Source organism: Clostridium thermobutyricum, from assembly GCF_000371465.1.
Lineage (GTDB): Bacteria > Bacillota > Clostridia > Clostridiales > Clostridiaceae > Clostridium > Clostridium thermobutyricum.
Genome location: NZ_KB850956.1, coordinates 859,603 through 1,090,288 on the forward strand (window position 1 = coordinate 859,603; position 230,686 = coordinate 1,090,288).

Below are 230,686 nucleotides of genomic sequence, written 5' to 3' on the forward strand. Positions count from 1 at the left end.
AGGAGTAGTAGACTTTAAAGAGGGACCATTTACTTATATAACATGCAGACCAGATTGGAACAATTCAGGAGTAGGACAATTATACAATGGAACAGGAGTAAAAATTATAGGAGAAAGTGGAAACTGGTATCAAATAGTTTATGGAAATAGAACAGCATGGATATGCAAAGATAGAGTAAAAATATCTTAAAATTAAAATGAATAAGAAAAACTCTCATTTTTAATAAGTGGGAGTTTTTTTTATTTTTGGATTTAAATTTAAGAAATATTATGGATTAGTTTTATTAATATATTTTGCAATAGATTATAATTTGTAAAATTATTATTTAATTACAAAATTAATAAAGAATAATAAAAGTAATTTATGGAAATTATAAAAGGAGAATTGAACTTTAGGAGGATGATTTTTTGAGTACATTAACTATAAATAATATTAAAATAGATTTTGAAGGAGAAAAAACTATTTTAGAATTAGCTAGAGAAAATAATATAAATATACCTGCCTTATGTTATTTTAAAGAATGTTATCATAAAGGAATTTGTGGATTATGTTTAGTTAAAATAGAAGGAAAAAATGGATTTTTTAGAGCATGTTCAACAAAAGCTGAAGATGGATTAATAGTAAGTAGTGAAGATGAAGATGTAAAGGAAAAAGTAAGATGTGAAGTAGTAAAAATTCTTAATAATCATGATTTTAAATGTGGAGTATGTAAAAGAAGAGAAACTTGTGAACTTTTAAAAGTAGTAATAAAGACTAGAGCTAAGCAAGAAAAGCCTTTTAATGTTGAAGATAAAAATAAAACAATAGATGATAGAAGCCATTCACTTGTGCTAAATAGGCAAAGATGTATTAAATGTGGAAGATGTGTTGCAATGTGTAGAGAAGAAACTACTACTAAGTCAATAATATTTCATGATTTAGAAGATGGAGAAAGAATTATAGGTTCTAGAGATTTAAAAAATTTTGATGAAACTAGATGTCTTCTTTGTGGTCAATGTGTAACAGCTTGTCCTGTTGATGCTCTTCAAGAAAAGTCACATATTGAAATAGTAGAAGAAGCATTAAATGATCCTAATAAACATGTGATTGTTGCAATGGCACCAGCTGTTAGAGCTGCTTTTGGAGAACAATTTAATATGGGATTTGGAGTTGACGTTACAGGGAAAATTTATACTGCATTAAGAATGATAGGATTTGATAAAATTTTTGATATAAATTTTGGAGCTGATGCAACTATAATGGAGGAAGCAGCTGAATTTATAGAAAGAATTAAAAATGGAGGAGCTCTTCCTATGTTTACATCTTGCTGTCCAGGATGGATAAGATTAGTTGAGCATTATTTTCCAGAGTTAATTCCTAATTTATCAAGCACTAAATCACCTCAACAAATATTTGGTGCAGCAAGTAAAAGCTATTATTCTCATATATCAGGAATAAAGCCAGAAAATATATTTACTGTAACTATTATGCCATGTATAACAAAGAAATTTGAAATGAATAGACCTGAAATGGAGAATGATGGTATAAGGAATATAGATGCAGTTTTAACTTCAAAAGAACTTGGAAGAATGATAAAAGCTAGAAAGATAAGTTTTAAAGAGTTAGAAGAAAGTGAAGCAGATGAAGCTATGGGAATGTATAGTGGAGCTGGAGCAATATTTGGAGCAACAGGAGGAGTTATGGAAGCAGCTCTTAGAACAGCTGTTGACAAATTAGAAGGCCGTGATATTGAAGATATAGATTATACTGAGGTAAGAGGATTTCAAGGAATTAAAGAATCTACTATAACTATAAATGGAGAAGAACATAGAATAGCAGTTGTTAATGGAGCTTCAAACTTCTTTAAATTTGTTGAAGAGGGAAATTTAAAAAAAGGTTATAGTTTAGTTGAAGTTATGGATTGTTCTGGAGGTTGTATAAATGGAGGAGGTCAACCTCAAGTTTCATCTATAGATAGAGAAAAGTTTGATTTTAGAAAACTTAGAGCAAGTGTTTTATATAATCAGGACGCTAAAAAATTACCAAAAAGAAAATCATATCAAAATCCAGCAATAATAAAAATGTATGAAAGTTATATAGGAGAACCTGGAAAAGGAAGAGCACATGAACTATTCCATACTACTTATAGAGTAAGATAAAATTAATAAAGTTAAATAGATAAAATTTTGTAAAAATAGAACGCTTATTTATTTTAATATTTTAAATAAATAAGCGTTTTATCTTATTAAGATTATCTATTAATTTTATTAGTAATATAAAATTAATAGATAAATTGAGCAAATAATTATAGATAAAATCATTAATGGAAATCCAAGCTTAAAATAATCTTTAAAACTTATAGGATAACCTTCTCTTTCTGAGATATCAGATAGAACTATATTTGCAGATGCTCCTATTAAACTTCCATTTCCACCTAAACAAGCACCTAATGATATAGCCCACCAAAGAGGAGTAATATCTATTCCTTTATTATCTAAAGAAATTATTAAAGGAATTAATGCAGCTACGAAAGGTATATTATTTAAGAATGAAGATATTATTGCGGCTCCAAAAAGTGTAATTAAAAGAAGTAGAATAGGATTAGATTTTCCGTAAGTTATTAAAAGGTTTGAAATTAAATTTATTACACCAGTTTGTTCAATACCACCTACTAAAACAAATAAACCTATAAAAAATAATATAGAACTCCATTCAACATCCATTATTACATTTTCAATAGGTTCTTTGGCAATGAGTAATAATATACAAGCTCCTAATATTGCGATAGTTCCAATATTTAAATTTATTTTATTGCTAAATATAAATCCTAATAATACAAAAATTATAACTATAAATCCTTGAATTAAAAGCTTTTTATTTTTTATTGATTCTTTAGGATTTAAATTTTGAAGTTTTTCTTTATGTATTTCTTTAACTTGGAACTCTTTTTTATAAACAAAATAAATTATAAGTATTGTTAATATTAAAATAAAAAATGTTATTGGAAAAAGATGAATCAAAAAAGAGTTAAAAGATAAGTGTGCAGAACTACCAATCATTATATTTGGAGGATCACCAATTAAAGTACCTGTTCCTCCAATATTTGAAGCAAATATTTCATTAAACACAAATGGAATTGGATTTACTTTAAGAATTTTTGTTATAAGAAAAGTTACTGGCCCCATTAATAAAACTGTAGTTACATTATCTAAAATACCAGATAGTAAGGCTGTTATTATACCTAAAAATAATAGTATCTTAAAAATATTACCTTTACATATTTTTGTGGTTAAGATTGCAATATATTCAAAAAAACCAGTTTTCTTAAAAATAGAAACTATTAGCATCATTCCTATTAGAACTGAAATTGTATTGAAGCTAATATAATATGTAACTTTATTTAATGGGATTACTCTAAAGACTACCATTAATACAGCACCTGTTAAAGCCAAAACAGTTGAATCGAATTTATTACTTATTATTCCTATCAAAACAATTAAAAATATAGCTGTTGAAATTATCTGTAGTAAATCCATAATAATTATTTTTTCATTTGAAAAAATAATGCCTCCTTTCTATTTAAAAGTTTATTTTAGTTATACTTCTAATATAAAATTATAACAAAAAAATTTTTGAATAGAAAAAGAGAATTATAAATAAACTATTAATGACCTTTCAGGCAAAAAGGTTACGTAGGTTTATTATTGCTAGCATTTATATGCTAGCTTTTTTCTTATTAGAGAAAAGAAAGTATAAAAACGTCAGCAATAATTTGAAAAAAATATCAAAAATGTAAATTTAGAAAAGTATTTAAAATATAAAAAGGAAGAAAAAAGAAGAAATTTACGAATTATAAAATAAAATATTATTCATATAATTCTTAATATAACGAATAATAAATAAAAATATAATGATAATGTTGACTTTTTATATTTCGAATGATATTCTTTAATTATCAAGGGATAATATGGAAAAATAAAATAAACTTTAAATATTATTGGAGGGAAAAGCATGGCTTGTATTAGAACTATATTCGTTGAGAAAAAAGAAGGATTTAATGTTGAGGGAAAATTACTTTTAGAAGATTTTAGAGAAAATCTTTCTATTTCAAATTTAGAAAAAGTTAGAGTGTTAAATAAATATATAATTGGAGAAATGGAAGAAGATTATTATAAAAAAGCTTTAAAAACAATTTTTTCAGAATTACCTGTAGATAATATATATGAAGGAAGTTTTAAGTTAAATAAAAATGAAATAGCATTTGGAGTAGAATTTTTACCAGGTCAATATGACCAAAGAGCTGATTCAGCTTCTGAATGTATAATGCTTTTAACTAAAGAAGATAGAGTTGATGTTAAATCAGGAAAAGTTATTATTTTAGAAGGAAATCTAACTTTAGAAGAAATAGAAAAAATAAAAAACTATTATATAAATCCAGTTGATTCAAGAGAAGTAGATATAAATTCTAATGAGTTAATAAATGAATATAGAGAGCCAAAAGATGTAGAAGTCCTAGAAGGTTTTAGAGAAAAAAATTTAGAACAACTAAAAGAATTTCATAAAGAATTGGGACTAGCTATGAGTATAGGAGATTTAGAAATGATAAGAAAATACTTTTTATCAGAAGATAGAGATCCTAGTATAACAGAAATAAAAGTTATTGATACTTATTGGTCTGATCATTGCAGACATACTACTTTTTTAACTTCTATAAAAGAGATAGAAATTGAAGAAGGAAAATATAATATTCCTGTTAAGAAAGCATATGAAGCATATTTAAATTCTAGAGATTATGTTTATGGAAAAGATACAACTAGAGATATAAACTTAATGGATTTAGCTGTTATATGTATGAAAGAATTAAGAAAAAGAGGGCTAACAGAAGATTTAGATATATCAGATGAAATAAATGCGTGTTCAATAAATATAAATGTAGAAACAGATAAAGGAATAGAAGAATATCTACTTATGTTTAAAAATGAAACACATAATCATCCAACAGAAATAGAACCTTTTGGAGGAGCTGCAACTTGTCTTGGAGGAGCTATAAGAGATCCACTTTCAGGAAGAACTTATTTATATGGAGCTATGAGAGTTACTGGAGCTGCAGACCCTACAGTTGAAATTGAAAAAACAATAAAAGGAAAACTTCCTCAAAGAAAGATAACTTTAGGAGCTGCTAGTGGATATAGTTCGTATGGAAATCAAATTGGATTAGCAACTGGACAAGTTGATGAAGTATATCATCCAAATTATGCTGCTAAAAGAATGGAAATTGGAGCAGTTATTGCAGCAGCACCAAAAGAAAATGTTAGGCGTGAAGAACCTAGTCTTGGAGATGTTGTAATTTTACTTGGAGGAAAAACAGGAAGAGATGGTATTGGTGGAGCAACAGGTTCATCTAAAGAACATACAGAAGATTCAATAAATGAATGTGGAGCTGAAGTTCAAAAAGGAAATCCACCAACAGAAAGAAAAATTCAAAGACTTTTCAGAAATAAAGAAGTTTGTAGAATGATAAAAAGATGTAATGATTTTGGGGCTGGTGGAGTTTCAGTTGCAATAGGAGAACTTTGCAGAGGTTTAGATATAGATTTAGATAAAGTTCCTAAAAAATATGAAGGATTAGATGGAACAGAAATTGCCATTTCAGAATCACAAGAAAGAATGGCTGTAGTAATAGAAAAAGAAAATATAGATAGATTTATAGAACTTTCAAATAAAGAAAATTTAGAAGCTGTTGTAGTTGCAAAAGTTACTGATACAGAAAGATTAAGAATGTTCTGGAGAAATAAATCTATAGTTGATATAAAGAGAAGCTTTTTAGATACAAATGGAGAAACTGGTGAAATAGATGTAAAAGTAAATGCTCCAAATAAATATCCATTTGAAGTAGGAGAAGTAAATATAAAAGATAAATGGATAGAAACACTTAATCATTTAAATGTTTGTGATAAAAAAGGATTAATAGAAAGATTTGATTCAACTATTGGAAGTGGAACTGTACTTATGCCTTTAGGAGGAAAATATTCAAAAACTCCTTCAGAAGGAATGGTATTTAAAATTCCTGTTGAAAATGGAGAATCAAAAGATGCTTCAATAATGACATATGGATTTAATCCTGAGCTGGGAATATGGAGCCCTTTCCATATGGCATATTATGCAGTAATAGAGTCTATAACAAAGCTTTCTTGTATAGGTGGAGATTATAGAAAAGCAAGACTTACTTTCCAAGAGTATTTTGAAAGACTTGGTGATAAAAGGGAAAGATGGGGAAAACCATTTTCAGCACTTTTAGGAGCATATAAAGCTCAAATGGATTTAGAAATACCAGCAATTGGAGGAAAAGATTCTATGTCAGGAAGCTTTGGAGAAATGGATGTACCTCCAACTCTTACTTCTTTTGCAGTAGGAATGATAAAAGCTGAAAAAGTTATATCACCAGAGTTTAAAAAAATAGGTTCTAAAATAATTTTAGTTAAATCAGAAAAACAAGAAGATGGAACATTAAATACTGAAATGTTTAAAAAGAATTTATCTTCTCTAAATAAATTAATAAATGAAAATAAAGTACTAAGTGCATATTCACTTAAATTTGGAGGAGTATCTGAAGGATTAAGTAAGATGGCACTAGGAAATAAAATAGGAGTTGAATTCAAATCTTTAACTAATGAAGAGTTATTTGGATTTAATTATGGAAGTTTTATTTTAGAAGTAAAAGAAGATTTAGATGAAAAAGAATTTGAAGAAATGAACTTTAAAGTCATAGGAAAAACAATAGTAGAACCTGAAATTTGTTCAATTGATAAGGACTTTAAAATTTCATTAGAAGAAATAAATAAAGAATATGAAAGAAAACTAAAAAATATATTTAAAACTAAAACAAAAGAGACAAAAGAAATAGTAGAAGAAAAGTTATATAGAGAAAAAGGAAAAACTTCACCATTAATAAAAGTTGCAAAACCTAAAATAGTTATTCCAGTGTTTCCAGGAACAAACTGTGAATTTGACTGTAAGAGAGCTTTTGAAAAAGAAGGTGGAGAAGTTAGAGAAGTAGTTTTAAGAAATTACAATAAAAATGCACTTTTAGAATCTCTTGAAATTTTGAAAAAAGAAATAGATAATTCACAAATAATAATGTTTCCAGGAGGATTCTCAGCAGGAGATGAACCAGATGGATCAGCTAAATTCATAGTTAATGTTTTAAGAAACGAAAAAATAAAAGAATCAGTTATGGAGCTTTTAAATAATAGAGATGGACTTATATTAGGAATTTGTAATGGCTTCCAAGCCCTTATAAAATTAGGACTTCTTCCATATGGAGAAATATGTGATATAGAAGAAAACATGGGAACATTAACTTATAACAATATAAATAGACATATGTCATCAATGATAAGAACTAAGATTGTATCAAAAAAATCACCTTGGTTTAATGAAGTAAATCTTGGAGATATACATTCAGTTCCAATATCACATGGTGAAGGAAGATTTGTTGCACCTAAAGAACTTTTAGAAACTCTTATTAAAAATGGACAAGTAGCTACTCAATATGTAGATTTTGAAGGAAATATATCAATGGATATGCCTTATAATCCAAATGGTTCAATGCTTGGAATTGAAGGTATTACAAGTCCAGATGGAAGAATATTAGGTAAAATGGCTCATTCAGAAAGAGTAGGAAAAAATCTTTATAAGAATATAGAAGGTAACTTTGAACAAGGATTGTTTAAATCAGGTATAAACTATTTTAAATAAATTATTTAAAAATAAGGAGAGTGTATTTTATGAAAGTAGCAATATTTTTTGGAAGCAAATCAGATACTGATGTAATGAAAGGAGCAGCAAGTGCTTTAAAAGAGTTTGGAGTTGATTATAAAGCATTTGTACTTTCAGCTCATAGAGTACCAGAAAAATTAGAGGAAACTATAAAAGAAATTGAAAAAGAAGGTTGTGAAGTTATTATAGCAGGCGCTGGACTTGCAGCTCATCTTCCAGGAGTAATAGCATCACATACAGTATTACCTGTAATTGGAGTTCCTGTTAAGGCAGCAGTTGGAGGAATAGACTCACTTTTATCTATAGTTCAAATGCCAAAATCAATTCCAGTTGCAACAGTTGGAATAAATAATAGTTATAATGCAGGAATGTTAGCACTTCAAATGCTTTCATTAAAATACCCAGATATAAAAAATAGGTTACTAGATTTTAGAAAAGATATGAAAAGAAAATTCATAGAAGAAAATGCTGAAGGAGTGGAATTATAATGGTTAATAAATATGAAAAGTTATATGAAGGAAAAGCAAAACAAATTTTTAGAACTGATAATGAGGAAAATGTAATAGTTCATTACAAAGATGATGCAACAGCTTTTAATGGAGAAAAGAAAGCTGAAATTCAAAATAAAGGTATCCTTAATAATCAAATAACATCAATGATTTTTCAAATGTTAAATAAAAATGGAGTTAAAACTCATTTTATAGAAAAATTAAATGATAGAGACCAACTTTGCAAAAAAGTAGAAATTGTACCTCTTGAAGTTATAGTTAGAAATGTTGCAGCAGGCAGTATGGCGAAAAGACTTGGATTAGAAGAAGGATATAAATTAAAAACAACAGTTTTTGAACTTTCATATAAAGATGATTCATTAGGAGATCCACTTATAAATGATTATCATGCTGTAGGAATTGGAGCTACAACTTTTGAAGAATTAGAAAAAATTTATGAAATGACTGCTAAAATAAATAATCTTTTAAAAGATTTCTTTAAAAAGCAAAATATAGATTTAATAGATTTTAAAATAGAATTTGGAAGACTTCCAAATGGAGAAGTTATATTAGCAGATGAGATATCACCAGATACATGTAGATTTTGGGATTCAACTACTGGAGAAAAATTAGATAAAGATAGATTTAGAAGAGATATGGGAAATGTAGAAGAAGCTTATATAGAAATATTAAAAAGAATAGAGTGCTAAAAATAAGTATTTAAGGGAGATTAAAAATGATAAATTCATCAATTGATATTATAGACCCTTCAAATGATAAGTTTAAAGATGAATGTGGTGTTTTTGGAATATATGTAAGAGAGCCAGTTGATGTTGCATCAGTAACTTATTATGGACTTTATGCACTTCAGCATAGAGGGCAAGAAAGTACAGGAATAGCAGTATCAAATGGAGAGGAAGTAAAAATTCATAAAGGTCTTGGAATAATAACAGAAGCTTTTAATAATGAAAATTTAGAAGAGTTAAAGAATGCAAATGGTCATATAAGTATAGGTCATGTAAGGTATTCAACAGCAGGAGCTAAAACAGTTGAAAATGCTCAACCACTTTTAACTAATACAAAACTTGGGCCAATAGCTATGGCTCATAATGGAAATCTTGTAAATGCAGATGTTATACGTGAATTATTAGAAGATGGAGGACATGTTTTTCATACTTCAGTAGATTCAGAAGTTTTAGCTTCACTTATAGCTAGAGGAGCGAAGAGAGGAATTGAAAGAGCAGTAGTTAATGCTATTTCAGCAGTTAGAGGATCTTTTGCTATGGTAATTATGACTAAAGATAAATTAATAGGTATAAGAGATCCTCATGGAATTAGACCTCTTTGTCTTGGAAAAATAAAAGAAGGATATATTCTTTCATCAGAAAGTTGTGCTTTAGATTCTATAGGTGCTGAATTAGTTCGTGACATAGAACCAGGAGAAATTGTAGTAATTGATGGAGATGGAGTTAAATCTATAAAATATTCAGAAGGAACTACATGTCAAACATGTGCTTTTGAATATATATACTTTGCAAGGCCAGATTCTATTATAGATGGATTAGATGTTTATCAAACTAGAATTAAGCAAGGAGAAGTTCTTTATGAAGAAAATAAAATAGAAGCAGATTTAGTTGTTGCAGTTCCTGATTCAGGAATTCCAGCTGCAATTGGATATTCAAGGGTATCAGGAATTGCTTATGATATAGGATTTGTTAAAAATAGATATATTGGAAGAACTTTTATAGCACCTTCTCAAGAACTTAGAGAAAGAGCTGTTGCAGTAAAGTTAAATCCACTTAAGGCAAATGTTAAAGGAAAAAGAGTTATTCTTATAGATGATTCAATTGTTAGAGGAACTACTTCAAAACATCTTGTAGATTCTTTAAGAAGAGCAGGAGCAAAAGAAGTACATTTTCTTGTAGCATCTCCAGCAGTTAAATTTCCTTGTTATTTTGGAATAGATACTCCTTATAGAAGTGAGCTTATAGGAGCAAATAATTCTGTAGAAGAGATAAAAGAAATTATAGGATGTGATTCTTTAAGATATTTAAGTCTTGAAGGAATGTATAAAAGTTTTTATGGAAGAAGAAATTTTTGTGTAGGATGTTTTAATGGAGTATATCCAGTTTCTGCGCCAATGGAAAAATTAAATGAGAATCTTGAGGAGGAAGAAGTATTATGTTAACTTACAAGGATTCAGGAGTAAATATAGAAGAAGGTTATAAATCAGTTAAATTAATTCAAAACTATGCAAAAAGAACTATAAATGAGTATGTTTTAAATGGATTAGGCTCTTTTGGAGGAATGGTTGAATTACCTGAAGGTTATAAAAAACCAGTTCTTGTTTCAGGAACTGATGGAGTAGGAACTAAACTAGATATAGCTTGTAAAAAAAGAAAATATGATACTGTTGGTATAGACTGTGTGGCAATGTGTGTTAATGATATTCTTTGCCATGGAGCGAAACCATTATATTTTTTAGATTATGTAGCTTGTGGAAAACTTGAAGCAGAAGTTGCTGCTGATTTAGTAAAAGGAGTTTCAGAAGGATGCCTTCAATCAGATTGTGCTTTAATTGGTGGAGAAACAGCAGAAATGCCAGGTTTTTATAAAGAAGGAGATTATGATATTGCAGGATTTGCAGTAGGAATAGTTGAAAAAGATAAAATTGTAAGTGGAAAAGATATAAAAGAAGGAGACAAGCTTATAGGAATAGCTTCTTCAGGAATACACTCAAATGGATATTCACTTGTAAGAAAAATATTTACAGATTTAGATAGAGAATTTAATAATGAACCTATATATAAAACTCTTTTAGAGCCAACTAAAATTTATGTAAAACCAGTTTTAAAGGTTTTAGAAAAATTTAATGTAAAAGGAATGGCTCATGTAACAGGTGGAGGATTTATAGAAAATGTTCCAAGAATGTTTAATGGAAGAGAATTTACAGCTGTTATAAAGACAGATAGTTTTCCAATTCCAGATATATTCTTAGAAATGGAGAGATTAGGTGTAAATCGAGAACATATGTATAACACATTCAATATGGGAATAGGATTTGTTTTATGTGTAGATGAAAAAGATGTTTATGATATTTTGAGAGAACTTGTATCATGTGGAGAAAATGCTTATGAAATTGGATATATAACATCTGGAGGTGAAGGCATTTGTTTAAAATAGCAGTGCTTGCATCTGGTAGAGGAACTAATCTTCAAGCTATAATAGATAAAATTAAAGATGGATATATAAATGCTTCTATAGAGATTGTTATTGGAAGTAAAGAAGGAATTTATGCTTTAGAGAGAGCAAAAAAAAATAATATAAAAACTTCTGTTGTTAGTAAAAAGGAATTTGGAAAAGAAACTTCTAATGAAATTCTAAAGCTTGTAGAAAATGTAGATTTAATAGTATTAGCTGGCTATCTTTCAATATTGGAAGGCGAAATTTTAAATAAATTTAAAAATAGAATAATAAATATTCATCCATCACTTATTCCAGCATTTTGTGGAGATAAAATGTATGGGGAATATGTTCATAAGGCAGTTATAGAAAAAGGGGTTAAATATTCAGGTTGTACAGTTCATTTTGTAAATGAAGAAGTAGATGGAGGAGCTATAATACTTCAAGATATAGTAAATGTAGACTTTAATGATACTTATGAAACTCTTCAAAAAAAGGTTTTAGTTAAAGAGCATATTGCACTTCCAAAAGCTATAAAACTTATTAGCGAAGATAAGATTCAAATAGTAGAAAATAAAGTTAGTATAAAAGAAGAGGTGTGTATATGAAAAAAAGAGCTTTAATAAGTGTTTTTGATAAGGATGGAGTTTTAGAACTAGCAAAATTTTTAGAAGAAAGAGATGTAGAAATAATTTCTACAGGAGGAACTTTTAAATATTTAAAAGAAAATGGAGTAAGTGTTATTGAAGTAAATGAAGTAACTAATTTTCCTGAAATGCTAGATGGAAGAGTTAAAACATTACATCCTCTTATACATGCAGGAATTTTAGCAATAAGAGATAAAGAAGATCACATGAATACTTTAAAAGAAAGAAATATAAATACAATTGATTATGTAGTTGTAAATTTATATCCATTTTTTGATAAAGTACGTGAAGATTTAACTTTTGAAGAGAAAATAGAGTTTATAGATATTGGAGGACCAACAATGCTTAGATCATCAGCTAAAAACTTTAGAGATGTTGTTGTTTTAAGTGATAAAAATGATTATAAGAGAGTTATGGATGAAATAAGTGAAAATGGTGAAGTTTCATTTAAATTAAGAAAAATTTTAGCTGGAAAAGTATTTAATTTAACTAATGCATATGATGCTACTATATCAAATTTCCTTTTAGAAGGTGAAGAAGAATATCCTGAATATCTTTCAATTTCATATAAGAAAAAGCAAAATCTAAGATATGGAGAAAATCCACATCAAAGTGCAGCTTATTATTCTTCAAATGAATTTGATGGTGCAATGAATAGTTTTGAAATTTTAAATGGAAAAGAATTATCATATAACAATATAAAAGATTTAGATATAGCATGGAAAGTTTGTAATGAATTTAAAGAAATAGCGTGTTGTGCATTAAAACATAATACACCTTGTGGAGTTGCCATAGGAGATTCAGTTTTTGAAGTTTATAAAAAGGCTCATGACGCAGATCCTATATCAATATTTGGTGGAATAGTAGCTATAAATAGAGAAGTTGATGAAGAAACAGCACTTGAAATGAGTAAAATTTTCTTAGAGGTTGTTGCAGCTCCAAGTTTTACAAATGAAGCTTTAGAAGTATTAAAGAAAAAGAAAAATTTAAGAGTTATAAAATGTAATGAAAAACAAAATGCTAAAAAGTTTATGGTTACAGTAGATGGTGGAATACTTGTTCAAGAAGAAGATTTGAAGCTAAAAAATGAAATGAATGTTGTTACAGAAAAACAGCCAACAGAAAGTGAATTAAGAGATATGGAATTTGGAATGAAGGTTGTTAAATATGTAAAATCTAATGCTATTGTAGCTATAAAAGATGGAGTAGCAATTGGAATTGGTGGAGGTCAAGTAAATAGAATTTGGGCAACTACTGAAGCATTAGAAAGAGGAAAAGGAGCAACTGTTTTAGCTTCAGATGCATTTTTCCCATTTAGAGATTGTGTAGATGAAGCTGCTAAATATGGAATAAAGGGAATAATTCAACCAGGTGGTTCAATTAGAGATGAAGAATCAATAGTTGCATGTAATGAACATGGAATATCAATGGTATTTACTGGTGTAAGACATTTTAAGCACTAAGATTTATATAGCTATATGAAAAGTTTAATAATTAAATAAGCTTTTTCATATAGCTTTTTTATTAATTAGAGATTTTTAAATTGCTAAGGAGAGTTTTTAAGATGAAGATTTTATTAGTAGGTTCAGGTGGAAGAGAAAGTGCAATAGCATTTAAGATAGCTCAAAATGAAAAAGTAGAAAAAATATATGTAGCTCCTGGAAATGGAGGGACTGCTACATATAAAAAATGTGAAAATGTGAATTTAACAGATATAGATGAACTTTTAGTTTTTGCTAAAAATAATAGAATTGATTTAACTGTTGTAGGACCAGAAGAACCTTTAACAAATGGAATAGTAGATAAATTTAAAAGTGAAGGGTTAAAAATATTTGGGCCAGATAAAAAAGGGGCAGAACTTGAAGGAAGTAAGAGTTTTTCTAAAGACTTTATGAAAAAATATGGAGTTAGTACTGCAGAATATGAAGTTTTTTATGATCACAAAAAAGCTAAGGAATATTTAGAAAACTGTAATTATCCAATAGTTATAAAAGCAGATGGACTTGCAGCAGGAAAAGGTGTAGTTATTTGCGAAGAAAAAAAGACTGCACTAGAAACTATAGATTTATTTATGATTAATGATATTTTTAAAGGCTCAGGGAAAAAAGTAGTTATTGAAGAATTTTTAGAGGGTATAGAAGCTTCAATTTTATCTATAACAGATGGAAAAAGAATAATTCCATTTTTATCAGCAAAAGACCATAAGCAAATTTTTGATGGGAATAAAGGTCCTAATACAGGTGGAATGGGCGTTGTTTGTCCTAATCCATATGTAACAGAAGAAGTTTTAAAAGATTTTTATGAAAATATAATGGATAAGACTCTTATAGGAATACAAAAAGAAGAAATGGATTTTAAAGGAATAATTTTCTTTGGAATAATGATAACTAAAAATGGTGTTAAACTTTTAGAGTATAATGTTAGAATGGGAGATCCTGAAACGCAGTCTGTACTTAGCTTAATGAAAACAGACATCTTAGATTTAATAGAAAAAGCTATAGAAGAAAAGCTAGATGACGTAGAAGTTGAATGGGAAGAAGGATATTGTGTAAATGTAGTTCTTTCTTCAAAAGGATATCCTGGAAAAGCAGAAACAGGTTATGAAATAAATATTGATAATGAAGAAATAAGCAATATATTTATAGCTGGAGCAAAATTAGAAGAGGGAAAGCTTATAACAACTGGGGGAAGAGTTTTATCAGTTGTTGGAAAAGGAAAAACATTAAATGAAGCTAAAAATAACGCTTATAAAATTAGAGAAAAAGTAAATTTCTTTGGAGCTTATTGTAGAAGTGATATTGGTATTGCAAAATAAGAACATTAAAGAGTTAATCAAAATATAGTATATTAAAGAGTATTCTTTAGAGTTAATGGAAAAAAGATTATTTTCCACTTTTTTGAGTTTACTCAAGAAATATTTTTAAAGAAGGCAATTAAAATGGAAAGGCTAAATAGAATTTTCAAAGAAGCATCATTAAGGGCAGTAGTTTTCTCAAGAAAAAGCTTAGGAGTAAATCTAGATTTTTCAGAAGAAAGCTTAAAGGATTTAGATAATATACTAGATGTTTTTAGTAGAAATAAAAATATAGAAGATGTAAATAAAGAAAAGTTAATAGATGTAGTAATGAGATTTGGAGGCTATCTAGGTGAGGTTATAAGTAAAAATATTTCTGGAAATTGGAATGAAACTGAAGAAAAAGAAATATTTCTTAGAGTTAATAATAAGATAGTTTATCCATTAAATATAGTTTATAAGAGAATAAAAATTGGAGAGCGAGCATCTATTGAATCTTGGTATAACAAATTTAAAAATAAATTTTAATTAATTATAAGAGTATGTTGTATATAATATACTCTTATAATTTTACAACTGAGAAAAAATAAAAAAATAGTGATAATTTGGAAAAAGTATCGTATAATAAAAGTATATTAAATGTTTACAGGGAAAATAATTTTGAGAATTTGCTCAAATAAAAATTAAAATTTTAAGGGGGATAGAATTATGGATTATAACAACATACCAAGTCTTGATAGTTACGTAGCAAAATATATGGATGAAAATGGATGTAGTTTAGAGCAAGCTTGTGAAGAATTAGAAATTGATAAAAATAAAGTTTTTAATCAATCTAGAATGACAGATTTTTAATAGTTAGAAGTAATTGGGGGAAGAATCACTTCCCTCATTTTTATTATTTGAAAAAAGAAAAGTTTAGAATATAATATAGATATATAATTACTATAGAAAAGAGGCATGGATATGAAAATAAATAGAAATGATGAATGTTGGTGTGGAAGCGGAAAAAAATATAAAAAATGTCATATGGAATTTGATGAAAAGTATGAATTCATGAAAAAAAATGGATGCCTAATGCCAAATAGAAATTTAATAAAAAATGCTAAGCAAATAGAAATGATAAGAAAGAGTGCAGAAATAAATAATGGAGTTCTAGATTTAGTTGGAGAAAAGATTTGTGAAGGCATGTCAACTGAAGATATAGATAAATTAGTTTATGATTATACAGTAGAACATGGAGCAATTCCAGCACCTCTTAATTATCAAGGATTTCCTAAAAGTGTTTGTACATCAATAAATGATGAAGTATGTCATGGAATACCTGATAAAAATATAATCCTTAAAGAAGGAGATATAATAAACGTAGATGTATCTACTATAAAAGATGGATATTTTTCAGATGCTTCAAGAATGTATATAATAGGAAAAACATCAGAAGAAGCTGAGAAGTTAGTAAGAGTAGCAAGAGAATGTCTTAAAAAAGGTGTGGAAGCTATTAAACCTTGGGGATTCCTTGGAGATATTGGTGAAGCTGTAGAAAAACATGCTCGTGAAAATGGATATAGCGTTGTTAGAGATTTTGGAGGACATGGAGTAGGGCTGAAATTCCATGAAGATCCTTTTGTAGCACACGTAGGGAAAGCAGGAGAAGGAATGGTATTAGTTCCCGGTATGATATTTACAGTAGAACCAATGATAAATGAAGGTGGATTTGAAGTTTTTGTAGATGCTGATAATGATTGGACTGCATTAACTGAAGATGGTTCTTTATCAGCACAATGGGAGCATACAGTATTAGTAACAGATACAGGAATAGAAATATTAGCTTGGTAATTAAAAAGCCTTTCAAAATAAATATTTTGAAAGGCTTTTTTTTATAAAATAAAGATTAGTTAATAAAAAAATATTTAAATTACAAGAGAATAAGTAATAAAATAATTTTTTTTTTTAGATAATTTTATAAAAATTAGAGACTATATAGAAATTATTTTCTTAAATGATTAAATCAAATTAAAAATAAAGTTAAAAATGTTATAAAAACGTTGCTAAATAATGAATAAAATGTTATAATTTGATTAAGCAATAAGTGGGAGGAGTTAGGAATGAAAAAGATAGGGGTATTAACAGATAGCAGTTGCGACTTAACATTAGAAACTTTAAAAGAAAATAATATAGAAATGTTACCAATAAGAATTATATATAAGGAAAGAGAATTTTTAGATAAAATAACAATAACATCAGAGGAAATGTATGAAAGTTTATCAACAGAAATACCAACAACATCATTGCCTGATTTAAAAACTACTGATAAAATTTTGGACAAGTTTATTGATGAAGGTTATACAGATTTAATAATAGTGTGTGTATCAAATAAATTATCTGGAACACTTAATAGTATAAGATTAATTGCTGAAGAAAAGAGTGGAATTAACTTTCACTTTTTAGATACTAAAACATTAGGATATCCACAAGGAGCAATTGTTTTAGAAGTTGCTAAATTAGTTAAACAAGGAAAAACAGCAGAAGAAATTGTACAAGCTTTTGAAAGTATAAGAAATAGAACTCACGGATTTATAACATTTAACACATTAGAATATTTAAAACGTGGAGGAAGAATAGGTAAAATATCTGGAACTATAGGTGAAATATTACACATAAAGCCTATTGTATCTTCAGATGATGACGGTGAATTATATACATACACAAAAACTAGAGGAAGAAAAAAAGCCATTTCAAAGATGAAAAACATTTTATTTGAATATTTAGAAAAAAGTAAATGTAGAGTTTGGGTTTTGAGTGGAGCTGCTGATGAAGAAGCAAAAGAATTTTTTGAAAATGTAAAAGGACATGAAAATATAATAGATATATCATTAGAGCAAATTGGAGCTGCAATGGGTATTCATACTGGGCCAGGAGCTTTAGGGTTATGTATATTAGAAGAGAATGTATAAAACATTCTCTTCTTATTTTAATAAATTTATAATTATATTGCTAAAAAAGTTAAAAATAGTATAATATAATTGGTATAAATTAAATGAGGTGATATTTTGGAGGTACTTATTTTATATTTTTCAATTTATAGTATTATAGGTTGGATATGCGAATGTATTTATTGTGCTGCTATAGATAGAGTATGGGTAAATAGAGGATTTCTGAATGGACCAGTTTGTCCTGTTTATGGAGTTGGTTCATTAAGTGTTATATTTCTTTTAAGTAGATTTAAAGATAATATTTTCTTACTTTTTATAATAGCTGTTATTATAACTACTATAGTTGAATATATTACAGCTGTAGTATTAGAAAAGCTATTTAATTTAAAATGGTGGGATTATTCTAATTATAAATTTAATTATAAAGGAAGAATATGTTTACTAAATTCAACTTTATTTGGAATTGGATCTGTAATATTGGTGAAATTTATACAACCAATTGTAGCCGTACTTGTAAATGGAATAAACAAAGAATATGGATTAGTTATAAGTGTAATATGCTTAATAGCATTTTTAGTTGATTTTGTAGTAACTATACTTTCTTTAATAAATATGAAGAATGTAATGGAAAGAATGTGTGCCATAAAAGAAGAATTTAAATTATTAGAAGTTACAATAGAGAAGTTTAATTCTAGTGATTTAAAAATAAATTTTAATAAGATGAAAGATAGGGCAGATTTAAATGAAGTTAAAACTAAATTTGAAGAATTTTCTAGTATACTAAAAGAGTTAAAGGAAAATTCAGCTGTACAAAAAAGATTGCTTAGAGCCTTCCCAAATGTAAAATCTTTAAAATATGGAAAGCAATTTAAAGATTTAAAACTTAATTTATTTGAGTATTGGAATAAGAAAAAGAGATAAGCTTGTTATAATATAAGTAAAAATGTATAATGGGTAATGAAATTTAAAAATATGGAGTGAACTATATGAGATTAAGAAAAAAACCGTGGGCTAGACCTGAGCTTGAAGCATGCCATTTTTTTGTTGTAGATCCAAATTCAAAAAAGGGAACTTGGAAAAATGACTTTAAAAATTCAAATAATCCAATATACTTAGAACTAGGATGCGGAAAAGGTACTTTTGTAGCTACTCATGCATCTTCAAATACTAATATAAATTATATTGCTATAGATATAAAAGATGAAGTTTTAGTATTAGCTAAAAGAAATATAGAAAAAGCATTTGAAGAAAAAGATATAAAAGATATAGATAATGTTAGACTTATGGCAAAAGAAATTGCATTAATAAATGAAATGTTAGATAAAAATGATATAGTAGATAGAATATATATAAATTTCTGTAATCCATGGCCAAAAGAAAAACATAAAAAAAGAAGACTTACTCATCCAAGACAACTTAATCAATATAAAGAGTTTTTAAATAGTGAAGGTGAAATTTGGTTTAAAACAGATGATGATGAACTTTTTGAAGAATCATTAGAATATTTTGAAGAATCAGGCTTTAAAATTGATTATATAACTAGAGATTTACATAATAGTGGATTTGAATATAATGTAATCACAGAGCATGAAGCTATGTTCACTAAAGAAGGAATAAAAACTAAATTTTTAATTGCAAAAATAAAATAATATATTATTTAGTAGCTAGTTTTTACTAGCTACTTTTTTTATAAAATTATCAAAATTCAAGTTATATTTTTAAATAGGAGATTAATAAAGGGACTTATTTGTAAATATTTAGTCGGAAATATTTTAGAGGTTTTTTATAAGTAGTATTATTAATATAAAGATTTATATGTATATGGAGGGCATTAAATTGCAATTGATAAAATTACTAATAGAAAATTTCCCATTTGGAATGTGGATTGAAGATAAAGAGAAAAAAATAAGTACTGTAAATTTAAAATTTTTAGAGTTATTTAATTGTGAAAAAGAAAAGATATTGGGGAAAACATTCTATAACTTATTAGAAGAAAAAAAATATAAAAAAGAAGAATTTAAAATAAATGATTATTTAGAAATTAGAATATATAATAAGAAAAATATTTTGAATTGTAAAAAGATAGAGGTATTAGATAGAGATAAAAATATAATTGGTAAAGTTGGGATAGTAGATTGTGAAAAAAATTGTTATTTGAAAAATGTAATTAACGCAATTCCATATATAATTTCGTATAAAGATATAAATGGCAATTTAACAGGATGTAATAAAGCATTTGAAAAATTTGTTGGTCGTGATGAATTAAATCTTTTAGGAGAAAAGTATAAAGAAAATTGTTTAGAAAAAGAATTGGTATTAGAAATAGCAAATAAAGATGGTAATAATTTAAAGAAAAAGAATAAAAGACTTTATGAAATTCAATATGAAAATAATAAAGTTATGAAAGTAGAAAAATTCCCTTTAAAAGATTCAGAAGGGAAAATTATAGGAGTAGTTGGTTTATCTGAAGATATAAGTGAAGATAAAAAGTTTCAAAATAAAATAATAGAAGAATCATATAAAGATAAAACAACAGGATTATATAATAGAAATTATTTTGAAAAAATAGCTGTAGAAATAGATAAAAATTTTAATGGTAAATTGATTTTAATTATGGGAGATAGTGATGCATTAAAATTAGTTAATGACTCTTTAGGACATTTAGAGGGAGATAGGTATTTAAGAGATTTAAGTAGAATAATTTTAGAAGTAGTAAATAAGCGTGGAGATGTTATAAGATGGGGTGGAGATGAATTTATAATATTAATTCCAAATGCAAATATAGAAGATGCTAAAGAAGTTACAGAAAGAATAAATTATTTATGTAGAAATAATGATAGTAGTCCAATTCCTATAAGCTTATCAATGGGATATTCATATAGACAAGAAAATAATAAAACTTTAGATAAAATGATAGAAGAAGCAGAAAATGAGGTATATAAAGAAAAGCTGATAAAAAGTGAAAAAACTAAAAAAAGGCTTTTTGAATATATACAAAAATCTTTGATGGAAAAATGCTGTGAATCAGAGGAAGTTAGAAAAAGAAAGCATATATTAATACAAAAAATTTGTGAAGAATTGAATCTAACTAAAAAAGAAATAGAAGATATACAGTTAGCTTCTGATTTATGTTCTATTGGAATGATAGCAATTCCTGATAATATAGCTAAAAAGAATATTGATGAATTAACTGATAAAGAGATTGAAATATTAAAAACTCATCCAGATAAAGGATATAGAATAGTAAAATCTTATCCTGAAATAGCTAAAGTAAGTAAGATTATCCTTACTCATCATGAAGATTATAATGGAAAAGGCTATCCTTTAGGATTAGCAGGAGAAGATATACCTTTAGGAGCTAGAATAATAAGAATAATAGAAGATTACAATTATTATTTAAAATTTGATAATAAAATTACTAAAAAAGACATAGAAATCAAAATAAAATCTCAATCTTACGAAAAATATGACCCAAAATTGGTAAAAGTCTTTTTAAAAGTGATAAGTGAAATGTAAATATAATGTAAAAAATACAATTTTAATATTGAAAAAAATTAAATATGAAACAATAATAATATAGTAAAGTAAAAGAAACATTAGTTCAGGTAGAGGCGCGAAATTCAAGAGTATTTATAATTGTAAAAGCAGATTAGGTTATAAAAAAAGGGGATTTTGCCGAAGTATTGTAATGATTGCTTTAAATTACAATACTGGTTATATACATAATATGTATATAATTGTCACAACATAGTTGTGGGGTGCTATCATTCTAAGGCAAAAGATGATGTACTAAGTACGTGGATTTGTGTGCCCTGAGTGATATATATTTTCCTCAGGGCTTAATTTTTTTGCTTTAGTAGGAAACTAAGGAGGAATGTATGTGGAAAGTAACACAGAGTTAAAAAGAGGTCTTAAAGAGAGACACATAAGTATGATTGCTATGGGTGGAGCCATTGGAACTGGAATATTCTTAGCAATGGGAGATAGTATACATACAGCAGGGGCAGGTGGAGCTTTAGTTGCCTATGGTGCAATTGGAGTAATGGTTTATTTTTTGATAACTAGCCTTGGAGAAATGGCGACTTTTATGCCTATATCTGGCTCGTTTGGAGTATATGCTTCCGAATTTGTAGATCCAGCTTTTGGTTTTGCAATGGGATGGAATTATTGGTACAACTGGGCAATCACTATAGCTACAGAAATGGTCGCAGGAGCGTTGGTTATGAGATTTTGGTTTCCGCATGTTCCCGCAATAGTTTGGAGTTCTTTATTTTTAACTATAGTAGTAGTATTAAATTTATTGTCAGCAAAAGCTTATGGAGAAGCAGAATTTTGGTTTGCTAGTATAAAAGTAGTTACAGTTATTATATTTTTAATAGTTGGAGCTTTAATTATATTTGGAATCATGAATGGACAATACATAGGGTTTAAAAACTTCTTCGCAGATGGAGGACCATTTGTAGGAGGAGGAAAAGCTATAATAAGTATATTCCTAATAGCAGGTTTTTCTTTCCAAGGAACAGAGCTTATAGGAATAACAGCTGGAGAATCAGAAAATCCAGAAAAAACTATACCAAAAGCAGTTCACACAATATTTTGGAGAATATTAATATTTTATATGGGAACTATTCTTGTTATAGGATGCATATTAACCGCTAAACAAGCAGGTGTAGAAACAAGTCCATTTACTATGGTTTTTGAAAGAGCAGGAATTGCAGGGGCAGCTTCCGTAATGAATGCAGTAATTTTAACTTCAGTTTTATCAGCTGGAAATTCAGGAATGTATGCTTCTAGTAGAATGTTACATTCAATGGCTCACGAAGGAATGGCTCCAAAAATATTTGGTAAAACAAATAAAAGAGGTGTTCCAGTTAATGCAGTGTTACTTACAACAGTTGTTGCATCAGCATGTTTCTTAACAGGTTTATATTCAGAAAATCAAGTTTATATTTGGTTAGTTGCTGCATCAGGTTTAGCAGGATTTATAGCATGGCTTGGAATAGCAGTATGCCATTATAGATTTAGAGGTGCATATATAGCACAAGGAAGAGATTTAAAAGATCTTCCTTATAGAGCTAAATTATATCCATTTGGACCAATAATTGCATTTGTACTTTGTGCAATAGTTATTATTGGGCAAGGTGCAAGTTATGTTACATCAGGAGGAATCCAATGGATGGGATTCATTTCATCTTATTTAGGAATTCCACTATTTTTAATAATACTAATTGGATATAAGATAAAAAATAAAACAAAAATTATAAAATTAAAAGATGTAGATTTAAATAAAAATAGAATTAATGAATAAAAAAAAGCTTTAGTATATAAAAAATTGCGAAAAACAATTTTTTATACTAAGGCTTTTCTTATTTTTATAAAAAAATAAGAAAAAAGTAAGAAAACGTTAACAAAATAATTAAGAAAACCCTTACATAAAAAAAAAAACTATGTTATAATTTATTCATAAAACCAAGGAGGATGAGTTTATGGAAAAATTAGTACCAACACCACATAATGCAGCTAAAGCAGGTGATATTGCTGAAACAATATTATTACCAGGAGATCCTTTAAGAGCAAAATTTATTGCTGAGACTTTTTTAGAAAATCCTGTTCAATATAATACTGTTAGAGGCATGTTTGGATATACAGGAACATATAAAGGAAAAAGAATATCTGTTCAAGGAACAGGAATGGGAATACCTTCAATAGGAATTTATTCATATGAATTAATACATTTCTATGGAGTAAAAAATCTTATAAGAATAGGTTCAGCTGGTGCAATAGATGAGAGCCTAAAATTACATGATATAGTTATAGGAATGGGAGCATGTACAGATTCAAATTTTGCATCACAATATAACTTACCAGGTACATTTGCTCCAACTGCAAGCTATAAATTAGTTGAAGGAGCAGTAAATGCAGCAAGAGAGCTTAATATTGAAGCTAAAGTAGGTAATATACTTTCAAGTGATGTTTTCTATGGTGAAAATGGATTAGATTCATTAAAATCATGGCAAAAAATGGGTGTTCTAGCTGTTGAAATGGAATCAGCAGGACTTTACATGAATGCAGCAAGAGCTGGAGTTAATGCTTTATGTATGTTAACTATATCAGATTGTCCATTTACTGGGGAATTAACAAGTGCAGAAGAAAGACAAACAGCTTTCACTAATATGATGAAAGTTGCTTTAGAAATGGCTTATAAATTAGATTAATTTAAGAAAAAAAGTTAGGTGTACACCTAACTTTTTTTATGTTTAAATTTAAAATGATATGAATAAATTTTAAAATAAAATTTAATAGATTGATTACATCTATCCTTATTTCTTATAATAAAATAATAAGAACTAAGGAGGAAGATTATGAAAAGATATGCAGGGGTAAAAGAATTAGTATTAAAGAGAATATTGCTTCCTACAACAATTATATTTATATTAATAGGAATTGTTGTAAATATAATGGATTTAAAAATGATAACAAATAGCAATCTTAGTATAATGAAAAGTGTAGCAACACAAGCCAGTCAGGTAGTTGCTAGAGAAATTGATAATGATTTACTTCTTGCAAAAGATATTACTAGAGATAGCGGAATAAGAAATAATAATATTTCTATACAAAATAAAGTTAAAATATTAAATGATTATAAAAGTGAAGATATTTTAAGAATAGGATATGTTACTAGTAACGGAGATATGTATTCTACAGATAATAATGAGACAAATATATCTAAAGAAGAGTTTTTCAAAAAAATAATGGATGGAGATTCAGGAGTCTATGGACCATATTTTGATGAAAAAAATAATGAATTTATAATTGATTTTTATTCACCAATTATTGAAGATGGAAAAATTAAAGGTGGAATAGTAGTAGAAAAGTCTGGATATATATTATCTAATATAGTAAAAGGAATAAAATTTTTAAAAACTGGTAGCTCATATATTATAAATTCAAAAGGAATAATTATAGGGGCTGAAAATCCTAATCTAATAAATAATGTGAGTACATATATGAATGATGGTGTAATAAATGGAAATTCGCAATTAGGATATTTAGAAAAAAAAGACTTTAATGGACAATTAGGAATAAGTGAATATAAAAATAATGGACAGAAAGATTTTGTGGCATTTGCACCTATAAATAAATTAGGGTGGAGTATAGCTATAGTAGTTCAAAAATATGATATATTAAAATCCTTATACATTTTAAATTTAATAATTATTATAATAATGATAATTGGGTTAGGAATATTAGCAGTAATAATTTGGAGAATGTCAGATAAATTATCAAATAGTTGTGATGATTTGAAAAAGAGTACATTGAAATTTTCTGAGGGAGATTTTACAGAAGAAAAATATGAAGAAGAAAAAATTTCAGAATTAAAAGAAATTCACAATGCTATTGAGTTTGGAAAAGTAAAGATAAAAGGTTCAATATCTACAGTGAAAAATATTACTTCTGACTTAAATGATGAAGCGGAAGCACTTGTAAGTGTATCTGAAGATATGTTAGTAGATTCTCAAACTATAGCTACTTCATTAGAAGAATCTACAAAAGGAATACAGGAACAAAGTGAAAGATTAATAGACATAAATTCTATTTTAGAGAAATTTAATGATAAGATATCAAATATGAGAGAATTAGTTGAAAATTTAGATGTAATATCTCTAGATATAAATAATAGAGCAGTAAAAAGCAATGAAGATATGACTGTTTTAGATAAATCAATAAGAGATTTTAAAAATAAATTTGATAATTTTGAAGCATCAGCTTTAAAAGTTAGTACTAAAATTAATTCTATAAACGAAATAGTAAATGTAATAAATGATATTTCAGATCAAACAAATTTACTTTCATTAAATGCTGCAATTGAAGCTGCTAGAGCGGGAAATGCAGGAAGAGGATTTACAGTAGTAGCAGATGAAATTAGAAAGCTTGCAGAAGAATCAAGAAATTCATCTTTAGAAATAGCAAAATTAATAAAATTTGTTATCATTGATAATAAAAAGATGTTTGAAGAAGTATCTTCCATGAATAAAGAAATAAAAGAAAAATATGAATATGTAGTTAAAGCTAGAAAATCATTTGAGGACATATCTAATTATGTAAATAAGATTGTGTTATGTATTGCTTCTTTAACAGCAAATTTTGTAATTATAGACAATGAAGAGCATATGATTTTATCTAAAGTAGAAAATATAGCCTCTATTTCTGAAGAACTTTCAGCAAGCTCTGAAGAAGTTTACGCGTCAGTAGAAAATTTCGTTGCTTTAAGCGAAGTAATAAAAAATTCTTCAGAACATTTAAGTAGTGTAATAGTAGATTTAGATGAAATAGTTAGAAAATTTAAGATAGATTAAAAATTAATTATAATTTATATTTAAAAATATTAGATAATTATTTTGATATATTTAACAAAAAATAGATGTAAATAAAAGGAAAAGGTTTAAAAGTATAAAAATATATATATTAAATAAAAGTCTTAATAAGTTTTAGCTTATTAAGACTTTTTATGATTAAAATACTTTGAAAGAGTTATTTTAATTATAGAAATAATTATGATATAATACTTTTTATCACAATTAAAGGAAAAAAGGGGAAGAGAAATGAAGGGAGAAAAAAGAAAATTAGTTATCTCTAAAACGATAACTTTTTTATTTATTGTCGGATTTATAATATTATTTAAAAGTATTTTTGGAGACGAAAATACTCTTATTGGAGTTACTACAATAACTGGAGCATTAACGTTTTTAGAAAGAAACTTAACTACTAGAAAAGGAAGATATTTTATTGAATTACTAGTTTTAAATATAGGACTAGGAATATTTTCTTATATAGCAGGATTAAATCCTACATTGGCTTTAATATTTAATTTTATAAGTATGTTTATTATTGGTTATATATTTTCTTATGATATTAGAAGCCATATGTATGTACCTTTTGGATTACAATATGTATTTATGTTAGCAGTACCAGTAGATTTATCAGGTCTTTATAAGAGAGTTTTATCTCTTATATTTAGTTCAATTTTTATTATGGTAGTTCAAATTATAGTAAATAGAAACAAGATTGAAAAGGAAGGGGTTCCAGCAATAAAAAATCTTATTGATATTACTATAAAGTTATTAAAATCAGAAGATGTAAAAAAAGATAAAGAGTTAAAATTTAAGTTTGAGAGCATTTCAATAAAACTCAAAGAAGTTATATATAATAGCAAAAAAGAAAATTTTCATATAGAGACTAATGGAAAAGCTATGATAGATATAGTTATTTTTCTAAGAAGTATATGTAATAGAAAATTTGAAATAGAAGATAAAGAAATGTATATAGAAGCTTTAAAAAAAATAAATTTATATATAGAAGAAAAGCGTGATTTAAGAACTTTAAATGAGATAGATTTTATTGATACTGATTTAGATTTAAAAGTTATAAGCAAGCTTTTAATAAACTTACAAAATAAAAAAGATAAAAATAATTTTATAGTTTCAGACGAATTAAAAAGCAAAAATAAATTAAATAGATATTTTAATAAAAACTCTATGAGCTTTAGATATGCAATAAGAATTGGTATTACTATAGGACTTAGCAGCTTTATTGTTGATTATTTTAATATATTCCAAGGAAAATGGATGCTATTTACAATATTTGCTCTTATACAGCCTTATTCAGAGTATGGAAAAATAAAAACAATTCAAAGAATGCAAGGAACATTTATAGGTGCAGTAATAGCATTTGTTTTATTTTCTTTAGTAAATAATCCAATTATACAATCAGTATTTATTATAGGAGTAGGATATTTAGATAGTTTCCATAAAACTTATAAGGAAAAAATGATTTATGTAACAATATCTGCTATAGGAGCATCACTCATTTTAGGTGGAACATTTAAAATGGTTAGCACGCGTCTTATATTAATTATGTTAGGTGTAGTAATAAGCGCTATAGGAAATAAATTTATTTTGCCTTATTCTATAGAAGATGCTAAAAAAGAATTAGTTCATATGTATGCTTTAAATAAAGAAAAAATAATTAATGAAATAAGATCAGAAAATAAAAATGGATCTTTAGAAAATCTATATATTGTTTCTTCATTAATAGAGAAAAAATTATATGAGTTTAATTATAATGAAGAGATAAAAAATAAAAAAGAAGAAATTTTAGATGAATATTTTACTTTTAAAAGAAAAGTTTTAAGTTAAGAAAAGACCTTTAGATTATTCTAAAGGTCTTTTTATATGTATTTTAGAAAAAATAATTGAATATAAATTATAGAATAATTGTAGAGGATAGGAGATATTATATGGAAGATATAAATATTATTTCTCTTGGTAATTTTAAAATAAATAACAGAGATTTTTTTAAGAAAATTTTAAATGTAAAAGAAATAGATAGAAAAAAATTAAGATCAATTTGTGGAGGAGAACAAGTAGTATATAAAAACTTTAGAAGAAATCTAAAATATATAAATAATCATTTTATAATAGATAATTTAAATTTAAAAGATATAAATCATGTTATAAAAAAAGTTTTAAGTAATAGAGTGATTAAAGAAAAATATTTAATTATTTATTTTATAGATAAATTTAATGAAGAAAATTTTAATGAAAGCTTATCAATAATAAAAGAGTTTGGTAAAAATTATGATAAAAATTTTTTATTAATATACATTGATAATGAGAATAATCAAAATGATAAAAAATTCTTAGGAGAATTAGATAATATTTTAAAAGTGAAAAAAATATTTGTAAAAGGAAATTCTTTTAATTTTGATATAGAAGAAGAAAAAAGATTTGAATTTGGAAAATTTTTAACTGAAATTTTTTTATTAGAAGAGAAAAATGATATATTAGAAAAATTCTCAGCATTTTGTATACAGAATATTTATAATGCTTCAATAGAAAATGAAAATTTAAATAGTGAAGATATAGTTAAATTTAAATTAGATATAGAAGACAAATTAATCAAAGATGTTAATTTGTTTAATGAAAAAGTACAGAAATTAAGTGAAGAATTTAAAATTAGTTCTTTAGATAAGATTGAATTAATAAAAAAAGAAGAAATAAAAGATATTAAATTTGATAAAAGTCCATTAGGCGTTATGGCCAAACAAATGAATAAAAAATATTATAAAACATTAAGAGAAAAAGTATTTATAAAACTTAAAATAAAAAAGGGATGTATGGGAAAAAATAATGAATTAAAGAAAAAATTAATAAATGAAGCATTTATTCAAAAACAGAGAATAGAAAAAAGTTTTGAATCATATAAAATTAAATAAAAATTTAAATAAAATACACAAAATTAACTCTTTGACAATATAATTTCTATGTGGGAAAATAATAGTATTAGTAGAAAAAAGTAGAAGGAGTTAATATGGATAAAAAAATAATTAGAAGATGTACAATATTTTTACTTATATTTAGTTTTATTTTTTATAACTCATCTATACTAGTTGATGCGCTTGAAAATAAAGATAATCAGAGATTTAAAAATATAACTATAAATGATGGGTTATCACAAGGGTCTGTATATTGCATATTGCAAGATAAAAATGGATATATGTGGTTTGGTACTAATGATGGATTAAATAGATATGATGGATATTCCTTTACTGATTTAAAAGGAAGCGATTCTGAAATGGATAAAATATATCCAGGAATTGTTGGGTCATTAATAGAAGATAATGATGGTTTTATTTGGGCTGGGACAAGCAGTGGATTAAGTAAAATTGATATTAATAGTCTTGAAGTTGAAAGAATAGAGGTAGATAAAAAGAATAAAGATAAAATTTCAAATAAGCATATATGGGAATTATATAAAGATTCAAAAGGTGACATTTGGATAGGTACTGAAGATGGACTAAATAGATATAACAATGAAAGTGGAGAATTTAAAAAATATTTTAATGATACTGAAGACGAAAATAGTTTAAGTGATAATTTTGTTACTTCAATAACAGAAGATAATTTAGGCAGAATGTGGATAGGTACTAAAAATGGAATGAATATTCTAAACAAAGAAGATGGTACTATAAAAAGAATTAATAAAGATAATACAAAAGAGTTTAAAAGCAATAATATAGTTAAAGTATATAAAGATTATGGAAATAATATATGGATAGCAACTCAAGATGCTGGAATAGTTAAATATAATTCTGTAGATAAAAAGTTTGAAGATTTTAAACAAATAAATAAGGATTTTGGATATGAACAATATGCAATAAATAGTATTTACGAAGATAATGAAAGTAATATATGGTTTGGTAGTAAAGGTGGACTTATAAAGTATTCTAAAATAAATGAAAAAGTAGTTAAATATAAAAATAAATACTATGATCCTGAATCATTAGTTAATAATAGTGTACAAAGTGTCTATAAAGACAGAGAAGGTTTAATGTGGATTGGAACTTACAATGGAATAAGTATATTAAATCCAAAAGAAAAATTTGATTACTATAAGAATGATCCTTTAGATTCTAATTCTATAAGCTCTAATTCTATAGGAGGAATGTTTGAAGATTCAGAAGGAAACTTGTGGATAGGAACAACTAATGATGGGCTAAATAAATTAGATAAAGACACAGGAAAGATTAAACGATATAAAGCAGATCCACATAATGAAAATTCCATTTCAAGCAATACTGTATATGAAATAACAGAAAGTAAAAATTATATTTGGATAGGAACTAAAAATGGACTTAATAGAATGGATAAGTCAACAGGAAATATAAAAAAATACTTTAAAGAAGAAAATGAAAATTCTTTAATTAGTAGTGATATAAAAGCTTTATATATGTATCAAGATAGATATTTATGGATAGGTACTAGAGATGGATTAGATATATTTGATATAAAAGAAGAAAAATTTATCAATCTAAATAATATATTTGTAAATGGAAATACAGGAGAAGTATTTGTACGTAGAATTTTTAAAGATAGTAAAAATAATATCTGGATTGGTATGGGGTGGAATGGTGGCCTTATAAAAATAGATTTAGAAAAAAATGAAACAAAATTTTATAAAAACGAAAAAGATAATTTAAATTCTATAAGCAATAATGCTATAAAAGGAATTGCTGAAGATTTAGATGGATATATATGGATTACAACTTCAGAGGGAATAAACAAAATAGATACTAAAACAGATAAGATAAAAAGATTAAGTGAAAAAGATGGACTTATAAATAATTATGCTTACGGTATTTTAGTTGATGAAAATAATAATTTATGGGTTAGTACAAATGGAGGAATATCAAAATTTGATCAAAGAAAAAATACTTTTTCTAATTATACAGTTTTAGATGGTCTTCAAAGTAATGAGTTTAATGGCACATCAGAAGTTAAAACTAAAGATGGAGAAATGTTTTTTGGAGGAGTAAATGGAATAACTGCTTTTTATCCAAGAAAAATAAAAGATGAATATGTAAATAACACAAAAGTATCAATAGGTGAAGTAAAAGTTTTTAATAATAAAGAAATAAATTTTAGTGAAAATATGAATCTTAAGCATTATGAAAATAGTTTTTCAATAGAATTTTTTATGCCAAGCTATTCAAAATTAGGTTCTTGGAATTATGAATATAAATTAGAAGGATTTGATAAAGAGTGGAGAAGTTCTAATAACAGAAATTTTGCCAACTATACAAATCTTTCTCCGGGAAATTATACATTTAAAGTTCGAGCAAGATTTGGAATAGAAGAAGTATCAGAAGTAAATTCATTTAACATAAAAATTAATAAACCTTGGTATAAAACTAATTTAGCATATTTAATATATTTTATAGTTATAGCCTCAATAATTTATTTAATTATAAATAGAGTTAAAATACTTGAAAATTTAGTTAGTGATAGAACAGAAAAATTAAATAATGAATTAATAGAAAAAGAAAAAATATATAAAGAATTACTTAAAATCGAAAAGTTTAGAAATGCATATCTTGTGAATCTTTCACATGAACTTAGGACACCATTAAATGTAATACTTTCTAGTGAGCAATTAATTGATAAGTTGAATAGTGAGGATAAGATAGATAAAAATAATTTAACTAATTATATGAAAATCATAAGAAAAAACTCTAAGGGATTATTGAAAGTAATAAATGATTTAATTGATTCATCTAAAATCAGTTCAGGTATGTATGTTTTGAAATATGAAAAAGTAGATATTGTATATCTTGTAGAAGAAATAGCTTTATCTATGAAAACATATATAGAAGATAATGGATTGGAGCTTATAATAGATCCAGAAATTGAGGAGAAAGAAATTGAATGTTCTGTAGTAGATATAGAGAGATGTATAATAAATTTACTATCAAATGCAGTTAAGTTTACAGAAAAAGGACGTATATATATTTCTATAAAAGAAGAAAATAATAATGTTGAAATAATAATTGAAGATAGTGGTATAGGTATATCTAAAGAACAACAAAGCTTAATATTTGATAGATTTGCAACATTAGAAACAGGAATATCAAGCAAGCATTGTAGTAGTGGAATAGGATTAACTTTAGTTAAAGATATAGTAGAACTTCATAAAGGAAGCATAACTTTACAAAGTGAAGTTGGAGTTGGAAGCAAATTTATTATAAAACTTCCAGTAAAAAAATGCTAAAGTTTACAGAATGTTAATCAAAGCCGAGTTGAATGATAGGGATTAAAGGTATATAATAAAGACAAATAAAAATTACCTAACAATTATTATTAAAAAAGATTAGGAATAGGAGTGAATGATAAGATGAAAGTAATATTTGACGGAGTAGAATTAGAATTAAAGGATAAGGAAGTAGTAGTTGGGCAAGATGCACCAGACTTTGAAGTTGTAGACAGTGAATTAAGAAAAGTAACTTTAAAAGATACAAAAGGAAAAAGAGTATTCTTAGCAGTACCTTCAGTTGATACACCAGTATGTGACATGGAAATTAGAAGATTTAACAAGGAAGCAGCAAGCTTAGGAGATGTTACTATTTACACAATTTCAGCTGACCTTCCATTTGCACAATCAAGATGGTGTGGAAATGCAGGAGTAGATAAAGTAATAACTTTATCAGATTATAATAGCAGAACTTTTGGTAAAAACTACGGAGTATTTATAGAAGAAGTAGCATTGTTATCAAGGGCAGTATTCGTAGTAGATGAAAATAATAAAGTAATTTACGTTGAATATAGTAAAGATGCTTCAGATCATCCAGACTATGATTCAGTATTAGAGTTATTAAGAAAATAATAAATTAAAAAAGATGGTAAATAAATTACCATCTTTTTTTATTTATAGTAACAAAATGTGAGAAAAAAAATAAACTATATTAGATAATAATATTTAGGGGTATATAGTATGAATGGAATGAATCCTCTTATGTCAATGCTTTTAAATGGCTTAGGAGGAAGAGGAATGAACAATAATCCTCTTTTTAATATGCTATTTAATAATATGAATGGTATGCCAAATCAAAATAATATGCAAAATGGGAATATGAATAATTTTGGGGGAAATCCATTAATAAGCATGCTACTTAATAGTATGGGTGGTATGAATAATGGACAACAAAATATGAATAATTTTCAGAGAAATAACAACAATATGGGAAATAATCAAATGAATAATATGATGAATATTCTTAATAATTTAGGAATTGATCCAAATAATTTAAACAATTTAACTAATGATGATTTAAATCGTGTTATGAGTGCTTTAAATGGAATGAATAATAATGGAATGGGTCCAATGAATAATTATGATAGTGGGCATAGAAGACATAAGCGAAAAAGAAGATAGTATATGAGGGGTTCTATTGCAAAAGCAATAGGGCTTTTTCATTAGTTGATAAATAAATATCTATATGATAAATTTTTCATATAGAAAAGATTAATTTATTCTAGAAATGAGGAACATAATGGATAATAAATATATTTTTGAAAATTACATAAATATAGGAAAAGATTTTAAGATTAAAGGAAATATTTTAAAAGCTTTAAGCTTTTTCAAAAAGTCATATAATACAGAATGGGGAAAAAAAGATATTGAATTAGTAATAGATATGGCTCTTATATATCATCAATTAGAGCAAATGGATTTAGCAAAAGAAATGTATATTAAAGCTATTGGTATAGATAATAAAGATGAGAGAGCTTTTTATGGATTAGGAACAATATATGATGAAGAAGAAAATTATGAAAAAGCAAAAGAGTTTTATAAAAGAGCTATAAGTTTAAAAGAAGATTATGATAATGCGTATTTCTTTTTGGCTAATATATATGATGAAGAGGGAGATAAAGAAAAAGCAATAGAAACTTATAAAAAAGTTATAGAAATTAATAACCAATATCTTTTTGCATTTGTAAATATAAGTTGTATTTATGAAGAAATAAAAGAATATGAAAAAGCAGAAAAGTACATAGAAAAAGCATTAGAGTTATCAGATACTCAATTTAGAGTTTTATTTAATGCTGGAGTAATAAAAAAAGCTTTAGGAAAAATAGAAGAAAGCAAAATTTATTATCAAAAATCAATAGAAGAAAATAAAAATTTTCCTTATAGTTATTTAAACTTAGGAGTAATTTATAGGGAAAAAAAAGATTATAAAAAAGCTATAGACATAATAAGTGAAGGAATAAAAAACAATGAAGATGAAGGCTTTCTATATTATAATAGAGCATGTTTTTATTCTTTAATAGGTGAATATGAAAAAGCTTTAGATGATGTTATTAAAAGCACAGAGCTTAATGATTTTTTCATAGATTATATGAAAAAAGATAAAGAATTAGATAATATTAGAGATTTAGATAGATATAAAGAAAAGTTTTAAGGAGATATAAAATATATATCTCCTTTATTAATTTTTAAATTCTCTTGCTAATGTATCAAAGGCCATATTTATAGTTAAATTATTATTCATATCAACAATTTCATTTATTTTATGACTTTTTATCATATCATTTCTTGAAATAAGTTTTTCAGCATTTAAAGTTGTTAATATTACAATATCTCTAAACCTATTAGGATTAAATTTTTCATTTGGAGTTTTAAGCTTTTTATATTCATTAAATAAAAATAAATTATATTTAAGCAATTTTGCAGTTAAAGTTTTTGCACCTTTTTCAGCATTATAAGGAAAGACAAATTTATTAAATATAAATACTATAATTAAACCTATTATTATAAATGCAATTCTAGATAAAGTAATTTCTTTTAATCCTGTGCTAAGTGATGCAATAGAAATAGATGCCATAGAAGTAAAAATTGAAAGCTTATAATATTCACTAAATCCATAAGTAAGATAAAGAGATATAATTAATATTATAAAAGCTAAATAAGGCTGTTTAGAAAAATGAAGTAATACAACAATTATGGTTACTCCAATAATATTTCCTTTTGCTCTATCTTTTCCTTTAGTTAATGTTTCTTCGTAATAAGGTTGCATAACAGACATTATTGTTATACCAACCCAAATAAATTTATATATAGATATAATATGTCCTAAAAATATTATTATAGTTAAGGAAATTGAAATCCTAAGAGAAAATCTAACTCTAATAGAATTTAAATTAAAATCTGAAGGGATTAACACAAAAAGTTTTTCAAGTTCAGATCTATTCCAAGAGGTATAAGGTTTATTTAAATCTTTTAAATTTAAAGTGTTTATATTTTTAATAGAATAAGATAAACATTCTACTATTTCTGATATATCAGGTAAATTTTTATTATTTATATTTGACTTTGCAAACAAGTCTAACTCATTAGTTATTTTAGATATATCTAATTCATTATTTAAAGAATCAAGAACTGAATTAATTTTTTCATGAAGAGAAATTAATGTTTTATCATTAGATAAATCCTTTTCTTTAGAAACAGTATCTATATAGATATTTAATTTTTCAAGAGATAAATAAATATCAAATTGGATTTTACCTATATTGGTTGTTAGAAAATTTCTATATCTAGTTATATATATCTTATAGCAAAGTGTCCTCATAGTTTTTGAAAAATTTGTATATATTCTATAATCTTTATTTCCGTCTATTATAGTTTTTATATATTCATTAAAAATTTGGAGTGGTTTATATATTGTATGAATTATTATATTTTTTTTAGTTTTTCTAGATGTTATAAATGTTAAGCCCATAACTAAAATAATTCCAAATAACATTGATGCTATACGAGTTATATAATCTTCAAAAGATACTGGAGAAAAGCTTGTAAAAACAAATAACATCATAAAAGGTTTATATATTTTAGGATTAAATTTTACAGTAAGAAAATAAGCTATTAAAAAAATAGTTAAAAAATTTATAGGGATACCTATATAAGGATTTATAGAAGCTAAAAAAGATGCTGTTATAATTGCTGAATCAATTAGAATTAATTTAAAGGTTTTGCTTATTGTTTTTACATGAATATCTTCAAAAGATAAAGAGATTGCAGTTAAAGCTATTGGAAAAGCAAGCATACCATTAGTCATACCAAAAAAATAAACTATACTAAACATTGATATAGTAGCAACAGTTCCATACTTGAGCATTTTTTTAACATCTAAATTTGTAAGTGAAATAAGTTTTTTAAACATATCTATAATACTCCTAAAATAAATTATAAAATTAGTATATCTAAATGATAAAAAACTATTCTTTAATAAAGAGTTTGTATAAATAAGAAGAAAAATATATAATATAGTTATATAAAAATATTATTTTTAAAGGAGCATAAAATGAAATCAGTTTACAAAAACCCAAAAGAGTTAGCAACATGTTTAAAGGATTTAGTAGATTTATATTTAGATAATTTAATGTCTGAAGAAAAATTAAAAGTTAGAATATTAAAAATGATTGATGCAAACGGGTCAGCTATATATGATGAAGAAGGACATATGCCAGTTAAACTACATAATATTCTAGGCGATGAGAGAAAAGAGATAATAGATCGTATATATTCTGAAAGATAATATATAAAATAAAAGGATATTTCTATAAAGAGGTATCCTTTTTTAATATGTTTAATTTAAATTTAGGAGAATGATATGAAGAAAAAAGAAATTGAAGAGAAATATAAATTATTCTTAAAAATAGTTGTATCAGTTGGAAGTTTTGATAATTATAATAGTTTTTTTAATATATATAGTGAATATGAAGATGCTTGTAGAAGAATTTTAGTCTTAACTCCATATAAGGAATTAGAAGAAGTTAATGAATTTGATAAAAATAAAAAAATAGATAGTCCAATAGAACATGAAGGTAATCTTTGGCTTAAAGAGTATAATATTTTAACAAATCCAGAAAAAATAGATTTAGATTCAATAGATATAGAAGAAAAGTTAATATGTAGTTTTATAGAGAAATGTAATAACTATTAAAGAGAATATAAAATTAATAAAAAAGAAATAGTTATAGAAAATAAAAAAAGAGGCGTATGCCTCTTTTTAGTTATATCCGTTATTTTCAAGCCATTGTAAGAAATTTAATGTACCTTTAAATTGAATATTTAAATTTCCATTAGTAGTACTTAATGATTGAATATTTATATTTTTAAGAACTGAAAAACGAAGTATTATATCACTATTTGCTTTATTGACAGCAATAATTGAATTATCATGCAAATGGTCAAATAACATTTCTTTTGGTATAGATATAAATCCAACTTTTCCACTTTCATAATGGAAAATACCTTTTCCATCTTCAGCAGAGCATTTAAATGTAAGCTTTGCTTGAACAGGAATATCTTTGTAATTAATATCAGCATAAATATATATAGTATTATTATTAGCAGCTTGAACACTTAATCCTTTTACATATTCAGAAATTTTAGGATTATCTTTAAATGCAGAAATAAATAAGTCTGTTAATTCGTCATTAGAGAAATTTGTGTTAGAAGTAGCTGTTATTCCTGTTAATGATAAAGAGATATTATTAGGAATAAATTTTTTTGCTAAATCTAATTGTGTCATAGTAGATGGTGAATCTAATGGAGTTACTGGAACAGATGGTTTAAATGAAAACTTGTACACTCCAAAGATTGCTAGAAATAATATACAAATTACAACTACTAATCCTATTAAAAATTTTTTCATGCGTTCACTTCCTTTAATTGTAAATAAATTAAATAATAATATTATTACATTATTATATCATAAATAAAAAGCTTCTCCTATTAAGAGAAGCTTTTTTTGGCAAAGGATTTGGGTTGTATGCCAAATTATTCATACACAATAAGTGTAAATGTTTTCTTATATTTATTATAACAAAAAAAGGAAAAATTTCAATAAAAATAAAAACTTTGTATTATAGGTACAAAGTTTTTATTTAAATCTATATATTTATATTTTTATATGAGGATACGCTATTTTAATTTGATGATGCCTCTATTTGGTGTTCTTTAACGTCAATTTTTTTCCAAAGAATAAGTCCGTAAACTGCGTTAACTGTAAATTGAATCCACATCATAGCACCAGATAATGCTCCAAGTGAGAAGACAGGTGCTGCTACAAGGGAATGTATATATAAGGCTATTCCAACTGCATCAGAAAGAATCCAAAAATACCAAGTTTCTTTAAATCTTTGAGTTGATACAATAACAGCACATATAGTAATTGTTGCTGTAAATGAATCTATTAAATAAGAAGTATCAGGTTCAATAGTAAAATTGAATAAAGATTTTATTATCTCTGGTAAATGATATACAAATTGAGAATATAATGCCCAAACTAAAATTACAAAAATAATAACAGCAATCCATTGTGTTAATTTTAAGCTTCTAACTTCAATTGTAGAAGATGATGAATCTTTCTTTTGTGCTTCTAAAGTACTTTTTTTCCATGCATAGAAACCATAACAGTTCATTGGTAACATATATAAAGTGTAAAGAATAACTTCACCATACATATGACGTGAAAGGGAAACAAATATATAAAAACATGTATTAGCAACTCCCCAAGCATAAGCAGCTACTTCAGCACGAGCAGTATAAATTGCTGCAAATAAACCTGTTATAGTTGAAAGTAAACCAGCTATTGTAACTATTGTTAAGCTAGTAGCAAGTGATTGCCCTTGAAATACAGGACTTATAAAGAATAAAATGTTTACAACTAAAAAGAAAATTAAGTAAACCTTGTGAAATTTTGAAAACTTTTTAAATGAGTTAATCATAATGCCTCCTAAAAACTAATCATTGGTATTTATAAATTCGAATTTTCAAACTTATTGTATAGTTAAAAAATTAATAATTCAATGTAATAAAAAAGGATAAAAGTCAAAAAAAGGTTAATAGAATATTCTAAATGATAAAGTATGAATAAATTAATAATAAAAAATGGACGTAAATATTTACATAACAACAGTTTTCCAAGTAATAAGGTATATTATACAAAAAAAGATAAAAAAATAATGAACATTAAAAATAAATAGATAATAATAAATATAAAATTTAAATAAAAAAATAGATTTTAATATAAAAATGAAAGTATGAAAAGGTTTAATTAGTTGAAAAAAATAAATAGAGTAGTCTTTAAATAAAATTATATACATTTAATAGTTAATAGAATACACAAAAAATACATTAATATATTATAATATATAATTTTTTGAGATTAAAGAGTATAAAATAATATTAATTAAGTTGCTTAAAACTCTTCTTGAAAACGTTAAACATTAATTAACATATAAATTTATTTATATAAAAAAGTAGCTTTAGAATTAACTTTTATTTTGTTTAAAATATTATAGAATATTTAGTTTTTAAATTTTTTTGAGGATTCTTTTATAAATTATTGATTTTATTAGAGTTATACTTGTATAATAGGACAGTAAATAAAGATTAGACAGTTCGAAAGCCTCCTGTCTATAAATAAAACTAAGGCATTTTAAACTTATGTTTAATTTGTGTGCCTTTATAAAGGAGATAAATTTATGCAAAGATACAGTAAAGTATTAGGAAAAAATAAAAGAGAAATGGTAATGCTAAAAGGCTTTCCTTGTAAGTGGGGAAGATGTACTTTTTGTGATTACATAGAAGATAACTCTAAAAATGAAAAAGAAATAATATCTTTTAATAAAGAAGTATTAAAAAATGTAACTGGTGAATTTAAAGTTTTAGATGTAATAAATTCAGGTAGTATTTTTGAATTACCAGATGAAAGTTTAAAAGATATTAGAGAAATTATAATATCAAAAGGAATAGAAAAATTATTTGTTGAATGCCATTGGATATACAAAGAGAGATTAGATGAAATGAGAGAATTTTTTGGTATTGAAATAATTTTTAGATGTGGAGTAGAAACTTTTGATAATGATTTTAGAATGAAATTTTTAAATAAAGGTGCAGGTTTTAAAGAATATACAGAAGTAAATAAATATTTCGACTCTATATGTTTACTTGTAGGTATAAAAGGTCAAACAAAAGAAATGATAGAGAGAGATATTGAAATATTAGAAAATCATTTTAAATTAGGATGTGTAAATGTTTATGTTGAAAATACAACATCACTTAAAAGAGATGAGGAATTAATAAAATGGTTTGCTGAAAAATATGCTTATCTAAAAGATAATGAAAGGATAGAAGTTCTTTTTCATAATACAGATTTAGGTGTAGGGAGCGAAGACTAATATGAGAAAAAATAGTAAAACAGTAGTATTAGCAAAACTTGCAATAGTTTGTGCACTTTATGCAGTAATGACTTTTGCAGTAGCACCTATAGGTTATGGAATATTTCAAATAAGAATTTCAGAAGTGTTAGTTCTTTTAGCATTTTTTGATAAGAGATATGTAATAAGCTTAACTCTTGGATGTTTAATTGCAAATATTATGAGTCCATTTGGGATATCTGATATAATTTTTGGAACTTTAGGAACTTTATTTTCTACATATTTAATAAGCAAAACAAAAAATATGTTTCTTGGAAGCTTTTGGCCAACAATTTTTTGCCTTCCAGTAGTATATTTTTTACACATATTTGCTCATTTACCATTTTGGATAAGCTTAGTTGGCTTTTCATTAGGAGAGTTTATATCTGTAACAGTTGTTGGATATCCTTTATATAAAGCTTTAATAAAAAGAAAAAAATTCTTAGAAATAATAAAGTTATAATATTGATAAGACTTAGGTTGTTAAAACTTAAGTCTTATTTTTATCTAAAATTTTTCAAAATATTAATTGTATGTATACAAAAATTCAAAAATACCAAAAATATTTTAATGTATAATAAAAAAACAGCTTTGTTTAAAGTTAAAAAATATTAAAGAGGTTTTAAATATGGATGCTATTAAAATTTATAGTGATATGATTAAAAAAAGAATAGATGAACCAAAAAAATTTAGAAAGATGCTTAAGACAGGATATAATTTAGAATATTTAAGATTAAAGCTTATGGGTGAAAAAGATTTACCTAAATCACTTAATTATCTTTCTGAACTTTGCATGAAGTTTACTCTAGAACCTTTAAAAAACTCAAATAATACTGTTTTTATAAATGTATTTACTCCTGGAGAGTTTTTGCATGCTTTTGATTTACATCCACAGCTTATAGAAGCATTTTCTTCATATATTTCAGGAACAAGATGTGAAGATGTATTAATAGATGTAGCAGAAAGAAATGGAATATCTGATAGTCTTTGTTCTTATCATAAGACATTTATAGGTGGAGCAATATCAAAAGTAATTGAAAAACCAAGATTTGCAATTACAACATCTACTGCTTGCGATGGAAACATAAATACTTTTAGACTTGTATCAGAACTTTATGGAATAGATAGTTTTGTTATAGATGTTCCATATGAATATTCAGAGGAATCTGTTTCATATGTAGAAAATCAATTGCATGAAATGGTATCTTTTATGGAGGAACATTTAGGAAGAAAATTAAATGAAGAAAAATTAAAAGAAGTAGTTTTAAGAGAAAATGAATCTTTAAAATGTTATAAAGAATATTTAAGATTATTAGGAGAAAAATATTTCCCAAATAGTTTGACTATCGAAATGTTTAGAGTTTTTGTTACTCATCCTTTTATAGGAAGAGAAGACTCTTTAAAATTTTATAAGATGCTTTTAGATGATATAAAAAATTATCCTTATAAAAAACCTAAAAAGAAAATTTTATGGGCACATTTACTTCCATTTTATAGTCAATCCTTAAGAGAATATTTAGATAAAAATGAAGAATATCAACTTTTAATGTCTGATATGAATGGAGACTATTTAGAAGAGATAGATGTAAATAATATTTATAGATCTATTGCTAAAAAACTTATATTAAATTCTTATAATGGTCCATATGAAAGAAGAGGAAATAATATATTAAAATTAGCTAAAGAATTAAATGCTGATGGAGTAGTTAACTTCTGTCATTGGGGCTGTAAACAATCAAGTGGTGGTTCATTAATATTAAAGGAAATATTAAATAAAAATAATATTCCTATGCTTAGTATTGATGGAGATGCTGTTGATAGAAGAAATGGTCAAGAAGGTCAAAATAAAACTAGACTTGAAGCTTTCTTTGAAATGTTAGAAAGTAAGGATGGAGGGGAAAAATAATATGATAGGATGTATGTGTAAATATAGTCCTTTTGCTATATTTGAAGGTTTTTCAGAAGAAGGAAAAATTATTAATAGTGATATAGATGGATTTGATAAGTCAGAAACTCTTCTTCATCCATCAATGTGTTCTTATAGCAAAGTTCTTTTAGATACTTTAATTGAAAAAGGAATAGAAGAAGTTTTTCTTGTAAATTGTTGTGATTCCATCAGAAGATTAAAAGATACTTTAGAAAAAATGGATGAAATAAAGTTTGTTTATATGATGGACTTACCAAGAAAAAATAGTTGCTGTTCTAAAGATATGCTTAAAAATGAAATAATTAAATTTATAAAAGCTTATGAAGAATATAAAGGTAAAGAATTTAATATAGAAAAGTTTAATAAAGGATTATATAAATATCTTTCACCAAAAAGAGAAAAAGAAAAAGACTATATTGTTCTTTTAGGAGCTAAGGCTTCATTAGATTTAATACATAAGATAGAAGATAATCTTGATTATCCTCTTGTAAATGAGACTTGCTCTAAAGAACATTATATAACTGAAGTTAACAATTTTAATTCTATAGAAGAGATAGCAGAATGGTATTCAGATCAAATATTGAGTAAAACTCCTTGTATGAGAATGGCTGATACAACTAATAGAAGAACTTTAGTTGAAGATCCTAATTTAAAAGGAATAATATATCATACAGTTAAATTCTGTGACCATTATTCATTTGAATATATGGGATTAAATAAAGGAAATATTCCAATTATAAAGATAGAATCAGATTTAACTAATCAAAGTAATGGACAGATAAAAACTCGTATAGAAGCTTTTAATGAGCAGTTAAATGGAGGACAGTTCAAGATGAAAGAAATAAAAAATAAAGATAAAATATATGCTATGGGAGTAGATAGCGGTTCTACTTCAACAAATGTAATTATTTTAGATAAAGATAAAAATATTTTAAGTAGTGTAATAGTTAGAACAGGAGCTAGAGCTAAGGATTCAGCTTATAAAGCTTTAGATTTAGCATTAAAAGAAGCTAAATTAACTAAAGAAGATATATCTTTAATAGTTGGAACAGGTTATGGTAGATATAATATAGATTTCGTAGATGAAAATATAACAGAAATAACTTGTCATGGTAAAGGAGCACATTTCTTTAATAAAGATGTTAGAACAATAATAGATATTGGAGGACAAGATAGTAAGGCAATATCTATTGATGAAAATGGAAATGTAAAAAGCTTTGTTATGAATGATAAGTGTGCAGCTGGTACTGGTAGATTCTTAGAAATGATAAGTAAAACTCTTGAAATAGAATTAAAAGATATGTCTGTAGAAGGACTTACTTATAATGAAGATATAACTATAACAAGTGTTTGTTCAGTATTTGCTGAATCAGAAGTTGTTTCTTTAATTGCAGATAACAAAGAGAGAAGAGATATAATTCATGGAGTAAACAAATCTATTGCAACAAAAACAGTTGCTCTTGTAGATAGAGTGGGAAGAAATCCAGGATTTATGATGACTGGTGGGGTTGCAAAAAATGCTGGTGTAATAAAAGCAATAGAAGAAAGATTAAATGGAAAATTATTTATAGCAGAAGAACCACAAATTTGTGGAGCTGTAGGTGCAGCTTTAATAGGACTTGAAAAAATATTAGAAACTTTATAATATTTGAATAAAATTATTAAAAGTGATTAAGAATACTGAAAAGAATGGAAAGTAAGTATTCTTAATCACTTTTATTTTAGGAATATATTGGATTATACTATTAATATATAGAAATAATCTTGGAGGATTTTATGGAGTTTAATGAAAATCAATTAAAAGTAATAAATGAATTTAATAGAAATATATACTTAACTGCTCCAGCAGGAACAGGAAAAACAATGGTTCTATCAGAAAGAATATGTAAAATGCTAGATAAAGGAATAGATGCTAAAAAAATTTTATGTATAACTTTTACTAATAAAGCTTGTATGGAGCTTAAAGAAAGAATATTAGATAAAACAAAAGGAAGAGGTAAAGATGTTATAGTAAAAACTTTTCATAGTTTTTGCTTATCAATAATAAAAGAATTTGCAAAAAAGAAAACAGATTTTTTCTATGATTTCACAGTTTTTGATCAAAATGATACAAAAGAATTAATAAAAAGAATTAGTGAACCTAGAAATTTAGATCCAATAAGGCTTCAGAAATGTATAAATTTCATAAAAGAAATAAGAATAGAAAAAGATATTTTTACAGAAAGTGAAAACAAGGATTTACTTAGAGTTTTAGAAATAATAAAAAATAGTAGAGAAAAAAGAATTAAGCTAAGTGATTTAGTAACTTATAAAGAAGGATATGAATTTATAAAAGATTCAAACTTAGAAAATTTAATTTTAAATGAGGGAAATGTTTTTGCTAGAGTATATAATACTTTGTTAGCTACAAATAGAGGAATTGATTTTAATGATATTTTATCAACTGCAAAAATTATTTTTAGAAATAAAGAAATAGTAGAAGAATATAGAGAAAGATTTAAATATATTTGTGTAGATGAAATGCAGGATACAGGACTAATTGAATATGGAGTAATAAGAAAAATTTTTGAAGGAAATAATGTTTTGTTATGTGGAGATTCTTTTCAAACAATATATTCTTTTAGAGGTTCAAAGCCTTTAGAAATATTATATGACTTTAGAAAATTTAATCCAATAGAAATTTCTTTTAATGAAAATTATCGTTCAACTAAAAAAATAAATAATTTAAGTAAAACATTTCTTAAAAATGCTTTTAAAGATAAATTTAATAAAATATATTCAAATGGATTAGAGTCATTTTCAAAAGAAGATGGAGATGATATAAAGATTTTATCTTTTGAAAATCCAAAAGAAGAGTCAAGAGGAATTATAAAAATATGCAAAGAGCTTCAGGAAAAAGGAGCAGACTTGAAAAGTACTTGTATTTTGACTAGAAATAATTATATAAATACTGATATAAGTATGCAAATAAGAGAGCTTCAGGAAAAAAATTTAAATTTTGAATTTGCTCTTGTAGATGATTTTAATTTTTTTAAGAGAGTAGAAGTTAAAGATGTTATAGGATTTTTTAAAGTTATAATAAATGAACATGATACTGTAAATTTAGAAAGAATATTAAAGAAATTAAATACAAAAGTTTCAAAGGATACAATAAGCTCTATAATGGATAGTAAAACTCATAAAAAACTTAGAATAAAAATAAATGACTATGTAAGTGAGTACAGTGAAAAAGGAGAATATTATACTACATTAATAGAAGAATTTAAAAATTCTAATATAGTTGTATTTGATGTAGAGAGTACTGGAGTTAATGTAACAGAAGATGAGATAATACAAATAGCTGCTATAAAGTTAGATTCTAATGGAAATGAAATAGATAAATTTGAAAGATTTATAAAACCATCTAAAACAGTTGGAAGCTCATATTTTGTCCATAATTTTAGTGATGAATATTTAAAAGAAGTTGGAGAAGAAAAAGAAATTGTATTTAAGGATTTTTTAGATTATATAGATGGTACAGTAATAGTTGGGCATAATGTAAATTATGATATAAGCATATTTTCAAGTGAGCTTAAAAGAGCTAGAATGAAAAAAATGAATTTAAAAGGGGTTTATGATACTCTTGAAATTTATAGAAGATTTTATTCTCAATTACCAAATCATAAATTAGAATATTTAAGTAAATTTGTAGGGACAAAAACAAGACCTAGTCACAATGCTTTAGATGATATAAGGGCAACGGGAGAAATTTTAACAATAGCATTAAATGAAAAAATAATTCCTTTTAGTGAAGAAAGAAAAAATATTATAAATAAGGATTTTGATAAATTTAGATATTTTAGAGAAAGTCTAAAAGAGATAAGAAAAAATAGTTATGAACTTAGAAGTTATGAAATGATAGATTATTTATTAGAAAAATTTAATTTTTTTGGTTCATATTCAAATGAAACAAAAGAGATAAAAAAAGAAAACATAAGTAAATTAAGAGAAGTTTTAAAGATAGTAGATGAAAAAGAAAAAATCCCAAGAGATTCAATTATTGAAAGTATAAATTTAACAGGATTATCAAATGGAGATTTAGAAGAGATTTTAGTAAATAAAAACGGTAAGATAAGAATTCCTATTTTAACAATACACCAAGCTAAGGGATTGGAATTTGAAAATATAATATTAAGTGGGTTACAAGAAGGAACATTTCCAAATAAAAAAGGAGATATTGAAGAAGAAAAAAGACTTTTTTATGTTGGTCTTACAAGAGGTAAAAGAAGAATATTTTTAACATATTCTATGAAAAATAAATGGAATAAAAGAGTAGATAGAAGTTATTTTATAGATTTATTAAGTGAATAAAATTTGGATATAAAAGTATGAGATAAAGTTAAAAGAGATATGTATTATAGGTATATACATATCTCTTTTCAATTAAAAACATAAATTTCTAATTGTAAACGGTTTTGAATAAAAATGGTATTATAAAAAAATAAAGAATGAGAACTAAATATAAACAAATAAAAAATTTTTTTTAAATCCTATTGAGTAAAAAGAAAAAAATATATAAAATCAAATCTAAATGTATGAAGCTTCATAAAATTAAATAACTAAAACTAAATTTAAAAGAAAGTAAGAGTGATTTTAATATGAATTTTTTTAAAGAGTTTTCTCCTTTTCAAAAAGGATTTTTTGTATTTTTTTTAATTGCTAGTATAATAGCTTTTTTTATACCAGTAATTACAGGGACGGGTACTTGGGCAACAATTTTTGAGTTTTCAAGTATAATAGGAATTATTTCAACAATATCAGGTATATTCACATCTATTTATCAAGCAAAAGCAAGTATTAAATGTTACTTTTGGTGGACTTTAAACACAGTAACATATGCTATAGTTGCTTGGTATGGTCAATTATATGGACAAGTAATACAAAATATAATTTTTATATTACCACTTATAGTTATTGGATTCATTGACTGGAGAAGAAATCTTCAAGAAAATCATAGTGAAGAAATTGAAATAAAAAGATTTAAAGCAAAGCATTGGATAATAACAATAATTTTTGTAATAGTTGGATGGATTTTATATGCATGGTTCTTAAAATCATTACCATATCTTTTAGAGCACGGATTTAAATTAATATTAGCACCAGATAAAGAATATATATTAGATTCACTAACAACTGTTTTTACAATATATGCAGTATTTTTAACTTCAAGAAGATATATGGAACAATGGTATTTCTGGATATTATCAAATTTAGGTATTGTTTTATTTATTGAATCAATGATAAAAAATGGATTTACAGTAAGTGATTTTTCAGGAGCTTTAGTATGGCTACAATATGGAATAATTGCATTTTACGGATTTTATAATTGGAATAAAATTTATAAAAAACATAAAAAATAAAAAAAACCGCATTAAGCGGTTTTTTTATTTTTCAAAAGATATTTTTTCACCCTTTATATTATATAAAGAAATTAGTCTTGTATTTTGTTGTTCTGCTACAGTTGCATGCATTCTGTTTCCAATTGCAGGATTTACCTTTTGTACATAGATAAGACCATCTGGAGTAACAGAAATATTTAAAATATTAACAGGATCAAATGAAATAAGAACACGACCATCTGGTTTTAAAAGGTCATATCTTTTTTCAGATTTACATATAAATAATCCATTTTCAAATTTAATACTGTTATAACCATTTTGACTAATTATACCTTTACCTTCTTCATAAAGATACATAGAATTTACAAATTTAGATTTAGAAACATTTTTATATGCTCCAAAATATCCATCAGGAGTTAAAGTTCCTTTTGATAAAGGCATTAAGTATAAATTTACAGACATAGTTTTCTTTGTATTTAAATTATAAAGAAAATCTTTATTATCCGTTGTTTGATAAAATACAGTTTTATTAGATATAGTTTGTACAACTCCAGGAACATCAGCAATTACTTCTCCATTAGAATTCATAATATATGATTTGTTATCTAAATATCCAACATAGTAATTTCCATTTTGGAAACTTTCTATTGCATAAGCATTTCCAGGAATAATAGTGTACTTAGGTTTGATTAAGAAATTACCACTTTTATCAATAAGCCCATACACACCATTTTGTTGTACTATAGCATAATTATCAGTAAATGCATAACCTGATTGAAATTCAAATGGAATAACAGTACTTCCTCTACTATCTACGTATCCATATAAAGAAACACCATTATAAACTTTACAAGCTAAAAATGGAGATGATTTTGCTTCCTTTTGTATATAAGTATATTTAAAAGATGATATAAAATTTCTGTTTACTAGATTATATAGTGCATAATTTCCATTGTTATTACCTACGGCAAATATATTTCCATAAACACCATGTATATTGTTGTAAGTAGGCTCTAAAACTACATTTCCATTAAAATCTAGTAATCCATATAGTCCTTTTTTATTAGTAACAACTATACCATTATCTTCAATAGTAACAGAAGAATAATCTTTAGATGATACTAAAATTTTTCCGTTTTTGTTTGCAATAGATTCATTACTTAAAGGATTTAGAATTAAAAAATCATTTTTAAATGATAATGTATTATATTTCATTGGAATTATAGTTTGGTTTTCAAAATTTATAACACCTACAAAGTTATTAGTATTATTAGACACTTCTAATAACTTATCTTTTAAACTAAGAACAGAAACATTTACATAATTAGAAGGAACTCTATCTAATATTTTTCCTTCATCAGTCATTATATCTGTTTCATTACTTTCTGTAGTACCTATAAAATAATATTCCCCATCAAGTTGTTTGGCGAATAATGTTTTATATTTAGGTTCAATTATAACTTTTCTTTTTGTATCAACAGCTCCATATAGATGATTAGTGCTGCTTTGGAAAACAAGAGGAGTTAGAGGTTCCACTTCTTTTTTAGTTTTTTTTGGTCCACCAATAAAAATAATAATAATACAAGCTAATATTATAATTAAAGGAGGTAATATCTTTTTAATTAGTTTTGGCATAAACTAACCTCCTAAACAAATATACTAAGTAATTAAAATTATAAAGGTTAAAGTATATGGAAATGTTAAAAAAAATAGTCGAAAACATAAATAAATTGTTAATAAATGAAAACTATTATTAAGTGAAGACTATATAAATTGTATTTATAAAATTTATTAATAAAAAAGTGTTAATATATATTAAAAAGAAAATCTATATATTGACTAGATAATTGAGTAAATCTATAATGAGTACTAGTAAGTTTGTAGTTAGTACCTATTAGTACTGGAGGAGTGTTATGGAAAAAAAGATAGAGATTATAGATAAAAAAAGAGAAATATTAAACGTTTCAATTGCTCTTTTTTCTAATAGAGGATATGATAAAACATCAGTTAAAGATATAGCAGATAAATGCAGCATGTCAAAAGCAACTATATATAAATATTTTGAATCAAAAGAAGAAATATTAATTAGTGTAATAAAACATTTTAATTCTATAATGATTGATTTAATTCAAAGCGTTGATTTAAATAAAAATTTAACTGAAAAAGAAAAGTTTGAAGAAAAGATATATTTATTACTTAAACATTTTTTTAGTAGAAGAGATTTAACAATAATTCTTACAAGAAATGAAGTTATAAGAAAAGATAAAAAGGTTGAACAACTTATAATAGAAAATAAAATTTTAATATTTAATTGGATTAAAGGAATGATTATTGAATGCTATGGAGAAGAAATAAGAGATAACATAGTAGACGTGAGTATATGGCTTACTGGAATATTAAGAGAGATGTCATTTTTATTTATAGCTAAAGATTATGTTATAGGTGATTTTAAAGAAATAGCAAAATTTATAGTTAGAAATATGAATTCTATAGTATCAGCTAATTTAGGCTACAAACCAATAATTAAATCTAACTTAATGGAAAAATTATTAATTGATAGACCTGTTGTTGAAGATAAAGAAACATTGTTTAGAAAATGGAATTGTAGAATAGAAGCTATAAGGAATATAATAAAAAATGATCTTACAGTAGGAAATAAAGAAGATGTATATGAAATTCTAGATATTTTATTAAAAGAAATAAAGAAAGAAAAAACAAATGATTTATTAATAAAAGGACTTCTTGCAGAGCTTGCAAAGATTGATAAAATAGATGAGAATATAAATTATTTAAAATATATTTGGGCTGTAATACAGAAATAAAATATAATTTTTTAATAAAAAATATAGCGAACTAAGTTTCACTATTTGTTTAATTTATTAGTGTAATTAAATACTATTCCCTATATTATTTAATTCAATTAATTAAGGGGTTAATATAATGAATGATGTCTTAAAGAATATTTCTATAATAACTATATAAAAATAGAGTTTGGTATTTGTACTCATCTAGGACATAATAATTTATAAGGGGGATTAAGATGGAGAATTTATTAAAAACTATTTTACCACTACTAGCAATCTTTTTAGGGTTACTCGCTATTTTTAAATACTATATCAATAAGCTGGAAAATAAAATATCTATATTAGAAGATAAAATTGAAAAATTAGAAAAAAAATAAATTAAATAACCTTAAATTTTTATTAACCGTCAAAATATTATTAGATATTTTGATGGTTTTTTACCATTTAAGTCTCTCGTTTAACATAAAACATACTTTAATACATGATATTATAATGTATTTTTTAGTTGCTTATAATAATTTCTAAAATAATAAAATATTTAAATTGAATTACGTACCTTGGTCTTTTATTAAATTAAAAAAAATTAAATTTATGATTCCCGACAGACAAAATTTGAAAAAATATAGTAAAATAAAAAGTGTATTTTAAGGAAGGGGGCTAATTATGACTTATGAATTTAAAATACCAAAAGATATAGGCGAATTTGATGTGAAAATTATTGAAGATGAATATTTTGACATTCCTAAAAATATAGAGAATATAAAAGAGATATTGGAGAAAAATAAAATTGATATTATTAAAGAAGATATTGGGGATATAGATAGTGATGAAAATCTTTTCTTTAATAAAATGAGTTTTATAGTTACAATGATAGCAGTTTGTCCACCAGTAGGATTAGTTCTTATGTATGCTTATGGAAAAAATACTGTTAAAAATAAAATTATAGTGACTATTTTAATTCTAATAATAGATATAATTATATTGTGTCTAATTGTCTATTTTCTTAGAAAATTTATAAATTAAAAGGATTAAAAAATATGTTAAAAAAAGATAAAGAGGATATTATGAATACAGAAACTAATTTTAATAGTTATGGTCATGGAGCTAAAGTACCAGTTGACTTAGATAAAGATATAAAAAAATTAGAAAAATACTTAGGAGTAGATACAAAGGCTAGTAGAATACCAACATATTTTGCTTTTGGAGGATTAGGATTAATATTTTTTGGAATGCTATTTCAAATTTTTATAGTAATAGGTATAATCTTAGAGTTAATAGGACTTTTCTTTGCAATTAGAAAAGAATACTCTATTGCTTATAAATGGAACAGATCAATAGTTATGTATTTAAAAAATGGTTTTAAGGAAAGTAATGACTATTTAGAAAGACTTCCAAATGAGGAAAAAGAAAAAGAGTCATATAAGAAAATGAAAAAGTTATTGTTAGAAAAAGAAGATCTTATGTAAAAAGAGAGGATTATAATCCTCTCTTTTTAATAATCAGAAAACTCAATTTCTCTTAAATCGTCTAATCTAGAATTCTTTTTGGCAATTCCAAAGTGGTCATGGTTATTAAGTATTGGGAGTTGTATTATAAAAGTAGTACCTACATTTACTGTGCTTTTAATATTTATATTACCACCATGTTGCTTTATAATTGATTTACAAAGAGAAAGTCCAATTCCACTTCCTTCATTTTTATTTAGAGATGAGTTATTGGCTTGTACAAATCTATCAAAAATTGTTTTTTGATTTTCAGGAGATATTCCACATCCAGTATCTTTTACAGATATAGTTAATGCGCATTCACTTAATTTATCAATAAAGACTGTTACTCTTCCGCCTGCAGGAGTGAATTTTAAAGCGTTAGAAAGTAAGTTTAAACAAACTCTTTCTATTTTATCGTTATCTACAAAAGTATAAATTTCTTCATAATTAGTATCAAATATAAGTTCAATATTTTTCTTTTCTGCATATGCAACTGTTGAAATAGTTACATCTTCTACTATTTCAACAATATTATATTTCTTTTTATCAAGAGTGAAATAGCCAGCATCCATACGAGTAGTATCTATAATATTATTGATTAATTTTAATAATCTAAAAGAATTCTTTTTTAGATATTTAAATTTTTCTAAACTATTTTCGGTTTTAAATTGAATTTCTCCATTTTTTATATATACTTCAAATAAGCTAACAGTACTAATAATTATGTTAAGAGGAGTTCTAAGTTCATGAGATATATTAGCAATAAAATTAGTTTTTAATGAATCAATTTTAATTTGAGAATTGTATAATTTTTTAAATATTATATTTTTAGAAATTAGATAGATAAAAATTACAATAAATAATAAAATTATATATTCAAAAATTTTAATCTTTTTATCTGAAAAGAAGCTTATATTATCTTTAAAGTCATAAGTTTCTATAGAATATTTATCATCTACTTTTAATTTATGATTTAGTTCTGTATTTATAAAAAAATCACAACTTTTAGGTATTGATTTCAAATTAATATCAGTTATAATTCCTGCGTCATAAAGTATATCATTAGCAATTGCATTTCCTATATAAATACCACTATATCCAAAAGAACCTACATTAAATCGCGTTCCATACTCTTTAAAGCCACCATAAATAGGGTTATCTGTAACACGAGCGATTTTTTCCATTGTACCAAAAGGAGTTAGTTCCGAAATAATTCCTTCTGTACTTAAGGTTTTATATAGATTTGAGAAAACAACAGTTAAAGAATTTTCTTCTTTAAGTTTATTTATTACTTTTGATTCAATATCACTATAAATAATATTAAATTTAATATTAGGATTATTAATCATATAATCTTCTATGTAAGAAAAAAATTTTGATTTAGTAAATGCTTTACTTACAAGAAAATTAACTGTTGAAACATTATGGGCTTCAATAATTATGTCCATTTTTTCATTAAGTTCAAAGTCTAGAAAAAATGGGGATACATTTTTAGGATATTTATAATCATTTTTTCCAATGTCAAAAGTAATAATTTTATAATTATTTAAATATGAATCTGAAAAGTTTCTAATTAATTTATTAGACTCTTCATTAAAAGAGATTATGCCTAAGATATTATTTTCATCTGCTAGTTTTTTTATACGTAGTGTTTCATTTTTGTCATTTGGATCAGTAATCATATAAGGAATTATATTTATATTATTTTCTGAAAAATTTAATGAAATTCCTTCTATGAGTTTTTTACAAAATTCAGATTCTAATTTAGGATTTAGAATAATAACAGATTTACTTTCATTACCAAAAGCAATATCACTAGGAATAAAAATAAATAAAAAACATAAAAAGAATGATAATTTAAAAGCTCTCATATTTACAATACCTCGATAAATAGAAATGAAATTTAAGTACATTTTACAATAAAATAAATGGAAAATAAAGTATTATTTATAATTTTTTTGTAAAATGGTGTGATTTGTATAAATTTAAATATAGAATATAATATAAAGAAAGATAAGAAATAAATTAAAGATTTTGAAAGGATTAAACTATGAGTAAAATATTAGTTTTAGCAGAAAAACCATCAGTTGGTAGAGATATAGCAAGAGTATTAAAATGTAATAATAATAAAGGAAGTTATATAGAAGGAAATAAATATGTAGTAACTTGGGCATTAGGTCATTTAGTTGGATTTCAAGACCCAGAAGGATATGGAGATAAATATAAGGCTTGGAATATGGAAAGTTTGCCTATGTTACCTAAACACATGAAAACTGTAGTATTAAAAAAAACATCAAAGCAATTTTATAATGTAAAAAAATTAATTAATAGAGAAGATATAAATGAAATAGTAATTGCAACAGATGCTGGAAGAGAAGGAGAACTTGTAGCTAGATGGATTATAGAAAAAGCAGGATCTAAAAAAAAGATAAAAAGACTTTGGATATCATCTCAAACAAATAAAGCAATATTAGAAGGATTCAATAATTTAAAAGATGGAAATAAATATAATAATCTTTTTAAAGCAGCGGAATGTAGAGCAGAAGCTGATTGGCTTGTAGGGCTTAATGTAACTAGAGGACTAACTTGTAAATATAATGCACAGCTTTCAGCAGGAAGAGTTCAATCTCCTACTTTAAGTCTTATAGTAAATAGAGAAGAAGAAATTAAAAATTTTAAACCTAAAGAATATCACACTATAACTGTAAAATCAGATAAATGCAATTTTACTTGGGTAAATAAAGATAACAATGGAAGAATATTTGATTTAGAGTTTAGTAAAAAAATTGAAATGAAACTTAAAGGTTCAAATATAAATATAGTAAATGTAAATAGTAAAGATAAAAAAGCTTATCCAAAAGCTCTTTATGATTTAACAGAACTTCAAAGAGATTGTAATAGACTTTTTGGATTTTCTGCAAAGCAAACTTTAAATATAATGCAAAGATTATATGAAAACTATAAAATTTTAACATATCCAAGAACAGATTCAAGATATATTACTACAGATATAGTAGGAACACTTAAAGATAGAATAAAAGCAGTTGGAGTTGGAGAATACAGAGCAATTTGCGAAAATCTTATGAAAAAAGATATTAAAGGAAATAAAAGTTTTGTAGATAATTCAAAAGTATCAGATCACCATGCTATAATTCCAACAGAAGAAAGAGGAAATTTAGCTCTTTTAAGTTCAGATGAAAGAAAAGTTTATGATTTAGTAGTAAAAAGATTTTTAAGTCATCTTATGTCTGCATATGTTTATGTAGAAACCACATTAGAGGGAGAAGCTAATGGAGAAAAACTTCTTGCTAAGGGAAAAGTTGAAAAAGAAAAAGGATGGAAGAGACTTTATGAAAAATTAGACGAGGATGAATCTTCAGATGATATAAAAGACCAAACGTTACCTGTTATAAATAAAGGGGAATCTCTACAAATTAAAAATGTAGAGGTTAAAAAGAATTTTACAACTCCACCAGCTAGATTTAATGAAGCAACTCTTTTATCAGCAATGGAAAATCCACAAAAATACATTAATGTAGATAAAGCTTCAGCTAAAACTTTAAATGAAACAGGTGGACTTGGAACAGTTGCAACTAGAGCAGATATTATAGAAAAATTATTTAACTCATTTGTTATAGAAAAAAGAGGAAAAGATATTTATCCAACATCAAAAGGAAAGCAACTTATAGAGCTTGTTCCAGAGGATTTAAAATCACCATTATTAACAGCAGAGTGGGAAAGAAGACTTGATGCCATAAGTAAAGGAAAAGAAGATCCAAATAAATTCTTAAAGGAAATAAGAAATTATACAGTAGCCCTTATTGAAGATGTAAAACTTGCACAAAGCAAATTCCATCATGATAATTTAACAGGAAAGAAATGTCCTAAATGTGGAAAATATATGCTTCAAGTTAAAGGAAAGCAAGGAGAAATGTATGTATGCCAAGATAGAGAATGTGGGCATAGAGAAAATATTTCAAGAATAACAAATGCAAGATGTCCTGAATGTAAAAAGAGACTAGAGCTTAGAGGTTCAGGAGATGGAAAAATATATGTATGTCCTGGAGCAAACTGTAACTTTAGAGAAAAAGAATCTCAATTTAAAAAGAGATTTGAAAAAAATGATAAAGTAAATAAAAGAGAAGTAAATAAAATAATGCAAAAGATGAAAAAAGAAGCAAATGAAGATATCAATAATCCATTTGCAGCACTTTTAAAAGATTTTAAATAAAAACAAAGTCATTATTCTAACATAGTTAAGAATAATGGCTTATTTTTCTTCTAATAAATTTATTAATTTTTAGAAATACTAATTTTGATACTTACTTGGAGGTGAAATAGTATGGCAAAAGATAGTCAACCAGATAATAAAAGAGCTAGAATGGAAAAATGTAATTATCAAACACCAATAACTAGTGAAGAAGGAAAAAATCATAATAGAACAGCTAAAAAACATTCAATTAAACGTGAAGGTTTCCAAAGTGACCATATAAATTAATTAAAATAAAAAGCTCTATTTTATTAAATAAAATAGAGCTTTTTATTTTAAAGTATTTTTTAATAGTTTAAATAATGTTTATTTAAATAAATTTGTAAAGATATGTGAATTATATAATTATAATCATATGTTATAATTAACTTTAGAAATTTATATTAATATAGAAAATATTATAATGTGTTAAAATAATAATATAAAATTAATTTAAAAAGGAGAATTAAAATGTTAGCTATTTTATCACCAGCTAAAAAACTTTTAGATAGAGAATTTAATAAAAGTTTAAAATGTACTAGAACAAGATTTGACAATGAAAGTATAAAGATAAATAACAGATTAAAAGAGTTTAATCCAGATGAGTTATGCTCTTTAATGAAAATATCTGAAAAGCTTAGAGATGATGTTTTTTCATATATACATAAATTTAGTACAGTTGATAGAGAAAATTTATTTCCTTGTATTTTCTATTTTAACGGAGAAGCTTTTAGAGGGCTAGAAATAGAAAGTTATAGTGAAGAGGATCTTTACTATGCAAATAGTCATTTACGAGTTTTATCAGGATTGTATGGAGTTTTAAGACCTCTTGATTTAATAAGTAAATATAGACTTGAAATGGGAACAAAACTAAATATAGAAGATAAAAAAAATCTATATGAGTTTTGGGGAGATAAAATAAAAAATACTATACTAGAGGATTTAGAAAAAACTGAAACAAATATACTTGTAAATTTAGCTTCAGAGGAATACTCTAAATCAGTAAAACTTAATGAATTAAAAGGTGTACAAGTTATAACTCCAGTATTTAAAGAATATAAAAATGGAAAGTATAAAGTAGTAACAGTACATGCTAAAAGATGTAGAGGGCTTATGGCTACATATATAATGAAAAATAAAATAAAGACAAAGGATGAATTAAAATCCTTTGACTTAGAAGGTTATATATTTAGAGAAGATATGAGTAATGAAAAAGAATTTGTTTATACCTTAGGATAAATTATCTTTTTTAGATATAGAATTTCTTTTTTCTAAGGCATTATCCCTATCTTTTATCATCTTTTTACAATTTGTGAAAAGTAAATATAAGGCAACAAAAAAAGGAATAGAAATTATTAAAAATATTACTAGTTTCATACATATTCTCCTTTGTTTCTAAAGTTTATTAATAATATTTTAATATAAAATTACTTTAAAATAAAGAAAATAGTATGTAAGATAATAAATGTAGTGTAAAAAAATAGGAGGGGCAAATTATGTCTACAATAATTTTGGCTTTAATAGATATTATAGTTGTAATCATAATGATAACTACTTTTATAAAGGCATTCAGTAATTATAAAAAAGTTGGAAAAATAGATAATTATAAAAGTGAAATAAGTGAAGAGATGGAAGCATATAATAAAAAAGGAACAGGATATATGATGATAGCAGTATTATCAGTTCCCATATTTTTAATTTTAACATTCTTCATAATTATACAAGTTGTCTTGTTTTAGTAAGTAAAAGCTTTATTTTTTAAATAAAGCTTTTACTTATTGGGAAAAAAAGGAATATGTGATATCATTTAAATATAGGTTAGTAAAATGGGGGAATTTTATGAGAAAAGTTTTAGTGATAGGTGGTACTAGATTCTTTGGAAAAAAGTTAGTAAAAACTTTAATAAATAGTGGAAATGAAGTAACTATTTTAACAAGAGGAATTGTAAAGGATGATTTTGGAGATAAAGTAAAAAGGATAAAATGTAATAGAAAAAATAAAGAAGAATTAAAAGAAGCTTTAAAAAATAAAAAGTTTGATATAGTTTATGATAATATTTGTTATTCACCAAATGAAGCTTTAATAAGTACAGAAGTTTTTAATGGAAAAACTAAAAGATATATAGTTACTTCTTCTGCAGCTGTTTATAATAAAAAGAGGGGAGAAATGATTAAAGAATGTGAATTTAATCCTAAAGATTATGAAATAACTTTTGGAGATAGAGAGGATTTTTCATATGCTGAAGGAAAACGATTAATGGAAGCTGTATTTTATAAATATTCTAAATTTGAAGTTGCAATGGTAAGATTTCCTGTAGTAATAGGTGAAAATGATTATACAGGAAGACTTAATAGTTATATAAATTCTGTAATTAAAGAAAAAAAGATTTATTCCACAAAAAAAGATTATAAAATGAATATTATAACAGAAGATGAGGCAGGAATATTTTTAGAATGGCTTGGAAAGAAAGACATAAATGGTCCCATTAATGCAGCATGTTTAGGAGAAGTAAATTTAAGTGATATAATAGAAATGATAGAAGAAGAAACAAATGTAAAAGCATTTGTAGATTCATCAATAGATATAGATGATACATCTCCTTATAATGATCAACTTAATTTAACTATGAGTACTTCATATATAAGAGTATTCTTTTTGTATAGATTCAAAGATGCAAAAAGTGAGATGAGACAAATTATAAAAGAAGAATTAAGAAAGGAAGCTAAAAAATGGAAAGTACATTTATAAAAACAATAGAAAAAGATATTGATGGATTAATGGGAGGCGCTTTTTTAACAGCAGGAAATGATAAAGAGTTTAATACAATGACTATAAGCTGGGGAAGCATAGGATTTATGTGGAGAAAGCCTGTATTTATGGTTTTAGTTAGAGAATCAAGATATACAAATGAATTTATGAAAAATGGAGAAAGCTTTACAGTAAGTATTCCATATGAAAAAAATAAATTAGAAGCATTAAAAATTTGTGGAACAAAATCAGGAAGAGATGTAGATAAAGAAAAAGAAGCAGGAATTAAGTTTATAAAAAGTAAAAAAGTAAAAACTCCAATTATTGAAGGTTGTGAAAAATATTATGAATGTAAAATAGTATTTAAAAATACTATGAATTTAGATGATTTAGATAAAGAATTTGTTAAAACATTCTATGATGGAGAAACAAAAGGGCATGTTCTTTATTTTGGTGAAATTGTAGAAGAATATTAATTTGTAGAAAATAGGCAGTAATTAAAAATTACTGCCTATTTTTTTAACATAAATAATATAAAAAACATATTCTATAGTAAATACTTATAAAAGGAGAAATTCTATGGATATGTATGTTTTAATTGCTTTTGGAATAAGTGTATTAGTTTGGTCTATAAGTGTATTTAGTAAAAGATTAAGGTTATATAAAAGAGGAAAGAGAATAAGAGGGAAAATAATAGATTTTAGAAAATTAGAAGAAGTTATTTTAGAAACTTGGAGTTATAGAGAAAAAGTAACATTGTATAAACCTGTTATAGAAATAGAACTAAATGGGCAGAAGAAAGTTTTTAATTATGAAGAAGAAATTGATAGGAGAAAGTATGAAATTGGTGATGAAATCGATGTCATATATGATAGAAGAAGCAAAGAGATTTATATGGATTCCAGGATAGAATTTTTCAGATTTCCAATACTTTTATTTATGCTATCATTAATGTTATTTTCATTTTCATTAATGTTATTTTTGTTTAAGTATTAATAATATGTAAAATATATAGATTAAACATAATGAATATGAATAATTGTAGTATAATTTATAAAAATAAAAAAACTACCTATATAATTCTGAAAATAAGGTTCAGATGTTTCTACAAAAAAACCGTAAATTTTTTTACTATAGGTAAATCAAATTTATAGATATGTCTAGTTTTGGTTTACCTAAATTTCCAAGGCTAGTTTTTTTATTTAAAATTTAGGGGGAAAACAAAGGATGAACTTATTAGAAAAAATATTTAAACTAAAACAAAATAAGACAAATGTCAAAACAGAAGTTATAGGAGGATTAACAACCTTTGTTACATTTGCTTATGCTTTGCTTGTAATTCCAAATATATTAAAGCTTTCAGGAATGAATTTAGAAGGATTAAAAGGAAATGCTGCAAATAAAATTTCTATGGCAACAGATCCAATAGTAGCATCTGCCTTTGCATCAGTATGTATAGCAGCTGCAATAGGAACACTTATAATGGCTTTTTATGCAAATTTACCATTTGTATTAGCACCAGGACTTGGATTAGTATCATTTTTTACTTTTAATGTTTGCATAAAACTTAATTTTAGTTGGCAAGAAGGACTTGCAGCAGTATTTATATCAGGAATTTTGTTTGTAATTATAACATTAACATCTATTAGAGAAAAAATAATTTATTCAATTCCGCAAAATTTAAAATATGCAATTACAGCAGGAATTGGATTATTTGTTACAATAATTGGACTAAAAAGTGGAGGAATAATTGTTTCAAATCCATCAACTTTAGTAGCTTTTGGAGATTTTACAAATAAAGCTGTATTATTATCAATAATAGGATTAGTAATAGGTGTTATATTAATGGCTAGAAATGTTACTGGGGCTATATTAATATCAATAATTTTAACTACTATTATTGGAATACCTATGGGAGTAACTAATCTTACTGGAATGAAAATATTTTCTCTTCCTCATATAGGTAATACTTTTTTTGCAATAGATTTAAAAGGATTATTGACAAGTAATGGACATGGGATTTTAGGAGCTATTTTAACAGTTCTTATGGTAGTAATAACAATAAGCTTAGTAGATCTTTTTGATACAATAGGAACTTTATTAGGAACAGCACAAAATGCAGGAATGGTTGATGAAAGTGGAGAAGTAACAAATTTAAGAAAAGCACTTACTTCAGATTCAGTAGGAACTACAATAGGAGCTTTATTAGGGACAACTACTCTTGCTACAGTTGTAGAAAGTTCTTCAGGAATAGCACAAGGGGCAAGAACTGGTTTGTCAAATGTGGTTGTAAGTTTAATGCTAATTTTATCATTATTTTTTAGTGGGTTAGTTGGGATTGTTCCTCAAAGTGCATCATCTCAAGCTTTAGTTATAGTAGGAATTCTTATGATGAGAGCAGTAACAGAAATAGATTTTAAAGATTTTTCAGAAGCAGTACCAGCATTTTTTACAATAGTTATGATGCCTTTTACATATTCAATAGCAAATGGAATTGCAATAGGACTTATATTTTATCCTATATGTAAAATTGCTACTGGTAAAGGAAAGGAAGTAAATAAAATAATTTATATATTTGCAATATTATTTATATTAAGATTTATACTTATGCCAGACTAATAAGAAAGATTGATTGGAGATAAGGATTTACCTTTATCTCTCAATCAATTTTTTTTATTTTATAAAATTATATAGATTAAGGTAATTAGTTCTTGAATTAGTATTTTTTTATTAAATAGTTGACAAATTAGTTTGATTATATTATAGTTTGATTATCAAAAGATTTGAAATAAGAAATATTTGATTGACATTGATTTATGTTGTTAAAGATATTATAGTTATATTTAGGAATTTTAGAATCTGGAGGATTAAGAATGGATAAGAAAGAAAAAATTTTAAATGAGCTAATGGTAGATTTATTTAATGACATACTTCAAATTGAAGAACAGGCTTTAAAGCAAGGAGCTTTAAATGATTTATCTGTAACAGAAATGCATACTTTAGAAGCAATTGGAATGTACACAGAAAGAACCATGTCAGAAGTGGCACAAGATTTAAAGATAACAGTTGGTACATTAACAACTGCTATAAATAAATTAATAAAAAAAGAATATGTTGAGAGAAAAAGAATTGAGGAAGATAGAAGAGTTGTTTTGATTAAATTAACAAAAAGAGGAAAGCTTGCATATAGACTTCATGAAAAATTTCATAATGATATGATTAAAGCTACAATTGATGGCTTATCAGAAGAAGAGGAAAATACTCTTATATCATCCTTAGAAAGATTAAATGAATTTTTTAAGAGAGAATACAATCTAAAAAAATAAGGAGAGAATAAATGAATGCAGTTAAAATAAAATCTGTTGGAGCATATTTACCTTCAAATATAATTACTAACGAAGATATAAGTAAGTTAGTAGAAACAAATAATGAATGGATTGTTGAAAGAACAGGCATTAAAAGTAGAAGAATATCAAAAGGTGAAGATACTTCAAGTATAGCAAATAAAGCTGCAAAAATAGCTTTAGATAGAGCAAAAGTAAAAGGAGAAGATATTGACTTAATTATAGTTGCTACATTAACTCCAGATAATTTTACTCCATCAGTAGCATGTATAATCCAAAAAGAAATTGGAGCAGAAAATGCAACAGCATTTGATATAAATGCAGCCTGTACTGGATTTATATATGCTTTAGAAGTTGGAAGAAGTTTAATGGCAGTTGGAAGATATAAAAAAGCACTTATAATTGGAGCAGAAACATTATCTAAAATAGTAGATTGGTCTGATAGAAGTACATGTATACTTTTTGGAGATGGAGGAGGAGCTTGTGTCTTAGAAACTTCAGATTCAAAGGAAGGAATTATAAATTCATATAGTATATCAGATGGGAAAAAAGGTGAGACTTTAATAGCAGGTGCGGTAGATGTAAATAATCCTTTCATAGAGGAAAAAGTAGAAAAACATAAATATATAAAGATGAATGGTAGAGAAGTATTTAAGTTTGCAACTAAATCAATGACCTCATCTATAGAAAAAGTTTTAGAGAATACAGAATATACATTAAATGATATAGATTTAATAATACCTCATCAAGCAAATTTAAGAATTATAGAATATGCTGCAAAAAAGCTAAATTTACCTTTAGATAGGTTTTATATAAATTTAGAAGATGTAGGAAATACATCAGCAGGATCAATACCAATTGCGCTAAATAATGCCTTTGAAGAAGGAAAGATAAAAAAAGGTATGAAAATAATATTAGTTGGTTTTGGTGGAGGGTTAACTTGTGGTTCAACCCTAATAAAATGGTAAAAATTATAGAAATAAAAAATATTAAAATTTGGAGGAATGAAAAATGATATTTGAAGAAATTAGAGAAGTTGTATGTGAACAATTAGGAGTAGAAGAAAATGAAGTAACTATGGAAACAACATTTGAAGATTTAGGAGCAGATTCTTTAGATCTTTTCCAAGTAGTTATAGAGCTTGAAGAAAAATTTGGAATACAATTAGAAGATGCAGAAAGAATTAAAAGCATTAAAGATGCTGTAGAGTATGTTCAATCAAAAATAAATGCTTAATTAAAGTTTACTTGTAATTAATTTAATGGAGTAAAAACTTTAAAATAGAAAATCGGGCTCTTCTTAAAAAGTAGATCCCGATTTAATTATATAAAGAAAAGTCATTCATAATATATCAGGAGGATTTTTAATGAAAAATAGAATTTGTGACGTGTTAAATATAGAATATCCAATTTTACAAGGAGGGATGGCTTGGATTGCTGATTCTTCATTAGCAGCTGCTGTAAGTGAGGCAGGAGGATTAGGAATTATAACAGGAACAGCTCCAATAGATTGGATAAGAGAAGAAGTTAGAAAAGTTAAAGAGATTACAGATAAACCATTTGGAGTAAATATAATGTTAATGTCTGAACATGCAGATGAAGTTGCTAAATTAGTATGTGAAGAAAAAGTTCCAGTAGTAACAACAGGAGCAGGTAGTCCAGGAAAGTATATGGAAATGTGGAAAGAACATGGAATAAAAGTTATTCCAGTAGTAGCTTCAGTAGCTCTTGCGAGAAGAATGGAAAAAATGGGGGCAGATGCAATAATAGCAGAAGGAACAGAATCAGGAGGACATGTAGGACAATTAACAACAATGACTTTAATACCACAAGTTGTTGATTCTGTAAGTATACCTGTAATCGCAGCAGGGGGAATAGGAGATGGAAGAGGTGTAGCAGCATCATTTATGCTAGGAGCATTAGGAGTTCAAATAGGAACAAGATTTCTAGTAGCAAAAGAATGTACTGTACATCAAAATTATAAAGATAAAGTTTTATCAGCTAAAGATATAGATACAGAAGTAACTGGAAGATCAACAGGGCATCCAGTTAGAGTTTTGAAAAATAAATTATCAAGGCAATATATGAAACTTGAAAAAGAAAATGCAAATATAGAAGAGTTAGAAGAGTTAGGAAGAGGATCTCTTCCGAGAGCAGCTAAAGATGGAGATGTAGTTACAGGATCAGTAATGGCAGGACAAATATCAGGACTTATTAATAAAGAGCAAACATGTAAAGAAATAGTTGAAGATTTAATAAATGGAGCAAAAAGTTTAATTAAAGACTTGGAGGGCTAATTATGGGAAAGATAGGTTTTCTTTTTTCTGGGCAAGGTGCACAGACAATAGGAATGGGAGAAGATTTATTTAAAAATAGAGAAGAGTGTAAAAATGTCTTTGAAAGTGGAGAAAATTTATTAAATATGGATATATTAAATAAAATGTTTAATGGTGATGAAGAAACACTTAAAAAGACTAGTATAGCTCAACCTGCAATAGTTTTAACTTCTTTAGCAGCAGCTGAGGCTTTAAAAAATGAAGGAATAGAATGTGATTATTCATGCGGATTAAGTCTTGGAGAGTATACAGCTTTAATACACAGTAGAGTTATATCTTTTGAAGATGGAATAAAGCTTGTAAAAGAGCGTGGAAGAATAATGGAAGAAGCCGGAATAAAAGTTAAAGGTAAAATGGCAGCTGTTTTAAAATTAAAAGAAGATAAAGTTGAAGAATTAGTTAATAGATGTAAAGAATTTGGAATTATAGAAGTAGCAAATTATAATTGTCCAGGACAAATTGTTATAGGAGGAGAAAGTGATCCTATTGATAAGAGTATTGAAATTGCAAAAGAACTTGGAGGAATGGCTATTCCTTTAAAGGTTAGTGGAGCTTTTCATACCTCTCTTTTAAAAGAAGCAAGTGAAGAATTTTATAATTATATAGAAAAAGTAAAATTTAATGAAATAGATGAAAAAATATATTCAAATTTAAAAGGTAACTTATATGTTAAAGAAGATAATATAAAAAATACACTTAAAAATCATATGATTAAATCAGTTTATTTTGAAAAAATAATAAGGGATATGATTTCAAAAGGAGTAGATACTTTTATTGAAATAGGTCCTGGAAAAACACTTACTGGATTTGTAAAAAAAATAGATAGAAAAGTAAAAATATTAAATGTATATGATATAGAAAGTCTAAATAATTGTATGAAAAATATTAAACAAATATGATTAATAGAAATAGTTGGAGGAATTTATGCTAAAAGGAAAAAATGCAATTGTAACAGGTGCAACAAGAGGAATTGGTAGAGAAATAGCAAAAAAATTAGCCGCTTTAGGTGTAAATATATTAATAAATTATAGAAGTAATGATAAAGAGGCAGAAGAGTTAAAAATAGAATTAGAAAATATGGGAGTAACTGCTTTAGTTTATAAATGTGATATAAGTGATTTTGATGGTGTTCAAGATATGATTAACTTTGCAAAAGAATATTTTAGTAAAATAGATATTATGATAAATAACGCAGGAATAACTAAAGATACACTTGTATTAAGAATGAAAAAAGAAGATTTTAATTCAGTAATAGATGTAAATTTAAAAGGAGTATTTAACTGCATAAAAGGAATAACTCCAATTATGGTTAGACAAAGAGAAGGAAATATAATAAATCTTTCATCAGTAGTTGGAATAGTAGGAAATGCAGGGCAAGTAAATTATTCAGCATCAAAGGCAGGCGTTATAGGAATGACTAAGTCATTAGCAAAAGAACTTGGAGGCAGAGGAATAAGAGTAAATGCAGTAGCTCCTGGATTTATAGAAACAGATATGACTTATGCATTAGGAGATAAATTTAAAGATGAAGCTAAAAAATCAATTCCGTTAAAGAGACTTGGAGAAGCAAAGGATGTGGCAAATTTAGTAGCATTTTTAGCTTCAGAAGAATCATCATATATAACTGGGCAAGTTATAAATGTTGATGGTGGAATGGTAATGTAGTGGAGGAAAAAGTAATGAATAGAAGAGTTGTAGTAACAGGTATGGGGGGGTTAACACCTATAGGAAATAATGTAGAAGAATTTTGGAAGAATGCCAAGGAAGGAAAAAATGGTATAGATTTTATAACTTTATATAATAATGATGAAACAACAGTTAAAATTGCTGGAGAAGTAAAAGGATTTGATCCAGTTGAAGCAGTAGGAAAAAAAGAAAGTAAAAGGTTAGATAGATTTTCACAATTTGCATTAGCAGCAGCAGATGAAGCTATAAAAAGTGCAAATTTAGATTTAGATACTCTTGATAGAGATAGAATTGGGGTTATGATTGGATCAGGAATTGGTGGATTCCAAACAATAGAAAATGAAGTAGCGAAAATGACAAAAAATCCTGATGGAAGAGTAAGTCCATTCTTTATTCCTATGTCTATAGTAAATATGGCATCAGGAAACATTTCAATTAAATATGGATTAAGAGGACCTTCATTAGCTGTTGTTACGGCTTGTGCTACAGGAACTAATTGTATAGGAGATGCTTTTAGAGAAATTAAACATGGATATGCAGATATAATGCTTGCAGGAGGAGTAGAAGCTCCTATAACTAAAGTTTCTGTAGGAGGATTTAGTAGTCTAAAAGCTTTAAATACTTCTAATGATCCAAAAAGAGCTTCAATACCTTTTGATAAAGAAAGAAGTGGATTTGTAATGGGAGAAGGAGCTGGTATATTAGTTCTTGAATCTCTTGAATCAGCACAGAAAAGAGGAGCTAATATTTTATGTGAAATAGTAGGATATGGAACAACTTGTGATGCATATCATATTACTTCACCAGATCCAGAAGGAAATGGTGCTTCCAAAGCTATTCTTTTAGCAATAGAAGAAGCTGGAATAAAAAAAGAAGATGTTTCTTATATAAATGCTCATGGAACATCAACTCCTTTAAATGATAAATTTGAAACAAATGCAATTAAAAAAGCTTTTGGAGATTTTGCATATAAAATACCAATATCATCAACAAAGTCAATGACAGGACATCTTTTAGGAGCTGCTGGTGGTGTTGAAGCTATAGTTTGTGTAAAATCAATACTAGATAACTATATACCACCAACAATTGGATATGAAAATAAAGATGAAGATTGTGATTTAGATTATGTTCCTAATGAGGGAAGACAATGTGAAGTTAATTGTGCATTAACAAATTCATTAGGATTTGGTGGACACAACGCAACTTTATTATTTAAAAAGTGGATGTAGGAATAGGGAGAAGTTATGGATATTAAGGAAATAAAAGAATTAATAGAATTAATTAATTCTTCAGATATAGCGTATTTAGAAATAGAAACTAATGATGGACGTATAAAAATGGATAAATCATTAACTAGAAATTTAGTTTCTGATAATAGTAGTAAATCTGTTACTTATATAGAAGAAAAAGAAGAAATTAAAAGAAATGAAAATAAAAAAGAATCTGCAAAAGAATTAGTAGAAGAAATTGAAAAGGATAAAGAAACTTTTAATAAATTAGAAGGAATAATTATAACTTCACCAATGGTTGGAACATTCTATTCAGCTTCATCACCAGATAGTGATCCATTTGTAAAAATTGGAGATAAAGTTAAATCTGGAGATATTTTATGTATAATAGAAGCTATGAAGTTAATGAATGAAATAGAAAGCGAATTTAATGGTGAAGTAATAGAAGTTTTAGTTAAAGATGGAGATATGGTTGAGTATGGAACACCTATTTTCAAAATTAAGGAGGTTAAATAATTATGATGAATATAAAAGAAATAAAAGAAATTTTACCTCATAGATACCCATTTCTTCTTGTTGATAGAATAACAGAAATTGAAGAAGGGAAAAGCATAACAGGCTATAAAAATGTAACTGCGAATGAAGAGTTTTTTAATGGCCATTTTCCAAATGAGCCAGTTATGCCAGGAGTGTTAATATTAGAAGCAATAGCTCAAGTAGGAGCGGTAGCTTTATTAAGTAAAGAAGAATTTAAAGGGAAAATACCACTTTTTGCTGGAGCAGATAAAGTAAGATTTAGGCAAAAAGTAGTTCCAGGAGATAAATTAGAATTAAGTTGTGAAATAATAAAACTTAGAGGTCCAGTAGGAATAGGAAAAGGTATAGCAAGTGTTGATGGAAAAAAGGTTTGTGAGGCAGAGATAATGTTTGCAATAGGATAGGTGAGTTTTTATGTTTAAAAAAGTTTTAATAGCAAATAGAGGAGAAATAGCAGTAAGAATAATAAGAGCATGTAGAGAATTAGGAGTAGGAACAGTTGCTGTTTATTCAGATATTGATAAAGAAGCACTTCATGCTCAAATTGCAGATGAAGCAGTATGTATTGGGGGATATATGGCTAAAGATAGTTATCTTAATATAACTAATATATTGAGTGCATGTGTTCTTACAGGGGCTGATGCTATACATCCAGGTTTCGGTTTTCTATCAGAAAATGCGAAATTTGCTAAAATGTGCAAAGAATGTAACATAAAATTTATAGGACCTGATTATGAATCAATTGAATTAATGGGAAACAAAGCTCGTGCTAGAGAAATAATGCAAAGTGCAAATGTACCTATTGTTCCTGGGTTTGAAGGAAAAATAAAAGATTTAAATCATGCTAGAGAAATTGCTGAAGAAATAGGATATCCAGTTATAATAAAAGCTTCTGCTGGAGGCGGCGGAAAAGGAATAAGAATAGCTTATAACTTAGAAGAATTTGAAAAAGGATATAATACTGCTAAATCAGAAGCAATGGCATGTTTTGGAGATGATACATTATACATTGAAAAATTTATAGAAAATCCTAAACATATTGAATTTCAAATATTAGGAGATAATTATGGAAATGTAATTCATTTAGGTGAAAGAGAATGTTCTCTCCAAAGAAAAAATCAAAAGGTCCTAGAAGAAGCTCCATCTTCTATTATTGATAATGAACTAAGAAATAAAATAGGGGAGATTGCTAAAAATGCAGCTAAAGCTGTAAATTATAAAAATGCAGGAACAATTGAATTCTTGGTTGACAAAGATAAAAATTTTTATTTTATGGAAATGAATACGCGAATACAAGTAGAACATCCAATAACTGAAATGGTTACTGGTATAGATATTGTTAAAGAACAGCTTAAAATAGCTAGTGGTAAAGAATTATCTTATAAACAAGAAGATATAAAGATAAAAGGTCATGCTATTGAATGTAGAATTAATGCCGAAGAGCCAAATTTTGATTTTAGACCATGTCCTGGAAAGATAACAGAATTATATCTTCCTGGAGGATTTGGTGTAAGATTAGATTCAGCTATATATTGTGGATATAAAATTCCACATTGCTATGATTCAATGATAGGTAAGCTTATTGCATATGGAAATAATAGAAATGAAGCTATTATGAGAATGAAAAGAGCATTAAGTGAATTTGGAGTTGGAGGAGTAAAAACAAATATAGAATTTCAATATTGGTTATTAGAAACAGAAGAATTTTTAAATGGTGATTATCATACTGGTTTTTTAGGAAATAAGTTAAAGGAAAAAATGGAGAAAATATAGATGCTTAAAGATTTATTTAGTAAGAAAAAAAGTTATGGGACAATTAAAAATATAAATAGTGATGTAAAAGAATCACAACCAAATATTCCATCAGGTATGTGGGATAAATGTGAAAATTGTAATTCAATAATATATCACGAAGACTTAAAGCAAAATAATTATGTATGCAATAAATGTAATCACCATTTTAAACTTAGAGCTTATGATAGAATAAAAATGTTTCTAGATGAGGATAGTTTTCAGGAACTTTATAAAGAGTTAAGTACAAAAAATCCTTTAGATTTTAAAGACTATGAAGAAAAATTAGATAAAGCTCATAAAAATACTGAAAGTAGTGAAGCAGTTGTAACAGGAATAGGAAATTTAAATGGAGTAAAAGTTGCAATAGGAGTTATGGATAGCTACTTTATGATGGGAAGTATGGGAACTGTAGTTGGTGAAAAACTTACTCGCTTAATAGAAAAAGCTACAACTGATAAATTACCACTTATAATATTTACAGCATCAGGTGGAGCTAGAATGCAAGAAGGAATATTTTCTCTTATGCAAATGGCAAAAGTTAGTGCTGCCTTAGCAAAGCATAGTGATGAAGGACTTTTGTATATAACAATTTTAACTTATCCAACTACTGGTGGAGTTACTGCTAGTTTTGCAATGGAAGGTGATATAATTCTTAGTGAACCTAAAGCACTTATTGGATTTGCAGGAAGAAGAGTTATAGAAAATACAATAAAACAAATTTTACCTGAAGATTTTCAAACAGCAGAATTTTTGTTGGAAAAAGGTTTTGTTGATAAAATAGTAGAAAGAAAAGATTTAAGAACTTGTGTATATAAAATACTAAAAATTCATGGAGGTAAGAGGTATGAATAGGGGATTAATAAAAACTATGTCTCCATGGGAAAAAGTAAATGTAGCTAGACATAAAGATAGACCTACAGGAGAATTTTATATAAATAACATCTTTGAAGATTTTATAGAATTTCATGGTGATAGAAATTTTGGAGATGATAAAGCTGTAATAGGTGGAATAGCATTATTAGATGGCAAGCCAGTTACTGTTATATCTATAACTAAAGGTGGAAATACAAAAGAAAATTTAATAAGAAATTTTGGAATGCCAAAGCCAGAAGGATATAGAAAAGCTTTAAGATTAATGAAACAAGCTGAGAAATTTAATAGACCTGTAATATGTTTAGTTGATACTTCAGGAGCTTTTTGCGGAGTTGAAGCAGAAGAAAGAGGGCAAGGGCAGGCAATAGCTCTTAATCTTCTTGAAATGAGCAAACTTAAAACTCCTATAATATCATTAATAACTGGTGAAGGTGGAAGCGGTGGAGCTTTAGCTTTAGCTCTTGGAGATTCTATAGGAATGTTAGAACATTCAATTTATTCAGTTCTTTCACCAGAAGGTTTTGCATCTATACTTTGGAAAGATGGAAGTAAAATGAAAGAAGCAGCTGAAGTAATGAAAATAACAGCACAAGATTTAATGGGATATGGAATTATAGATTTTATAGTTAAAGAGCCAAATGGAGGAGCACACAAAAATCCAATTAAAACGGCCAATAGTATAAAAAAAGCTATAATTTCTGAATTAAATAAAATTAGTTCATTAAATATAGATGAACTATTAAATAAAAGATATTCTAAATTTAGAAATTATTAATTGTAAGAATATTCATAATAGAACTTTTCTATTATGAATATTTTTTTTGAAAAATATTTTTATTAAATAAGAATTATAGTATTGAATTATATAAATGGTTTTGTTAAAGTATTTCTATATTATTTGGAAAGAAGGAATTTGTTATGTACATAGTTTTTGGAAATAAAATAATAGATTCAAAAGAAATTGAAGATATTATAAGAGAAAATACAGATTTTAATATTTTAAAGGATATGAGTAAAGGTACTAAAAGAGAAGATATGGCTGCTTTTAACCTTAGTATAAGTGTAGATTATTTAAATTCATTAATAAGTGAAACTTGTAATATAGATGAATTAACTGAAGATGAATTATTTGAAGAATATTTAGCATTATCAGAAGAACTTGGAGTAGATATTGAAGAATATTTACCAGAATACAGCAAAATAAAATTTAAAGCGTATAAATGGGATTTATCAGAAAATGCTATAAATTGTATTGTTGCAATTGGAAATATGGAAGTTAGAGAAAATAAAATGCTTGATATTATAAGAAGATTAGAAAGTCAAGTTGAATAGTTCTATAAAAAGAATCTTTAAAATATATTAATATAAATCAATATAAAATTATGAGGATTTATGATAATAAAAGCTATCGTAGTACCAACACCTAATAGAATAAAAAAGAAATTTAAAGAGAGCATTACTAAAGATGAGATTTTTTTATATAGTTTAATATTAGGAGGAATAGGAGTAATAAGCTTATCAGATATAGAGTTTAAAGGATTACCTATTTTCGGATTAACATATTGTGGATTGGCCTACAGTTTTTTAAGGAATGTAGATGAGGAAATATTGAAAGAAATATTTAAAAATTACTATTTAATAGGACGATTATAGCAAATGAGAAATTAAAAAATTTCTCATTGCTTAGTCTTATTTATTAATGTATAATTAGTCTGTTTCTAAACAAATGAAATAAATATATGAGGTGGAGAGTTGAAGTACATTATTAGAGAAATGGAAAATAAAGATTGGAAGTCTGTTGAAAGGATTTATGGGGATGGAATAAAAAGTGGTGCAACTTTTCAAAATAAAGTTCCAACCTTTGAATTTTGGGACTCTGTATATTTAAAAAAATGTAGATTAGTAATTTGTGAAGATGATGAAGTCATTGGATGGACAGCAGTAAGACATATATCACCTAGAGAAGCTTATAATGGAGTTGTTGAATTAAGCATATACATAGATAAAGATTACAAAGGTAGAGGTGTTGGAGGCGCTTTATTAAATGCTCTTGTAAAAAAGACAGAAGAAGAAGGAATATGGAGTATACAAGCTGTAATAATAAGAAACAATAAAGGGAGTCTTAGACTACATGAGAAATGTGGATTTAGAACTATAGGAATAAGAGATAGAGTTGCTAGAATGCCAGATGGAACATGGATGGATGTAGTCTTAATGGAAAGAAGAAGTAAAATAATATTTTAATTTATTAAAAGCCTAGGGATTTTAAAAGACACCTTAGAGCTTTTTTATTGTCTATAATATTTGAATATATAAAATTATAAGGTAGAATATAGTTTATGAAGTAAAATAAATGAGGTGAATAAAATGAAACCTTTAGCAGAACTTATGAGACCTACAAAAATAGAAGATTTTTATGGACAAAAAAATATTTTAGGAGAAAATAAGCCTTTATATAAATTAATAAAAAATAAAATGATACCTAATTGCATTTTATATGGACCTCCAGGAACAGGAAAAACGACTTTAGCTAACATAATGGCTAATTATGTTGATAGAAAGTTTTATAAATTAAATGCCACAACAGCTTCAATAAAAGATATTCAAGAGATAACAGAAAGTTTAAATACTTTAATGAATTATAATGGAGTGGTAATATATTTAGATGAGATTCAACACTTTAGTAAAAAGCAACAACAAGCATTATTAGAATTTATAGAAAATGGAAAAGTAACGTTAATTGCAAGTACTACGGAAAATCCATATTTTTCTATTCATAAAGCTATAATAAGTAGATGTAATATTTTTAGATTTGAACCTTTAGATTCAGAAGATATAATAATTGGATTAGAAAAGTCACTTAAGAAATTAATAGAAAATGGAATAGAAGTTTCATATACAAGAGAAGCTTTAAAATATATAGGAGAGATATCACAAGGAGATTATAGAAAGGCCTATAATATTTTAGAACTTTGTATAAATTCACAATCTAAAAATAAAAAGTCTATAACAGTTGAAGAGATAGAAGAGCTTGGACAATCTCATATGAGAAGTGACAGTAGTGGTGATGAATTTTATAATCTTTTAAGTGCATTACAGAAAAGTATTAGAGGAAGTGATCCAGATGCAGGAGTTCATTATTTAGCTAGATTAATAGAAAGTGGAAATTTAATAGCTATAACTAGAAGATTAGGAGTAATAGTTAGTGAAGATATAGGATTAGCTCATCCAAATGCATTAACAGTAGTTAATTCGGGATTAGAATTAGCCCTGAAAGTAGGATTTCCAGAAGCAAGAATAATACTTTCAGAATTAGTTATATATTTAGCAACATTACCAAAATCAAATAGTGCATACATGGCAATTGAAAGTGCTATTAAAGATTTAGAAAATATGAATTTTGGAGATATTCCAAATCACTTAAAAGATTGTCATTATGGAGGAGCAAAAAATCTTGGAGTTGGAGGTTATAAATATCCTCATTCTTATCCAAATAATTATATAAAGCAACAGTATTTACCTGATGAATTGGTAGGAAAAAAATATTATAAAAGTTGTCATAATAAATATGAAGAAGCTTTAGAAAAGTATTGGGAAAAAATAAAATAGAATTTTAAAAGTTTATTAACATAAGTTTATTGACAATAACCGAGTGCTTTGGTAAGATATAAACAGAAATCGTAGTAACTTACTCTACTTTAAGGGGTGATGAGATGAAATTATCAACAAAAGGAAGATACGGAGTTAAAGCTATGGTAGATTTAGCCATTAACTATGGAGAAGCTCCAGTATCAATAAAAACAATATCAAAAAGACAAAATATATCTGAATATTATTTAGAGCAATTATTTAGTCCCCTTAGAAAAGCTAAGCTTATAAGAAGTATAAGAGGAGCTCAAGGAGGATATGTTTTAAATAAAGAACCTAAAGAAATAAGAGTTTCAGATATAATGTATATATTAGAAGGCCCAATAGAAATTGCAGATTGCATTGATGGTGTAGCTTGTAATAATGTAGAATGTTGTGCCACAAGAATGCTATGGAAAAGAATTAAAGAAAGCATCGATGAAGTAATGGAGGGAGTAACTCTTCAAGATATAGTAGATGATTATAAAAAAATACAAGATAAAAATCAAAAGTTAGTAATAGAAAAATCAGAGGTGAATTAAAATGAAAACAGTATATATGGACTATGCTGCCACAACATATGTAAAACCAGAAGTATTAGAAGAAATGTTACCATTTTTTACAGAGAAATTTGGAAATCCGTCATCATTTTATGGAATATCAAGAGAAACTAAGATGGCTATAGATAAAGCAAGAGGTCAAGTAGCAAAAGCATTAAATTGTGATCCAAGCGAAGTTTATTACACTGGTGGCGGATCAGAAGCTGATAACTGGGCAATAAAAGGAATAGCGGCTGCTTATAAAAATAAAGGAAATCATATAATTACAGCTAAAACTGAACACCATGCAGTATTACATACTTGTGAATACTTAGAGAAAAATGGATATGAAGTTACTTATTTAGATGTAGATGAAGAGGGATTTATAAATTTAGAAGATTTAAAAAATGCAATAACTGATAAAACAATTTTAGTTACAATAATGTTTGCAAATAATGAGATAGGAACTATTGCTCCAATAAAAGAAATTGGTGCTATTTGTAAAGAAAGAGGAGTTCTTTTCCATACAGATGCTGTTCAAGCTGTAGGAAATGTAAAAATAGATGTTAAAGATATGAACATTGATCTTTTATCATTAGCTGGACATAAGATCTATGGACCAAAAGGAATTGGAGTTCTTTACATAAGAAAAGGAGTTAGAATTCACAATTTAATCCACGGTGGTGGTCAAGAAAGAAATAGAAGAGCAGGTACAGAAAATATTGCTTCAATTATAGGTTTAGGTAAAGCTATTGAATTAGCAACTGAAAACTTAGATGAGCATATTAAAAAGTTAACTGTTTTAAGAGATAAACTTATAGATGGTTTATTAACTATACCATATTCAAGATTAAATGGACCAAGAGGAGATAAAAGACTTCCAGGTAATGTTAATGTAGGATTTGAGTTTATAGAAGGTGAATCAATTCTTCTTTCATTAGATTTTGAAGGAGTATGCGCTTCTAGTGGTAGTGCTTGTACATCAGGTTCATTAGATCCTTCACATGTACTTTTAGCAATAGGGCTTCCACATGAAAAAGCACATGGATCATTAAGATTAACAATGGGGGATGGAACAACAGAAGAAGATGTTGATTATGTAATAAAAACATTACCACCAATCATTGAAAGATTAAGAAAAATGTCACCATTATGGACAGATTTTATAAAAAACGAAAAATAGTTTAGAGTTAAAGGAGATAATTAATATGATATATACAGATAAAGTTATGGATCATTTCAGAAATCCAAGAAATGTAGGAGTTATAGAAAATGCTGATGGTGTTGGAGAAGTTGGAAATGCAAAATGTGGAGACATCATGAGAGTTTATTTAAAAATAGAAGATAATATAGTTAAAGATGCTAAATTTGAAACATTTGGTTGTGGATCAGCAATTGCTTCATCATCAATGGCAACAGAATTAATTATTGGGAAAAGCCTTGAAGAAGCTTGGGATTTAAGTAACAAAGCTGTTGCAGAAGCATTAGATGGTCTTCCACCAGTAAAAATGCACTGTTCAGTTTTAGCAGAAGAAGCTATTCACAAAGCTATCAATGATTACAGAGAAAAACAAGGTCTTGGAGCATGGGACTTTGAAGAAACTGATCATGATGCATTACACGACCACGTTCATGGTGAAGAATAATATGAAGAAAAAAGTTGTCGTAGGTATGAGCGGCGGAGTAGATAGCTCCGTCGCTGCTTACCTTTTAAAAAAACAAGGATATGATGTAATAGGTATAACTATGCAAGTATGGCAAGAAGATGCTGAATTTGAAGAAAGAGAAGGTGGTTGTTGTTCACTTTCAGCAGTAGAAGATGCTAGAAGAGTTGCTGCAAAATTAGATATACCTTTTTATGTTTTTAATTTTAGAAAATCATTTAAAGAAAAAGTTATAGATTATTTTGTTCAAGAATACATAGATGGAAAAACTCCAAATCCTTGTATAGCTTGTAATAAATACTTAAAATTTGATGAATTATTACAAAAGGCTAGAGGAATTGGGGCTGAATATGTAGCAACAGGACATTATGCAAAAGTTGAAGAAAGAGATGGCAGATATCTTCTTATAAGATCAGATGATGATAGAAAAGATCAAACTTATGCATTATATAATTTAACTCAAGATCAATTAGCTCACACACTTATGCCTTGTGGTGAATATACAAAAGATAAAATAAGAGAAATAGCTAAAGAAATAGGTCTAGCTGTTCATAATAAAAAAGATAGTGAAGAAATATGTTTTATTCATGATAATAATCATGGAAGATATATAAAAGAAGCTAGACCAGAAGAAGTTAAAGAAGGAAATTTTGTAGATGAAAAAGGTAATATACTAGGAAGACATAAAGGAATAGTATATTATACAATTGGACAAAGAAAAGGATTAGGATTAGCATTAGGAAAACCAGTATTTGTTATTGGAATAAATGCTAAGAAAAATGAAGTTATTCTTGGTTCAGAAGAAAATATATTTAAAAATGCTTTAGTTGCAAAAGATGTGAATTTTATTCCATTTGATACTTTAGAAGAACCAATGAAAGTTCAAGCAAAAGTAAGATATACAGCAAAACCAGCTCCTGCTACAATAATTCCATTAAATAATGGAAAAGTTAAAGTAGTATTTGAAGATGAGCAAAGAGCTATCACAAAAGGGCAATCTGTTGTATTTTATGATGGAGAAATAGTTGTAGGTGGCGGAGTCATAGAAGGCTTAGCTTAATATTAAAAGAGTTGACTTATGTCAACTCTTTTTTTGCATATAAAAATGGGAACTGGGTAAAATAATGGTATTAAATCTGGAGGTATTTAAAGTGATTAGAAGCAAATATTTCTATATGAAAAAAGTTTATGATAAGGAAGGTAAATTTTTAGGAATAATTGAAGATTTAGTTTTAGATTTTTTTTGTGGAAAAATTATAGGCTTTAAACTTTCATTAAGTAGTTTATTTTCAAAAAAAAATTTTGTTCCTATAGATAAAGTTATATCTATAAATGAGAAGGTAATAATAGAAGAGTCTATTAAATTTAATGGACTTTATTTTAAAGATATAAAAAGATTAGAAATATTAAATTTAAATGGACATATGTTAGGTGTCTTAGAAGATTTGATAATAAATAGAGAAAATTATAGTATAGTAGGCTTAATAGTGTCCACTGGAATAATAGAAGAAATAATAAAAGGTAAAAAAATATTTTTAATTGAAGATTGTATTTTGGGAGAACAATCAATTATGTACATAGGAAATAAAAATATTGAATTAAAGATTTTAGCTAAAGGGTTGGTGAATAGAGAGGATGGTAGAAAAGAAAAAGCTTAAAAAAATATCATTTATATTAGGAATAATATTTTTAATAATAATTCTATTTTTTTTATATTTTAAAGTTGAAATAATAAGTGAATTAGTAAATTTAATAATTATATCTGCCATAATAGCATATGTATTAAAACCTTTAAGAGATATATTAAAAAATAAGTTTGGATTATCTAAACGAATATCTACCTTAATAATACTTGTAGGATTAATTTTATTAATTACAGTATTTATAGTAGTTACTATTCCAAAATTAATTAATGAGGCAGGGAATATTGGTGAAATTTTTGAAAAGTTAAATCTTTATTTTATAGAATTTGAGAAAAATTTAAGATTAAATAATAATACAGTTATTAATACTTTGTATAATCAAGGTCAAGAAAAAATGTGGAGATTTTTAGCCAATTTATCATATGAAAGCTTAGATTTTATAATAAATTTATCTAAAAATATTCTTTCATATATAATAATACCAATTTTAAGTTATTATTTTCTAAGTGATGGAGATAAAATTGCAAATAGTCTTTATATGTTAATACCAATAAGAAAAAGGAATTTAATAAGAAAAATATTTAAGGACATAAATATTCTTTTGGAAAGATATATATTAAGTCAGATTGTACTTTGTGGAATCACAACTATATTATCATTTTTCTTATTTTGGGCATTAGGTTTAAAATTTACTTTCTTATTAGCAGTTATAAATGGAGTTTTTAATATAGTTCCTTATTTTGGAGCAATATTTGGAGGAATTCCAGCAGTTTTTATAGCTCTTATCCAATCACCATCTCTAGCTATTTGGACCATAATAGGAATATTAATAGTTCAACAAATTGAAGGGAATTTAATTGCACCAAAAGTAACAGCAGATAGCACAGACATACATCCTATGATAATCCTAGTTCTTCTTATATTAGGAGAAAAATTAGGAGGTATAGGAGGGATGATATTTATTATTCCATTAGCAGTAATAATAAAAGTTATTTATGATGATATAAATTACTATATTTTTTAAAATAAAAAGATAGAATATTGACAGAAGAAAATATATAAAATATAATTTTGTTAGTTAAATTAATATTTAAGGCTATGATTAGGATGAGTAAATTTAATTTTGAAATTTTAGAGAGAAAGTGTTTGGTGAAAACTTTTATTTCAAATAAATTGAAGCTACCTAGGAGCTTATAACTTAAAGTGGTGTAGAATAAGCTACATAATTAGGGTGGTACCGCGGAAATTTATGTTTTCGTCCCTTGTTTTATTGCAAGTGACGGAAACTTTTTTTATATAAAAATGGAGGTAATTTTATGAAATTTATAGGAACTAATGATTTAAGAGAATCATATTTAAAATTTTTTGAAAGTAAAGATCATTTAAGATTAAAAAGCTTTTCTCTTGTACCAAAGAATGATAAAAGTTTACTATTAATAAATGCTGGAATGGCGCCTTTAAAACCTTATTTTACAGGACTACAAGAGCCACCAAGAAAAAGAATAACAACATGTCAAAAATGTATTAGAACTGGAGATATAGAAAATGTAGGAAAAACATCAAGACATGGAACTTTCTTTGAAATGTTAGGAAACTTTTCATTTGGAGATTATTTTAAAGAAGAAATAATTCCATGGGCTTGGGAATTCATAACAAAAGAATTAGAAATACCAAAAGATAGATTATATGTAACTATATATTTAGAAGATGATGAAGCTTTTGAAATATGGAAAAAATCTACTGATATAGATACAAACAGAATATTTAGATTAGGAAAAGAAGACAACTTCTGGGAACACGGAGCTGGTCCATGTGGTCCATGTACAGAAATTCACTTTGATAAAGATCCAAGTAAAGGAGCTGTAACTTCAGCTGAAGAATTTGTACGTGAAAGTGATAATGATAGAATTATAGAATTTTGGAACCTTGTTTTCACTCAATTTGATGGTGATGGAAAAGGAAATTATGAAAGATTACAAAATCCTAATATAGATACAGGAATGGGGCTTGAAAGAATAGCAACTATAATGCAAGGAGTAGATAATATATTTGAAATTGATACAGTTAAAAATATATTAGGAACTGTTTCTAAACTTTCAGGAGTTAACTATGGAGAAGACCCAGCAAAGGATATTTCATTAAGAATAATAACTGATCATGTTAAGAGTGTAACTATGATGATTTGTGATGGAATTCAACCAAGTAATGAAGGTAGAGGATATGTTTTAAGAAGACTTCTAAGAAGAGCAGCAAGACATGGTAGAGTTCTTGGAATTAAAGGAATATTCTTAAATGAAGTAGTTCAATCAGTAGTAGATAACTATGGTGGAGAATATGACGAATTAATTTCAAAAAATGATTATATAAAGAAAATAATAACTCTTGAAGAAGAAAGATTTAATGAAACAATAGATTCAGGTATGGGAATACTTTTAGGATATATTGATGAATTACAAGCTTCAAAAGAGAATGTATTAAGTGGAGAAAAAGCATTTAAACTTTATGACACTTATGGCTTCCCTTATGAATTAACAGAAGAAATCCTTGAAGAAAAAGGAATGTCTATAGATAGAGAAGCTTTCGATAAAGAAATGAATTCACAAAGAGAGAGAGCTAGAAGCGCAAGAGGTGAATTTACTTATATGGGTGGTGAGGATTCACCAGTAAACTCAGTTCCAGGAGAAATAGAAACTGAATTTATAGGATATGAGAAAAGCCAAATAGAAGGTGAAATTTTATTCTTAGGCACTGATGAAGAAGTAAGAGAAAGCTTAGTAGAAGGTGAAAAAGGATTTATAGTTACAGATAAAACTCCTTTTTATGCAGAAATGGGAGGTCAAGTTGGAGATAAAGGAACTATAACTAGTGATAATTTTAAAATATTTGTATATGATACAAAGAAAAATGTTGGTGGAAAAATTATTCACTATGTAAAAGTTCAAGAAGGAGAAGTAAAAGTAGGGGATAAAGGAATTCTTGAAATAGATATTAAGAGAAGAAAATCAATTTGTAAAAACCATACAGCAACTCACATGTTACATGAAGCATTAAGAGAAGTTATAGGAGAACATGTAAACCAATCAGGTTCATATGTTGATTCAGAAAGATTAAGATTTGATTTTACTCATTTCCAAGGAGTAACTCCAGAAGAACTAAGAAAAGTTGAAGACTTAGTAAATGAAAAGATAATGGATGTATTTAATGTAGATACAAATGAAATGACTCTTGAAGAAGCTAAAACTAAAGGCGCTATGGCACTTTTTGATGATAAATATGGAGATTTAGTTAGAGTTGTAGAAGTTGGAGATTATTCAATAGAATTATGTGGTGGAACACACGTATGTAATTCAGGAGAAATTGGATTATTTAAAATAGTTAACGAATCAGGTGTTGCAGCTGGTATGAGAAGAATAGAAGCTATAACAGGATTTGAAGCTATAAAATATATGGAAGAAAAAGAAAATACATTAAAAAATGCTTGTTCTACATTAAAATGTAACGAAAAAGATATAATAAAGAGAATTCAAGGTCAAGCATCAGAAATAAAAGAAAAAGAAAAAGAAATAAATGAATTAAAAGCAAAATTAACTTCAGGAGCTGAAGATGATATAATTAACTCAGCTAAAGATATAAATGGAGTTAAAGTAGTAGTATATGATTTAGAAGATGTTGATGGAAATGCTTTAAGAGATTTAGGAGATAAAATAAGAAATAAAATTGGTTCAGGAGTTGTAGTACTTTTAAGTAAAGCTTCTGGAAAAGTTAATCTTGTAGCTATGTCAACTAAAGATGTAATTAACAATGGAATCCATTGTGGAAAAATAATTAAAGAAGTTGCTACTGTAGTTGGCGGTGGCGGTGGTGGAAGACCTGATATGGCTCAAGCAGGAGGAAAATCACCAGAAAATATAGATAAAGCAATGGAAAAAGCTTATGAAGTAATCCAAAGTTTAGTAAAGTAGTGTACTTTTAAAAAAATATAGGTTATAATTAAATAGTAAAGTTTGCATAAATAAAAAATTATTTGTTAATACTAGAAAGAGTATTAAAGATAAATCCTTTAATAAAGTGAGGGGGTGGAGCTGCATAGCAGCGCATGATATGAATAATAATTTAGAACGTACAATGCAATTTGATCTATTAAAAAACAGAGAAGCGTTAACAAAAGCAATTTTAAGTGAAGTATATAATTCACTTAAGGAAAAGGGGTATAATCCTATAAATCAGCTTGTTGGTTATCTTATTTCAGGAGACCCTACTTACATTACAAATTACAATGGAGCAAGAGCTTTAGTAAGAAAACTTGAGAGAGACGAAATTCTTGAAGAAGTTATAAAATCTTATTTAGAGATAGAATAAAAAAGTGCCCTATTGTGGGCACTTTTATTTTTAGGCTAGGAGGAATAAATGAGAATACTTGGTTTAGATGTTGGCCAAAAAACAGTTGGAGTTGCAATTTCAGATCCTTTAGGATTTACAGCACAAGGAATAACAACAATAAGAAGAACAAAAAAATCACAAGATATATTAGAAGTTAAGAAAATATGTGATGAATATTCAGTAGAAAAAATAGTAATTGGACTACCTAAAAATATGGATGGTTCAATTGGATTTGCAGGAGAAAAAATAAAAGAATTCTCTGAAGCGTTAAAAGAAGTAATAGATTTAGAAATAATATTTTGGGATGAAAGACTTACAACAGTAGCTGCTCATAGAGCAATGATTGAAGCAGATCTTTCAAGAAGTAAACGAAAAAAAATTGTTGATAAAGTTGCCGCAACATATATATTACAAGGATATTTAGATTTGATATCTAAGTAGAATATATGTGATAATCAATTGATTATTAATTGAAAATAATTATTGACAATATGATATAAAAAAAATTAAAATATAAAAGGAGAGTTTAAGATGGAAAACGATGTACAATTTATAGATGTAATTGATGAAAATGGAAATGAAGAAAAATTAGAGGTTGTAACTTATCTTAAAATAGATGATATAAATTCTGAATATGTTGTAGCTATTAAAGATGGAGAAGAAGAAGCTGTAGTATTCAAAGTATTAAAAGACGAAGATGGAAATGAAGAATTAGTTACAATTGAAAATGAAGCAGAGTTTGAAATGGTAGAAGAAGCATATGGGCTTCTTATGCAAGAAGAATAAATTAAAAGATATAAAGAGGTGTTGTAAATGAAAAATAATGTCTCAGTTGATATGCAAGAATTAAAAGAAAGCTTAAAACAAAAAGGTTATAAGCTAACGCCTCAAAGAAGAGCAATCGTAGATACAATAATAAAAAATGAAGGAAAGCATATGACAGCTGAAGAAATCTATGATGAAGTAAAGAAAGACTGTCCAGAAATAGGTCTTGCAACTGTATATAGAACAGTTTTACTTTTAGAAGATATAAACCTTTTATCAAGATTAGATTTAAGTGATGGATGTAGTAGATATGAAATAATTCATGAAGATGAGCATCACAGACATCATCATCTTATATGTAATGAGTGCAATAAAGTATTCGAAGTTGAAGAAGACTTATTAGATGAACTTGAGCATAGGGTTGAAAATAAATATAAATTTAAAATCAAGGATCACAATTTAAAGTTTTTTGGAACTTGTGATGAATGTCAAAAGAAAAATAATTAAAGGAAAATCTTACGGTAAGATAAAATCCTTTGTTTATAAATAATAAAAAGGAGGGGAAGTATGAAAACAGAGAGAGCTAAGGTTAAAATTATTCCTTTAGGTGGTATCGATGAAATTGGGAAAAACCTTACAGTTATAGAATATAAAGAAGATATAGTAATTGTAGACTGTGGGCTTAAATTCCCAGATGTAGATATGTATGGTGTAGATATAGTAATACCTGATATATCATATTTAGTAAAAAAACAAGATAAAATAAGAGGAATATTTTTAACACACGGACATGAAGATCATATAGGAGCATTACCTTATTTTTTAAAACAAATTAATGTACCTATATATGGAACTAAGCTTACTATAGGAATAGTCGAAACAAAGCTTAGAGAACACGGATTATTAGCGACTACAGAATTAGTAAGAGTTAAGCCAAAAGATAAAGTTAAGTTACAGAATGTTACTGTTGAATTTATAAAAACAAACCATTCAATAGCAGATTCAGTAGCTATAGCTATTCACACACCACTTGGAGTAGTATTACACACAGGTGATTTTAAAATTGACCATACACCAATTGATGGAGGTAGAACTGATTTTGCTAGATTAGCTGAACTTGGAAGAAAAGGAGTTCTTGTTATGATGGCAGATTCAACTAATGTTGAAAAACCAGGGTATACTAGATCAGAAAGTATTGTAGGGGAGACTTTACAAAGATTATTTGGAAAAGCTAAAGGAAGAATAATAGTTGCAACATTTGCTTCTAATATTCATAGAGTTCAACAAATAATAAATGCAGCAGAAATGTATGGTAAAAAAGTTGCAGTATCAGGAAGAAGTATGGAAAATATACTTCAAGTAGCAATTGAACTAGGTTATTTAAATATGGAAAAAGATACTTTAATAACTATTGATCAAACTGCTAAATATAATAATGAAGATATTGTTATTATAACAACAGGAAGCCAAGGAGAGCCAATGTCTGCTCTATCAAGAATGGCTGCATCAGAGCATAGAAAAATAACTATTGTTGAAGGTGATACAGTTATACTTTCAGCTACACCAATTCCAGGAAATGAAAAACATGTAGCAAAAGTTATAAATCAATTATGTAAAAAAGGTGCAGAAGTTGTTTATGGATCTGATCAAAATGTTCACGTTTCAGGTCATGCTTGTCAAGAAGAATTGAAACTTATACAAACAATAGTAAGACCAAAATTCTTTATTCCAGTTCACGGTGAATATAGACATCTTAAGCAACATGCTGAATTAGCTGTTAAAATGGGGCTTGGAGAAAGAAATTATGTTCTTCCTGAAACAGGAGATGTAATTGAAATTACTAGAAATTTAATAAAGAAAAATGGAAGTGTTACATCAGGGCAAATACTTGTTGATGGACTTGGAGTTGGAGATGTAGGACATATTGTTTTAAGAGATAGAAAACATCTTTCACAAGATGGAATATTAACAGTTGTAGTAACTCTTGACAGAGAAAGTGCATCTGTAATAGCTGGTCCAGATATAATTTCAAGAGGTTTCGTATATGTACGTGAATCAGAAGGATTAATGGATGAAGCTAGAGATATTGTAAAAGAAGTTTTATCTGAATGTGAAGAAAATAAAATAACTGATTGGGCAACAATAAAAGGAAAAATCAGAGATGAATTAAGAAATTATCTTTATGAAAAGACTAAGAGAAAGCCAATGATTTTACCTATAATTATGGAAATTTAGAAAATATAACTCTAAATTAGAAAAGGAATTATATTGACTTTTTAAAAGGTTAATATTAGAATATAAAATAGTGTTGGAAATTGGGTACTTTTGTATCCAATTTTCTTTTTGAAAAAAAATGTTATAGGTTTACATATAATTTTATAGATTGAGTAAAGCTAGAAAATATGGAGGGAAAAAGATGGAACTAATTAAAAGAGAAGATATAAGAAACATTGCTATTATAGCACACGTTGACCATGGTAAAACTACATTAGTTGATGCATTACTTAAACAAAGCCATACTTTTAGAGACAATGAAAAAGTAGCAGAAAGAGTAATGGACTCAAATGATTTAGAAAAAGAAAGAGGAATAACAATTCTTTCAAAAAATACATCAATTAAATATAATGATGTAAAAATAAATATTGTTGATACACCAGGACATGCTGATTTTGGTGGAGAAGTTGAACGTGTACTTAAAATGGTTGATTCAGTTTTATTAGTTGTAGACTCATATGAAGGTCCAATGCCACAAACAAAATTCGTTCTTAAAAAAGCATTAGAATTAGGGCTTAAGCCAATAGTTGTTATAAATAAAATTGATAAACCAGATGCTAGACCAGAAGCAGTTATCGATGAAGTATTTGAATTATTCCTAGAACTTGGAGCAAATGATGAACAATTAGACTTCTCTATTATATATGCTTCAGCTAGAAACGGATTTGCAAGATATGAAGTTGAAGATACAAATGAAGATATGATTCCTTTATTTGATACAATTTTAGAAAAAGTTGATTGTCCAGAAGGATATATAGATGCTCCACTTCAAATGTTAGTAACTACATTAGATTCAAATGAGTATGTTGGAAGAATAGCACTTGGAAGAATTCATAGAGGAAAAGTTAAAAAGAATCAACAAGTTACTCTTGTAAGAAAAGATGGTTCAAGTTCAAATTATAGAGTAAGCGCATTATTTGTTTATGATGGATTAAAAAGAGTTGAAACAGAAGAAGCTGGATTTGGAGATATAGTTGCTTTAGCTGGTGTGCCAGATGCAAATATAGGAGAAACAATTGCTGATACTCAAAATCCCGAAGCACTTCCATTTGTTGAAATTGATGAACCAACTCTTAGCATGAACTTTATGGTAAATGATTCACCATTTGCAGGTCAAGAAGGTGAATTTATAACTTCAAGACATTTAAGAGATAGATTAATGAAAGAACTTGAAACTAACGTAAGTTTAAGAGTTAAAGAAATTACTCCAGATTGTTTCGAAGTTTCAGGAAGAGGAGAACTTCATTTATCAGTTCTTATTGAAACAATGAGAAGAGAAGGATATGAATTACAAGTATCAAAAGCTAACGTTATTTTCAAAGAAGAAAATGGTAAGAAAATGGAGCCAATGGAATATTTAACTATAGATGTTCCTGAAGAGTTCATGGGACCAGTTATGGAAAAAATGGGACCAAGAAAAGGTGAAATGGTTAATATGACATCAGCAGTTAATGGATATACAAGATTAGAGTTTGTTATTCCTGCTAGAGGTCTTATAGGATTTAGAAATGAATTTATGACTGATACTAAAGGTAACGGAATTATGAATCACGTATTCCATGGATATGCACCTTATAAAGGAGAAATTCCAGGAAGAAATAGAGGATCAATTGTATCATTTGAACAAGGTGATTCAATTGCTTATGGATTATTTAATGCCCAAGAAAGAGGTTCATTATTTATAGGTGCTGGAGTTCCAGTATACCAAGGTATGATAGTTGGAGTTTGTGGAAGAGCTGATGACTTAGATATAAATGTATGTAAAGGTAAAAAACTTACTAATACAAGAGCATCTGGATCAGATGAAGCATTAAAATTAGTTCCACCAATTGAAATGACTCTAGAGCAAGCTTTAGAATTTATTAATAGTGATGAATTAGTTGAAGTTACTCCACAAAATATAAGAATGAGAAAAATTGAATTAGATCCAAACCAAAGAAAAAGAAATAACAGAAAAAAGTAATTTAATTATCTTTATAAAAGTAAAAGAAAGTATTATAATATAGTAAATAGCCGATTTTTGGCTATTTACTTTTATATACAGGGGGATTTTTTTATGAAGCATTTGAAAAAAATCATTGCAGGGAGTGTAATAGGAGTAATAGTATTAGCACTAATAATATTTGGAGTTATTTATTATTCAATTGCAAATAAACCCTTCACATCTAAAGAGAATGTTAACATAACTATAGAATCTGGAGAAAGTTTCTATGGATTGTTAGATGATTTATCAAACAAAAACCTTATAAAAAATGAAACTCTTATAAAATTATATGTAAAATTAAATGGTATAACTCCTAAAATTACACCGGGAGTATATACTATACCAAATGATGTATCATTAAAGCAATTTATTAATATTTTAAATACTCAAGATACAATAAAGGTAGTTATACCTGAGGGATATACTATAGAACAAATTGCAGATACATTCCAAAAAGTGGGCTTATTTTCTAAGGAAGAATTTTTAAGTGCAGTACAAAAATATCCTTTACCTAGTTATGTAAAAAAAGAAAAAGGTAGAAGATTTGCACTAGAAGGTTACTTGTTCCCAGATACATATGAATTTGCGAGAGGTGAAGAACCAGATAAAGTTATAAAAACTATGATAGATGAATTTAAAAATGTTTTAAAAGAAGCAGAACAACAAACAGGTGTTACAATAGACCAAAGTCAAATAGATAATATTGTTACTAAAGCATCAATTATAGAGAGAGAAGCAAATACTTTTAAAGATATGGAACTTGTATCAGGCGTTATAGATAATAGATTAGCTATAAATATGCCATTACAGATTGATGCGACTGTTATATATGCTTTAGGAAAACATGTAGATAAAGTTTATTATAAAGATTTAAAAGTACAATCACCATATAATACTTATCTTCATAAAGGATTGCCAATAGGGCCTATTTGTAATCCGGGAATAAAAGCAATAGAAGCTGCATTAAAACCAGCTAAAACAAATGCAATTTACTATATATTAAATGGTAAAGAACATTATTTTACTGATTCATATCAAAAGTTTTCAGAGAAAAAGGCAGAGTTAAATAAAATAAATTAATTATTAGGTTTACTAAAGTTGGAGGTATATATGAGCGGAATAACTTATGATTATATGGAAATTTATTTAAGAGGACTAATTGGAGAAAGCAAAGGAATGACAAAGGAATTAGAGGACTTTGCTCATGAAAATGGTGTTCCAATAGTTCAAAAAGAAACAGGGAAGTTTTTAGAATTTATGGTAGGAATGAAAAAGCCATTAAAGATATTAGAACTTGGAACTGCTATAGGTTATTCTTCAATTTTAATGTATGAAGCTTCAAAGACTGAACCTGAAATAAAAACTATAGAAAGAAGCGAAGAGATGATATCTCTTGCTAAAAAAAATATAGAAAGATTTAATTTAAGTCATAAAATTCAGATTTTAGAAGGGGATTGCTTAGATATTTTAAGCGAACTAGATGAAGAGTTTGATTTAATATTTATGGATGCAGGAAAAGGACATTATAATCATTTTTTACCTCATTGCTTAAGACTTTTAAATGAAGATGGTATAATTATAGCTGATAATGTACTATTTAGAGGAATGGTACCATCACAAGAATTAGTTAAAAGAAGAAAAATAACAATTGTTAAAAGAATGAGAACATATCTAGAAATGGTTAATGAAGATGAAAGTTTAGTTACATCTGTAATACCTATGGGAGATGGAATCGCTATAACAAGAAGGAGGTAATCATATGAAAAAACCAGAATTATTAGCACCAGCAGGGAATCTTGAAAAATTAAAGATTGCAATAGATTTTGGAGCTGATGCTGTTTACATGGGTGGAAGTAAGCTTAATTTAAGAGCTTTTGCAGGAAATTTCACTAATGAAGAAATAGAAGAAGGAGTTAAATATTGTCACGATAGAGGAAGAAAAATTTACTTAGTAATGAATGTATTCCCACGTAATTTTGACTTCACAGGAATAGAAGAATATATAAAAGGAATAGAAAAATTAGGAATAGATGCAATTATAGTTGGAGATCCTGGTATAATTGCTATAGCTAGAGAAGTTGCACCTAATTTAGATGTTCACATAAGCACACAGGCTAATATAGTTAACTGGAGATCAGCTAAGTTTTGGTATGATCAAGGTGTAAAAAGAATAATTCTTGCAAGAGAAATGACTTTTAATGAAATAAGAGGATTTAGAGAGCATTTACCTTCAGAATGTGAAATAGAAGCTTTTGTTCATGGATCAATGTGTATGGCATACTCAGGAAGATGCTTAATATCTAATTATCTTATAGGAAGAGATGCTAATAAAGGAACATGTGCTAATGTATGTAGATATAAGTATTATTTAGTTGAAGAAACTAGACCAAATGAATTCTTCCCTGTTTTAGAGGATGATAAAGGAACATATATAATGAATTCAAAAGATTTATGTATGATAAAACATATTCCAGAGCTTGTTCAAAGTGGAATAGATTCATTTAAAATAGAAGGAAGAATGAAGAGTGAGTTTTATGTTGCATCTGTAGTTAAAGCTTATAGAGAGGCAATAGATAGTTATTTTGAAAATCCAGAAGGATATAGCTTTAAACAAGAGTGGATGGATATACTTTTAAAAGTTAGCCACAGACCATATCATTCAGGTTTCTATTTTGGAAAAATGGGTGAGCAAAATTATGAAGAATCATCATATATAAGAGATTATGAAATAGTAGGAATAGTTAAGGAATATGATGAAGAAACTAAAATAGCTACTATTGTTCAAAAAAATAGAGTATTTGAAGGAGATAAAGTAGATGTGTTAAGAGCACATACACCAAACTTCAATGTACAGTTAACAAATATGTATGATGTTGAAAAAAATAAAGAAACAGATGTTGCAAATAGAGCACATATGATATTTAAAGTAAAAGTGGATTCACCACTTAAAGAAAATGATATGCTTATAAAAGCTAAGAATACAATTGAGATAGGATCTAATTAAGGAGGATAACTAATGAACAGACCAATATTAATAGGAATAACAGGGGGAACTGGGTCAGGAAAGAGTACAATAGCAGATGCTATATACAATAGTTTTAGTGAAGATTGTATAGCAATGATTCAGCAAGATGCTTATTATAAGAGTCAAAATCATTTGACAATGGAAGAAAGAACTAAAACAAATTATGACCACCCTAAGGCTTTTGATAATGAACTTTTAATATCAAATTTAAAATCATTAATTGATGGAGAATCAATAAGAAAGCCAATCTATGATTTTACTATTCATAATAGATTAGAAGAAACAGTTTTAGTTGAACCTAAAGAAATAATAATAGTTGAAGGAATACTTATATTAGAAGATGAAAGAATAAGAGATCTTTTAGATATAAAGGTTTATGTAGATACAGATGCAGATATAAGAATTCTTAGAAGATTAATTAGAGATATTAATGAAAGAGGAAGAACTGTTGATTCTGTGGTAGAACAATATTTAGAAGTTGTTAGACCTATGCATATGCAATTTACAGAACCAACAAAAAGATATGCAGATATAATAGTTCCAGAAGGTGGACATAATAAAGTTGCTATAGATATATTGGTTTCAAAAGTTAAAGATACCTTAAATAAATAAGAATAAAACACTTCTCTTTTGGTGATAATTACCAAAAGGGAGGTGTTTTTTTGATAAAAAAAATAAATAGATTTCAAGGGTTAAGAGGGTTTTTTATAGTAATATTTTTTATGTTAAGTGTAAGACTATATTTTTTACAAGTTATGCCTACTGAAAAAGTCCAAGCGAATTATACAAATCATCAAACAGAATTAATAAGTGATATGAAATATATGCTTTTAGATACAAATGGAAAAGATTTAAATAACTATAATAAAGATTATGTTATAGTTATAGATTCAAAACCATTTAAATTAAATAATTATGGAGAAGCACTTCAAGGTCTTCTTGCATTTAATTTTATAATGAAAGAAGAAATAAGTACTTTTAGTTTTAATGATATTATGAAAGTACCACATGGGAAAAGTTATTATAAAGTATCTAAGGAAACATTTGGTAAGGTAAAGGAAATAAAAAATGTAAAAGGAGTTTATACATATATTTATGATAAAAAGGATACAAAAGATGCTTGGTCTATTGATGGGATGTTCTCAAACTTAGATAAGGTAGATGCAAAAGAAAATACTTTAGATTATAATTTACAAAGTCAAATAAAAGATAATGAACTTCCAAGTGTAAACTTCTATAGAGATTCTAATACAGTTTATTCAAGCAAAGGATTAGTTGAAAATGAAAAAAATAAAAATATAAAATTAACTATAGATAAAGAGATAGATGAAAAAATAAAGAAAGTTCTTTTAGATGAGAAGTATTCTAAATATGATAATATAAGTGTAATGCTTTTAGAAACAGAGACAGGTAAAATAAGAGCAATGAATCAAAAAGATGAAAGTTATCCTAATATTAATTTAGGTATGGAAGGAATAGGATATGAACCAGGTTCTATATATAAATTGTTAACTTATGGAGCTGCATTAGAAGAAGGAGTAATAACTCCAAATACAATGTTTAAATGTAAATTAAAAAAATGTAAAAATACGTATCATGGAAATATAAGTGCAAAAAATGCTCTTATAAAATCTTGTAATGATGCATTTGGAGAAATTGGTGAACAAATAGGAAGTAAAAAATTAATAGAATATGCAAAAAAATTAGGATTATATTCTAGAGTTTTAAATATAGAAAGTAAAAATAAAAAAGAAGCTGTAGGAACTTTTAAAGAAGAAGATGCTGGAATAGATAATTTAGCGATAGGGCAAAGTATGACAGTTACACCTGTACAAATGATTGGAGCTATAAATGCTTTCTTAAATAATGGAGTTTACGTAAAGCCGCAAATAGTTGAAAATATCTTAGATTCAAATGAGAAAAATGTTACTGAATATAAAATAGATAAAAAAATAGTTTTTAGTAATTTAACTAGTAATATGGTTAAAGAAGGAATGAAAGATGTTGTTTTATATGGAACAGGAGAAAAAGCTAAAGTAGATGCAAAAACTATTTATGGTAAAACTGGATCAGGAACATTTTTAGATAAGACACATTGTTGGTTTATAGGTGGATTTGAGTTAAATGGAAAAAGTTATACTATGAATATTCTAGTTCCTAACGTATCAGAGGATGGAGAAAATTCAATTGGTGGTGGAACTGTTGCAGCACCTATATTTAGTCATATAGTAAGTGAATTGAGTAAATAATTTTTCTAATAAAAATACTGTTAATTAAAAGTCATGTTTTTTTATAAAACATGACTTTTATATATCCATAAGAGAAATTTTAATGGACTATAAACATAGTATAGTAGTAAGCACTATGAGGAGGCATACAATGTTAGTAATATCAAATTTTATTGATTTATTGTGCAGCACATTTTTTCTTACAGGATATATTTCTAACAATAATACTTTTCCAACTCCATTAAATGAAAAGGATGAAGAAAAATATTTAAGATTATTAAAGAATGGTGATAAAAAAGCGAAAAGTATACTTATAGAAAAAAATTTAAGGTTAGTAGCACATATAGTTAAGAAATATTCGTTTCCAAATAAAGATGTAGATGAGCTTATATCTATAGGGACAGTTGGACTTATAAAAGCAATAGATTCTTTTGATGTTGATAAAGGAACGAGGCTTGCTACTTATGCATCTAGATGTATAGAAAACGAAATACTTATGCTTTTTAGAAATAATAAAAAGCAAAAAGGAGAAGTTTATCTTCAAGATCCAATAGGGGTTGATAAAGAAGGAAATGAATAACACTCAATATGATGTATGTAATAAATCCAAAGCTTAGTAATTAGAATCTAAGCTTTGGATTGAGGGTAATAGAAAATGAATTACGTTTTTGTTCAGGAGTTTTTATATATGTTATATCATTTAGGATAGATTTTAGATAAGAATTTTTAGTTATAACATCAGAGCTACTTTTATAATTTTCAATAGCATTATTAAGTGTTTGTAATAATGCTTTAGTATCTTTTTTAGTTTTCTTAAATTTTATTTTTTCAGAAATTTTTTTCATTTCAGATTCAACTAAATTAATTCTTGAATCTATATTTTTAGAACGCTCTAGGAAAACATCTTCTGTATATATTCCACGCTCTAAGAAATCAAATAAACTAAGTCTTTGCTTATTTAAGGTAGACAATTCATTTTCTAATAGAATTAATTCTTTTTCTTCATTAGAAGTATTTTGTATAGTTTTTTGTTTTTTTACTTCAAGCTTTTTATTAGAATAATATTGTTCTAAAGAATCAATAATAGCTTTTTCTACATAATCAAATCTAACACTTTTATTACCGCATTTATGGACACACATAACTCTTAATATTCCACGAGAAGGTCGCATAACCATAGCTTTACCACACACACCACAAACAAGTAAACCAGCTAATGGATTTATAGGAGCATTGGTTAACTGATAAGGTATATGATATTTATTCTTTAAAACTTCTTGAGTATTATTCCAAACTTCTTCACTAATTATAGGCTTATGCTTACCATTTGCGATTATCCATTCGCTTTTATCTCTAGTTCTAGTATCTTTAACTTTACCTAAAGTTTTAGATTTTTTTATTTCTTTCTTTTTCCATGTAACTTTACCTATATAAACAGGATTTTTTATTATAGTTAATACAGAGCTTGGACTAAAATTATTACCTAGTTTAGTTTTAAAACCTAAATTATTTAGTTTTTCACTAATTGCACTAGCTCCATTACCATTTATATATGAATCAAAAATAATTTTAACTCCTTCTGCTTCATGTTCATTTATCTTTAGAGTTCTGCTTTTAAGAATATAATCTATATCATATCCATACGGAGGGGCAGAAGCTATATAATTTCCATCTTCGACACTTCTAACACGTCCACCTTGCATACGCCTAGTAATCATTTTTAATTCTTTACGGCTCATAAAAGCTTCAAATTCTGAATATTCTTCATCAAAGTCATTATTTAAATCATAAATTTTATTTGGAGTTATAATTTTGGTTTTAGCATTTTTAAAGGTTTCTAATATAATTCCTTGCTCCTTCATATCACCACGCCCTAGACGTTGCATATCCATAACAAGAACACCATTATATTTTTTATCTTCAACTTCTTTTAAAAGTTCTAACATTTTAGGTCTAAAGAATAAGCTTTCCCCAGAAACTATTTCTTCTTTAATTTCTACAATATGTAGATTTTTTTCTTTAGCGATCTTTAATAATGCTTTTCTATGTTTAGATAAAGTTTCACCATGACCTAAAGTTTTTTCCATTTCTTCATCAGCACGGGATTTTCTTAAATAAATACATACATTTTCCATTATTTCCTCCTAAAAAAAAGCCTTACCAATACGAAAATTAGGAATAAACATTATATTATAACAATCTATAGTATAGTAAGCACCATATTTACTAGTATAATATTCAATAGCCTCATTTAGATATTTTTCTGTTATATTCAAAAATTCAGCAATTTCATATTTTGTTTTGCAACCTGCTTTAAAAGCATTTATCAAATCTAGAATACCTGCATTTTTTTTATAACCCCATCTTCTAGCCAATACTTCTTGTTTTCGATTTGATATATTAGATTGATTGGATATATCCCCAACAGTTAAATGGTAATGTCCAAGTTCTTCAGCTAAAACACAACATTTTTCTTGAGTAGTTAAATTTTTATTTATAACAATTCTATTACCACAACAACGACCTTTTCTTGTTTTTAAATTATATTCTTTAACAATTATTCCGAGCTTATTAGCTTCTGTTAATAATTCTTCATATAACATCATAATCACCTTTATTATTTCCAAAATTCTTCGTTAGTCATTATTTCATCATCATGTTTAATGTCTTCTTCTGAGAATTCACCTTCTTTATCATGCGAAGCACGTGGCATTAAATATTCTTTACCAGGTTCTTCCCATATTTCTTTTTTCTTATTAATAGGAATAGGTTCTGATTTTTCATATTTACCACTATCAATTAAATCATTAGTATATGCAGTAACTTTTTTTCTTCCAACAATATTAAGTTTTCTAAAGCTTTCTATATGCTGTTCTTCTTCAAGAGATAATGTAATACTGTTTTCTTCAAATCCTAAAAGCCATAAAGGGCTTACATCTAAAGCGTTAGCTAGTACACTTAGTTTATCAACAGGCATGTTTTTTATTGAACCACTTTCATATCTTTGTAATGTTGATTTGCTCATATTAGTTTTTAGTGCTAAATCTTGATAAGAAAGTTTAAGTTCTAATCTTCTACTTTGTATTCTATTCATTATATCTTTCATTTTTGAATCATCTAGTAAATCATTCATTTAATCACCTCATAACTTTATTATAAAATATTTTTTCATAAATGCAACGATTATTTGAAAAAGATTAAAAAAAAGTTGCATAAATGGGTTGACATATAAAAAATAAGGTGCTATGATTTAATCATCCCAAATACGCAACGGAGGTGAGCAAATGATTTATAACAAATTAAAAGGAATTATGAAAGAAAGAAATTATTCACAAAGTAAATTAGCTGAAAAATTAGATATAACAACTCAAAGTTTAAATGCTAAGCTTAATGGACGTAGACAATTTACCATAAAAGAAGCATTTGAAATTATTTCTATTTTAAATATAGAAAATTCAAATGATATAGTGGAAATTTTTTTTACAAATTATATCCCAAATATGCAACAAAAAATAAGTTAGGAGGAATTTACAAATGGAAAATAATTTAGTTTTAAAAGGAATGAAAAATATAGATGGAATGAAGTTCCATGATATAGAAGGAGGATTTGGAGAAGGAAAGAAAGCAATGTTAGTAAAAGAAATTGCTAATATTCACAAAAAAGAATTTAAGCATATTAATGAAGCTATTAACAAGAATAGAAAAAGATTTAATGATAATGTAGACATTATTGACTTAAAAGGAACAGAGTTCGCGGTCGATTTGATCGACAGCGGAATTTATACACAAAATTCAATGAATGCAAGTAAGAATATTTACTTACTATCAGAAAGAGGATATGCAAAACTTCTTAAAATTTTAGAGGATGATGTTGCTTGGGAGCAGTACGATAAGTTAGTTGACGGATATTTTACTCTAAGAGCTAAAGAAAAAAGTGGACAAGCTAATAATTTTAAGACAACAGAAGAATTATTAATATATCAACTTCAAGAACAACTAAAAGTTAAAAAGCAATTAAATGAAGTTAATCATAGAGCATTAGAAGCTAAAAATAAAGTTGAGAAATTAGATAAAAAAGTAGATGACAAATTTGGTGAGTTACCTTTGTTTACCGTAGACTCTAAAGCATTATCAAAATTAGCTAATTCAAAAATGACCGCAGTACTTGGTGGGAAAAAATCACCTGCATATAAAAAATTAAATCGTAAAGGTTGGGCGGATTTATATGGACAAGTTCATAGAGAATTTGGAGTATCTGAAATAGGTGCAATTAAAAGAAAAGATTTAGAAAAAGCAAGACAAGTAATTATAGATTATGTTTTACCAACACATTTAAAAGAGCAAGTAGAAATAGCTAATAATCAAATAGAATTTGAAAAAGCTAATTAGGAGGTAACAGATGAAAAAGAGAGCAAGAAGATTAAAGAGAAAAGAAGCAGAACTTGTAAGTAAAGCTCTAGGAATAAATGGAGTAAAGAAAAGATTTTTATTTGCAGGTTGGAATGCAGAAGGAATGATTCTATATGATAAATTGGAAGATAAAATTTTAAAAACAAGATGTTAGAGGAGGAAAAAGAAATGGAAAGAAAAGAATTTTTAGAAGAACTTAAGATGTTAATAACAGCACAAAGATCCCACATATCACGAATTAAATCAGATAGTGAATATATGACTAACGTATTAAAAGAGAGAATAAAAAGAGCAGAAGAAATGCTAGATAAGTTAGAAGAGGATTATTTTCACCCAAATATAGAGAACAATATTAAAAAATTTGATGTTAATGGAAATCTAATTAATGAAGTATCTAATAATCTAGTAAAAGAAAAGACTACTACAGAGCAAGTAGAAGAAGGATTATTGAAACTATTTAATAAGTATGTTGAAACTGTAGAGAATAACATAGAGAATTATCTCCTTGATGATAATAATTATATTACAACCTTATGTCCTATCGTAGACAGGCTTTTAAAAATAGAATCAGATAAAAAAATATCACAGGAGTATTTTAAAAATTGAACAATAGATTGGAACCTTGGAAATTATTTTTAATAGGTTGGACCATAGTAATTATAGGATTATCAATTATGTATTTATGCATTATGTATTCATAAATACATAATTGAAAAAATAATAATAACAGAGGAAAAATATCAAAGGAGTAATCATTATGATGGAAGCAGATGTAACAATAATTGAGCCAAATAATACGGCTGAAGAAAATGCACAAGCTATTGAATATTCTATTACACAACTTACTCTAATGCTTAAAGCATCTAATCAAATAGCAGAGGATTCATATGTTGAGAATCCTTGGAAGGATGTTAAATGGCCTGATAAAGGAGAATATGCTCCTAAAGTTCATAAGTATCACTATTGTTTTGATTAGTTGGACAAGTGTAAGGATAAAATTATCCTTACTTAAGAATTAACATAACATAATAAATATTAATAAAAGAAAAGGAGGAAAAGATATGAATAACTTATCTTATAAAAATAAAATAGAAAAACTAATAAATAGAATGGAAAAGAACTTAAAAGATGACGATTATAAATATATTTTAGTACAAAAAAAATTAGAGATACCAGTTCATATAGGGAAGAAACACAGTACCTCTAATAAGCCATTTGATAAAATATCTATTTAAATTCTATCAATTCTAAGGAGGAATGTCAAATGAATGTACTCGAATTTATAGATACTGTAGTAGAAGCTGTAGAAAATACAGAATTAACAATAGTACAAGCTATTAATTATATTAAGGAGATGAATGGATATGGAGTTAGCAGATAGTATGTATAGTTATAGATATGAATTTCCAGCAGCTAAAGTTATAGATAGATGCAAGAATTGTGGAAATGATATATATGAACATCAAAAATATTGGGATGTATTTGGAACTATTATATGTGAAGAATGTATAGATGATTTTAGTGTGGAGGATTAGAAGATGGAAACTAAAGAAAAATTATCATTTTTAAAGAGGACTCAAAAAGTAAGATTAAAATTAACAGAATTAAATTTGAAAAAGACAGGATATAATTCTTATTCAAAGTATCATTATTGGGAACTAGAAGATTTTTTACCTAATGTAATAAGATTATGTGATGAATATGATTTATTTACAGAGTTTCAAATAGATTGGGAAACAAATATTGCAACATTAACAATAATAGATGCAGATGATGAAAATAAGAAAAAAGATTGGACTACTAAAGTAGAGAAATTACAGTTAAAAGGTTGTAATGAAATGCAAAACATTCAAGGGACATATACATCAGCTAAAAAAATATTATATTTAACAGCTTTTGAAATAGCAGAGGGAGATTTAAGTGAGATTAGTAAGCAAGAGCAAGAGGCAAATGATGAAGCTAATCAGTTAATTTCATTGGATGATATAGAAAAAATTAATAAATTAATAAATACAACTGGAACAGATAGAGAAAAATTTTATAGCTATTTCAAAATAAAAGAAGTTGGAGAGCTTCAATATAAAAATTATTATAGAGCTATTCAAATGCTTACAAAGAAGAAGGAAGAAATAAAATTTAATAATACTGAAATAAGTAAAGTGGAACAACTACCATTTGGAGGAATGAATAATGGAACAATTAATTGTTAGAGAAAATAATATAAGAGACTTATTAGATGAACTTAATAAATATAAAGGAATAGTGCCAACAGGGGATAAACAAGATTTAAAAAATGAGAGAGCAAAGCTTAATAAATTAAATAAATCTGTAAAAGTACTAGAACAAGCAGAAATAAAGAAAATAAAAGATAAGTATATAGATATATATGAGAAAGTAAAAGAGGTAAAAGCACCAATAGAAAATTTAATTTTTAATATTGAAGAAAAAGAGAAAAAAGAAAAAGTGGACAAGATACAAAAATATATTAGAGAAAATTATGAAAGTATAGAACATAGAATAACTATACAGCTAGATTATCTAAAATCAGCAATGTCAATGAAAAAAATAAAAGAATATATTGACTTACAAGTTAAAAATATTAAAGAAAGAGAAGAAAAATTATCACATATATATCAAACTGATTTAAGAATAACAGGAGATATAGAGAAATTAAATTTATTAAAAGAATTTTTAGTAAATAATAATATCAAATTTAAAGATTTTGGAATGAAAGAAATAGAAGAATAAGGATTGATATTATGGCAGAAGGTTGGATAAAACAATATAGAGCAATAAGAGAACATTGGTTATGGAGTGATAAACCATTTGCAAGAGGACAAGCATTTGATGACCTTCTGCTTATGGTAAATCACCAAGATAACAAGGTTTTAATAGATGGAGAATTAATATTAGTAAAAAAAGGACAAAGAATTACATCATTAAGATCTTTAGGAGAGTCTTGGGGTTGGAGTGTAAAAAAGGTTAAAAAATTTTTAGAACTTCTTCAAAATGACAATATGATTTCTTTTGAATGTGATACTAAAAAAACTTTAATAACTATTCAAAATTGGAGTAAATATCAAGAAAAGGAAACAGTTCTAGACGTTGAAAACAGAGAGATAGCGGAGAATGAGGAAACACAGAAGAAACACGGAGGAAACACAGAAGAAACACAAAAGAAACACACAGGAAACACAGAAGAAACGCAGAAGAAACACGGAGGAAAACAAACAAGAATGATAAAGAAAGAAAAGAATGATAATAATGAAAAAAATGAGGAAGAAGGAGAAGAAAAGACTTCACACTCTACGCTGGACGGACAGGACAGAAATAGTATAGAAAATAAAATTTTTGATATTGTTGGTGATGTTGGGTTTGAAACTTGGTTTAAACAATGTGATATTTCTGAAACTGATAAACATATAGTTATTAAACCTCATAATGAGCTTACAGAGATCACAATAAAGAAAAAATACTTAGAGATACTAAATGCTCTATTAGATAAAAATATCTTATTAGAAGAGCGAGAGGAGGTTAAAATGGGGTAATTATATTTTGGTTAGGACTTAACATAATAATAGGAATATATATCTTAATTGAAGGTATGAAGAAATAGGAGGAATAAATATGAATAATTTAAATATTGATACTTGGAAAGAGCAACTATTGCTTAATGCCGAAGAAAGAATTAAAGAATTAGAAAGAGAGAATAAAGAGTTAAGAGATGAATTACATCATATAAGCCCATTTAAAAGTTGGAATAAAATTAAATCTTCAATCGACGACGCTAGTTATAGTATTCCAGTTATTCAAAATGCTTATGAAAAATATAAAATAATAGCTGCTATATCTACTGTTATAAGAATGACGTTTAATCTTAATCAAGTTACTAGGTTGCTAGAAAAAGATTATGAAAAAGCTCAAGAAATTACTGATGATATATTGAACTTTATGAAAGAAAATAATGTGAAAAATTAGGAGGATAAATAAAATGATTAAAAACAATAAGGGATGTAAAGGATGTGCGAAATTAGTTCAAATCGTTAATACAGATGCTAAGTTTTGTACTACTGAACAAGGCGTTTTATATATCGTAGAGGATAAATTTTATTTAAATAATAAAAATTGTGATGAAAAAGTCAATTATGTAACACTGAAAGGACAAGATTGGAAATAAACCATTTTGCTGATGTCAACAAAATGGTAGGAGGAATTAAAATGAATCGAGTAATTAAAAAATGTGATTTTGCTGTGATAGGGATGTTTTGGTCAGTTATTATCCCACCAACTATATTCTTTTATATAACTTCCATGGCTACTGTACATGATATTATAACATTTATTGAAGTTATGATTAGTTTCACGTTATCAATATATTTACCAATTATATTTTTTAGAATTAGTATTTTATTAGAGGAGAAGGAGGAATAGAAATTATGAAAGCTACAATAGGAAAATTTATTATAGAATCAGATACTAGACAATATGTTGTTTGTGAAAAGTGCATTGTGAATGCGGAAACGGCTACTAAAGAAGAAAATATCGGTAAGGAATACAATAAGCCGATTGGATATTTCAATCACTTAGAAGAAGCTTATAAATTTATTGGAGAAAGAACAGTTAAAACTAATGATGATGTAGAAACTATTCTAAATAAATTACAAGAGATAATTGATTGTTTAAAGGAGGAAAAATAAAATGAAAAAGTTATTTATATCACAACCTATGAGAGGCAAAACTGATAAAGAAATATTAGAGGAAAGAGAAATGGCAATTAAAAAAGCTAAGGCAATATTAAGAGAAGATGTTGAGGTATTAGATACATTCTTTGATGATTTTAAAGGTAATCCAAAACCTTTAAATTATCTTGCCAAATCAATTGATTTTTTAGCAGATGCAGATATAGCTTATTTTGCATCAGGTTGGCAAAATGCTAGAGGTTGCCGAATAGAACATCAATGTGCAGTAGGTTACGGAATACAATGTATATATTAATAAACCGAAAATAATGTTTGGAGAATGAATATGAAAAAACTAATACAAAAGACTGATAAATATATCTGGTATCAGTATGGATCAATTCATAGATTACATGTATTTAATGATAAATATACAATTAGTGATAATATGAAAGGTCTTGTTACTAAAAATATTGAAAACGTAAGAAAAAGAATAGAGGAGCTGAATTAAAATGATAGATTTAAATAAAATTATAAATGAAAAGATGGTAGAAATAGAAAAGGGAGGTTTTGTAGAAAAGACAATAGAAGATAATTTAAAGAAATGCTTAGAAAATGTTATTTCAGATGTATTTAGTTATAGTGGTCCAGTAAGAGATGGTATTAAAAATCATATAAAAGAAAATTTAAATATAAATTTAGATGATTTAAATATTCCTCAATATAACGCATTAGTAGTACAAGCTGTAAATAAAAAAGTAAAAGAAATGATTGAAATTCAAGGAATAAATAAATTGAATGAGTGCATAGATAAAATGCTTATAGATGTAAAAGAAGAATATACATTGTCAGAAATAATAGAACAATTAAAAGAGGATGATTATAAAGAAAAATATGAGTATTCAGAAGATGATTATTTAACATTAATTATAGATGAAACAGCATATGGATATAAGCATATATATTTAGATTTAGAATCTGATAAAAGCAAATATTCATGTGATTATGAAATAAGCATAGATAAAGAGGGGAGGATATATTCTACTCAGTTAGGAAGTATTGATATTACTAAAAATGCAAAAATAGGTACTTTATTTGGATTAAATGAAATGATATTTAAAATATATTCAAGTGGAGCAAAAGTAATTTTAGATAAAGGAATGGATCCAGATGATTATAATACTTATCTAGGTGAAGATTATTAAAGTTATAAAGGAGATGAATTAAATGGATTGTGTATGTATAGAATATGGAGCAAGATATTCAAAATTAACAAAAGAATTATTAGATACTAAACCAGATATTTATTATAGAGCATTGATTGCATTAAGAATTAAGGAATTGGAAAGACATAGTGGCTATATTAAAAAGATAGATAAAGCTAAAAAGAATGGTACTAAAATAAAATTTAGTGTTGCTTCTAGTAAAGAAGAAGCATTAAAAGCTATAGAGGATATAAATAAAAGTATAAAAGAAGTAAATTCTAAGTTTAATAAAAAAATTAGTACAATTAGTTTGGTTGAAGATTAGTATAAATAAAACTTAATATGAGGATACTTTATATTCAAGTATTCTCATATGATATTCAAATGATAAGGAGATTTAAAAATTATGGAGATGGAAAGATTTGAAATAGAAAGGTTCAATATAGGAGATAAAGTTAGCAATATTAACAATTGCAAGGTTGGAATTATAGTTAGAATTTATAAGAACGGAAGTATAGCAGTTTTAGAAAAAGTTGCTCCAACTGTAATTTCTACTCATGATAGTAATAAAACATTAAGTCTAGTAGAGAAAAATAGTGTTCCAATATATGATGAAACATTATAAAAGTAAAAGGAGCGTTAGGAATGAGCAATATAGAAGTTAGAGAATTAAAACAACAAAGCAAAATATTTAGAGAAATGGCAGACTTACTTGATAAAGCAGTTATAGCTATTGAAAATGGTGAAGATGATAAAGTTGAAGAAATAGAGGGAGCGTGTTTAATTAAAATAATGCAACTAAAATCTATAGAAATTAAGGGAGAATAATAAATGGATATATATAAGAAATATTGTGATTATTGTGGAGAGCAACAAGTAGCTAAAAAGGGAATTATGCAAAACATGAGTAAGCTAATTATAGAAAAAAAGCAAGGTATAGTTAAGTTTGAGATATGTCAAAAATGCTCGGAAGAAATAATAAATAAAGTAGTGAATAATCAGGAAAAGATTGAGCGCTGTGAAAATACAATAGTTTGAAAATGCGAAGGGAGAATTAAAAATGAATAAAGAAAAGTTAGAAAAAATAAATCAATATATAGCTAGAGTAGATGTCTTAATAACACATTTAGATGATATTATACCTATTGCTCTTGAAGATGAAGAATATAGAGAAAATGAATTGTTAGATGATTTAAAGTATGCAGAAAAAAGAATAGCAATTATAAAGAAAACCAAAAAAGAATTAATGGAACTTAATGCACAATCTTTTTAAAATATGTAAAGGAGATAGAAAAATGAAATTTGAAAATTTAAGAAAAGAAGATAGAGAATTAATAAAAAGAAGTATGTTAAATCATTCAGTAAGCTTAACTTCGGAAGCGTTGGAATGTAAAGAAGCTATGTCAAAAGAAGCTTATGAAAAAACAATGAGAGATGCAGATAGATTAATTTTTTTAGTAAATGTATTAAATGATAGAAAAAACTATGATTAATTAACAATCCTTTGAAAATGCGAAATGAGGTGAGGAGTTGAAAGGAAAGATTTTTAAAGTTTATGTTGATGGAAAACTAAGAATGGGTTGTGGTAGTCAATTTGTATTAATGAACAATGTTGTAAGGTTACATCAAAAATACGGAAAAGATAGAGTTAAAATCGTAGAATGTGAAGAAAGTATACAATTTACAAAAGAAGAATTAAAAGAATTAAAAAGGGCTATGAATTTACAAGATGAATAAATCACAATTCAAATAAAATGCGAATGGAGGAGATCGGAATGAAATTTTTAGATTATGGGACAAGATTTATTTTTACTAAGGACTATATTACAGAAACTAGAGAATATAAAAAAGGAGCTAAATGTAATACTTTAAATAATATAGTTGTTTTAGGACTAAGTGGGGAGTATTTATTTGATATTGATAGTAAATTAGCAAGAAAATTTGGAAAAATAATAAATGAGTAAATACACAATCCAAATAAAATGCGAAGGTAAAATAATGAAAAAGAAAAAATGTAAAAAGATCTTAAAAGCTTATGAAATGAGAAAAGAAGAAGTAAAAATAGTAGCTGAAATTTTAGAAGAAATACAGATGAAACCTACAGAAAAATCAAAAGAAAATGGAAGAAAATTAATAAAATTTTTTGATGAAATAGAAGGAAAAACAAATGAAAGAGATAGTAAATACAACTGATAAATTTATAGTTTGTAAATATGGGAATGTATATAGAGTACATTTTTATGATGATAAAAGAAAAAAGGTTGATGAAATGAAGAGTTTTATAACTAAAAGCTTTGATAAAGTTAAAAGATTTTTATAAAAAAGGAGAAATAAAAATGACTAACGAACAAATGATAAAAATAATACAAAAAGCGGTAGATAAATATGGAGAAAAACAATTGGATATCGCACAGGAAGAGCTTGCAGAGCTTATACAAGCAATTAGTAAATATAAGAGAGCAAGTACACCTGATGAAATTGCAAAAGCTAGAAACAATGTTATAGAGGAATTAGCAGATGTGTGTATAATGGTAAAGCAAATATGCTTCTTATTAGATTTTAATAGAGACGATTTAATAACCAATATGATGAAATATAAACTTAGAAGATTAGACCAAAGAATGGAGAATGAATAATGATTAATACTAAAACATGGACTGAAGCAGATACAATTACTTTAGATAGAATGATTAAAGAAGGGTGTAGTAATAAAATGATAGCAAAATACTTAGCAAGACCAGAGAGTTATATATCAGCAAAAAAGAAAACATTAGGATATAACATTAAATCTATAAAACACTGGACTAAAGAAGAAGATAAAGAATTAAGATATTTATATTATGCTGGTGCTACAGATGAAGAGTTAGCAATTAAGTTTAATCGAACACCACACCAAATTTATCAACATAGATATAAAAAAGGATATGTAGAGTTGATTAGATATGATTGGGATAAAAAATTCCTTCAAGAATATTTTATAAATCAATTAAAATCATCTAAAAATTTAACTGAGGCTATGACTAAAACTAAACTTTCATATGATACTATTAAAAAATATCTTAGAATTTTTCTAAAGAAAAAGATAATATCTAAAAAGCTATATGATGACTTATCCAATAAATTTTCTAGAAAAATTGTAAAGGTGGGATAATAATATATAAATTATAGAATATAATGAATTGTTTATATATTTATTTAAATATATAATTAAATTAAGAAATGATTAGCGATAGGATTACAAATAAAGCAAATCTTAATTTATATCACTTGTAATAAAACTAGATAGAAGTATTAACATTAAGGGTTTAGAAATAAATCCTTTTTGTTATATTAAGGAGGAATTATTGTGGTTGAAGATTTAGAAAAATATAAGATAAGAAGTGTAAGAATAAAAACATTAAAGCAAGAAAGGAATGTTTTTAGTTATGACAAAGAGAGAGTTAGAAAAATTAATAAAGAAATCAATGAACTTAATTATTATCAACAGAAAGTAAAGAACGGATTATTAATATTAAAAGAAAATGAGAGAGAAATAATACATAAAAGATATATGGACTTAGATTATCAATTTAAAAGTTCATATAGATTAGCACAGGATTTATATACTAGTTATTCATTGTTAAGAGCTCAATATAATAGTGCTATTAAAAAGTTAGAGGATTTAGATACAGGGAGAGGACTTCATTAAATAATACATATTAAAAATAAAAAATGGATAACTTACATACGCCCGTAAGAATTGATTTAATTTATTTAGTAAAAACAAGCTAAATAAATCGGAATCAGTTCTTTTTTTTATATTTAAAATTAAGCTATCAAATAAAAGGAGGATAAATTATGAGAAATTTAACGGTTAAACAATCAAAATTTCTTAATCTTATTCTTGAAGGTAAGACACAATTTGAAGCTTATAAAGAAGTATATAGCTCTAAATTGAAGCCAGATACTATTAAGGTCAAAGCTTCAAAATTATTTAATAGTGAAAAAATTCAAATAGAATATAAAAAAGCATTATCTAAAGCACAGGATAAAGCTATATATACAAGAGTGCAAGCTACAGAAGATTTAAAGTATTTGATAGAAGAATCTAAAGCAGATATACAGAAGTTTGGAATAAAACAAAGTAATGTATTAGGACTTACAAAAGGAATAGAGCAAATGACAGCTATTTTAGGATTATCTATTATTGATAACAAGAAAATAGAAATTGAAAAAGAAAAATTAGAAATTTCTAAATCAAAACTACAAAAAGATAATGATAATTTACAAAAAGAAAATGCCCAGCTTTTAAGAAAGGTAATTTATGATGAGTAAATTTACTACAAAGCAACAAGAGGTATTGGACTGTATAAAAAATGATATGCCTAAGATACTTGTTACTTATGGAGCAAAAAGAGCTGGTAAAACTCATGTACTAAGTTTAGCTTTTTTAGGATTTATTGCTAAGCATGAAAATGATAATAAAAACTTTATTCTTGGAGGAGTTACGTATTCAACTATATGGCGTAATATACTTGAAGATTGGCAAAAGTGGTTAGGGATAGAAATTAAATTATCTAAATATAACAGCTTTAATTTGTTTGGTAATAACATTTATGTGCTTGGTGGTAGTAAGTCTAACTCTTGGGAAACTGCAAGAGGATTTACAGCACAAGGAGCATTTTTAAACGAAGCTACTGCATTAGATGAAACTTTTGTAAAAGAGTGTATTTCAAGGTGTTCAGAAGAGGGAGCAGTAGTATATATGGATACCAATCCAGAGAATCCAATGCATTATGTTAAAACTGATTACATAGATAAGGATGGGCAAAGGTTAAAAAGTGGAAAACTAAATATAAAAGCATTTCATTTTACTTTAGATGATAATACCAAAATAAGTGAAGAATACAAAGAATCTATTAAAGCAGCTACACCACAAGGGGTATTTTATGATAGGGATATAAAAGGTCTTTGGGTTAGTCCAGAAGGTGTTATATATTCTAGCTTTAGGCAAAATGTACATATTATAAAAAGAGAAAAAATACAAGATTTAGAGCTGGAAGATATATGGTGTGGAGTTGACTGGGGATATGAACATAAAGGCTCTATAACTGTATTAGGAAGAGATAAAAATAATAATTTTTTTTTACTAAAAGAAATAGTATCACAACATAAAGAAATTGACTGGTGGGTTGAGAGAGCTAAAGAAATTAAAAGACATTATAAAAAAGAGTTTGGAAATATTAGATTTTATTGTGATAGTGCTAGACCAGAGCATGTTGCAAGATTTCAGCGTGAAGGACTTAAAGCATTTAATGCTAATAAAAAAGTTCTTGCAGGTATTGAAGTTGTAGCAAAATTATTGAAAGTTAATAGGTTATTTATTTGTGAGGATTGCAAAGAAACAATTAAGGAATTTAATTTATATGTTTGGAATGATAAGACAGGAGAACCGATTAAAATCAATGATGACTGTATGGATAGTTTAAGGTATGCACTATATAGCTATTACATATTAAATCAAAAGATATTCGGATTCTAGGAGGTGTTTAGATGGGAATATTAAAAGCTATAAAAAATTTATTTAAGAAAGGAGCGAATAGAATGAGTAATGAAACATTTTTTACTGAAAATACTTTATTGACTTTATATGATGAATTTATTTCTTCTACTGACTTTGCTTGGTTTGAGATAGGTGATAGATATTATAAAAATGAAAATGATATTTTATATAGACAAATGTATTCAATTCAAAATGGGAAAAAAGTTATAGATACAGAACAACCAAATAATCATTTAAATCATTCGTTTGCTAAATGTTTAGTTGACCAAAAGGTTGACTATAGTTTAAGTAAACCACCTAAAATAACATCTGATGATGAAAATTATTTAGAACTATTAGAAAAGATTTTAAAAGATAATAAATTTAACTATAAATTAAAGCTTTTAGGAATTAAGGCAAGTAACAATGGTATATCATGGCTACACCCATATTTAGATTCGCAAGGACAGTTTAAATTTACTATTATTCCAGCTAATCAAGTTATACCAATATGGGCTGACGATATGAAAACAGAATTAGATGGAGCAATAAGAGTATACACTACTACAGTAATAAATGGACAATCTTTTGAAGAAATAGAAGTTATTGAATATTGGAGTAAAACAGGAGTAACAAAATATAAAATTCAAGGAAATAGTTTATCGCCATATACGGATCAGATAGATGATGATTTATTAACAGAGATTGATGGAGCATATGATGGACAGGAGTTGCCACACTTTATAAATAATGGAGTACGTAAAGCTTGGGGAATAGTTCCGTTTATACCCTTTAAAAATAATATAGATTCATATGGAGATATAAGATACATAAAGAACTTAATAGATAATTATGATTTAACTAGAAGTGATTTAGGAAACTCTTTAGAGCAACTTAGAAACTTTATTTTAGTATTAAAAAATGCACAAGGTTCAGACATAGAAGAGATACTACAAAATTTAAAATTATATGGAATGATTAAGACAGAGAATATTGATGGAAGTGGTTCAGATGTTGATATGTTGTCTAATCCAATAGATGCAACTGCATCAATAGAACATACAAATACTTTAAGAAAAAATATTATAGAGCTTGTACAAGGAGTTAACTTAAATTTAGAGTTAAGTATTCCACCTTCAGGAGTAGCACTTCAATTACTTTATTCTGGATTAGATATAAAAGCAAATGGATTTGAAACAGAATTTACGCAAGGATTTGATATGCTACAAGAATTTATAAATATTTATTTAGTGGAAAAAAATCAAATTAAAAAACAAGGATTTGCAGAAATTCAATATCAAAGAAATACACCTCAAAATATATCAGAGCAAATTCAAAATATAAGAAATTCACATGGTATCGTATCAAATAAAACTTTATTTGAAAATCATCCTTTTGTTAAAGATGCAGATGAAGAACAAAAAGAATTTGATAAGGACCAGAAGAAAATTTATAATTCTCATTTTGATAATGTTCCAATAAGTCATTTAGGAGAATTTAAATAATGATTTCTCAAAAACAACAAATGGTGAATTTATGGGGTGTCTATAATCAGCAAGAGCAACATAATAAATATTGGATTTTATTATATTTTTATCTTTTAAAAACTTGTAAGTATTATTTATCACTAGGAAATTATAAATCAAGAGAAATAAAATTAACGGCACATGAAGAACAAAAAGTATATCAAAAATTTAGGAATGAACTTATAGCAGATAGTATTAAAATACAGAAGTATATAGAGGAGCATTTAAAAGATACATATATTAAAACATGGGAATCTACTTTAAAAAATATTGAATCTAATACACCATTACCAAGTTTAAAAGAAATTTATGAGGACATAAATAAGGTGTGGGTAGGAGATAAGAATTTTAAAGATAGACAAGCACATAATACTAAAATAATTGAAAATAAGTTACATGATTTACTTTTAGATGAATCTTTAGATATAGAGGAAAAGTTTTTACAAGCTCAAAAAATCATAGGTGATTATAGATATATGATTGAAAGATTAGTTAGGACTGAAACAATACATACAATGGGACAAGCTTCTATTAAATGTATGATAAAAAATAATATTGGATATGTACAATGGATAACTTGTATGGATGAAAGAACATGTATTATATGTGGGGCTAGAGATATGAGAGTTTATCCTATAAATGTAATTCCACAATATCCAGATCATCCTAATTGTAGATGCTTACTTTTACCTTATAAATTATTTTAGGAGGAATATCATGATAGATTTTATTAAAAAATTAGGATTAGATGAAACTACAGAAAATGCTTTAATTGGAGCATGGAATGAAAAGAAAGCATCATTTGATAAAACTATTACAGACTTAGAAAGTGTTAAATCTCAAATAGAATCAGATTATAAAGAAAAATTAAAAGGGTTTAAAGATTATGACACTATAAAAGAAAAAGTTAATGAATTAGAACAGAAAATTTCTCAAAAAGATGTAGAAATTGAGCAATCAAAGAATAGAAATATAAACGATAGACTTGATTTTGAAATTGAAAAAAGGCTTTTACAAGGGAACTATGCTCATCCAGAACTATTAAAATCAGCAATTGATAAATCATCAATTAAATATGAAGATGGTAAATTTAATGGTTTAGATGAAGCTTTAAATACTATTAAAGAAAAATATTCAGATATGGCACAAGCAAACTTAAAAGGAGCTATGCCACAACAAAAGACCAAAAGTCCAACTCAATTGGATGTAAATAATATGTCAGCAGAAGATATTGCAAAGAATTGGACTAAAATTATGGAGCAAAGGAGAAAATAGATATGGCAGATATAACAACAGGAACACCAAATGGAACAGGAAATCCATCTAATGGAGCACCAATAGGAATTAATCCTACAATATGGACTGGCTCTTTAATGCATAATTATTATGAAAAGTCAGTAGTACCGTTAATAACTAAAAAAGCACCAGTAATACATGGAGATAAACTTATATATTCATTAGCTTCACCAGTAAATATTAATAAAGGAACTACATCAGATGATGAAACAGATGTTATTTATCAATCAGTGAAGCCTACTACATTATCAATTGAAATGGATAAAACATATGATTGGGCAATTAAATGTAGCAATATAGAATTATTTCAAACTAATTTAGACTTATTAAATGGAGAAATGCAAGAAGCAGCAGATGGATTAGATGAAGCAATTTCACAAGATGTTTATGCTGATATTTTTGCAAGTGCTGGGCAAACAATGGGAGCTATAGAGGTTAGTGGACTTAATGCGTATGATACTTTAGTCAATATGGGAACTATGCTAAATAAAAACAAAGTTCCTAAAAGAGGTAGATATGCAGTAATAGATAATGATTATTTAGGTATGCTAACAATGGACCCTCGTTTTCAATATGATCCTACTGTTTTAGAAAATGGAATAGTAGAGGGAAGAAAAATAGGAGGATTTACTATATTAGTCACTGATGATATTCCAACTTTGAAAGGTGGAGCAAAAGGAGTATTTGCTATTCAAAGAGATGGATATGGATATGGTACTCAATTTGATAATGTTGAGTTCTTTGAAAAACTTGAACAATCAAGAGGACAAGCAGTAAGAGGGCAAGTATTAGCAGGATATGGAGTTTTAAGACCAAATAACATTGTATCAGCACAAGTTACATATAATACAGAAATCCAACCTAATGTAGTTGATTAATGGATATATTAGAAACTTTAAAAGGGATAATTCCAGATGTGAATCCATCCCTTTTAAATTATTATGTAATGAAAGCTCAAAGTTATTTCTTATCTACTACTAATCTTGATTTAATACCAGATGAAGCAAATTTTATAGTTATAGATTTAGCATTAATATATTTAAATAAATTTGGTAATGAAGGTTTAAGTTCTACTTCCAATAGTGGAATAACATTAAATTTTGGGACAGATATACCAGAGGATACAAAAAGAGCTATAGCAAAGTATAGGAGAATATCATGGTAGTACCAGTTAGAAATTTTAAGACTTTTATTTTACAAGAATATTCTAAAGGAAGAAGCAAAGAGACAGGAGCGACAATTAATGATTGGATAGATGTGGCAACTATTAATATATCTATTGTTAAATCAAGACAGAGTTTAGTTATTGATAAAGTAAGAAGAATTGTAGAAACATATAAGGGATTAACTAAAAGTAATCTTTTAATAGCTGATACAACAAGATTAATATCAATAGATAAAACAGAATGTTACTTAGTTAAAAATGTAATACCTAGTCTTTGGAATAATATTGAGTTAGAAAAATTAGAGGAATTTTAAAATGTTAGATACAGAGGATTTTATAAAATCATTAAATAATTATAAAGAACATGTAAGAGAAACTCTAAAAGAGAATATGATTAGTATTAGTTCAGATACTTTAGAAGATGCTAAAAATAGAAGTCCTATAGATATAGGAACTATGCGAGAGAATAGTGGTTATTTTGTGAAAGAAGAGGAAAATAAAATTACTTCATTTATTGGATTTATGGAATTTTACAGTGTATATGTTCATCAAGGAACAGGCATATTTGCTTTAAATGGTGATGGTAGGCAAACACCTTGGTGGTGGAAAGGTACTACAGAAAAGTGGGAAGGTTGGCACTTAACTAGAGGACAAAGACCAAAACAATTCTTGTGGGATAGCTTAGTAAATAAAATAAGTACTATTCCAGAAGAACTGGGAGAAGGTGTTTAGATGGAAACAACTTTATATAAATTACTTAATAATAATGAAGAATTAATAAATTTAATAGGAGAAAATAGAATATTTCCTATATTTGCAACAGATTTAAAACAGTGTGCATTGGAATATGAGTATAGAGATTTAAAGAGTGGAATAGTTAATCAATCTCAATTTTCAATAAATATAATTTGGAATGATTATGACTTTATTTTAAATGTTAAAAGTCTATTGAATGAGATATTAATAGATAAACTTAATACTCAATATAAAGAATTAAATGGATATAAATTTAATATTATGTTATCTGGAGGAAGTTCTCCACTTTATAGAGATGATTTAAAAGTATATCAAATAAATTTAAATTACATAGTTAAATGGATAAAGATTTAAGGAGGAATACATATGACAACAGGAGTAGGAAGTACAGGAACATTACCTAATGGTCAAACATATGGACAATCATTAGCAGATGTTAATGAGGATGAAATAGTCATAGGTGGAGGAGCATTATATTTTGTACCTATAGCTAATTTAACATCTATACCAGATGATGACACTATAGAAGTTCCAAGTAATAATGTTGGATGGTGTAGTGGTGGATTTAAGATAAATTATAAACCTAAGGCTACAAAAGTATATAACCAATATGATCAACTAGTAAGAACATTTATAACTAGAGAAGATTTTACAGTTAAAACAGGAATATTAAACTGGAATGTAAAGAACTTAACAAACTTCTCAAATGCACAATATATAAAAACCAATACAGATGTAAGAAGCGTGTTTACAGGAAGTGGTGCATTAAATATATTTTTAATACGTTTTGTACATACAAAGAAATCAGATGGACAAAAAATAAGATTCACAATGGTAGGCCAAGGTGGAAATGGATTTGACTTAGCATTTGGAGATAAACCTACTACTGTAAACGCAGAATTAAATGCTATACAGTATTTTGAAAATTTCTTAGCAGAAATACGTGAATCACTAGCTCAAACAGGTTCAAATAGTTCATCAAGTAATTAGAAAGAAGGACATTAAATGTTATTAGATTTAGATAAATATTTAGAAGATATAGAAATACACTTAAAAGGTGAAGTTTTACATGTAGAAGCTATAAGTAATGAATATGCTAATAGATTTATTGCATCTATGACAGCACAAGATAAGGATATAGAGAAAATACAAAAACTTGTTATTGAATTTTTAAATAAAAATAGAGAAGGTAAAGTGTTTACAGAAGAAAATATAAATAATGAGTTTACATTTAAACAGTTAAGAGCGTTAATGATGTTTATTACTAGTGAAATAACAGGAATTGAAAAAAACTAAAAATCCCCATTCCAGATGGAGAAGTGGGGAAGTTAATAATAGAAAAATATTTTAAAAGTAATACTAAGCATTTTAATATTTATACACATGAAATAAAAATGATATCAAATTATACAGGATTAAATATGATAGAAATAAAAAAGTTACCACACGCATTGTATTGCCTTTATAGAAGAGATGCATGGATATATCAACAACAACAAACAGAAGAAGGAAGAGAATTTTTAAAAGATTTATATACTTTGCAACAATCAGAAGCTGATTATGACAAAATTAATGAAGTATCAATTAAAGCTTAGCTTGATTGATACTTTTTTTATAAGGAGGTTTAAGTATGAGTGGAGAAAATCCAAGTGTTGAACTAGCACCATTACGAGGTTCTATAGTAATAGATTTAGATAATTTTAATGAAGGAATTGAAGAAGTAGAAAACAGGGTTGAGAGTTTAAAAGAATTATTTGATGATATAAGTTTAAATTTTAATTTAGATGGAATAGATGAAATACAATCACAATTAAGTGATGTTACAAGTGATTTAGACACATTAAATGATATGGATGTTAGCCCAGAAATTAATTCAGATAGTATAAGTTTAGTTTTAACTCAAATTAATAGTGTAAGAGAAAGTATAGATGCATTAAAAGATGAAAATGTAGATTTTGATTTAAGGATAGATGGATTAACAAGTGCAATATTAGCTATCGATGAATTAAAAGAACAATTAGATGCATTTAAGGATAGTCCTGATGTTGGACATGTAGAATTAACTGGAATAGCAGCTGCCCTAGCAAAATTAGAAGAGTTACGAACTACTGCTGAAGAAAGTATGTTTGAAGTTTCAGAAGGCACTGATGAAAGTAGCAATAGATTTAAACAATTTGGTGGAATAGTTAGTGGAGTAGGTAAAAAGTTAAGGCACTTTGGAATGCAGGGAACGATGATGTTTACTGTACCAGTTGTTATGGGATTAGTAAAAGCTAGTGAAGCTAGTGCAAAATTTGGAGCAAGTATAAATTTAGCAAAGAATGAATTTGGTAAAGCAAATACTACTGTACTAGATTTTTCAAACAATGCATTAAAAGGATTAGATATGTCTAATGGAGCAGCTTTATCACTTACAGATACCTTTGGATTATCAGTTAACGCGTTAGGTGCAAATAAAGTTCAATCAGCAGAATTAAGTATGGAGTTAACAAGATTAGCTCAAAACATGAATTTAGGTACAGGTGGAGCTATTAGTTTACAAGATGCTACACAAGCTTTAACAGGTATGTTAGGAGGACAAGATTATGCTTTAAAATCAATGGGTATTAGTTTAAGTAATACTGAATTAAATCAAGCTGCTTTAAATTCCCAATATCATAAAGCATTTAAGAATTTAACTCCTTATCAACAAGCAGTAATTGAAACTAAAGTAGTTCAAGATAAATTAAATAAGTCTTTAGGTCCATTAAATAAAAATTTAAATTCTCAATATGGTGCAACTGAAAGAGCAAAAGGAAGTTTTACAGAGTTAGCAGAAAATTTAGGAAGTACTTTAACTCCAGAAATAATTGGGTTAACTCATATTATCGAAAAATTAAATAATTGGTTTAGTCATTTATCTCCACATTCTAAGGATTTAGTAAAAGATGCAATAATAGGAGCTGCTGTATTACCACCTTTAGCATTAGCTATTGGAGGAGTTAGTTCAGTAGTAGATGTATTGAGTGGAGCACTTTTATTTTTAGCAGATAATCCAATTGTACTGGCTATAGCAGGAATATCTGGATTTGTTTTATGGTGCCATCATTTAGCTGATGAATCTAAAAAAAGTACTGAAGAAACAAAAAAGAACTTCATGAGATTAAATAAAGGAATTACTGTACCAATTAATGAAGCATCTAAAAATGGAAAAGAAAAGTTAGGTGGATTATCACGATATATGCTTAAAACTTCTTATGAAAGTACTAATAAGACATCTGAAAATTTTAAAACTATGGGGAAAAATATTAATAGTGATGTAAATAGTACTAAAAATAATGTTTCTAATAAATGGGGAGAAATGGCACATGATGTAACTAACAAAAGTAATTCTATGAGTTCAAATACTACTCAAACTTTTAGAGGTATGAATAAAGGGATTAATTCTTCAGTAAATAATACTACAAGTCATGTAGTAGGCAAATTTGCAGATATGAGAAATAATGTTACATCAACAAGTAGTAATATGAATAGCACAACTACTGTAACTTTTAGTTCAATGTGTAATTCTATAAGTAACTCCATGGATAGAGCAGGAGATTGGATAAGAAGCCAATGGAATCAATCATACAATGATACGGAAGCAAATGTTAATAATATTGAACGTAGTGCAGAAACACATTTTAATTCTATAGAAAATAGTATTGGGAATTATATGAATAGAGTTGCTATGCACATACATAGTGGATGGGATGCTGCTGTAAATGCAACAGGAAGAGAATTAGATAATTTAGATTCAGAAGCACATCAAAAATGGGGAGGTTTAGAATCATGGTGGAGTAATGTAGTAAAAGATTTACCTAATGATGTAAATAATATTGGTGGTGAGTTAGAACAGGCTGGAAGTAATATTATTAATTCGTTATTAAGTGGAATAGAAGGAGCTTGGGGAGATGTTACAAGTTGGATAGGAAATGCATTAAGTAATTTAGCAAGTTCAGCAGATTCAGAAGCACATCATATTATATCAAGTATTGATGGTTCTCATGCTACTGGATTAAATTATGTCCCATGGGATGGATATAATGCAACATTACATAAAGGCGAGATGGTTCTGACAGAAAGTGAAGCAAATCAATATAGAAATGGTGTAGGAGTAGGAGGTAATACTAATATAACTGTAAATACTAGTAGTTCTGATCCTTATGAAATCGCTTCATCAGTTAGAAGAACATTAAATCAATTAGCCAATGGATTTTAGGAGGTACATATGAAATTACAAATAATTAATACTGTTACAAATGCAACTATTACATTTGATGATAAGAGTTATGTTTTAAATAATTTTCAAGCAGATAATACTAAAGTTACTCATAATACTAGTAAAACTATAAAAGAAATAGGAGAATATTTAACTGCTAGTTCTGTATCTAGTAGGGAAATAGATTTAATGGGCTATATTATAGGTGAATCTAAAGCTGATTTATTAAATAAGCAACATAAATTAATGAATTTAATTAATCCACTTCAAACCCTAACAATTATAGTTAATAACTCATTTCAAATTGAAGTTAAAGCACTCCAAACAGTTCAGTGGGGTGCTACATGGGATAATAATAACGATCAGTTTATAAAGTTTAGTATTACATTTTTAGCACCAAATACCGTGTGGAGAGATATCTACCCCACACTTATTGATTTTTCTCCTTGGGTAGATGGGCTTATATTCCCAATTAGTATTCCAGAAGATACAGGAATGATATTTGGGCATAAAACTAGAAATTTATATACTAGCTTTTTTAATCCTTCAAACATAAAATTAGGTGCAAAATTTACATTAACTTGCTTAGCAGAGGTTACAAATCCAAGTATCATTAATTTATCCACTCATGAAGAAATGAATTTAGATGTTACTTTACAGCCAGCTGATGAGTTAATTATAATAACTGATTTTAATAAAAAATCTGTAACGTTAAATGGAGAAAGTAAATGGAAAATTTTTAAGTTTTTAAATTCAAAGTGGTTAACTATACAACCAGGAGAAAATACATTTACATATAAAACAGAAAATAATTCAGAATTAATGCTAAATATTCAAGTTGAGTTTTATCAATCTTACTGGGGGGTGTCTAAATGGTTGAATTAACAATAGGTGTTTACAATACTGACTTTGAGCTTATAGGTGTAATAGATGAAATAGAAAATTTGCAAATAACTAATAATTTAACTACTAGCAGTACATTTAGTTTAAATGTAGTCTTAACTCCAGAGTTAGCTCAAATATTAAAAGTAGATAATTATATTATCTTAAATCGTGAAAATGAATATAAAGCAAATGTATTTATTATAGAATATCAAAATATAAACTTAAGTTCGGATGGTACATATAGCTTACAAATACAAGGTAGAAATTTAGTAAGTTTATTAGCACGTAGAGTTGTTACTAAATTATATAATGTTACAAATATAAATGCTGAAACTATAATTAAAGCCCTTATTTTTAATGAATTAATAAATACTATAGAAGCTAGAAAAATAAATAATTTAAATTACATAGATAATACTTTAATAAATACTTTAGTAACTTATTCAAACTCTCAACTTTATAGCAATTTATTAGATGAAGTTACAAGTATTTTAACAGTTGCGGAGCTAGGAATAAGTATAACTTTAAATTTAAAAACAAGAGAATTTAACATAGAGCTATATATTGGACAAGATAAAACATTAAATGCAGATTATCCAATTATTTTTTCTACTGAATTAAATAATATTATGAGCGAGGAATTTACACATAGTACTAAAGATTATGTAAATGTAGCTTATGTATATGGGGAAGTAGGAACGAGTGATACACAAGAATTAGTAATAGTTGATCCTAGCTCAGCAAATGGAATAAATAGATATGAACAAAGTCTAAGTGCTGACTTACAAGGAGTTACATCTGAATATCAAGCAGATTTACAAGGAATAACAACAACAGATTATAAAACTGTATTTCAAAATTCAGGCGAAATTTATATCAAAAATAAAGATTTATATAAATGTTTCAGTGCTAACCTTAATATTGACAGCGAGATTCAATTTAGGACTGACTTTAACTTAGGTGATACTATAACATGTATATCAAATGAGTGGGGAATAAATGAAGATTTACAAATAACTCAAGCAGTAGAAACATGGAGCAATAAAGGTTATAGCGTGTCATTTCAATTAGGTAAATCATTACCAACGCTAGTTGAAAAGTTGAATCGAATAAAATAAGGAGGATATTATGGAACAATCTAGCTTTTTTAATGCAGAAAAAACGGCAAATGGTACTTATGATAGAACATACAATGCAGAGGATTGGGCTGCTTATTTTGCTACTTTTGTAGGAAATGGAGTTAGTTGTACACCAACTACCAATTTACAAGTTGAATCTAGTTCTGGAATGAATGTAATTGTTAATTCTGGGGTAGCTTTTATAAATGGATATAGATATGAAAATACAACTCCTTTAACAGTACAAATTAATCAAGCTAACTCTACTTATGATAGAATTACTAGCATTATTTTAGAGTTGAATCTAAATAATAGAAATATTATTTGTACAACTCTTGATGGAACAGCAGAGCCTAATCCACAACCACCGACTTTAATTCGTACAGATAGTATATATCAATTACAGTTAGCTACAGTATATATATCAGCAGGGGCAACTAATTGTGGAGCTATAACAGATACTAGAGAGAATAAAGAAGTATGTGGATTTTTGAATATACTAGTTCCAGCAAATAATAATTTAAATTATTTAGCTCCGATATTAAATGGATATTATATGGGAAATCAGACAGCGATAACAGGAAAATTTATATCAGATTTTGATACAGTTTTAGAAGCTGGATATTATTCATATGCAACTAGTATGAACACTAAACATATTCCACCAAATTGTGCTTATGGAGTAGTAGTAGTTATTGTTGGAAGTGTTGCACAGGGACAAATATCATATAATAACCTAAACAACTGGATTTGGCAAATTGTATATGATACTTCAGGAATAGTAACAATGAGATATGCTGTAGATTCTGGATGGAGTTCATGGAGTGTAATGGCAACTACTTCAAATGAAACTTTTGAAAATCCTACATTCATAGGAACTATTACTAATAAGGCAACAGTAACTGGTGGAACTTATAAGAATGCCTGTGTCGAAGATACAGGAATTAACTCATGTGGAATATCAGATTCAACTTTGAGTGGAAGTATAGTTAATAAGGCAATAGTAACTGGTGGTGAATACGAAAATCCAACTTTAACAGGAAAAGTTAACATAAATGATGGATTATTCAATAATGGTAATCCTATTGTTAATGCAAGTACCTTGAATGTTAGTAATGTACATGTACAGGATAATGTTACAGGAACTATAAATTTAGAGTACTGGGCTTTAAATGCTGGGCTATTAAGTACTACCACTAATAATTTAACGTGTGGAATTATAAAAGCAAGTATAACATTAGATAGTAATTGTACTTGGACTAATAAAAATCCTATTTATTTAAATGTAGAAGGATTCCCAAATGCTAATGCAATGACAGTAACATATCAAAAGAACTTTGTGGTTGGATGTGGACAAAATGTTATAGTACTAAACGGAAATAATGCATATCTTAACGCTAATCAAACATATACAGAGTACGCTCTAATATATGGATAGGAGGATAATATGGAAGATATAAAAACAACTAATGTTGAAAATAAACCTATAGAAAAAATAGAGAAAACATATTCTTTTTATAATTTATTAGTTTTTGATAAAGAGCTAAATATAGTTAATTTAATTAATTTTTCTAATAGAAATTTAAAAGACAATATTTATGATGACAATTCATTTTATATAGAAATATCGGTTGAATTATTTGGAAAGATTAGAAAATTACTTGATTCAAATAAGTTAAAGCTAACTAAAAATCCAATCCAAGAACAAATAACTATACAAGATGTACAAGCTACACCTTTACCACCTCAACCACCTACAAAAGAAGAATTAGTTAATAAAGCTCTTTTAGAGCAAACAATTCAGATTACAGAACTAAATCAAAAAACAGATGGATTAGCACAAGGAATAATGGAAGGTGTAATAAAGCAATCAAAAACAGATAAAAAAATAAATGCTTTATCAAAAGCAATTTTAGAATTAACAATGAAAGGAAGTCTATAATATGAGTTTTGAAACAATAAAAGAATTTTATGAATTAGGATTATGGAGCAGTTCAGATTTACAACAGTTAGTAAAAAGTAATGTTATTACAGAAGAACAATTCAAAGAAATAGTAGAACCTCAACAAGTACAATCTGTAAGTTCAGAGAAACCATTAGTACAACAGGAAGTAACAGCTAGAGGTTAATCATGGATTCAAAAGAAATAAAAGAAAAATTAGAAGAGCATAGCAATAGAATTGATAAATTAGAAAAGCAGAGTATTAGGTCAGAAAATAGAATAGATAATTTATGTGAGAAATTAGATCACTTAATTGATTCATTGGATATGTGGACACATAAACTTACAACAGCTATTATAACTGCTGGAATTACAGGAGTAGTGAGCTTGATGATTTTTATTATAGAAAAACATATTTAGAAAGGAGAATATATTATGAAAAGTTTTAATACAAAAAATTTAGATAATAAATTTAAATTAAATGACATACTTAATAAAGTTCCATTAGGAACAGAATTATACATATGTAATGATGGTTCTAATGTTTGGGTAGAGAGTCAGCCCTTAGAGGATGATATATATAATTTATGCACAGAAACATTAGGAAAATTATTAGAAAAGAAAAATAATATATCTTGGGGAAAAGTTACTGCAAGAGATGGGCTTCATGTAAGAAAACAAGGAAGCTTAGAAGCAGAAATAATAAATGTATTAGATTATGGGCAAAGTGTACATATAATAGGTCAAAATGAAGAATGGTATGAAATAGATAAACCTTGTAATGGATGGGTTTATAAAATGTATATTGAATTATCAAAGGTACAACCATTATATAGACCTATTCAAAAAAATCAAGAACCACAAATTAAATGGGGAAGAACAACAGCAGAAGCAGGATTAAATATAAGAGCAGAAGGTGATATAAATGCACAAATAGTAAGTGTATTAGATTATGGACAAAGATTTCATGTAGTAGGGGAAAATGATAAGTGGTATGAAATAGATAAACCTTGTAATGGATGGATATATAAAGAATATACTAGTTTATCAAATACACCACATACTATTTCAGATAATTTATTACAATTTACTAAGTCTTGGGAAGGATTTTCAGCTACACCTTATCAAGATGCAGGAGGAAATTGGACAATAGGTTATGGAATATGTACATATAATCAAAGACCAGATTATACCATGACAGAAGCAGAAGCAAGTCAGCAATTAGAAAATACTTTAAATGATTTAGCATCACAATTATATGAGGTTGTAGGGGAATATGACTTAAATCAATCAGAATTTGATAGTTTAGTAGATTTTTCTTATAACCTAGGATTAGAAGCATTGAGAAGTTCAACTTTATTAAGAAATATAAATGCATGTAAAAATAATTCCACTTTAATGGAAGACTTTAGAATGTGGTCTTATTGCGATGGTAGACCATTAGACGGATTATTAAGAAGAAGAACAGCAGAAGCACAAATGTGGCTTTACGGACAATATAACAATAATTAGGAGGAATATATATGAATCAATTACAAATGGAAATAGTTCAGATTTGTATTTCATTACTATTAGTGGTTATAACTATAACATCACATTTAATATTAAAAGATGAAAATAAAAAGATTAAAGAACATTTACCGCAAATAGGGTATGTGGGAGAAAATATTCTTAAAGCAATAAAAGAAGCAGCTAAAGTTGATAATACTATTTTTCCTAATTCATTAAGTGGACAAGCATTAAATGAGGTAAGTAATCTATTAAGCACATCTTTTAGTAATATAGAAAAAAACATAATAGATAATAAAAATTCAGATGAAATTGCCTTAGAATTAGCAGCAGAAATTAAGAAGTTAATAAATAAACCTTCAGGACCACAAAATATAGAAGATAAACCAGTTGGATAAAATAAAAGCTACCTAAATTTATAGGTAGCTTTTTTATATAAAACGATAGAGAGGATTAAAATGAAAAAAACAATGGTAAATACTAAAACTAATATTTATGATGAACTGTTATTTTAAGTTCATGTTTAGCTTTCTTTGAATGTGATTTTCTTTTAGTACAATGTCTTTTAGTGTGATGCTTTTTAGTTAAAGTTGTTCTTCTTTTTCTTCTAGCCATAATTAACACCTCCTTACAAATTAATTTTAGAGGTTTTACTTTAAAAAAATTCTTATAAATTTTAAAGTAATTTGCTAGTATTTTAAAAATGAACTTATAATTTATTAATTAAAAGTTAGTTTATTTACAAAACATTAAAAAAAGAATTGATTAGAGTTATAGACATTTATAATAACGAAAATAGATAGTTAGATAGAGTTTAGCAAGTAGTTATATTCTAAAATATAAAAAAGACCTAAAAATAGGTCTTTTTATATTTAAATTTGAACTTTACCAGTTTCTTCATCTATATTAACTAAAATAGTACCATGTTTTACTGATTTTGGTGTAATAAATGATAGATAGCAAGTATATTTAGTGTGAGGATTTAATTGCGTACCAACCATAATATTAAATGCGTTTGAAGTATTGTTAGCAGTATTAACATCAGAAGAACTATTTAGATCTGGAGCATATTTGCTATTATCAATATCTAATGTAAATCCATTAGAATTAGAACCAATATTAAATCCTTCAATAGGTTGATTGCTAGTATTTTCTACAGTTACTTTATAAATTGAGAAATTATTTTGAGTTGTATCTGCAGTAAATCCATTGTCAGTAATAACTTTTTCATTTTTAACTGAATCTACAGTAATATTATAATTCCCTATTTTAAATGTTTGTCCTATTTTAAAGACTGGATTAGATTGAGTATGAGAACTTGAAGAATTTACTGCCTTTGGACTATTATTTGAACCACCTATAGAACCGATAATAAATAACACTACAATGACAATAATAATTCCAATTCCTATTTTAAATTTTTTTGATTTTTTCTTTTTAACTTTTTCTGAAGACATAAGTATTCCCCCTAAATTTTTATCGTATATAGTATATCATGTAATATATTTATATTAGGGAAACAATATTGTTTAAAATTTGATAGTTTTACATAAATACTAAATTATGTATAGTTTATAATATTATCAACTGAAATAAATTAAATATAATATAGTATTTACACATAATTTAACATCAAATATAGAAAATATTAAATTATTTTAAATTAATTCTAATAAAGATTTTTAGTATGTAAAATTGTTTCTTTATTTAGGGGATTGACTTAAAATTCTGATTTAATAGTAGGTGATAAAAAAACATATATAATAGGAAGGAATTTTTTTATAATACATAATTACATACAACATATAGTATGTAATGAAATTTGTTTAATAGATGTTTTAAGTAGTGAAAAAGATTTAGTTTTAGAAAAAGTAGAAAGTAATTTAGAAATAAAGGCTTTATATAGTAAAATGGAAGATTCTTTAACTAAGAGAGAACGAGATATAATAATAATGAGATATGGACTTAGAGATGGAAAATGTAAGACTCAAAGAGAAATAGCAGCACTTTTAAATATATCTAGATCCTATGTTTCAAGAATAGAAAAAAAAGCTTTGAAAAAATTAAATAAAGTACTATACTCAAAAAGCGTATAGAATTAAGTAAGATTCCTCTTAATTGAAGAGGAATCTTACTAGAAAGTGCTTACATAAGTATAGAATGTATTTGTCTTTTTATAGATTTATAATTTAATTTAAATATATTAATTACAATATAAATAAAATTAATTATGTAAATTATTAAAAGTTATTTTTAAATAATTTTTTAATGAGCTTTTATTATTATAATTAGACTAGTTAAATAAAAAAGATAGAAATTATACTGATTTCTATCTTTTTATTTAAAATAATTTGATTTTCAGAAATCTTCATTAAATATATAATTCTAGATATATCTATTAAAATAGTAGATACTTATAAAAAATACTTTATTTTCTTTGAGTAAAATTTTATAATATTATTTTACATAAAGAAGAATATAATACAGATTATATAAAATAAATTTATATTAAGAGAATTAAGCTAAATTTTATTTTAAATTATAACGATAATAAATTATAAATTTAAAATAATTAGTAATTATCATGGTTAAAATTTCCTGAGAAATATATATCATGATATAATAAACAGGGTAATAAAATGAGAATACTTATATGGAGGCTATTTTAAATGTATTCATTAAATGAACTTTTAAAAGATACAGTACTACAGGGAGGATCAGATCTTCATTTGACAGTTGGAGTTCCTCCAATGATTAGAATTAGTGGATATTTACGAAAATTAGGAGAAGAAGTTCTGCATCAAGAAGATGTGAAAAAATTTGCAAAAGAAATTTTGAAGGAAAGATTTGAAGAATACGATAGTCATGGAGAAAAGGACTTAGCATATTCATTATCAAATGTAGGAAGGTTTAGGGTGAATATATTTAAGCAAAGAGGCTCAGATGCAATAGCAATGAGAGTTGTGAATTCTAAAACACCAACTTTAGAAGCTTTAAATCATCCTCCAATATTAAAAGAGTTATGTAAAAAGAGGAGAGGGCTTGTACTTGTTACAGGGCCAACAGGAAGTGGTAAAAGTACAACTTTAGCTGCTATGATAAATGAAATAAATGAAAAAAGAAATGAGCATATAATAACATTAGAGGATCCTATAGAGTATTTACATTCACATAAAAAATGCATAGTTAACCAAAGAGAAATAGGAAAAGATAGTATAAGTTATAGTGAATCTTTAAAATCTCTTTTAAGAGAAGATCCTGATATTATTCTAATTGGAGAGATGAGAGATTTAGAAACTATAAGTATAGCTATTACAGCAGCTGAAACAGGGCATTTAGTCTTATCTACTTTGCATACAATTGGTTCAGCAAAAACTATAGATAGAATTATTGATGTTTTTCCAGTTCATCAACAACAGCAAATAAAAGTACAATTAGCAGCAGTATTACAAGGAATAATATCTCAACAACTTATACCTAGTCTTGATGGTAAAAGAGTAGCTGCACTTGAAACTATGATAATTACACCAGCAATTCAAAACCAAATTAGAGAGGGAAAGACTCATCAAATTGATTCAGCTATTCAAACAGGTAGTAAATTTGGAATGCAAACTATGGATATGTCATTAACTAAACTTGTAAAAAGTGGACAAGTTGATATTAATGTAGCAAAAGATTATTCAGTTGATGGAGAAATGTTTGATAGATTAATGATGTATTAAAAAAAATTTGATATAGATAAAATAATTAATAAAGTATTAATTATTTTATCTATTATAAAACATATAAGAAGAGGTATAATAAAAAGAGGATTTTTTGAAAGTATGTTGAATATACATACTTATAAACATTAGGAGGGAAGACTTTAAATGCAAGAATTTTTCATTACAGCAGTAGATATAGGAACACATAAAATTTCAGCGTCTATTGGAGTTAGTAGAAAAAATGAAGATGTTGAGATATTAGGAAGTTCTTGTGTTAATGTACGAGGAGTTGAAAATGGAGTAATATCTAATGAAGACAAATGTAGAATATACTTTGAAGAAGCTTTAAGTAAATTAGAAGAAGAAACAGGAAAAAAGATAAATGATATTTATATAGGGTTACCTAGTAATAATATAAAATGTTTCGAAGTGCCAGCTCAAATAATGCTAGAAGATATTGTTAAGTCTAAAGATGTAAAAAGAATAATTGATGAAGTTAGAAATAAGATTAAAGTTGAAGAAGGCTATGAAATATGTGATATAGTAATCAATTATTATAAATTAGATGGAAAGATAAATTTAAATACAGTAGTTGGACAAGAGGGAGTTATATTAGAACTAAATCTTTCTGTTATACAAGGAAAAACAGAAGTTTTAGATACATATAGAAGATTATGTAAAGGTACTAAATATTCAGTAAAAGGATTTTTAGTAAATCAAATATCATTAAGAAAAATATTTTTATCAGAATCTATTTTAAGAGAAAATACTACTCTAGTAGAGATTGGTGATACATTAACTGAAATTTCAGTTATAGAAGATAAAGGTCTAAAAGAATTAATGAGCATACCTCTTGGAGGAAGAAATATAACTAGTGATCTTTCAATATGTATGGCATTACCTTTATTTGAGGCAGAGGGAATAAAAAGAGAATTTAGTTCTATTTACAGAAGTTCAATAAATGATAAAGGAAATAAAGAAGTACAAGTTAGAAATAAGCAAGTAGATAAAGAACTATTTTATAAAGTGTGTGAAGCACGAATTGAAGAAATACTTAATTATGTAAAAAATCAATTAAAAAAAACTGGTCATTATGATGACATTTGTAGTATAATTTTACTTGGTGATGCTATAACTAATTTTGAAGGTATAAATGAGGTTGTGCATCAGAAGTTTAAAGATAAGAAAATAAAGATAGTAACAAAAAATGACTTTGGAATGCAAAATATTTCAAATATTACCTCATTAGCTATTGTTAAAGAGGTGCATGATAGGTTAGAATTAATATATGAAGAGGCTTTAAATTTTACACAAGAATTTAAAATTAAAAAGACAGATGAAAATGCATATAAAAAAGATAAAGAAGAGTTACAAAAACGTGAAAGTGAAAATAAAAGTATCATAAGAAAATTTAAAAATTTTCTAGGGGATATGTTCTAAGGGAGGAATTATTTTGTTAGATTTTGAAGTGGATATGCAAGAATTAACTAATATAAAAGTTATTGGATGTGGAGGCGGAGGAAGTAACGCCGTTAATAGAATGATTGTTGAAGGGCTTAAAAATGTTGAATTTATAGCTATAAATACTGATAAACAAGCTTTAATGCTATCACATGCTAACCAAAAAATTCAAATTGGAGAAAAGCTTACTAAAGGACTAGGAGCTGGTGCTAATCCAGAAATTGGACAAAAAGCAGCAGAAGAAAGTTTAGAAGAAATAAAAGCAGCAATAAAAGGTGCTAATATGGTATTTATAACTGCTGGTATGGGTGGAGGAACAGGAACAGGTGCAGCACCAGTTGTAGCTGAACTTGCAAAATCACTAGATATATTAACAGTTGGGGTTGTAACTAAACCTTTCCCATTTGAAGGTAAAAGAAGAATGAGACATGCTGAAATGGGAATAGCTAAATTAAAAGAAAAAGTAGATACATTAGTTATTATTCCTAATGAAAGACTTTTATTAATGGCTGATAAAAAGACTACTCTATTAGATTCTTTTAAATTAGCTGATGATGTTTTAAGACAAGGTGTTCAAGCTATATCAGACCTTATAACTATAACTGGGGTTATTAATGCCGATTTTGCTGACATAAAAGCAGTTATGTTAAATAAAGGACTAGCTCACATGGGAGTTGGACATGGTAGTGGAGATAATAGAGCTGCAGATGCAGTTAGAGAAGCTATTGGATCACCACTTCTTGAAACTTCAATAGAAGGTGCTAGTGGAGTAATATTAAACTTTACTGGTGGAGCAGACTTAGGAGCATTAGAAGTTTATGAAGCAGCTGATGTTATAAGAGAATCTGTTGACCAAGATGCAAATATAATTTTTGGAGCTGTTATAGATGAATCATTAAATGATGAAATAAGAATAACAGTAATAGCTACAGGATTTGAAGAAGAAGCAGAATCTGTAGAACCAAAAGTTGAAATTAAAAAAGCTATTGAAAAGCCAGTAGTAAAAGAAGCTAAAGTTGAAGAAGAAGTTGCTGCTGATAAAGAAGAAAATAGCAGTATTTCAGATGAAAGCTATGGAAATGAAGTAGACCTTTCAATACCAACTTTCTTAAGAAAAACAAAAAGATAGTTAATATAAAAAGCTAGCAAAAATTGCTAGCTTTTATTTTTATATTTTAAAATAAAAGGACTTTAATCTTTAAAGTGTTTTTAGAAAATATGTAAAAGCATTTTAATTAGAGAAAAATTTTTATATGTTTTTCTTCTCAAATAAAAAATTTTTTAAAGTTAATATTTCATCATCAGTTAAATTTCTAAATTCACCTTCTTGTAAATTATCTAAAAGAATATTTACTATTCTTATTCGCTTAAGAGATATAACTCTATATCCGAAATTTAAGCACATTCTTCTAATTTGTCTATTTAATCCTTGAGTTAAAATAATTGAAAATGTATCATTAGAAATTCTTTTTAATATACAAGGACGTGTTATAGTATTTAAAATTTTAACTCCTTTAGACATGGAGTTTAAAAATTCATCTGTAATATTTCTATTTACTTTAACTATATATTCTTTAGGATGATAATTTTCTGAGTTAATTAGTGAATTAGCAAAGTCACCATCATTAGTTAATAAAATTAATCCTTCTGACTCTTTGTCTAAACGGCCTATTGGGAATATATAACCATTAAAATTTAAAAATTTAATTATGTTATTATTTAAATCTTCCGAAGAACTACAAATAATACCTCTAGGTTTATTAAAAGCTAAATATATATTATCAGCTTTTTTAATTTTTTTCCCATCTAATAATATTTCATCACTTTCCTCAACCCACTGACCTTCTTTTGCTAAAATTCCATTTATTAAAACTCTTTTTTCTTTTATTAAAATATTAGTTTGTTTTCTTGAGCAAATACCATAATTGCTAAAGAGTTTATTTATTCTCATATTGGATAAATCCTTTCTTAATTATTGCATTTAAAATTATATCATAAAGATACGAAAATAAATCTTATCAAAACAACATAAAATTTATAAAAAAAGGATTTATTGCTTAAATTGACCTTATATTACATAATATGTTAAAATTGAATAGAATAATAGAATTTATGGGGGAAAATTTATGGATAAGAAGAAAGTAATGGCTATGCTTTTAGCTACTTCTACAGCAGTAGGAGTTCAAGTTAAAAATGATAAAATTTCATATGCAGATAATTTAAATTCAGATAATTATTCATTAAATAATAATGCTAGGTTAGCTCAAAAAGGGATTGTTGTAAATGTTCAGACAAGCTTAAGAATAAGAACTTCACCAAGTACAAATAGTTCTGTAGTAGGTTCATTAAGAAATGGACAAAGTTTTGATATATTAGGTAAAAGTGGAGTATGGTATAAAATAAAATCTGGAAATCTAACAGGATATATACATGGAGATTATGTAAAGGAAAATGGAAGTATATCTCAAGGAAATAGTTCATCAACTACAAATAAAAAAGGAAAAGTTAAAAATGTACAAACTAATTTAAGGCTTAGGGATAAAGCTTCTACTTCTGGGAAGGTAATTGGATATTTAACTAATAACCAAGAGTTTAATATATTAGAAAAGACAGGTTCATGGTATAAAATAAATGTAAATGGAAAGGTTGGATATGTACATAGTGATTATGTAGCTGTAATAGAAGGAAGTTCAAATACTGGACAAAATTCAACTCAAAAACCAACTGAAAATAATAAGCCAAATACAGAAAAGCCAAATGAAAGCCATAAAGTACCCATTAAAGGAAAAGTAGTTAAAGTTACAAGTAATTTAAGAGTAAGGTCAGGTCCGGGAACTAGTTATAGTGTAAAAGGTTCACTAAATAATAATGATCAATTTAATATAATAGAAAAATCAGGTTCATGGTATAAGATATCAAAAGGAAGGCTTGAAGGATATATTTCAGGGGATTATGTTCAAGTTTTAGAATATGGAAATAATAGCTCTAATAATTGTGGAACTGAAAGTAAGCCTAATGATATTAATAAACCAAATACTAATAAACCAGAAAACAAACCTAATGAAGATAATAATCAAAATACACAAAAACCAAATGAAAGTAATAAAGTACCAACTAAAGGAAAGGTGGTTAATGTTACGAGTAATTTAAGAGTAAGATCAGGCCCTGGAACTAGTTATAGTGTAAAAGGTTCTCTAAATAATAACGATCAATTTAATATAATAGAAAAATCAGGTTCATGGTATAAGATATCAAAAGGAAGTCTTGAAGGATATATTTCAGGAGATTATGTTCAAATCTTAGAGTATGGAAATAATAGTTCTAATAATTCTGGGACTGAAAGTAAACCTAATGATACTAATAAACCAAATACAGATAATTCACAAACAAATCAATCAAATGGAAAAGTAGTTTATACTAATTATAATATGTCTTTAAATGAATATGTTAGAATTCAGCATGAAAGAGTTCCAAAATATAGCACTGATTATTTTGAAGGATATATAAATCCAGATAAAGCACAAAATCAATATCAATTTTTGAGAGTTGACAAATTTAGAAATATAAATGCTAGTGCATTAGATGCTTATTTAGAAAAAAGTGATGCAGGAGTTTTAAAAGGACAATCTAATGCATTTATATCAGCAGCTAAAAATTATTCTATAGATCCTTTATATTTTGTTGCTCAATCAATACATGAAACAGGATATGGTAAAAGTATTTTAGCAAAAGGTGTAACTATAACTGAAATAGCAGATATGAGTAAAGAGAAATATAATGATAAAGGTCAATTAATAGGCTATGAAATGATAAAGTTAAGTAAACCTACTACTGTGTATAATTTATATGGAATAGGTGCTTATGATAATAGTAATGTTTTCCCTAATAGAGCTTTAATTGCAGGAACAACTTATGCATATAATAAAGGATGGACAAGTGTATCTAAAGCTATATCAGGTGCAGCAGAGTTTGTTTCAACAAACTATATTAATAGTTCTAAATATGAACAAAATACATTATATAAAATGAGATATATGCATAATAATCAATATATATGGCATCAATATGCAACATCTCCTTGGTATGCCCAAAGTATAGGTGAGCAAATTTCTAATATGGCATATATGTATAGCAATAAAAATGATTTATTGTATGATAAACCTAAGTTTACACAGGGAAGAGCTAATACAATTAATATTGTCCCTAAAGTAAATAAAAATACTTTAAAGCAAAGTGAAATTAATTCACCTATAGATGATGGTCAAATTCAATAGCTAATAATAAAAATAAAAAATTTTATTTAAATTAAAAGAAAATAGAATAAAATTAAAATACATCTCTATAAAAGAGGTGTATTTTTTATGCTTAAAATTAAAGGCAGTTAATTTATTATTTTTACAAAAAAACATAGGATTTTAATAAAAGGGATAGGAAGAAAAGAAGTAAAAAAAGATTAATAAAATTATACTGAAATTAAATGAAGTATTATGTAAAAAAAATTAGAAGGAAAAAGAGGTCTTAGAGATAATTTGTGACAAAATTTTAATAGATTAAGTTATATAATTTTTAAAGAGGAGGCAAGTTATGGAGATATATTTAGATGTTTTAATATTAGAAAATTTTATTGTAAATTTATTTTTGATAATAGTAAGTTTTAAAATCCTAAAATATAGATATTCATTTAAAAAAGCAATATTAGCAGCAATTATTGGAGGATTATATAGCTTATGTATGGTAATAAAAGAAATTAGTTTTTTTAAAGCATTCTATATACAAATATTAATTGCTTTCTTAATGATTTATATTCCATTAGAAAAACGAGAAAAAATAAAATTAGTAAAAAGTTTTTTTACATTTATGAGCTCTTCATTTTTTTTAAGTGGAATATGTTTTAAATTTATAATAAGTTCTCAAAAATATACAATAATAGATGGAGTTGTAATAAAGAATTTTAGTATAAAATATTTGATTTTAGGTGTATTTATCTTATTTATAGTTTTAGAGAGGATAACTACTTGTATTAGAGATAGAAACATAGTTTCTAATTTTATATATGATGTAAAGTTAGATATAAAAAATAAAGAGATAAATATAAAAGGTTTCTTAGACTCAGGAAATGAATTAAGAGAACCAGTTACAAATTTACCTTGTATATTAATAGAAAGAAGAGAGCTTGAAAATATAAATTTTAAAAAGGATGAAATGTATAGAATTCCATATAAAGCTATTGGATATTCAGGTGGTTTGTATGGATTTAAAGTAGAAAACATAAGAATACTTAAGGATGGAAAACTTTGGAGGGAGATAGAAGGAATAATATGTCCTTGTGATGATAGATTAAGCAAGGAAAATGAGTTTGTAGGTTTAATATCAAGAGGTGTTATATAAAGGAGGAGTTATGGGAGATATAAATATTATTGAATTAGATAAATATAGAAAAAAAGCAATTGAGTTATTTGAGGAAAAAAAAATAGAAGAAAGCTCCTCAAAAAATATTAAATTAAGTGTTATATTAAATAAATTTTTAAATGTATTTGGTATAGGAGAAAGTAATTTACACTATGTTGGAGGAAGTGATGCTTTGCCACCACCTTTATCAAAAGATGAGGAAGAAGAACTTTTGGACAAGTTAGGAGATGGACAAGAAAGTGTAAGAAGTACATTAATAGAAAGAAATTTAAGATTAGTTGTTTATATAGCAAGAAAATTTGAAAATACAGGAGTTTATGTAGAAGATTTAATATCAGTAGGAACAATAGGACTTATAAAAGCAGTAAATACATTTAATACAGAAAAAAAAATAAAATTAGCTACATATGCATCTAGGTGTATAGAAAATGAAATATTAATGTATCTTAGAAGAAATACTAAAATAAAAGCTGAAATATCATTTTATGAACCTTTAAATATAGACTGGGATGGAAATGAATTATTATTATCAGATATACTAGGAACTGAAAATGATATAGTTTATAATTTGATTGAAGATGAAGTAGATAAGCAATTATTATTTATAGCATTGAAAAATTTAAATGAAAGAGAAAAAGAAATTGTACAATTAAGATTTGGATTAAATGGAACAACTGAAAAAACTCAAAAAGAGGTTGCAGACATGCTTGGAATATCACAATCTTATATATCAAGATTAGAGAAAAAAATAATAAGTAGATTAAAAAAAGAAATAAGTAAGATGGTTTAAGGTTTGTCTTTAGTATAAAAGTTAACTCTAGCGGAAATAATGTTTATTATGGCGATATTACTTCTAAAGGAGTTGACAAAATTGATAGTAAATAAAGTTGAGATATGTGGAGTTAATACAGCAAAATTACCTGTATTAAAGGAAAAAGAAAAAAGAGAGCTTTTACAAAATATGCAAAATGGAGACCCGAATGCTAGAGAAACATTTATAAAAGGTAATTTAAGATTAGTTTTAAGCGTTATTCAAAGGTTTAATAATAGAGGAGAAAATGTGGATGATTTATTCCAAGTAGGATGTATTGGACTTATGAAGGCAATTGATAATTTTGATTTATCACAAAATGTTAAATTTTCAACTTATGCAGTGCCAATGATTATAGGAGAGATAAGACGTTATTTAAGAGATAATAATTCTATAAGAGTTAGTAGATCATTAAGAGATATAGCATATAAAGCTTTGTTAGTTAGAGATAGACTTATAAAAGAAAATAATAAAGAGCCAAATATTTCACAAATTGCAAAGGAACTTGAAATACCAAGAGAAGATGTGGTATTTGCTTTAGATGCAATACAAGATCCAGTTTCATTATTTGAACCTATATATCATGATGGAGGAGATGCCATATATGTTATGGATCAAATAAGTGACTCTAAAAATACAGATGAAAATTGGCTTGAAAATATATCAATAAATGAAGCTATGAAAAAATTAACAGATAGAGAAAAACTAATATTAAATTTAAGGTTTTTTAGAGGAAGAACTCAAATGGAAGTGGCAGACGAAATTGGCATATCTCAAGCTCAAGTATCAAGATTAGAAAAAACAGCATTAAAGCATATGAAAAAACATATATAAAAAAGAACCTAAATGGTTCTTTTTTTTATCTAAATAGAATAAAAATAATAGGGAGAAATTTTTATTTTAATAAGGGGGAAGATAAAATGGAAGAAAATTTACATTCAATTAACTCAATGAGAAATATGGAAGTTATAGAAGTTAATACAGGAAAAAAATTAGGATTTATTTATGATATAAAAATTGATTGCGAAAATGACAAAGTAGATGGACTTATACTTCCAGGTGAAAATAAAGGATGGTTTCAAAAAGAAGATGAAATAGAAATACCTTGGGACAATGTAGTTAAAATTGGTATGGATGTTATATTAGTCTCTCTTGAAAATCTTAATTTAATAAATATAGAGAATAATAAATATAATTAATAAATACACTATAAAACTAGTCAGAACAGGTAAAACTATGTATAATAAGCTTATAGGATAAAATATCTACAGAAAGGTTGTGATTAAATATGAAATGTCCTTTTTGTTCTTATAATGAAAGCAAAGTTGTTGATTCAAGATCAACGGATGATAACACAACAATTAGAAGAAGAAGAGAATGTTCCAATTGTGGAAAAAGATATACTACATATGAAAAAATTGAAGACATTCCTATGTTAGTTATAAAGAAAGATTCTACAAGAGAGAATTTTAATAAAGAAAAGATAATAAATGGTTTAATAATAGCATGTCAAAAGCGTCCTGTATCAAGAAAGCAAATAGAAGAAATAGCAGAAGAGATTGAAAAGAGAATATCTAATAAAATGATAACAGAAATACAATCACAAAAAATTGGTGAGATGGTTATGGAAATGTTAAAAAATATAGATGAAATATCTTATGTTAGATTTGCATCAGTATATAGACAGTTTAAAGATATAAATACTTTTATGGAAGAAATAAACAGTTTAATTAAAGAGTAAAGAAGGCACTCCAAATAAGGAGTGCTTTCTTTATATAATTTTTAATAGATAAAATTAAAATAAAATGATAAAATTAGAAATAAATAGAGTTGGAGGAGTTTATGATTAATTTAGATATAAAAAAACTAGAAAAAAAAAGAGATTATTTAATTTTAAATGAGGATAATATTACTATAGGATTTTCAACAGCAGAAGAAAATAGAAGCTTTAATAGAAATACTGAAGAGGGTATAAAAGAATTAGATGTAATAAAAAATGAATTTAATGTTAAAGAACTAGCTTATTTAAAGCAAATTCATTCAGATACTGTATATGTTTTTGATGGACAAGAATCATTTAATGATAACGAAGGTGATGGAATAATAACAAATAAATTAGATACTTGTATTGGAGTATTTACAGCAGATTGTGTTCCAATAATATTAATTGATAAAACTTTAGGAGTAGTTGGAGCAGTTCATAGTGGATGGAAAGGAACTATATCAGGAATTGTAAAAAAAGCTTTAGAAGGAATGAAAGAAAAATTTAATTGTAAAGCTGAAAATATAAAAATTTATATAGGGCCACATATAAGAAAATGTTGTTATGAAATTTCAGAAGAATTGAAAGAAAGATTTTTAAAAGAAACAGGAATAGAAGAAAAAGAACTTTTTGCAGGAAGAAATCTTTCAATGGAAAAGGTTATAGAAAAAGATTGTTTAGATTTTGGAGTAAAAGAAGATAATATATTTAGTTTAAACTTATGTACATACTGTACAGAAGATATAAAATTACATTCATATAGAAAGTCAGATGGCTCATATGGAAGACTGTTTACTTTTGTAATTATGAAATAAAGGAGTTGTTTTGTTTGGCTAAGGAAAAGATATTAATAGTAGATGATGAGGAAAATATCTTAGAGCTACTAAACTTTAATCTAAAAAATGCAGGATATGAAGTTTATACTGCAAATAATGGAGAAAAAGCTTTAAAACTTGCAAAGGAAAATAAACCAAATTTAGTTCTTTTAGACTTAATGATACCAGGAATTGATGGATTAGATGTCTGTAAAGAAATAAAAAGAGATAAAGATTTAAAAGAAACTTCAATAATAATGGTAACAGCCAAAGGAGAAGAATTAGATAAGATACTAGGATTAGAACTTGGAGCAGATGATTATATAACTAAACCATTTTCCATAAGAGAACTTTTAGCTAGAGTAAAGGCTGTTTTAAGAAGAACAATAGCTAAAGAAGATGAATTTGAGGAAAGTTATGATAATGGAAGAGTAAAAATAGATTATTTTAGAAGAGAAGTTCTTATAAATAATCAAAAAGTAGAGTTTACTTTAAAAGAATTTGAAGTTTTAGAGTTCTTAGCTAAAAACAAAGGAAGAATATTAAATAGAGAGATAATTTTAGATAAAATATGGGGATATGAATATATAGGAGATACTAGAACTATAGATGTTCATATAAGATATATAAGAAAGAAAATTGAAGAGGATGATAAAAGCCCAAAACTTATAGAAACAATTAGAGGATTAGGATATAGGTTTAACGGTTAAAATGAAAAAAAAGATTTTAACTTCTGTAATAATAACAGTGCTTTTTGCACTTGTAATAATAACCTCTTCTTTTTTTGCTCTTGTAAGTATGCAAGAAGTAGATAATACAAGAAACATTTTAATTAATTATAATTCTATAATGGCTAATTGGAAAGAAATATCTAAAGAGTCAGTAAATTTATTAAGGATAAATGGAAACATTATAGATGTTACAGTAACAAATAAAGATGGAAAAGTTATATTTGATAATACTCAAGAAGGTAAAACTGTAGATTTAAATTGTAAAGAATATGCAAGTATAGGTAGAGATAATATTGGATATTTTGAAGGATATAGTCCTTATTATAAAAAAGATATGATATTTTCAACTTTAAGGTTAGGAGATGGAACAATTATACGAAGTGGAGTTCCTGTTGGAACTTTAGATGTTCTTTATTCAAAAAATATAAGTTATTATTTAGGAGTTTTAGCAGTAGTATTTGTACTTTCCATAGCTCTTGCTTTAAAATTAGTTAGAATAATAATAGATCCTGTTAAAAATTTAGAGTATGTTTCTTCTAAAATAGCAAATGGTGATTTGCAAACGAGAATAGAAATAACATCTAATGATGAATTGGGATATTTAGGAATGTCTTTTAATAATATGGCAGATCAACTTCAAAGTAAGATAAATGAAGTAATGGATAAACAAAATAAATTAGAGTCTATACTTAAAAGTATGCAAAGTGGTGTAATAGCTGTAGATAAAGAAGATTCTATAATTCTTTTAAATCCATATGCAAAGAAAATTTTAGGAATAAATAAAGAAGTTGTAGGATTAAAATTAAAGGATGTAATGTATAAAAAACTTTACAATGAGATTCTTTTAGAAGAATATGATACAGCAAAAGAGATAAAAGTAAAAAGTCCAGTAAGAAGAATATTAAGAGTAAAAAAGACTTGGATTATTAATGGATATGAGAAAATTGGTATAGTTATATCAATTCAAGATGTAACAGAAATGAAAAGGCTTGAAAATATGAGAACTCAATTTGTTGCAAATGTATCTCATGAATTAAAAACACCTTTAACATCAATAAAAGGATTTGCAGAAACTTTAAGGTTTGTAGAAGATACTGAAACTAGAGATAAGTTTTTAGATATTATAGATAAAGAGTCTGAAAGGCTAAGAAGACTTATTGATGATATTCTTGTACTTTCAAATCTAGAAAGTAGGAGTAGCGAAGATTTAATAGAATTTTATCCAGAGGAAGTAATAGAAGATGCTTTAAATATTTTAGAAGACCATGCTAAAAGAAAAAATATAAAATTAATATATCATAGTAATAATAATGATAAAATTTTAGGACACAATGATAAATTTCTTCAATTAGTTATCAATTTAGTTGAAAATGCTATAAAGTATTCTGATTGTGATAAAGAAGTACTTATAGAAAGTTCATCAGATGATGAATATTATACATTTAGAGTAAAAGATAATGGATATGGTATTCCAAAAGAAGATTTACCAAGAATTTTTGAAAGATTTTATCGAGTAGATAAGTCAAGGAAAGGTGGAGGAACTGGACTTGGACTTGCTATTGCAAAGCATATATCTAAAAGTTTTGGTGGAGATATAAAGGTTGAATCTGAATTTGGAAAAGGTTCAGAATTTACATTTAAAGTTAAACATTTATAATATTGAAAAGCTATAGGAATAAATTTCTTATAGCTTTTATTTTTCGCAATTTAAATGTTAAAAAATGTTAACAAAGTTATAATAAGGATTTAATCTACCTCTAATAAGAATTTAAACTCTATAAAATATTATATAACTGTAAGATAAATAAAAAAATATTTAAATTAAAGGGAGAGAATAATGAGAAAGAGAAATTTAAAATTAATTTGTTTAGCAGGAATATTATGTATATCAGGTGGAATATTTGCAGGATGTGGAGCTACAGAAGAAGAAAGTACTGGTGAAGATATAAAAGGAACGATAACAATAAGTGGTTCATCAGCTATGTTACCATTAATGGAAAGTTCAATAGAAAAATATAAAGAAGTTAACAAAGATGCAGTTATAAATGCTCAAGCAGGAGGTTCGGGAACAGGACTTTCACAAGTGTTAGAAGGAGCAGTTGACATCGGAAATTCAGATGTTTTTGCAAAAGATAAATTAGGTGAAGAAAAAGAGAAAGAATTAGTTGATCATAAAGTTATAGCTCAAGGATTTGGAGTAGTAGTAAATAAAGAAGCTGGAGTTACAAACTTAACAAAAGATCAAATAAAGAAAATTTTTAAAGGAGAAATAAAAAATTGGAAAGAAGTTGGAGGAAATGATGAAGAAATATTATTAATTCATAGACCAGAATCATCAGGAACTAGAGCAACTTTTACAGAAAAAATATTAGATGGAGATAAAGACTTAGAAAATGATTCATTAGGAGCAACTCAAGATAGTAATGGAGCTGTTTTAAATACTATGAAGAAACATAAAGGTGGAATAAGTTATGTAGCATTAACTTATATGAGAACTGATGAAGCTAAGGGTGCATTAAATCTTGTTTCAATAGATGGTGTAGAAGCAACTTCTGAAAATATAGAAGAAGGAAAATATGATTTCTGGTCATGGGGACATATGTATACAAAAGGAGAAGCAAAAGGACTTACAAAAGATTTTATTGATTTTGTTGGAAGTGATAAAAATTCAGAAGTTATAGAAGAGTTAGGATTAATAAAGGGTAGTGAAATAAAAGAATAAAAGGTGAGGAATATGAAAAAAAGAAGCTTCAAAGAAAAGCTTATTAATGATTATATAGGCAAAAGTTTTTCTTTAATATGTGCAATAGGAATAGTTTTAATTACTTTATCAATAATATTTTTTATTGGGATGAAAGGAATAAAATTATTTACTGAGAATTCAGTTTCATTTTTAGATTTTTTGTTTACAAATAATTGGAATCCAGGAGGTGGGGAAGCTAGTTTTGGAGCTTTAGCTTTCATATTAGGCTCAATTCTTGTTTCGATAGGTGCAGTTATAATCAGTGCACCTATTGCAATATCTTTAGGGATTTTTTCAAATGTAATATCAAACAAATTAGGAGAAAAGATAATAAAGCCTTCATTAGAAATTTTAGTTGGAATTCCATCAGTAGTTTATGGATGGGTAGGAGTATCAGTTATAGTTCCTAAAATAAAAGAAAATTTTGGAGGGACAGGCTTTTCTCTTTTAGCAGGAATAATAGTTCTTTCTATTATGATACTTCCAACTATTGCAACACTTTCAATAGATGCAATAAAAGCAGTTCCAAAAGAACATATAGAAGGATCATATGGATTAGGGGCAACTAGATGGCAAACTATAAAAAATGTAATAGTTAGAGAAGCTAAAAGTGGAATTTTAACAGGAGTAGTTCTTGGAATTGCAAGAGCATTTGGAGAAGCACTTGCAGTTCAAATGGTTATAGGAAATGCTATAAGAATACCAGATAATTTAGCAAATTCAGCAACAACGTTAACTAGTATATTAACTATGGATATGGCTAATACAGTTAGTGGAACAGCATGGAATAATGCTTTATGGTCAATGGCATTAATACTTTTAATAGTATCATTTATATTTATATTAATAATAAGAAAAGTTGAAAAGAAAGGGGGAATTTAATTGAAAGCCAAAAAAGTAGACAAGTTAGCTACTATATTTTTTTATGGTATAAGCATATTTGTAGTAGTAATATTAGCTTTATTTCTTTTTTATATACTAAAAGAAGGTATTCATATGATTTCCTTTAAATTTTTAACAGGAAAACCAAGTATGACAAGTGCTGGTGGTGGAATAGGACCACAAATATTTAATTCATTATATATGCTTTTAATATCTCTTATAATAACAATACCAATAGGAATAGGAGCAGGAATTTATTTAGCAGAATATGCAAAAGAAGGTATAGTATTAAGATTTATAAGATTATCTTTAGAAACAATGTCTTCTCTTCCTTCAATAGTTATTGGTATGTTTGGGCTTTTGGTTTTTGTTAATATGGCTGGATTTGGATATTCCATAATAGCTGGAGCGCTTTCAGTTAGTATATTAAATATCCCAAGTATGACAAGAATAGCTGAAAATGCTATAAGTACAGCTTCAAAAAAAGTAAAAGAAGCTTCTTTAGGACTTGGCGCCAGTAGATGGCAAACAATAAGAAGAGTTATACTTCCAACAGCAATGAAAGAAATTTTAACAGGAATAATACTTTCAGCAGGAAGAATATTTGGAGAAGCAGCAGCATTTTTATATACTGCAGGATTGAGTTCAGGAGCTTTAAACTTTAATACAATAAGTTTAACTAATAATACTTCTGCTTTTTCACTTTTAAGACCAGCAGAAACTTTAGCAGTTCATATATGGAAATTAAACTCAGAAGGTATAGTACCTTATGCTTCAGAAATAGCAAATGGAACAGCAGCAGTTCTTATAATAATAGTTCTTCTATTTAATATAATTGCAAAATTAATTGGAAATAGATTAGAGAAAAAATATAATGGAGAATAAAGATATGTGTATAATAGAAACGAAAAATTTAGACTTATATTATGGAACAAATAAAGCACTTAGGAATATAAATATTAAAATAAATAAAAATGAAGTTACAGCTTTAATTGGACCATCTGGATGTGGTAAATCAACTTTTTTAAGAACTATAAATAGAATGAATGATTTAATAGATGGAGTTAAAATAAATGGAGAGGTTTTATTTGAAGGAGAAAATATTTTTAATGAATATGATGAAATAGCTCTTAGAAAAAGGATAGGTATGGTATTTCAAAAGCCAAATCCATTTCCAATGTCAATTTATGAAAATGTGGCTTATGGGCCAAGAATTCATGGAATAAAAGACAAAAAAGAATTAGATAAAATAGTTGAGAAAAGCTTAAAAGGTGCAGCACTTTGGGATGAAACAAAAGATAGACTTAAGAAAAGTGCAATGGGGCTTTCAGGAGGACAACAACAAAGGCTTTGTATAGCTAGAACATTAGCAGTTTCTCCAGAAATAATTTTAATGGATGAACCTACATCTGCTCTTGACCCAATTTCTACAAATAAAGTAGAAGAATTAATAGAGAATTTAAAAAAAGATTATACAGTTATAATTGTAACTCATAATATGCAACAAGCTGGAAGAATAGCAGATAAAACAGCCTTTTTCTTAAATGGTGAAATAATAGAATTTGGTAAAACAGAAGAAATTTTTTATAAGCCAAAAGATAGAAGGACAGAAGATTATATAACAGGTAGATTTGGTTAAGGAGTAATATTATGACAAGAGAGACGCAAAATTTAAAGATTAAATATATAAATGAAAAAATTTATAAGATGTCAAATAATTTTATAAAGCAATTAGAAATGAGTATGGAGGCTTTAAAAAATAATGATTTTGATCTTGCTAAAAAAGCAATAGAATATGATGATGAAATAGATGATCTTCAAAAAGAAATAGAAGAAGAGTGTATTAAATTTATGGCAACAGAACAGCCTTTAGCAAAAGATTTGCGAAGAGTTTTTACTGCAACAAAAATAGTTACTGATATAGAAAGAATGTCAGATCATACAGTAGATATTTGTAAAATAGCTCTTTCAAATAAAAGAGAAAGTTATATTGAAGAATCTAAAAAACTTTGGGCTATGGAAGAGAAAATAATAAGTATGTTAAGGCTTTCAATTAAAGCTTATATTGATAAAGATTTTGAATTTGCTTATAAAATTTGTAGATTAGATGATGAAATAGATTTAATGTATAATGAAGTTTTTGATAAAGTATTAGCACTTATAAAGAAAGATGACAGTAAAATATCTTTAGGAACAAAGCTTATGTTTGTATCAAAGTATTTAGAAAGAATAGGAGATCATATTACAAATATTTGTGAAGGTATAATATTTATAAAAAATGGCGAATATGTAGATTTAAATGATTAATAAAGATGAAGACAGGATATATTTAAAATAAAAGTGTAATCCTGTCTTATTTTTATTGTTTTTGTTTGACTATATACTTATATTAATGTAATATAACAAAAGATACACTAAGTTTATAAGGGAGTGGATATAAATGAAAAATTTAATTAAAGAAGTACTTCCTGGTAGTATAGCAGAAGAAGTTGGAATTGAACCTAATGATATTTTGCTTTCAATAAATGACAAAGAAATTGATGATATTATTGACTATAGATTTTTAGCTGTTGATGATGAATTAACACTTCAAATTGAAAAACCAGATGGAGAAATTTGGGATGTTGAAATAGAAAAAGATTATGGAGAAGAGCTTGGTCTTGAATTCGGCGGCGGAATAATGGATAAAGCTAAAAGTTGCACCAATAAATGTATTTTCTGTTTTATAGATCAAAATCCAAAAGGAATGAGAGATACAATTTATTTTAAAGATGATGATTCAAGACTTTCATTTTTACAAGGTAACTTTGTTACTTTAACTAATATGAAAGATGAAGATATTGATAGAATAATAAGATATCACATAAGTCCTATAAATATATCAGTACATACAACTAATCCAGAACTTAGACGTGAAATGCTTAATAATAGATTTGCAGGAGCTGTCTATGAAAGAATGGAAAGATTAGCAAAAGAAGGTATACAAATGCATGCGCAAATTGTATGTATTCCTGATATTAATGATGGTGAAGAGTTAAAGAGAACTATTAAAGACTTATATAAATTATATCCTTATGTAAATAATGTAGCTGTAGTTCCTATAGGAATAACAAAATTTAGACAGAATTTAAAAAAAGTTAGAACATTTACAAAAGAAGAATCAAAGAAAACTATAGAATTTATAGGAGAAATGCAAAAAAGATTCTATAAAGAAGTTGGGGAACCTTTTGTAAGGCTTTCTGATGAGTTTTATGTTGTAGGTGGAGTTGATGTTCCAGATGCAGAATTTTATAATGGATACTCACAAATCGAAGATGGAGTAGGTTCTATAAGATATTTTAGAGATAGAATTACATCAGATCTGAAAGATCTAGATTTAAATAAAGGTGGAAGTTATACAAGTGTAACAGGCGCTTTAGCTTATGATGAAGTTAAATCTGTCATGAATAAAATAACAGAGAAAAACAATAAGATAAAAATAGATGTAAGAAAAATAATTAATAATTTCTTTGGAGAAACAATAACAGTTACTGGGCTTATAACTGGAAGAGACATAATAGAACAGTTAAAAGGGAATATAGATACAAAATATCTTATTATGCCAGACAATATGTTTAGAAGAGGATATGAATTAGGTACTTCAGAAGTACCAGTTATGCTTGATGATACAGTAATAGCTGATATAGAAGAAGCATTAAATGTTAAAGTAATAGTATGTGATTATAGTGGTGATGATTTAATATCACTATTAAATAAACATAATGAGGAGGAATAATAAATGGGTAAGCAAATAGTTGCTATAGTAGGGAGACCAAATGTAGGTAAATCTACTTTATTTAATAGATTAGCTGGAAAAAGAATTTCTATAGTTGAAGATACACCAGGAGTTACAAGAGATAGAGTTTACGCACAAGCTGAATGGCTAAATTATAATTTTACAATGATAGATACAGGAGGAATAGAACCTGAAAGAGATGATATTATTGTAAAGCAAATGAGAAGACAAGCAAATATAGCTATAGAAACTGCAGATGTTATAGTATTTATTGTTGATGGTAAAGAAGGAATAACAGCAGCAGATGAAGAAGTTGCTACAATGCTTAGAAAAAGCAAAAAGCCAGTAGTACTTGTTGTAAATAAAGTTGATTCATTAAAAGAAGAAGAAAATGCATGGGAGTTCTATAACTTAGGAATTGGAGAACCAATAACTATATCAGCTTCTCAAGGATTAGGACTTGGAGATATGCTTGATAGAGTAGTAGAAGGCTTTGATAAAGAAGCAATGGAAGAAGAAGAGGACGATTACATAAGAATAGCTATGATTGGTAAGCCAAATGTAGGTAAATCATCACTTATAAATAGACTTTTAGGAGAAGAAAGAGTTATAGTATCAAATGTTCCAGGAACAACAAGAGATGCTATAGATAGTTATTTAGAAACAGAAGACGGTAAATTTATTTTAATAGATACAGCCGGATTAAGAAGAAAAAGTAAAGTAAAAGAAGAAATAGAAAGATATAGTGTTGTTAGAACTTATGCAGCTATAGAAAGAGCAGATGTTTGTATTCTTATGATAGATGCAGAAGAAGGAGTAACAGAGCAAGATGAAAAAATAATAGGTTATGCTCATGAAATGAGAAAAGCTATTATGGTTGTAGTTAATAAGTGGGATCTTATAGAAAAAGATGATAAAACTCTTGATAAATACAAAAAGGATCTTCAAAGTAAATTAAAATTCTTAAGCTATGCTGAATATTTATTTATATCAGCTTTAACAGGACAAAGAAGTCACAAAGTTTTAGAAGTAGCTAAGAAATGTTATGATAACTATTCAAAGAGAATATCAACAGGTATTTTAAATGATGTAGTAAGTAGAGCTGTCTTAATGAAAGAGCCACCAGTGGTTGGAATTAAGAGAATGAAAATCTATTATGCAACTCAAGTTGCAACTAAACCACCAAAATTTATATTCTTTGTTAATGATCCAAGTGCATCACACTTCTCATATCAAAGATATTTAGAAAATCAATTAAGAGAAAGTTTTGACTTTGAAGGAACTGGTATACAGATAGAGTATAGAGAAAGGAAGTTATAACTATGAGTAAAGTTGGATTTATAGGTGGAGGAAGTTTTGGTACTGCCCTTGCAATGCAACTAGCCAAAAAAGGAAACGAAGTAGTAATATATGACAGAGATTCAGAGGTTTGTGAGGATATAAATAAAAACAGAAAGAATGATAAATATATAAAAGGTCTTTCTATTCCAGAAAATGTTAAAGCGACTTTAAATATTGAAGAAGCAATTAAAGATGTAAAATATCTTGTATTAGCTGTTCCCTCACACGTTATAAGAAGTATAGCAAAAAGCATAAGTGGAAAAATTGATAAAAATGTAATAGTTATATCTATTGCTAAAGGTATTGAACCTGAAACAAATAAAAGATTATCAGAAGTTATAGAAGAAGAATTAAATAATCCAGTAGTAATATTATCAGGACCAAGTCATGCAGAGGAAGTTGCAATAGAACTTCCTACAACTCTTGTATCAACTTCAAATGACATGAAATATGCAGAAGAAGTTCAAGAATTATTTATGACATCTTCTTTAAGAGTTTATACTAATGATGATATTATAGGTGTTGAAATAGGTGGAGCAGTTAAAAATATAATTGCTCTTGCAGCAGGAATTGGAGATGGAGTAGGTTACGGAGATAATTCTAAAGCTGCTCTAATGACAAGAGGAATGAAAGAAATTTCAAGAGTTGGAGTAGCTCTTGGAGGAAAAGAAGAAACTTTTTATGGACTAACAGGTATGGGAGACTTAATAGTTACTTGTACATCTCTTCATTCAAGAAATAGAAGAGCAGGAATACTTATAGGAAAAGGTAAATCATTAGATGAAGCTTTAAAAGAAGTAGGAATGGTAGTAGAAGGAGTTAAAGCATGTAAGGCATTTCATGAGTTAAATAGAAGAATAAATGTTAGCATGCCTATAACAGAAGGATTATATAGTATCTTATTTGAAAATAAAAATCCAGAACAAGTAGTTTGTGAACTTATGGGAAGAGAAAAGAAAAGTGAAGTTCATTAAATATATAGAGGAAACTATGTAAAGTAAAATTTACATAGTTTCTTTTTATGTAAAAAAAGATTTTTTAGTTTATTAATTTAAACATTACTTTTATTTATTTTATGAAAAGAATACATAATTAAAAAAATAATATTTAAAATATAAAAATAGGAATTTATTCTATATCTGAACATATTAATAGAGTATGAACATATATATTTTAAAAAATAATCGTTTAAACATATAAAAATTAGTATATAAATGAAACTTTTAGAATATATATATATTGTCAAAAATTACTTAGGAGGGTAAGGACTTGGATAGCTTTAAAATTTATAAAGATATAGCTGAAAGAACCCAAGGAGACATATATGTAGGAGTTGTGGGGCCTGTTAGAACTGGAAAATCAACTTTTATTAAAAAATTTATGGATCTTATGGTAATACCAAAGATAGACAACACATTTAAGAAGGAAAGAGCAAAAGATGAACTACCACAAAGTGGATCAGGAAAGATGATACACACAACAGAACCAAAGTTTGTACCAAATGAAGCAATAGAAATAGGTATAGATGATGATGTAAAATTCAAAGTAAGAATGGTTGACTGTGTAGGATATATTGTAAAAGAAGCTTTAGGATACTTAGATGGAGAGGAAGCCAAAATGGTTAATACTCCATGGTATGATTATGAAATTCCATTTGAAGATGCAGCAGAAATTGGAACAAGAAAAGTCATAACAGATCATTCAACTATAGGATTAGTAGTTACTACTGATGGAAGTATAACAGGACTTGAAAGAGAAGACTATATAGAAGCAGAAGAAAGAGTTATAGCAGAGCTTCAAGCTATAAATAAACCTTTTGTAGTAATATTAAATAGCTCTAGAGCAAGTTCCCAAGAAACACTAGATATGCAAAAAGAAATGGAGAAGAAATATAATGTTTCTGTAAAACCTATGGACATTTCTAATATGAAAGAAGAAGATGTAGAAGAATTATTCAAACAAGTACTTAAAGAATTCCCTGTAAAGGAAGTAAATATTAATATACCAGAATGGCTTGAAAATTTAGAATCAGATCACTGGTTAAAAACAGATTTCTTTAACATAATAAAGGGAATGAGCAAAAACATATCAAAAATAAGAGATATAAAAATTTCATTAGATCTTTTATCAAATGAAGAAAATTTAGGTGAAGCTAAAATTAAGGAAATAGATTTAGGAGTTGGAACTGCAAATGTAGTTATGAAGCCTAAAGAAGGAATATTCTATAGAGTATTAAGTGAAATGTGTGAATTAGAAATAGATTCTGAAACAAATCTTTTAAGTATGGTTAAAGAACTAAATCATGCTAAAAAAGAATATGATAAAGTTAAAGATGCTTTAAGGGATGTTAATGAGACAGGCTATGGATTAGTTGCTCCACAACTTAAAGAAATGAAATTTGAAGAACCAGAAATAGTTAAACATGGTGGACAATATGGAGTAAAATTAAAAGCTAGTGCTCCTTCATTACATTTTATAAAAGCTAATATTCAAACTGAAATAAGTCCTATAATGGGATCAGAAAAAGAATCAGAAGATTTAGTAAAATCTCTTTTAGAACAATTTGAAAATGATCCAGCAACACTTTGGCAAAGTAATATGTTAGGTAAGTCTTTAGAAGTTTTAGTTAAAGAGGGACTTCAAAAGAAACTTTATAAAATGCCAGAAGATGTTCAAGTTAAGATCCAAAAAACCCTTCAAAAAATTATTAATGAAGGAAATGGCGGATTAATTTGTATAATCCTATAAAAGTATAAATTAAAAAGGTATAAACCATAATTAGGTTTATACCTTTTTTAATAAAATAATCAATTATTTAATAATATAATCAATTATAAAGTTTATTAATATAATAAATTAGGGGAAATTATTTTTATATGAATATAAATCTAAGGCTTGGTGAAGTTTATGGAAAAAAAGTATAATGCATATAAAAAGATTGGAAGAATTAATAAAGATTTATTAAAAGATTTAAATTTAAATTTTAATGGTGATGTTTATATTGATGAAAGTGTTGTAAGGCATATAAAAAAGAGACACGGAAAACAATTAACAAAACATGTAAAAGAAAATATAAAGATAATAATAGAAAGAATTATTAAAAATCCTGACTATATAGGCATAAATAGATATAAAGATAATATTTCCATAAAGTTAGTTAAAAAAATAGATGCACAAGTTATGGTAATCTTAGATTTTGATTATGAAAATGAATATATGTATGTGGCAACTATGTATCCATTAATAAAAGAGAAACTCAACACCAAAATATTAACTGGGGTATTAAAAACAATTAGTGGATAAAAAAAAAGAAAAATTATATAATATACGGAGAAAAGTTTATTTTTGAGATGAGAGAATGCTTCTTAAATCCTAAACTTATAAAATTGAAAACTAAGGATAATAAGGAGGAATAATAATGAAAAAAGTAGCAGTTATATTTAATGGTGGAACTATATCTATGAAGGTAGATGAAAGAATAAAAGCAGCAGTTCCAAGTCTTAGTGGAGAAGAAATAATGGCAATGGTAACAGGGATTGAAGGCCATGCAGAAATTGAAAATTATAGTTTTTCAAGTTTACCATCACCACATGTAACTCCAAGTATAATGTTAGAGTTAGCAAAATATACACAAAATATAGTAGATAGAGAAGATATTGATGGAGTAGTAATAACTCATGGTACAGATACTTTAGAAGAAACAGCGTATTTTTTAGATATAGCAGTTAAAACTAAAAAGCCTATTGTTGTAACAGGAGCTATGAGAAGTTGCTCAGAATTAGGATATGATGGACCATTTAATCTTGCTACTTCTATATGTACAGCAATTTCAGATGAAGCTAAAAATAGAGGAGTTATAGTTTGTTTTAATGGAGAATTAAATGATGCAAGAGAAGTTACAAAAGCTAACTCAATGGCGTTAAATGCCTTTAGAACTCCTAATTTTGGACCAGTAGGAATAGTTGATAACAATAATGTTATCTTTTATAGAAAAGGGAAAAAAGGATTTAAAAGTTGTCCTAAGAGCATAGAAAAAGATGTAGCACTTATAAAATGTGTTTCAGGAATGGACTCTTCATATATAGACTATTCTTTAGAAAAAGGAATAGGAGGAATAGTAATAGAAGCTATGGGAAGAGGAAATATACCTCCTGAAATGGTAAGTGGAGTTAAAAATGCTTTAGATAAGAATATTCCTGTTGTAATAGTTTCAAGATGTTTTGAAGGAAGAGTGTTTGATTCATACGGATATGAAGGTGGAGGAAAACATTTAAGAAATATGGGTGTTATTTTTGGAGACAATATGCCAGGGCAAAAAGCAAGAATAAAACTTCTAATAGCTATTAATTCAGGAATTAAGAATGATGAATTAATGGATATATTTGAACATGGGTTATATGAACATAATATATAGACGAATGAAAATTGAGTTATTGGAAATTAATATTCGAAATAAATGTGTAAAATTAGATTAAAAAGATTGACATTGTTCGTGAATTGGGTTAATATTATATTAACAAATGGATAACTCATATAAGGCAATAATATGGTTTGCCGTTTCTACTAGATACCAATAATATCTAACTATGAGATTAAACTTAGAGAATATATCTAAGGTTGTTATGAGTTTCCTAAAGTCATAACAACCTTATTTTATTTCAGGGGGGAATATGGGATGAATAATAAGAAATCATTTTTTGAAATTTTAGACAATAAGAATGTTGATTTCAGAAAAGAAATTATTGCAGGGATAACTACTTTTTTAACTATGGCTTATATTATAGCAGTAAATCCGAATATTCTTGGTGATACAGGAATGGACAAAGGTGCATTAGTTACAGCCACTTGTTTTGCAGCTGGATTTGCTACAATACTTATGGGAGCATTTGCAAATTTACCATTTGCTTTAGCATCAGGAATGGGGTTAAATGCATTTTTTGCATATACAGTGGTATTAAAAGATCAAATACCATGGCAAGTAGCTTTAACAGCAGTATTTTTAGAAGGAATTATATTTATTTTAATGTCAGCTTTTAAAATGAGAGAAGCAGTAGTGAAAGCTATACCAATGAATATGAAATTTGCAGTTACAGCTGGAATTGGGTTATTTATAGCATTTATAGGACTTACTGGTGGTGGATTAGTTGTAAAAAATGATTCAACTCTTGTATCAATAGGAGATTTTACAAGTCCAACAGTATTAGTAGCATTACTTGGAATATTAATAATAGCAGTTTTAGATAAAAGAAATGTAAAGGGATCAATTCTTATAGGAATAGTTGCTTCAACTGTTGCAGCTTGGATATATGCAATGTTTAATCCAGAATATGCAGCAAGTCTTGGAATATATTTACCAGAAGGAATAATTAAATTTGAAAGTATAGCACCAATAGCAGGGCAATTAAGATTAGATTATCTTTTAAATCCACAAGCTATATGGCCAATAATAACAATAGTATTCACTTTCTTATTTGTTGATTTCTTTGACACTATAGGAACATTAGTAGGAGTTTCATCAAGAGCAGGAATGTTAGATGAAGAAGGAAATGTGCCAAATGCAGGAAAAGCACTTATGGTTGATGCAATAGGAACTACAGCAGGAGCTTTAATGGGAGTTTCTACAGTAACTACTTTTGTTGAAAGTTCAACAGGAGTTGCAGCAGGTGGAAGAACAGGTTGGACATCTATTACAACAGGATTATTATTCTTAGCAGCAATGTTTTTCTCTCCAATATTTGTAGCAATTCCAGCATGTGCAACAGCACCAGCTCTAATATATGTTGGATTCTTAATGCTTGGAGCAGCTAAAAATATAGATTTTGATGAAATAACAGAAGGATTCCCAGCATTCTTAACAATAGTAGGAATGCCTTTAATGTATAGTATTGGTGATGGTTTAACAATTGGAGTTTTAGCATATGTATTTATAAACATATTCTATAATATTTTCTTTGCTAAAAAAGAAGAAAAGAAAAAAATATCAGGAGTAATGATTGTACTAGCTATAATATTTATAATTAAATTATTTTTCTTATAAATAATAAAAGAACTTAAAGGATTTATAATTCTTTAAGTTCTTTTTATTTTTTCCATTTTATTATTATCATTTTTATTTTAATGAAATATTTGATTCTATAATTGAATCTTCATTTTGATCTATTATTTCAACAGTAATTTCAGTAACTATAGTTCTGAAAGTATCATTAATATTTTTTGTATTATTAATTGCTATCTCATAATCTTCTTTATTTTTAAAAGAACCTACAGTTATATGAGGTGAAAAACTTCCTTCATTTAACCAAGATGGATAATAATCTTTCAATATTCCAGTATAAAGTCTTTTATGCAAATCTATAATATTTTCTATTCCTTTTTCAATACTAAGAAATAAATATAATCCAAAACAATTAACAGGAGTAATACCTTTTAAAATAATTTCAAAAGGAGATATATCTTTTATAACAGAAGAAATATGATTTTCTAAATCAAATTTTTCTATATCACTTTCAAAAGGAAAAACTAATGTTATATGGGGTGCTACATGATTAGCTAGTGGGTCATATTTTTTTCTTATTTTGTTTATTATCTCTAAATTATTAAATTTGGGAAAAATCATGATACAACGTTTTTTCAAATAAAATCACATTCTTATATAAATTTAATTAGAGAAGATTATACAATATAATACATAAAATGTAAATAAATTCAAAACAGTATTTGAAATATAAAAATTAAAAAAGTAATAATATAATTTGATAAATAAATATAAATTTAAATATGAATTTTATATAGAAAATAAAAAATAAAAACAAATGTAAACTTTTTGTTAACAAACCATTGACTTTACTGTTAGACTAAAATAATATTTATTTATACTTCATAGCAAAGGAGGGGTATGAGTGACTAGAAGCATGACTAGCTTTGGAAGAGCGAGAAGTGAAGAAGGTAATGAAAAAGTATTTTCTGTTGAAATGAAAAGTGTAAATCATAGATACTTAGATATAAGTATAAGAATGCCTAAATGGATGTTACCTTTAGAAGAAAAGATAAGAAATCAGATAAGCAGTAAGCTAAATAGGGGAAAAGTAGATATTTTCATTAATCTTAAAAGTTATTCTAAATCTAATAATGCTGTTCAATTAGATAAAGAACTTGCTAAAAATTATTATAATTGCTTAGAAGAGATGGCTGATATGTTAGGGATAGAAAATGATATAACAGTAGCAAAGCTAAGTAGATTTCCAGATGTAATAAGTGTAGTGGAAAAAGAAGAGGATTTAGAAGAAACATATAAAGAAATAGAAATTCTCATTGATAAATCTCTAAATTTAATGTTAGAAATGAGAGAAAGAGAAGGAAATAAATTAAAAGAAGATATACTAGCTAAGCTTAATATAATAGAACACTCAGTATTAGACATAGAAAAAATAGCTGATACAATTCCAGAAGTTTATAAACAAAAGTTAGAAGAAAGAATAAAAGTATTAACTGATGGAAGTGAAGTTGATCAAACTAGATTAGCTATGGAAGTTGCTATGTTTGCTGATAAAGCAACTATAGATGAAGAAATAATAAGACTTAAAAGCCATCTTATACAAATGAGAAGTACGTTAAGTCTTAATGAATCTATTGGTAGAAAGTTAGATTTTATTGTTCAAGAAATGAATAGAGAAGCAAATACGATTGCTTCAAAATCAAGTAGCATAGAAATAACAAATATTGTTATTGAAATAAAAAATATAATTGAAAAAATAAGAGAACAAATTCAAAATATTGAATAATAGGAGGAATATAATGGGTATAAAATTAATAAATATTGGTTTTGGAAACATAGTTTCTGCCAATAGATTAGTAGCAATAGTAAGTCCTGAATCAGCGCCTATAAAAAGAATAATTCAAGAGGCTAGAGATAGAGGAATGCTAATTGACGCAACTTATGGAAGAAGAACTAGAGCAGTTATAATAACAGATAGTGATCATGTAATATTATCTGCAGTTCAACCAGAAACTGTAGCACATAGACTATCAAGCAAAGATGATCATGATGATGAGGTAGATGAATAATGAAAAAAGGCGTTTTACTAGTTATATCTGGTCCTTCAGGAGCAGGTAAAGGAACTATATGCAAAGCGTTACTTAAAAAACGTAATGATTTACATATTTCAGTTTCTGCAACTACAAGAAGTCCAAGAGCCGGAGAAATAGATGGTGTAAACTATCATTTCTTAACTAAAGAGACTTTTGAAGAAAAAATAAAGAATAATGAATTTCTTGAATATGCAGAAGTTTATGGTAACTATTATGGAACACCTAAAACAGACGTACAAAAATTATTAAACAATGGAAAAAATGTTATATTAGAAATAGATATACAAGGTGCTTTAAAAGTTAAAGAAAATTGTGAAGACGGTATATTTATATTTATTCTTCCTCCTTCAATGGAAGAATTAAAACAAAGAATCATTAATAGAGGAAGTGAAACACCAGAATCATTAATGACAAGATTTAAGTCAGCTTACAAAGAAATAAATTATATTTCAAAATATAATTATGCAGTTGTAAATGACGAAGTTGATTTAGCTGTTGAAAAAATAGAAGCTATAATAACAACTGAAAAATGTAGAGTAGATAGAATAAAAGATAAAATATTAGATTCTAAGGAGGGTTTTATACATGAGCAACTCTATGATTAATCCATCAATCGTTGAACTTTTAGAAAAGGTAGATGACAGATACACATTAGTAACAGTAACTTCAAAGAGAGCAAGACAAATAATAGGTGGAAGTAAGCCATTAAGTGATGTAAAATCAGTTAAGCCTTTAACTATAGCAATAAATGAAGTTAATGAAGGAAAATTTGATTTCGAACTTCCAGAGGAAAAGTAAGATATTATGTATGAAGATAAGTGTGTTGTAATTGGGGTTACTGGGGGAATTGCAGTATATAAAGCACTAGATGTAATAAGTGCTTTAAGAAAAAAAGGCGTTAAAACAAAAGTTATAATGACAGAATCTGCAACTAAATTTGTAACACCTTTAACATTTCAATCTATAAGTCAAAATATGGTTATAACTGATATGTTTGCTGAACCAAAAGCTTGGAAAATACAACATATTAGTTTAGCACAAGAAGCTGATATAATGTTAATTGCACCTGCTACAGCAAATGTAATAGGAAAAGTAGCAAATGGAATAGCAGATGATATGTTAACAACAACAATAATGGCAACTAAAGCAAAAGTTATATTTTCTCCAGCTATGAATACTAATATGTATGAAAATCCAATAGTTCAAGAAAATATAGAAAAATTAAAAAGATTTGGTTATGAATTTATAGAGCCTGATAGTGGAAGACTTGCTTGTGGAGATATAGGTAAAGGAAAATTACCTAAGCCAGAAGTTATAGTTGATGAAGTTCTTAAAAATTTATATCCAAAGAAAGACCTTGTAGGTAAGAAAGTATTAGTTACAGCTGGACCAACTAAAGCACCTATAGATCCAGTTAGATATATTACAAATAGATCTACTGGTAAAATGGGATATGCAATTGCAACTGAAGCTAGGGATAGAGGAGCAGAAGTAACTCTTGTATCAGGAGCAGACTTTCTTGAATGTCCTAAGGGAATAGAATTAATAAATGTTCAAACTAACTCAGAAATGAGAGAAGAAGTTTTAAAACATTATAAAAATTCAGATATAGTTATAAAGTCAGCAGCAGTTGCTGATTATAAGCCTAAAAACTATAGTAAAGAAAAAATTAAAAAAACTGGAGATGATTTAAAACTAGAGCTAGAAAGAGATAATGATATCTTATTAGAACTAGGAAAATTAAAGAAAAATCAAATCTTAGTTGGATTTGCTGCTGAAAGTAATTCATTATTAGAAAACGCTAATAAGAAACTTAAAAATAAGAATCTTGATTTTATAGTAGCTAATGATATAACATCTAAAGAAACAGGTTTTGGTTCAGATAATAATAAAGTATTTATTATTTCAAAGAATGGAAAAGTAGATGAATTAGATACTATGAGTAAAAGAGATGTAGCAAGAAGTATATTTGATAATATATTAGAATAGTATTATTTTTAAGAAAGCGCTCATTAGCGCTTTCTTATTATATTTTTTAGAAGGGTGGTTTATTTAGAACAATGGAGCTTTATGCAGAGATAATAATAAATAGTGAAGCAATAGAAATAGATAGACCATTTACATATAAAGTTAAAGAGGATATGGCTGATAAAATTCAAATTGGACATAGAGTTAGAGTATCTTTTGGAAGCATAAAAGGCTATCTTCAAGGTTATGTAATAGGACTTAGTACAGAGTTTAATGGGAATTATAAATTAAAATCAATAAATAAAATTTTAGATGAAGAGCCAATTTTAAGAAGAGAAGATATTTTAACTATAGACTTTTTAAGGGAAAGAACTCTTTGTAAATATATTGATGCAATAAGACTTTTAGTTCCTACTGGAATAACAAGAGGAGTAAAAGAGAAGAAAAAAACTGTTATAACACTAGGAAGAGAATTAGATAGTACTTTTAAAGAAAAAGAATCATATAAAGAATTATATTCATTTATAAAAAATAACGAAGGACTAACTAAAAGTGAAATAAAAAATAAAGGATTTTCTACTTATATATTAAATAATTCTATAAAAAATGGATTTTTAAAAACAGAAGAAGAAACAGTTTACAGATATAATGATAGAATTTATGAAAAAGATGAAGAAAAAGTTTTAACAGAAGAACAAAAAAATGCATTAGATATTATAGAGAATACAAATAAAAAAGGAATATTACTTCATGGGGTAACAGGTTCAGGAAAAACAGAAATATATATGAATCTTGTTAGAAAAACCTTAGATAGTGGAAAAGGAGCGATAATCCTAGTTCCTGAAATTTCTCTAACTCCACAAATGATAGAAAGATTTAAAAGTAGGTTTGGTAAAGAAGTAGGGCTTTATCATAGTAGACTTTCAGAAGGTGAAAGATTTGATGAATGGAATAGAGTGAGAGATGGAAAGTGTAAGCTTATAATAGGAGCTAGAAGTGCATTATTTCTTCCAATGAACAATTTAGGATTAATAATAGTAGATGAGGAACATGAAAGTTCATATAAATCAGAAACAAATCCTAAATATCAGACAAGAGAAGTTTGTGAATATTTAAGTTATATGTATGATTGTAAATATATATTAGGGTCTGCAACGCCTTCTATTGAATCTTATGCAGATGCGTTAGTAGATAAATTGCAATTAGTTGAATTAAAAAATAGAGTATATGAAAAAAAGCTTCCTCAAATGAATATAGTGGATATGAGAGAAGAACTAAAAGTGAAAAATCTTTCTATGTTTAGTAGAAAATTATATAAAGAAATTAAACTTGCATTAGAAAATAAAAAACAAATAATATTATTTCTAAATAGAAAAGGATATTCAACATTTATATCATGTAGAAGCTGTGGATATGTTTTTAAATGTCCTAAATGTGATATATCAATGGTATATCATAAAGAAGGCTATTTGACATGTAATTATTGTGGAATGGTAAAAAAAGAAGTAAAAACTTGTCCTAAATGTAGTAGTAAATATGTTAAGTTCTTTGGAGCTGGGACAGAAAAAGTAGAGGCCGAAGTTAAAAAATATTTTAAAGAGGCAAGAATATTAAGGATGGATAGAGATACTACTAAAAATAAAGGTTCTTATGAAGAAATATATAATTCATTTAAAAATGGTGAAGCAGATATATTAATAGGAACACAAATGATAACTAAAGGGCATGATTTTAAAAATGTACATTTAGTTGGGATTATGGCTGCAGATATGTCAGCAAATATACCAGATTATAGGGCTGGAGAAAGAACCTTTCAGCTTATAACTCAAGTTGCTGGAAGAGCAGGTAGAGGAGAGAAAAGAGGAGTTGTAGTAGTTCAAACATATAATCCTGAAAATTCATATATACAATATGCAAAGGATGGAAATTATAAAAAAATGTTTAAGGAAGAACTTACTATAAGAAAATTGATGAATTACCCTCCATTTGGTAGAATAGTATATATTAAAGGCATATCTAAAGATGAAGAAAAATTAAATGTTTTTATGAAAAAACTTTATTTAGAAATAAAAAAAGAAAATTTAGAAAATGTAGATATACTAGGACCAAGTAAATGTATTATTGGGAAAGTAAGAGATTTTTTTAGATATCAAATAATAATAAAAGGAAAGATAGTATACAAAGAAATTCTAAATTTAAAAGAAAATCTTTATAAATTAAATAAGAGTGTTTATAATGATATAAGAATTAGTATAGATATCAATCCAAACAATTTATTGTAGGAGGAATAGAAATGGCAATAAGAAATATAAGAAAAAAAGGTGAAGAGGTATTAAGAAAAAAAAGTAAAATAGTTGAAAATATAGATAATAGAACTCTAACTTTAATAGAAGATATGATTGATACAATGTATGAAGCTGATGGAGTTGGCCTTGCAGCACCACAAGTTGGAATACTTAAAAGAATATTCGTTATTGATGTATATGATGGAGAGGGAGCAAGAGTATTTATAAATCCAGAAATACTAGAATCAAGTGGAAGTCAAATAGGAGAAGAAGGATGTCTTAGCGCACCTGGTGAATTTGGAGAAGTTGAAAGACCAAATTATGTAAAAGTAAAGGCATTAAATGAAAATGGGGAAGAATTTGTTTTAGAAGCACAAGAATTATTAGCAAGAGCTATATTCCATGAATATGACCACTTAGACGGAATTATATTCTTAGATAAAGTTAAGTAGGAGGAAAGAATATTGAAAATAGTTTTTATGGGAACTCCAGATTTTGCAGTTCCTTCACTTGAAAGATTAATAGATGAGTATGGTGTTTGTGCAGTATTTACACAACCAGATAAGAAAAAAGGTAGAGGGAAAAAATTAGGATTTTCTGAAGTAAAAGAAGTTGCAGTAAAACATAATATAGAAGTTTTTCAACCAGTAAAACTTAAAGATGATAGAGAAATGATTGAAAAGCTTAAAGAAATGAATCCTGATTTTATAATAGTTGTAGCCTTTGGACAAATTTTAACTAAAGAAGTTCTTGATATACCTAAATATGGCTGTATAAATTTACATGGTTCAATTTTACCAATGTATAGAGGAGCAGCTCCTATAAATTGGGCTATTATAAATGGAGAAAAGAAATCAGGAAACACAACAATGCTTATGGATGTAGGTTTAGATACTGGAGATATGCTTTTAAAAGATGAAGTAGAGATATCAGAATCCATGACTGCTGGTGAACTTTATGATATTTTAAAAGAAAGAGGAGCAGAACTTTTAGTTAAGACAATAGAAGGTCTTAAAGATGGAAGTATAAAGCCAGAAAAGCAAAGTGATGAAACTTTCTATGCAAAAATGTTAAATAAAGAAACTGGAAGAATAGACTTTAATAAAAGTGCATTAGAAATCCACAACTTAGTGAGAGGATTAAATCCTTGGCCTGTTGCACATACAAAATATAAAGAAGAAAATATGAAAGTTTATCAAACAGAAGTTTTTACAAATGAAGGTGGAAATGAAGATTTTGGTAAAATAGAAAAAGTATCAAAAGAAGGAATACTTGTAAAAGCAAAGATTGGGAAAATTTTAATTAAAAAAATACAATTCCCAAATGGTAAGCCTTTAACAATTGAACAGTATATAAACGGTCATAGCATAGAAATTGGTGAAATTTTAGGATAAAGATGAAAGACGAGGTATTTTATGAATAGCAGAAGCATAGCTATAAAGGTATTGAATAGAGTTTTATTAGAAGGAGCATATTCTAATATAGCCTTATCTAAAGAATTGGATTCAAGTAATCTAAATAGCAAAGATAAAGGTTTAGTTACTGAAATTGTCTATGGAACATTAAGAAGAAAAAGAACATTAGATCTTATAATAGGATCTTTTGTTAGAGATATAAGTATAATGGATAAAAGAATATTAAATATTCTTAGAGCGGCTATATATCAATTAAGATTTTTAGATAAAATTCCAAGTTATGCTGCTTGTAATGAAGCTGTTGAAGAAGCTAAGAAAATTTCTTTAAAAAGTTCTAAGTTAGTAAATGGTATCTTAAGGAATTACCTTAAGAAAGAAGGAAAAGTAAATATAAAATTTTCTAATAAACTATATAAATTAGCTTATGATTATTCATTTGAACCATGGCTTGTAAGATTATTTATTTCACAATATGGAGAAAATAAAGCTATAAAAATAATGAAGGGGTTAAATAGTACTCCAAGCATAACTCTTAGAGTTAATTCTTTAAAAGGTGATTATGATTCTGTATTAGAAGAGTTAGAAAGATTAGGATATAATGTTGAAGAAGGTTCTATATCTCCTGATGCAATAGTTATAAAAGGTGGAAGTGCTATAGAGGCTAATGAATTATTTAATGAAGGAAAATGCACAGTTCAAGATGAAAGTGCAATGCTTGTAGCTCCAGTTTTAGAGTTAGAAAAATATGATACTGTACTTGATATATGTAGTGCACCAGGAGGAAAAACAACTCATATAGGTGAAATTTTAGAAAATACAGGCAAAGTATTAGCTTTTGATTTACACGAAAATAAACTAAGTTTAATAAAAGAAAATTGTGAGAGACTTGGTGTTAAGAATGTAGAACTTTCTCAAATGGATGGAACTATATTAAATGAAAAATTAATAAATATAGGTGATAAAGTTTTAATTGATGTTCCATGTTCAGGTTTAGGGATAATAAGAAGAAAACCTGAGATTAAATGGAATAAAAATAAAGATGATTTGAAAAGTTTAATTAAAATTCAAAGAGAAATTATGAAAAATTCATGGCAATACTTGAAAAGCGGTGGAGTTATGGTATATTCTACTTGTACATTAAATAAAGAAGAAAATGAAGAAAACATAAGATGGTTCTTAAAATCTTATGAAGATGTTAAGTTGGATACTGTATTTATTGGAAAAGGAGAAAATATAGAGTATACTGAGGATGGAATGGTGACTATATTACCAAACAAAAATATGGATGGATTTTTCATAGCAAAGCTAAAGAAAATATAAAGGTGGAAAAATGAAAAATTTATTAGATTATAACATGGAAGAATTAATGGTTTGGCTTAAAGAAAATTCAGAAAGTTCTTTTAGGGCAAAACAAATATTCTCTTGGATTTATAAAGGGATATTTTCATTTGATGAAATGAAAAATTTACCTAAAAATCTAAAAGAAAAATTAAATTCTAATTTTAAAATATATATTCCTGAAGTTGTAGATGTATATTCATCTAATTTAGATGGTACTAAGAAAATGCTTTTAAAATTAGAAGATGGGAATCTTATTGAGTCAGTAATTATGAAATATAAGCATGGAAACACAATATGTGTTTCAACTCAAGTGGGATGTAGAATGGGATGTAAATTCTGTGCATCAACAATTGAGGGAAGAGTTAGAAATTTAACTTCTGGAGAAATATTAGGGCAAGTATTAAGAGCTGGAGAAGTAGAAGGAGAAAGAATTTCTAATATAGTGCTTATGGGAAGTGGGGAACCACTAGATAATTACGATAATGTAGTAAAATTTCTAAGAGAAGTTAATGCTGAATATGGATTAAATATTGGGCAAAGACATATAACTTTATCTACATGTGGGCTAGTTCCTAAAATAAGAGATTTGTCAAATGAGGGATTAAATGTTACTCTAGCAATATCACTACATGCTTTTAGTGATGAAAAGAGAAGAGAAATAATGCCTATAGCAAATAAATATTCAATAAGTGAAATATTAGAGGAGTGTAGAAACTACATAGAAAAAACCAATAGAAGAGTAACTTTTGAGTATTCATTAGTTAAAGATATTAATGACAGTAAGGAAGATGCAAAAGCTTTATCAAAGCTTTTAAAAGGAATTCTTTGTCACGTTAATCTTATTCCAGTAAATGAAATAAAAGAGAATTCTTTTAAAAGATCTTCTGAAAAGACAATAGAAGATTTTGCCCAAATATTAAAGTCTGCAGGAATTGAAGCGACTGTTAGAAGAGAAATGGGAAGCGATATAAATGCAGCTTGTGGTCAACTTAGAAGAAGCTATATGAAAAATAAAGCTTAAGGAGTAAAAATATGATAGAGTATAAGAGTGATGTGGGTTGTAAGAGAAGTTTAAACGAAGACTATTGTGGTTATTATGAAGTTGAAAATTATGGTGTATATATTGTTGCAGATGGAATGGGAGGTCATAATGCTGGTGAAATTGCCAGTAAAATGGCTGTAAATAGGGTTATAGAAATAATAAGAGAAACTATAGACATACATTTAGAAGAGAGTTTGAAATTTGCAATTGAAAAAGCTAACGAAGAAATCTATAATTATTCTAGAGAAGTAAGCGAACTAGAGGGCATGGGTACTACAATAACAGCATTATTAAGGTTAGGAAATCAAATTATAATAGCAAATGTTGGAGATAGTTCATGTTTTGGAGTTAAAGATAATGAAATAATTAAATTAACAAAAGATCATTCATTAGTTCAACAATTAATAGATATAGGAAGTATATCTTATGAGCAAGCAAAAAATCATCCTAATAAAAATATAATAACTAGGGCACTAGGAACAGGTTTAAATGTAGAAGTTGATATTTTTAAATTTTCTAAAGAAGAATATCAAAAATACCTTCTTTGTACTGATGGACTTACAAATGAAGTTAGTAATGAAGAGATAAGCAGTATACTCATGGAAGAAAAAGAAAATCCTTGTGAGAAATTAGTTTCTTTAGCAAAAGAACATGGAGGCAAGGATAATATAACTGTGATGTTGTTTGGAGGAGATATATAATATGAATGGGGAAGTACTAGGCAATAGATATGAATTGCTAGAAAAAGTCGGAGAAGGCGGAATGGCAATTGTATATAAGGCTAGATGTAATAAGTTAAATCGCTTTGTTGCAGTTAAAATTCTTAAAAAAGAATATGCAGATAATAAAGAAATTGTAGATAAATTCAAAAATGAAGCAATGGCAGTTGCAAAGTTATCAGATAGTAATATAGTAAATGTATTAGATGTAGGAACTGATGATAATGAAAACTACATTGTTATGGAATATGTAAATGGAAAAACTTTAAAAGAACTTGTAGAAGAATATGGTAAATTGAATTATGATAGAGCGGTAACTATATCATTACAAATAGCAAATGCATTAGAATGTGCTCATAAAAATGGCATAGTTCATAGAGATATAAAACCACAAAATATACTTGTAACAGAAGAAGGAATTGCTAAAGTAACAGATTTTGGAATTGCGAAATCAACAGATTCAGGAACTTTAACAAATACAAGTACAATATTAGGTTCAGCACATTATTTTTCACCAGAGCAAGCAAAAGGTGCTATGGTAGATTTTAGAAGTGACATATATTCTCTTGGAATTGTAATGTATGAAATGGTTACTGGTGATGTCCCATTTGATGGGGAATCTCCTGTAACAATAGCACTTAAACACATACAAGAAAATCCTATTAATCCTAGAATAATTAATCCTAAAATTCCAGATAGATATAGTGAAATTATATTAAAATGTATGGAAAAGGATGTTAATGACAGATATTCAAATGTAAAAGAATTAATAGAAGATTTAAAGAAGATTAAATCAAATTCTGAAATGGGATTAGTAGAAAAAAGTGAATCTTCAGTTGGGGGAGAAACAATTATAATGACTCCAATTAAAGATGAAGATCTTAATCCTGCTGTTGTAGAACCAGAAGATTCAGATATAGATGAGTTTGATGGAGATGAAGAAGGATTTGAAGATTATTATGATGACGAAGATGATGAATATGAAGATGATGAATATGATAAAAAAATTAAAAAGAAGAAGACAAATAGAAATCTTTTAATTGGAATAGCAATTGCTGTAGTAATTATTGTATTAGGTGTAGGTTCATTCTTTATGTTTGTTAACTCTAAACCTACAACAAATGCTGGAGAAGTTCAAGTTCCAAATATAATAGGAATGAATCAAGATCAAGCAGTATCAGCATTAAAAGCTGCTAAATTAGTTCCTGATGTAAAAGAAGTTAAGAATTCAGAACCAAAAGGAACTGTTTTAAATTCAAATCCAAGCCCAGGTACTTCAGTTAAAGAAGGAAGTACAGTTACTATAGATATAAGTAAAGGTGAAGAAGAAGTAACTATACCAGACTTAAATGGATATACTAAAGATCAAGCTACACAAGAACTTAAAAGTTTAGGATTTAATACTATATTATATACTAGTCAATTTAGTAGTAGTGTACCATCAGGCCAAGTTATAGCAGTAACTCCTCAATCAGGAACTCAAGCTTTAAAAACTTCAGAAATAACTCTTGTTATTAGTAAAGGGCCACAAATACAACAAACTACAGTTCCTAATGTTTCAGGAATGAGTGAATCACAAGCTAGAGCAGCACTTTCAAATGCTAATTTAGCTGTTAATGTGGAAACAGTAAGTACAACTGATCCAAGTTTAGCTGGTAAAGTAATAAACGTATCACCAGGTGTAGGAGCTACTGTAAATCAAGGCACATCAGTTACTATTCAAATAGGTCAATTACAACAAGTAACACCACCACAAAATTCTGATAACTCTGGAACAAACCAAGGTCAAAGCCAAGGTCAAGGTAACCAAAATCAAACTCAGAATAATCAAAATTCAGGAAATAACCAAAGTCATGGCAATCAAAACCAAGGAAATGACCAAAATCAAGGTAGTCACGACCAAGGTAATACAGAGCAAAATAAACCAAATCAAGGTAGCTCAGACCAAGGAGGAGCAAAAGAAGATCACTCTGATAAATCAGATGTAAATAAAACATCAAATAAAGGTGCTAATACACAAACTCAAGCAAAAGATGTAGCATCAAATAAAAAAGATAATAAAACTTCAAAATAAATAAGAAAGTGATTAGCTAATTTTAGCTAATCACTTTTGTTTTATAATAATTTAAATTTATTTTATACTATATAAAGTAGCAAAATTTAAATAAAAGAGTTATATTATAATTGAATACTATATTTTGGAGGTACTATGAAAGGAAAAATACTTAAAGGAATTGGAGGCTTTTATTACATAAGCACAGAAGATAAAATAATAGAATGTAAAGCTAGAGGAAATTTCAGATATAAAGGATTAAAGCCAATGGTTGGTGATAATGTAGAAATAAAGATTGAAAATGGAAAAGGAAGAATAGAAAAAATAGAGGAAAGACATTCAGAGCTTATAAGACCTACAGTAGCAAATGTAACATTAGCTTTTGTTGTTTTTGCCATAAAAAATCCTGATTTGAATTTTGATCTTTTAAATAGATTTTTAGTTCTTTGTGAAAGTAATAATATAAAAGCAATAGTTTGTTTAAATAAAGTTGATCTTGTAGATGAAGAAGAGAGAAATTTATTAAAAGAAAAAATAAATGAAATAGGTTATGATGTATTATTTATTAATGCAAAAGCTGGTATTGGAATAGAAAGCTTAAAAGAAAGAATAAAAGGAAATGTAACGGTTTTATGTGGACCTTCTGGAGCGGGAAAATCTACTCTCATAAATAAACTTACAAATAAGGAGCATATGGAAACAGGTTCTGTTAGTGAAAAATTAGGGCGAGGAAAACATACAACTAGACATAGTGAGCTTATAGAAGTTGAAAATGGATATATAGTAGATACTCCTGGATTCTCAACTTTAGATATAACTTTTATAGAAAAAGAAGATTTGAAAAATTATTTTCCAGACTTTGAGGAATATAATAATTCATGTAAATTTAGAGGATGTATGCATCATAAAGAACCTGGATGTTCAGTTAAAGAAGCTGTAGAAGAAGGAAAAATAAATAAATTTAGATATGAATTTTATATAAGGACATTAGAAGAAATATTAAATGGAAGGAAGTATAAATAATGATTAGTATAGCACCGTCAATATTATCATCAGATTTTTCAAAATTAGGAGAGGAAATAAGTATTTTAGATAAATCAAAAGCAGAGTATATTCATATAGATGTTATGGATGGATCTTTTGTACCTAATATAACATTTGGAGCACCAGTAGTTAAAGCTATAAGAAAATATACAGATAAAACGTTTGATGTACATTTAATGATAGATAATCCAGGAAATTTTATAGATGATTTTATAAATGCAGGAGCAGATTTAATAACAGTTCATTACGAAGCAGATAGACATATAGATAGAACTATAGGATATATAAAGTCAAAAGGGGTTAAAGCAGGAATAGTTTTAAATCCTGGAACTCCTGTAAGTGTATTAAAAAATATTATAAAAAAATTAGATATGGTTCTTATAATGAGTGTTAATCCAGGCTTTGGAGGACAAAGCTTTATAGATTATTCAATAGATAAAATAAAAGAAGTTAAAGAGCTTAAAGATAAATTTAATCCAAATCTTTTAATAGAAATAGATGGTGGAATAAATAAAGAAAATATAAAAGAGGTATATGAAGCTGGAGTTGATATAGCAGTAGCTGGTTCAGCAGTTTATAACGGGGATATATTAAAAAATATTGAAGAATTAATTGAAAGGACAAAATAATGGATGTATTAATAGTTTCAGGAGGAACAGAACCATCTAAAGAACTTTTACTTAAATATAAAAATAAAGCTTCATTTATAATAGGAGTTGATAAAGGATGTAATGTGCTTTATAAATATAATATAACTCCTAATTTAATAGTTGGAGATTTTGATTCAGGAGATTTAAAGGTTGTTGAGTATTTTAAAAATACTGGAATAGAAGTGAGAAAATATAGCACTCATAAAGATTATACAGATACTCACTTAGCATATAATATAGCTAAAGAGCTTGGAGATGTTAAAAAAATATATCTTTTAGGGGCAACAGGAACAAGGTTTGATCATTCTCTTGGGAATTTAGGATTATTTTTAAATAGTTTAGAAGATGAGATATATTTAGAAATAGTTGATGATAATAATATTATGTTTATAGTTGATAAAAAGACAACTATAAAAAATAGAAAAAATAAAGTTCTTTCATTTCATGGACTTTCAGATGAAGTTAAAAATTTTACAATAAAAAATGCTAAATATGAATTAGAAAGATATAATCTTAAATTATTAGAACCAAGAGCTATTTGTAATGAGTTTTTAGATGGAGAAGATGTTCAGATAGATTTTGACAGTGGAAAAATTTTAGTAATGCTAACCAATGATTAAAAACTAAAAGCTAAAAATAGGAAAGAATTTAATTTTATTGCATATATATAGAAAGAAAAGATATTATTTTTAGTTTTTATAGGAGGCATTTATGAAAATAGTAGCAATAAAATTACCAAAATTTTTATCTAAAATAGTTAGATTTTTTAGAAAAGGAAAATAGATACATAATTATTTATGTGAAATAAAAAAAATGCTATTGCTAGGTGCAAAGCATTTTTTTTATTTGAACTATATTGCTCTTTCAACTTTACCAGATCTTAAACATCTAGTACAAACGTGAACTCTTTTTGGTGTTCCGTTAACTAAAGCCTTAACTTTCTTTATGTTAGGAGCCCAAGTTCTCTTTGATTGACGATGTGAGTGACTGTATTGTACTCCTGAAACAACGCCTTTATTACAAATTTCGCATCTTCTTGCCACTTGAAAACACCTCCTTATTAGTGAAGATAAAATTCTCTTCAATAGGACAGAATTCATTTTAACACAAGATAAAGCTAATTTGCAAGTAAAATTTATAAAAATAATGGTTAATTACAGATATATTCCATATAAATCTTGAATAAAAAAGATTTCTAATATAAAATATAGTTATGATATAGTATAGGAGGAATAGTAATGGTTGGATTTTCAAGAGAAAACGGAAAAGTACATTACTCAGAAGATGTGTTAGCTAAAATTGTTGGACTATCAACAATGGAATGCTATGGAGTAGTAGGGATGGTATCAAAAAGTGCCGCAGAAGGCCTTTGGGAATTAATAAGAATAGAAAATTTTAGTAAAGGTGTAAAAATTACAGTAACTGAAGATGATAAATTAAATATAGAACTTTTTATTATGGTGGAATACGGAACTAAAATTTCTGTTATTGCAAATAACATAATACAAAAAGTACGTTATAATGTAGAAAACTATACTGGGCTAAAAGTTTCATCTATATCAGTAAATGTTCAAGCGGTAAGAGTCTAGGAGGAGAACTAATGGAATATAAAAAGATAAATGGCCGTGATTTCTATAATATGGTCGTAAACGCGAGTAATAGATTAGCAGAAGAAAGTGATTTCGTTAATGCTTTAAATGTATTCCCTGTGCCAGACGGAGACACAGGAACAAATATGTCAATGACTTTTAAAGCAGCAGTTAAAGAAATAGAAAATATAAATTCAGAATCTATTGGAGAAGTGTCAAAGAAACTTGCTAAAGGTGCACTTATGGGTGCAAGAGGAAACTCAGGAGTTATACTTTCACAAATACTTAGAGGACTTTCAAGAGGACTTGAAGGGAAAGATGAAGTTAATTGTTCAGAATTAGCTGAAGCTTTTGAAGAAGGTTCAAAATCAGCTTATAAAGCTGTTATGAGACCAACAGAAGGAACAATTCTTTCTGTTATAAGAGCTACTGCTGAATGTGCTACTTCATTAAAATCAAATGAAGTTGCACACTTTATGGATGAAATAACTAAAGCTGCAAAAATAATGCTTGATAAAACACCAGAAATGTTACCAGCTTTAAAGAAAGCTAAAGTTGTAGATTCAGGTGGGATGGGATTATATATAATTTTATCAGGTATGACTCAAGCTTTAAAAGAAGGAATAAAAGCAGAAGTTAAAGATATAAAAATTGGAGAAGGTGGCGGAGACGTTACTGGTGCAGGTGCTTCAGTAGATGCTGAAAATATTAAATTTGGATATTGTACTGAATTTATAATTTTAGGTGATGCAAGCCATGCAAAAGAATTCCAAGATTCAATTGAACCATTAGGAGATTCTATGATAGTTGTTGGATATGATGATGTAATAAAAGTTCATATTCACACTAATGATCCAGGAGCTGTTCTTGCAAAAGCAGTTAAAGTTGGAGAATTATCAAAAATAAAAATTGATAATATGAGAGAAGAGCATAGAGAACTTATAGCTAATGAAAAAATGAGAGAAGATGCTAAAAAAGCTCAAAAACCAGAAAAATATGGCTTCATAACTGTAGCTATGGGAAATGGAATAAGCAATATATTTAAAGATTTAGGAGTAAACCACGTTATTGAAGGTGGTCAAACTATGAATCCATCAACTCAAGATATATTAGATTGCATAGAAAAAATAAATGCTGAAAATATATTTGTATTCCCAAATAATAAAAATATAATAATGGCAGCAGAACAAGCAGCTGAAATAGCTGAAAAAAATGTTATAGTAATAAAAACTACAAGTATCCCTCAAGGTATAACTTGTCTTTCAATGTTTAACAAAGATGGAGAAGTTGAAGAAAATATTGAAGAATTAAAAGAATTACTAGAAACAGTTAAAACTGGTTCTGTAACATATGCTGTTAGAGATACTGAAATGGATGGCATAGAAATAAAAGAAGGTAATATGCTAGGCCTTGTTGAAGGGAAAATAAAAGAAGTTGGTGAAGATAAACTAGAAGTTGGAGAAAAAGTTCTAGAAAATCTTGTTGATGAAGACAGTGAATTAATTACTATCTTCTATGGAGAAGATGTAACTGAAGAAGAAGCAAATAGCTTTGTAGAAAAAATAGAAGAAAAATTTGAAGATTGTGATGTTCAATTATATAAAGGAGAACAGCCTTTATATTATTTATTGATGTCAGTAGAATAATATATTATAAAAAGCACCGTAATTGGTGCTTTTTACTTAGTTAGAGGAGGTTTATGAATTTTGAATATATATATGGATGTAGAAGCTATAAAAGGTATAGGACCTAAAAGTAAGGAGCGTTTAAATAAAGCAGGTATATTCACTATATTAGACCTTCTTTTGTATTTCCCAAGAGACTATGAATTTGTAAACGGCAATGAAGATTTCAAAGAAATAGATGAAAGTGAAAAAAAGATTTTAACTTGTACCTTTAAAAGATTTAAAGGAAGTATGATAACTAAAAATAGAAAAACTATAACTACATTAGAGTTTGAATATAATAGACATATAGTAGAAGGAAAATGGTTTAATCAACCTTACATAAAAGGAAAGTTTAAAATAGGTGAAAAGTATAATCTTCTAGGAAAATTTAAAGTTATAGGTAATAAACTTGAAGTTGTAAATCCTATTGTTAGTTCCAATCATTCTTTAGAAAGTGAAATAATACCTAAATATTCGTTAAAAGGAGAACTTAGCAATAATTTTTTAGTGAAAATCATAGGAGATGTTTTAGATAATATAAAAATAAATGAAAATTTACCTGATGATATAGTTAAAAAATATAATTTTATTTCATTAGATAAAGCAATAAGAGAAATTCATTATCCTAAAAGCAAAAATGGATTAGAAATGGCTATAATTAGATTAAAATTCCAAGAGCTTTTTACATATTCTATGAAGCTTTTGCTTCTTAAGAAAAGTATAAAAAAAGAAGTTGGAATTTGCTATAAATGGACAGCTGAATTAGGAAAGCTTAAAGAAAAATTACCTTTTCCATTAACAGGTGCACAGACTAATGTAGTAAGAAATATTTTACGAGATCAAAATTCTTTATATCCTATGAATAGGCTTGTTCAAGGAGATGTTGGAAGTGGTAAAACTATAGTTGCCTTAATTGGATTATTTAATGCTTATACAAATGGGTATAAAGGAGCTCTTATGGCACCAACAGAGATACTAGCAAATCAACATTATGAGGAAGCAAAAAAAATATATGATGGTTTTGATGTTAATATAGAGCTTTTAACTGGAAGTACAAAGGAAAAAGAAAAGAAAAGAATAAAAGAGTTAATAAAAAAAGAAGAGCCAGTTATTTTAATTGGTACTCATGCTCTTATTCAGGATAATGTTGAGTTTAATAATTTAGGACTTATAGTTACAGATGAACAACATAGATTTGGAGTTGAGCAAAGAGCTAGACTTATGAATAAAGGAAAAAAAGCAGATGTTCTTGTAATGACTGCAACACCTATACCAAGAACATTAGCGCTTTATGTATATTCAGATTTAGATGTATCTATAATAGATGAATTACCTCCAGGAAGAAAAAAAGTTGATACTAGATTTTATGAAGAAAATAGAAGAGATGATGGTTATAGACTTGCGAGATCTGAAATAGATAATGGAAGACAAGTTTATATAGTATGTCCTCTTATTGAAGAAAATGAAAAATTAGAGCTTAATTCTGTTGAAAAAATATATGAAGAATTACAAAATGGTATATTTAGAGGAATAGAAATAGAATATCTTCATGGAAAGATGAAGCCTAAAGAAAAAGATGAAATAATAGGGAGATTTAAAGAAGGAAAAACAAAAGTTATTATATCCACTACAGTAATAGAAGTTGGAGTAAATGTTCCTAATGCAACAGTCATGATTGTTGAAAACGCAGAAAGATTTGGATTAGCTCAGCTTCATCAATTAAGAGGAAGAGTAGGGCGTGGAAGTCATGCATCTTATTGTATATTACTTGCTAAGGCTAAAAGTGAAAAAACAAGAAAAAGAATGGAAATTTTAGTTGAATCAACTGATGGATTTTATATTTCTGAACAAGATTTAAAACTTAGAGGTTCTGGTGAAATGTTTGGAATGAGGCAAAGCGGTGATGAAGGATTTGTATTAGCTGATATATATGAAGATATGAAAATATTAATAAAGGCGAGAAAAGAAGCAGAAAGCATAATTCAAAGTGAAGAAGAAAAAAATAAAAAATTAGTTAATGAGATTGAAAAAAATATAGAAAATACAGGTAAATATATTTGTTTTAATTAATATGAAATTGTATAAAAACAGTGAATGTGGTAGAATATTATGTAATAAAACTCTAAGGAGGAAATAAAGTGAGAATAATAGCAGGTAAGGCAAGAGGGCGTAAAATATTGTCCCCAGAAACATATGAAACAAGACCAACATTAGATAGAGTAAAAGAGGCTATGTTTAGTATAGTTCAGGGATATATTCCAAATGCTTTAGTTTTAGATGTATTTTCAGGAACAGGAAGTTTAGGTTTAGAAGCAGCAAGTAGAGGTGCTAAGGAAGTTCATTTAATAGATAAAAGTCCTCAAACTTATCCTATATTAAAGAAAAATGTAGAGAATCTTAAGTTTGAAGATATATGTAAAACTTACAATATGGATTCTTATGCAGTTTTAAAAATGTTAGCTAAAAAAGAAAAAAAATTTGATCTTATATTTATAGATCCGCCATATTGTAGAGAAATGATTCCAGAGGCAATAAAAATAATATTTGAAAATGATATGTTAGATGAAGATGGAATTATAGTAACTAAAATAGATTCTATGGAAGAGATATATAAAGGATATGGAAAAATAAATCTAGTTAGAAGTAAAAAGTATGGTAATACAACAGTTTGTTTTTATAAATTCGATGAGGTGGAATAGATATGAAGATTGCTGTTTATCCAGGTAGCTTTGATCCAATTACAAATGGACATTTAGATATAATAAAAAGAGGAACAAAGATATTTGATAAAGTTATTGTAGCTATTTTAGTGAATGTAGATAAGAAAGGACTTTTTTCTGTAGAAGAAAGAAAAGAGTTAATTCTTAAAGCTACAAAAGATATAGAAGGAATAGAGGTTATAGACTTTGATGGACTTCTTGTTGATTTGCTAAAAGAAAAAGAAATTAATGTTATTCTAAAGGGGTTAAGGAATAGTACAGATTTTGAATATGAAAATACTATGGATAAAATAAATAAAAAGCTAAATAAGGATGTTGAAACTATATTCATGATAAGTGAAAGTGAAAAATCTTATATAAGTTCTTCAGCTGTAAAACAAATATGTAGATTTGGTGGAGAAATAGATGGTATGGTTCCTGATTCTATTAAAGATGATATAGAGAAAAAAATGAGATGTAAATAGAGGTGGATTAAATGGCTAAAGATGTTAGTGTATTAGAACTTTTAGAATTCCTTCAAGACACTATAGATAGAGCTCCAAAGGTTCCTATGAGTGGAAAAGTTATGGTAGATAGAAGAGAAATTCATGATACAATAGATGAAATTATCAATTATTTTCCAGAAGAATTTAAAAAAGCTAGATGGATAAATGATGAAAAAGATAGAATTTTAAGCGAAGCTAAAAGAGATTTAGAAAGTATGAAAGAACAAACAGAAATGATAAAGAGACAAAATATAGAAAATCATGATATTGTTCAGGATGCTAAACTAAGAGCACAGGAAATACTTGGAGCAGCTAAGAGAGAGGCTAAAACTATAAGAATAGGCTCAAGAGATTATTCAGATGAAGTATTAACTGATTTAGATAAAGAATTAGAAAAGAAAAAAGTGGAGCTTATAAAGTCACTTCAAGCTAGCTTTGAAAGAGCCGCTATGGAAATTGATGATAACTTATCTGGTGCATGCTCCACTATTAAAGAAAATATAAAAGAATTAAGAAGTTTTAAATAATTTAAAAAGTTTATTTAATACAAATGGTAAAAGTAACATTAATAATAAAATAATAAATAAATAATTACTGTTAAAATAAGTATGTTTTATTGAAGATGCTGATATATCATTAAAAAATACTATTGATAGGATATAAGCTGCTATAAAAGCTATTATTCCTTGGACAAGCTTAAAAAAGGCATATTTTAATATAGAAATTTTATTTGATTTAAAAAAGGAACTTGTTTGGAATATGACAGACATTCCTCCAAATGCACAAAAAAAGCTTATAATAGAAATTTTTAAATGTAATGAAAGCTCAGTATTTGCTATTAAGTTACATCCATTTGTAAGTTCAATACTTCCTAAAAATAATCCATAAAGAGATTGTTTAGGTAGTGAAAAAAAGTTTTCTATATTATTGAAAAATAATTGGATGAATTGTAAATTTTTTAATATAGTTATTATTAAAGAAAATGCTATTACATAACCACAAACGTTTAAAGTAGTTTTTATTGCATTTTCAATTGCATATTGTAAAGCAATTCCTATTTTAGGGATTGCTTTATTTTTATTAAAATCAGATTTTATTGTATTTTTAGCAGGTTTAATTATAAGAGAAATAAAAAATATAGAAATTAATGTAGATAAAATAATAACATATCCATATTTTATATCTCCTAAAAGTGATAAGCCTAAAACTCCAAGAATAAATACAGGGCCTGAATTAGAAGCTATATTTAAAATTCTTTTGTATTCCTCTAAAGATATAAGATTATTTTCATAAGCATCACTTGCATATTTAGCTCCTAAAGGATAACCACATAAAAAACTAGAAACTAATACAAATGAACAATTTAAGCTTAATCTAAAAGGCTTACAAATAATTGGGCCAAGTATCTTAGAATAAATTTCTATTCCGTTAAAAATGATAAGTAAATTGCATATTAAAGAAAAAGAAAAAATACTAGGAATTATAGAATTAAAGCATAATTCTAATCCAAGTTTTATTGAATTTAAAGATAAATCCATATTAATAAAAAATAAAACAGTAAATAGTGTTATGAAAAAACAAATATAAATATCTTTCTCTATGTTAAGTTTTTTCAAAATTATAAAAATAAATATAAAAATAAGCATGGCTAAAATAAAAATACTAATCATTAAAATCACTCCAATCATTAGTATTTATATGACGATAGACATGCTTTATATTACTATTTATTATTTAATTATAAATGGAGAAGTTTTGTAATCTGATAAAGGGTCTATAGATTTATTTATAAGGGAATATGCTTTAGTAGCTGCAATATCTAAGTTTAAAGAAGTATTGCTTATTTTTTTTGGAAGTTTAGTATAAATGTCTATATCAGATTCTTTTTTTATTTTTTTTAAAAGTTCAGCCCCTTTTAAATTAAATGCTAAAGGTCTTATGTAAGTCGCATCATCTTTTAATTTATCTAAATCATAATTATTAAGTGAAATAAATATTTGACAAAGAATTCTTGAAATTCTTGTATAAGCATATCTTTTACTTTTTACCTTTTCAATTAAATCTTTAAAAGAATTTGAATTAAAGATTTCTTTTAAGATTTTATTTTCTAAGCCTTCACCAATATCAAGTAAATTAGAAAAATCTTCGTTACAAACAAGTAGTTTGTATTTTAGAAATTCAAAAATTGATTCTTCATTAGCAAAAGAATAATTAGAATTTTTTAATTCTTTTATTACATTAAAAGATTCTATAGGAAGAGAATTTTCTATTGAATATATAGAATTACTTTTAAAAAATTCTTCTCTAATAGATGTAGCAGATGAAAATGAAGAAGATAAATTTTTATCATTATAATTAGAACCAACTCTAGTTAAAGTTACAGGAGTTATTCTGCTATTTAATCTTTTTAAAGCTTTTATATATTCAATACCTAATATATTGTTAGAATTAGATAGTATTTTTTCTAAATGAGGATCATTAAATTCATTGATTATGGATTTTTCACGTGCTTTGTGAAAAGGAAGTCCAAGGTCTAAATTTTTCTTTAAATTTTCTTTGTAAGTTAAAGGTTCATCTACTAAAATTTCAGATATTTTTTTTAAATCAGTTATATTTCCGTGTTCACTTCCAAAATATAAAGAGTTTACTATATTAGTTTTATTAAGTATATTAACTGCACCAAATGCAAAATTTTCAGCAGAAGATAAAGAAAAGAAAGTTGGTAATTCAATTACTAAATCTACACCATTTAAAACTGCCATTTTAGCTCTATTCCATTTATCAATCATAGATGGAGTTCCTCGTTGCATAAAATTTCCGCTCATAATACAAATTATATGTGTTGAATTAGTATCTTTTTTAGCATTTTCTAAATGAAAAGCATGTCCTTTGTGAAATGGATTATATTCTGTAATTATTCCTGTAACATTCATCATAAAAAATATCCTTTCTTAAAAATTATTAAAATTAGTATAACATAAAACAGATAATATAATAAGTGAAGACGAATATTCAGAAAATTCTTAGTATTTTAAATCTAATGACTTCAATTAAAACATAGTAAAATTGAAGAATTTATGTTGAAAAATACTCTTAAATAGGAGTATAGTATTAAATAAGGATACTATAGTATCTTGAAAGGAGAAATGAACATGGAACTTATGAATAAAATTTGGGAAGCTGCCAAAGCTGATAAAAAGAAAATAGTTCTTCCAGAAGGAGATGAAGAAAGAACTATTGTAGCAGCTCAAAAAATAGTGGAAGAAGGTTTAGCTCTTCCAATATTAGTAGGAAATAAAGACAGTATATTAAAAGCTTCAAAAGAGCAAGGTGTTGATTTAAAGGGAGTAGAGATAATAGATCCAGAAACATCACCAAAGCTAGAAGCTTATATTAATCAATTTTATGAATTAAGAAAAAATAAAGGTATGACTTTAGAAAAAGCTGAAAAAATAGTTAGAGATCCTCTTTATTTTGCAACTATGATGGTTAAACAAGATGATGCAGATGGTATGGTTTCAGGTGCTGTTCATACAACAGGTGATCTTTTAAGACCAGGACTTCAAATAATTAAAACAGCACCAGGAGTTTCAGTAGTATCAAGTTTCTTTATAATGCTTGTACCTGGATCAAAATATGGAGAAGAGGGAATGTTATTATTCTCAGACTGTGCTGTTAACCCAAATCCTAATGCAGATCAACTTGCAGCAATAGCAATAGCTACAGCTGAAACAGCTAAAAATCTTTGTAAGATGGATCCAAGAGTAGCAATGCTTTCATTCTCAACAATGGGAAGTGCTGATCATGAATTAGTAGATAAAGTTAGAACTGCAACTGAAAAAGCAAAAGAATTAAGACCGGATTTACAAATAGATGGAGAATTACAATTAGATGCTGCAATTGTGCAAAAAGTAGCAGATCAAAAAGCGCCAAATAGTAAAGTAGCTGGAAAAGCTAATGTTTTAGTATTCCCAGACTTACAAGCAGGAAATATAGGATATAAATTAGTTCAAAGATTTGCAAATGCAGAAGCTATTGGACCAGTATGTCAAGGATTTGCTAAGCCAATAAATGACTTATCAAGAGGATGTAGTTCAGATGACATAGTTAATGTTGTTGCATTAACTGCTGTTCAAGCACAATCAAAATAAAACATATAATGCAAAACATATAAATATGTTTTAGCATATTGAAAAATACAGAAGGGAAGGCTGAGTATGAAAATTTTAGTAATTAACTGTGGTAGTTCATCAGTAAAATATCAATTAATTGATATGAGCAATGAAGAAGTGTTAGCACATGGATTAGTGGAAAGAATAGGAATACAAGGTTCTATATTAACTCAAAAAGTTGAAGGTAGAGATAAATACATTATAGAAACTCCAATGGAAAATCATAAATTTGCTATAAAATTAGTTTTAGATGCTCTTGTAGATGAAAAAAATGGAGTAATAAAATCAATGGATGAAATTAATGCTGTTGGGCATAGAGTTGTTCATGGAGGAGAAAAGTACTCACAATCTGTAATAATAGATGAAAATGTAATGAAAGAATTAGAAGCTTGTGTTAAATTAGCTCCATTACACAATCCACCAAATATAGTTGGAATAAATGCATGTAAAGCATTAATGCCAAATGTTCCTATGGTAGCTGTATTTGATACTGCTTTCCACCAAACAATGCCAGAGAAAGCTTACATGTATGCAATTCCATATGAAATGTATGAGAAACATGGAGTAAGAAAATATGGATTCCATGGAACTTCACATAGATATGTTTCAAGTGAAGTTGCAAAAACTATGGGAAAAGATTTAAAAGATTTAAAAATAATAACTTGTCATTTAGGAAATGGGGGATCTCTTGCAGCTATTAAAAATGGAGAATGCATAGACACTAGTATGGGATTCACTCCTCTTGATGGAGTAGTTATGGGGACAAGATCAGGTAGTATAGATCCAGCAGTTGTTCTTTATATGGCAACAGATCTTGGTTATTCTGTAGATGAGATAAATTCTATTTTAAATAAAAAATCAGGAGTTTTAGGATTATCAGGAATAAGCTCAGATTTTAGAGATCTTCAAGATGGATTAGAAAAAGGAAATGAAAGAGCTACTTTAGCTTTAGAAGTATTTAGATATTCAGTTAAAAAGCAAATAGGAGCTTATATAGCAGCTATGAATGGTGTTGATGTAATAGTATTTACAGCTGGTTTAGGAGAAAACTCAGTACCAAATAGAAAAGCTATATTAAATGGATTAGAATACTTAGGTATTGAACTAGATGAAGAAAGAAATGATACTTATGGAGTAACAAAGAAAATATCTAAAGATAGTTCAAAAGTAGATGTATATGTTGTTCCAACTAATGAAGAATTAGTTATAGCAAGAGACACTTTAGGATTAATAAAATAGATAGAAAAAACACGAAAAATCTTGACTTTTATTACGCCCCTTTATATAATAAGTTGTGTTTGTTTATAAAATAACTTATGTTAAGGGGCTACTTATTCTTTTTACATAGTTTATTTTTTAACAGGCTTTAATAAGAGAAGTAGGAGCTGAGATATATGAAGGTATTATTTTCAGATTTAATTTCTAAAAGAGAAAGAAGTAAAGATTTAGAGTATAGCTTTGATATGGATAAATTCACTTTTTCAGGTGAAGAGATGGTTCCAACTGAAAAAGTTCTAGTAAATGGAAAGATTATTTCAAATAATACAGAACTTTTACTTGACTTAAACATAAAAACCGTACTAAAATTAGTATGTTCAAGATGTTTAGAAACCTTTATCTATCCAATAGATATTGATATAGAAGAAAGGTTTACAAATGATGATACAATCGAAGACGATGATGTTACATTTGTAAAGGGTGATACATTAGATATCACTGAAATAGTTGAAAGTGTAATAATTTCAACCTTACCTATTAAGAGAATTTGTAGTAGCAATTGTAAAGGCTTATGTCAAACATGCGGAGAAAACTTAAACAAGTCTTCATGTAATTGTAATGATGAAGGAAATATTGATGTTAGATTTGCAGGACTTAAGGCGCTACTAGAAAATAAGGAGGTGTAAGCATGGGAAATCCAGCAAGAAAAACATATAGAGCGAAAAGAGATTCAAGAAGAGCTCAAACTTTTAAGGCGAGCTTACCAGGAATAGTTGAATGTCCACAATGTCATGAAATGAAACTTGCTCACAGAGTTTGCAAGAACTGTGGATTCTATAAAGGTAAAGAAGTAGTAGCTTCAGCAGAATAAAAGAAAGTCTTTTGACTTTCTTTTCTTTATATATAGAGAAATATTTTAAAAAAAGTTAAAATTAATATATATTATAATTATAATGAAAAGGGGTGTAAAAATGAAAATAGCAATTGATGGTATGGGTGGAGATCACGCACCAAGTGAAGTTGTTCAAGGAGTAGTAGAAGCTGTAAAAATATATGATGATATAGAAGTATATATTACAGGTCCTGAAGATAAGATAAAGGAAGAGTTGAATAAAAATAATTATAGTGGAGATAAAATAAAAATAATTAATGCAAATGAAGTTATAGGAACAAATGAGCATCCAGTAATGGCATTAAGAAGAAAAAAAGACTCAAGTATAGTTAAAGCATTAAATTTAGTTAAAAGTGGAGAATGTGATGCTATTATATCAGCAGGAAGTACAGGAGCATTTTTAGCAGGATGTACTTTAATAGTAGGAAGAATTAAAGGTGTAGAAAGACCAGCTTTAGCACCTATTATGCCAGGAAGAAATGGAAGCTTTATGGTTATAGATTCTGGAGCAAATGTTGATTGTAAGCCAAATTATTTAGTTCAATTTGCCAATATGGGAAGTATATATTATGAAAGTGTATTTAATAAAAAATCACCTACTGTTGGACTTGTAAATATAGGTGCAGAAGAAGAAAAAGGAAATGAATTAACAAAAGAAACTCATAAATTATTAAAAGAAGAAAAGCATTTAAACTTTATAGGAAATGTAGAACCAAGAGAAATACCAAGTGGAGAAACAGATGTCCTTGTTTGTGATGGTTTTGTTGGTAATACAGTTCTTAAATTATATGAAGGAGCAGCTTTAAATCTTTTAGGAATAATAAAAGATAGTATAATGAGTGCTTCATTTATGCCTAAAATGGGAGCTATGCTTTTAAAACCTGTATTTAAGAAATTAAAAGTTAAATTTGATTATAAAGAGGTTGGAGGAGCGCCTTTCTTAGGAGTAGATGGTATTTGTATTAAAGCGCATGGAAGCTCAGATGGAAAGGCTTTTAAAAATGCTATAAAGCAAACAAGAATTTTTTACAGTTCTGATGTTATAGGAAAAATTAAAAAAGAAATTAGTGAAAATAATTAAATTTTGTTAATAGAATATTGACTAGGATTTTAATATATAATATTATCTAATTGTACAGTTATTAGGAGGTGACAGGGAATGTTTGAAAAGATACAAGAAATAATAGCAGAAAAGTTAAGTGTTAGTGCAGAAGAAGTAACTTTAGAATCATCTTTCATTGATGATTTAAATGCGGATTCTTTAGATATAGTTGAGCTTATAATGGCTCTAGAGGACGAACTAGAAATGGAAATACCAGACGAAGATGTTGAAGGTTTTAAAACTGTTGGTGACGTAGTTAACTATGTAAAAGATCATGTAGAAGAGTAGTAAAATCCCGCAGTAAGCGGGATTTTATATTGAATTTAAAAATAGTTTATTCTTGAATTTAAACCTTTATGAGGAAATTGAAGAATAAACTTAGAGGAGTGTAAAGAATGAATAAATTGAAATTGAAAGAGATGGAAGCTTCGCTCGGAGTTACATTCACAAATCTAAGTTATTTGCGTGTTGCATTAACTCATAGCTCATTTGCAAATCAATATAAAGATTCTGAATATAATGAAAGACTAGAATTCTTAGGAGATTCTGTTCTTCAATTAAGTGTAACTGAATATTTATATAAAAATTATAAAGAAAAAAGTGAAGGAGAATTAACAAAGATAAGAAGTCTTATTGTTTGTGAAAATTCTCTTTATGAAGTAGCTAAAAGTGTAAATATAGGTGCATATATAAGAATGAGTAGGGGAGAAGAGCTTACAGGTGGAAGAAACCGTGTTTCTATACAAGCAGATGCTATAGAAGCTGTTATAGCAGCTATATATTTAGATAAAGGATTTGAATATGCAAGAGAATTTATTTTAAATAAATTCCACGATATAATAGATAAAGCTATAAATAATAAAATAATTCTTGACTTTAAGACTAAGTTACAAGAACATTTACAACAAAATGGAGAAGTAAACATAACATATGAACTTGTTAAGTTTGAGGGACCACCACACAGAAGAAAATTTTATACAAGAGTTTTAATAAATAAAGAAGTTATGGGTGAAGGTGAAGGATACTCAAAAAAAGAGGCAGAACAAAAATCTGCTAAACAAGCTCTAATTAATTTGGAGGTAATAAATGAGTAAAAACCATTATATTATACCTATATTTGTTCCATTTGAGGGATGTCCTCATCAATGTGTATTCTGCAATCAAGATAGAATAACAGGAATAAAAGATAGAGTAGATGGTGAAAAAGTAAGAAATATAATAAAAGATTATTATGAAACAATAGATAATAAAGATGCAATGATTGAAGTTTCATTTTTTGGAGGTACTTTTACTGCAATTAATGAAAAAAAACAAAGAGAATTATTATCTGTAGCAAAAGAGTTTAAAGATTTAGGAATAGTTAAAAAGATTAGAATGTCTACTAGACCAGATGCAATAACAGATTATATTTTAAGCTATCTTTTAGATTATAGTGTAGACATAATAGAACTTGGAGTACAATCATTAGATGATGATGTTTTAAAAGCTGCTGGAAGAGGACATACTGCTTTTGATGTTTATACTGCTTCAAAATTAATAAAAAAGTATGGTATAACATTAGGTCATCAACTTATGCCAGGACTTCCAAGATCAACAATGGAAAAAGATATTTTAAGTGCAGAAAAATCAATAAATATGAAACCAGACTTAATAAGAATTTATCCATCTCTTGTAATAAAAGATACACCAATGGAGATTATGTATCTAAGAGGTGAATATAAACCATATTCCTTAGAAGAAGGAGTAGAAGTTTCAAAAGAAATATATAAACTTTACAAAAAAGCTGGAATTAATATTATTAGAGTTGGATTACAGCCTACTGATAGTATTAATGTTGGAGGAGATATAGTTTCTGGACCATTTCATCCAGCATTTAGAGAACTTGTTGAAAGCTCAATTATAAATGAAAAAATAATGGAGAATCTAAAAGAAACTAAATGTGGAAAAATTAATATAAATTCAAGAGATGTAAGTAAACTATATGCAAATAAAAAGTTTTATTTTAAAAAACTTTCTGAAAATGGATACAAGGTAAAAGTTGAAATAGATGATAATATGGAGAAAGGGAAAATATCTCTTACTTTAGAAAAAAATATAATTTTAGATATTTAAATAAAATTAATTCAAAACGAGAGGAAACTCTCGTTTTGTTAAATAAAGAAAATTAATTTGAGGTGGAATTTATGAAAAAGAAATCAAGAGAAAAGCTACAAATTGTATTAGCTGTATTTTTAGTATTAATATTCCTTATGACGTTAATACCTTTATTTGCATAGTTAGGAGTGGAAATTATTGTTTTTAAAGTCTTTAGAAATAAGAGGGTTTAAGTCTTTTGCTGATAAAACAGAACTTAAATTCAAAAAAGGAGTTACTTCAGTAGTTGGTCCTAATGGAAGTGGAAAAAGTAATATATCAGATGCAGTAAGATGGGTACTAGGTGAGCAAAGTGCTAAAACTCTAAGAGGAGGCAAAATGGAAGATATAATTTTTGCTGGAACTCAATATAGAAAACCTGTAGGACTTGCAAAAGTTTCTCTTACTCTTAGCAATGATGATGGACAATTAGATACTGACTATAATGAAGTAACTATATCTAGAAGAATATTCAGGTCAGGGGAAACAGAATATCTTATAAATAATAATAAAGCTAGATTAAAAGATATAACTAATTTATTTATGGATACAGGTATAGGGAAAGAAGGGTATTCATTAATAGGGCAAGGAAAAATAGAAGCTATATTAAGTGGTAGACCAGAAGAAAGAAGAGCTCTTTTAGAAGAAGCTGCTGGTATAGTTAAATATAAATTTAGAAAGAATGAAGCAGAAAAAAAGCTTTCTAATACAGAAGATAATCTTGTTCGTATAAGAGATATTTTAAGTACTTTTGAAGAAAGAATTGAGCCATTAAGATTAGAAAGAGAAAAAGCTCTTAAATTTAGAGATCTTTCAAAAGAACTTAAAGGAAAAGAAGTATCATTAGTTGTCCACAGCATAAAAGATATAGATTTAGAATTAAAAAACATAAATGATGATTTAAGATCAAAAGAAGAAAAATTAAATCAAAAAAGAGAAAATTTAAATTTAAAAAGAGAAGGATTAAGAGAAGTCGAAGAAAAACTAGAATCTCTTGAAAAATTAACTACTGATAAAAAATTTAGATATTTTAAGAAAAAAGAAGATATAACTAAATTTAAAAGTAATATCCAAATTTTAAAGGAAAGAATTGAAAATTTAAAAAATGAAATAGAAAAAAATAAATTAGAAGAATATACACTTTTAGATAAAATAAAAAACTTTAAAGGTGAAAAAGAAAGATTAGAAGAAGAAATATTAAAAAGTGATTCTTTAAGAAAAGAAAAAGAAGAAGAAATAGATGAACTTGAATCAAAAAGTAAAGGTTTTGCAAAGAAAATAAAAGAGTTAGAACTAGAACTTAAAGAGATAAAAAGTGAAGAAATAAAAATATTAGAAAATAACTCTAGTATAAGCAATAGTATTGAAAGATTTAAGGAAAGATTAAAAGGAAAATCAGAAGAGAAACTTAGACTTATAAAAGAAGCTGAAGAAGGGGAAAATTTATATAAAATAAATAAGGCAACAGTAAATAGTTTAAGTATAAAAATAAAATCTTTAGAAGAAGATTTTAAAGTCCTAAATAAAGAGATAGTTTCTAAAAAATCAGAACTAGCTAAATTAAATTCTGAAATAAGAAATAAAGAAGCTGAAATAAGAGGTAAAAACATAAACATAAGTAAGTTAAATGCAAATGTTACACTTCTTAAAGATTTAGAAAATCAATACGAAGGTTATAATAGATCTGTAAAATCTTTAATGGAAAGAGTAGATAGAGGAGATATAAAAGAAGGCGAAATTAAAGTTTTAGGAGAAGTTTTAAAAATAGATTCAGAATATGAATTAGCAATTGAAACTACTCTTGGAGGAGCAATTTCAAATCTTATTGTACAAAAAGAAAGTAATGCAAAAAATATAATTAATTACTTGAAAAATAATAAATTAGGAAGAGTTACATTATTACCTTTAGATATTATAAAGAGCAATAAGCTTAATTTAAATAAATCAATTGAATCAATTGATGGTTTCATTGGAATTGCTTCTGATATTATAGAGTTTAATGAAAGATATAGAAAAGCTATTGAATATGCTCTTGGTAGAACTATAATAGCTAAGGATATGGATAGTGCTTTTAAAATAGCTAAAAAAACAGGTTATAAAAATAAAATAGTTACTTTAGAAGGAGAAGTTTTAAATTCTGGAGGAGCATTAACTGGGGGAAGTATAAAAGGTAAAACTAGAAATGTTCTAGGTAGAAAAAGAGAAATTGAAGATTTAGAAAAAGAAATTTATAAATTAAAAATTACCATTTTAGACTTAAATAAACAGTTGGAAATAGATGAATCAAATAGAAAGTCATTAGATGAGGAAATTTTAAATATAACAGATAAAATCCATAGTATAAAAGTTGAAATGGCTACTTCTAAAAATGAGTATTCTAATATTATTCAAGAAAAAGAAAAAATAGAAAAATCAAAAGAAATAAATACTTATAAGTTAAGTAATATAGATAAAGAAATAAAAGAAATAGAAGAAAAAAGAAAAGAAAAAGAAGAACTATTATCTAAAGTATCACAAAAAACAAGTGATAATAAAGATAGAGAAGTTCAAATAGAAATTATATTAAATGAAAATAAAGAAAAACTAGAAAAAATAAAATTTAGTTTAGTAGAATTAAAAATAAATAAAGCTACTTTAGATGAAAATCATAATAATAAAATAAGAGAGATATCAAGAAATGAAAGAGAGTATAATGAAAATACTGAAAAAGTAGCAAATATAAAAATAAATATAAAGAAATGCTTTGAAGATATTGAAAATTTTAAAGAAGAAATAAAAGTATCTGAAAATAAAATATTTTCTAATGAAGAAACAGTAGCTAAGTTAGAGCTTGAATTTAAAGATGATGAAGTAAAGAAAGCTATTTTAAAAGAAGAATTTAGAAAAGTTGATACTGTTATATCAGAATTAAGGGATGTTATAACAAAAGATGAAGGTGAATTAAATAAAGTTCAAATTCAAAAAGCCAAAAAAGAAATGGAAAAAGAAACTCTTTATAAAAAACTAAATGAGGAAATAGAGCTTACTTTTGCAGAAGCTATAGAAATATCAGAGCCTATTGAAAATATTGATGGATTTAAAGAATCTGTGCAGAGCTTAAAGAGAAAAATTTCATCTTTAGGAATGGTAAATTTAGCTGCTATAGAAGAGTATGAAGAAGTAAAAGAAAAATATGAATTTATGTCTAGTCAAGAAGAGGATTTAGAAAAGTCAAAAATTGAACTTTTAAAAGTAATTGAAGAAATGACAGAAGAAATGAGAATATTATTTAGAGAAAACTTTAAAATTCTAAATAAAAATTTCAATGAAACTTTTAGAGAATTATTTAAAGGTGGAAGTGCAGAGCTTATTTTAGGTGAGGGTGATGAACTTACATCTACAGTGGATATAAATGTAGAGCCACCAGGAAAAAAACTTCAAAATATAAACTTAATGTCAGGTGGAGAAAAAGTTTTATCAGCAATTGCATTACTTTTTGGTATATTAAAAATGAAGCCAACACCATTTTGTATTTTAGATGAAATTGAAGCTGCTTTAGATGATGCAAATGTTAACAGATATGCAGAATTTTTAAGTAAATTTTCTGAGAAGATACAATTTATTGTAATCACACATAGAAAAGGTACAATGGAAGTTAGTGATGTTATGTACGGAGTTACAATGGAAGAAAAGGGTGTTTCTAAAGTTGTTTCTGTAGATATGAAAAATAAGGAGGAATAATTAGTGTTTGGAAAATTATTTGATAAATTAAAAACAGGACTTACTAAAACAAGAGATGGGCTTACAGATAAAATAAATGAAGCTTTAAATTTAGCTGTATCTATTGATGAAGATTTATATGAAGAACTAGAAGAAGTTTTAATAACATCAGATATTGGAATGGATACAACTGTTGAAATAATAGAAAGATTAAGAAAAAAAATAAGAACTGAAAAAATAAATGATCCTCAAATGGTTAAACCTGCTTTAAAAGAAGTTATAAAAGAAATTATGCTTGAGGGAACAGAAGAAATAGAGAAAAAACAAGAAGGAAAAGAAGTATTACTTGTAATTGGAGTAAATGGAGTAGGAAAAACAACTTCAATAGGTAAACTTGCAGCTAAAAATAAAGCTGAAGGAAAGAAAGTTTTACTTGCAGCAGCAGATACTTTTAGAGCAGCGGCTATTGATCAATTAGAAGTTTGGAGTAAAAGAGCAAATGTAGATATTGTAAAACAAGGTGAAGGTTCTGATCCAGCAGCAGTAGTTTATGATGCAGTAACAGCAGCTAAAGCTAGAAATGTTGATCTTTTAATTTGTGATACCGCAGGAAGATTACACAATAAGAAGAATCTAATGAATGAGTTAGAAAAAATAAATAGAATAATTGATAGAGAATATGGTGAAGCAAGAAAAGAAACTCTTCTTGTTTTAGATGGAACTACAGGACAAAATGCAGTTATTCAAGCTAAACAATTTATGGAGGCATGTCCTATAGATGGAATAATATTAACAAAATTAGATGGGACAGCTAAAGGTGGAGTTGTAATCTCTATCAAACAAATTTTAGATATCCCAGTTAGATATATAGGAGTTGGAGAAGGAATTGATGACCTTCAAGAATTTGATGCAGAAAGTTTTGCAGAAGCACTATTTTAAAAGATAAAAAATTTTTTTAGGGTGTTAAGTAAAAATACTTGACACCTTTTAGAATATTTGATATTATCTCTTTTGTGGGTAAGGTGATTATTATGGAAGATAGGGTTGAGGTTTCACTTTTAATGGATTGTTATTCACCATTATTAACAGAGAAACAAAGAAACATTATGGAAATGTACTACAATGAAGATTTATCTTTAGCAGAAATTGCAGAAATAAATAAAACAAGTAGGCAAGCAATTCATGATGTTATAAAAAGATGTTCAAAACAACTTTTAGCCTATGAAAATAAATTAAACTTACTTCAAAAGAGTTTAAATCGCGAAGAAAAAATTATAAGTATTCTAGATGATTTGAAAAAAAAATATTCTATAAATACAGAAGAATATGATATGCTAAAAGAAGAACTAGAAGATTTATAAAAATTAGGAGGTTTAATATGGCTTTTGAAGGATTATCAGAAAAGCTTCAAAATACCTTTAAAAAACTTAGAGGAAAAGGAAAGCTTAATGAAAAAGATATAAAAGAAGCAATGAGAGAAGTAAAGCTTGCATTACTAGAAGCAGATGTTAACTTTAAAGTAGTAAAAACTTTTGTTAAAAATGTTAGTAGTAAATGTGTTGGTAGTGAAGTTTTAGAAAGCTTAACACCAGGACAGCAAGTAATTAAAATAGTTAATGATGAGCTTACTGAATTAATGGGTGGTACAGAAAGTAAATTAGACTTTACAGGAGTTGGTCCAACAGTTATAATGTTAGTTGGTCTTCAAGGGGCGGGTAAAACAACTATGTGTGGAAAACTTGCTTTAAACCTTAGAAAGAATAATAAAAAACCACTTTTAGTAGCTTGTGATATATATAGACCGGCAGCGATTAAACAATTAGAGGTTGTTGGTAAAGGAATAGATATTCCAGTATTCCAAATGGGAGATAAGCTTAAAGCTGTTGACATAGCAAAAGCTGGGATAAAACATGCAAGAGAAAATGGTAACAATGTTGTTATTATTGATACAGCTGGTAGATTACACATTGATGAAACATTAATGGGAGAATTATCAGATGTAAAAGAAGCAGTTAATCCTTCAGAAATATTACTAGTAGTTGATTCAATGACAGGTCAAGATGCAGTAAATGTTGCAGAAAGCTTTAACAATCAATTAGATTTAACAGGAGTAATCTTAACTAAATTAGATGGTGATACTAGAGGTGGAGCTGCACTTTCAATTAGATCTATCACTAATAAACCAATTAAATTTATTGGTGTAGGTGAAAAGATGAATGATTTTGAAGTTTTCCATCCTGATAGAATGGCATCAAGAATTTTAGGAATGGGAGATGTTTTATCACTTATAGAAAAAGCTCAATCAGCAATTGATGAAAAAGAAGCTGCAGACTTAACTAAAAAAATGATGGGTCAAGGATTAAACTTTGAAGATTATATTAATGCTATGGAGCAAATGCAAAAACTAGGGCCATTAAATAAACTTTTAGAAATGGTTCCAGGAGTTAATGCAAAAGAGCTTCAAGGATTAAACTTAGAAGATAGTCAAAAGCAAATGGAAAAAGTTAAGGCTATAATTTATTCTATGACATTAAAAGAAAGAAGAAATCCAAATCTTATAATTGGATCATCTTCAAGAAAGAAAAGAATAGCTCTAGGTGCTGGTGCAACTATACAAGAAGTAAATAAGCTAATTAAGGGCTATGAAATGATGAAAAAAAATATGAAGCAAATGAAGTCATTAGGAAAACAGTCTAAAAAAGGACTATTTGGAAAAATGCCTTTCATGAGTTAATATAAATTATTATCCTTTAAAGGAGGTGAAATTAGACATGGCAGTTAAAATAAGATTAAGAAGAATGGGTGCTCACAAAGCTCCTTTCTATAGAGTTGTTGTTGCTGATTCAAGAAGCCCAAGAGATGGAAGATTCATCGAAGAAATTGGATTCTACAACCCAGTTGCTCAACCAAAAGAAATCAAAATCAACGAAGAAAAAGCTAATAAATGGCTACAAAATGGTGCTCAACCAACAGACGTAGTTAAAAAGCTTTTCGTTAAAGCAGGAATTAACAAATAATATTTGGAGGTGAATACTGCAAGTAGTACATATTTGCAGACACTATATGAAAGAATTAGTTGAAATGATAGCTAAATCATTAGTGGATAAACCCGAAGAAGTTAGAGTTAATGAAATTGCTGGCGAACAGTCAATTATACTTGAACTGAAGGTAGCTCCTGAAGATATGGGAAAAGTTATCGGAAAACAAGGTAGAATAGCGAAAGCTATTAGAACTGTAGTAAAGGCTGTAGCAATAAAAGAAGAAAAACGAGTAGTAGTTGAAATTATTTAAAGAGTTAGGCCTAGACCTGGCTCTTTTTTTATAGAATATAAATTAAAAAAGAAAGAGGTGCTTTGCATGGGAGAAGTATTTAATGTAGGTAAGATTGTTAATACACACGGATTAAAGGGCGAAGTAAAAGTAATTGCTAATACTAGAGATGTAAACAATTTTAAAAGATACGGATATGTTTTAATAAATGAAGAAGAAAGAAAAATTGAAGGTGTAAAATTTCAAAAGGATAGAGTTATTCTTAAATTAGAAGGAATAAATTCTATAGAAGATGCTGAAATGTATAAAGGAACAGAAATGTTTGTTTTAAGGGAAAATGAGCCTGATCTTGATGAAGATGAATTTTATGTTAGAGATTTAATAGGTATGCATGTATTTGATACAGAAGGTAATGATTTAGGAGCTATATATGATATTATAGAAACAAAAAATAATGATGTATATTGGATAAGAGAACCAAAAGAATTATTAATTCCAGCTTTACTTGATATAGTATTAGATATAGATTTAGATGAAGAAAAAATAACTATTAAACCAGTCAGAGAGTGGCAATATGAAGATTAATATTTTAACACTTTTTCCAGAAATGTTTGATATATTTAATCACAGTATAATAGGAAAAGCAAAAGACAAGGGTCTATTATCTATTGAAGCTATAAATATAAGAGATTATACAAAAAATAAGCATAAAAAAGTTGATGATTATCCTTATGGAGGAGGGGCAGGAATGGTTATAGCTCCTCAACCAATAGTAGACTCATTAAAAGCAGTAAAACAACATAATAAAGGAAAAGTTATTTTCCTAGGACCTAGAGGAAAAACATTTAATCATTCTATAGGAAAAGAGCTTGCAAAAGAAGAAGAACTTATATTTATATGTGGTCATTATGAAGGAATAGATGAAAGAGTATATAAATATATAGATATGGAGATTTCTATAGGAGATTTTATATTAACAGGCGGTGAGATGGCAGCTATACCTGTTATTGACTCTATACTTCGTTTGAGAGAGGGAGTATTAGGAAAGCAAGAAAGTTTTATGGATGAATCTTTTTCTGATGGAGCTTTAGAATATCCTCAATATACTAGACCGGAAGAATTTGAAGGGGATAAAGTTCCAGAAGTTCTTTTATCAGGACACCATGAAAATATAAGAAAATGGAGAAGACTTAAATCTTTAGAGATTACTAGAGAAAGAAGACCGGATCTTTTTGAAAAATTAGAACTGTCAAAAGAAGATAAAAAACTTCTAAAAAAATAATTGTTTGCAAAGATAATAAAAATATGTTAAAATGAACCTCGTGTTAGTACCGGCGGTCCTCTTCTGGATTTTAGCTCTGGAATGAACGTCAAATTATTATTAGGAGGAATGCACAATGAACGAAATATTAAGAGCTATAGAGCAAGAACAAATCAGAACTGATTTACCAAGCTTCAACGTAGGAGATAACGTAAAAGTTCACCAAAAAATTAAAGAAGGTAACAGAGAAAGAATCCAAGTATTCGAAGGAACTGTTATTAAAAAACAAAACGGTGGTTTAAGAGAAACTTTCACAGTAAGAAGAGTTGCTTTTGGAACTGGTGTTGAAAAGACTTTCCCAATGAACGCTCCAATGATCGAAAAAATTGAGATCACTAGAAGAGGTAGAGTAAGAAGAGCTAAACTTTACTACTTAAGAGACAGAGTTGGTAAAGCTGCTAAGGTTAAAGAATTATTAACAAGATAATTAACCATAGAGAAAGGACTTAGGATTTAAGTCCTTTTTTTTTAATAATATTTGAAAAGGAGTGATTTAAAATGGCAATTAACTGGTTTCCAGGTCATATGAAAAAAACTCAAAGAGAAATAAAAGAGAATTTAAGAGTTGTAGATGCAGTTATTGAAATAAGAGATTCTAGAATAGCTAAAAGCTCTGCAAATCCTGATATAGATAAATTAGTAGGAACTAAACCAAGACTTATACTTTTAAATAAAAGTGATTTAGCAGAAAAATCAGTTACAAAGTCTTGGATGAAAGAACTTAAGACAGATAATGTAATGGCAATAGAAGTTAACTGTTTAAAAGGAATAGGTATAAATAAAATTAAACCTGCTTTAGAGGAACTTTTAAAAGAAAAAATTGAAAGAATGAAAAGTAAAGGGCTTAAAAACTTAACTATAAGAGTTATGGTAGTAGGTATACCAAATGTAGGTAAATCAACTTTTATAAATAAGCTTGCAAGAAATAATATTGCTAAAACTGGAGATAGGCCAGGTGTAACAAAAAATAAACAATGGATAAAAACTTCTATAGGAATAGAGCTTTTAGATACTCCAGGAGTTTTATGGCCTAAATTTGAAGATGATGAAACAGCATTAAATTTAGCTTTCACTGGTGCTATAAAAGATGAAATAATGGATATTGAAGATCTTTCATATAGACTTATAGAAAGAATGAGTAGTCATTACTCAGAGCTTTTAAAAGAAAGATATAAAATAGAAGAAGTATTTGATGATCCATTAGAAACTTTAAACGCAATTGGAAGAAAAAGAGGATGTATTGTTAAAGGTGGAGAAATAAATTACACAAGACTTGCTGTTATGCTTTTAGATGAGTTTAGAGGCGGAAAAATGGGGAATATATCTCTTGAAAGACCATAATTTAAAAAGTGGGGCTTATTATATGAAAAATTTATTAGAAAATTTAGAGAAAAAAAGTTATAAAATTATAAAAGAAGAATTTGATAATTTAAATTTAACTTCTAAAGAAGATAAAGAATATCTTATGGAGGAACTATTAAAGGATAAAAGAAAAAATGTAATAGCTCTTGGAAATAAGATAAAAAAAGAGTTAGATGCTTTAGAAAAAGAAAAAATACGAGTTAAAGGAATGTATGATTTTGATAGAGGATTTGCAAAAGGAAATCTTCTAGCAGGAGTTGATGAAGTTGGGCGTGGACCACTTGCAGGCCCAATTGTTTCAGCATGTGTAGTTTTAGATTTAGATGTTTTAGATGAAGATATGATTTATTATTTAAATGATTCTAAGAAACTTAATAAAAAGAAAAGAGAGGAATTAGCTGAAATAATAAAAGAAAAAGCAATATCATATGCTATTGCTGAAAAAAGTAATACAGAAATAGATTCTTTAGGAATATCATACTGTAATAATAAAGTATTTTTAGAAGGATTAGAAGGATTAAATGTAAAGCCAAGTATAGTACTTTCTGATGGATATTTAATAAAAGATGTTCAAATAGAAAATAAATCTGTAATTAAAGGTGATACTAAAAGTGCAACTATAGCAGCAGCATCTATTATTGCTAAAGTTTACAGAGATAATCTTATGGAAAAATATGGTGAGCAATATCCTGAGTATGGTTTTGAAAGTAATGTAGGATATGGAGCACAAAAGCATATTGATGCATTAAAAGAGTTTGGACCTACAAAAATTCATAGAATGAGTTTTTTGAAAAATATACTATAAAATTATTAAAAAAGAACCTTGATATAAGTTTGCCTTATATCAAGGTTCTTTTTATATTATATTAATTATCAAATATATAAAATTAATTTATTCTAAAAGCATCCTTAATAAAGTTAATTTTATAAGAATCTGAATTCATATTTAGAAAGATCTCTATTACATCAAATCTTATAAAAAAGTCTTTAAAATTATTATTAGAAATAAAAAATTTAGATAGAAGTATAATATTTTTTCTTTTATTAAAATTTACAGCTTCTTTAGGTAATCCATACTTTGAATAATATCTAGTTTTTACCTCAGTAAAAGTTAAAATATTATTTTTAAAACAAATTAAATCTATTTCTCCAAATCTATTTCTGAAATTTTTATCTATTATCTTATATCCTTTAGATATTAAAAACTTACAAGCTATATCTTCTCCATAATCTCCTATTGTTTTATTTAATTTTTTTATAGCGATCACACCTTTCTAAGTTAAAGTATTGACTTAGATCAGAAGAAAATTACAAAAGTTGTTTAAAATTTATTTATGAGTTAATACTCTCTAATAAAAAGGAGGGAGTTTTATGGCAGTAAATATAAAAAGTGCAACAAATTTAGGCGTAGAAAGTTTAATAGTAAATGTTGAAGTTCAAATAACTCCAGGGTTACCAATGTTTAATATAGTAGGATTACCAGATACATCTGTAAGAGAAGCAAAAGAAAGAGTTAGAGCAGCAATTTTAAACTCAGGATTAGAATTTCCACTAGGAAGAATTATAGTAAATTTATCTCCAGCAGATATAAGAAAAATAGGAAGTTTATTGGACCTTCCTATTGCAATAGGAATATTAATGGAATCTAATCAAATAAGAAAAATAGATATGGAAAAATTTTTAGCTTTTGGTGAGTTGTCTTTAAGTGGAGATATAAAAGAAGTAAATGGAGCTATTCCTATTTTGCTTGAAGGAATAGAAAAGAATATAAATAAGTTTATATGTCCATATAAAAATAAGTTTGAAATAAATATAGTTAAAAATGGAGAAGTATATTTATTTGAAAATTTAAGTGAGGTTATTGATTTTATAAATAATGAAGATTTAGCACCTTTTGAATTTTATGAAGAAGAATTCGAAGAGAAAAACAATTGTGAAGATATAGATAGTGTTATTGGACATAGTTTATCTAAAAGAGCTTTAAGCATAGGAGCAGCAGGAAAGCATAATATTATTCTTTTCGGGACACCGGGTTCTGGAAAAACTATGCTTGCTAAAGCTTTTAAAAGTTTACTTCCAAATCTAACAGAAGAAGAAAAATTGCAAGTGTTTAAAATATATTCTATAAATGGTCTTATAGATGATATAAAAAAAGTTAATATTCCTTTTAGATCACCACATCATACAATAACTAAAATTGGACTTGTAGGTGGAGGAAGAGAAGCTAGAGCTGGAGAAATAACTTTAGCTCATAATGGTGTGCTTTTTTTAGATGAAATATTAGAATTTAAAAAAGAAATTTTAGAAAGTTTAAGAGCTCCTTTAGAAGATGGAAAAGTGCAAATAGATAGAATAGGTTATAAAACTTTAATGCCATCAAATTTTATTTTACTTGGAGCATTAAACCTTTGTCCTTGTGGAAAATATACATTAGATGATTTTGAGAAAAATGAATGTCTATGTTCTGATTCAGAAATAAGAAGATATCAAAATAGACTTTCAAAACCTCTTAGAGATAGAATTGATATTTTTAATTATGTTAATAGAATTAATTTTTCAGAATTAAATAATAGAGTTGAGCCTGAAAAGGAAAAATTAAGACGAAAAATCGAAAAGGCACGAAAAATGCAAATGAAAAGATATAAAGAAACAAAATATAATTATAATTCAGATTTGAAGGGAAAAGATATCTTTTTATATTCAAAAATGACAAAAGAGAGTGAGAAATTTTTGAAAACTTTTTTTGAAAAAACAAATTCATCAATACGAAGTTATGGAAAGGTGATAAAGCTAGGACGTACAATAGCTGACATGGAAGAAGAAGAATTTATAGAAAGTGAATTTTTAATGGAAGCACTTAGTTTTAGGAAAGATATAAATGGAGAATTTATGTAAAGGGGTAGACAGATGGATTATTATGTATTATGGTTAATATCGTTAGAGATTACAAATTTACAAAAATTAAAATTATTGAAAAAATATAAAAATGAAAAAAATATTTATGAAAATTTTCAAACAATACTAGATAATGATTTAACTTTAAGAAAAAAATTAAATTTAAAAAATATTGATGAAAGAATAAATATTTTAAAGAAAAATATAAAAGAAAATAAATTTGGTGTAATCACAATAAATAGTGAAGAATACCCAGAAAATTTAAAAATGATTCATGAGCCACCATATTTTTTATTTTTTAAAGGAGATATTTCTCTTTTAAAAAAACATAGTTTAGCTATAGTTGGCGGCAGAAAACATACTGTATATGGAGAAAGAGTTACACGATTTATAGCAAAAGAAGCTGCTAAAGGTGATATTTGTATAGTTAGTGGAGGTGCTAAAGGGATAGATTCAATTGCTCATATAGAAGCTTTGAATAATAATGGAAAAACTATAGCAGTACTTGGATGTGGAATAAATGTTATTTATCCTAAAATAAATAAAAATTTATTTCAAAGAATAGAAGAAAAAGGCCTTATAATATCAGAGTTTTTACCTTTTGATTCGCCACTTGCTTATAATTTTCCAAGAAGAAATAGAATAATAAGTGGATTATGCAATAAACTTATTGTAACAGAAGCTAATAATAAAAGTGGATCACTTATAACAGTTTCACATGCATTAGATCAAGGAAAAGATATTGGTGTTGTTCCATCATCAATTTTTTCTGAACTTGGATATGGATGTAATATGCTTATAAAAGATGGGGCAGATGTAATAATTTCAAGAGAAAGTCTTTTAAATTTTCTAGAAATTAATGAGCTAGATATTAAGAATAATAATCATATAATACAAAATGATATTTTGAATATAATAAGAGATGAGCCAATCCATATTGACCAAATATTTGAAAAATCACAGGTTGACAGAAATACTTTATATAGGTTATTATTTGAAATGCAAATTAAAAATGAAGTAGTAAGCTTACCTGGCAACTATTATGCGAGGATAATATAAATTTGAGGGGGTGAATAACTCCAAGTAAAAAGGAGTTTATTTATGGGCCAAAAATTAGTAATAGTAGAGTCACCAGCAAAAGCAAAGACAATAGAAAAATATTTAGGGAAAAATTATGTTGTTGAAGCTTCAATGGGGCATGTTAGAGATTTACCTAAAAGTAAATTAGGTGTAGATATAGAAAATAATTATGAACCACAATATATAACAATAAGAGGTAAGGGGGAACTTTTAAAATCCCTTAGAAAATTAGCTAAAAAAGCTGATAAAGTATATCTTGCAACAGACCCTGATAGAGAGGGAGAAGCAATATCTTGGCATTTAGCTAACCTTTTGAAAATAGAAGATAAAGACAAATGTAGAATAGTATTTAACGAAATAACAAAAGCAGCAGTAAAAAATTCGCTTAAAAATGCAAGAACTATAAATAAAGGATTAGTAGATGCACAACAAGCAAGAAGAATATTAGATAGACTGGTTGGATATGAAATTAGTCCGATACTTTGGAGAAATGTAAGATGGGGATTAAGTGCTGGTAGAGTACAATCAGCAGCTCTTAATTTAATATGTAAAAGAGAAGAAGAAATAAAGGCTTTTGAACCAATTGAATACTGGACTGTTGACTGTTCTCTTAAAAAAGAAAGAAAGAAATTTAAAATAAATCTTTCAAAATATAAAACTGAAAAGTTAGAAATGCTTAATGAGGAAAGAGCAAAATCTATTTTAAAAGATTTAGAAAATGGAGAATTTAAAATAGAAAAGATTAAAAAAGGTAAAAAGGAAAGAAAACCTCTTGCACCATTTACAACAAGTACACTTCAACAAGATGCAAATAAAAAACTTAATTATATGACTAAAAAGACAATGTCAGTAGCTCAAGTTCTTTATGAAGGAGTAGAAGTAAAAGGACATGGAACTTTAGGATTAATAACTTATATGAGAACAGACTCTGTAAGAATATCAGATGAAGCTAAATTATCAGCTAAAGAATTCATAAAAGAAACTTATGGAGAAAATTATATTCCTAAAGAAGATAGAGTTTATAAAGGAAAGAAAAATATACAAGATGCGCACGAAGCAATAAGACCTACTCATATTGAGATAACACCTGAAATTGCAAAGAAAAGCTTAACACCAGAACAATATAAGTTATATACTCTTATATGGAATAGATATGTAGCATCTCAAATGGAATCTTGTATATTAAACACAAATTCAATTAGTATAGCTAATGGAGATTATAAATTTAAAGCTAGTGGATCAACAATTGAATTTGATGGATTTATGAAAGTTTATGAATATGCAAATAGTGAAGAAGAAAATACTAGATTACCTGAACTTGAAGAAGGTGAAGTTTTAAAAAGTGATAGCATGGAAGCTAATCAACACTTTACAATGCCACCAGCTAGATATAATGAGGCTTCATTTGTAAAACTTTTAGAAGAAAAAGGAATTGGAAGACCAAGTACTTATGTACCTACTATTTCAACACTTTTAAGTAGAGAATATGTAGTTAGAGAAAAGAAAAACTTAATTCCAACAGAACTTGGATTTATAGTAAATAATATAATCTGTGATTACTTTAAACAAATAGCTGATGTAGAATTTACAGCAGAGATGGAAAGAAAGCTAGACTTTATAGAAGAAGGTAGCATGGAATGGGAAAATGTAGTTAAAGATTTCTTTGATCCATTAAAAGAAGCTATTGATAAAGCTGAAAAAGAAATATCAAAAGTTGTTATTGAAGATGAAGTAAGCGATGTTCCATGTGATAAATGTGGAAGAATGATGGTTATAAAAAGAGGAAGATATGGAAAATTCCTTGCATGTCCTGGATATCCGGAATGTAAAAATGCAAAACCAATTGTTGAAGAGATAGAAGCACCTTGTCCAAAGTGTGGTGGAAAAATTTATGCTAAAAGAAGTAAGCGTGGAAATAAGTTCTTTGGATGTGCGAATTATCCTGAATGTGACTTTGTAAGTTGGAATGAACCAGTTGAAAAGAAATGTCCTGAATGTGGAGAATTCATGGTTAAGAAATATTCTAAAAAAAGCGGAGAATATTTACAATGTTCAAACTCTGAATGTAAATATAAAGAAGAGAAAATAGATAATAAAGAGAAAAAAGAAGAAAAATAAAGAGTATGATGATTAACAATACTTCTTTGTCGAAAATAGACCTGAATCTGTTGAAAATAGATAATTACTGTGATATACTTTAAACCATATTAAGAGAAATTTAAGATTATTTTGAATTTTCGAACAATTTGGTAAAGATTAGATATTATCGAGGAGGAGTATTGATGGCATCATTGCTTGAAAAGACTAGAAAGTTAAATAAGATTTTACAAAAGACGGGTACAGAGCCAGTTGCCTTTGAAGATATATGTAAATTACTTAGTAATGTATTAGAGTGTAATGTATATATTGCAAGTAGAAAAGGAAAAGTTATAGGATATAGCTTTTCAGAAAAATTTGAATGTGACATAATGAAAAAAAAGGTTGTTGAAGAAAGTAAATTTCCTTTAGATTACAATGAAAAATTATTAAATGTAACTGAAACATTATCAAATCTTTTAAATAAAGGAGAATGTGTTTTTGAAGGTGAAAAAGAATGCACAATATCAGACAAGCTTTCAACAATAGTTCCTATAATAGGAAACAGAGAAAGATTAGGAACACTTCTTTTAGCTAGATTTGGTGGAAAGAAATTTACAGATGAAGATTTAGTTTTATGTGAATATAGTGCAACTATAGTTGGAATGGAAATTTTAAGAGCAAAGCAAGATGAGTTTGCAGAAGAAACTAGAAAAAAAGCAGTTGTTCAATTAGCTATAGGAACTCTTTCATATTCAGAGCTAGAAGCTGTAGAACATATTTTTAATGAACTTGATGGAAATGAAGGGCTTTTAGTTGCTTCTAAAATTGCTGATAAAGTAGGAATAACTAGAAGTGTTATAGTTAATGCTTTAAGAAAGTTTGAAAGTGCTGGAGTTATAGAATCAAGATCATTAGGAATGAAGGGTACACATATAAGAATCTTAAATGACAAATTATTAGATGAATTAAAAAAGATAAAATAAAACAGCTTTTATAGCTGTTTTTTTTATGTAAAGAAAAATATATGGAAAAAAGCAAATTTTTTGTTGATAGGAATAAAAGCTTATGGTATACTATCTAAGGTAATAAAATACACACATTGTCTAATTTGTGAGGTGGTCCTTTAAAAGGTTTCTCACAAGCTGAAGATGATGGAGGGAAAAACCAGGAGGTAACAAAATGTCAGTTATATCAATGAAACAATTATTAGAAGCAGGTGTACACTTTGGACACCAAACTAGAAGATGGAACCCTAAAATGGCTCCTTATATCTTCACAGAAAGAAATGGAATCTATATCATAGACCTACAAAAAACTGTTAAAAAAGCAGAGGAAGCATACAACTTCTTAAGAGAAGTTTCAGAAAACGGAAAAGATATACTTTTCGTTGGAACTAAAAAACAAGCTCAAGAAGCTATCCAAGAAGAAGCTATCAGATCAAACATGCACTTTGTAAACAACAGATGGTTAGGTGGTATGTTAACAAACTTCAAAACTATCAAAACTAGAATTAAAAGATTAGAAGATTTAGAAAGAATGCAAGAAGACGGAACTTTTGATGTTCTTCCTAAAAAAGAAGTTATAAAACTTAAAGGAGAAATGGAAAAGTTAGTTAAGAACCTAGGTGGTATTAAAAACTTAGACGCTTCTAACATTGGAGCTATGTTCGTAGTAGACCCAAGAAAAGAAAAAAATGCTATTTCAGAAGCTAAAATCTTAGGAATTCCAGTTGTAGCTATCGTAGATACAAACTGTGATCCAGAAGAAGTTGATTACGTAATTCCAGGAAATGATGACGCTATAAGAGCTGTTAAATTAATAGCTGCTAAAATGGCTGATGCTATCATCGAAGGAAGACAAGGTGAACAAATAGAAGAATAGTTTTGGATATAAAAGGTAGGTGAATTTATTCATTTACCTTTTACCCTAAAAAGGCATAATTGCTTTATATATTAAGGAGGAAATTGAATATGATTACAGCAAAGTTAGTTAAAGAATTAAGAGAAAAAACTGGTGCAGGAATGATGGACTGTAAAAAAGCTTTAACAGAAACTAATGGAGATTTAGAAAAAGCTGTTGAAGTTTTAAGAGAAAAAGGATTAGCTGCTGCTGCTAAAAAAGCTGGAAGAGTTGCAGCTGAAGGTATAGTTAAAACTTTCGTATCAGAAGACAACAAAAAAGCTTCTATGGTAGAAGTAAACTGTGAAACAGACTTCGTTGCTGCTAATGAAGAATTCGTAGGATTTGCTGATGAATTAGCTAAATTAGTAGTTAATTCAAATGTAAACACAGTAGAAGAATTATTAAATGAAAAAATGGGAGATATGACTGTTTCAGAAACACTTACAGCTTTAGTTGCTAAATTAGGTGAAAACATGACAGTTAGAAGATTCGAAAGAATGGTTATCGAAAACGGAGCTGTTCAAAGCTACATCCACGGTGGTGGAAGAATCGGAGTTCTTGTAGAAGTTTCTTGTGAAGCTAATAGCCCAGTAGTTGCTGAAGTAGCTAGAGAAGTTTGTATGCAAGTTGCTGCTGCTAACCCATTATACTTAAACAGAGATGCAGTTGATTCTGAAGCTTTAGAAAAAGAAAAAGAAATCTACAGAGTTCAAGCATTAAACGAAGGAAAACCAGAAAAAATCGTTGAAAAAATGGTTATGGGAAGAATTCAAAAGTACTACAAAGAAGTTTGTCTTTTAGACCAAGTATGGGTTAAAGATGGAGATAAAACTATAACTAAATTATTAGAAGAAAAATCAAAAGAAGTAGGTTCTCCAATGACAATAAGCAAATTTGCTAGATTCGAAAGAGGAGAAGGAATCGAAAAGGTAGAAGAAGATTTTGCAGCAGAAGTTGCTAAGCAAATGGGTAAATAGTTCTACTGTAAAAAGAGAACACTTTGTGTTCTCTTTTTTTAAAAATATAATTAAGAGAAAAAAGAAACTTTAAAAAATTTGGAGGAATTCATAATGGCTGATTGTAAATATAAAAGAGTTATACTAAAACTTTCTGGAGAAGCTTTAGCAGGAGAAAATGGATTTGGATTAGATTTTAGTGTTGCTACAAGAATTGCACTAGAAATAAAAGAATTAGTAAACAAAGGTGTTGAAGTTGGAGCAGTTGTTGGTGGCGGAAACATATGGAGAGGTAGAAGTGGAGAAGGTATGGATAGAACTACTGCCGACTATATGGGAATGATGGCAACTTGTATTAATGCTTTAGCATTACAAGATTCTTTAGAACAAGTTGGAGTTGATACAAGAGTATTAACAGCAATTGAAATGAAAGAAATAGCTGAACCTTTTATAAGAAGAAGAGCTATGAGACATTTAGAAAAAGGAAGAGTTGTTATATTTGCAGCAGGAACAGGAAATCCTTATTTCTCAACTGATACAACAGCAGCTTTAAGAGCAGCTGAGATAGAAGCAGATGTAATTCTTTTAGCTAAAAAAGTTGATGGTGTTTATGATAAAGATCCACATAAATTTGACGATGCTGTAAAATATGATAAACTATCTTATATAGAGGTTTTAGAACAAGGACTTCAAGTTATGGATTCAACTGCTACATCTTTATGTATGGACAATGAAATTCCAATATTAGTATTTGGATTAGATGAACCAGGAAATATACAAAAAGCTATTACAGGTCAAGAAATAGGAACTTTAGTTTCTAAATAAGGAGGATATATATGGTTAAAGATATTTTAAAAAATGCTGAAGAAAAAATGAAAAAAACTATTAGTGTTTTAGGAAATGATTTATCAACTATGAAAGCAGGAAGAGCTAATCCAACTATGCTTGATAGAGTTCAAGTTGAATATTATGGAAGCATGTGTCCTTTATCACAAGTTGCAAACATTTCTGCACCAGAACCAAGAGTTTTACAAATATCACCTTGGGAAGCATCTTTATTAAAAGATATAGAAAAAGCTATATTAGTATCTGATTTAGGATTAAATCCTTCAAATGATGGAAGTGTTATAAGACTTATAATTCCAGAATTAACTGAAGAAACAAGAAAAAATCTTGTTAAAACTGTTAAGAAAACAGGAGAAGATTCAAAAGTTGCACTAAGATCAATAAGAAGAGATTCAAATGATAAAATAAAAGCTCTTAAAAAAGATGGCGAATTAACTGATGATGAAGTTAAAAAAGCTGAAAATGATATTCAAAAAACTACTGATAAATTTGTAAAAGAAATAGATAGTTTAATAGAAGCAAAAGAAAAAGAGATAATGTCAATTTAACTTAAAAAACCTGCTTTTAGCAGGTTTTTTATATAACTATAAGGGGAGGTTTTGGTATGATTACATTTTTTAAAGGTGAAAAAGTAGATGAAACTGAAAATGATTTAAGTTTAGATATGGAAAATATACCAAAGCATATTGCTATTATTATGGATGGTAATGGCAGATGGGCTAAAAAAAGAAAATTACCTAGAACAATGGGACATAAAGCTGGAGTAGAAACTATTAGAAGAATATTAAAAGAAGCAGATAAATTAGGTATTAAATACATGACTCTTTATGCATTCTCAACTGAAAATTGGAAAAGACCAAAAGAAGAAGTTGGGGCATTAATGAAGTTATTAGTTCAATATTTAAGACAAGAAATAAATGAACTACATAAAAATGGAGTTAAAATAAATGTTTTAGGTGATATAAGTATGTTGCCTGAAGAATGTATAATAGAAATTGAAAAAGCTAAAGAAAAAACAAATTTAAATACTGGTATAACTATGAATATAGCTTTAAATTATGGTGGAAGAGATGAAATAATAAGAGGTATTAAGCTTTTAGTTGAAGATGCAAAAAATGAAAAAATAAATCTATCAGATATAAATGAACATATGTTTGAAAATTATTTATATACAAAGGGAATTCCAGATCCAGATATTATAATAAGGCCTTCAGGCGAACAAAGATTAAGTAATTTCTTATTATGGCAATGCGCATATTCAGAATTTTGGTATTCAGATATATGTTGGCCAGATTTTAAAGAAAAAGATCTTCATCAAGCTATATATGATTTCCAACATAGAGACAGAAGATTTGGTGGGATAAAAAAGTAAAGAGGTGATTATTGAGTGAAATTAAATAAGAGATATTTAGGCGCAGTTATACTTGCCCCTATTATAATATTTTTACTATTAGGTGGAGTGTATTTAGAAGGATTAATTATAATTTTATCACTACTTGGTTTATATGAGTTCTATAATGCTTTAAAAGCTAAAGAATTTAAACCAATTTCTATAATAGGATATTTTTTAATAATATTTTATTATTTAAGTGAAAATAATTTTTCTACAATAATGTATGCAGTTGTATTTTTAACTTTCATTATGTTAATGGTTCCTGTTGTAAATAGAAAATATACATTTTTAGATGTAGGAGTAACAATATTAGGATTTCTTTATGTAGGAATGTTATTTTCTTTTATTCATTTAGTTAACATAAAAGAACATGGACAATATTTAGTTTGGTTAATATTTGTTGGTTCTTGGATCACAGATACAGCAGCATATTATTCAGGAAAGTTGTTTGGTAAACACAAGCTTTGTCCAGAAGTAAGTCCTAAAAAAACTCTTGAAGGATCTATTGGAGGAGCAGTAGGGGCAACTATTGTATGTGGGTTATATGGATTAGTATTAAATTTAGGATTTAATATATATATAATGCCAATATATAATTTCTTCATAATTGGAGCATTATGTGGTATATTTAGTCAATTTGGAGATCTTGTTGCATCATCTGTAAAAAGATATGTTGGAATTAAAGATTATAGTAATTTAATTCCTGGTCATGGTGGAATCTTAGATAGATTCGATAGTATATTATTTTCAGGATTAATAGTATTTTATTATTTAACTTTTATAGTTAGGTAGTAAATATAAAGACAAAGTCTTTGAAGAATTTCTTCTAAGACTTTTTTTTATGCATATAAATATCTAGATGAGGTGATTAATTTGGATATTTTAAAAAAAGAAAAAATTCTGGAAATAATTTATTGGTGTATAGGAATTATTTTATTTGTATTTATAATTAAGAATTATTTTAGACCATTTATATTGATAGTTATATTATTTTTTTTAGGAAATCCTATAAATAAATTTTTAAGAGAAAAAATTAAATATAAAGAAGTGTGTGCTGGTATAACTATTCTCTTAATCAACATAGTTGTAGTTATAGGTATTATTTATATATGGAGTAATTTTTATAGTTTTATTAGTACAGTTATAGGAAGCAATATAAATCAAATAAAAGAAATATTTATAGAAATAGAAAATGGAATTGAAAAAATTATTGGAAATATTAATATAATAGATTCAGCAAAGAAAATTTTAAATTTTAATTATTTAAAAGTAGGTGCAATTAATACAGGTGAAGGGTTATTGTCTTATTTTATAGGTAATATATGCACTTTTTTTATACTTGCAGATAAAGATGAAATAAAAGAAGTTGTAAAAAAAATTATGCCAGATAAAGTAGAAAAAAGAGTAAATAGAATAATATATAATTCTAGAAATATAATAAAAATACAAATATTATTAGTTTTAATTTCAACTATAATAATAATAATAGGATTTAAAATACTTAGAGTAGAAAATTGCGTTACATTAGGGATAGTATGTGGTATTTTGGATATTTTGCCCTATGTTGGAACAATAATTGTATTTATTCCTATAATAATATACAATATTATTGTAAAAAATTATTTAATCGCCTTTGGGTTAGTTTGTCTATATTTATTAATTCAAATAATAAGAGAAATTTTAGAAGCAAAATTAGTAAGTGATAAGTTTAATATGCATCCCTTACTATCATTATTATCTTTATATATAGGAGTAAAAGTATTTGGATTTATAGGGATATTCATTGGCCCAATATTTTGTATGACATTAGTAGATATAATCAGCGAAAATTGATAATATTGGAGGAATATAGATGAAAAAAATATCAATACTAGGAGTTACAGGTTCAATAGGTCTTCAGACCCTTGATGTAGCTAGAAAAAGTGAGGATATAGAAGTTGTAGGAATAACAGCTAATACATCTGTTTTAAAAATACAAGAGATAATAAAAGAATTTAAACCTAAATATGTTTGTATGATGGATTTAAATAGTGCAAAAGAGGTAAAAAACTTTGTAAAAGAAAATAACCTAGATATAGAAGTTTATGAGGGCTTAGAAGGACTTATAAAAATTTCTACACTAGATGAGATAGATACAGTTGTAACATCTGTGTTTGGAATGATAGGATTAAGACCAACTATAGAAGCTATAAGAAAGAAAAAAGATATTGCACTTGCAAATAAAGAAACTCTTGTAGTTGCAGGTGAAATTGTTATGAGAGAAGCAAAAGAAAATGGAGTAAAAATTCTACCTGTAGATTCAGAGCATAGTGCTATTTTCCAATCACTAAGAGGAAATAAAGAAAGTGAATTAAAAAAAATATTATTAACAGCTTCAGGAGGGCCTTTTAGAGGAAAAAAATTAAAAGAATTAGAATGTGTAACTTTAAAAGATGCCCTAAATCATCCAAACTGGAGTATGGGAAAAAAGATAACTGTAGATTCAGCTACTCTTATGAATAAAGGACTTGAAGTTATAGAGGCACATTTTTTATTTAATTGTCCATATGAAAATATTCAAGTAGTAGTACATCCTCAAAGTATGATACACTCAATGGTAGAATATAAAGATAATAGTATTATAGCTCAAATAGGTTCTCCAGATATGAGATTGCCAATACAATATGCATTAAATTATCCAGAAAGAAAAAAAGAAATTGCAACACCATTAGATTTTTATGATATGTGCAATTTAACTTTTGAAAAACCAGATATGGATACATTTAAATGTTTAAGATTAGCTTTTGAGGCAGGAAAAAGAGGAGGGCTTATGCCAACTATTTTAAATGGGGCTAACGAAGAAGCTGTTTCATTATTTTTAGATGAAAAAATAAAATTTCTTCAAATTGGAGATATAATAGAAAAGGCGATAGAGAATTTTAGAGATAGAATAGATGATGCTTTAACAATAGAAAATATTATAGATTTAGATAAAGATGTAAAAGAGTATGTAAGAAATAATTTTTAGGAGGAGACTATATTGTATGTAATTTATGCTATACTAGCATTTAGTTCCTTAATTATAGTACATGAACTTGGCCATTTTATATTAGCAAAGCTAAATGGGGTAAAGGTTATTGAGTTTTCTATAGGTATGGGACCTAAATTGTTTTCAATAAACAAAAATGATACTAAATATTCATTAGGAATACTTCCAATAGGTGGATATGTTCAAATGAGTGGAGAAGATGATGAAGACGAAGAAGGAAGTCTTCAAAGAAAAAAACCAATTCAAAAAATACTTGTAATGTTAGCTGGAGTATTTATGAATGTGGTAATGGCAATAGCTATATTTGCAGCTATAACAAACCATTTTGGTTATACTTCATCTAGAATAAATGCAGTAATTCCAAATAGTCCTGCAATGGAAAGTGGCTTAAAGCCAGGAGATATTATAAAAAAGGTAAATGGTCAAAAAGTTGTAGCAACTATTGATGTAACATCTGAAATATTAATGTCAGATGGAAAGTCAGTTAATTTATTGGTAAATAGAAATGGTAAAGATGTAGATTTAAATGTTAAACCAACTTTAGATAATCAAACAAATTCATATGCAATAGGAATTGAGTTTACTAGAGTTACTAATCCTACAATAGGGGAGAGTATAAAACAAGGAGCAAATGAAAGTTTAAGTGTAATAAAACAAACATATAAAAGTCTGAAAATGTTAGTTACAGGAAGAGGATCAGTTAAAAAAGATGTAGGAGGACCTGTAACTATAATAAGAATGACTGGAGAAGCAGCAAGAATGGGAATATGGACACTTCTTAATTTAACGGCATTTTTAAGTATAAACTTAGCAGTTATAAATGCTCTTCCACTTCCAGCATTAGATGGAGGAAGATGTCTTATTTATCTTTTTGAAATGATAACTAGAATAAAAGTTCCAACAAAATTTGAAAATGTTCTAAATGCAATTGGATTTATTTTATTAATGATAGTTATGGTTTTAGTTACAATAAAAGATATCTTGTTCCCAATTAACTTATAAGGAGAAAAAGATGGAAAGAAGAAAGACGAGAGTCGTAAGTATAGATAACATAAAAATTGGTGGAGAAAATCCTATAGTTATTCAATCAATGACAAATACAGATACTAGAGATGCAAAAAAAACATTAGAACAAATAAATGCACTGGTAAAAGAAGGATGTCAAATGGTTAGATGTGCAGTTCCAGATATGGAAGCTGCAGAAGCTTTAAAAGAAATAGTTAAAAATTCACCAGTTCCAATAGTTGCTGATATACATTTTGATTATAGATTAGCATTAAAAGCAATAGAAAATGGAATATCAAAATTAAGAATAAATCCTGGAAATATTGGTAGTATAGAAAGGATAAAAGAAGTTGTAAATAAAGCAAAAGAATATAAAATTCCTATAAGAATCGGAGTAAACTCTGGATCTTTAGAAAAAGATATTTTAGAAATATATGGAAAACCTACAGCAAAAGGTTTAGTAGAAAGTGCTTTAAGACATGTTAAAATATTAGAAGATTTAGATTTTCATGATATAATAATATCTATAAAATCATCTGATGTTAAAATGATGATAGAAAGTTATAGATTAATGAGCGAAAAGGTAGATTATCCTCTTCACTTAGGTGTTACTGAATCAGGAACTAAATTTAAAGGGACTATAAAATCAAGTGTTGGAATAGGAACACTTTTAGCTGAAGGTATAGGAGATACTATAAGAGTATCCCTTACATCCAATCCATTAGAAGAAATAGAAGTTGCAAAAGAACTTTTAAAAGCTTTAGGACTTTATGAAGAAGGAATAGAATTTGTTTCATGTCCTACTTGTGGAAGAACAGAAATAGATCTTATTGGAATTGCAGAAGAAGTTGAAAAAAGACTTAAAAATTCTAAAAAGAAGATAAAGGTTGCTGTTATGGGATGTGTTGTAAATGGCCCTGGTGAAGCAAGAGAAGCTGATATTGGAATCGCTGGTGGAAAAGGTGTTGGAATAATCTTTAAAAAAGGTGAGATAATTAAAAAAGTAAAAGAAGAAGATCTTGTAGAAGAACTTTTAAAAGAAATAGAATCATTATAAAAAGGAGTCCCCAAAATTTTTTGGGGACTAATATTTTTGTAAAGGAGGGAAAATAGTGGGAGAGGACTTTATAAAAATTTTAAATAAAGAAATAAATAAAAATGAAAATTTAGAAGATAAAGAGATAATTTTAAAAAGATTTCAATTTTATAAGAAAAGCGGAATTTTAAAAGTAATATTAAAAGCTAAAATATCATTAACGGAAGAAGAAGAAAATTACATATTAAAACTTATCCAAAGTAGATTAGGAAAAGATATAAAAATAGAACTTCAAGTATATAAAGATGTAACAGGACTTTCATTAGAATCCATAATAAAGGAACACTGGATGGATATTGTTATGGAAATAGGAAAGAAAGTTCCTTTAGTAACTGGCATGCTTTATTCAGAAAACAGAGAGATTAAAGAAGATAAAATAGTTTTAAAATATGGTTGTGAAGCTATAGTAGAACATGCTAGAAAAAAAGGAGTAGGAAAAGAAATAACAAGAAAAATAAATGATATATTTGGAAAGAATCCTATTGTTGAACTTTTATATGATGAATCTTTAGAAGATAAGGATTATGAAGAAAAGAAAAAAGAAGAATATACAAAAATAATGAGAGAAGCGGTTAAAAACAGAGATTTAAGCCACTCTAATGGAGAACAAAAAGAAGTTAAAAACACAGAAAAGAAAAAAGAAAGTAATAGTTCTGAAAAATATAGAAAAGAAAGCTATAGACGTGAACCAAAAGATGAAAATACTATTTTAGGAAGAGGAATAAAAGATGAACCTATAACTATTGATGAGATAGATGAAACATCAGGATATGTAGCTATTTTAGGAGAAGTATTTAAAACTGAAACAATTGAAACAAGAACAGGAAAAACAATTCTTACTTTCTTTATAACAGATTATACAAGTTCTATCACAGTTAAATGCTTCTTAAAGGAAAAGGATAAAGAAGAAGTATTAGATAATGTTAAAAAGGGACTATATTGTAAAGTTAGAGGAGAAGCTATATATGATACTTATGCAAGAGAAGTTGTAATAATGGGTAGAGATATAGTTAGAATGAAGAAAATAGAAAGAATGGATGGAGCAGAAGAAAAAAGAGTTGAGCTTCATTTACATACTACTATGAGTACTATGGATGGAATGACTCCCCCAGCTAAAATGATAGAAAGAGCTGCTAAATGGGGGCATAAAGCAATAGCAATAACAGATCATGGTGGAGTGCAAGCTTTCCCAGATGCTCAAATAGCAGGAAAGAAAAATGGAATAAAAGTTATTTATGGAGTAGAAGGATATTTAGTAGATGACGGAGTTCCAGTTGTTCTAAATGAAAAAGGAGATTCTTTAGATGATACATTTGTTGTATTTGATTTAGAAACTACAGGATTCTCTCCTAAAAATGATAAAATAATTGAAATTGGAGCTGTAAAAATAAAAGAAGGAAAAATAATAGATAGATTTAGTGAATTTGTAAATCCAGAAAGAAATATTCCTTACAAAATAACAGAGCTTACAGGAATAACAGATTCTATGGTAGAAAATAGTGAGACAATAGAAACAATTCTTCCAAAGTTTATGGAATTTTGTAATGGAACAGTGTTAGTTGCTCATAATGCTGGATTTGATACATCTTTTATAAAACATAATTGTACATTATTAAATTTACCTTATGATTATTCAGTTTTGGATACAGTTCCTCTTTCAAGATTCCTTTATCCAGAGCTTAAAAAAGTAAAATTAAATATTGTAGCAAAACATTTAGGTATATCTCTAGAAAATCATCATAGAGCTGTTGATGATGCAAAAGCTACAGCAGATATATTACTTGTTTGTTTTAAAAAGATAAAAGAAGAATTAGAAATAAATACTTTAGAAGAATTAAATAATCAATTCTTAAGTAAAGTAGATATAAAAAGACAACCAACTTCGCATATAATAATATTAGCTAAAGACCAACCAGGGATAAAAAATCTTTATAAATTAGTGTCTGAAGCACATATAGAAAATTTCTTTAGAAGTGCTAGAACAAAAAAAAGTAGATTAAATGAAATGAGAGAAGGACTTATTATAGGTTCAGCTTGTGAAGCAGGGGAAGTTTATAAGGCTGTATTATCAGGGAAAAGTGATGAAGAGTTAGAAAAAATAGCAGACTTTTATGATTATTTAGAAATTCAGCCTTTAGGAAATAACCAATTTTTAATAGAGAATGGAAATGTAAAAGATGAAGAAGAGTTAAGAGATATAAATAGAAAAATATATAACTTAGGTAAAAAGCTTGGAAAACCAGTAGTTGCTACAGGAGATGTTCATTTTTTAGAGCCTCATGATGATGATTTTAGAAAAATAATAATGGCAGGTAAGGGATTCAAAGATGCAGATTCTCAACCACCTCTTTATTATAAAACAACCGAAGAAATGCTAAAGGAATTTAGTTATTTAGGAGTAGAAGAGGCAAAAGAGGTAGTTGTTATAAATCCAAATAAAATTGCTGATGAAGTAGAAATGGTTAAGCCAATTCCAGATGAAACTTATCCTCCTAAAATAGAAGGAGCTGAAGAAGAAATAAGAAATATGGTTTTAACCAAAGTTCATAATATATATGGAGATAATCTTCCAGAAGTAATTCAAAAAAGATTAGATAAAGAATTAAATTCTATTATAAATAATGGATATGCTGTTCTTTATCTTATAGCACAAAAACTTGTGGCTAAATCATTAAAAGATGGTTATTTAGTAGGTTCTAGAGGATCTGTTGGATCATCTTTTGTTGCTACTATGTCTGACATTACAGAAGTTAATGGATTGCCACCTCACTATGTTTGTCCAAATTGCAAGCATTCACAATTCTTTTTAGATGGTTCTATAAGCTCAGGAGCAGATTTACCAGAGAAAAAATGTCCAAAATGCGGAGCAGATTATAAAAGAGATGGTCATGATATACCTTTTGAAACTTTCTTAGGATTTGAAGGAGATAAAGAGCCAGATATAGATCTTAACTTCTCAGGTGATAACCAAGCTGATATTCATAAATATACAGAGGTTTTATTTGGTAAAGGATTTGTTTTTAAAGCTGGTACTATTGGTACTGTTGCAGAGAAAACTGCTTATGGATATGTAAGAAAATATCTTGATGAAAGAGGAATAAGGGCAACAAGTGCAGAAATAGAAAGATTGACTATAGGTTGTACAGGAATAAAAAGAACTACAGGACAACATCCAGGAGGAATTATGGTTGTACCGAGTGATAATGAAATATTTAACTTTACTCCAATACAATATCCAGCAGATGATAACTCAGCTGATTTTATTACAACACATTTTGATTATCATTCAATAAGTGGTAGACTTCTTAAGCTTGATATACTTGGGCATGATGATCCTACTGTATTAAGAATGCTTCAAGATTTAACAGGGCTTGATCCAAAAACTATACCTCTAAATGATGAGAAAGTATTAAGTTTATTTACAAGTGCAACTGCATTAGGAATAGAAAAAGAAAAGATAGGAAATGAAATATTTGGAGAAGTAGGAAGTTATGGGCTTCCTGAATTTGGAACTAAATTTGTTAGACAAATGCTTATAGATACACAGCCAAAAGCTTTTGCAGATTTAGTAAGAATATCAGGACTTTCACATGGTACAGATGTTTGGTTAAACAATGCTCAATATTTTATAAAAGAAGGATATACAACACTTAAAGATTGTATATCTACAAGAGATGATATTATGGTATATCTTATGTATAGAGGATTACCACCAAAAACTTCATTTACAATAATGGAGAAAGTAAGAAAAGGTAAAGGGCTAAGTGAAGAGGATGAAGCATTGATGAAAGAAAACAATGTACCAGATTGGTATATTGAATCCTGTAAAAGAATAAAATACATGTTCCCTAAAGGGCATGCTGTAGCTTATGTAATGATGGCAGTAAGAATAGCTTATTACAAAGTTTATTATCCAGAGGCTTATTATTCAACTTTCTTTACTGTTAGAGCAGATGAATTTGATGCAGATTTAATTTCTAAAGGTGAAGGAGCAATAAAAGCTAAACTTGAAGAATTATATGCTCTAGGAAATTCTGCTTCAGTAAAAGATAAAGGAATGATAACTTCTCTTGAGCTTTGTTATGAAATGAGTAAAAGAGGATTAAAATTTTTAAAAGTAGATCTTTATAAATCAGAAGCAGTAAAATTTGTAATTGAAGAAAAAGGAGTATTAAGACCTCCAATATGTGCTCTTCAAGGTGTTGGTGAAAATGCAGCTGAAGCAATTGTTGAAGCGAGAAAAGATGGAGAATTTATATCAAAAGAAGATTTGAGATTAAGAGCAAAAATAACAAAAACAAATATAGAAACTTTAACAAATCATGGATGCTTAGAAGGAGTACCAGAAACAAATCAATTATCTTTATTTTAAATAGAGAATAAGATAGCAATTCAAAGAAAAATAAAAAAACTTGAATTAAAAGGTAATTTGTGATATTCTAATAAAGAAAAGATTATTGCAAATCGCTTAAGGAAAGGAGTGGGAGAAAAAATCCCGCTCTTTCTATTTAGAACGCAACTTATTTAGTTGCGTTTTTAGTTAGAAATATTAATTAATCTTTTTGGGAACAATATATAAAAATTGAATATGAAAAAGGAGGTTAACATATGAAAAAAGATGCTTTAATGGAAAAGATGGAGATGTTAGTTAAACCTATAACTGATAATCTTGGATATGAATTATATCATATAGAATTTGTCCATGAAGATGGAGAAAACTATCTAAGAATATATATAGATAGTGAAGAGGGTATAAAGTTAACTGATTGTGAGGCTGTTTCTAGAGAAGTAAGTGATATGCTTGATGTTGAAGATCCAATTGATAAATCATATTACTTAGAAGTATCATCACCAGGAATTGATAAGGGGCTTTATAAAGAAGAACATTTTAAAAAGGCTATAAATCAAAAAGTATTTGTTAAATTTACTGGAGCTATAGAAGGTAAGAAACACATTACAGGAATTTTAAAAGAAGTAAATGATGAATTTATAATTATAGAGGGGGATATTGAATTAAATATTCCAAAAGATAAAATAAAAAGTGCCAATATACAGGGGGAACTTTAAGAGGAGGAGAAAAAATGAATTTAGAATTTATAGATGCTCTTGAAGAGATAGTTGAACAAAAAGGAATAAGTAAAGATTTAATATTTGCAACAATTGAAGACGCAATGGTTTCAGCATACAAGAAAAATTATGCAAATCAATATACAAATGCTCAAAATGTTAAAGTTTCAATAAACAAAGAAAATGGTGAAATAAAAGTTTACGCACAAAAAGTAGTTGTAGATGAAATATTTGACGATATAACAGAAATAAGTTTAGAAGAAGCAAAAGAAATAAATCCAAAATATGAAGTAGATGATATTGTTGATTTAGAAGTTACACCAAAGAATTTTGGTAGAGTAGCAGCACAACATGCTAAACAAATGGTAACTCAAAGAATAAAAGAATCAGAAAGAAATATAGTATTCCAAGAGTACAAAGAATTAGAATTTGATATAATAACAGGAACTATTCTTAGAAAAGATAAAGGATTAGTTTTTGTTAATCTTGGGAAAATTGAAGGTGTTATAGGACCAAATGAACAAATGAAAGGTGAAGAATATAAGTTTAATGAAAAGTTAAAACTATATGTAGTTGAAGTTAAATCTACACCAAAAGGACCACAAGTTCATGTTTCAAGAACACATCCAGGATTAGTTAAGAGATTATTTGAAATGGAAGTTCCTGAAATACAAGAAGGAACAGTTGAAATAAAAAGTATTTCAAGAGAAGCTGGGTCAAGAAGTAAAATAGCTGTATTTTCAAATGATTCAGAAATAGATCCAATGGGAGCATGTGTAGGACCAAAAGGAATAAGAGTTCAAGCAGTTGTAAATGAACTTAAAAATGAAAAGATAGATATAATTAAATGGAGTAAAGATCCAGCTGAATTTATAGCAAATTCATTAAGTCCTGCAAAAGTTGTAAGTGTAGTTGCAGATGAAGAATCAAAATCAGCTAAAGTTGTAGTAGATGATAATCAACTTTCATTAGCAATTGGTAAAGAAGGTCAAAATGTTAGATTAGCTGCAAAATTAACTAACTGGAAAATAGACATAAAAAGCAAAAGTCAAAGTGATCAAGAAGAAAACTTAGTAGAAGAAACTATAGAAGATGAAGCTATAGAAACTGAAGAATAGGTAAGGGTGAGGTGTGATTTTTATGAAAACTAAAAAGATACCTTTAAGAATGTGCACTGGGTGCTCAGAGATGAAACCTAAAAAAGAACTTATAAGAGTTGTAAGATCAAAAGAAGGCGAAGTGTCAGTGGATCTTACAGGAAAAAAAGCAGGAAGAGGAGCATATGTGTGTAAATCTCAAGAATGCTTAAATAAGGCTTATAAAACAAAAAGATTAAGTAGAAATTTAGAAGTCCAAATTAGTGAAGATATTTATAATAGACTAAAGGAAGAAATGAATGATGAATAAATTTTTTAATTTTTTAGGCCTTGTAAAGAGATCAGGAAATTTAATAGAAGGCTATAGTAAATGTGATGAACAGAGAAATAGAACAAAGCTAAAGCTTTTTATAATATCAACTGATGCATCAGAATCTTCAAAAAAGAAATTTTTAAAACACTGTGAAGAAAAAAATATACCTTATATTGAAGATTTCAAAAAAGAAGAATTAGGAACTTCTATAGGTAAAGAAGAAATAAAAATATTAGCTGTAAAAGATAAAAATATGGCAGATAAATTATTAAGTCTTTACAAGGAGGATACTATATGTAGAAATTAATCGGGGGTGACTTTATGTCAAAAGTTAAAGTATATGAATTAGCAAAAGAGCTTAATTTAAGCTCAGCAGATTTAATAGAATTATTAAAAAAAGAATTTAACGTAGTGGCTAAAAACCATATGAGCGTAATAGAAGATGAAGACGCAGAACTTATAAAAGAACTTATAAGTGAAGGAACTATTTCAAGTGAAAAAACTATTGTAGATGAATATGAAGATATGTTAGCTGAGGAAGTTAACAAAGGAAATAAAAAGAAAAAGAAAACAAGAAAACAGTTAGAAGCAGAAGCAGCAGCTGCAGCAGCTGCTAATAGCTTAGAAGTTGTTGAAATAAATGAAACTATAATGGTAAAAGACTTAGCAGAAAAAATAAATAAATCTTCAGCAGAACTTATAAAAGAGCTTATGTTCTGTGGAGTTATGGCTGGAATGAACCAAGAAATAGATTTCGAAACAGCTAAAAAAGTATGTGAAAAATTTGAAATAATAGCTGAAAAAATAGAACAAAATGATGAGTTAGATGATCTTATAATTGAAGACAGCGAAGAATCATTAGAAAAGAGACCACCAATTGTAGCAGTTATGGGGCACGTTGACCATGGTAAAACATCTCTTCTTGATGCAATAAGAAAAGAAAAAGTTACTGAATCTGAAGCTGGTGGAATTACTCAACACATAGGTGCTTATACTGTTACATTAAATGGTGAAGATATAACATTCTTAGACACACCAGGACATGAAGCTTTTACATCAATGAGAGCTAGAGGAGCTCAAATAACTGATATAGTTATACTAGTTGTTGCAGCAGATGACGGAATAATGCCTCAAACTAAAGAAGCTATAAGTCATTGTAAAGCAGCAGATGTTCCAATGATAGTTGCCATAAATAAAATTGATAAAGAAGGAGCTAACATAGATAGAGTTAAACAAGAGTTAACTGAGTATGGTTTAGTTGCAGAAGATTGGGGCGGAGACACAATTTGTGTTCCTGTATCAGCTAAGAAAGGTATAGGAATAGAAAATGTTCTAGAAATGGTTATATTAACTGCAGAAATGTTAGAACTTAAAGCTAATCCTAATAGAAATGCAAATGGTACTGTTATAGAAGCTAAGCTTGATAAAGGAAGAGGACCAGTTGCAAGTTTACTTGTTCAAACAGGAACTTTAAGTGTTGGAGATTCAATTTTAGTAGGAACAACTTATGGTAGAATAAGAGCTATGTTTGATGATACTGGAAAGAAAATAAAAACTGCTGGACCTTCTATTCCAGTTGAAGTTTTAGGACTTTCAGAAGTTCCTGCTGCAGGAGACAGATTTAATCAGGTTGAAGATGAAAAAACTGCAAGAAATATGGCTGAAAAAAGAAAAGAAAAATTAAAAAATGAAAGTTTCTCTTCAAGTCATAGAGTTTCTCTTGAAGGACTTTACAATCAAATCAAAGAAGGAACTGTTAAAGAACTTAGTATAATAGTTAAAGCTGATGTTCAAGGTTCAGTTGAAGCAATAAAACAATCACTTGAAAAACTTTCAACAGATGATGTTAAAGTTAGAGTTATTCATGGAGCAGTTGGAGCTATAACTGAAACTGATATAACACTTGCTTCAGCTTCAAATGCAATTGTAATTGGATTTAATGTAAGACCTGATGGAAATGCAGTAGCTGCTTCAGAGAGAGATGGAGTTGAAATTAAAACTTATAGAATAATATATGATGCTATAGAAGATGTTAAATCTGCTATGATAGGAATGCTTGAGCCTGAATATAAAGAAGTTGTATTAGGAACAGCAGAAGTAAGAGAAACTTATAAAATATCAAGTGTTGGAACTATTGCTGGATGTTATGTAACAGAAGGGAAAATAGTAAGAAATTCTGATGTAAGAGTTATAAGAGATGGAATAGTAATATTTGAGACAACTTTATCATCACTAAAGAGGTTTAAAGATGATGTTAAAGAAGTTAAGAGTGGATACGAATGTGGATTAAGTTTAGATAAGTTCAATGATATGAAAGCAGGAGATCTTATAGAAGCTTACACTGTAGAAGCTATAGAAAGAAAAGAGCTTTAATTAGTAAAGAGGTGAAGAAAAATGGCTAACTATAGAGGTGGCAGAATAAACGAAGAAGTTAAAAAAGAAGTTAGCAATCTAATTCAAAATGAAGTTAAAGATCCTAGACTTACTGCTATGATTTCAGTAACAGATGTTGAAGTTACTAGAGATTTAAGTTATGCAAAAGTGTACGTAAGTATATTCTCAAATAGTAAAGAAGAAAAAGAAGAAAACTTAAAAGCTTTAAAAGGAGCTAGTGGGTTCATAAGAAGAGAAGTTGGTAGAAGAGTTAAATTAAGAGCAGTGCCACAGATAATATTTGAATTAGATGAATCTATTGATTATGGAATGAAAATTGATGAATTAATAGAAAGGTCAAAAAAATAATGTCTTTAAAAGAAATTGGAAAGAAGATTTTAGAATCAAATAAAATCGGAATAACATTTCATGTATCACCAGATGGTGATGCCATGGGAAGTGCATTAGCGCTTTTAAATGGATTAAGATATTTAAATAAAGATGCTTACATAATATCTAAAGATATTATAGGAGAAAATCTTGAATTTCTACCTTTAGGTAAAGAAGTAGATGGAACTATTAAATGTCCTGAAGAAGATACTGATTTAGTAGTTTCATTAGATTGCGGAAATTTTGAAAGAGTTTCCGCAGATCTTTCTTCTTATAAAGGATCCTTAATAAATGTAGATCATCATATTTCAAATGAACAATACGGAAATTTAAATTATGTAGATACAAATGCAGCTTCAACTGGTGAAATTGTATTTGAACTTATAAAAGTTCTAGGAATTAAATTTAATGATAAAACAGAAATTTCAAAAAAGATAGGGACATGTATATATACTACACTTGTCACAGATACAGGTTCTTTTAGACATTCAAATGTTACAGAAAGAACTCATAGAATAGCTAGTGAATTAATAGCAGTAGGAGTTAATAATACAAATATTTACAAAAATATTTTTGATAATAGAGCTATGAAAAAATTAAATCTTATGGGATATGCATTTGAAAATGCTAAATTATTCTTAAATGGAAAAGTTATAGTTGTAGGACTTTCAGAAGAGATTTTAAAAAAATATGATTGTGAACAAGAAGATACTTCAGATATAATAGGAAATTTATTAAGTGTGAAGGATGTAGAAGTAGCAGTATTATTAAAAGAAACTTCAGAAGGAACTAAAGCAAGTTTAAGATCAAAAAATGATTTTGATGTAAGAGAAGTTGCAGAAGCTTTTGGTGGTGGAGGACACATAAAAGCATCAGGAGTAATGCAAAAAGGTGTCTTTTTAGAAGATGCAAAAAATAATATTTTAAATAAAATTGAAAGCGAGTTAAAAGAATGGAAGGCGTAATTAATATTTTTAAAAATACGGGGATGACTTCTTTTGATGTAGTAAGAAAAATAAAAAAGCTTTCAAAAACAGGAAAAGTGGGCCACACAGGTACTCTAGATCCAGAGGCTTGTGGGGTTCTTCCTGTATGTATAGGAAAAGGTACTAAAATAATAGATTATATTATGAGAGCACCTAAAGTTTATACTGTTGAATTTAAACTTGGAACTAAAACTACTACTTATGATTTAGAAGGAGAAGTTTTAGAAGAGAACGATTATAGCTTTTTAACAGAAGAAGATATATTAAATAGTATAAATAAATTTAAAGGTGAATATAATCAAGTTCCTCCTATGTATTCTGCTTTAAAACAAAATGGAGTTCGTTTATATGAACTAGCAAGAAAGGGAATAGAAGTTGAAAGAGAAGGAAGACTGATAACTATCTATTTCATAGAAGATATATGTATTGAAAAACCTTTTGTTAAAATGAAGGTTAAATGTTCTAAAGGTACTTACATAAGAAGTCTTTGTTATGATATTGGAGAAGATCTTAAAGTTGGAGCTGTAATGACTAAACTAAAGAGAAATGCAACTTCAAATTTTTTAGAGGAAGATAGTATAAATATAGAAAATTTAACTGAAGAAAATATTGAAGAATATATAATTCCTATAGATAAAGCTTTAGAAGCTTATGATAAGCTTATTATAAAAAATAAATTTTCAAAATTAATTAAAAATGGAGCTAAAGTTTATGATAAAAGACTTTATGTAACGAAAGCTCAACTTGGAGTTCTTTATAGAGTTTATGATGAAGATGATAACTTTATCGGTCTTGGAAAAAAAGATGAGAAAGGATTTAAACTAGAGAAATTATTAGTTTAAATTAGGAGATTAAATGGGAAAAAGAGATGGATATTATATAGCTCTTGGAAGTTTTGATGGGCTTCATAAAGGGCATTTAGAATTAATTAATGAAGCTATAAATTTAGCTAAAAAAGATAATTCTAAAAGTATGGTATTTACTTTTTTAAATCATCCAAGGGAGATAATTAATAAAGACTATAAATTTAATTACTTAATGGAAAATAGTGAAAAGAAAAAAATACTATTAGATTTAGGGGTAGATGAAATAGTCCTAAAAGAATTTGATTGTGGCTTTATGAAGATTTCACCTAAAGATTTTATAGGTAATCTTTGTAAAGAATATAAAGTCAAAGGTTTAGTAGTTGGGTTTAATTATAGATTTGGATTTAAAAATAAGGGAGATATACATCTTTTAGAAGAGTTATCAAAAGAATATAATTTTAAACTTAAAGTAATAGAGCCATTTATGTATAAAGAAGAAGTTGTAAGTAGCACTAGAATAAGAAATACTTTATTAGAAGGAAATATACAAGAAGCAAATAATATGTTAAATAGACCATATTCATTAAGTGGTATAGTTGTAAGTGGAAAACAAATTGGGCGAACAATAGGTTTTCCAACAGCAAATTTAGAATTAAAAGGAAATTTTATAATACCTAAAAGAGGAGTTTATTATACAAATGTTTTATATAATAATAAACTCTACAAAGGTATAACCAATATTGGAAATAATCCAACTGTAGATGGAGAAAGTCTTACAATAGAAACTTTTATTTTAGATTTTGATAAGACTATTTATAATGAAGGTTTAGAATTATTATTTTTGGGAAGAATTAGAGATGAGAAGAAGTTTAATTCTTTAGATGATTTAAAAGCTAGATTAAAAAAAGATAAAGAATTTGCAGAAAAAGCAGAAATTTATTATAAAAAATAAATTATGTTTACAAATGGAAATATTTTTGTTATACTTAGACAGTAAACCTAGTTCTATGTTTAAAGGTGCCATCTTTATACTTGGAGCTAAGGGGATATTATACGGAGGTGTAGATTACATGGATAAGGCAAGAAAATTAGAAATAATTAAAGAATTTGGTAAAAACGAAAAGGACACAGGATCAGCTGAAGTTCAAATCGCTTTATTAACTGAAAGAATTAATGAATTAACAGAGCACTTAAAAGTTCACAAAAAAGACCACCACTCAAGAAGAGGTCTATTAATGATGGTTGGACAAAGAAGAGGACTTTTAAACTATGTTGCTAAGCAAGATATCGAAAGATACAGAGCTGTAATCAAAAAATTAGGTTTAAGAAGATAATATCTTAGAGCGGGTAAAACCGCTCTATTATTTTAAAAATATTAGCAAAATTTGTAATTAAAGGCGAAGGGAGGTCCTTTATGAGGAATGAATTAAGAACAGTTATAGCTGGAAGAGAAATGAAGGTTCAATTTGGTGGTTTTGGTATGTTATCAAATGCAGCTACATTCTTTAGCTATGGGGATACTGTTATACTAACTAACGTTAATGCCTCAGAAGAGCCAAGAGAGGGAATCGATTTTTTCCCTTTAAGTGTTGAATACGAGGAAAGATTATATTCTGTTGGGAAAATTCCAGGAGGATTTGTAAAAAGAGAAGGAAGACCTACTGACAAAGCTATACTTCATGGAAGAGCTGTTGATAGAACAATAAGACCATTATTCCCTAAAGGATATAGAAATGATGTTCAAGTTGTTTGTACAGTAGTTTCAGTTGAAAAAGATAATATACCAGAAATACTAGCTATAAATGCAGCATCAATGGCATTATTATTATCAAGTATTCCTTATACAATTCCTGTTGCAGGAGTTCAAATAGGACTTATAGATGGTAAATTTATATTAAATCCAAATTCAGAAGAAAGAAAATTAACTGAATTAGATTTAACTGTTTGTGCTACAGAAGAAAAGGTTATGATGATTGAAGCAGGCGGAAATGAAATAGATGAAGAAACTATGATAAATGCAATAGAATTCGGATTTAATGCCTGTCAAGATATTATAGCATTCCAAAAAGAAGCACAAGCTAAATTTGGAAAAGTAAAAGATACTCCAGAATTATACAAAGTAGATGAAGAAGTTGAAAAAGATGTTAAAGCTTTTGCAACTGATATGGTTAAAGAAGCTATGTATATAATGGATAAAGATGAAAGAAATGAAGCAATGTCAGCTGTAAATGAAAAAGTATTTGCTGAATTTGCAGAAAAGCATGAAGGTAAAGAAGGAGACATAAAAGAAGTTCTTTATACTATGCAAAAAGCAGTAGTAAGACATATGCTGTTAAAAGATAAAAGAAGACCAGATGGAAGAGCTTTTGATGAAATTAGACCTCTTTCATGTGAAGTAGGTATTTTACCAAGAACTCACGGAACTGGATTATTTACAAGAGGATTAACTCAAGTTATGACTGTTGCTACATTAGGTTCTGTTAGTGAGGTTCAAACTTTAGATGGTATAGATGAAGCAGAGTCAAAGAGATATATGCATCATTATAACTTCCCAGCTTATAGTGTAGGAGAAGTTAGACCACTTAGAGGACCAGGAAGAAGAGAAATTGGGCATGGAGCTTTAGCAGAAAGAGCTTTAGAACCATTAATTCCTTCAATGGATGAATTCCCATATTCAATAAGACTTGTATCAGAAGTATTAAGTTCAAATGGTTCAACTTCACAAGCTTCAGTTTGTGGATCAACATTAGCATTGTTAGATGCAGGTGTTCCAATAAAAAGACCAGCTGCCGGTATAGCTATGGGACTTATAACATCAGAAGATTTAACTGAAGAAGAAGTATTAACAGATATTCAAGGAATAGAAGACTTCTTTGGAGATATGGACTTTAAAGTTGCAGGTACTGAAAAAGGTATTACTTCAATTCAAGTTGATACAAAACTTAAAGGTCTAAGCAATTATGTAGTTAAAACTGCTATAAGAAATGCTAGAAAAGCTAGAATGGTAATTTTAGATAAAATTAATGAATGTATAGATGCGCCAAGAGAAGATGTTTCAGCTTATGCTCCTAAAACATCAATAATTAAAATAAATCCAGATAAGATAAGAGAAGTTATTGGGGCTGGTGGAAAAGTTATAAACAAGATTATTGAAGATACTGGAGTTAAGATTGATATAGAAGAAGATGGAACAGTATTCGTATCATCTGTTGATCATGATGGTGTTAATGAAGCAATCAAAATAATTGAAGGTATAACTAAAGAAGCAGAAGTTGGAGAAGTTTACTTAGGAAAAGTTACTAAAATAACAACTTTTGGAGCTTTTGTTGAAGTGTTACCTGGAAAAGAAGGGTTAGTTCATATATCAAAGCTTGCTAAAGAAAGAGTAAACAAAGTAGAAGATGTTGTTTCTGTTGGTGATGAAATTTTAGTTAAAGTAACTGAGATAGATTCACAAGGAAGAATAAACCTTTCAAGAAAAGATGCATTAGCAGAAAAAGAAGAAAATAATGAATAGATGAAAAGGGCAAAGGTATTTGCCTTTTTTTTTATAAAAAATGGAGGTATATATGCATAAAGTTCTTACATTAAAAAATGGACTTAAAATCGTAATAGAAAAAATAGATGGTGTAAACTCTGTAAGTGTAGGAGTAATGGTTAAAAATGGGTCAAGAAATGAACCGAAAAATTTAAATGGGATATCACATTTTATAGAGCATATGTTTTTTAAAGGAACTGAAAGAAGAACCTTTAATCAAATTACAGGTGCTATAGAAAATATAGGTGGGCAAATAAATGCTTTTACTGGAAAAGAATCTACATGTTATTTTGTAAAAACATTAGGAAGTCACATAGATATAGCATTAGATGTATTGTCAGATATAATATTACATTCTAAATTTGATCCAAAAGAGATTGAAAAAGAAAAAGGTGTAGTAATAGAAGAAATAAATATGAGTACTGATTCTCCAGAAGAAGTTTTAGAAGATTTACATGCAGAAATATCTTTTAGAGGAACAGAACTTTCTTATCCTATATTAGGGACAGAAGAGAAAGTAAAAAGTTTTACTAGAGAGGATATAATAAATTACATAGAAGAAAAGTATGTTCCTTCAAATTCAGTTATATCAATTTGTGGTAAAGTGGACTTTTTAGAAATAGAAAATTTAGTTGAAAAGTATTTTGGTGATTGGAAAGATAAAGGAGAATATGAACCTAAATATGATAAAATAGAAGTTTTAAAAGGAACAGGAAGTATAGAAAAAGATATAGAACAACTTCACATAAATATAGCATATCCAGGAATGGAATATAATCATCCAAAATCATATGCTTTGGTTATTATAAATAACATATTAGGTGGAGGGGCATCATCTCTTTTATTCCAAAAAGTTAGAGAGGAATTAGGTCTTTGTTATTCAATTTATTCTTATATGGATGCATATAAGAATTGTGGAGGAACAAACATATACTTAGGATTAAATAAAAATTCAGCAAAAAAAGCCTTAGAAGTTATAAAAGACACAGTAAATGATTTTGTTATCAATGGAATAACAGAGGAAGAGTTAAAAATAAATAAAGAAAAAATAAAAGGAACATATATATTAGGACAGGAAAGCACAAGTTCAAAAATGTTTGCCAATGCTAAATCATTATTATTTAGAGGAGACATTAGAACAGAAGAAGAAGTTATAGAAAAAATAGATAATATAACTATGGAAGATATAAAATATGTACTTGATAAATGCTTTAAAAGTGGAGCATTGAATACAGCTTTTGTAGGTCCAAAGATAAATAAAGATGAATTAAATTCTATTATATTTAATTAAAATATAAGATTTGAGATTATAGAAAAAAAATAAATCTTGATATATAATAATGTAATATACTTCCCTTTAAATTAATATATATATACTATTTATTAATAAAAGGGAGGTATATATATGTATATACATGGAGAAAAAAATATAAAATATCTTAGTGAGCTAGAAAAGTATGAGCTTATAAATATAAATGATGGGGAAAAATATGATTATCTTCAAAATAATGATTTAGTTATTGATGATGAAGGAAATATAAAATATCTTTTAATAGATACTGCATCTTCTAAATTTAATTTATTTGGGGGCTCAAGAGAGATTTTAGAAATTGACTGGTCATGTGTACAAAAAGTTGGGGCAAAAACTATAATACTAGACGCCGATGAAAGAAGTATAAGAAGGGCAAAAGTATAATTCTAAGGGGGAATTAAAGTGAAAATAGTTGTTCAAAAATTTGGCGGAACATCAGTATCAACGAAAGAAAGAAGAATGAAAGTAATTGAAAAAGTGAAAAATGCAATAGAAGAAGGTTTTTCACCAGTAGTTGTTGTATCAGCAATGGGAAGAAAAGGAGATCCATATGCTACAGATACTCTATTATCTCTTTTAGACAATAAATTTAAAATGTCTAACAAACAATCTACTGACTTATTAACTTGCTGTGGTGAATTTATAAGTTCTGTAGTAATGAGCAATGAATTATTTAATGAAGGAATAGATTCTATAGCGCTAACAGGTGGTCAAGCAGGTATCATAACTAATAATGTGTTTACTGATGCAAAACATATTAGAGTTGATACAAAAAGAATAATGAAGATTTTATCCGAAGGAAAAGTACCAGTAGTTACTGGATTTCAAGGGATAACAGAAGATGGATATTTCACAACTTTGGGAAGAGGCGGAAGTGATACAACAGGGGCTATATTAGGAGTAGCACTTGAAGCTAAAAGAATAGAAATTTATACAGATGTAGATGGTATAATGACTGCTGATCCTAGAATTGTTAAAGATGCATCACTAATAAATATAATAAGTTATAATGAAGTATTCCAATTAGCAGACCATGGAGCAAAAGTAATACATCCAAAAGCTATAGACATAGCTATGAAGGGAAATGTTCCAATTTTGATTAAAAATACTATGAATGATTGTGAAGGTACACTTATAAATAATAATGGAGATGTAAAACATCCAAAGGTTATAACTGGTATAACACATCAAAATGATAGAATACAAGTAAAAATCCAATTTGAAGATAATAAGACAAATCCAAATTATAAGAATTTATTAAGTTTTCTTGCAGCTAATGATATAAGTTTAGATTTAATAAATATATTTCCTGAAAGACAAGTATTTACTATTGGATTAGATAAAAAAGAAAAGCTTGAAAAAGTTTTAAATTCAATTAAATTAAAGTATGAATTAGTAGAAAATTGTAGTCAACTTGCAATTGTAGGAAGTAGAATGACAGGAATTCCAGGAGTTATTGCAAGAATAGTTCAAGGATTAACAGAAAACAATATAGAAGTTTTACAAACAGCAGATTCACATATGACTATTTGGTGCTTAATTCATACTGAAAATGTAGAAGAGGCAATCAATGTTCTACATAAAACTTTTGAATTAGCTTAAAATGAATGTATAAAAAAATCACTCTCGTATAAAATAAATTTATACGGGAGGTGTTTTTATGAATAAAAAAATTGAATCTAAAAAATCAGAAGTTAAACAAGATGAAAATATAGAAAATGAAAAATTAGAATCTATAAAGGAACTTGGAAATACCGGGGTAGTAAATCCAAATGAAAGAATAAGAGTTTTATCTATAATAGGTCAAATCGAAGGGCATGTTGTTGCTCCTGCTCAAACTAAAGCAACTAAATATGAGCATATTATACCTCAACTTATTGAAATAGAACAAAATGAAAATGTAGAAGGGGTTCTTATAGTTTTAAATACAGCAGGTGGAGATGTTGAAGCAGGACTTGGAATAGCTGAAATGATAAACTCAATATCTAAACCTACAGTATCAATAGTTATAGGAGGAGGACACTCTATAGGAGTTCCACTAGCAACTTCATCTAACTATTCATTTATAACTCCTTCTGCTACTATGATAGTTCATCCGGTAAGAATGAATGGATTTATAATAGGAGTTTCTCAAACTTTTGAATATTTTAAAAGAATGCAAGAAAGAATAAATAGTTTTATAATTAGAACTTCAAATATAGAAGAGAAGAAACTAGAAGAATTATTAAGTCAAACAGGAGATCTTTTAAATGATATGGGTACTATATTAATTGGAGATCAAGCTGTAGAATGTGGCCTAATAGATGAAGTTGGGGGATTAAAAGAAGCTATGGCAAAGTTAAATAGCTTAATAGATGAGAGATAAATTTAAGGTCAGCTATATTAATATGGCTGATTTTATTCTTGCTTAAAAAAGGACTTTATTAAAATTTGTAGAATTTAACTAGTGAGGTGATTAGGTGAGTAAAAAAAGAAGCAATGGTAAAAAAGGAATAGGAAAAAAGAAAAAAGTAGTTCAAAATAAAAGTGGAGATATAAAAGGAGTAGTATTTATAGCCATTGGCTTAATACTTTCTTTAGCAATATATACTAATTTGATAGGAAGTCTTTCCAATATTTCACAAAGAGTAGTTCATTTTTTAGTTGGGATAGGTGGATATGCTATACCTGTATATTTACTTTATTTAGGATATGAATATGTGAAAGGGAAAGGTTCAATAGATATAAACAAAAGTTTCGTTGGTGTAACTATATATTTAATTATATTTATTTTAATTAGTTCCACAATATACCTAAGTGGAATAGAAAAATTAAGCTTTAATTATGGTATACAAAGTATAACAAATAGTAAAGGTGGATTAAATGGTGGAGTAATAGGATATTTAATAGCTTATCCTATGTACAAGCTATTAGGTGCAATAGGATCTTATATAATTTATTTTGCTTTTATAGTAATAGGAAGTATTTTAGTATTTGATATAACATTATATGATTTAGGGTTAAAGGTTAAAGATAAGAGCAAGTCACTAAATAAGTTAAGAGAGGATAGATTTCCAGAAAGACATAATTTTATAGATGTTGTAGAGAATGGAGAAAGACCTTCACCTGAGTCTGAGCAATATTTAAATGGAATAAATAAAAAAATAAAAGTATTGGATTTTATGAGAAATTCAAGTCTTCATAATGAAGAGGATGAAGAAGAGTTAGAAAATAATAAATTAGATAAGAACATAAAAATTAAAGAAGAGAAACCTTTAGAAAAGCCAAAAAGAGTAATACCAAAAATTAATGAGCCTATGATAACAAAGAAAAAAGAAAAAGACTTAAATGAACAAGAAAAAAATATAGTTCATAGCGAAATTGAAAATAGTATATTAGAAAGCAAAAAAGAAGATGAAGGAAAAGAATATATAAAACCATCCTTAGAACTTCTTAACATAAATAAAGACACAGAGCTTAATGGAAGTGATAAAAAAGATCTAATAAAAAGTGCTCAAAAGTTAACTAGTACACTTTTAAGTTTTGGAGTTGAAGCTGAAGTAAATCAAGTAACAAAAGGACCTTCAGTTACAAGATTTGAACTTCAACCAAGTCCAGGAGTAAAAGTAAGCAAAATAGTTAACCTTGCAGATGATATAGCTTTGGGACTTGCTGCATCAGGAGTAAGAATAGAAGCACCTATACCAGGTAAATCAGCAATAGGAATAGAAGTACCAAATAAAACGCAAACTCCAGTATTTTTAAGAGAGGTTTTAGAAGTAGATGACTTTATAAAAACTGATAAAAAATTAGCTATAGCATTAGGAAAAGATATTGGTGGAGAATGTGTAATAGGTGATTTAAGTAAAATGCCTCATACTTTGATTGCAGGAGCAACAGGATCAGGTAAAAGTGTATGTATAAATACATTGATTGTAAGTTTATTATATAAATATTCTCCAGATGAAGTAAAATTACTTATGGTAGATCCTAAAGTAGTAGAGCTTAGTGTTTATAATGGGATACCTCATTTATTAATACCAGTAGTAACAGATCCTAAAAAAGCAGCAGCAGCTCTTAACTGGGCAGTAAATGAAATGACAAGAAGATATAAACTTTTTGCAGATTCTGGAGCAAGAAATATAGATTCATATAATCAATTATTTAAAAAAGGTATTATTGAAGAAAAATTACCTTATATCGTAATAATAGTTGATGAGCTTGCAGACCTTATGATGGTATGTGCAAATGATGTTGAAGATTATATAGGAAGGCTTGCTCAAATGGCAAGAGCAGCTGGAATGCATTTAGTAATAGCAACTCAAAGACCTTCAGTAGATGTAATAACTGGGGTAATAAAAGCAAATATTCCATCAAGAATATCTTTTGCAGTATCATCTCAAATAGATTCAAGAACAATATTAGATAGTAGTGGAGCAGAAAAATTACTAGGAAAAGGGGACATGCTTTATTATCCTGTTGGAGAAAATAAGCCTTTAAGAGTACAAGGATGTTTTATTTCAGAAGAAGAAGTAGAAAAAGTTGTAGAATTTGTTAAGAAAGATTCTGATGAAATAAAATATGAAGAAGATATAATTGAACATATTCAAAAAGAAACAGAAGGAAATGGAAAGTTATCTGGAAATGGTGAAGATGTAGATGAACTTCTAGGAGATGTTATAAAAACAGTAATAGAATTTAATCAAGCCTCAACCTCTTTTATACAAAGAAAATTTAAAATAGGATTTAATAGGGCATCTAGAATAATGGATGATTTAGAAGAAAGAGGAATAATATCAGGAAGAGATGGAAGCAAACCAAGACAGGTGTTAGTAACTAAAGAAGAATATTATGGGGATGTTTACGAAGAAGTAGAATAGAGGATAAAAATTTACTTGTAATAGAATTAAAAGAGATATAAAATAAAATAAGCGATTGAAACACAGGAGGAAATTAGTTTTGGCAAATTATAAAGTAGGAATGGTAAGTTTAGGTTGTGATAAAAATAGAGTGGACTCTGAAATAATGTTAGGAGTAATGAATAAAACTTACACTATAACAAACAATCCAAAGGAAGCAGACATAATAATTGTTAATACATGTGGCTTCATAGAAAAAGCAAAGCAAGAATCAATAAATACAATTTTAGAAATGGCAAGATATAAAACTGAATATAAATGTAAGCTTCTTATAGCAACAGGATGTTTAACACAAAGATATGGAAAAGAGCTACAAGACTTAATGCCTGAAATAGATATAATGCTAGGAGTTAATGATTATGAAAAAATAGATAAATTAATCCTAGATTTTATAGATAACAATGAGATAGTTTCAAAGGTAAATTATTCTGATGAAAATATAAATGAAGGAATAAGACTTTTAACTACAGATAAAAGTACAGCATATATAAGAATAGCTGAAGGTTGTAATAATTTTTGTACTTATTGCATAATACCTAAAATAAGAGGTAAATTTAGAAGTAGAAAAATGGAAAATATAATTGAGGAAGCAAAGACTCTTGTAAAAAATGGAACAAAAGAAATAATTCTTATAGCTCAAGATACAACTATGTATGGAAGTGATATATATGGTAAGAAAAATTTACATGAACTTTTAAGAGAATTATCTAAAATAGAAGACTTAAAATGGATTAGAGTTTTATATTGCTATCCAGAAGAAATTTATGATGAGTTAATTACAGA

General features: G+C 27.1%; 247 protein-coding genes, 2 pseudogenes, 3 riboswitches and 1 other annotated feature (1 of these 253 cut by a window edge). Of the genes and pseudogenes, 231 read left to right on the forward strand and 18 right to left on the reverse strand.

Annotated elements, in window-relative coordinates:
- Positions 1–190 (forward strand): SH3 domain-containing protein (locus HMPREF1092_RS16925; protein WP_002597294.1); only part of this gene is annotated, 190 nt, incomplete at its 5' end.
- A 218-nt stretch (positions 191–408) separates the two neighbouring features.
- Complete coding sequence (locus tag HMPREF1092_RS03840; protein WP_002597295.1) at positions 409–2,139, forward strand: ferredoxin hydrogenase; 1,731 nt, start codon at positions 409–411, stop codon at positions 2,137–2,139.
- A gap of 108 nt (positions 2,140–2,247) precedes the next feature.
- On the opposite strand, the gene HMPREF1092_RS03845 is transcribed toward HMPREF1092_RS03840, so the two are convergent.
- A complete protein-coding gene (locus tag HMPREF1092_RS03845; protein WP_002597296.1) occupies positions 2,248–3,516 on the reverse strand; it encodes an ArsB/NhaD family transporter in 1,269 nt (422 codons plus the stop codon).
- A 475-nt stretch (positions 3,517–3,991) separates the two neighbouring features.
- On the opposite strand from HMPREF1092_RS03845, the gene HMPREF1092_RS03850 reads away from it, so the two are divergent.
- The 24 genes from HMPREF1092_RS03850 (at position 3,992) to HMPREF1092_RS03960 (ending at position 34,599) form a co-directional block, all read left to right on the forward strand.
- A complete protein-coding gene (locus HMPREF1092_RS03850) occupies positions 3,992–7,738 on the forward strand; it encodes a phosphoribosylformylglycinamidine synthase (RefSeq protein ID WP_002597297.1) in 3,747 nt (1,248 codons plus the stop codon).
- 29 nt (positions 7,739–7,767) lie between these two features.
- Entirely contained in the window at positions 7,768–8,247 is a 480-nt protein-coding gene (gene purE, locus HMPREF1092_RS03855) for a 5-(carboxyamino)imidazole ribonucleotide mutase (protein WP_002597298.1), read from the forward strand.
- The gene (gene purC / locus HMPREF1092_RS03860) at positions 8,247–8,957 is read left to right on the forward strand and encodes a phosphoribosylaminoimidazolesuccinocarboxamide synthase (protein WP_002597299.1); all 711 of its coding nucleotides are present in this window, start codon (positions 8,247–8,249) and stop codon (positions 8,955–8,957) included. Before purE ends, purC begins: the two co-directional genes overlap by 1 nt.
- Positions 8,958–8,983: 26 nt before the next feature.
- Entirely contained in the window at positions 8,984–10,435 is a 1,452-nt protein-coding gene (gene purF / locus HMPREF1092_RS03865) for an amidophosphoribosyltransferase (protein ID WP_002597300.1), read from the forward strand.
- On the forward strand, positions 10,429–11,430 hold the full coding sequence (gene purM / locus HMPREF1092_RS03870; RefSeq protein ID WP_002597301.1) for a phosphoribosylformylglycinamidine cyclo-ligase: 1,002 nt from the start codon (positions 10,429–10,431) through the stop codon (positions 11,428–11,430). Before purF ends, purM begins: the two co-directional genes overlap by 7 nt.
- A complete protein-coding gene (purN, locus tag HMPREF1092_RS03875; protein ID WP_002597302.1) occupies positions 11,418–12,038 on the forward strand; it encodes a phosphoribosylglycinamide formyltransferase in 621 nt (206 codons plus the stop codon). The genes purM and purN overlap by 13 nt, the downstream gene beginning before the upstream one ends.
- Complete coding sequence (gene purH / locus HMPREF1092_RS03880) at positions 12,035–13,540, forward strand: bifunctional phosphoribosylaminoimidazolecarboxamide formyltransferase/IMP cyclohydrolase (RefSeq protein WP_002597303.1); 1,506 nt, start codon at positions 12,035–12,037, stop codon at positions 13,538–13,540. Before purN ends, purH begins: the two co-directional genes overlap by 4 nt.
- Before the next feature lie 101 nt (positions 13,541–13,641).
- Positions 13,642–14,892, forward strand: coding sequence for a phosphoribosylamine--glycine ligase (gene purD, locus HMPREF1092_RS03885; protein WP_002597304.1), 1,251 nt, complete (start codon positions 13,642–13,644; stop codon positions 14,890–14,892).
- A gap of 123 nt (positions 14,893–15,015) precedes the next feature.
- Positions 15,016–15,399: a hypothetical protein gene (locus HMPREF1092_RS03890; RefSeq protein WP_002597305.1), complete on the forward strand. Its 384-nt coding sequence runs from the start codon at positions 15,016–15,018 to the stop codon at positions 15,397–15,399.
- A gap of 180 nt (positions 15,400–15,579) precedes the next feature.
- Positions 15,580–15,723: a hypothetical protein gene (locus HMPREF1092_RS17095; protein ID WP_002597306.1), complete on the forward strand. Its 144-nt coding sequence runs from the start codon at positions 15,580–15,582 to the stop codon at positions 15,721–15,723.
- A gap of 111 nt (positions 15,724–15,834) precedes the next feature.
- Positions 15,835–16,704, forward strand: a complete 870-nt coding sequence (locus HMPREF1092_RS03895; RefSeq protein WP_002597307.1) for a methionyl aminopeptidase — start codon at positions 15,835–15,837, stop codon at positions 16,702–16,704.
- 269 nt (positions 16,705–16,973) lie between these two features.
- Positions 16,974–17,822, forward strand: coding sequence for a DegV family protein (locus HMPREF1092_RS03900; RefSeq protein WP_002597308.1), 849 nt, complete (start codon positions 16,974–16,976; stop codon positions 17,820–17,822).
- Positions 17,823–17,918: 96 nt separating this feature from the next.
- Complete coding sequence (locus HMPREF1092_RS03905) at positions 17,919–18,722, forward strand: putative ABC transporter permease (RefSeq protein ID WP_002597309.1); 804 nt, start codon at positions 17,919–17,921, stop codon at positions 18,720–18,722.
- 65 nt (positions 18,723–18,787) lie between these two features.
- Positions 18,788–19,450, forward strand: coding sequence for a tRNA (guanosine(46)-N7)-methyltransferase TrmB (trmB, locus tag HMPREF1092_RS03910; protein WP_002597310.1), 663 nt, complete (start codon positions 18,788–18,790; stop codon positions 19,448–19,450).
- A gap of 187 nt (positions 19,451–19,637) precedes the next feature.
- Entirely contained in the window at positions 19,638–21,317 is a 1,680-nt protein-coding gene (locus HMPREF1092_RS03915; protein ID WP_002597311.1) for a diguanylate cyclase domain-containing protein, read from the forward strand.
- Positions 21,318–21,399: 82 nt separating this feature from the next.
- Positions 21,400–21,573: riboswitch (Lysine riboswitch) on the forward strand.
- A 102-nt stretch (positions 21,574–21,675) separates the two neighbouring features.
- Positions 21,676–23,109 carry an amino acid permease gene (locus tag HMPREF1092_RS03920; RefSeq protein WP_040413610.1) on the forward strand — a complete coding sequence of 478 codons (1,434 nt, stop codon included), beginning with the start codon at positions 21,676–21,678 and terminating at the stop codon, positions 23,107–23,109.
- 178 nt (positions 23,110–23,287) lie between these two features.
- Positions 23,288–24,016, forward strand: coding sequence for a purine-nucleoside phosphorylase (deoD, locus tag HMPREF1092_RS03925; RefSeq protein ID WP_002597313.1), 729 nt, complete (start codon positions 23,288–23,290; stop codon positions 24,014–24,016).
- A gap of 147 nt (positions 24,017–24,163) precedes the next feature.
- A complete protein-coding gene (locus tag HMPREF1092_RS03930; RefSeq protein ID WP_002597314.1) occupies positions 24,164–26,158 on the forward strand; it encodes a methyl-accepting chemotaxis protein in 1,995 nt (664 codons plus the stop codon).
- A 246-nt stretch (positions 26,159–26,404) separates the two neighbouring features.
- Positions 26,405–27,997 carry an FUSC family protein gene (locus tag HMPREF1092_RS03935; protein ID WP_002597315.1) on the forward strand — a complete coding sequence of 531 codons (1,593 nt, stop codon included), beginning with the start codon at positions 26,405–26,407 and terminating at the stop codon, positions 27,995–27,997.
- Between the two features lie 101 nt (positions 27,998–28,098).
- On the forward strand, positions 28,099–29,076 hold the full coding sequence (locus HMPREF1092_RS03940; protein WP_002597316.1) for a hypothetical protein: 978 nt from the start codon (positions 28,099–28,101) through the stop codon (positions 29,074–29,076).
- Between the two features lie 95 nt (positions 29,077–29,171).
- Complete coding sequence (locus tag HMPREF1092_RS03945; RefSeq protein ID WP_002597317.1) at positions 29,172–32,408, forward strand: ligand-binding sensor domain-containing protein; 3,237 nt, start codon at positions 29,172–29,174, stop codon at positions 32,406–32,408.
- Between the two features lie 123 nt (positions 32,409–32,531).
- Positions 32,532–33,020 carry a thiol peroxidase gene (tpx, locus tag HMPREF1092_RS03950; RefSeq protein WP_002597318.1) on the forward strand — a complete coding sequence of 163 codons (489 nt, stop codon included), beginning with the start codon at positions 32,532–32,534 and terminating at the stop codon, positions 33,018–33,020.
- 108 nt (positions 33,021–33,128) lie between these two features.
- Positions 33,129–33,569 (forward strand): hypothetical protein, encoded by a 441-nt coding sequence (locus HMPREF1092_RS03955; protein ID WP_002597319.1) that lies wholly within the window; start codon positions 33,129–33,131, stop codon positions 33,567–33,569.
- Between the two features lie 118 nt (positions 33,570–33,687).
- Positions 33,688–34,599: a tetratricopeptide repeat protein gene (locus HMPREF1092_RS03960; protein WP_002597320.1), complete on the forward strand. Its 912-nt coding sequence runs from the start codon at positions 33,688–33,690 to the stop codon at positions 34,597–34,599.
- Positions 34,600–34,626: 27 nt separating this feature from the next.
- On the opposite strand, the gene HMPREF1092_RS03965 is transcribed toward HMPREF1092_RS03960, so the two are convergent.
- Entirely contained in the window at positions 34,627–36,357 is a 1,731-nt protein-coding gene (locus tag HMPREF1092_RS03965) for an FUSC family protein (RefSeq protein WP_002597321.1), read from the reverse strand.
- A gap of 141 nt (positions 36,358–36,498) precedes the next feature.
- Here HMPREF1092_RS03965 and HMPREF1092_RS03970 point away from each other — a divergent pair, with 141 nt between their 5' ends.
- Positions 36,499–36,732: a TIGR04540 family protein gene (locus HMPREF1092_RS03970; RefSeq protein ID WP_002597322.1), complete on the forward strand. Its 234-nt coding sequence runs from the start codon at positions 36,499–36,501 to the stop codon at positions 36,730–36,732.
- A 75-nt stretch (positions 36,733–36,807) separates the two neighbouring features.
- Positions 36,808–37,140, forward strand: coding sequence for a hypothetical protein (locus tag HMPREF1092_RS03975; RefSeq protein ID WP_002597323.1), 333 nt, complete (start codon positions 36,808–36,810; stop codon positions 37,138–37,140).
- A 66-nt stretch (positions 37,141–37,206) separates the two neighbouring features.
- On the opposite strand, the gene HMPREF1092_RS03980 is transcribed toward HMPREF1092_RS03975, so the two are convergent.
- Entirely contained in the window at positions 37,207–37,854 is a 648-nt protein-coding gene (locus tag HMPREF1092_RS03980) for a hypothetical protein (protein ID WP_002597324.1), read from the reverse strand.
- 274 nt (positions 37,855–38,128) lie between these two features.
- Positions 38,129–38,929, reverse strand: coding sequence for a nicotinamide riboside transporter PnuC (gene pnuC / locus HMPREF1092_RS03985; protein WP_002597325.1), 801 nt, complete (start codon positions 38,927–38,929; stop codon positions 38,129–38,131).
- A gap of 759 nt (positions 38,930–39,688) precedes the next feature.
- Here pnuC (HMPREF1092_RS03985) and HMPREF1092_RS03990 point away from each other — a divergent pair.
- From HMPREF1092_RS03990 to pnuC (HMPREF1092_RS04015), 6 genes are all read left to right on the forward strand, one after another.
- The gene (locus HMPREF1092_RS03990) at positions 39,689–40,384 is read left to right on the forward strand and encodes a radical SAM protein (RefSeq protein ID WP_002597326.1); all 696 of its coding nucleotides are present in this window, start codon (positions 39,689–39,691) and stop codon (positions 40,382–40,384) included.
- 1 nt (position 40,385) lies between these two features.
- Positions 40,386–40,865, forward strand: coding sequence for a QueT transporter family protein (locus HMPREF1092_RS03995; protein ID WP_002597327.1), 480 nt, complete (start codon positions 40,386–40,388; stop codon positions 40,863–40,865).
- A gap of 165 nt (positions 40,866–41,030) precedes the next feature.
- Positions 41,031–42,308, forward strand: a complete 1,278-nt coding sequence (locus tag HMPREF1092_RS04000; protein WP_002597328.1) for a 2-hydroxyacyl-CoA dehydratase subunit D — start codon at positions 41,031–41,033, stop codon at positions 42,306–42,308.
- Between the two features lies 1 nt (position 42,309).
- Positions 42,310–43,974: an acyl-CoA dehydratase activase gene (locus tag HMPREF1092_RS04005; RefSeq protein WP_002597329.1), complete on the forward strand. Its 1,665-nt coding sequence runs from the start codon at positions 42,310–42,312 to the stop codon at positions 43,972–43,974.
- A 131-nt stretch (positions 43,975–44,105) separates the two neighbouring features.
- Positions 44,106–46,679, forward strand: coding sequence for a 3'-5' exonuclease (locus HMPREF1092_RS04010; protein ID WP_002597330.1), 2,574 nt, complete (start codon positions 44,106–44,108; stop codon positions 46,677–46,679).
- A 287-nt stretch (positions 46,680–46,966) separates the two neighbouring features.
- A complete protein-coding gene (pnuC, locus tag HMPREF1092_RS04015) occupies positions 46,967–47,728 on the forward strand; it encodes a nicotinamide riboside transporter PnuC (RefSeq protein WP_002597331.1) in 762 nt (253 codons plus the stop codon).
- A gap of 24 nt (positions 47,729–47,752) precedes the next feature.
- Here pnuC (HMPREF1092_RS04015) and HMPREF1092_RS04020 read toward each other — a convergent pair whose 3' ends face one another.
- Positions 47,753–49,342, reverse strand: coding sequence for a WG repeat-containing protein (locus HMPREF1092_RS04020; RefSeq protein WP_002597332.1), 1,590 nt, complete (start codon positions 49,340–49,342; stop codon positions 47,753–47,755).
- Positions 49,343–49,620: 278 nt separating this feature from the next.
- On the opposite strand from HMPREF1092_RS04020, the gene HMPREF1092_RS04025 reads away from it, so the two are divergent.
- From HMPREF1092_RS04025 to HMPREF1092_RS04035, 4 genes are all read left to right on the forward strand, one after another.
- Positions 49,621–50,529: a TetR/AcrR family transcriptional regulator gene (locus HMPREF1092_RS04025; protein ID WP_002597333.1), complete on the forward strand. Its 909-nt coding sequence runs from the start codon at positions 49,621–49,623 to the stop codon at positions 50,527–50,529.
- A gap of 218 nt (positions 50,530–50,747) precedes the next feature.
- Positions 50,748–50,888 carry a hypothetical protein gene (locus HMPREF1092_RS17100; protein ID WP_186003707.1) on the forward strand — a complete coding sequence of 47 codons (141 nt, stop codon included), beginning with the start codon at positions 50,748–50,750 and terminating at the stop codon, positions 50,886–50,888.
- A gap of 286 nt (positions 50,889–51,174) precedes the next feature.
- Positions 51,175–51,534: a hypothetical protein gene (locus HMPREF1092_RS04030; protein ID WP_002597334.1), complete on the forward strand. Its 360-nt coding sequence runs from the start codon at positions 51,175–51,177 to the stop codon at positions 51,532–51,534.
- A gap of 41 nt (positions 51,535–51,575) precedes the next feature.
- Complete coding sequence (locus tag HMPREF1092_RS04035; protein WP_144054925.1) at positions 51,576–51,977, forward strand: hypothetical protein; 402 nt, start codon at positions 51,576–51,578, stop codon at positions 51,975–51,977.
- A gap of 26 nt (positions 51,978–52,003) precedes the next feature.
- Here HMPREF1092_RS04035 and HMPREF1092_RS16430 read toward each other — a convergent pair whose 3' ends face one another.
- A complete protein-coding gene (locus HMPREF1092_RS16430) occupies positions 52,004–53,869 on the reverse strand; it encodes a sensor histidine kinase (protein WP_002597336.1) in 1,866 nt (621 codons plus the stop codon).
- Positions 53,870–54,048: 179 nt separating this feature from the next.
- Here HMPREF1092_RS16430 and HMPREF1092_RS04045 point away from each other — a divergent pair, with 179 nt between their 5' ends.
- The 3 genes from HMPREF1092_RS04045 (at position 54,049) to yaaA (ending at position 57,486) form a co-directional block, all read left to right on the forward strand.
- Entirely contained in the window at positions 54,049–56,229 is a 2,181-nt protein-coding gene (locus tag HMPREF1092_RS04045; RefSeq protein ID WP_002597337.1) for a DNA topoisomerase III, read from the forward strand.
- A 111-nt stretch (positions 56,230–56,340) separates the two neighbouring features.
- The gene (locus tag HMPREF1092_RS17105) at positions 56,341–56,496 is read left to right on the forward strand and encodes a hypothetical protein (protein ID WP_002597338.1); all 156 of its coding nucleotides are present in this window, start codon (positions 56,341–56,343) and stop codon (positions 56,494–56,496) included.
- Positions 56,497–56,718: 222 nt separating this feature from the next.
- Positions 56,719–57,486, forward strand: a complete 768-nt coding sequence (gene yaaA / locus HMPREF1092_RS04050; protein WP_002597339.1) for a peroxide stress protein YaaA — start codon at positions 56,719–56,721, stop codon at positions 57,484–57,486.
- Here the strand turns inward: yaaA and HMPREF1092_RS17110 are convergent.
- Positions 57,478–57,624: a hypothetical protein gene (locus HMPREF1092_RS17110; protein ID WP_002597340.1), complete on the reverse strand. Its 147-nt coding sequence runs from the start codon at positions 57,622–57,624 to the stop codon at positions 57,478–57,480. The two genes, yaaA and HMPREF1092_RS17110, sit on opposite strands and share 9 nt — an antisense overlap.
- Positions 57,625–57,743: 119 nt before the next feature.
- On the opposite strand from HMPREF1092_RS17110, the gene HMPREF1092_RS04055 reads away from it, so the two are divergent.
- The 40 genes and pseudogenes from HMPREF1092_RS04055 to HMPREF1092_RS04250 form a co-directional block, all read left to right on the forward strand.
- Positions 57,744–57,986: a hypothetical protein gene (locus tag HMPREF1092_RS04055; protein ID WP_002597341.1), complete on the forward strand. Its 243-nt coding sequence runs from the start codon at positions 57,744–57,746 to the stop codon at positions 57,984–57,986.
- Between the two features lie 100 nt (positions 57,987–58,086).
- Positions 58,087–58,995, forward strand: coding sequence for an NAD-dependent epimerase/dehydratase family protein (locus tag HMPREF1092_RS04060; protein WP_002597342.1), 909 nt, complete (start codon positions 58,087–58,089; stop codon positions 58,993–58,995).
- A complete protein-coding gene (locus tag HMPREF1092_RS04065) occupies positions 58,977–59,471 on the forward strand; it encodes a flavin reductase family protein (protein WP_002597343.1) in 495 nt (164 codons plus the stop codon). Before HMPREF1092_RS04060 ends, HMPREF1092_RS04065 begins: the two co-directional genes overlap by 19 nt.
- Before the next feature lie 103 nt (positions 59,472–59,574).
- Positions 59,575–59,991 carry a DUF3592 domain-containing protein gene (locus HMPREF1092_RS04070; RefSeq protein WP_002597344.1) on the forward strand — a complete coding sequence of 139 codons (417 nt, stop codon included), beginning with the start codon at positions 59,575–59,577 and terminating at the stop codon, positions 59,989–59,991.
- A 56-nt stretch (positions 59,992–60,047) separates the two neighbouring features.
- Positions 60,048–60,149: riboswitch (purine riboswitch) on the forward strand.
- A gap of 73 nt (positions 60,150–60,222) precedes the next feature.
- Complete coding sequence (locus HMPREF1092_RS04075) at positions 60,223–61,614, forward strand: NCS2 family permease (RefSeq protein ID WP_002597345.1); 1,392 nt, start codon at positions 60,223–60,225, stop codon at positions 61,612–61,614.
- 254 nt (positions 61,615–61,868) lie between these two features.
- Positions 61,869–62,321, forward strand: coding sequence for a MarR family winged helix-turn-helix transcriptional regulator (locus HMPREF1092_RS04080; protein ID WP_002597346.1), 453 nt, complete (start codon positions 61,869–61,871; stop codon positions 62,319–62,321).
- Positions 62,322–62,332: 11 nt separating this feature from the next.
- The gene (locus HMPREF1092_RS04085; RefSeq protein ID WP_002597347.1) at positions 62,333–63,307 is read left to right on the forward strand and encodes a beta-ketoacyl-ACP synthase III; all 975 of its coding nucleotides are present in this window, start codon (positions 62,333–62,335) and stop codon (positions 63,305–63,307) included.
- 43 nt (positions 63,308–63,350) lie between these two features.
- The gene (gene acpP / locus HMPREF1092_RS04090; RefSeq protein WP_002597348.1) at positions 63,351–63,575 is read left to right on the forward strand and encodes an acyl carrier protein; all 225 of its coding nucleotides are present in this window, start codon (positions 63,351–63,353) and stop codon (positions 63,573–63,575) included.
- A gap of 130 nt (positions 63,576–63,705) precedes the next feature.
- Positions 63,706–64,635 (forward strand): enoyl-[acyl-carrier-protein] reductase FabK, encoded by a 930-nt coding sequence (fabK, locus tag HMPREF1092_RS04095; protein ID WP_002597349.1) that lies wholly within the window; start codon positions 63,706–63,708, stop codon positions 64,633–64,635.
- Between the two features lie 2 nt (positions 64,636–64,637).
- Positions 64,638–65,573, forward strand: a complete 936-nt coding sequence (fabD, locus tag HMPREF1092_RS04100; RefSeq protein ID WP_002597350.1) for an ACP S-malonyltransferase — start codon at positions 64,638–64,640, stop codon at positions 65,571–65,573.
- A gap of 25 nt (positions 65,574–65,598) precedes the next feature.
- Positions 65,599–66,339: a 3-oxoacyl-[acyl-carrier-protein] reductase gene (gene fabG, locus HMPREF1092_RS04105; protein WP_002597351.1), complete on the forward strand. Its 741-nt coding sequence runs from the start codon at positions 65,599–65,601 to the stop codon at positions 66,337–66,339.
- 14 nt (positions 66,340–66,353) lie between these two features.
- Complete coding sequence (gene fabF / locus HMPREF1092_RS04110) at positions 66,354–67,589, forward strand: beta-ketoacyl-ACP synthase II (RefSeq protein WP_002597352.1); 1,236 nt, start codon at positions 66,354–66,356, stop codon at positions 67,587–67,589.
- Positions 67,590–67,604: 15 nt separating this feature from the next.
- Positions 67,605–68,105, forward strand: a complete 501-nt coding sequence (gene accB / locus HMPREF1092_RS04115) for an acetyl-CoA carboxylase biotin carboxyl carrier protein (protein WP_002597353.1) — start codon at positions 67,605–67,607, stop codon at positions 68,103–68,105.
- Positions 68,106–68,107: 2 nt separating this feature from the next.
- Positions 68,108–68,530, forward strand: a complete 423-nt coding sequence (gene fabZ / locus HMPREF1092_RS04120) for a 3-hydroxyacyl-ACP dehydratase FabZ (RefSeq protein ID WP_002597354.1) — start codon at positions 68,108–68,110, stop codon at positions 68,528–68,530.
- Positions 68,531–68,540: 10 nt separating this feature from the next.
- Positions 68,541–69,899 carry an acetyl-CoA carboxylase biotin carboxylase subunit gene (locus HMPREF1092_RS04125; protein WP_002597355.1) on the forward strand — a complete coding sequence of 453 codons (1,359 nt, stop codon included), beginning with the start codon at positions 68,541–68,543 and terminating at the stop codon, positions 69,897–69,899.
- Positions 69,900–70,772, forward strand: a complete 873-nt coding sequence (gene accD / locus HMPREF1092_RS04130) for an acetyl-CoA carboxylase, carboxyltransferase subunit beta (protein ID WP_002597356.1) — start codon at positions 69,900–69,902, stop codon at positions 70,770–70,772. It abuts the gene before it with no gap.
- On the forward strand, positions 70,765–71,568 hold the full coding sequence (locus tag HMPREF1092_RS04135; protein WP_002597357.1) for an acetyl-CoA carboxylase carboxyltransferase subunit alpha: 804 nt from the start codon (positions 70,765–70,767) through the stop codon (positions 71,566–71,568). Before accD ends, HMPREF1092_RS04135 begins: the two co-directional genes overlap by 8 nt.
- 143 nt (positions 71,569–71,711) lie before the next feature.
- Complete coding sequence (locus HMPREF1092_RS04140; protein WP_002597358.1) at positions 71,712–72,125, forward strand: hypothetical protein; 414 nt, start codon at positions 71,712–71,714, stop codon at positions 72,123–72,125.
- 60 nt (positions 72,126–72,185) lie between these two features.
- Positions 72,186–72,446 carry a hypothetical protein gene (locus HMPREF1092_RS04145; RefSeq protein ID WP_002597359.1) on the forward strand — a complete coding sequence of 87 codons (261 nt, stop codon included), beginning with the start codon at positions 72,186–72,188 and terminating at the stop codon, positions 72,444–72,446.
- A gap of 99 nt (positions 72,447–72,545) precedes the next feature.
- Entirely contained in the window at positions 72,546–73,037 is a 492-nt protein-coding gene (locus HMPREF1092_RS04150) for a GNAT family N-acetyltransferase (RefSeq protein WP_002597360.1), read from the forward strand.
- A 123-nt stretch (positions 73,038–73,160) separates the two neighbouring features.
- Positions 73,161–74,402 carry a replication-associated recombination protein A gene (locus HMPREF1092_RS04155; RefSeq protein ID WP_002597361.1) on the forward strand — a complete coding sequence of 414 codons (1,242 nt, stop codon included), beginning with the start codon at positions 73,161–73,163 and terminating at the stop codon, positions 74,400–74,402.
- A gap of 104 nt (positions 74,403–74,506) precedes the next feature.
- Entirely contained in the window at positions 74,507–74,962 is a 456-nt protein-coding gene (locus tag HMPREF1092_RS04160; RefSeq protein ID WP_002597362.1) for an RrF2 family transcriptional regulator, read from the forward strand.
- A 1-nt stretch (position 74,963) separates the two neighbouring features.
- On the forward strand, positions 74,964–76,142 hold the full coding sequence (gene nifS, locus HMPREF1092_RS04165; RefSeq protein WP_002597363.1) for a cysteine desulfurase NifS: 1,179 nt from the start codon (positions 74,964–74,966) through the stop codon (positions 76,140–76,142).
- 25 nt (positions 76,143–76,167) lie between these two features.
- Positions 76,168–76,605, forward strand: coding sequence for a Fe-S cluster assembly scaffold protein NifU (gene nifU, locus HMPREF1092_RS04170; RefSeq protein ID WP_002597364.1), 438 nt, complete (start codon positions 76,168–76,170; stop codon positions 76,603–76,605).
- A gap of 1 nt (position 76,606) precedes the next feature.
- The gene (gene mnmA, locus HMPREF1092_RS04175; protein WP_040413611.1) at positions 76,607–77,683 is read left to right on the forward strand and encodes a tRNA 2-thiouridine(34) synthase MnmA; all 1,077 of its coding nucleotides are present in this window, start codon (positions 76,607–76,609) and stop codon (positions 77,681–77,683) included.
- Positions 77,684–77,774: 91 nt separating this feature from the next.
- The gene (locus HMPREF1092_RS04180) at positions 77,775–78,281 is read left to right on the forward strand and encodes a PRC-barrel domain-containing protein (protein ID WP_002597366.1); all 507 of its coding nucleotides are present in this window, start codon (positions 77,775–77,777) and stop codon (positions 78,279–78,281) included.
- A complete protein-coding gene (locus HMPREF1092_RS04185) occupies positions 78,259–79,290 on the forward strand; it encodes an AI-2E family transporter (protein ID WP_002597367.1) in 1,032 nt (343 codons plus the stop codon). Before HMPREF1092_RS04180 ends, HMPREF1092_RS04185 begins: the two co-directional genes overlap by 23 nt.
- Before the next feature lie 65 nt (positions 79,291–79,355).
- Positions 79,356–79,532, forward strand: a binding site (T-box leader).
- 50 nt (positions 79,533–79,582) lie between these two features.
- Positions 79,583–82,228 (forward strand): alanine--tRNA ligase, encoded by a 2,646-nt coding sequence (gene alaS, locus HMPREF1092_RS04190; protein WP_002597368.1) that lies wholly within the window; start codon positions 79,583–79,585, stop codon positions 82,226–82,228.
- A gap of 139 nt (positions 82,229–82,367) precedes the next feature.
- On the forward strand, positions 82,368–82,625 hold the full coding sequence (locus HMPREF1092_RS04195; protein ID WP_002597369.1) for an IreB family regulatory phosphoprotein: 258 nt from the start codon (positions 82,368–82,370) through the stop codon (positions 82,623–82,625).
- A 48-nt stretch (positions 82,626–82,673) separates the two neighbouring features.
- Positions 82,674–83,087 (forward strand): Holliday junction resolvase RuvX, encoded by a 414-nt coding sequence (gene ruvX / locus HMPREF1092_RS04200; RefSeq protein WP_002597370.1) that lies wholly within the window; start codon positions 82,674–82,676, stop codon positions 83,085–83,087.
- Between the two features lie 90 nt (positions 83,088–83,177).
- Positions 83,178–83,432: a DUF1292 domain-containing protein gene (locus HMPREF1092_RS04205; RefSeq protein WP_002597371.1), complete on the forward strand. Its 255-nt coding sequence runs from the start codon at positions 83,178–83,180 to the stop codon at positions 83,430–83,432.
- Between the two features lie 27 nt (positions 83,433–83,459).
- Positions 83,460–83,918: a Fur family transcriptional regulator gene (locus HMPREF1092_RS04210; RefSeq protein ID WP_002597372.1), complete on the forward strand. Its 459-nt coding sequence runs from the start codon at positions 83,460–83,462 to the stop codon at positions 83,916–83,918.
- 60 nt (positions 83,919–83,978) lie between these two features.
- Positions 83,979–85,646 (forward strand): ribonuclease J, encoded by a 1,668-nt coding sequence (locus tag HMPREF1092_RS04215; protein WP_002597373.1) that lies wholly within the window; start codon positions 83,979–83,981, stop codon positions 85,644–85,646.
- A 181-nt stretch (positions 85,647–85,827) separates the two neighbouring features.
- Positions 85,828–87,648, forward strand: coding sequence for a translational GTPase TypA (gene typA / locus HMPREF1092_RS04220; protein ID WP_002597374.1), 1,821 nt, complete (start codon positions 85,828–85,830; stop codon positions 87,646–87,648).
- Positions 87,649–87,741: 93 nt separating this feature from the next.
- Complete coding sequence (gene mltG, locus HMPREF1092_RS04225; RefSeq protein WP_002597375.1) at positions 87,742–88,749, forward strand: endolytic transglycosylase MltG; 1,008 nt, start codon at positions 87,742–87,744, stop codon at positions 88,747–88,749.
- Between the two features lie 30 nt (positions 88,750–88,779).
- On the forward strand, positions 88,780–89,424 hold the full coding sequence (locus tag HMPREF1092_RS04230) for an O-methyltransferase (protein ID WP_002597376.1): 645 nt from the start codon (positions 88,780–88,782) through the stop codon (positions 89,422–89,424).
- A 4-nt stretch (positions 89,425–89,428) separates the two neighbouring features.
- Positions 89,429–90,673: a peptidase U32 family protein gene (locus HMPREF1092_RS04235; protein ID WP_002597377.1), complete on the forward strand. Its 1,245-nt coding sequence runs from the start codon at positions 89,429–89,431 to the stop codon at positions 90,671–90,673.
- A 12-nt stretch (positions 90,674–90,685) separates the two neighbouring features.
- A complete protein-coding gene (gene udk, locus HMPREF1092_RS04240; RefSeq protein WP_002597378.1) occupies positions 90,686–91,306 on the forward strand; it encodes a uridine kinase in 621 nt (206 codons plus the stop codon).
- A gap of 50 nt (positions 91,307–91,356) precedes the next feature.
- A complete protein-coding gene (locus HMPREF1092_RS04245) occupies positions 91,357–92,943 on the forward strand; it encodes a penicillin-binding transpeptidase domain-containing protein (protein ID WP_002597379.1) in 1,587 nt (528 codons plus the stop codon).
- 130 nt (positions 92,944–93,073) lie between these two features.
- Positions 93,074–93,499 (forward strand): annotated as a pseudogene (locus HMPREF1092_RS04250) (sigma-70 family RNA polymerase sigma factor); the annotation flags it as partial.
- Positions 93,500–93,542: 43 nt separating this feature from the next.
- Here HMPREF1092_RS04250 and HMPREF1092_RS04255 read toward each other — a convergent pair.
- From HMPREF1092_RS04255 to HMPREF1092_RS04265, 3 genes are read right to left on the reverse strand one after another with little or no spacing between them, the layout of a single operon-like run.
- The gene (locus HMPREF1092_RS04255; RefSeq protein ID WP_002597381.1) at positions 93,543–95,057 is read right to left on the reverse strand and encodes a recombinase family protein; all 1,515 of its coding nucleotides are present in this window, start codon (positions 95,055–95,057) and stop codon (positions 93,543–93,545) included.
- 9 nt (positions 95,058–95,066) lie between these two features.
- Entirely contained in the window at positions 95,067–95,528 is a 462-nt protein-coding gene (locus tag HMPREF1092_RS04260) for an ImmA/IrrE family metallo-endopeptidase (RefSeq protein ID WP_002597382.1), read from the reverse strand.
- Between the two features lie 11 nt (positions 95,529–95,539).
- Positions 95,540–96,055 (reverse strand): helix-turn-helix domain-containing protein, encoded by a 516-nt coding sequence (locus HMPREF1092_RS04265; RefSeq protein WP_002597383.1) that lies wholly within the window; start codon positions 96,053–96,055, stop codon positions 95,540–95,542.
- 151 nt (positions 96,056–96,206) lie between these two features.
- Here HMPREF1092_RS04265 and HMPREF1092_RS04270 point away from each other — a divergent pair, with 151 nt between their 5' ends.
- From HMPREF1092_RS04270 to HMPREF1092_RS04500, 52 genes are all read left to right on the forward strand, one after another.
- Positions 96,207–96,443 carry a helix-turn-helix transcriptional regulator gene (locus tag HMPREF1092_RS04270; protein ID WP_002597384.1) on the forward strand — a complete coding sequence of 79 codons (237 nt, stop codon included), beginning with the start codon at positions 96,207–96,209 and terminating at the stop codon, positions 96,441–96,443.
- 13 nt (positions 96,444–96,456) lie between these two features.
- Positions 96,457–97,311, forward strand: a complete 855-nt coding sequence (locus tag HMPREF1092_RS04275; RefSeq protein WP_002597385.1) for an ORF6C domain-containing protein — start codon at positions 96,457–96,459, stop codon at positions 97,309–97,311.
- Positions 97,312–97,321: 10 nt separating this feature from the next.
- On the forward strand, positions 97,322–97,486 hold the full coding sequence (locus HMPREF1092_RS17115; RefSeq protein WP_002597386.1) for a hypothetical protein: 165 nt from the start codon (positions 97,322–97,324) through the stop codon (positions 97,484–97,486).
- A gap of 14 nt (positions 97,487–97,500) precedes the next feature.
- Positions 97,501–97,938, forward strand: coding sequence for a hypothetical protein (locus HMPREF1092_RS04280; protein ID WP_002597387.1), 438 nt, complete (start codon positions 97,501–97,503; stop codon positions 97,936–97,938).
- A 151-nt stretch (positions 97,939–98,089) separates the two neighbouring features.
- Positions 98,090–98,308: a hypothetical protein gene (locus tag HMPREF1092_RS04285; RefSeq protein ID WP_002597388.1), complete on the forward strand. Its 219-nt coding sequence runs from the start codon at positions 98,090–98,092 to the stop codon at positions 98,306–98,308.
- 85 nt (positions 98,309–98,393) lie between these two features.
- Positions 98,394–98,567 carry a hypothetical protein gene (locus tag HMPREF1092_RS17120; protein WP_002597389.1) on the forward strand — a complete coding sequence of 58 codons (174 nt, stop codon included), beginning with the start codon at positions 98,394–98,396 and terminating at the stop codon, positions 98,565–98,567.
- Positions 98,568–98,696: 129 nt separating this feature from the next.
- The gene (locus HMPREF1092_RS17125) at positions 98,697–98,867 is read left to right on the forward strand and encodes a hypothetical protein (protein WP_002597391.1); all 171 of its coding nucleotides are present in this window, start codon (positions 98,697–98,699) and stop codon (positions 98,865–98,867) included.
- Between the two features lie 3 nt (positions 98,868–98,870).
- Positions 98,871–99,542: an ERF family protein gene (locus HMPREF1092_RS04290; RefSeq protein ID WP_002597392.1), complete on the forward strand. Its 672-nt coding sequence runs from the start codon at positions 98,871–98,873 to the stop codon at positions 99,540–99,542.
- Positions 99,523–100,080: a DUF1351 domain-containing protein gene (locus HMPREF1092_RS04295; protein ID WP_002597393.1), complete on the forward strand. Its 558-nt coding sequence runs from the start codon at positions 99,523–99,525 to the stop codon at positions 100,078–100,080. The genes HMPREF1092_RS04290 and HMPREF1092_RS04295 overlap by 20 nt, the downstream gene beginning before the upstream one ends.
- 11 nt (positions 100,081–100,091) lie before the next feature.
- Complete coding sequence (locus HMPREF1092_RS04300; RefSeq protein ID WP_002597394.1) at positions 100,092–100,880, forward strand: hypothetical protein; 789 nt, start codon at positions 100,092–100,094, stop codon at positions 100,878–100,880.
- A gap of 79 nt (positions 100,881–100,959) precedes the next feature.
- Positions 100,960–101,310 carry a hypothetical protein gene (locus HMPREF1092_RS04305; RefSeq protein WP_002597395.1) on the forward strand — a complete coding sequence of 117 codons (351 nt, stop codon included), beginning with the start codon at positions 100,960–100,962 and terminating at the stop codon, positions 101,308–101,310.
- Between the two features lie 13 nt (positions 101,311–101,323).
- Positions 101,324–101,509, forward strand: a complete 186-nt coding sequence (locus HMPREF1092_RS04310) for a hypothetical protein (RefSeq protein ID WP_002597396.1) — start codon at positions 101,324–101,326, stop codon at positions 101,507–101,509.
- A 41-nt stretch (positions 101,510–101,550) separates the two neighbouring features.
- On the forward strand, positions 101,551–101,763 hold the full coding sequence (locus HMPREF1092_RS04315) for a hypothetical protein (RefSeq protein WP_002597397.1): 213 nt from the start codon (positions 101,551–101,553) through the stop codon (positions 101,761–101,763).
- A gap of 5 nt (positions 101,764–101,768) precedes the next feature.
- Positions 101,769–102,029, forward strand: a complete 261-nt coding sequence (locus HMPREF1092_RS04320; RefSeq protein ID WP_002597398.1) for a hypothetical protein — start codon at positions 101,769–101,771, stop codon at positions 102,027–102,029.
- Between the two features lies 1 nt (position 102,030).
- Positions 102,031–102,327: a DUF4406 domain-containing protein gene (locus HMPREF1092_RS04325; protein ID WP_002597399.1), complete on the forward strand. Its 297-nt coding sequence runs from the start codon at positions 102,031–102,033 to the stop codon at positions 102,325–102,327.
- A gap of 30 nt (positions 102,328–102,357) precedes the next feature.
- Complete coding sequence (locus tag HMPREF1092_RS17130; RefSeq protein WP_002597400.1) at positions 102,358–102,522, forward strand: hypothetical protein; 165 nt, start codon at positions 102,358–102,360, stop codon at positions 102,520–102,522.
- Position 102,523: 1 nt separating this feature from the next.
- On the forward strand, positions 102,524–103,216 hold the full coding sequence (locus tag HMPREF1092_RS04330) for a hypothetical protein (RefSeq protein WP_002597401.1): 693 nt from the start codon (positions 102,524–102,526) through the stop codon (positions 103,214–103,216).
- A gap of 22 nt (positions 103,217–103,238) precedes the next feature.
- Positions 103,239–103,541, forward strand: a complete 303-nt coding sequence (locus HMPREF1092_RS04335; protein ID WP_002597402.1) for a hypothetical protein — start codon at positions 103,239–103,241, stop codon at positions 103,539–103,541.
- A gap of 81 nt (positions 103,542–103,622) precedes the next feature.
- The gene (locus HMPREF1092_RS04340) at positions 103,623–103,841 is read left to right on the forward strand and encodes a hypothetical protein (protein ID WP_002597403.1); all 219 of its coding nucleotides are present in this window, start codon (positions 103,623–103,625) and stop codon (positions 103,839–103,841) included.
- Positions 103,842–103,861: 20 nt separating this feature from the next.
- The gene (locus HMPREF1092_RS04345) at positions 103,862–104,044 is read left to right on the forward strand and encodes a hypothetical protein (RefSeq protein ID WP_002597404.1); all 183 of its coding nucleotides are present in this window, start codon (positions 103,862–103,864) and stop codon (positions 104,042–104,044) included.
- A 3-nt stretch (positions 104,045–104,047) separates the two neighbouring features.
- Complete coding sequence (locus HMPREF1092_RS04350; protein ID WP_002597405.1) at positions 104,048–104,254, forward strand: hypothetical protein; 207 nt, start codon at positions 104,048–104,050, stop codon at positions 104,252–104,254.
- 22 nt (positions 104,255–104,276) lie between these two features.
- Positions 104,277–104,489, forward strand: a complete 213-nt coding sequence (locus tag HMPREF1092_RS04355; protein WP_002597406.1) for a hypothetical protein — start codon at positions 104,277–104,279, stop codon at positions 104,487–104,489.
- A 22-nt stretch (positions 104,490–104,511) separates the two neighbouring features.
- Positions 104,512–104,709: a hypothetical protein gene (locus tag HMPREF1092_RS04360; RefSeq protein WP_040413612.1), complete on the forward strand. Its 198-nt coding sequence runs from the start codon at positions 104,512–104,514 to the stop codon at positions 104,707–104,709.
- A 37-nt stretch (positions 104,710–104,746) separates the two neighbouring features.
- Positions 104,747–104,953 carry a hypothetical protein gene (locus tag HMPREF1092_RS04365; protein WP_002597408.1) on the forward strand — a complete coding sequence of 69 codons (207 nt, stop codon included), beginning with the start codon at positions 104,747–104,749 and terminating at the stop codon, positions 104,951–104,953.
- A gap of 38 nt (positions 104,954–104,991) precedes the next feature.
- Positions 104,992–105,180 carry a hypothetical protein gene (locus HMPREF1092_RS04370; protein ID WP_002597409.1) on the forward strand — a complete coding sequence of 63 codons (189 nt, stop codon included), beginning with the start codon at positions 104,992–104,994 and terminating at the stop codon, positions 105,178–105,180.
- A 34-nt stretch (positions 105,181–105,214) separates the two neighbouring features.
- The gene (locus tag HMPREF1092_RS04375) at positions 105,215–105,409 is read left to right on the forward strand and encodes a hypothetical protein (protein WP_207637622.1); all 195 of its coding nucleotides are present in this window, start codon (positions 105,215–105,217) and stop codon (positions 105,407–105,409) included.
- The gene (locus HMPREF1092_RS17135; protein ID WP_002597411.1) at positions 105,384–105,536 is read left to right on the forward strand and encodes a hypothetical protein; all 153 of its coding nucleotides are present in this window, start codon (positions 105,384–105,386) and stop codon (positions 105,534–105,536) included. The genes HMPREF1092_RS04375 and HMPREF1092_RS17135 overlap by 26 nt, the downstream gene beginning before the upstream one ends.
- Positions 105,537–105,552: 16 nt before the next feature.
- Positions 105,553–105,852: a MazG nucleotide pyrophosphohydrolase domain-containing protein gene (locus HMPREF1092_RS04380; RefSeq protein WP_002597412.1), complete on the forward strand. Its 300-nt coding sequence runs from the start codon at positions 105,553–105,555 to the stop codon at positions 105,850–105,852.
- Complete coding sequence (locus HMPREF1092_RS04385) at positions 105,852–106,367, forward strand: hypothetical protein (RefSeq protein ID WP_002597413.1); 516 nt, start codon at positions 105,852–105,854, stop codon at positions 106,365–106,367. The genes HMPREF1092_RS04380 and HMPREF1092_RS04385 overlap by 1 nt, the downstream gene beginning before the upstream one ends.
- Positions 106,368–106,562: 195 nt before the next feature.
- Positions 106,563–106,904 carry a hypothetical protein gene (locus HMPREF1092_RS04390; protein ID WP_002597414.1) on the forward strand — a complete coding sequence of 114 codons (342 nt, stop codon included), beginning with the start codon at positions 106,563–106,565 and terminating at the stop codon, positions 106,902–106,904.
- 149 nt (positions 106,905–107,053) lie between these two features.
- Positions 107,054–107,530: a hypothetical protein gene (locus HMPREF1092_RS04395; RefSeq protein WP_002597415.1), complete on the forward strand. Its 477-nt coding sequence runs from the start codon at positions 107,054–107,056 to the stop codon at positions 107,528–107,530.
- Positions 107,520–108,737 carry a PBSX family phage terminase large subunit gene (locus HMPREF1092_RS04400; RefSeq protein WP_002597416.1) on the forward strand — a complete coding sequence of 406 codons (1,218 nt, stop codon included), beginning with the start codon at positions 107,520–107,522 and terminating at the stop codon, positions 108,735–108,737. The genes HMPREF1092_RS04395 and HMPREF1092_RS04400 overlap by 11 nt, the downstream gene beginning before the upstream one ends.
- Before the next feature lie 11 nt (positions 108,738–108,748).
- Entirely contained in the window at positions 108,749–110,242 is a 1,494-nt protein-coding gene (locus HMPREF1092_RS04405) for a phage portal protein (protein WP_002597417.1), read from the forward strand.
- Positions 110,242–110,970 (forward strand): minor capsid protein, encoded by a 729-nt coding sequence (locus HMPREF1092_RS04410; protein WP_002597418.1) that lies wholly within the window; start codon positions 110,242–110,244, stop codon positions 110,968–110,970. The genes HMPREF1092_RS04405 and HMPREF1092_RS04410 overlap by 1 nt, the downstream gene beginning before the upstream one ends.
- Positions 110,971–110,980: 10 nt before the next feature.
- Positions 110,981–111,538 carry a phage scaffolding protein gene (locus tag HMPREF1092_RS04415; protein WP_002597419.1) on the forward strand — a complete coding sequence of 186 codons (558 nt, stop codon included), beginning with the start codon at positions 110,981–110,983 and terminating at the stop codon, positions 111,536–111,538.
- A 2-nt stretch (positions 111,539–111,540) separates the two neighbouring features.
- Positions 111,541–112,437 (forward strand): major capsid protein, encoded by an 897-nt coding sequence (locus HMPREF1092_RS04420; RefSeq protein ID WP_002597420.1) that lies wholly within the window; start codon positions 111,541–111,543, stop codon positions 112,435–112,437.
- The gene (locus HMPREF1092_RS04425; protein WP_002597421.1) at positions 112,437–112,724 is read left to right on the forward strand and encodes a phage head-tail connector protein; all 288 of its coding nucleotides are present in this window, start codon (positions 112,437–112,439) and stop codon (positions 112,722–112,724) included. The genes HMPREF1092_RS04420 and HMPREF1092_RS04425 overlap by 1 nt, the downstream gene beginning before the upstream one ends.
- Positions 112,718–113,038 carry a hypothetical protein gene (locus HMPREF1092_RS04430; protein ID WP_002597422.1) on the forward strand — a complete coding sequence of 107 codons (321 nt, stop codon included), beginning with the start codon at positions 112,718–112,720 and terminating at the stop codon, positions 113,036–113,038. Before HMPREF1092_RS04425 ends, HMPREF1092_RS04430 begins: the two co-directional genes overlap by 7 nt.
- A 1-nt stretch (position 113,039) precedes the next feature.
- On the forward strand, positions 113,040–113,456 hold the full coding sequence (locus HMPREF1092_RS04435; protein WP_002597423.1) for a hypothetical protein: 417 nt from the start codon (positions 113,040–113,042) through the stop codon (positions 113,454–113,456).
- Entirely contained in the window at positions 113,457–113,834 is a 378-nt protein-coding gene (locus tag HMPREF1092_RS04440) for a hypothetical protein (protein WP_002597424.1), read from the forward strand.
- A 12-nt stretch (positions 113,835–113,846) separates the two neighbouring features.
- Entirely contained in the window at positions 113,847–114,470 is a 624-nt protein-coding gene (locus tag HMPREF1092_RS04445; RefSeq protein WP_002597425.1) for a hypothetical protein, read from the forward strand.
- A gap of 15 nt (positions 114,471–114,485) precedes the next feature.
- Positions 114,486–114,776 carry a hypothetical protein gene (locus tag HMPREF1092_RS04450; RefSeq protein WP_002597426.1) on the forward strand — a complete coding sequence of 97 codons (291 nt, stop codon included), beginning with the start codon at positions 114,486–114,488 and terminating at the stop codon, positions 114,774–114,776.
- A gap of 23 nt (positions 114,777–114,799) precedes the next feature.
- Positions 114,800–115,075: a hypothetical protein gene (locus tag HMPREF1092_RS04455; protein ID WP_002597427.1), complete on the forward strand. Its 276-nt coding sequence runs from the start codon at positions 114,800–114,802 to the stop codon at positions 115,073–115,075.
- A 35-nt stretch (positions 115,076–115,110) separates the two neighbouring features.
- Complete coding sequence (locus HMPREF1092_RS04460; protein ID WP_002597428.1) at positions 115,111–117,720, forward strand: hypothetical protein; 2,610 nt, start codon at positions 115,111–115,113, stop codon at positions 117,718–117,720.
- Positions 117,721–117,729: 9 nt separating this feature from the next.
- On the forward strand, positions 117,730–118,605 hold the full coding sequence (locus HMPREF1092_RS04465) for a phage distal tail protein (protein ID WP_002597429.1): 876 nt from the start codon (positions 117,730–117,732) through the stop codon (positions 118,603–118,605).
- Positions 118,593–119,723 (forward strand): siphovirus ReqiPepy6 Gp37-like family protein, encoded by a 1,131-nt coding sequence (locus HMPREF1092_RS04470; RefSeq protein WP_002597430.1) that lies wholly within the window; start codon positions 118,593–118,595, stop codon positions 119,721–119,723. Before HMPREF1092_RS04465 ends, HMPREF1092_RS04470 begins: the two co-directional genes overlap by 13 nt.
- Before the next feature lie 10 nt (positions 119,724–119,733).
- Positions 119,734–121,161, forward strand: a complete 1,428-nt coding sequence (locus tag HMPREF1092_RS16435) for a hypothetical protein (protein ID WP_002597431.1) — start codon at positions 119,734–119,736, stop codon at positions 121,159–121,161.
- Positions 121,162–121,170: 9 nt separating this feature from the next.
- Positions 121,171–121,665 carry a hypothetical protein gene (locus HMPREF1092_RS04480; RefSeq protein ID WP_002597432.1) on the forward strand — a complete coding sequence of 165 codons (495 nt, stop codon included), beginning with the start codon at positions 121,171–121,173 and terminating at the stop codon, positions 121,663–121,665.
- Position 121,666: 1 nt separating this feature from the next.
- A complete protein-coding gene (locus tag HMPREF1092_RS04485; RefSeq protein WP_002597433.1) occupies positions 121,667–121,852 on the forward strand; it encodes an XkdX family protein in 186 nt (61 codons plus the stop codon).
- A gap of 2 nt (positions 121,853–121,854) precedes the next feature.
- On the forward strand, positions 121,855–122,085 hold the full coding sequence (locus HMPREF1092_RS04490) for a hemolysin XhlA family protein (RefSeq protein WP_002597434.1): 231 nt from the start codon (positions 121,855–121,857) through the stop codon (positions 122,083–122,085).
- A 15-nt stretch (positions 122,086–122,100) separates the two neighbouring features.
- Positions 122,101–123,177: a glycoside hydrolase family protein gene (locus HMPREF1092_RS16440; protein WP_002597435.1), complete on the forward strand. Its 1,077-nt coding sequence runs from the start codon at positions 122,101–122,103 to the stop codon at positions 123,175–123,177.
- Between the two features lie 11 nt (positions 123,178–123,188).
- A complete protein-coding gene (locus tag HMPREF1092_RS04500; protein ID WP_002597436.1) occupies positions 123,189–123,572 on the forward strand; it encodes a hypothetical protein in 384 nt (127 codons plus the stop codon).
- An 88-nt stretch (positions 123,573–123,660) separates the two neighbouring features.
- On the opposite strand, the gene HMPREF1092_RS17635 is transcribed toward HMPREF1092_RS04500, so the two are convergent.
- Together HMPREF1092_RS17635 and HMPREF1092_RS04505 are read right to left on the reverse strand one after the other, a co-directional pair.
- Positions 123,661–123,789: a hypothetical protein gene (locus HMPREF1092_RS17635; RefSeq protein WP_002597437.1), complete on the reverse strand. Its 129-nt coding sequence runs from the start codon at positions 123,787–123,789 to the stop codon at positions 123,661–123,663.
- Between the two features lie 257 nt (positions 123,790–124,046).
- Positions 124,047–124,631: a DUF4352 domain-containing protein gene (locus HMPREF1092_RS04505; protein ID WP_002597438.1), complete on the reverse strand. Its 585-nt coding sequence runs from the start codon at positions 124,629–124,631 to the stop codon at positions 124,047–124,049.
- Between the two features lie 357 nt (positions 124,632–124,988).
- Between HMPREF1092_RS04505 and HMPREF1092_RS04510 the strand changes: the two are divergent.
- The 4 genes and pseudogenes from HMPREF1092_RS04510 to ftsZ form a co-directional block, all read left to right on the forward strand.
- Positions 124,989–125,270: pseudogene (locus HMPREF1092_RS04510) on the forward strand (sigma-70 family RNA polymerase sigma factor); the annotation flags it as partial.
- A 573-nt stretch (positions 125,271–125,843) separates the two neighbouring features.
- Positions 125,844–126,896: a type IV pilus twitching motility protein PilT gene (locus HMPREF1092_RS04515; protein ID WP_002597440.1), complete on the forward strand. Its 1,053-nt coding sequence runs from the start codon at positions 125,844–125,846 to the stop codon at positions 126,894–126,896.
- A 147-nt stretch (positions 126,897–127,043) separates the two neighbouring features.
- Complete coding sequence (locus tag HMPREF1092_RS04520) at positions 127,044–128,318, forward strand: cell division FtsA domain-containing protein (RefSeq protein WP_002597441.1); 1,275 nt, start codon at positions 127,044–127,046, stop codon at positions 128,316–128,318.
- Positions 128,319–128,331: 13 nt separating this feature from the next.
- Positions 128,332–129,468: a cell division protein FtsZ gene (gene ftsZ / locus HMPREF1092_RS04525; protein ID WP_002597442.1), complete on the forward strand. Its 1,137-nt coding sequence runs from the start codon at positions 128,332–128,334 to the stop codon at positions 129,466–129,468.
- Between the two features lie 120 nt (positions 129,469–129,588).
- Here ftsZ and HMPREF1092_RS04530 read toward each other — a convergent pair whose 3' ends face one another.
- Positions 129,589–130,290: a pseudouridine synthase gene (locus HMPREF1092_RS04530; RefSeq protein ID WP_002597443.1), complete on the reverse strand. Its 702-nt coding sequence runs from the start codon at positions 130,288–130,290 to the stop codon at positions 129,589–129,591.
- 175 nt (positions 130,291–130,465) lie between these two features.
- On the opposite strand from HMPREF1092_RS04530, the gene HMPREF1092_RS16445 reads away from it, so the two are divergent.
- The 21 genes from HMPREF1092_RS16445 to HMPREF1092_RS04635 all read left to right on the forward strand — a co-directional run bounded on the left by HMPREF1092_RS16445 (position 130,466) and on the right by HMPREF1092_RS04635 (position 152,645).
- The gene (locus HMPREF1092_RS16445) at positions 130,466–132,613 is read left to right on the forward strand and encodes an SH3 domain-containing protein (RefSeq protein ID WP_002597444.1); all 2,148 of its coding nucleotides are present in this window, start codon (positions 130,466–130,468) and stop codon (positions 132,611–132,613) included.
- Between the two features lie 310 nt (positions 132,614–132,923).
- The gene (locus HMPREF1092_RS04540; protein ID WP_002597445.1) at positions 132,924–133,727 is read left to right on the forward strand and encodes a sigma-E processing peptidase SpoIIGA; all 804 of its coding nucleotides are present in this window, start codon (positions 132,924–132,926) and stop codon (positions 133,725–133,727) included.
- A 10-nt stretch (positions 133,728–133,737) separates the two neighbouring features.
- Positions 133,738–134,538 (forward strand): RNA polymerase sporulation sigma factor SigE, encoded by an 801-nt coding sequence (gene sigE, locus HMPREF1092_RS04545; RefSeq protein WP_002597446.1) that lies wholly within the window; start codon positions 133,738–133,740, stop codon positions 134,536–134,538.
- An 81-nt stretch (positions 134,539–134,619) separates the two neighbouring features.
- Positions 134,620–135,393 carry an RNA polymerase sporulation sigma factor SigG gene (sigG, locus tag HMPREF1092_RS04550; protein ID WP_002597447.1) on the forward strand — a complete coding sequence of 258 codons (774 nt, stop codon included), beginning with the start codon at positions 134,620–134,622 and terminating at the stop codon, positions 135,391–135,393.
- A gap of 86 nt (positions 135,394–135,479) precedes the next feature.
- Entirely contained in the window at positions 135,480–135,758 is a 279-nt protein-coding gene (locus HMPREF1092_RS04555; RefSeq protein ID WP_002597448.1) for a YlmC/YmxH family sporulation protein, read from the forward strand.
- 89 nt (positions 135,759–135,847) lie between these two features.
- A complete protein-coding gene (gene nrdR, locus HMPREF1092_RS04560) occupies positions 135,848–136,300 on the forward strand; it encodes a transcriptional regulator NrdR (RefSeq protein ID WP_002597449.1) in 453 nt (150 codons plus the stop codon).
- Positions 136,301–136,401: 101 nt separating this feature from the next.
- The gene (gene pgeF, locus HMPREF1092_RS04565) at positions 136,402–137,136 is read left to right on the forward strand and encodes a peptidoglycan editing factor PgeF (protein WP_002597450.1); all 735 of its coding nucleotides are present in this window, start codon (positions 136,402–136,404) and stop codon (positions 137,134–137,136) included.
- Positions 137,137–137,150: 14 nt separating this feature from the next.
- On the forward strand, positions 137,151–137,846 hold the full coding sequence (locus HMPREF1092_RS04570) for a response regulator transcription factor (RefSeq protein ID WP_002597451.1): 696 nt from the start codon (positions 137,151–137,153) through the stop codon (positions 137,844–137,846).
- A 1-nt stretch (position 137,847) separates the two neighbouring features.
- Positions 137,848–139,524: a HAMP domain-containing sensor histidine kinase gene (locus HMPREF1092_RS04575; RefSeq protein WP_002597452.1), complete on the forward strand. Its 1,677-nt coding sequence runs from the start codon at positions 137,848–137,850 to the stop codon at positions 139,522–139,524.
- A 180-nt stretch (positions 139,525–139,704) separates the two neighbouring features.
- The gene (locus HMPREF1092_RS04580; RefSeq protein WP_002597453.1) at positions 139,705–140,589 is read left to right on the forward strand and encodes a phosphate ABC transporter substrate-binding protein; all 885 of its coding nucleotides are present in this window, start codon (positions 139,705–139,707) and stop codon (positions 140,587–140,589) included.
- A gap of 12 nt (positions 140,590–140,601) precedes the next feature.
- A complete protein-coding gene (gene pstC / locus HMPREF1092_RS04585; protein ID WP_002597454.1) occupies positions 140,602–141,492 on the forward strand; it encodes a phosphate ABC transporter permease subunit PstC in 891 nt (296 codons plus the stop codon).
- The gene (pstA, locus tag HMPREF1092_RS04590; protein WP_002597455.1) at positions 141,493–142,377 is read left to right on the forward strand and encodes a phosphate ABC transporter permease PstA; all 885 of its coding nucleotides are present in this window, start codon (positions 141,493–141,495) and stop codon (positions 142,375–142,377) included. It begins immediately after the preceding gene.
- Between the two features lie 4 nt (positions 142,378–142,381).
- Positions 142,382–143,131 (forward strand): phosphate ABC transporter ATP-binding protein PstB, encoded by a 750-nt coding sequence (pstB, locus tag HMPREF1092_RS04595; protein ID WP_002597456.1) that lies wholly within the window; start codon positions 142,382–142,384, stop codon positions 143,129–143,131.
- 11 nt (positions 143,132–143,142) lie between these two features.
- Positions 143,143–143,799, forward strand: coding sequence for a phosphate signaling complex protein PhoU (phoU, locus tag HMPREF1092_RS04600; protein ID WP_002597457.1), 657 nt, complete (start codon positions 143,143–143,145; stop codon positions 143,797–143,799).
- 133 nt (positions 143,800–143,932) lie between these two features.
- The gene (locus tag HMPREF1092_RS04605; protein WP_002597458.1) at positions 143,933–145,267 is read left to right on the forward strand and encodes a DUF512 domain-containing protein; all 1,335 of its coding nucleotides are present in this window, start codon (positions 143,933–143,935) and stop codon (positions 145,265–145,267) included.
- A 3-nt stretch (positions 145,268–145,270) separates the two neighbouring features.
- A complete protein-coding gene (gene der, locus HMPREF1092_RS04610) occupies positions 145,271–146,587 on the forward strand; it encodes a ribosome biogenesis GTPase Der (RefSeq protein ID WP_002597459.1) in 1,317 nt (438 codons plus the stop codon).
- 2 nt (positions 146,588–146,589) lie between these two features.
- Positions 146,590–147,582, forward strand: a complete 993-nt coding sequence (locus HMPREF1092_RS04615) for an NAD(P)H-dependent glycerol-3-phosphate dehydrogenase (RefSeq protein WP_002597460.1) — start codon at positions 146,590–146,592, stop codon at positions 147,580–147,582.
- Positions 147,583–147,877: 295 nt separating this feature from the next.
- Positions 147,878–149,356, forward strand: coding sequence for a stage IV sporulation protein A (spoIVA, locus tag HMPREF1092_RS04620; protein ID WP_002597461.1), 1,479 nt, complete (start codon positions 147,878–147,880; stop codon positions 149,354–149,356).
- A gap of 159 nt (positions 149,357–149,515) precedes the next feature.
- Positions 149,516–149,911, forward strand: a complete 396-nt coding sequence (locus HMPREF1092_RS04625; RefSeq protein ID WP_002597462.1) for a PBECR3 domain-containing polyvalent protein — start codon at positions 149,516–149,518, stop codon at positions 149,909–149,911.
- A 115-nt stretch (positions 149,912–150,026) separates the two neighbouring features.
- Positions 150,027–151,022, forward strand: a complete 996-nt coding sequence (locus HMPREF1092_RS04630; RefSeq protein WP_002597463.1) for an asparaginase — start codon at positions 150,027–150,029, stop codon at positions 151,020–151,022.
- Between the two features lie 95 nt (positions 151,023–151,117).
- A riboswitch (purine riboswitch) is annotated at positions 151,118–151,215 on the forward strand.
- Between the two features lie 68 nt (positions 151,216–151,283).
- Positions 151,284–152,645 carry an NCS2 family permease gene (locus HMPREF1092_RS04635; protein ID WP_002597464.1) on the forward strand — a complete coding sequence of 454 codons (1,362 nt, stop codon included), beginning with the start codon at positions 151,284–151,286 and terminating at the stop codon, positions 152,643–152,645.
- A 72-nt stretch (positions 152,646–152,717) separates the two neighbouring features.
- Here the strand turns inward: HMPREF1092_RS04635 and HMPREF1092_RS04640 are convergent, their stop codons facing one another.
- Positions 152,718–153,224, reverse strand: a complete 507-nt coding sequence (locus tag HMPREF1092_RS04640; protein WP_002597465.1) for a 2'-5' RNA ligase family protein — start codon at positions 153,222–153,224, stop codon at positions 152,718–152,720.
- A 283-nt stretch (positions 153,225–153,507) separates the two neighbouring features.
- Here HMPREF1092_RS04640 and HMPREF1092_RS04645 point away from each other — a divergent pair, with 283 nt between their 5' ends.
- The 16 genes from HMPREF1092_RS04645 (at position 153,508) to spoVM (ending at position 167,996) form a co-directional block, all read left to right on the forward strand.
- Positions 153,508–154,389, forward strand: a complete 882-nt coding sequence (locus HMPREF1092_RS04645) for a YicC/YloC family endoribonuclease (protein ID WP_002597466.1) — start codon at positions 153,508–153,510, stop codon at positions 154,387–154,389.
- Positions 154,390–154,402: 13 nt separating this feature from the next.
- Positions 154,403–154,672 (forward strand): extracellular matrix/biofilm regulator RemA, encoded by a 270-nt coding sequence (gene remA, locus HMPREF1092_RS04650; protein ID WP_002597467.1) that lies wholly within the window; start codon positions 154,403–154,405, stop codon positions 154,670–154,672.
- The gene (gene gmk, locus HMPREF1092_RS04655) at positions 154,672–155,301 is read left to right on the forward strand and encodes a guanylate kinase (protein WP_002597468.1); all 630 of its coding nucleotides are present in this window, start codon (positions 154,672–154,674) and stop codon (positions 155,299–155,301) included. Before remA ends, gmk begins: the two co-directional genes overlap by 1 nt.
- Positions 155,282–155,494 carry a DNA-directed RNA polymerase subunit omega gene (rpoZ, locus tag HMPREF1092_RS04660; RefSeq protein ID WP_002597469.1) on the forward strand — a complete coding sequence of 71 codons (213 nt, stop codon included), beginning with the start codon at positions 155,282–155,284 and terminating at the stop codon, positions 155,492–155,494. The genes gmk and rpoZ overlap by 20 nt, the downstream gene beginning before the upstream one ends.
- Before the next feature lie 6 nt (positions 155,495–155,500).
- Positions 155,501–156,685, forward strand: a complete 1,185-nt coding sequence (gene coaBC / locus HMPREF1092_RS04665; RefSeq protein ID WP_002597470.1) for a bifunctional phosphopantothenoylcysteine decarboxylase/phosphopantothenate--cysteine ligase CoaBC — start codon at positions 155,501–155,503, stop codon at positions 156,683–156,685.
- Positions 156,686–156,756: 71 nt separating this feature from the next.
- Entirely contained in the window at positions 156,757–158,946 is a 2,190-nt protein-coding gene (gene priA / locus HMPREF1092_RS04670; protein WP_002597471.1) for a primosomal protein N', read from the forward strand.
- A gap of 11 nt (positions 158,947–158,957) precedes the next feature.
- Complete coding sequence (def, locus tag HMPREF1092_RS04675; RefSeq protein ID WP_002597472.1) at positions 158,958–159,401, forward strand: peptide deformylase; 444 nt, start codon at positions 158,958–158,960, stop codon at positions 159,399–159,401.
- A 12-nt stretch (positions 159,402–159,413) separates the two neighbouring features.
- The gene (gene fmt / locus HMPREF1092_RS04680) at positions 159,414–160,343 is read left to right on the forward strand and encodes a methionyl-tRNA formyltransferase (protein ID WP_002597473.1); all 930 of its coding nucleotides are present in this window, start codon (positions 159,414–159,416) and stop codon (positions 160,341–160,343) included.
- A 21-nt stretch (positions 160,344–160,364) separates the two neighbouring features.
- Complete coding sequence (gene rsmB / locus HMPREF1092_RS04685) at positions 160,365–161,684, forward strand: 16S rRNA (cytosine(967)-C(5))-methyltransferase RsmB (protein ID WP_002597474.1); 1,320 nt, start codon at positions 160,365–160,367, stop codon at positions 161,682–161,684.
- 10 nt (positions 161,685–161,694) lie between these two features.
- The gene (gene rlmN / locus HMPREF1092_RS04690; protein ID WP_002597475.1) at positions 161,695–162,726 is read left to right on the forward strand and encodes a dual-specificity RNA methyltransferase RlmN; all 1,032 of its coding nucleotides are present in this window, start codon (positions 161,695–161,697) and stop codon (positions 162,724–162,726) included.
- An 11-nt stretch (positions 162,727–162,737) separates the two neighbouring features.
- Positions 162,738–163,448, forward strand: a complete 711-nt coding sequence (locus HMPREF1092_RS04695) for a Stp1/IreP family PP2C-type Ser/Thr phosphatase (RefSeq protein ID WP_002597476.1) — start codon at positions 162,738–162,740, stop codon at positions 163,446–163,448.
- Between the two features lies 1 nt (position 163,449).
- Entirely contained in the window at positions 163,450–165,540 is a 2,091-nt protein-coding gene (gene pknB, locus HMPREF1092_RS04700; protein WP_002597477.1) for a Stk1 family PASTA domain-containing Ser/Thr kinase, read from the forward strand.
- A 135-nt stretch (positions 165,541–165,675) separates the two neighbouring features.
- Positions 165,676–166,542 carry a ribosome small subunit-dependent GTPase A gene (rsgA, locus tag HMPREF1092_RS04705; protein ID WP_002597478.1) on the forward strand — a complete coding sequence of 289 codons (867 nt, stop codon included), beginning with the start codon at positions 165,676–165,678 and terminating at the stop codon, positions 166,540–166,542.
- Positions 166,542–167,192: a ribulose-phosphate 3-epimerase gene (gene rpe, locus HMPREF1092_RS04710; protein ID WP_002597479.1), complete on the forward strand. Its 651-nt coding sequence runs from the start codon at positions 166,542–166,544 to the stop codon at positions 167,190–167,192. The genes rsgA and rpe overlap by 1 nt, the downstream gene beginning before the upstream one ends.
- A complete protein-coding gene (locus tag HMPREF1092_RS04715) occupies positions 167,192–167,833 on the forward strand; it encodes a thiamine diphosphokinase (protein WP_002597480.1) in 642 nt (213 codons plus the stop codon). Before rpe ends, HMPREF1092_RS04715 begins: the two co-directional genes overlap by 1 nt.
- A 91-nt stretch (positions 167,834–167,924) precedes the next feature.
- Positions 167,925–167,996 (forward strand): stage V sporulation protein SpoVM, encoded by a 72-nt coding sequence (gene spoVM / locus HMPREF1092_RS17800; protein WP_143324001.1) that lies wholly within the window; start codon positions 167,925–167,927, stop codon positions 167,994–167,996.
- A gap of 68 nt (positions 167,997–168,064) precedes the next feature.
- Here the strand turns inward: spoVM and rpmB are convergent, their stop codons facing one another.
- On the reverse strand, positions 168,065–168,256 hold the full coding sequence (rpmB, locus tag HMPREF1092_RS04720; RefSeq protein WP_002597481.1) for a 50S ribosomal protein L28: 192 nt from the start codon (positions 168,254–168,256) through the stop codon (positions 168,065–168,067).
- A gap of 195 nt (positions 168,257–168,451) precedes the next feature.
- Here rpmB and HMPREF1092_RS04725 point away from each other — a divergent pair, with 195 nt between their 5' ends.
- The 6 genes from HMPREF1092_RS04725 to HMPREF1092_RS04750 all read left to right on the forward strand — a co-directional run bounded on the left by HMPREF1092_RS04725 (position 168,452) and on the right by HMPREF1092_RS04750 (position 174,201).
- Positions 168,452–168,802 (forward strand): Asp23/Gls24 family envelope stress response protein, encoded by a 351-nt coding sequence (locus tag HMPREF1092_RS04725; RefSeq protein WP_002597482.1) that lies wholly within the window; start codon positions 168,452–168,454, stop codon positions 168,800–168,802.
- Positions 168,803–168,813: 11 nt separating this feature from the next.
- The gene (locus tag HMPREF1092_RS04730; RefSeq protein ID WP_002597483.1) at positions 168,814–170,448 is read left to right on the forward strand and encodes a DAK2 domain-containing protein; all 1,635 of its coding nucleotides are present in this window, start codon (positions 168,814–168,816) and stop codon (positions 170,446–170,448) included.
- 60 nt (positions 170,449–170,508) lie between these two features.
- Positions 170,509–172,539: an ATP-dependent DNA helicase RecG gene (gene recG / locus HMPREF1092_RS04735; RefSeq protein WP_002597484.1), complete on the forward strand. Its 2,031-nt coding sequence runs from the start codon at positions 170,509–170,511 to the stop codon at positions 172,537–172,539.
- 68 nt (positions 172,540–172,607) lie between these two features.
- On the forward strand, positions 172,608–173,168 hold the full coding sequence (gene rsmD, locus HMPREF1092_RS04740) for a 16S rRNA (guanine(966)-N(2))-methyltransferase RsmD (RefSeq protein ID WP_002597485.1): 561 nt from the start codon (positions 172,608–172,610) through the stop codon (positions 173,166–173,168).
- 2 nt (positions 173,169–173,170) lie between these two features.
- Positions 173,171–173,653, forward strand: coding sequence for a pantetheine-phosphate adenylyltransferase (coaD, locus tag HMPREF1092_RS04745; RefSeq protein ID WP_002597486.1), 483 nt, complete (start codon positions 173,171–173,173; stop codon positions 173,651–173,653).
- A gap of 11 nt (positions 173,654–173,664) precedes the next feature.
- Complete coding sequence (locus HMPREF1092_RS04750; protein ID WP_002597487.1) at positions 173,665–174,201, forward strand: hypothetical protein; 537 nt, start codon at positions 173,665–173,667, stop codon at positions 174,199–174,201.
- Here HMPREF1092_RS04750 and HMPREF1092_RS04755 read toward each other — a convergent pair.
- Both HMPREF1092_RS04755 and HMPREF1092_RS04760 read right to left on the reverse strand, forming a co-directional pair.
- Entirely contained in the window at positions 174,184–175,212 is a 1,029-nt protein-coding gene (locus HMPREF1092_RS04755) for a sporulation integral membrane protein YlbJ (protein WP_207637623.1), read from the reverse strand. The two genes, HMPREF1092_RS04750 and HMPREF1092_RS04755, sit on opposite strands and share 18 nt — an antisense overlap.
- A 192-nt stretch (positions 175,213–175,404) precedes the next feature.
- Positions 175,405–176,610 carry a nucleotidyltransferase gene (locus tag HMPREF1092_RS04760; protein WP_002597489.1) on the reverse strand — a complete coding sequence of 402 codons (1,206 nt, stop codon included), beginning with the start codon at positions 176,608–176,610 and terminating at the stop codon, positions 175,405–175,407.
- 216 nt (positions 176,611–176,826) lie between these two features.
- On the opposite strand from HMPREF1092_RS04760, the gene pta reads away from it, so the two are divergent.
- The 19 genes from pta (at position 176,827) to HMPREF1092_RS04855 (ending at position 193,648) form a co-directional block, all read left to right on the forward strand.
- Complete coding sequence (gene pta, locus HMPREF1092_RS04765) at positions 176,827–177,825, forward strand: phosphate acetyltransferase (RefSeq protein ID WP_002597490.1); 999 nt, start codon at positions 176,827–176,829, stop codon at positions 177,823–177,825.
- Between the two features lie 66 nt (positions 177,826–177,891).
- Entirely contained in the window at positions 177,892–179,085 is a 1,194-nt protein-coding gene (locus HMPREF1092_RS04770) for an acetate kinase (RefSeq protein WP_002597491.1), read from the forward strand.
- 155 nt (positions 179,086–179,240) lie between these two features.
- Complete coding sequence (locus HMPREF1092_RS04775; RefSeq protein WP_002597492.1) at positions 179,241–179,750, forward strand: YceD family protein; 510 nt, start codon at positions 179,241–179,243, stop codon at positions 179,748–179,750.
- A gap of 2 nt (positions 179,751–179,752) precedes the next feature.
- A complete protein-coding gene (rpmF, locus tag HMPREF1092_RS04780) occupies positions 179,753–179,935 on the forward strand; it encodes a 50S ribosomal protein L32 (protein ID WP_002597493.1) in 183 nt (60 codons plus the stop codon).
- A 100-nt stretch (positions 179,936–180,035) separates the two neighbouring features.
- The gene (plsX, locus tag HMPREF1092_RS04785) at positions 180,036–181,037 is read left to right on the forward strand and encodes a phosphate acyltransferase PlsX (RefSeq protein WP_002597494.1); all 1,002 of its coding nucleotides are present in this window, start codon (positions 180,036–180,038) and stop codon (positions 181,035–181,037) included.
- 78 nt (positions 181,038–181,115) lie between these two features.
- Positions 181,116–181,346 (forward strand): acyl carrier protein, encoded by a 231-nt coding sequence (acpP, locus tag HMPREF1092_RS04790; protein ID WP_002597495.1) that lies wholly within the window; start codon positions 181,116–181,118, stop codon positions 181,344–181,346.
- 107 nt (positions 181,347–181,453) lie between these two features.
- Entirely contained in the window at positions 181,454–182,152 is a 699-nt protein-coding gene (gene rnc / locus HMPREF1092_RS04795) for a ribonuclease III (RefSeq protein ID WP_002597496.1), read from the forward strand.
- The gene (locus HMPREF1092_RS04800; protein WP_002597497.1) at positions 182,145–183,170 is read left to right on the forward strand and encodes an elongator complex protein 3; all 1,026 of its coding nucleotides are present in this window, start codon (positions 182,145–182,147) and stop codon (positions 183,168–183,170) included. The genes rnc and HMPREF1092_RS04800 overlap by 8 nt, the downstream gene beginning before the upstream one ends.
- Positions 183,171–183,350: 180 nt before the next feature.
- Complete coding sequence (gene smc, locus HMPREF1092_RS04805; protein WP_002597499.1) at positions 183,351–186,911, forward strand: chromosome segregation protein SMC; 3,561 nt, start codon at positions 183,351–183,353, stop codon at positions 186,909–186,911.
- A gap of 3 nt (positions 186,912–186,914) precedes the next feature.
- Entirely contained in the window at positions 186,915–187,829 is a 915-nt protein-coding gene (ftsY, locus tag HMPREF1092_RS04810; protein ID WP_002597500.1) for a signal recognition particle-docking protein FtsY, read from the forward strand.
- A gap of 92 nt (positions 187,830–187,921) precedes the next feature.
- The gene (locus HMPREF1092_RS04815; protein WP_002597501.1) at positions 187,922–188,251 is read left to right on the forward strand and encodes a putative DNA-binding protein; all 330 of its coding nucleotides are present in this window, start codon (positions 187,922–187,924) and stop codon (positions 188,249–188,251) included.
- A gap of 17 nt (positions 188,252–188,268) precedes the next feature.
- Complete coding sequence (gene ffh / locus HMPREF1092_RS04820) at positions 188,269–189,624, forward strand: signal recognition particle protein (protein ID WP_002597502.1); 1,356 nt, start codon at positions 188,269–188,271, stop codon at positions 189,622–189,624.
- Positions 189,625–189,661: 37 nt separating this feature from the next.
- Positions 189,662–189,907: a 30S ribosomal protein S16 gene (rpsP, locus tag HMPREF1092_RS04825; protein WP_002597503.1), complete on the forward strand. Its 246-nt coding sequence runs from the start codon at positions 189,662–189,664 to the stop codon at positions 189,905–189,907.
- Positions 189,908–189,953: 46 nt separating this feature from the next.
- On the forward strand, positions 189,954–190,181 hold the full coding sequence (locus tag HMPREF1092_RS04830; RefSeq protein WP_002597504.1) for a KH domain-containing protein: 228 nt from the start codon (positions 189,954–189,956) through the stop codon (positions 190,179–190,181).
- Between the two features lie 66 nt (positions 190,182–190,247).
- A complete protein-coding gene (rimM, locus tag HMPREF1092_RS04835; RefSeq protein ID WP_002597505.1) occupies positions 190,248–190,745 on the forward strand; it encodes a ribosome maturation factor RimM in 498 nt (165 codons plus the stop codon).
- A complete protein-coding gene (gene trmD / locus HMPREF1092_RS04840) occupies positions 190,735–191,442 on the forward strand; it encodes a tRNA (guanosine(37)-N1)-methyltransferase TrmD (RefSeq protein ID WP_002597506.1) in 708 nt (235 codons plus the stop codon). Before rimM ends, trmD begins: the two co-directional genes overlap by 11 nt.
- Positions 191,443–191,557: 115 nt before the next feature.
- The gene (gene rplS / locus HMPREF1092_RS04845) at positions 191,558–191,908 is read left to right on the forward strand and encodes a 50S ribosomal protein L19 (RefSeq protein WP_002597507.1); all 351 of its coding nucleotides are present in this window, start codon (positions 191,558–191,560) and stop codon (positions 191,906–191,908) included.
- Positions 191,909–191,979: 71 nt separating this feature from the next.
- Entirely contained in the window at positions 191,980–192,822 is an 843-nt protein-coding gene (gene ylqF, locus HMPREF1092_RS04850) for a ribosome biogenesis GTPase YlqF (protein WP_002597508.1), read from the forward strand.
- A 22-nt stretch (positions 192,823–192,844) separates the two neighbouring features.
- Positions 192,845–193,648 carry a ribonuclease HII gene (locus HMPREF1092_RS04855; RefSeq protein WP_040413977.1) on the forward strand — a complete coding sequence of 268 codons (804 nt, stop codon included), beginning with the start codon at positions 192,845–192,847 and terminating at the stop codon, positions 193,646–193,648.
- Positions 193,649–193,730: 82 nt separating this feature from the next.
- On the opposite strand, the gene HMPREF1092_RS04860 is transcribed toward HMPREF1092_RS04855, so the two are convergent.
- On the reverse strand, positions 193,731–194,102 hold the full coding sequence (locus HMPREF1092_RS04860; RefSeq protein WP_040413979.1) for a YraN family protein: 372 nt from the start codon (positions 194,100–194,102) through the stop codon (positions 193,731–193,733).
- Between the two features lie 112 nt (positions 194,103–194,214).
- Here HMPREF1092_RS04860 and HMPREF1092_RS04865 point away from each other — a divergent pair, with 112 nt between their 5' ends.
- The 32 genes from HMPREF1092_RS04865 to rimO all read left to right on the forward strand — a co-directional run.
- Positions 194,215–195,738 (forward strand): YifB family Mg chelatase-like AAA ATPase, encoded by a 1,524-nt coding sequence (locus tag HMPREF1092_RS04865; protein WP_002597511.1) that lies wholly within the window; start codon positions 194,215–194,217, stop codon positions 195,736–195,738.
- Positions 195,739–195,750: 12 nt separating this feature from the next.
- A complete protein-coding gene (dprA, locus tag HMPREF1092_RS04870; RefSeq protein WP_002597512.1) occupies positions 195,751–196,797 on the forward strand; it encodes a DNA-processing protein DprA in 1,047 nt (348 codons plus the stop codon).
- Positions 196,798–196,839: 42 nt separating this feature from the next.
- A complete protein-coding gene (topA, locus tag HMPREF1092_RS04875) occupies positions 196,840–198,936 on the forward strand; it encodes a type I DNA topoisomerase (RefSeq protein WP_002597513.1) in 2,097 nt (698 codons plus the stop codon).
- Between the two features lie 164 nt (positions 198,937–199,100).
- Positions 199,101–199,880, forward strand: a complete 780-nt coding sequence (gene codY, locus HMPREF1092_RS04880; protein ID WP_002597514.1) for a GTP-sensing pleiotropic transcriptional regulator CodY — start codon at positions 199,101–199,103, stop codon at positions 199,878–199,880.
- A 196-nt stretch (positions 199,881–200,076) separates the two neighbouring features.
- A complete protein-coding gene (gene rpsB, locus HMPREF1092_RS04885) occupies positions 200,077–200,778 on the forward strand; it encodes a 30S ribosomal protein S2 (protein ID WP_002597515.1) in 702 nt (233 codons plus the stop codon).
- Positions 200,779–200,867: 89 nt separating this feature from the next.
- A complete protein-coding gene (tsf, locus tag HMPREF1092_RS04890) occupies positions 200,868–201,776 on the forward strand; it encodes a translation elongation factor Ts (RefSeq protein WP_002597516.1) in 909 nt (302 codons plus the stop codon).
- A 93-nt stretch (positions 201,777–201,869) separates the two neighbouring features.
- Positions 201,870–202,580, forward strand: coding sequence for a UMP kinase (gene pyrH, locus HMPREF1092_RS04895; RefSeq protein WP_002597517.1), 711 nt, complete (start codon positions 201,870–201,872; stop codon positions 202,578–202,580).
- Between the two features lie 11 nt (positions 202,581–202,591).
- Entirely contained in the window at positions 202,592–203,149 is a 558-nt protein-coding gene (gene frr, locus HMPREF1092_RS04900; protein WP_002597518.1) for a ribosome recycling factor, read from the forward strand.
- 56 nt (positions 203,150–203,205) lie between these two features.
- The gene (locus tag HMPREF1092_RS04905; RefSeq protein ID WP_002597519.1) at positions 203,206–203,973 is read left to right on the forward strand and encodes an isoprenyl transferase; all 768 of its coding nucleotides are present in this window, start codon (positions 203,206–203,208) and stop codon (positions 203,971–203,973) included.
- 15 nt (positions 203,974–203,988) lie between these two features.
- Positions 203,989–204,786, forward strand: a complete 798-nt coding sequence (locus HMPREF1092_RS04910; RefSeq protein WP_002597520.1) for a phosphatidate cytidylyltransferase — start codon at positions 203,989–203,991, stop codon at positions 204,784–204,786.
- A gap of 81 nt (positions 204,787–204,867) precedes the next feature.
- Positions 204,868–205,827, forward strand: a complete 960-nt coding sequence (locus tag HMPREF1092_RS04915) for an AI-2E family transporter (RefSeq protein WP_002597521.1) — start codon at positions 204,868–204,870, stop codon at positions 205,825–205,827.
- A 19-nt stretch (positions 205,828–205,846) separates the two neighbouring features.
- Positions 205,847–207,001 (forward strand): 1-deoxy-D-xylulose-5-phosphate reductoisomerase, encoded by a 1,155-nt coding sequence (gene dxr / locus HMPREF1092_RS04920; protein ID WP_002597522.1) that lies wholly within the window; start codon positions 205,847–205,849, stop codon positions 206,999–207,001.
- Between the two features lie 12 nt (positions 207,002–207,013).
- Positions 207,014–208,024, forward strand: a complete 1,011-nt coding sequence (gene rseP, locus HMPREF1092_RS04925; protein WP_002597523.1) for an RIP metalloprotease RseP — start codon at positions 207,014–207,016, stop codon at positions 208,022–208,024.
- A 10-nt stretch (positions 208,025–208,034) separates the two neighbouring features.
- Positions 208,035–209,084 carry a flavodoxin-dependent (E)-4-hydroxy-3-methylbut-2-enyl-diphosphate synthase gene (ispG, locus tag HMPREF1092_RS04930; protein WP_002597524.1) on the forward strand — a complete coding sequence of 350 codons (1,050 nt, stop codon included), beginning with the start codon at positions 208,035–208,037 and terminating at the stop codon, positions 209,082–209,084.
- Between the two features lie 55 nt (positions 209,085–209,139).
- Positions 209,140–213,495, forward strand: coding sequence for a PolC-type DNA polymerase III (locus HMPREF1092_RS04935; RefSeq protein WP_002597525.1), 4,356 nt, complete (start codon positions 209,140–209,142; stop codon positions 213,493–213,495).
- Positions 213,496–213,731: 236 nt separating this feature from the next.
- Positions 213,732–214,190, forward strand: coding sequence for a ribosome maturation factor RimP (gene rimP / locus HMPREF1092_RS04940; protein ID WP_002597526.1), 459 nt, complete (start codon positions 213,732–213,734; stop codon positions 214,188–214,190).
- Between the two features lie 14 nt (positions 214,191–214,204).
- A complete protein-coding gene (nusA, locus tag HMPREF1092_RS04945) occupies positions 214,205–215,308 on the forward strand; it encodes a transcription termination factor NusA (RefSeq protein ID WP_002597527.1) in 1,104 nt (367 codons plus the stop codon).
- A gap of 22 nt (positions 215,309–215,330) precedes the next feature.
- On the forward strand, positions 215,331–215,597 hold the full coding sequence (gene rnpM / locus HMPREF1092_RS04950) for an RNase P modulator RnpM (RefSeq protein WP_002597528.1): 267 nt from the start codon (positions 215,331–215,333) through the stop codon (positions 215,595–215,597).
- Positions 215,590–215,907 (forward strand): ribosomal L7Ae/L30e/S12e/Gadd45 family protein, encoded by a 318-nt coding sequence (locus tag HMPREF1092_RS04955; protein ID WP_040413984.1) that lies wholly within the window; start codon positions 215,590–215,592, stop codon positions 215,905–215,907. The genes rnpM and HMPREF1092_RS04955 overlap by 8 nt, the downstream gene beginning before the upstream one ends.
- Positions 215,908–215,921: 14 nt before the next feature.
- Entirely contained in the window at positions 215,922–217,973 is a 2,052-nt protein-coding gene (infB, locus tag HMPREF1092_RS04960; protein ID WP_002597530.1) for a translation initiation factor IF-2, read from the forward strand.
- A 21-nt stretch (positions 217,974–217,994) separates the two neighbouring features.
- Positions 217,995–218,342 (forward strand): 30S ribosome-binding factor RbfA, encoded by a 348-nt coding sequence (gene rbfA, locus HMPREF1092_RS04965; RefSeq protein ID WP_002597531.1) that lies wholly within the window; start codon positions 217,995–217,997, stop codon positions 218,340–218,342.
- Positions 218,342–219,328 carry a DHH family phosphoesterase gene (locus HMPREF1092_RS04970; RefSeq protein WP_002597532.1) on the forward strand — a complete coding sequence of 329 codons (987 nt, stop codon included), beginning with the start codon at positions 218,342–218,344 and terminating at the stop codon, positions 219,326–219,328. The genes rbfA and HMPREF1092_RS04970 overlap by 1 nt, the downstream gene beginning before the upstream one ends.
- Entirely contained in the window at positions 219,316–220,191 is an 876-nt protein-coding gene (gene truB / locus HMPREF1092_RS04975) for a tRNA pseudouridine(55) synthase TruB (RefSeq protein ID WP_002597533.1), read from the forward strand. The genes HMPREF1092_RS04970 and truB overlap by 13 nt, the downstream gene beginning before the upstream one ends.
- A 13-nt stretch (positions 220,192–220,204) precedes the next feature.
- On the forward strand, positions 220,205–221,107 hold the full coding sequence (locus HMPREF1092_RS04980) for a bifunctional riboflavin kinase/FAD synthetase (RefSeq protein ID WP_002597534.1): 903 nt from the start codon (positions 220,205–220,207) through the stop codon (positions 221,105–221,107).
- A gap of 118 nt (positions 221,108–221,225) precedes the next feature.
- Positions 221,226–221,489 carry a 30S ribosomal protein S15 gene (rpsO, locus tag HMPREF1092_RS04985; RefSeq protein WP_040413985.1) on the forward strand — a complete coding sequence of 88 codons (264 nt, stop codon included), beginning with the start codon at positions 221,226–221,228 and terminating at the stop codon, positions 221,487–221,489.
- An 80-nt stretch (positions 221,490–221,569) separates the two neighbouring features.
- Complete coding sequence (locus HMPREF1092_RS04990; RefSeq protein WP_002597536.1) at positions 221,570–223,672, forward strand: polyribonucleotide nucleotidyltransferase; 2,103 nt, start codon at positions 221,570–221,572, stop codon at positions 223,670–223,672.
- A 52-nt stretch (positions 223,673–223,724) separates the two neighbouring features.
- On the forward strand, positions 223,725–224,984 hold the full coding sequence (locus HMPREF1092_RS04995; protein WP_002597537.1) for a M16 family metallopeptidase: 1,260 nt from the start codon (positions 223,725–223,727) through the stop codon (positions 224,982–224,984).
- 114 nt (positions 224,985–225,098) lie between these two features.
- A complete protein-coding gene (locus tag HMPREF1092_RS05000) occupies positions 225,099–225,389 on the forward strand; it encodes a YlmC/YmxH family sporulation protein (RefSeq protein ID WP_002597538.1) in 291 nt (96 codons plus the stop codon).
- Positions 225,390–225,407: 18 nt separating this feature from the next.
- Positions 225,408–226,607, forward strand: a complete 1,200-nt coding sequence (gene dapG, locus HMPREF1092_RS05005; RefSeq protein ID WP_002597539.1) for an aspartate kinase — start codon at positions 225,408–225,410, stop codon at positions 226,605–226,607.
- A 58-nt stretch (positions 226,608–226,665) separates the two neighbouring features.
- Positions 226,666–227,370 carry a ClpP family protease gene (locus HMPREF1092_RS05010; protein ID WP_002597540.1) on the forward strand — a complete coding sequence of 235 codons (705 nt, stop codon included), beginning with the start codon at positions 226,666–226,668 and terminating at the stop codon, positions 227,368–227,370.
- A gap of 94 nt (positions 227,371–227,464) precedes the next feature.
- Positions 227,465–229,864, forward strand: a complete 2,400-nt coding sequence (locus HMPREF1092_RS05015; protein ID WP_002597541.1) for an FtsK/SpoIIIE family DNA translocase — start codon at positions 227,465–227,467, stop codon at positions 229,862–229,864.
- Between the two features lie 79 nt (positions 229,865–229,943).
- Positions 229,944–230,686, forward strand: partial view of a 30S ribosomal protein S12 methylthiotransferase RimO gene (rimO, locus tag HMPREF1092_RS05020; protein ID WP_002597542.1) — the 5' portion only. 598 nt of this gene lie beyond the right edge of the window; 743 of the gene's 1,341 nt are visible here — the first part of the coding sequence; it begins with the start codon at positions 229,944–229,946; its stop codon lies off the right edge, out of view.

Coding starts and splice junctions, on each gene's coding strand:
- HMPREF1092_RS03845 (WP_002597296.1), bottom strand. CDS start 3,516: ATGGATTTACTACAGATAATTTCAACAGCTATATTTTTAATTGTTTTG.
- HMPREF1092_RS03850 (WP_002597297.1), top strand. CDS start 3,992: ATGGCTTGTATTAGAACTATATTCGTTGAGAAAAAAGAAGGATTTAAT.
- purE (WP_002597298.1), top strand. CDS start 7,768: ATGAAAGTAGCAATATTTTTTGGAAGCAAATCAGATACTGATGTAATG.
- purC (WP_002597299.1), top strand. CDS start 8,247: ATGGTTAATAAATATGAAAAGTTATATGAAGGAAAAGCAAAACAAATT.
- purF (WP_002597300.1), top strand. CDS start 8,984: ATGATAAATTCATCAATTGATATTATAGACCCTTCAAATGATAAGTTT.
- purM (WP_002597301.1), top strand. CDS start 10,429: ATGTTAACTTACAAGGATTCAGGAGTAAATATAGAAGAAGGTTATAAA.
- purH (WP_002597303.1), top strand. CDS start 12,035: ATGAAAAAAAGAGCTTTAATAAGTGTTTTTGATAAGGATGGAGTTTTA.
- purD (WP_002597304.1), top strand. CDS start 13,642: ATGAAGATTTTATTAGTAGGTTCAGGTGGAAGAGAAAGTGCAATAGCA.
- HMPREF1092_RS03890 (WP_002597305.1), top strand. CDS start 15,016: ATGGAAAGGCTAAATAGAATTTTCAAAGAAGCATCATTAAGGGCAGTA.
- HMPREF1092_RS17095 (WP_002597306.1), top strand. CDS start 15,580: ATGGATTATAACAACATACCAAGTCTTGATAGTTACGTAGCAAAATAT.
- HMPREF1092_RS03895 (WP_002597307.1), top strand. CDS start 15,835: ATGAAAATAAATAGAAATGATGAATGTTGGTGTGGAAGCGGAAAAAAA.
- HMPREF1092_RS03900 (WP_002597308.1), top strand. CDS start 16,974: ATGAAAAAGATAGGGGTATTAACAGATAGCAGTTGCGACTTAACATTA.
- trmB (WP_002597310.1), top strand. CDS start 18,788: ATGAGATTAAGAAAAAAACCGTGGGCTAGACCTGAGCTTGAAGCATGC.
- HMPREF1092_RS03920 (WP_040413610.1), top strand. CDS start 21,676: ATGTATGTGGAAAGTAACACAGAGTTAAAAAGAGGTCTTAAAGAGAGA.
- deoD (WP_002597313.1), top strand. CDS start 23,288: ATGGAAAAATTAGTACCAACACCACATAATGCAGCTAAAGCAGGTGAT.
- HMPREF1092_RS03930 (WP_002597314.1), top strand. CDS start 24,164: ATGAAAAGATATGCAGGGGTAAAAGAATTAGTATTAAAGAGAATATTG.
- HMPREF1092_RS03935 (WP_002597315.1), top strand. CDS start 26,405: ATGAAGGGAGAAAAAAGAAAATTAGTTATCTCTAAAACGATAACTTTT.
- HMPREF1092_RS03940 (WP_002597316.1), top strand. CDS start 28,099: ATGGAAGATATAAATATTATTTCTCTTGGTAATTTTAAAATAAATAAC.
- HMPREF1092_RS03945 (WP_002597317.1), top strand. CDS start 29,172: ATGGATAAAAAAATAATTAGAAGATGTACAATATTTTTACTTATATTT.
- tpx (WP_002597318.1), top strand. CDS start 32,532: ATGAAAGTAATATTTGACGGAGTAGAATTAGAATTAAAGGATAAGGAA.
- HMPREF1092_RS03955 (WP_002597319.1), top strand. CDS start 33,129: ATGAATGGAATGAATCCTCTTATGTCAATGCTTTTAAATGGCTTAGGA.
- HMPREF1092_RS03960 (WP_002597320.1), top strand. CDS start 33,688: ATGGATAATAAATATATTTTTGAAAATTACATAAATATAGGAAAAGAT.
- HMPREF1092_RS03965 (WP_002597321.1), bottom strand. CDS start 36,357: ATGTTTAAAAAACTTATTTCACTTACAAATTTAGATGTTAAAAAAATG.
- HMPREF1092_RS03970 (WP_002597322.1), top strand. CDS start 36,499: ATGAAATCAGTTTACAAAAACCCAAAAGAGTTAGCAACATGTTTAAAG.
- HMPREF1092_RS03975 (WP_002597323.1), top strand. CDS start 36,808: ATGAAGAAAAAAGAAATTGAAGAGAAATATAAATTATTCTTAAAAATA.
- HMPREF1092_RS03980 (WP_002597324.1), bottom strand. CDS start 37,854: ATGAAAAAATTTTTAATAGGATTAGTAGTTGTAATTTGTATATTATTT.
- pnuC (WP_002597325.1), bottom strand. CDS start 38,929: ATGATTAACTCATTTAAAAAGTTTTCAAAATTTCACAAGGTTTACTTA.
- HMPREF1092_RS03990 (WP_002597326.1), top strand. CDS start 39,689: ATGCAAAGATACAGTAAAGTATTAGGAAAAAATAAAAGAGAAATGGTA.
- HMPREF1092_RS03995 (WP_002597327.1), top strand. CDS start 40,386: ATGAGAAAAAATAGTAAAACAGTAGTATTAGCAAAACTTGCAATAGTT.
- HMPREF1092_RS04000 (WP_002597328.1), top strand. CDS start 41,031: ATGGATGCTATTAAAATTTATAGTGATATGATTAAAAAAAGAATAGAT.
- HMPREF1092_RS04005 (WP_002597329.1), top strand. CDS start 42,310: ATGATAGGATGTATGTGTAAATATAGTCCTTTTGCTATATTTGAAGGT.
- HMPREF1092_RS04010 (WP_002597330.1), top strand. CDS start 44,106: ATGGAGTTTAATGAAAATCAATTAAAAGTAATAAATGAATTTAATAGA.
- pnuC (WP_002597331.1), top strand. CDS start 46,967: ATGAATTTTTTTAAAGAGTTTTCTCCTTTTCAAAAAGGATTTTTTGTA.
- HMPREF1092_RS04020 (WP_002597332.1), bottom strand. CDS start 49,342: ATGCCAAAACTAATTAAAAAGATATTACCTCCTTTAATTATAATATTA.
- HMPREF1092_RS04025 (WP_002597333.1), top strand. CDS start 49,621: ATGGAAAAAAAGATAGAGATTATAGATAAAAAAAGAGAAATATTAAAC.
- HMPREF1092_RS17100 (WP_186003707.1), top strand. CDS start 50,748: ATGGAGAATTTATTAAAAACTATTTTACCACTACTAGCAATCTTTTTA.
- HMPREF1092_RS04030 (WP_002597334.1), top strand. CDS start 51,175: ATGACTTATGAATTTAAAATACCAAAAGATATAGGCGAATTTGATGTG.
- HMPREF1092_RS04035 (WP_144054925.1), top strand. CDS start 51,576: ATGAATACAGAAACTAATTTTAATAGTTATGGTCATGGAGCTAAAGTA.
- HMPREF1092_RS16430 (WP_002597336.1), bottom strand. CDS start 53,869: ATGAGAGCTTTTAAATTATCATTCTTTTTATGTTTTTTATTTATTTTT.
- HMPREF1092_RS04045 (WP_002597337.1), top strand. CDS start 54,049: ATGAGTAAAATATTAGTTTTAGCAGAAAAACCATCAGTTGGTAGAGAT.
- HMPREF1092_RS17105 (WP_002597338.1), top strand. CDS start 56,341: ATGGCAAAAGATAGTCAACCAGATAATAAAAGAGCTAGAATGGAAAAA.
- yaaA (WP_002597339.1), top strand. CDS start 56,719: ATGTTAGCTATTTTATCACCAGCTAAAAAACTTTTAGATAGAGAATTT.
- HMPREF1092_RS17110 (WP_002597340.1), bottom strand. CDS start 57,624: ATGAAACTAGTAATATTTTTAATAATTTCTATTCCTTTTTTTGTTGCC.
- HMPREF1092_RS04055 (WP_002597341.1), top strand. CDS start 57,744: ATGTCTACAATAATTTTGGCTTTAATAGATATTATAGTTGTAATCATA.
- HMPREF1092_RS04060 (WP_002597342.1), top strand. CDS start 58,087: ATGAGAAAAGTTTTAGTGATAGGTGGTACTAGATTCTTTGGAAAAAAG.
- HMPREF1092_RS04065 (WP_002597343.1), top strand. CDS start 58,977: ATGGAAAGTACATTTATAAAAACAATAGAAAAAGATATTGATGGATTA.
- HMPREF1092_RS04070 (WP_002597344.1), top strand. CDS start 59,575: ATGGATATGTATGTTTTAATTGCTTTTGGAATAAGTGTATTAGTTTGG.
- HMPREF1092_RS04075 (WP_002597345.1), top strand. CDS start 60,223: ATGAACTTATTAGAAAAAATATTTAAACTAAAACAAAATAAGACAAAT.
- HMPREF1092_RS04080 (WP_002597346.1), top strand. CDS start 61,869: ATGGATAAGAAAGAAAAAATTTTAAATGAGCTAATGGTAGATTTATTT.
- HMPREF1092_RS04085 (WP_002597347.1), top strand. CDS start 62,333: ATGAATGCAGTTAAAATAAAATCTGTTGGAGCATATTTACCTTCAAAT.
- acpP (WP_002597348.1), top strand. CDS start 63,351: ATGATATTTGAAGAAATTAGAGAAGTTGTATGTGAACAATTAGGAGTA.
- fabK (WP_002597349.1), top strand. CDS start 63,706: ATGAAAAATAGAATTTGTGACGTGTTAAATATAGAATATCCAATTTTA.
- fabD (WP_002597350.1), top strand. CDS start 64,638: ATGGGAAAGATAGGTTTTCTTTTTTCTGGGCAAGGTGCACAGACAATA.
- fabG (WP_002597351.1), top strand. CDS start 65,599: ATGCTAAAAGGAAAAAATGCAATTGTAACAGGTGCAACAAGAGGAATT.
- fabF (WP_002597352.1), top strand. CDS start 66,354: ATGAATAGAAGAGTTGTAGTAACAGGTATGGGGGGGTTAACACCTATA.
- accB (WP_002597353.1), top strand. CDS start 67,605: ATGGATATTAAGGAAATAAAAGAATTAATAGAATTAATTAATTCTTCA.
- fabZ (WP_002597354.1), top strand. CDS start 68,108: ATGATGAATATAAAAGAAATAAAAGAAATTTTACCTCATAGATACCCA.
- HMPREF1092_RS04125 (WP_002597355.1), top strand. CDS start 68,541: ATGTTTAAAAAAGTTTTAATAGCAAATAGAGGAGAAATAGCAGTAAGA.
- accD (WP_002597356.1), top strand. CDS start 69,900: ATGCTTAAAGATTTATTTAGTAAGAAAAAAAGTTATGGGACAATTAAA.
- HMPREF1092_RS04135 (WP_002597357.1), top strand. CDS start 70,765: ATGAATAGGGGATTAATAAAAACTATGTCTCCATGGGAAAAAGTAAAT.
- HMPREF1092_RS04140 (WP_002597358.1), top strand. CDS start 71,712: ATGTACATAGTTTTTGGAAATAAAATAATAGATTCAAAAGAAATTGAA.
- HMPREF1092_RS04145 (WP_002597359.1), top strand. CDS start 72,186: ATGATAATAAAAGCTATCGTAGTACCAACACCTAATAGAATAAAAAAG.
- HMPREF1092_RS04155 (WP_002597361.1), top strand. CDS start 73,161: ATGAAACCTTTAGCAGAACTTATGAGACCTACAAAAATAGAAGATTTT.
- HMPREF1092_RS04160 (WP_002597362.1), top strand. CDS start 74,507: ATGAAATTATCAACAAAAGGAAGATACGGAGTTAAAGCTATGGTAGAT.
- nifS (WP_002597363.1), top strand. CDS start 74,964: ATGAAAACAGTATATATGGACTATGCTGCCACAACATATGTAAAACCA.
- nifU (WP_002597364.1), top strand. CDS start 76,168: ATGATATATACAGATAAAGTTATGGATCATTTCAGAAATCCAAGAAAT.
- mnmA (WP_040413611.1), top strand. CDS start 76,607: ATGAAGAAAAAAGTTGTCGTAGGTATGAGCGGCGGAGTAGATAGCTCC.
- HMPREF1092_RS04185 (WP_002597367.1), top strand. CDS start 78,259: ATGGTAGAAAAGAAAAAGCTTAAAAAAATATCATTTATATTAGGAATA.
- alaS (WP_002597368.1), top strand. CDS start 79,583: ATGAAATTTATAGGAACTAATGATTTAAGAGAATCATATTTAAAATTT.
- HMPREF1092_RS04195 (WP_002597369.1), top strand. CDS start 82,368: ATGAATAATAATTTAGAACGTACAATGCAATTTGATCTATTAAAAAAC.
- ruvX (WP_002597370.1), top strand. CDS start 82,674: ATGAGAATACTTGGTTTAGATGTTGGCCAAAAAACAGTTGGAGTTGCA.
- HMPREF1092_RS04205 (WP_002597371.1), top strand. CDS start 83,178: ATGGAAAACGATGTACAATTTATAGATGTAATTGATGAAAATGGAAAT.
- HMPREF1092_RS04210 (WP_002597372.1), top strand. CDS start 83,460: ATGAAAAATAATGTCTCAGTTGATATGCAAGAATTAAAAGAAAGCTTA.
- HMPREF1092_RS04215 (WP_002597373.1), top strand. CDS start 83,979: ATGAAAACAGAGAGAGCTAAGGTTAAAATTATTCCTTTAGGTGGTATC.
- typA (WP_002597374.1), top strand. CDS start 85,828: ATGGAACTAATTAAAAGAGAAGATATAAGAAACATTGCTATTATAGCA.
- mltG (WP_002597375.1), top strand. CDS start 87,742: ATGAAGCATTTGAAAAAAATCATTGCAGGGAGTGTAATAGGAGTAATA.
- HMPREF1092_RS04230 (WP_002597376.1), top strand. CDS start 88,780: ATGAGCGGAATAACTTATGATTATATGGAAATTTATTTAAGAGGACTA.
- HMPREF1092_RS04235 (WP_002597377.1), top strand. CDS start 89,429: ATGAAAAAACCAGAATTATTAGCACCAGCAGGGAATCTTGAAAAATTA.
- udk (WP_002597378.1), top strand. CDS start 90,686: ATGAACAGACCAATATTAATAGGAATAACAGGGGGAACTGGGTCAGGA.
- HMPREF1092_RS04255 (WP_002597381.1), bottom strand. CDS start 95,057: ATGGAAAATGTATGTATTTATTTAAGAAAATCCCGTGCTGATGAAGAA.
- HMPREF1092_RS04260 (WP_002597382.1), bottom strand. CDS start 95,528: ATGATGTTATATGAAGAATTATTAACAGAAGCTAATAAGCTCGGAATA.
- HMPREF1092_RS04265 (WP_002597383.1), bottom strand. CDS start 96,055: ATGAATGATTTACTAGATGATTCAAAAATGAAAGATATAATGAATAGA.
- HMPREF1092_RS04270 (WP_002597384.1), top strand. CDS start 96,207: ATGATTTATAACAAATTAAAAGGAATTATGAAAGAAAGAAATTATTCA.
- HMPREF1092_RS04275 (WP_002597385.1), top strand. CDS start 96,457: ATGGAAAATAATTTAGTTTTAAAAGGAATGAAAAATATAGATGGAATG.
- HMPREF1092_RS17115 (WP_002597386.1), top strand. CDS start 97,322: ATGAAAAAGAGAGCAAGAAGATTAAAGAGAAAAGAAGCAGAACTTGTA.
- HMPREF1092_RS04280 (WP_002597387.1), top strand. CDS start 97,501: ATGGAAAGAAAAGAATTTTTAGAAGAACTTAAGATGTTAATAACAGCA.
- HMPREF1092_RS04285 (WP_002597388.1), top strand. CDS start 98,090: ATGATGGAAGCAGATGTAACAATAATTGAGCCAAATAATACGGCTGAA.
- HMPREF1092_RS17120 (WP_002597389.1), top strand. CDS start 98,394: ATGAATAACTTATCTTATAAAAATAAAATAGAAAAACTAATAAATAGA.
- HMPREF1092_RS17125 (WP_002597391.1), top strand. CDS start 98,697: ATGGAGTTAGCAGATAGTATGTATAGTTATAGATATGAATTTCCAGCA.
- HMPREF1092_RS04290 (WP_002597392.1), top strand. CDS start 98,871: ATGGAAACTAAAGAAAAATTATCATTTTTAAAGAGGACTCAAAAAGTA.
- HMPREF1092_RS04295 (WP_002597393.1), top strand. CDS start 99,523: ATGGAACAATTAATTGTTAGAGAAAATAATATAAGAGACTTATTAGAT.
- HMPREF1092_RS04300 (WP_002597394.1), top strand. CDS start 100,092: ATGGCAGAAGGTTGGATAAAACAATATAGAGCAATAAGAGAACATTGG.
- HMPREF1092_RS04305 (WP_002597395.1), top strand. CDS start 100,960: ATGAATAATTTAAATATTGATACTTGGAAAGAGCAACTATTGCTTAAT.
- HMPREF1092_RS04310 (WP_002597396.1), top strand. CDS start 101,324: ATGATTAAAAACAATAAGGGATGTAAAGGATGTGCGAAATTAGTTCAA.
- HMPREF1092_RS04315 (WP_002597397.1), top strand. CDS start 101,551: ATGAATCGAGTAATTAAAAAATGTGATTTTGCTGTGATAGGGATGTTT.
- HMPREF1092_RS04320 (WP_002597398.1), top strand. CDS start 101,769: ATGAAAGCTACAATAGGAAAATTTATTATAGAATCAGATACTAGACAA.
- HMPREF1092_RS04325 (WP_002597399.1), top strand. CDS start 102,031: ATGAAAAAGTTATTTATATCACAACCTATGAGAGGCAAAACTGATAAA.
- HMPREF1092_RS17130 (WP_002597400.1), top strand. CDS start 102,358: ATGAAAAAACTAATACAAAAGACTGATAAATATATCTGGTATCAGTAT.
- HMPREF1092_RS04330 (WP_002597401.1), top strand. CDS start 102,524: ATGATAGATTTAAATAAAATTATAAATGAAAAGATGGTAGAAATAGAA.
- HMPREF1092_RS04335 (WP_002597402.1), top strand. CDS start 103,239: ATGGATTGTGTATGTATAGAATATGGAGCAAGATATTCAAAATTAACA.
- HMPREF1092_RS04340 (WP_002597403.1), top strand. CDS start 103,623: ATGGAGATGGAAAGATTTGAAATAGAAAGGTTCAATATAGGAGATAAA.
- HMPREF1092_RS04345 (WP_002597404.1), top strand. CDS start 103,862: ATGAGCAATATAGAAGTTAGAGAATTAAAACAACAAAGCAAAATATTT.
- HMPREF1092_RS04350 (WP_002597405.1), top strand. CDS start 104,048: ATGGATATATATAAGAAATATTGTGATTATTGTGGAGAGCAACAAGTA.
- HMPREF1092_RS04355 (WP_002597406.1), top strand. CDS start 104,277: ATGAATAAAGAAAAGTTAGAAAAAATAAATCAATATATAGCTAGAGTA.
- HMPREF1092_RS04360 (WP_040413612.1), top strand. CDS start 104,512: ATGAAATTTGAAAATTTAAGAAAAGAAGATAGAGAATTAATAAAAAGA.
- HMPREF1092_RS04370 (WP_002597409.1), top strand. CDS start 104,992: ATGAAATTTTTAGATTATGGGACAAGATTTATTTTTACTAAGGACTAT.
- HMPREF1092_RS04375 (WP_207637622.1), top strand. CDS start 105,215: ATGAAAAAGAAAAAATGTAAAAAGATCTTAAAAGCTTATGAAATGAGA.
- HMPREF1092_RS17135 (WP_002597411.1), top strand. CDS start 105,384: ATGAAAGAGATAGTAAATACAACTGATAAATTTATAGTTTGTAAATAT.
- HMPREF1092_RS04380 (WP_002597412.1), top strand. CDS start 105,553: ATGACTAACGAACAAATGATAAAAATAATACAAAAAGCGGTAGATAAA.
- HMPREF1092_RS04385 (WP_002597413.1), top strand. CDS start 105,852: ATGATTAATACTAAAACATGGACTGAAGCAGATACAATTACTTTAGAT.
- HMPREF1092_RS04395 (WP_002597415.1), top strand. CDS start 107,054: ATGAGAAATTTAACGGTTAAACAATCAAAATTTCTTAATCTTATTCTT.
- HMPREF1092_RS04400 (WP_002597416.1), top strand. CDS start 107,520: ATGATGAGTAAATTTACTACAAAGCAACAAGAGGTATTGGACTGTATA.
- HMPREF1092_RS04405 (WP_002597417.1), top strand. CDS start 108,749: ATGGGAATATTAAAAGCTATAAAAAATTTATTTAAGAAAGGAGCGAAT.
- HMPREF1092_RS04410 (WP_002597418.1), top strand. CDS start 110,242: ATGATTTCTCAAAAACAACAAATGGTGAATTTATGGGGTGTCTATAAT.
- HMPREF1092_RS04415 (WP_002597419.1), top strand. CDS start 110,981: ATGATAGATTTTATTAAAAAATTAGGATTAGATGAAACTACAGAAAAT.
- HMPREF1092_RS04420 (WP_002597420.1), top strand. CDS start 111,541: ATGGCAGATATAACAACAGGAACACCAAATGGAACAGGAAATCCATCT.
- HMPREF1092_RS04425 (WP_002597421.1), top strand. CDS start 112,437: ATGGATATATTAGAAACTTTAAAAGGGATAATTCCAGATGTGAATCCA.
- HMPREF1092_RS04430 (WP_002597422.1), top strand. CDS start 112,718: ATGGTAGTACCAGTTAGAAATTTTAAGACTTTTATTTTACAAGAATAT.
- HMPREF1092_RS04435 (WP_002597423.1), top strand. CDS start 113,040: ATGTTAGATACAGAGGATTTTATAAAATCATTAAATAATTATAAAGAA.
- HMPREF1092_RS04440 (WP_002597424.1), top strand. CDS start 113,457: ATGGAAACAACTTTATATAAATTACTTAATAATAATGAAGAATTAATA.
- HMPREF1092_RS04445 (WP_002597425.1), top strand. CDS start 113,847: ATGACAACAGGAGTAGGAAGTACAGGAACATTACCTAATGGTCAAACA.
- HMPREF1092_RS04450 (WP_002597426.1), top strand. CDS start 114,486: ATGTTATTAGATTTAGATAAATATTTAGAAGATATAGAAATACACTTA.
- HMPREF1092_RS04460 (WP_002597428.1), top strand. CDS start 115,111: ATGAGTGGAGAAAATCCAAGTGTTGAACTAGCACCATTACGAGGTTCT.
- HMPREF1092_RS04465 (WP_002597429.1), top strand. CDS start 117,730: ATGAAATTACAAATAATTAATACTGTTACAAATGCAACTATTACATTT.
- HMPREF1092_RS04470 (WP_002597430.1), top strand. CDS start 118,593: ATGGTTGAATTAACAATAGGTGTTTACAATACTGACTTTGAGCTTATA.
- HMPREF1092_RS16435 (WP_002597431.1), top strand. CDS start 119,734: ATGGAACAATCTAGCTTTTTTAATGCAGAAAAAACGGCAAATGGTACT.
- HMPREF1092_RS04480 (WP_002597432.1), top strand. CDS start 121,171: ATGGAAGATATAAAAACAACTAATGTTGAAAATAAACCTATAGAAAAA.
- HMPREF1092_RS04485 (WP_002597433.1), top strand. CDS start 121,667: ATGAGTTTTGAAACAATAAAAGAATTTTATGAATTAGGATTATGGAGC.
- HMPREF1092_RS04490 (WP_002597434.1), top strand. CDS start 121,855: ATGGATTCAAAAGAAATAAAAGAAAAATTAGAAGAGCATAGCAATAGA.
- HMPREF1092_RS16440 (WP_002597435.1), top strand. CDS start 122,101: ATGAAAAGTTTTAATACAAAAAATTTAGATAATAAATTTAAATTAAAT.
- HMPREF1092_RS04500 (WP_002597436.1), top strand. CDS start 123,189: ATGAATCAATTACAAATGGAAATAGTTCAGATTTGTATTTCATTACTA.
- HMPREF1092_RS17635 (WP_002597437.1), bottom strand. CDS start 123,789: ATGGCTAGAAGAAAAAGAAGAACAACTTTAACTAAAAAGCATCACACT.
- HMPREF1092_RS04505 (WP_002597438.1), bottom strand. CDS start 124,631: ATGTCTTCAGAAAAAGTTAAAAAGAAAAAATCAAAAAAATTTAAAATA.
- HMPREF1092_RS04515 (WP_002597440.1), top strand. CDS start 125,844: ATGTATTCATTAAATGAACTTTTAAAAGATACAGTACTACAGGGAGGA.
- HMPREF1092_RS04520 (WP_002597441.1), top strand. CDS start 127,044: ATGCAAGAATTTTTCATTACAGCAGTAGATATAGGAACACATAAAATT.
- HMPREF1092_RS04530 (WP_002597443.1), bottom strand. CDS start 130,290: ATGAGAATAAATAAACTCTTTAGCAATTATGGTATTTGCTCAAGAAAA.
- HMPREF1092_RS16445 (WP_002597444.1), top strand. CDS start 130,466: ATGGATAAGAAGAAAGTAATGGCTATGCTTTTAGCTACTTCTACAGCA.
- HMPREF1092_RS04540 (WP_002597445.1), top strand. CDS start 132,924: ATGGAGATATATTTAGATGTTTTAATATTAGAAAATTTTATTGTAAAT.
- sigE (WP_002597446.1), top strand. CDS start 133,738: ATGGGAGATATAAATATTATTGAATTAGATAAATATAGAAAAAAAGCA.
- HMPREF1092_RS04555 (WP_002597448.1), top strand. CDS start 135,480: ATGGAAGAAAATTTACATTCAATTAACTCAATGAGAAATATGGAAGTT.
- nrdR (WP_002597449.1), top strand. CDS start 135,848: ATGAAATGTCCTTTTTGTTCTTATAATGAAAGCAAAGTTGTTGATTCA.
- pgeF (WP_002597450.1), top strand. CDS start 136,402: ATGATTAATTTAGATATAAAAAAACTAGAAAAAAAAAGAGATTATTTA.
- HMPREF1092_RS04575 (WP_002597452.1), top strand. CDS start 137,848: ATGAAAAAAAAGATTTTAACTTCTGTAATAATAACAGTGCTTTTTGCA.
- HMPREF1092_RS04580 (WP_002597453.1), top strand. CDS start 139,705: ATGAGAAAGAGAAATTTAAAATTAATTTGTTTAGCAGGAATATTATGT.
- pstC (WP_002597454.1), top strand. CDS start 140,602: ATGAAAAAAAGAAGCTTCAAAGAAAAGCTTATTAATGATTATATAGGC.
- pstB (WP_002597456.1), top strand. CDS start 142,382: ATGTGTATAATAGAAACGAAAAATTTAGACTTATATTATGGAACAAAT.
- phoU (WP_002597457.1), top strand. CDS start 143,143: ATGACAAGAGAGACGCAAAATTTAAAGATTAAATATATAAATGAAAAA.
- HMPREF1092_RS04605 (WP_002597458.1), top strand. CDS start 143,933: ATGAAAAATTTAATTAAAGAAGTACTTCCTGGTAGTATAGCAGAAGAA.
- der (WP_002597459.1), top strand. CDS start 145,271: ATGGGTAAGCAAATAGTTGCTATAGTAGGGAGACCAAATGTAGGTAAA.
- HMPREF1092_RS04615 (WP_002597460.1), top strand. CDS start 146,590: ATGAGTAAAGTTGGATTTATAGGTGGAGGAAGTTTTGGTACTGCCCTT.
- HMPREF1092_RS04625 (WP_002597462.1), top strand. CDS start 149,516: ATGGAAAAAAAGTATAATGCATATAAAAAGATTGGAAGAATTAATAAA.
- HMPREF1092_RS04630 (WP_002597463.1), top strand. CDS start 150,027: ATGAAAAAAGTAGCAGTTATATTTAATGGTGGAACTATATCTATGAAG.
- HMPREF1092_RS04635 (WP_002597464.1), top strand. CDS start 151,284: ATGAATAATAAGAAATCATTTTTTGAAATTTTAGACAATAAGAATGTT.
- HMPREF1092_RS04640 (WP_002597465.1), bottom strand. CDS start 153,224: ATGATTTTTCCCAAATTTAATAATTTAGAGATAATAAACAAAATAAGA.
- remA (WP_002597467.1), top strand. CDS start 154,403: ATGGGTATAAAATTAATAAATATTGGTTTTGGAAACATAGTTTCTGCC.
- gmk (WP_002597468.1), top strand. CDS start 154,672: ATGAAAAAAGGCGTTTTACTAGTTATATCTGGTCCTTCAGGAGCAGGT.
- rpoZ (WP_002597469.1), top strand. CDS start 155,282: ATGAGCAACTCTATGATTAATCCATCAATCGTTGAACTTTTAGAAAAG.
- coaBC (WP_002597470.1), top strand. CDS start 155,501: ATGTATGAAGATAAGTGTGTTGTAATTGGGGTTACTGGGGGAATTGCA.
- priA (WP_002597471.1), top strand. CDS start 156,757: ATGGAGCTTTATGCAGAGATAATAATAAATAGTGAAGCAATAGAAATA.
- def (WP_002597472.1), top strand. CDS start 158,958: ATGGCAATAAGAAATATAAGAAAAAAAGGTGAAGAGGTATTAAGAAAA.
- rsmB (WP_002597474.1), top strand. CDS start 160,365: ATGAATAGCAGAAGCATAGCTATAAAGGTATTGAATAGAGTTTTATTA.
- rlmN (WP_002597475.1), top strand. CDS start 161,695: ATGAAAAATTTATTAGATTATAACATGGAAGAATTAATGGTTTGGCTT.
- HMPREF1092_RS04695 (WP_002597476.1), top strand. CDS start 162,738: ATGATAGAGTATAAGAGTGATGTGGGTTGTAAGAGAAGTTTAAACGAA.
- pknB (WP_002597477.1), top strand. CDS start 163,450: ATGAATGGGGAAGTACTAGGCAATAGATATGAATTGCTAGAAAAAGTC.
- rsgA (WP_002597478.1), top strand. CDS start 165,676: ATGAAAGGAAAAATACTTAAAGGAATTGGAGGCTTTTATTACATAAGC.
- rpe (WP_002597479.1), top strand. CDS start 166,542: ATGATTAGTATAGCACCGTCAATATTATCATCAGATTTTTCAAAATTA.
- HMPREF1092_RS04715 (WP_002597480.1), top strand. CDS start 167,192: ATGGATGTATTAATAGTTTCAGGAGGAACAGAACCATCTAAAGAACTT.
- HMPREF1092_RS04725 (WP_002597482.1), top strand. CDS start 168,452: ATGGTTGGATTTTCAAGAGAAAACGGAAAAGTACATTACTCAGAAGAT.
- HMPREF1092_RS04730 (WP_002597483.1), top strand. CDS start 168,814: ATGGAATATAAAAAGATAAATGGCCGTGATTTCTATAATATGGTCGTA.
- coaD (WP_002597486.1), top strand. CDS start 173,171: ATGAAGATTGCTGTTTATCCAGGTAGCTTTGATCCAATTACAAATGGA.
- HMPREF1092_RS04750 (WP_002597487.1), top strand. CDS start 173,665: ATGGCTAAAGATGTTAGTGTATTAGAACTTTTAGAATTCCTTCAAGAC.
- HMPREF1092_RS04755 (WP_207637623.1), bottom strand. CDS start 175,212: ATGGATTTATCTTTAAATTCAATAAAACTTGGATTAGAATTATGCTTT.
- HMPREF1092_RS04760 (WP_002597489.1), bottom strand. CDS start 176,610: ATGATGAATGTTACAGGAATAATTACAGAATATAATCCATTTCACAAA.
- pta (WP_002597490.1), top strand. CDS start 176,827: ATGGAACTTATGAATAAAATTTGGGAAGCTGCCAAAGCTGATAAAAAG.
- HMPREF1092_RS04770 (WP_002597491.1), top strand. CDS start 177,892: ATGAAAATTTTAGTAATTAACTGTGGTAGTTCATCAGTAAAATATCAA.
- HMPREF1092_RS04775 (WP_002597492.1), top strand. CDS start 179,241: ATGAAGGTATTATTTTCAGATTTAATTTCTAAAAGAGAAAGAAGTAAA.
- rpmF (WP_002597493.1), top strand. CDS start 179,753: ATGGGAAATCCAGCAAGAAAAACATATAGAGCGAAAAGAGATTCAAGA.
- plsX (WP_002597494.1), top strand. CDS start 180,036: ATGAAAATAGCAATTGATGGTATGGGTGGAGATCACGCACCAAGTGAA.
- acpP (WP_002597495.1), top strand. CDS start 181,116: ATGTTTGAAAAGATACAAGAAATAATAGCAGAAAAGTTAAGTGTTAGT.
- rnc (WP_002597496.1), top strand. CDS start 181,454: ATGAATAAATTGAAATTGAAAGAGATGGAAGCTTCGCTCGGAGTTACA.
- HMPREF1092_RS04800 (WP_002597497.1), top strand. CDS start 182,145: ATGAGTAAAAACCATTATATTATACCTATATTTGTTCCATTTGAGGGA.
- HMPREF1092_RS04815 (WP_002597501.1), top strand. CDS start 187,922: ATGGAAGATAGGGTTGAGGTTTCACTTTTAATGGATTGTTATTCACCA.
- ffh (WP_002597502.1), top strand. CDS start 188,269: ATGGCTTTTGAAGGATTATCAGAAAAGCTTCAAAATACCTTTAAAAAA.
- rpsP (WP_002597503.1), top strand. CDS start 189,662: ATGGCAGTTAAAATAAGATTAAGAAGAATGGGTGCTCACAAAGCTCCT.
- HMPREF1092_RS04830 (WP_002597504.1), top strand. CDS start 189,954: ATGAAAGAATTAGTTGAAATGATAGCTAAATCATTAGTGGATAAACCC.
- rimM (WP_002597505.1), top strand. CDS start 190,248: ATGGGAGAAGTATTTAATGTAGGTAAGATTGTTAATACACACGGATTA.
- trmD (WP_002597506.1), top strand. CDS start 190,735: ATGAAGATTAATATTTTAACACTTTTTCCAGAAATGTTTGATATATTT.
- rplS (WP_002597507.1), top strand. CDS start 191,558: ATGAACGAAATATTAAGAGCTATAGAGCAAGAACAAATCAGAACTGAT.
- ylqF (WP_002597508.1), top strand. CDS start 191,980: ATGGCAATTAACTGGTTTCCAGGTCATATGAAAAAAACTCAAAGAGAA.
- HMPREF1092_RS04855 (WP_040413977.1), top strand. CDS start 192,845: ATGAAAAATTTATTAGAAAATTTAGAGAAAAAAAGTTATAAAATTATA.
- HMPREF1092_RS04865 (WP_002597511.1), top strand. CDS start 194,215: ATGGCAGTAAATATAAAAAGTGCAACAAATTTAGGCGTAGAAAGTTTA.
- dprA (WP_002597512.1), top strand. CDS start 195,751: ATGGATTATTATGTATTATGGTTAATATCGTTAGAGATTACAAATTTA.
- topA (WP_002597513.1), top strand. CDS start 196,840: ATGGGCCAAAAATTAGTAATAGTAGAGTCACCAGCAAAAGCAAAGACA.
- codY (WP_002597514.1), top strand. CDS start 199,101: ATGGCATCATTGCTTGAAAAGACTAGAAAGTTAAATAAGATTTTACAA.
- rpsB (WP_002597515.1), top strand. CDS start 200,077: ATGTCAGTTATATCAATGAAACAATTATTAGAAGCAGGTGTACACTTT.
- tsf (WP_002597516.1), top strand. CDS start 200,868: ATGATTACAGCAAAGTTAGTTAAAGAATTAAGAGAAAAAACTGGTGCA.
- pyrH (WP_002597517.1), top strand. CDS start 201,870: ATGGCTGATTGTAAATATAAAAGAGTTATACTAAAACTTTCTGGAGAA.
- frr (WP_002597518.1), top strand. CDS start 202,592: ATGGTTAAAGATATTTTAAAAAATGCTGAAGAAAAAATGAAAAAAACT.
- HMPREF1092_RS04905 (WP_002597519.1), top strand. CDS start 203,206: ATGATTACATTTTTTAAAGGTGAAAAAGTAGATGAAACTGAAAATGAT.
- dxr (WP_002597522.1), top strand. CDS start 205,847: ATGAAAAAAATATCAATACTAGGAGTTACAGGTTCAATAGGTCTTCAG.
- ispG (WP_002597524.1), top strand. CDS start 208,035: ATGGAAAGAAGAAAGACGAGAGTCGTAAGTATAGATAACATAAAAATT.
- rimP (WP_002597526.1), top strand. CDS start 213,732: ATGAAAAAAGATGCTTTAATGGAAAAGATGGAGATGTTAGTTAAACCT.
- nusA (WP_002597527.1), top strand. CDS start 214,205: ATGAATTTAGAATTTATAGATGCTCTTGAAGAGATAGTTGAACAAAAA.
- rnpM (WP_002597528.1), top strand. CDS start 215,331: ATGAAAACTAAAAAGATACCTTTAAGAATGTGCACTGGGTGCTCAGAG.
- HMPREF1092_RS04955 (WP_040413984.1), top strand. CDS start 215,590: ATGAATAAATTTTTTAATTTTTTAGGCCTTGTAAAGAGATCAGGAAAT.
- infB (WP_002597530.1), top strand. CDS start 215,922: ATGTCAAAAGTTAAAGTATATGAATTAGCAAAAGAGCTTAATTTAAGC.
- rbfA (WP_002597531.1), top strand. CDS start 217,995: ATGGCTAACTATAGAGGTGGCAGAATAAACGAAGAAGTTAAAAAAGAA.
- HMPREF1092_RS04970 (WP_002597532.1), top strand. CDS start 218,342: ATGTCTTTAAAAGAAATTGGAAAGAAGATTTTAGAATCAAATAAAATC.
- truB (WP_002597533.1), top strand. CDS start 219,316: ATGGAAGGCGTAATTAATATTTTTAAAAATACGGGGATGACTTCTTTT.
- HMPREF1092_RS04980 (WP_002597534.1), top strand. CDS start 220,205: ATGGGAAAAAGAGATGGATATTATATAGCTCTTGGAAGTTTTGATGGG.
- rpsO (WP_040413985.1), top strand. CDS start 221,226: ATGGATAAGGCAAGAAAATTAGAAATAATTAAAGAATTTGGTAAAAAC.
- HMPREF1092_RS04990 (WP_002597536.1), top strand. CDS start 221,570: ATGAGGAATGAATTAAGAACAGTTATAGCTGGAAGAGAAATGAAGGTT.
- HMPREF1092_RS04995 (WP_002597537.1), top strand. CDS start 223,725: ATGCATAAAGTTCTTACATTAAAAAATGGACTTAAAATCGTAATAGAA.
- HMPREF1092_RS05000 (WP_002597538.1), top strand. CDS start 225,099: ATGTATATACATGGAGAAAAAAATATAAAATATCTTAGTGAGCTAGAA.
- HMPREF1092_RS05010 (WP_002597540.1), top strand. CDS start 226,666: ATGAATAAAAAAATTGAATCTAAAAAATCAGAAGTTAAACAAGATGAA.